The sequence below is a fragment of the Lysobacter terrae genome, assembly GCF_054782215.1.
This window is the reverse complement of record NZ_BAAGSX010000001.1, coordinates 1,461,846-1,686,424: the sequence shown is the minus strand read 5'-3', so window position 1 is coordinate 1,686,424 and position 224,579 is coordinate 1,461,846. Positions and strand designations below refer to the sequence as shown.

The window sequence follows — 224,579 nt, the reverse complement described above, 5'->3', positions numbered from 1 at the left end:
CATGGACGGATTCACGGCGTGTCACGCAGCCCCACCGGCGCCGCCCTCCCGCTGGGGCAGTCAACGCATCCACGAAAGAACGGAGCTATTCGCCCGGCTTGGCCGCTTCCACCGGCGCAGTAGTCGCATGCTGCCGCGCCAGCTGCGCTTCGCGATGCGCGATATAGGCATTGGCGATGAAGATGATCGCCGCGCCCACGACGGTCCAACGGTCGAGCCTCTCGCCGAACAGCAGATAGCCGGCAACGGCGACCATCGGCAACTGCACGAAGCTGATCGGCGTCAGAGCCGACACATCGCCCATGCGCAGCGCGCGTGTCCACAACAACTGCGCGATCGTGCCGAACAAGCCCGTCGCGATCAGCCACAACCACGTGGCGCCCTGCGGCCATTGCCAGACAAACAGCGCCGGCACCAACGACAGCGGTACCCAGAACAGATAGGTGTAGAAAACGATCGTGTCGGCCGGATCCACGCGCGACAGCTGCTTGATCTGGATCGCGACCACCGCGCTGAACACCGCCGCCATCACCGCGATGAGCGAACCACCGCTAAAACCCGTAGTGCCCGGACGCACGATTACCAGTACCCCGAGGAAACCGATCACCACCGCCGCCCAGCGTCGCATCCGCACGTGCTCGCCTAGCCAGAACACCGCCAGCACCGTGACGAACAACGGCGTCGAATACGACAACGAAATCGCCTGCGACAGCGGCAGATGCCCGATCGCCCAGAACCCGCACAGCATCGAACAGATGCCGATCCCGCTGCGCAGCAGATAGCGCGGCAGCTGCTGCGTGCGGAATACCGAGCGATCGTTGCGCATCAGCATCGGCAACAGCGCCAGCAGCCCGAAGGCATTGCGGAAGAACGCGATCTCGAAGGTCGGCAGCGACTTCGACGCATAGCGGATGGTCACCGCCATCATGCCGAAGAACATCGTGCTGACGACCATCAACATGGCCGCGTGCAGGAACTTGTGCGGCTGCGCGGTCACCAGGTCGCGCCGATCACGCGTGGTTCGGGTTCGATGGCGATCCCGAAACGCTCCTGCACCGAGGCGGCGATGCGGCGCGCCAGCGCAAGCAACTGCGCGCCCGTGGCGTTGCCGTGATTGACCAGTACCAGCGCGTGGGAAGCGGCCACGCCCGCATCGCCTTCGCGATGCCCCTTCCACCCGCACTGATCGATCAGCCACGCGGCGGAGAGCTTGCGGCTGCCCTCGTCGTTGCCGCGGAAGACCGGCAGCGCCTCGTGTTCGGCTTTGAGCGCATCGGCCTGCGCCGCAGGCACGATCGGATTCTTGAAGAAGCTGCCCGCGTTGCCGAGCACCGCCGGATCCGGCAGCTTGCGGCGGCGGATCGCGATCACCGCATCGGCCACATGCTGCGGCGTCGGTGATTCGATGTGCATGGCGGCCAGTTCCTCGCGGATACCGGCGTAGTCGAGCTTCAGCGACGGTGTCCGCGATAGCGCGAATTCCACCGCGGTGACGATGTAACGGTCGGGCTGCTGCTTGAACAGACTGTCGCGATACGCGAACGCGCAACCGGCGGCATCGAAACGATGCAGCTGCCCGGTGGCCGGTTCGAACGCTTCCACCGCGTGGACGAACTCGCGCACTTCCGCGCCGTAGGCGCCGATGTTCTGGATCGGCGCGGCGCCGACGGTGCCGGGGATCAGCGCGAGATTCTCCAGGCCGGCAAAACCATGACGCAGCGTGCGCATGACGAAGTCGTGCCATTCCACGCCCGCATCGGCGCGGACGATGGCTGCACCTTGCGAGGCCGCGTCGTCCAGATGCGCGACGCGCTTGCCGGTCAGCGCCAGCACCACGCCTTCGGGGTTGCCCGCGAACAACAGGTTGCTGCCGCCGCCCAACACCAGAGACAGCCGCGCGCCGAAGTCGGGATCGGCGAACAGCGCGGGCAGGGCGCTCGCATCCGACACTTCCACCAGCACCGGTGCGGTCGCGGCGACGCCGAAGGTGTTGCGGGATTGCAGCGAGGCGTCGCGCGCGATCCGGATCGAGTCACTCATGTGGAAGCGGTGCCATGGATGCGCTGCGTGGCTCTCTCAGACTTCGGGCGGCAGATGGCCGCGGCTGGGCGATTCCTTGCGTCGGCGCAAGGCTTCGACGCATTCGCGCACCAGCTCGGGGCCGCGATAGACCAGGCCGGTGTAGAGCTGTACCAGGCTGGCGCCGGCCGCCTGCTTCGTCGCCGCATCGGCGCCGGAGAGGATGCCGCCCACGCCGATCAGCGGAATCGATTCGGGCAGGCGCGTGCGCAGCATGCGCAGGATCGTGGTCGATGCACCCATCAGCGGCTGGCCGGACAGGCCGCCTTGTTCGTTCGCGTGTTCCGCGCCCTCGATCACGAAGCGCGACACAGTGGTGTTGGTGGCGATCACGCCGTCCACTTCCAGGTCGGCGAGCACGCGCGCGGCGGCGTCGACGTCGCTTTCGCTGAGATCGGGTGCGATCTTCACCAACATCGGCACGCGCTTGCCGTGCTTGGCGCCCAGGCGCTCCTGCTCTTCGCGCAACGTGCCAATGAGACGGCGCAGGGCCTGCTCTTCCTGCAACTCGCGCAGACCGGCGGTGTTGGGCGAGGAGATGTTGACGGTGACGTAGTCGGCCAGCGTGTACACGCGCGACAGGCAGTACATGTAGTCGCCTTCGGCCGCTTCGTTGGGCGTGTCCTTGTTCTTGCCGATATTGATGCCAAGCAGGCCGCCGCGGCGCTGCGCGCGCTCGACGTTGCGCACCAGCGCCTCGATGCCTTCGTTGTTGAAGCCCAGGCGGTTGATCACCGCGCGATGTTCCGGCAGGCGGAACATGCGCGGCTTCGGATTGCCGGCTTGCGGCTTCGGCGTAACCGTGCCGACCTCGACGAAACCGAACCCCAGCGACAGCAGCGCATCGATGTGCGCGCCGTTCTTGTCCAGGCCGGCCGCAAGGCCGACCGGGTTGGGGAAGGTCAGGCCGAACGCTTTGGTCGGCAACGGAGCGGGCTTGCGCGCGACCAGCGGATTGAGGCCGGTGCGGTACGCGGCCTCAAGCGCGTCGAGCGTGAGCGAGTGCGCACGCTCGGCGTCCAGGCCGAACAGGAAGGGGCGCGCGAAGCCGTACATCGTCGCCGAGTCCGTCGCTTACAGATCGAACTTGATGCCCTGCGCCAGCGGCAGCGAATCGGAGTAGTTGATCGTGTTGGTCTGGCGGCGCATGTAAGCCTTCCATGCGTCCGAGCCGGACTCGCGACCGCCGCCGGTTTCCTTCTCGCCGCCGAAGGCGCCGCCGATTTCCGCGCCGGAGGTGCCGATGTTGACGTTGGCGATGCCGCAGTCGGAACCCGAGGCGGCGAGGAAGGCTTCGGCCGCCTTGAGGTTCTGGGTGAAGATCGCCGACGACAGGCCTTGCGGCACGGCGTTCTGCATGTCGATGGCCTCGTCGATCGTCTTGAATTTCATGACGTAGAGGATCGGCGCGAAGGTTTCGTGCTGCACGATCTGCGCGTCGTTGGTGAGGCCGGTGACGATCGTCGGCAGGACGAAGTTGCCCTTGCCCTCGATCGCGGCGCCGCCGGTTTCCACCTTGCCACCTGCGGCCTTGGCCTTGTTGACGGAGTCGAGGTAGGCGTCGACGGCATCCTTGCTGTTGAGCGGGCCCATCAGGTTCTTCGGGTCGGTCGGATCGCCGATCTTGCCTTCGACCTGCTTGTAGGCGGTGATCAGCTTGCCCAGCACTTCGTCGTACATGGACTCGTGCACGATCAGGCGGCGGGTGGTGGTGCAGCGCTGGCCGGCGGTGCCGACGGCGCCGAAGACGATCGCCGGGATCGCCAGCTTCAGGTCGGCGGTCTGGTCGACGATGATCGCGTTGTTGCCGCCCAGTTCGAGCAGCGAGCGGCCCATGCGCTGGGCGACGCGCTCGCCGACCATGCGGCCGACCTTGGTCGAGCCGGTGAAGCTGATCAGCGGGACGCGCTTGTCGTCGACGAACTGCTGGGCGAGTTCGCTGCCGGCGTCGTTGAAGAGATAGAAGATGTCGGGGAAGCCGCCCTTCTTCAGCGCTTCGTTGCAGATCTTCATCGCGGCGATGGCGGACAGAGGGGTCTTCGGCGACGGCTTCCACACGGTGATGTCGCCGCAGATGGCGGCGACGAACGAGTTCCATGCCCACACCGCGACCGGGAAGTTGAAGGCGGAGATAACGCCGACGATGCCGATCGGGTGCCACTGTTCGTACATGCGGTGGCCCGGGCGCTCGGAGTGCATCGTCAGGCCGTAGAGCTGGCGCGACAGGCCGACGGCGAATTCGCCGATGTCGATCATTTCCTGCACTTCGCCGTCGCCTTCGGGCTTGGACTTGCCCATTTCCAGGGCGACCAGGGAGCCGAGTGCGTCCTTGTGGGTGCGCAGTGCGTCGGCGCACAGGCGAATGGCTTCGCCGCGGCGCGGGGCGGGGGTGGTGCGCCAGACTTTGTAGACGGCCTGGGCGCGTTCGATGATGGTGTCGTAGTCGGCCTGGGAGGAGGCGTAGACGCGGCCCAGCACGTCACCGGTGGTCGGGTTGACCGGTTCCAGCACGCCGGCGTCGCGGACGGCGGACCACTGGCCGTTGCCGAGGAAGGTGCCGGATTCGTTGTCGGTCAGGCCGAGGGCGGTGAGGACGGGGTGGGTCATTGGGGGACTCCGAAGGCGGTAAACAGGTATTGGCGGCCCCGACACGATTCGAACGTGCGACCTTCCCCTTAGGAGGGGGACGCTCTATCCAGCTGAGCTACGGGGCCTTAAGGCGCGGAATTATCGCAGAGAACGGTGGGACGCCGTACTCCGGCGCGGGTTGCGCGGGAGTTGCCGTGCACTCTCGTCGGAATGCTCTCCTGTGTTTGCCCTTCGCTCGTCATCCCGGCGAAAGCTGGGATCCATTTTGACGTTGCTTTTGCTTGGCGTTCGGTGGTGCCGCTCTACGGGCGGGCAGTCGGTGCCGGTGGGCAGTCGCGACACGCCGTGAATCCGTCCATGGAGGCTTGGTCGGCGGCATCCATGCCGCCGACAGTCGCGCCTACCCACCAGCACCGACTGCCCCTCAGCATCTCGGACTCTTTGGCAAGAAGCGAAGCAAAGCGACGCATCCCTGCGCGCGCTAGGTCGGCGTGCTCTTCTTCTCCCCGCCTGCGGGGAGAAGATGCCCGAAGGGCAGATGAGGGGAGGCGAGCGCAGCGAGTTGCCGTTGATTTTTGCTCAGTGCATCCGCGATGCCGGAGGGGCAGGCGGCGCCGGTGGGGTAGGCGTGACTGTCAGCGGCATGGATGCCGCTGACCAAGCCTCCATGGACGGATTCACGGCGTGTCACGACTGCCCCACCGGCGTCGCCTGCCCGCCCGTAGACCAAAAACGAAAACGCCCGGATTGCTCCGGGCGTTTCGTTCGATTACGCAGCGCTTACTTCTTCTTGCTCTGCGCACCCTTGCCGGTATCCGCCGGCGAGGTGGTGTCGTCGGCCTTGGGCGGTTCGACCAGGCCGCGGCGCACCAGCAGCGGTTCGATGTACGGATCGCGGCCGGTGAAGTCGTGGAACAGCACCAGCGCGTCCTTGCTGCCGCCGCGCGAGAGCAGGGTGTCGCGGAAGTGATCGCCGTTGGCGCGGGTCAGACCGCCGTTCTGCTTCATCCATTCCACACTGTCGGCGTCGAGCACTTCCGACCAGATGTAGGCGTAGTAGCCCGCGGCGTAACCGCCCATGATGTGGCTGAAGTACGGGGTGCGATAACGCGGCGGCACCGGCGCGAAGTCGAGGCCGTCCTTCTTCAGCGCTTCGGCTTCGAACGCCATCACGCCGTCGGCGGCGGGCACTTCGTCGGCCGACTTCACCTGATGCCAGCGCTGGTCGAGCATCGCCGCGCCCAGGTACTCGGTCGTGGTGAAGCCCTGGTTGAACTTCGAGCTCGCCAGCACCTTGTCCAGCAGTTCCTTCGGCATCGGCGCGCCGGTCTGGTAGTGCTTGGCGTAGTTGGCCAGCACTTCCGGCCAGTCGGCCCACATCTCGTTGACCTGCGACGGGTATTCGACGAAGTCGCGCGGCACGCTGGTGCCGGAGAAGTACGGGTACTTCACGTTCGAGAACATGCCGTGCAGCGCATGGCCGAACTCATGGAACATCGTGGTCACCTCGTCCCAGGTCAGCAGCGTCGGCTGGCCGGCCGGCGGCTTGGGAATGTTGAGGTGGTTGGCGACCACCGGCAGGAAACCGGTCAGCGCCGACTGGTCGACGTACGAATTCATCCACGCGCCGCCCTGCTTGGACGGACGGGCGTACATGTCGGAGATGAAGATCGCCAGCTGCTTGCCGTCCTTGTCGAAGACGTCGAACACGCGCACGTCGTCGTGATAGACCGGCAGGTCCTTGCGCTCCTTGAAGGTCAGGCCGTACAGCTTGCCGGCGGCGTAGAAGACGCCGTCCTGCTGCACGCGATCGAGTTCGAGGTAGGGCTTGAGCTGCGATTCGTCGAAGTTGTACTTGGCCTGGCGCACCTTCTCGGCGTAGTAGGCCCAGTCCCACGACTGCAGCTGGAACTTGCCGCCTTCCTTGTCGATGATGGCCTGCATGTCGGCCGCTTCCTTGCGCGCGTTGGCGACGGCGGCGGGAGCGAGCTTGCCGAGCATGGCGTTGACGGCTTCCGGATTCTTCGCCGTTTCATTGGCCAGCGCGTAGGCGGCGTAGTTCGGGTAGCCGAGCATCTGCGCGCGTTCGGTGCGCAGCTTCACGACCTTGGAGACGATCTCGCGGTTGTCGTACTTGTTGCCGCGTTCGTTGCGGATCAGCGAGGCTTCCTGCAGCTTCTGGCGCAGGGCGCGGTTCTGCAGGTAGGTTTCCTGCGGCTGCTGGCTGAAGTTCATCAGCGGCAGCACGTACTTGCCGTCGAGCTTGCGCGCCTTGGCGGCTTCGGCGGCGGCGGCGATCTGGTCGTCGGGCAGGCCGGCCAGTTCTTCCTTGGTGTCGACGACGACGGCGAGGTCGTTCTTTTCACCCAGCACGTTCTGGCTGAACTGCGTGCCCAGCGAGGCCAGTTCGGCGTTGATCGCCTTCAGGCGCGCCTGCTGTTCGGCGTTGAGGTTGGCGCCGGCGCGGACGAAGTCGGTGTAGTAGCGCTCGACCAGGCGCACGCCCTCGGCGTCGAGGCCGAGCTTCTCGCGGGTGTCGTACAGCGCCTTGACGCGCGCGAACAGCTTGGGATTGAGGTAGATCGCGTCGCGGTGCGCGGCGAACTTCGGCGAGTACTCGGCGTCGAGCTTGTCGCGGGTGTCGTTGGTGTCGGCGCCGACGAGGTTGCCGAACACGGTCGCGGCGCGGGTCAGGATGCGGCCGGACTTTTCCATCGCGATGATGGTGTTCTGGAAGGTCGGCTTCGCCTTGTTGTTGGCGATCGCGTCGATTTCCTTGCGGTTGTCGGCCATGCCGCGGTCGAAGGCCGGCGCGAAGTCGCTGTCCTTGATCTTGTCGAACTGCGGGTAGTGCAGCGGCAGGGTGCTTTCGCTGAAGAAGGGATTGGCCTGGGCGTTCACGGCGCTGGGTGCGGTCTTGGTGGTCTGGGCGGCGAGGGCCGGGGCGGTAGCCGCGGCCAGGGCGATGGCGACGGCCAGCGCGAGACGGTGCTTCATCGGGCGATCTCAGTGGAGCGGGAGCCGGAGGGTAACCGATGGGGCGTGAGGCGGACCCATGACAAAAGGCACGGGACGGCCGCTTTCGGGGGCTATGCGGCGCTGTACGCGGCGAAAACCGGGGTTTTTCCATGCTGTGGGCCTGTGTTTGCCGAACCTGCTTTCACAGTCCGCTCGATCCAGCCCCGGCCCAGGCCACCCAAGGAGATCCGCCATGAACGTCGAATCCGTGATGACGCCCAATCCCGCCAGCTGCATGGCCAATACGCCGCTGCGCGACGTGGCGCGGATGATGCTCGACCACGATTGTGGCCAGATCCCGGTGGTCGACGAGTCGCAGCGGCCCATCGGTGTCGTGACCGACCGCGATATCGCGGTCCGCATCGTGGCTGAGGGTCGCGATGGCAATACGGCTACCGCGGGCGATGCGATGAGCTCCCCGGTGCGGACGGTCACGATGGACACCAGCCTGGCCGACTGCGTCTGTGCGATGGAGGCTGATCAGATTCGTCGCGTGCCGGTGGTCGATGCGAGCGGCAAGCTGGCGGGCATCGTGGCCATCGCAGATCTGGCGCTGGCTGGGAAACAAGAAGCGACGGCTGAGGTGGTGAAGGAAGTTTCGGCGCCTCTGCGGCACTGAGTCCGGTACTTAATTAAGAGCGCATGGCGGTCTGGCTCCCGGCGAGGAGGGCGGTGCCGGCGGGCAGTCGTGACACGCCGTGAATCCGTCCATGGAGGCTTGTCAGCGGCATCCATGCCGCTGACAGTCACGCCTGCCCGCCGGCACCGCCCTCCTCCTACACATCTCGGGCTCGCTGGCAAAAAGAAAAAGCAGAAGCCGAAGCGGCAGCAATTTTCTTCAATCACGGCATGCAGCGACACTCTTCTTCTCCCCGCGCGCGGGGAGAAGGTGGCGCGAAGCGCCGGATGAGGGGAGGCGAGCGCAGCGAGTTGCCTTGCTCTTACGTAGATACCCCCGCGATGTGTGAGGGGCAGGCGGTGCCAGTGGGCAGGCGTGACTGTCGGCGGCATGGATGCCGCCGACCAAGCCTCCATGGACGGATTCACGGCGTGTCACGACTGCCCACTGGCACCGCCTGCCCGCCCGTACAGCGCAGGCAGCGACAAAAACCCAAAGTCCCTGGATCCCCGCCTTCGCGGGGATGGCGATCAAAGGGGAAACGTACTTCTGGCCTAGGCAATCGCGCGCCTTTGGCCCCATGCTCCGGCTTCCATTCAGCCCTGACAAGGAAACCGGGAATGAAACGCGCATTGGCTCTGTCCCTGGCGATGATCCTCGCCGGCACCGCATCCGCCGCCGAAACCCTGCGTTACGTCGCCCTCGTCGATAACGGCAAGCAGGCAGGCCACCAGATCGTGACCACCGGCGACGACGGCGTGACCCGCGTCGACTACGTCTTCAAGGACAACGGCCGCGGCCCCGAGCTCAAGGAGGAATTCAAGCTCGCACCCGACGGCACCTTCACCAGTTACCACGTCACCGGCAGCACCACCTTCGGTGCGCCCGTGGACGAATCCTTCGGCCGCGACGGCAGCAACGTCTGGTGGAAGTCGACCTCGGACGAAGGCAAGGCGACCATCGACGGCACCGCGCTGTATTCGCCACTGGGCGGAACCCCCGCCGGCTTCTCCGTTGCCTTCGCCGCGCTCGCCAAACGCCCCGACGGCAAGCTGCCTCTGATTCCCAGCGGCTCGCTGAGCACGCGCAAGGTGGCCGAGGCACAAGTCAGCAATGGCAAGTCCACGCAGAACGTGCAGCTGCTCGCCATCACCGGTGTCGGGCTCGTGCCGACGTTCGCATGGGCCACCGAGGGCGACAGTCCGCGTCTGTTTGCCTTCATCTTCCCCGGCTACCTGCAGCTGATCGAAGAAGGTTGGGAAAGCAACGGCACCGCGCTGGAAACCCGGCAGAAGCAGGCGGAAAGCGAAACCCTCGTCGCCTTCCAGCAGCGCCTGGCGCATCCGCTCAAGGGAAGCACGCTGATCCGTAACGCGCGCGTGTTCGATAGCGAGCACGCCAAGCTCGGCCCCGCGTCGGACGTGCTGGTGCGCGACGGCCGCATCGTGTCGATCGCCAAGGCGGGCAGCAAGGCCAAGGCCGATCAGGTCATCGAAGCCGGCGGGCGCGTGTTGCTGCCGGGCCTGTTCGACATGCATGGGCACCTGGGCCGCTGGGACGGCGGGCTCAACATCGCCAGCGGCGTCACCACCGTGCGCGACATGGGCAACGACAACGCCACGCTGCAGCAGATCATCGCCGAGGAGAAGGCCGGCACCCTGCTGTCGACCCGCATCGTGCCGGCCGGCTTCATCGAAGGCGAAAGCCCGATGTCGGCGCGCAACGGCTTCGTCATCAAGAACCTCGATGAAGCCAAGAAGGCCGTCGACTGGTACGCCGAGCACGGCTACCCGCAGATCAAGATCTACAACTCCTTCCCGAAGGATCTGCTGCGCGAGACCGCCGCGTATGCGCATAGCAAGGGCATGCGCGTGAGCGGCCACGTGCCGGCGTTCATGCGCGCGCAGGACGTGGTGGAGCAGGGCTACGACGAGATCCAGCACATCAACCAGGTGATGCTGAACTTCCTCGTCGACGACAAGACCGACACGCGCACGCTGACGCGCTTCTACCTGCCGGCCGAGAAGGTCGCCGACCTGGATTTCGACAGCAAGCCGGTGCAGGACTTCATCGCCCTGCTGGCGAAAAAGCAGATCGCGATCGACCCGACCCTGTCGACGTTCGAATTCGTGCGCCAGCGTGCGGGCCAGATCGCCCAGAGCTATGCGCCGGTCGCCGACCACATGCCGCCGGACATCCAGCGCGGTCTCAAGGTCGCCGAGATGAAGATCCCGGACGACGCGACTTACGCCCGCTACGACACCTCGTACAAGAAGATGGTCGAGTTCGTCGGCCGCATGTACAAGGCCGGCGTGCCGATCGTGGCCGGTACCGACTCGGTCCCGGGCTTTACCCTGCAGAGCGAGCTGGAGTGGTACGTCCGCGCCGGCATGACCCCGTCCCAGGTGTTGCAGATCGCGACCTGGAATGGCGCCAAGTACACGCGCACGCTCGCCGACCGGGGCTCGGTGACGCCGGGCAAGCTGTCCGATCTGGTGCTGATCGACGGCGATCCGACGGCGAACATCTCCGATATCCGCAATGTCGCGCTGGTGGTGAAGGGCGACACGGCCTACTACCCCAGCGAGATCTTCGACGCGATGGGGATCAAGCCGTTCGCCGCGCCGGTGAAGGTCGGCGCGCCCTAAGCCGCCTTTTCTTCTCCCCGCATTGCGGGGAGAAGATGCCCGAAGGGCAGATGAGGGGGAGCGAGCGCAGCGAGTTGCTGTTGCTTTTGTTCTGCCGTCGCTGGCAGGCCGGCAAAAGCAGCTCGCTACGCTCGCCCCCTCATCCGCCCTGCGGGCACCTTCTCCCCGCAGAGCGGGGAGAAGGGGGATTTGGATACCAGGTCGTACGGGGCCTTTAACCATGCGGTAACATTTGCCGGTCTGAACGAAGCGAGATGCGGGCATGGGTCCGCACGGCCATCACGGGATGGTCCTGTCCGCCGCCGGACTGCGCGTAGACGCACCGGCATCCTCGAATCCGGCGGTTCGTTGCCGCCTCTGCGTGAGACCGACCATGCCTTCCAAGCCGCTGCACGCCCGTCAGCTGTCCCGTCACGCGCTGGCTGCCGCCATCGCCCTGCTGCTCCCCGCGCACGCCGCGCTGGCCCAGGAGGCGGCCAAGACCGCCGAAAAGGCCGCCACGCTCGACGCGGTCCAGGTCACCGCACAGCGCAAGGTCGAGAACATCCAGGACGTGCCGGTCTCCGTCAGCACCGTGAGCGGCGAGAAGCTCGACGCGCTCGCGTCCGGCGGTACCGACGTGCGCTTCCTGTCGGGCCGCGTGCCCAGCCTGAATATCGAGTCCTCGTTCGGCCGCGCCTTCCCGCGCTTCTATATCCGCGGTTACGGCAACACCGACTTCCGCCTCAACACCTCGCAGCCGGTGTCGCTGGTCTATGACGACGTCGTGCAGGAGAACCCGATCCTCAAGGGCTTCCCGGTGTTCGACGTCGACCAGGTCGAAGTGCTGCGCGGTCCGCAGGGCTCGCTGTTCGGCCGCAACAGCCCGGCCGGCGTGGTCAAGTTCGACTCGGTGCGCCCGAGCCAGGACCTGGGCGGCTACGGCAAGGTCGGCTACGGCAGCGACGACATGTGGAATTTCGAAGGCGCCATCGGCGGCGGCCTGAGCGAGAACTGGTCCGGTCGCGCGTCGGTGCTGTTCCAGCGCCGCGACGACTGGGTCAAGAACACCTACCCGGGCCCGAACGACGGCTTCGAGGGCTACGACGAGTCCGCCATGCGCGTGCAGGCGCTGTACGAGGGCGACGGCTTCGAAGCGCTGCTCAACGCGCACGCGCGCCGCCTCAACGGCACCGCGCGCCTGTTCCGCGCCAACATCATCAAGCCGGGCACCAACGATCTGGTCGACGGCTTCAACGAAGACGAAGTCTCCATCGACGGCCTCAACCATTCCGAACTGGACAGCAAGGGCGCCAATGCCCGTCTGAGCTGGGACCTGGGCAGCTACAAGCTGTACTCGATTACCGGCTTCGAGACGGTGAAAACCTACAGCCGCGGCGACATCGACGGCGGCTTCGGTGCCGTGTTCCTGCCGGTCTCCGGCCCGGGCGTGATTCCGTTCGCTTCGGAAACCGCCGACGGCATTCCGGACCACTCGCAGTGGACGCAGGAATTCCGCATCGAGTCGAACAGCGGCACCGCGTTCGACTGGCAGGCGGGCATGTTCTACTTCAGCGAAGACTACGACGTCGAAAGCTTCAGCTACGACTCGTTGAACGGCGGCGCGCAGGACGGCTACGAGCGCATCAACCAGACCAACGATTCGTGGGCGGTGTTCGGCGCGGCGACCTGGAAGGTGACGCCGAAGCTGGAACTGCGCGCCGGTGCGCGCTACACCGTCGACAAGAAGGAACTGAAGGTCGAGGAATACTGGAACAACGGCTTCGTGCCGTGCTCCGTGCTCGGCAAGTGCACGCTCGCGCAGCTGACCGCGCAGGATCCCGAGGGCGATCTCTCGGCTTCTCCGGAAGACAAGAAGTTCAGCTGGGATCTGTCCGCGACTTACGCGTTCACCGATGACGTGAATTTCTACGTGCGCGCCGCCACCGGTTACCGCGGCAGCAGCATCCAGGCCGCGGGTGCGTTCAACGGCAAGTCGGTCGCCGAACCGGAAACCTCGACTTCGGTCGAGGCGGGCGTCAAGGCCGACTTCTGGGACAAGCGCGCACGCATCAACGCGGGCGTTTTCTACTACCGCGTCAAGGATCAGCAGCTCACCGCGGTGGGCGGCACGGGTAACGCCAACATCCTGCTCAACGCCGAAAAGACCATCGGCAAGGGCTTCGAGCTGGACTTCCAGGCCTACCTGACCGACCACCTGCTGGTTACGCTGGGCAGCAGCTACAACGATACGGAGATCCAGGACGCCGATCTCGAAGTCGCCCAGTGCGGCAGCAACTGCACACCGACCGACGAGCCCGGTCCCAAGGGCGGCCGCATCATCGACGGCAACCCGCTGCCGCAATCGCCCAAGTGGACCCACAACGTGACCGCACGCTGGGGCATGCCGGTCGGCGACGGCGGCGAGTTCTACGTCTTCACCGACTGGGCGTACCGCAGCGAAGTGAACTTCTTCCTGTACGAGTCGAAGGAGTTCACCGGCCAGTCGCTGGTCGAAGGCGGCCTGCGCCTGGGCTACAACTGGAACTACGGCAAGTACGACGTCGCGCTGTTCGGCCGCAACATCACCGACGAGGTGAAGGTGGTCGGCGGCATCGACTTCAACAACCTGACCGGCTTCATCAACGAGCCGCGTACGTGGGGTGTGGAGTTCAAGGCTTCGTTCTAAGCGACGCAGCTTGAGTCAAAAGAAGCGCCGGGCCTTGCCCGGCGTTTCTTTTTTGCTCTTGCTCAACGCACCCGCGTTGTGTGAGGGGCAGGCGGTACCGGTAGGCAGGCGTGACTGTCGGCGGCATGGATGCCGCCGAGAAGCCTCCATGGACGGATTCACGGCGTGTCACGACTGCCTACCGGCACCGCCTGCCCGCCGGTGCACCACAGGCCGCCGCTTCTTCTTGCCACGCGCCGGAGTATGCTGCGCGACAACGTGAGGGAGAACGCCATGACCACCGCCTACGATTTCACCGCCACCGACATCGACGGCCAAGCACGTCCGCTCGCGGATTACCGCGGCAAGGCACTGCTGATCGTCAACGTCGCTTCGCAGTGCGGCTTCACCCCGCAGTACACCGGCCTGGAAAAGCTGTGGCGCGACTACGGACCGCGCGGCCTGGCCGTGCTGGGCTTCCCGTGCGACCAGTTCGGCCACCAGGAACCGGGCGACGAAGCCGAGATCAAGAACTTCTGCTCGCTCAACTACGACGTCACCTTCCCCATGTTCGCCAAGATCGACGTCAACGGCGACAAAGCCCATCCCCTATGGAAGTGGCTGAAAGAAGAGAAAGGCGGCTTCCTCGGCATCGACGCGATCAAATGGAACTTCAGCAAGTTCCTGGTCGGCCGCGACGGCGAAGTGATCAAGCGCTACGCACCGACCGACAAACCCGAGTCGATCGCCCGCGAGATCGAGAAGGCACTAGGGTGATGGCATGACCGCGCAAGGATCGAGCGCACCGCTGCAAGTGAAATTCAACCGCCGGCCTTCGCAGCTGCGCGTACACGTCACCGGCGACAGCACGCTGGAAAACACCGTGGCGTACTGGCAGGCGATCGTGGCGGAAGTCGAACGCGAACGCGTGGCTTCGCTCCTGCTGATCGACGAACTGAGCGGCCGCCCCCTGCTGCAGGCCGAGTGGCTGAGCCTGGTGCAGCACATGGCCGGCCACGGCCTGGAAGACATGCGGATCGCCCACGTGAAACCGCAGGGACTGCAGCAGATCGAATATTGCGAGATCTTCGCCCGCGACGCCGGCTTCAATGCCCGCGTGTTCGACGATGAACACGCCGCGGACCTGTGGCTGCGCTACGGCGAAACCTGAGCGGCGCGGCCGCCGCAGCCCCTAACCGCGCATCGGAAACACAGGCGACGTCCCGGGACGGCGGGCGTACACTGCCCCGCTATGGCCATCCCAGCCTCGAATTTCGGGCAGGGCGGCGAAACCGGCACCAGGGTTGTAGGGGCAGGGACGGCGCCAACCGCCGATTTCGTGTCCGCGCTGTTCGCCGTATCCAGCCTCGATGCGATCGCGGCCGTCGCCGGGCGGAGGGTCGAGAGCGCCTTCGGCGCGCGCAATCCCCGAATCTATTGGGCGCCCGTGTCCGGCGCCGATGGGAGGGCGCGGGCCTCGACCCCCAACGATGCGTCCATCGAGGAAATCGATTTCGACGCCGAGCGGGAAGAACCCCCGGCCGGCTGGCGCCGCATCCTTGTCGAGTTGGGACATCGCGATTCCGACAAGCACGATTCCGACAGGCACCTGATCCTGTCCTCGGACTGGCCGGCCTCCGACTGCCTGCCCGAACTGGCCGCCCCCGAGTGGACCGAATTCCTCGGCGTCCTCAAAGTCCGGCTGAAGACCGCGTTCGAACTGGACGACCAGCGCCAGGCCGCACAACGCCTGGAGAAGAACGCCAAGCTGCAGACCGCGCTGTACGCGATCGCCGACCTCGCCAGCAGCGGGCTGGAGATGCCGGAGATGCTCGCGCGCATCCACGGCGTGGTCGGCGAGCTCATGTATGCGCGCAACTTCCTCATCGCGCTGTACGACCCGATGCGCGACAGCGTGCGTTTCATCTACTTCGCCGACGAACACGACTTGCTGGTGGTCGATCCGAGCGAGGAAATCCCCGCCGCGGACCTGGGCAGCAGCCTGACGTTGGCGATCATCCGCCACGGCCGGCCGGCGATGGGGCCGTCGCGCAGGCTGCTGCACGAATTCGAGCTGGCCTATCCGGATTCCGACAAGTACGGTCCCGACAGCGCCGACTGGCTGGGCGTTCCCATGGTGGCCGACGGCGTGGTGCGCGGCGCTGTCGTCGTGCAGAGCTATGACGACGGCGCGCTTTTCAGCGAAGAGGATCGCGTGCTGCTGGCGTTCGTCGCCCAGCACATCCTGACCGCGCTGATGCGCAAGCAGGCGCACGAGGAGCTGGAACGCCGCGTCGAAGAACGCACGCGCGAACTGACCGAGGAAGTGCGCGAGCGCCAACGCGGCGAACGCCTGCAGGCGGCGCTGTACAGCATCGCCGACCTCGCCAGCAGCGAACTGGACATGAGCGAGATGCTCCACCGCATCCACGCCATCGTCGGCGAGCTCATGTATGCGAAGAATTTCTACATCGCCCTGTACGACGCCGAAAACGAAACGCTGCGCTTTCCCTACCGCGCCGACGAGATGGATCCGGGGCTGGTGCAGGCCGACGAGGAGATCCCGATCGAGCGGCTGCGCAGCAGCCTGACGCTCGGGCTGATCCGCCACGGCCGCACCGCAATGGGCCCGGCGCACGAAGTGGCGAAACTGCTCGACGTCCCCGGCGGCATCGGCCTGGGTACGCCGGCCGCCGACTTCCTCGGCGTGCCGATGGTCGGACAGGGCGAAGTGCGCGGCGTGGTCGTGGTGCAGAGCTACGATCAGTCGGTGCACTACAGCGAAGAGGATCGCGCGCTGCTAGCCTACGTCGCCCAGCACATCCTCACCGCGCTGGCGCGCAAGAAAGTGCAGGGCGAGCTGGAACGCCGCGTCGAGGACCGCACCCGCGAGCTGGCGGCTGCGGTCAGCGAACTGCGCGAACAGATCGTGGTGCGCGAACGCGCCGAGCAGCAACTCGTGCACGAAACCTTGCACGATTCGCTGACGGGTTTGCCCAACCGCACCTTCCTCTACGGTGCGATCGAGCGCGCGCTGGCGCGGCTGCAGCGCGACCCCGAGCATCGCTTCGCCGTGCTGTTCCTGGATCTGGACCGCTTCAAGGTCATCAACGACAGCGTCGGCCACCTGTCCGGCGACCAGATGCTGCGCGAAGCCAGCGAACGCCTGGCCGCGTGCGTGCGCGAATCGGACGTGGTCGCGCGGCTCGGCGGCGACGAGTTCGCCCTGCTGATGGAAGACGTGCAGCTACCCGAAGATGCTTGCCACACCGCCCAACGCGTGATCGAGGCCCTGAGCGAGCCGATGCACATCGGCGGCAAGGAGTTGTTCACCTCGGCGAGCATCGGCATCACCCTGGGCAGCCCGCGCTACCGCAAGGCGGAAGAACTGCTGCGCGACGCGGACGTGGCGATGTACCGCGCAAAAGCGCATGGCCGACAGCGCTTCGAGATCTTCGATGAGCGCCTGCACCAGGAAGCGCTGCAGTTGCTCGATCTGGAAGTAGATCTGCGCCGCGCGATCCTGCGCGACGAATTCGAACCGCACTACCAGCCCATCGTCGACCTGCGCAGCGGCAAGGTCGCCGGCTACGAGGCGCTGCTGCGCTGGCGCCGGCCGGGCAGCGAACTGATGCTGCCGGGCGCGTTCCTCAAGGTTGCCGAAGACAGCGGCGCCGTCGAACAGATCGACTGGCGCCTGTTCGAACACGCCTGTCGCGAGATCGACTCGCTGGTCGATGGCGGCGGCTACGTCACCATCAACGTGTCGCCGCGGCACTTCCGTTCGCCGGCACTCGCGCGGCAGCTGCTCGATCTGCTCGCCGCGTACCAGGTTCCGCCGCATCGCTTGCGGATCGAACTTACCGAGGGCGCGCTGCTGGAGAATCCCGATCAGGTATTCACCACACTCGACACGCTGCGGCGCGGCGGTGTGCTCGCAGCGCTCGACGACTTCGGCACGGGTTATTCATCGCTGAGCTACCTGCACCGGTTCCCGCTGCACGCCTTGAAGATCGACCGCTCCTTCGTCAGCGCGCTGGTGCCCGGCGACCACGGCAGCAGCGTGGCCGTGGTCCGCGCCGTGCTCGCGCTGGCGAACACCCTCGGCATGGAAGTGATCGCCGAGGGCATCGAGAGCGAAGCGCAACGCGACAGCCTGCTCGCGATCGGTTGCGAACAGGGACAGGGCTTCCTGTTCTCGCACGCGCGGCCTGCGAGCGATTGGGCTGTGCGCAACGAGGCGCCCCTAGAGACACGTCGCTAGCGGCTTTGCGGGACGGAAAGCCGAATGTTACGGGCTGGGGCAGGTGATGCCGGTGGGTAGTCACGCAGCCCTACGCAGCGTCGCCCTCCCGCCGAGACAGTGGAAGCGTCGACGTTTACTCGCTCGGCTTGCCCAGACCAGCCAGGTGCCCGAGTCGCTCAGGTGATACGGCGATCCCCTCTGCGCAAGGGCTAGCGGTGGGTTGCGCTGCGAGCGCTCGAGCAGCGGGTTTCAAACCAAAGCACGGCCGCAACCACTGCACGCGACGGATCACAAACTCATGCAGCAGCCAGCAGCCGGCGATGGTGCCGCCGAACACGAGCAACGGTTCGCTCACCGGCCCCAGATGCAGCGGCAGGATCCAGTACGCGATCAGCAGGATCAGGCTCTGGTGCAGCACGTACCAGGGATACACGGCTTCGGTTGCCCAGGGCAGCCAGCGGAACGGGCGATTGAGATAGGCCTTCGCCCAGCCCAGGATCGTGCACAGCGCCATCCAGATATACAGGTTGCGCAGCGTGCGGCCCACCAGCAACACCCACTCCGGCAGATCGTCCGGCAGGCCGAAGACCATCGCCAGGTAGGCCGTGACCAGCAGCAACGCCGCGGCCAGCGAACGGTGGCGCAAGCGCACCAGTTCGTCCCACACGCCGCGGTCGGCGCCGAGCCATGCGCCATAGAGGAAGACGGTGAAGTAGATCGCGTGGCGGTACCAGTCGTGGATCAGGTCGCCGGTGTCCTCGAACAGCGGCTGCAGGGTCAGCGTCCACACCAGCAGCGGCAGGCTCGGCAGCACCAGCAGCCAGCCGCCGCGCAGCCGCGCGAACGGATTGGGCAGGCGGCGCAGCAGCGGCAGCAGCGCGGCGAACACCAGCGTGTAGCACCACAGGTAGATCAGGTACCACAGGTGGTTCCAGGTGAAGCTGTGCTCCCAGCCGTCGAAGGCATCGGCGGGCCACGCGCGATGGCCGAAGTAATCGGCGAGGAAGTTCAGGTAGCCGGGCTCGACCGCACCGTTGGCGATCCCCTGTACGTACGGCTGTACCGGCACCACCACCAGGCAGCCGAACACCAGCGGCAGCAACAAGCGCCAGCTGCGCTGGGCGACGAAACGCGCCGCCGAGCTGTTGCGGAGCAGGAACTGCACCGACAGGCCCGAGATCAGGAAGATCAGGTCCATCCGCCAGCGGTTCACGAACAGCATCGGACCCTGCAGCCATTCGGCCAGGTGGGTGCTCTTCAGATGCCAGCCCCAATCCTCGCCGGCCACGTAGAGCATGCAGCCGTGGTAGAGGATGAGCAGGGCGAAGGCGAGGGCGCGCAGGGCGTCGATGTCGTGACGGCGCTGGGGGACATCCGGTTGCATGCTGAGACTCCGTGGCGGGAATGCCGGCCACGATCGACGGCGCGATCCTCTTCTGCGACCGACAAGTGATTGATTGCGCAGGTTCGGGGACGAAACGTGGGCCGGCGGGACGAGTCGGGACGGCATTCCGGGCCGGTTCGGCGAGAATGCGCGGATGAATCCGTCTCTCGACTCGACGCCTCCTTCGACCGACCAACTCTGGCAGCGCTACCAGCCCTGGCGGCGGACGGTGGAGTGGGGGTTCTGGATCGTCAGTTACCTGGTCGGCGCGCTGTCCAACAGCGCGACGGTGCTGATGGACGTGCGGCGTTTGCATCTGGACTTCGCCGGCTGGGAGCCGGCGGTCTGGGAATGGAGCAGCCACCTGGTGTCGCTGGCGCTGGTGCCGGCGGTGCTCTGGTTCACGCGGCGCTTCCCGCTGCACTTGGATACCTGGCGGCGCAATCTGCCCTGGCTGGTGCTGGGCAGCGTGGCCTGGTCGGCGCTGCACGTCGCCGGCATGGTGGCGCTGCGCAAGCTGGCCTACGCCACGCAGGGCGCGACTTACGACTTCGGGCCGTGGCTGCAGGAGTTCTTCTACGAATACCTGAAGGACGTCCGCCACTTCGCCGGCCTGGTCGTCTTCATCGAGCTCTATCGCCTGCTGGTCCTACGCCTGCAGGGCGAAGCCAGCGTCTTGGCCACGCCCGACTACGCGCCGGTGCTGGAATCGCCGGAACGACCGGAGCGCTTTCTCGTGCGCAAGCTGGGCAAGGAGTTCCTGGTGGCCGCCACCGACGTGGAATGGCTGCAGGCCTCCGGCAACTATGTGAACCTGCACCTGCGCGGCCGAGACTACCCGCTGCGGACCACCATGGCGGCGATCGAGGCGCAGCTGGATCCGGCGCGCTTCGTCCGCGTGCACCGCAGCTACATCGTCAACCTCGACTGCGTGGGCGAGATCGAGCCGCTGGACACCGGCGATGCCCGCATCGCGATGCGCGACGGGGCGACGATTCCCTGTAGCCGCACCTATCGCGATGCGCTGCGGCCGGAGCGGCGCGCGGCCTGAGGCCGCGGCGACCTATTTCTCGACGAAGGCGCGCTCGAAGACGTACTGCCCCAGCGTGCCGATGCGTGGCGCGGCGGTGAACCCGCGGTTGTCGAGCAGGCTGCGGAAATCCGCCAGCATCTGCGGGCTGCCGCAGATCATCGCGCGGTCGTGTTGCGCATCCAGCGGCTCGATGCCGAGCTGGTCCATCATCCTTCCGCTCGCCATCAGGTCGGTGAGGCGGCCGCGCTGGTCGTGGCCGTCGAACACGAAGTCTTCGCGCGACACCGCCGGGTAGTACTTGAGCTTGGCGTTGATCTGTTCGCCGAGGAATTCGTGCCGCGGCAACTCGTTGACGATGTAGTCGCGATACGCCAGGTCCTGCGCGTTGCGCACGCCGTGGCAGAGCACGACCTTGTCGAAGCGCTCGTAGGTCTCCGGATCCTTGATCACCGCCAGCCACGGCGCGAAGCCGGTGCCGGTGCCCAGCAGATAGAGATTGCGGCCCGGATGCAGGTCGGAGATCAGCAGCGTGCCCGTCGGCTTGCGGCCGATCAGCACCGAATCGCCCGGCTGGATGTCCTTCAGCCGCGAGGTCAGCGGGCCGTCGGGCACCTTGATGCTGAAGAACTCCAACTGTTCTTCCCAGTTCGCACTGGCGATCGAATAGGCACGCAGCAACGGCTTGCTGCTGCCGTCTGGCTGCGGCACCTGCAGGCCGATCATCACGAACTGGCCGTTGTCGAAACGGAAGCCGTCGTCGCGGGTGGTGGTGAAGCTGAAGTAGGCATCCGTCCAGTGACGGACATCCAGCACGGTTTCGGTGCCGAAGGCGGAAGACATGAGGCGGGGGTTTGACGCGGGGAGGGCGGTATTTTAGCGCAGCCGCTTTTCCTTCTCCCCGCGCCAGCGGGGAGAAGGTGCCCGCAGGGCGGATGAGGGGCGAGCGGAGCAGCCATGCGTGGGCTGCGGCAAGCGTCACGCCCCCTCACCCTGCGTCGCTACGCGACGCGGTCCCTCTCCCCGCAAAGCGGGGCGAGGGAGTGGGTTCACCGCGGCCCCGACTCCTCCCGCGGCTTGGCCCTGCGATCCCGCAGCAACGCGCTCAATACGATCCCCACCCCCAGCGCCGCCGCCAGCAGGAACATCACCAGCGCCAGCGCCGGATAACCGAACAGCCGCGCGCTGGTCTCGATCCGCATGATCATCGCGGCCGCCACGATCAAGGCGGCGACGATGAGGCCCGTGGTGATGCGGTTGGCGATCTTCTGCAGGTTCTCCATCAGCCGCGATTCCTCCAGCCCGGTCACGCGGATCTGCAAGCGGTTGTCGGCGAGCAGCGACAGCATGTCGGACAGCTTGCGCGGGGTTTCGCGCGCGAGGGTCTGCAGTTCCATCAGCTCGCTCGCCACCCGGTGCGGGGCCAGCGAGCGGCGCAGGCGTTCGCCCATCACGGTGTCGAGATGGCGGTCGACCACGCGCTTCATGTCGACGCGCGGATCGAGCGCGCGGCAGGTGGTCTCCAGATGGGCGAGCGTCTTGCCGAGCAGGCTCAACTCCGACGGCGAACGCAAGCCACAGGCGGTGCTGATCCGCACGATGTCGAACAGCAGCCGGCTCTCGCTCGCCGACGCGCTCTGGTGGGCGGCGTAACGCGCCACCAGCTGCCCGACCTCGCGCAGGTAACGCTCTTCTTCGAAAACCTCCAGGCGCGTGCCCATCGCGATCGATTCGCGTGCGGCTTCCTCGCCGCGCCCTTCCACCGCCGCGAACAACAGGCGGAACAGACGGTCGCGCTGACGCGGCGGCACGTGCACCACCATGCCCAGGTCGAACAGCGCGAGACGGCCGTCCGGCGTCACCAGCAGATTGCCCGGATGCGGATCGGCGTGGATGTCGCCGTACACCAGCACCTGATCGAGATAGCCGCGCAGCAGCCCCTCGGCGAGATGGCGCACGTCGTGCTCGGTGCGGAACAGGCCACTCAGCTCGGTGACCTTCTGACCGGTCACCAGTTCCATGGTCAGTACGCGCCGCGAGCTGAAGTCCCACAGCGGCGCAGGCACGAAGATTTCCGGATATTCGCGGAAATGATTGTGGAAGCGGCACAGGTTCTCCGCCTCGCCGCCGTAGTCCAGCTCCTGCAGCAGCGTCTTGCGGAATTCGTGCACCCAGTCGGCGAAGTGCACGCGCCGTCCGACCTTGGTCGCCGTGTCGGCGCGGCTGGCGATCGCAGCAAGCGCTTCCAGGTCGGTGTGGATGACGTTGGCGATATCCGGCCGCTGTACCTTGACCGCAACCTCGCGGCCGTCGCGCAGCGTGGCGCGGTGCACCTGCGCCAGCGACGCACTGCCCAAGGGGACTTCGTCGAAGCGTTCGAACAAATGACTGGGCCGCACGCCCAGCTCCGCTTCGATCACCGCGCGGATCTGTTCGGCCGGTACCGGCGCGATATTGTCCTGCGTGCGTTCTAGCGCGGCCAGGTAAGCGGGAGGGACCAGGTCGGGGCGCGTCGACAGGGCCTGGCCGAACTTGATGAAGGTCGGCCCCAGTGCTTCCAGGTCGGCGACGAATTCCTCCGGCTTGCCGGTGATCTCCGGCGCCGTGCCATCGTTCACATGATCGAGGTCGAGGCCGGTGAAGACACCGGCACCGCGATACTTAAGCAGGAAGCGCAGGATCCGCGCAGTGCGCGCGAGCCCGGCGGTAGCGTCGCCCATGGGCGTCGGCTCCGTTGGTTTGGCGGCAGCCTAGCGGGTCGTCTGTAAAGGCAGGTTCATCGCGGCGGACGCAAGCGCAGCAGCTTGCCGTCCGCTTCGTCGGTCAGCACGTAGACGCTGCCGTCGCCGGCCACGCGCACGTCGCGGATGCGTGCGCCCAGTTCCTTGAGCAGGCGTTCCTCGCCGACGATGCGGTCGCCTTCGAGCGACAAGCGGATCAGGCTGCCGTCGGACAGGGCGCCCAGGAACAGGCTGTCGTTCCACTTCGATTGTGGTTTGCCGACCAGGAACGCCATGCCCGAAACCGCCGGCGACTTGGCCCAGACGTAATGCGGCTGCTCCATGCCCGGCGCCGCCGTACCCACGGCTTCGGGAATGGGAAAGCCCGAGTAGTTGATGCCGTGCGTGATGATCGGCCAGCCGTAGTTCTTGCCGGCCTGGGGCAGGTTGATTTCGTCGCCGCCGCGCGGCCCGTGTTCGCTCTCCCACAGCGTGCCGGTGCGCGGATCGATCGCCAGTCCCTGCATATTGCGGTGGCCGTAGCTCCAGATCTCCGGGCGCGCATCGCTGCGGCCGACGAAGGGATTGTCCTTGGGCACGCTGCCATCGAGGTTCAGCCGCACCAGCTTGCCCTGCAGTTTGTCGAGCTGCTGTGCGAGCGGGCGATCGTTGCGTTCGCCCTGGCTGATGAAGACATGGCCGGCGTCATCGAAGGCGAGGCGCGAGCCGAAATGGTTGGGACCTTCCAGCTTCGGTTGCTGCCGGTAGATCACCTTCAGGCCGTCGAGCGATGTCTCGCCCAAGATCGCCGTCGCGGCGGTGGTGCCGGCAGTGTCGTCGTCGCCGGGTTCGGCATAGGTGAGATAGATGCGTTTGCTGCGGGCGAAGTCGGGCGCTAGAGCGATGTCGAGCAGCCCGCCCTGACCGACGGCGTATACGGCGGGCACGCCTTGCAGCGGTGCGGAGACGGATCCCGAGGCGCTGATGCGGCGGACACGGCCGGGGCGTTCGGTGACCAGGAAGCCGCCATCGGGCAGGAGCGCGACCGCCCAGGGGTGTTCGAGGCCACTGGCTACCGTCGTGACTTCGACGTCGCCGAGTTTGCTGGCGACGGTGCGCGAGTTCGCTTCCGCGTTTGCCAGAGCTCTGGTCGCGGCATTCGTTGCGGAAACGCGGCCGGCCTCGCAGCCGGTCATCGGGATGCTCAGCAGCAGGGCGGTGCACAGCAACGTCGAGCGCATGCGGCCTCCGAGGATATGTACTGCTCGTCATGATGCATCACATGCGTGAAGGGCCGCTTTGATGCATCGCGAAAAGCTGCCCCTCATCCGCCCTTCGGGCACCTTCTCCCCGCACGCGGGGAGAAGGAGAAGCACGCCTCCCTCGCCCCGCCTGCGGGGAGAGGGACAGCATTGCGAAGCAATGCAGGGTGAGGGGCCGTGCCGCTACCGATACCCCGCCGCCTGCAACTCAAACAACTCCGCATACCGCCCACCCTGTGCCATCAGCTCCGCATGCGTCCCGCTAGCCTCCAACCGCCCTTCGTTGAGCACCAGGATGCGATCCGCCATCCGCACACTGCTGAAACGATGCGAGATCAACACCGCGGTGCGCTCGTCCGACAACTCCTTGAAACGCTGGAACACCTCGAACTCGCTGCGCGCATCCAGCGCCGCGGTGGGCTCGTCGAGGATCATCACCTGCGCATCGCGCATGTAGGCGCGCGCGATCGCGAGCTTCTGCCACTGACCGCCGGATAGATCCACGCCGCTCTTGAAGCGCCGCCCGATCAGCTGGTCGTAGCCGAGCGGCAGGGATTCGATCAGCCGATCGGCCATCGCGCGCCGGGCCGCTTCGTGGATGCGGTCGCGGTCGTACATCGCCTCGATGCGGCCCACGCCGATGTTCTCGCCCGCGGTGAGGTGGTAGCGGACGAAGTCCTGGAAGATGACACCGATGTTCGCGCGCAACTCTTCCAAGTCGTAGTCGCGCAGATCGCGTCCATCGAGCAGGATGCGGCCTTCGTCCGGGTCGTAGAGCCGCGCCAGCAGTTTGACCAGCGTGGTCTTGCCGGCGCCGTTCTCGCCGACCAGGGCCAGCACTTCGCCTGCGCGCAGTTCGAAGTTCAGCGACCGCAATGCCCAATGCTCGGCATCCGGATAGCGGAAGCCGACGTTCTCGAATACGAAGCCTCGCGCGATCGGTTGCGGCACCGGGACGGGGTGCGCGGGCGACTGGATTTCCGCCCTGATCGCGAAGAACGAGAACAGATCGTCCAGGTACAGCGCCTGCCCGGCGACCTGCGAGAAGCCCACCAGCAAGCCTTCCAGCAACTGCCGCAGACGCAGGAAACTGCCGGCGAGGAAGGTGAGATCACCGATGCTGAAATCGCCCTTCACCGTGCGCCAGGCGATGTAGGCGTAGGCGACGTAGTAGCCCAGCGTGCCCAGCGCCGCGAGCAGGGTGCCCCAGAACGCGCGCCGCCGCGCCAGCCTGCGGTTGGCGTGGAAGAACTTGTCCGACAGCTCGCGGAAGCGGGTGATGAAGAAACGGTTGAGGTTGAAGATCTTCACCTCCTTGGCCGTCTCCACGCTCGCGCCCATCTGGCGGATGTATTCGAGCTGGCGCCGCTCTGGCGTCCACTGGAAGTTCAGCGAATAGCCAAGCGCATTGAAGTGCGCCTCGCCGACGAAGGCAGGCACCAGCGCGATGGCCAGCAGCACGATCAACCACGGTGCGTAGACCAGAAGACCGGCGGCGAAGCTCACCACGGTGATCGCATCCTGCACCTGGCCGAACAACTGGCTCATCAGGTTCATGCGCCCCATCGTCTGCCGGCGCGCGCGATCCAGCTTGTCCTGCAGGTCGGGATCTTCGAAGTCTTCCAGATCGAGCGTCGCCGCATGCTCCATCAGCCGCACGCTGGTCGCGTTGGTGAACAGCTCCGACAGCAACGCATCGCCGTAGCTGATCAGGCGCCCGAGCAGATCCGATCCGATCGCCAGTCCGAATTCCGCAGCCAATAGCCACAGCAGGCGATCGAGCTGGCCGCTCTGCCACGCGGAGGAAAGGGATTCGAACGACGTTCCCGCGCCGACCAGGCGGACCGCTTCGTCGATGATCAGCTTGCCCACATATAGCGTCGCGATCGGCAGGAAGGCGCGGACCAGGCGCATGCCCAGCGTGACGATCGTCAGGCCCGGACTCGTCGCCCAGATCTGGCGCAGGAACGGCGGCAGATTGCGCAGCGCATCGAAGCGCTCGCGCAGGCTGGGTTGCCCGGAGGGACGGGCAGGGCGTTTGGACGAGGGGGCGGTGGAGGCGACCATGCGGCAAGTGTGCCTTGTCGGGCAGTGCAGAACAGAGCAAGGGATGCAACGCACGATCGTGTCGACGGCGTGCACCGGCCCCGCAATGGCACGCAAACGGCGCGGCTTTCCGGCCATGCGCGCGTTTTGCCGGCGGTCAGCGTGAGCTGTCCTGCCCTGTGCCTGCACGGCGTTCTCTACCTGCGTCACGCGCCGCAACGGCCGTGGCATCACCACACAGGAGAAATGGATCCATGAGGACGACACTGATCGCGGCTGCGATCTGCGCGCTCGGCGCCACCGCAGCCCTATCCATCAACACCACTCAGGCCCAAGGGGCCACCGGCCAGGCCGGTATCCGGGCGACGTCGCTGCAACGCGCCGAAGACGTGCCCATGCTCATGCCCAAGGTCCGCACCGGTGCGGCCATGCGGGCAAAAAAAGTCGGCGCCGCCGCGCGCTACGACTTGCCGTTTTTCGCCAACGACCTGGATGCGTCGGAGCGCTTCTACGTCGGCAAGAAGATCCACAGCGACTCGGGCTCGCAGATGTGGGGCTACGACATCGGCCTGATGAAGTACGACAGCAGCAAGAACACCTGGTCCGAGGTCAAGCCGGGTACCGACTGGAAGACCGTCAAGAACGCCAATTACCTGGTCTACGGCAAGCCGGTGTACGCGATGGGCGACGGCAAGATCATCCGTTGCTGGCGCAATGCGCCGGAGAATCCGCGTCCCTATAGCGACGCATTGGGCGACGACTGGGACGAGGCCTTCAAGGATCGCGACTGGCTGAGCCAAGAATGGCGCAACAAGATGATGTCGGGCGCGGGCAACCATCTGCTGGTGGAAGAGGACGACGGCGATCTGGTGCTGTACGCGCACGGGCAACCGGGCACCATCCCGTCCTCGCTGTGCCCGCACGACGCCAAGCTGTACAGCAAGGCCGAAGCCGATAGCGAAGGCGACGTGCCGGCCGCGCAGCAGGTCCGCATCCACGCCGGCCAGAAGCTGTACCTGATCGGCAATTCCGGCAACTCCAGCGCGCCGCATCTGCACGTGCACAAGCAGACGCCGGACGGCGCGCCGGTGCAGATGCAGTTCAATCGCGGTCTGTCGAACGCGATCCCGGACTACGTCCACGCCGACATCAACACCTGGACACGTTTCGCCGGTCAGCGCATTCCCGACGGCCCGGTGTTGATCTGGCCGCCGCATCGCCTGGTCGGCGAATACTCGCGCCATGGCTATCCGGCGAAGGACTACCAGCGTTTGTTCGACCATCTGGCCGATTCCGGCTTCCGTCCGGAATGGATCGACGGTTACAGCGTCGGCGGTGCGCCGTACCTCAACTTCACCTGGCGCCCGGCGACCGCGGCGTGGCGTTCGTACCACCTGCTGACGTCTGCGGATTATCAGGCGCGGTTCGATGAGGCCAAGCAGGACGGCTTTGCGCCGACGCTGGTCGAAAGCTCGCTGGTCAACGGGCAGCCGCGCTACACGGCGATCTTCGTGAAGGGACTGCCGGGCAACTACATCGCGCGTCACGGCCTGACCACGGCGCAGCACGATGCGCTGATACAGGAAGCCAAGGGCAAGGGACTGTCGCCGGTGGACGTGTCGGTCGTGTCCGTGGGCGGCGAGCGCCGCTACACCGACCTGTATCGTTCCAACAGCATCGGGCAGTGGGAGATGAAGTCGCAGGTACCCGAGGCGTCCTACCAGGCGTTGTACGACGCGAATGCCGTGGCCGGGCGTCGCCCGGTGTACGTGAACGCGTACATGCATGGCGGACAGCCCTTCTACTCGGTGATCTTCTCGCAGCAGCCGACCGGTGCACGCAAGGACCGCCACGGCCTGAGCGCGGCGCAGTATCAGGCCGAGTTCGACAGCGCGATGAGCGCTGGCCTGCCGACGCGCGCGGTGTCGGGCATCGACGGCGCCGGTTCCAACCATCGCTATCTCGCCTATTGGCGCAAGTGATTCCGCGCAAGAAGATCGACCAGCTATCCGTTCCCCTTGCCCGGCGATTCGTCGCCGGGCTTTTTTTGCCGATCGCGTCGCATTTGTAGTGCGGTCTTCGCCATTGCCCCCTCCAAATGCAATGGCTGGTACTGTCGGGCTTAGAGCGATCTAAACCATCCGGTACGGAGCAGGCGATGAGGGTAACGCGGCGGAGCGGAGCAGTGCGGGCATTGCTGGGGCTGGGCGCATGCGTCTGGCTGATGGCAGCACCTATGGCCGCCGATGCGGCGACGAAGCGAGGTAGCGCGGACGGCTACGCCGCCGTCGATCCCTTCATCGGTACCGGCGGCGAGGGCCATACGTTCCCGGGCGCCGTGGTGCCGTTCGGCATGATCCAGCTCAGCCCCGACACGCAGATCAAGCCGCGCAAGGAAGCCTATGGCTGGGCCGCCGGCTACCGCTACGACGACAGCACCATCGTCGGTTTCTCGCATACGCACTTCTCCGGCACCGGCCACTCCGATCTCGGCGACGTGCTGCTGATGCCGATCGCCGGCGAGGTGAAGTTGGAACGCGGCGACGCCGGCAAACCCGGTAGCGGCTACACCTCGCGCTTCCGCCACGAGGGCGAAGTCGCGCAGCCGGGTTATTACGCGGTCACCCTCGACGACTACGGCATTCGCGCGGAACTCACCGCGACTGCGCGCGTCGGCGTGCATCGCTACACCTTCCCGAAGGGCAAGCCCGCGCACGTGCTCGTCGATCTGCGCACGAGCATGTACGACTACCCCGGCAAAGTGCTGTGGTCGCGTCTGCGCGTGCGTGCGGATGGCACGGTGACCGGTTTCCGCGAAACCCGCGGCTGGGCGCCGGGCCGGCAGCTGTATTTCGCGATGCGCTTCTCGCGGCCGCTCAGCGGACGCCAGTTGCACGACACCGAGCAGGACGTCGTCTACAAGGGCTTCCCGCCGCCGGGCGAAAAGGACCCTGCGCAGCGCGCGCAGATCGAAGGCCGGCAGTTGGTGGCGTCCTTCGACTTCGCCGATGCGCCCGGCGCGCAGCTGGTAGTGAAGGTCGCCATCTCGCCCGTGAGCGAAGACAGTGCGATCGCCAATCTCGACGCCGAAGTACCCGGCTGGAACTTCGATGACGTGCGCACGCAGGCCAAGGCGCAATGGACGCAGGCGCTGGGCGCAGTCGACGTCGATGCGCCAAAGCAGATGCAGCGCAGCTTCTACACCGCGCTGTATCACGCCTTCATGGGCCCGAGCCTGTTCATGGACAGCGACGGCCGCTATCGCGGTCCCGACAACGCCGTGCACCAGGCGAAGGGGTTCACCAATTACTCCACGTTCTCACTATGGGACACCTATCGCGCGTTGCATCCGCTGCTGACGCTGGTGCAGCCGGAGCAGCGCAACAACGACTTCGTCCAATCGCTGATCGCCGCGCAGCGCGTCAGCCCTTACGGCACGTTGCCGGTGTGGGCGTTCCACGGCCAGGAGACGTGGTGCATGATCGGTTATCACGCCGTACCGGTGATCGCCGACGCCTACATGAAGGGCATCCGCGGCTACGACGCGAATCAAGCCTTGGACGCGATGGTCGCCAGCGCCAGCTACGGTCCGTATGACGGCCTCGCTCAATACATGCAGCTGGGCTACGTGCCCATCGACGAGGAAGGCGAGGCCGCGTCGAAGACGCTGGAATACGCCTTCGACGACTGGACCATCGCACGCATGGCCGAGTCGATGGGCCGCCAGGACATCGCCGAGCGCTTCAAGCACCGCGCGGCGAACTGGCGCAACGCCTTCGATCCGGCCACGGGTTTCATGCGCGCACGCACGCGCGACGGCAAATTCCGCGAGCCCTTCGATCCGACCGCGAGCGGCTACGGCACCGATTACACCGAAGGCAATGCCTGGCAGTACTCGTGGTACGTGCCGCAGGACATCGCCGGGCTGGCGCAAGCGCATGGCGGCGACGAGCAGTTGCTGGCCAAGCTCGACCAGGTGTTCGACGCCAAGGTCGATCCGAAGACCTTCGCGCACATGGAAGACATCACCGGCCTGATCGGCTGGTACGCGCACGGCAACGAGCCCAGCCATCACGTCGCCTACCTGTATGCCGCGGCGGGACAGCCATGGCGCACGCAGGCGCGCTTGGGGCAGATCATGGCCAGCCAGTACGCGCCGCGCCCGGACGGCCTGTCCGGCAACGACGACCTCGGCCAGATGTCGGCCTGGTACGTGTTCACCGCATTGGGCTTCTATCCGGTGGCGCCGGCGAGCAACGAGTACGTCATCGGCCGGCCGTTCCTGCCGCGCGCCACGTTGAACCTGCCCAATGGCAAGCGCTTCACCGTGATCGCCGAAGGTCTGGACGACGCGCACCCGTACATCGGCCGCGCGAGTTTGAACGGCAAGCCGCTCGACCGTGCCTTCCTTCGCCACGAAGAGATCATGAGCGGCGGCGAATTGCGCTTCAGCATGCAGGCGCAGCCCAATCGCGACTGGCCGGGCGCGGGCGCACAGCGGCCGTATTCGATGTCGGCGAAGTAGCGAGCTACCAGAAGAGGCCGCACAAGGGTGACGCACGAATGGGCATACTCGTCGCATCGTAGCCACGCCGGAGCGTGCCGCATGCACCAGTCCACCTTTTCCCGCCTCGCCAAGGCGGCTTCACGTTTCACTGGGCGGCCGTTCTGCTTCGGGCTGGCGCTCCTGGTGATCCTCGCCTGGGGGATTACCGGGCCATTGTTCGGCTTCAGCGATACCTGGCAGCTGGTGATCAACACCGGCACCACGATCATTACCTTCCTGATGGTGTTCCTGATCCAGAACACGCAGAACCGGGATACCGAGGCGATGCAGCTCAAGCTCGACGAGCTGATCCGCGCCACGCGCGGGGCGCATAACCGCCTGATGGACCTGGAGGAACGCGAGGAAGGCGAGCTCGATGAGTTGCGCGCGGAATACGAGCAGATCGCCAAGAACGACCACCGCGACGGCAAGCCGCCGAAACCGCCAAAGCCTCGCTAAGGGCGAGCGCGCTAAGTCGCGTAATCGACCTCGACGATCACGAAGCGCTGCACGCCGCCCGGCAATTGCGCTTCGAATTCGTCGTCCAGCCGCTTCTTCAGCATCGCGCGCGCGAGCGGCGAGTCGATGCTGATATGGCCCAGCTTCGCGTCGGTCTCGTCCGGGCCGACGATGCGGTAGCGGTGCGTGTCGCCGCTGTTCACTTCCTCGACTTCCACCACCGCGCCGAAGAACACCGCTTCGCGATCGCTGGGCGCTTCGCCCACGACGCGCAGCACTTCCAGCCGCTTGGACAGATAACGCACGCGCCGGTCGATCTCGCCCAGCTGCTTCTTGCGATAGGTGTATTCGGCGTTTTCCGAGCGATCGCCTTCGGCGGCGGCGGCCGCGAGGGCCTTCACCACTTCCGGCCGCTTCACGCGCCACAGTTCGTCGAGTTCGGCCTTGAGCCGGGCGTGGCCTTCGCGCGTGATCAACGCGGTGCTTTTTTCGGCAGGCGGACGCCAGCGACTCATCGATGGTTCCAAAAAAGAGAAGGCAGCCCATTGTGGCGGGCTGCCTTCGGTTTGCGCAAAAACTTCGTGAAGCGATCAGGCGCTCACTTCGGCGCCGGTCCCGTGCGCTTGAGCGAGTGCGGCGCCTGCGTGTCGATCGCCTTGCCTTCGGCATCGAGCTGATCGATCTGGTCCTGCGAGGCCACGGCAAACAGGCGGTCCTGCTCGCTCTTGGAGTTCGGATCCAGGCGCAGGCGCTGCCCGTTCTCCTCGGCGGTCCAGGTGCCTTCGCCATCGAAGCCCTTGCCGGGCTTGCCCTGGTAGGTGTCGTGCACGGTGTAGGTGCCGTCGCGATTCAGGGTGACGGTCGTATCGATGCCCGGGCAATCGGCGCAGGGCAGGGTGCCGGTGAATACGCCGGCGAAGCCCTTGATGTCGAAAGGCACGTCGGACGGAGCGGTCGCGGGCGCGGATTCGACCGCAACCGGCGCGGGTGCTGCAGGTTCGGCCGGAGCGGCGGCAGGCACGGCGGGTTCGGCTGGCGCCTGCGGCTTGCAGGCGGCGATGGCGAGCACGGAGGCCGCGGCGAGTAGCAACAACTTCTGGTTCATCGAAAACATCCTGTGTTGTGTGGAGTGGCGGCCCAAAAGTGAAGCGCGGATTCGATGGGAATCTGCGTTATGCGTCAACCTGCGCTGCAGCAAACATCGGCTTCGGAAGGACGCGCTGCCCGACGGGACGGGGGTGCTCCGCCCCTCCGGACGGCATCCCTGCCTTTAGTCGGGGCCGCGGACCATCCTGGTCCGCTCTCCGCACCCCCATCCCATCGGGCAGCGCTTATCGCGAGCGTTGTGATCGCCACTTCGGCGTCAATCTCTTCTTCTCCCCGCGTGCGGGGAGAAGATGCCCGAAGGGCAGATGAGGGGGAGCGAGCGCAGCGAGTTGCTTTCGCTTTTTTGCCAACGCGCCCGAGATGGATGGGAGGGCCGGCGGTGCTGGTGGGCAGGCGTGACTGTCAGCGGCATGGATGCCGCTGACAAGCCTCCATGGACGGATTCACGGCGTGTCACGACTGCCCACCGGCGCCGCCTGCCCGTGCCGAGAAGTGTCAGCGGCGGCCGCCGAAGATGCTGCCGAGAACGCCGCGCAGGATCTGTCGGCCGATCTGGTTGCCGACGGTGCGTGCGGTTTGCTTGGCCATGGCTTCGACCATGCCTTGGCGGCGCTTGGTGCCGAACACGGCGTCCTTCACTGCCTGGCCGAAGCCGCCTTCCTCCGCGTCGTCCTGCTCGCGCGTCTTCGCCGGCGGCGCTTCGGCCCTGGCGGTGGCGACCTCGGCCTTCTTCGCCAGCAATTCCGCGGCGGATTCGCGATCGATCGCCTTGTCGTACTTGCCGCCGACCGGGCTGCCCGCGCGCACCTGCGCGCGCTCGGCATCGGTGATTGCGCCCATGCGGCAGCGCGGCGGCGCGATCAGCGTACGCTCGACCGGCATCGGAATGCCCTTGTCCTGCAGCGCCGACACCAGCGCCTCACCCGTGCCCAGCTTGGAAATGGCTTCGGCGACATCGAGCTTGGGATTGGCGACGAAGGTTTCGGCGGCGACCTTCACCGCCTTTTGGTCGCGCGGCGTGAACGCACGCAGTGCGTGCTGCACGCGGTTGCCGAGCTGGCCGAGAATTTCGTCGGGCACGTCGTCGGGGAATTGCGAGCAGAAGTACACGCCCACGCCCTTGGAGCGAATGATGCGCACGACCTGCTCCACGCGCTGGCGCAGCGCCGCCGGCGCGTCGTCGAACAGCAGATGTGCTTCGTCGAACACGAACACCAGCTTGGGCTTGTCCAGATCGCCGACTTCCGGCAGCTGCTCGAACAATTCCGACAACAGCCAGAGCAGGAACGACGAATACAGGCGCGGCTTGAGGATGAGCTGCTCGGAGGCGAGCACGTTGAGCACACCGCGGCCGTTGGTCGTGGTACGCATCAGGTCGGCGAGTTCCAGCGCGGGCTCGCCGAAGAACATCTCGCCGCCTTCCTGTTCCAGCCGCAGCAGCGAGCGCTGGATCGCGCCGATCGACTGCGTGCTGACCAGGCCGTAGGAGGTGGAGATGTCCTTGCGCTCGTCGGCGACCAGGCCGAGCAGGGCGCGCAGGTCTTCCAGATCGAGCAGCAGCAGGCCGCGGTCGTCGGCCAGCTTGAAAACGATGTCGAGCACGCCGCTCTGGGTGTCGTTGAGCTCGAGGATGCGCGAGAGCAGGGTGGGGCCCATCTCGCTGATGGTGGTGCGGATCGGATGCCCGTTCTTGCCGAACAGATCCCAGAAGACGACCGGGTTGGCCTCGTTGGCGTAGTCGGCGATGCCGATCTCCTGGATGCGCGCCTGCAGCTTGTCGTTCATCGCGCCCGCCACGGCCAGGCCGGCGACGTCGCCCTTCACGTCGGCGAGGAAGACCGGCACGCCCATCCGCGAGAAGCCTTCTGCGATGGTCATCAGCGTGACCGTCTTGCCGGTGCCGGTGGCGCCCGCGACCAAGCCGTGGCGATTGCCCAGGCGCCCCTGCAGGAAGACCTGGCCGTGGGTTTCGGGCAGGGAGTCCGGCGCGGTGACCGCCTTGCCGAGGAGGACGGCGTTGTTCGGGGACGCGTTGTCTGCCATGTGCGGTTCCGGGAGCTATCAAGAGTGCCGCGATTCTATGCCAGCGGTGAATGTCCGCCGTTCGCCGAATGTCAAGGCTCAGGGCTCGCGCGTGAAGACGTGCGACTTCGCTGCCACGGGGAAGTTCCCCGGCGGAACCCGGTCGCAGTTCGGCACCCGCGCCACGTGATTGGGTGAATGGCGCGGCTCATGGGCCGCGTTCTGCCATTGCCGCCGCGCCCGCTGCGGGTCTACCCTCCCCAGACCCCCACGCTTACGTTTCCCATGCAACTGATGTTCCGCTCCATTCTCGCCGCGGCCGTGCTGGCGGCGATTTCCGGCAATGCCGCCGCGGTCTCGCGCCGCGACCAGGCCAATATCGACGCGCTCAACACGCGCATGCAGGCCGCCGAGGCCAAGTACCGCGACGCCATGGTCATGATCGGCAACGCCGATCCCGACGGACAGAAACAGAGCGATGCCGCGCTGGAGGACATGGAGGACGTCATCGCCGAATGCATGAAGCAGCGCGGCTGTTCGGTTCCCACCCAGCTGGCGACCTACAAGCGATTGCTCAAGCTCAATGTCGACGCCGAAGCCGACGCCTCCGAAGAAGAGCCCGAAAGCGACGACGACCATGCCGGCACCCTGGCCGCCGACGTGCCCGAAGCCGCGCGCGCCGCGCATCTGCTCGCGGACGATCATCGCTTCGACAAGATGGTGCAGTTCAATCCCGCCGTGCAGGCCGCCATCCGCCGCTGGCTCACCGACATGCGCGGGCCGTTGATCAGCAGCTACGAGAATTACGAGTACATGCGCTACCTGATGTGGCCGCAGTACGAGCGCGCGGGACTGCCCGAAGCCTTGCTGTTCGGCATCATGGCCAAGGAATCCAACGGCAAGGTGCATTCGACCTCGCGCGCCGGCGCGGCCGGGCCGATGCAGTTCATGTACGCCACCGGTCGCCGCTTCGGCCTGGGCGACGACGGCACCGGTTTCGACACGCGCTACGACCCGCGCCGCGCCGCGGAAGCCAGCGCGGCCTATCTCAACGAACGCATGGGCCAGTTGAATCGCAGCATCGAGCTGGCGCTGGCTGCCTACAACGGCGGCGAAGGACGTGCGCAGCGCGTCTTCCAGGGCAGCAGCGGCAACTTCTGGGAAGCCGGCGTCTATAACCAGTTCCCGTCGGAAACGCAGGACTACGTGCCCATGGTGATCGCCGCGGCCTGGCTGTTCCTGCATCCGCGCGAATACGGCCTGAGCTTCCCGAAGGTGGATGCGAAGCCCGCACCGCTGCGCCTCGCGCAGCCCAGCTCGATCTACCAGCTGACCATCTGCCTGGGCAACCGCGGCGAGCGCGAGGGCTACATGCGCGCGCTGCGCAACCTCAATCCGCGCTATCAGGCGGAAGCCTGGCTGCCGGCGGGGACCACGATCAACGCGACCACGAAGATCGTCGGCCTGTACAACCGCTGGTGCACCTCCGGTCCGCGCGCCGAACTCGCGCGCACGCTGGTGATGAGCGATCCGAACACCGCGATCGTGCGCATGGGGCCGGTGACGACGGTCGGAGTGAATGGGGAATCGGCGCCGTCCGACGAAACCATCGAAACGCCGGTGGTCCCCGGCAAGAAGGCGGAGAAGCCCAAGCCTACCAAGCCCAAGCACCCGCGCAACTATCGCGTGCAGCGCGGCGAGACGCTGACCGCGATCGCGCAGAAGTTCCAGTGCGACACCGGCGATCTGGCCAAGGCCAACAAGATCAAGGGGCCGCGTTTCGCGATCCGGCCAGGGCAGAGACTGAAACTGGAAGGCTGCGGCGAATAAGCCGTCCTACCATGCGGCAAGGATGACGAGGGGGAAGGGATGGTGACGCAAACGTTGTCGGCCTCGCGGGGAAGCGAGGGCCGGTGGATCGCGGCGGTGGTGACCGCCGCGGTGCTCGCGATCGCGGGCGCAATGGTTCCCGAACTGCGCTGGCTGCATTACGCGTGCAAGCCGCTGGCTACCGTGCTGATCGCGGCGATGGTGTGGTGCGCGCCCACCGGCGGCCGTTACCGGACCGCGGTGCTGGTCGGGCTGCTGCTGTCGGCGCTGGGCGATGTCTTCCTGATGCTCGAACCTGCGCCGGGCGGCCCGGACTGGTTTGTATTCGGGCTGGCGAGCTTCCTGTTCGCGCATGTGGCGTATCTCGTCGGCCTGTGCAGCCGCGCGAAGCTGCTGGCGAAAGTGTGGCCCTACGTGCTCTACGCCGTGATCGCGCTGGCGATCTCGAGCGTGCTGTGGCCGCATTTGCCGGCAGCACTGAAGGCGCCGGTCGGCGTTTATGTGCTGCTGCTGTCGGTGATGGCGGCGCAGTCGGCCGTGGTGTGGTCGTGTCTGCGCGACAGATCAGGCGCGGCGGCGGCGTTGGGTGGCGCGTTCTTCGTGGCCTCGGACGCGACGCTGGCGATCGATCGCTTCGTTGCGCCATTTCCCGGTGCGGTTGTCATCGTGCTGGCGACCTATTGGTCGGCGCAGTTGTTGATCGGCCTGTCGGTAAGAAGGCTGTAAGCGGAAAAAAGAAAGGCGGCCGATTGGCCGCCTTTCCTGTATCTGCCTGGTGATCAGGTCTTCTTCGCCTTCTTGCGCTGGCAGGCGGTGGAGACCGCGCGTGGATCGTCTTGCTTCGGCCCGATGGCACGCAGCGAAGTGGCGCCTGTGGCGCTTGCACGCGGATCGTCCTGCTTGGGACCGATGGCTTCCAATCCGCCCTGCACGATGATGCCCTTCTGCGCGGCCGGATCGTTCGTGCCGGTTCCCGGTACGGCGGTGCCGTCGCCTGTGCAGTCGTCCGTGGACACGGCGCGCGGGTCGTCCTGCTTGGGGCCGATGGCCTCGCGTCCGCCCTGCACGACGATGCCTTTCTTCGCGACGGGCGCCGCGGTCTGTGCGTGCGCCGGCAGGCACAACGCTGCCGATGCGAAGCCGAGTACCAGGACCGATGCGGCGGAAATCAACTGCTTCATGCAAGCCTCCTTGATGCAACGCGGTTGTTACGGCGGAAAAAATCTCAGGCGAGCGTGGCTAGGCGACCGCCCAGCTTCACCGGAAGCTGGGCGCGCAGTTCGGAATTCAATTCGGCCACGCCCTTGGGCAGCAGCACGATCACGGTCGAACCATAGTTGAAGCGCGCCATTTCGGCGAAGCGTTCCAGAGCAATGCCGCTGCCGCGGTAGTCCTTGGTCGTAATCGGGCCGCCATAGGGCGGAATCTCGACGCCGCCCCACACGGTCTCCACGCCCGAGACCAGCAGCGCGCCAACCATCACCACCGCCATCGGCCCGAAGTCGCAGTCGAAATGGCAGACCACGCGCTCGTTGCGCGCGAATAGCTTCGACACCGAGCCCACCGCATCCGGGCCGACGCTGAAGAGGCGGCCGGGCACGTGCACGGTTTCGCGCAGCGTGCCGGTCCACGGCATATGCACGCGGTGATAGTCCTTCGGCGACAGATACACGGTGGCATAGACGCCGCCATCGAAGGCGTGCGCGGCATCCTCGTCGCCCAGCAGCTCGGCGGTGGTGAAGCCGTGGCCCTTGGCCTGGAAGATGTGGCCGGAGTCTTCGTGCAGCACGCCTTCGTCGGCGCGGCCGATGTGGCCGCATTCGCTGATCTTGCCGTCCGCGGGCATCAGCAATACGCGCGGATCCGGATCGGCGATGCGCGCACCGATTTTCAGCGCGCGGGTGAAGAACGCATTGAAGGTTGGATAGCTGGTCGGATCGGGATTCGCCGCTTCCGCCAGGTCGACGCCGAATTTGCGCGTGACCGTATCGATCAACCACTGCTTGACCGCGCGATTGCGCGAATAGGCGAGCCGGCGCGCCAGCGAAGACAGCAGGCGATGCGGCAGAACGTAGGTTAGGGCCGTGATGGGGCTCACTTGGTGCTCTCGGTCAGTGCGGTCCGGGTCAAAGCGGTCATGTCGTCGGCGATGTCCTTGGGCTGCAACGGCGGCTGGATGAAGCCGGTGAGGCGTCCCTGTGGATCGAGCACCGCCAGCGACGCGCTGTGGTCCATGGAATATTGATCGGCCGGTGCGCCTGCGCCCGCGGGCACCTTCGCGAAGACCATGCTCAGCGAACGGGCGAAGGTCTCCAGCGCCGGCACGTCCGCCGTGGCGGCCAGCGTGTCGCGGTGGAAGGCGTGGGCGTATTCGCCGATCAGGTCCGGCGTATCGCGTTCCGGATCGACCGACACGAAGAGCACGCGCGGACGCGTGGCCTCGGGCAGCGTCGCCCACTGCTTCTGCGCGCCGGCCAGCTGCGCCAGCGTGGTCGGGCAGACGTCCGGGCAGTGGGTGAAACCGAGGAACACGACGGTCCAATGGCCCTTCAGTTCCCCCGGCACCAGCGGCGTGCCGTCGGATTGGCGCAAGGAGAACGCCGGCAACGCGCGCGGCGGGTCGAACAGGCGCGCGGCCTTCAGCGCCGGGCGAGTCCCGGCGGGCGAATGCGCGAACCAGCTGCGGGCAGCGAACAGGCCGAGCCCGGCCGCCAGGGCCGCGATCAGGACATAGACGGTGGTGCGGTTGAACATCGCCGGTTCCTAGGCTTGGGGCAGCGAAAAGCGGCCGCCATGATACCGGTCGGCCGTGCCGGCGCCGCGCAGGCCGGTGCCGCGACGGCCGGGCGCAGGCGCCGCCCGTATAATCTGCGCCCCCTTTCAGCGCAGAACCGCCGTGGCCGCCCAGTCTTCCCCCGAACAGCCGCTGTTCGAACAGGTCTCCGTCATCGACCTGATCCGTTACGGCGGCAGCCGCTTCAACGCGGCCGGCCTGACCTTCGGCCACAGCTACGACAACGCACTGGACGAAGCCACGCAGCTGGTCCTGCACGCGCTGCATCTGCCGCACGACCTGAGCCCGGTGTATGGCGCGGCGCGCGTCACCGCGGAAGAGAAGGCGAAGGTGCTGGCCTTGTTCGAACGCCGCATCGCCGAACGCATTCCCGCGGCCTACCTGACCGGCGAAGCCTGGTTCGCCGGACTGAGCTTCAAGAGCGACCGCCGCGCGCTGGTGCCGCGTTCGCCGATCGCCGAACTCATCCTTACCGGCTTCGAGCCGTGGCTGGGCGGCCGCGAGGTGGAGCGCGTGCTGGACCTGTGCACGGGTTCGGGTTGCATCGCCATCGCCACCGGGCACTACCACCCGAACTGGCAGGTGGACGGCGCCGACATCAACGACGAGGCGCTGTCGCTGGCGGCGGAAAACAAGGAGCGCCTGCACGCGACCAACGTCACCCTGCGCCAGTCCGATTTGTTCAAGGAGCTGCAGGGCGAGGTCTACGACCTGATCGTGACCAATCCGCCCTACGTCACCCATGCCGAAACCGATGCGTTGCCGCAGGAATATTCGTACGAACCCGAACTGGGCCTGCGTGCCGGCGACGATGGCCTCGATCTCGCGCTGAAGATCCTGCGCGACGCGCCCGAGCACCTGAGCGAGAACGGCCTGCTGATCTGCGAAGTGGGCGAAGCCGAGCACGCGCTGGCCGCGCTGTTGCCGGAGCTGCCGATGGCATGGGTGGAGTTCAAGGTCGGGCAGATGGGTATCTTCGTGGTCGAGCGCCACGACCTGGTCGAGCATCACGCGCGGATCAAGGCGCTTGCGGACGCGCGGGGCTGAAGCAGCTCGCTTCGCTCGCGCCCCTCATCCGGCGCTTCGCGCCACCTTCTCCCCGCAAGCGGGGAGAAGGAAGAGTCACGGTCCTCTTCTTCTCCCCGCTTGCGGGGAGAAGATGCCCGAAGGGCAGATGAGGGGAGGCGAGCGCAGCGAGTTGCTGTTGCACTTAAACGGCATAGCGACATCGCATAAGCCGGCGCCCCCAGCGCCGGCCAGTTTCCCGTATATTTCAAGGCCTTAACCCGCCCATCTCACCCCGCGCCGGAAGACGGCGTCAGGATCCTCTTGGCCAGCAACACCTTCGGCAAGCTGTTCGCAGTGACGACCTTCGGCGAGAGCCACGGTCCGGCGATCGGCTGCGTGATCGACGGGTGCCCGCCGGGGATCGCGATCGCGCCGGAAGAGTTTCGCCACGATCTGGAGCGCCGCGCCACCGGCAAGACCCGGCACACCTCGGCGCGGCGCGAGGCGGACGAGGTCGAGATCCTCAGCGGCGTGTACGAAGGCGTCACCACCGGCACGCCGATCGCGCTGCTGATCCGCAACACCGACCCGCGCAGCAAGGATTACGCGAACATCGCCGCGCAGTTCCGCCCGGGCCACGCCGACTACACCTATTGGCAGAAGTACGGCATCCGCGATCCGCGCGGTGGCGGCCGTTCCAGTGCACGCGAAACCACGATGCGCGTGGCCGCCGCGGTGATCGCCAAGAAGTGGCTCGCGCAGCGCTACGGCGTGCAGGTGCGCGGCTATCTGTCGCAGATCGGCGAGGTCGTACCGCGCCGTTTCGACGCCGACGCGATCGATTGGGCCGTCGTTGAATCCAACCCGTTCTTCTGGCCGGACGCCACGCAGGTCGACGAGCTGGAGAGTTACATGGACGCCCTGCGCAAGTCGGGCGATTCGGTCGGCGCACGCGTGGACGTCGTCGCCGAAGGCCTGCCGCCGGGCTGGGGCGAGCCGATCTACGGCAAGCTCGACGGTGAACTCGCCGCGGCGCTGATGTCGATCAATGCGGTCAAGGGCGTGGAGATCGGCGACGGTTTCGCCGCGGTCGCGCAAAAGGGCAGCGAACACCGCGACGAGATCAGCGCGGACGGCTTCCTGAGCAACCATGCCGGCGGCATCCTCGGCGGCATCAGCACGGGCCAGGCGCTGCGTTGCTCGACCGCGTTCAAGCCGACCTCCAGCCTGCGCCTGCCGGTACAGAGCCTGGACACGGCAGGCAACGCCGTCGAAGTGGTCACCACCGGCCGCCACGATCCCTGCGTCGGCATTCGCGCTACACCTATTTGCGAAGCGATGGTCGCGCTGGTGCTGATGGACCAGGCGTTGCGCCATCGCGCGCAGTGCGGCGACGTCGGCGAGGTCGCGCCGCTGGTTCCGGGCAAAACCGGCGCCAAGAAAGGCGACGCCAAACGATAGCGGCCAGTCTTGATGGGACTGTGTTGCCGGTTCGCAACACCCTGACTGTGCCGCTTGTGTAGTGTTTCAACCACGCATTCCTGCGGCCGCGCCCGGCGCGCCGCGCAAGCCTCCAAAGAGAATCCTATGAGCCAGAAGACCTATACCGTTGCCGTAGTGGGCGCCACCGGCGCTGTCGGCGAAACCATGCTGAAGGTGCTCGCCGAGCGCCAGTTCCCGATCGGCAAGCTGCACGTGCTCGCCAGCGAGCGCTCGGCCGGCAGCAAGATCGAATTCGGCGCGCGCCAGCTGGTGGTCGAAAACCTCGCCACCTTCGATCCGAGCGGCGTCGACATCGCACTGTTCTCCGCCGGCGGCGCCGTGTCGAAGGAATATGCACCGAAGTTCGCTGCGGCCGGTGCGGTGGTGATCGACAACTCCTCCAGCTTCCGCGGCGACGCCGACGTGCCGCTGGTGGTGTCGGAAGTGAATCCGGAGCAGGTGAAGAACCGCCCGCGCGGCATCATCGCCAACCCGAACTGCTCGACCATGCAGCTGATGGTCGCGCTGGCGCCGATCCACCGCGCCGTGGGCATCGAGCGCATCAACATCGCCACCTACCAGTCGGTGTCGGGCACCGGCGTCAAGGCGATGGAGGAGCTGGGCCGGCAGACTGCCGCGCTGCTGAACTTCCAGGACGCGCAGCCGAAGGTCTATCCGGTGCAGATCGCCTTCAACGTGATCCCGCACGGCGGCGACTTCCTCGACAACGGTTACACCACCGAGGAATGGAAGCTGGTCACCGAGACCCGCAAGATCCTCGGCGACGACAACATCCAGGTGAACGCCACCGTCGTGCGCGTGCCGGTTTTCTATGGCCACTCCGAAGCGGTGCACCTCGAGACCCGCGAGAAGCTCAGCGTCGACCGCGCGCGTGAACTGCTCGCCGCGCAGCCGGGCCTGGTGCTGGTCGACGAGCGCAAGCCGGGCGGCTATCCGACCCCGGTCACCCACGCTTCCGGCACCGACCCCGTCTACGTCGGCCGCCTGCGCGAAGACGTGTCGCACCCGCGCGGCCTGGACCTGTGGGTGGTGGCCGACAACATCCGCAAGGGTGCCGCGACCAACGCCGTGCAGCTGGCTGAACTGGTTATTGCCGAGGCTGACGCTTCTTAAAGCGGTCGCTTCGGAAGGACGCGCTTTAAAGCGGTTCGCTTCGGTAGGACGCGCTACCCGACGGGACGGGGGTGCTCCGCCCCTCCGGACGGCATCCCTGCCTTTAGTCGGGGCCGCGGACCATCCTGGTCCGCTCTCCGCACCCCCATCCCATCGGGCAGCGCTCACCGCGAGCGTTGTGATCACCGCTTCGGCGTCGATGCTCTTCTTCTCCCCGCATGCGGGGAGAAGATGCCCGAAGGGCAGATGAGGGGGAGCGAGCGCAGCGAGTTGCTTTCGCTTTTTTGCCAACGCGCCCGAGATGTATGGGAGGGCAGGCGGTGCCGGTGGGCAGACGCGACTGTCAGCGGCATGGATGCCGCTGACAAGCCTCCATGGACGGATTCACGGCGTGTCGCGACTGCCCACCGGCGCCGACTGCCCGTGCCGGGATCGCTATCGCCGGCAAACACGTCCCCTCACCCTGCGTCGCTACGCGACGCTGTCCCTCGCTCTGCCCCCGGCCCTCGCGCATAGCGCGAGGGCGTTCAGGCGTGCACGCGCCAGTGGCGCGTAAGCAGCACGCCTTCACCCCGCAAGCGGGGCGAGGGAGTGAAGCGCCAAAACCCAAACCCGCTCAACCATTTGCAGCAGCTTCATTGCAAACCGCCTGCACTGAGGGCTAGAGTCGCGCCGGGGAAGGGCGTGAGGCCAGTCGTGAAGCGAATCGCGGGAACCGTTGTAGCGCTGCTGGCCGCCATGGCCAGCTTCGGCGCGTCCGCGCTCGGCCTGGGCCAGATCGAGGTCAAGTCGAAGGTCGGCCAGCCGCTGGTGGCCGAAATCCCGATCGTCACCGGCGATCCGTCCGAACTCGAACAACTCCAGGCCGGCCTGGCCTCGCCAGAAACCTTCTCCCGCATCGGCCTGCGTCCGCCGGTCGGCATCATCGCCGAGCTGCAGTTCACCCAGGCGCTGGATGCCCGCGGCAATCCCATCATCCGCGTCACCAGCACGCAGCCGGTCAGCGATCCGCTGCTGACCTTCCTGGTCGAAGTCGACTGGGGGCAGGGGCGACTGGTGCGCGAGTACTCCGCGCTGGTCGATGCGCCGCGCACCGTCTCCGCACCGTTGCAGCCCGACATCGCGGCGCCGACCGTCGAAGCGCCGGCCGTCATCGAGCGTCCGGTCGATCCGACCGCGGTCGCGACCGAGCAATCGCCCGCGCCGGCGCCGGCCGAAACGCCGTCTCCTGAAGCGACGCCTGCCGAGCCCGCGCCGCTGAACAACACCGCGATCGCGCCGACGGCGCCGATCGCACCGCCGCCGCAAGTCGCCACCGCGATGCCCGCACCGGTGACGCGTCCGCCGCTCGGCGACAACGACTACTCCGTGCAGCGCGGCGACAACCTGTCCTCCATTGCCGCACGCGTCGGCGCCGCCGGCACGCTCGATCAGACCATGATCGCGCTGTTGCGCGCGAACCCGGACGCCTTCATCGACGGCAACATCAACCGTCTCAAGGCCGGCGCCGTGCTGCGCATGCCCGGCGGCGATGCGATGACCGAACTGGACGCGCAGCAGGCCAGCGCGATCGTCCATACCCAGATCCAGGAATGGCGCGCCTCGCGCCGCGCCGCGCCGCAACCGGCCGACGTCGAACAGCGCAGTGGCGATATCGCCGCGCAGACCAAGCCCGCCCCGGCTGCGGCTTCCACTTCACCTTCCAAGCGCGTTGCCGATGCACGTCTGGAAATCGTTCCGCCCGGCGCCAGCGATGCGACCAAAGCGGGTACACAGTCCGGCTTCAGCGCCGGAGGCGAGGGCGCGATGCTCGAACAGGAACTGACCCAGACCAAGGAAACCCTCGCCGCGCGCGAGGCGGAAACCCAGGAACTCAAGAGCCGCGTCGCCGAACTCGAAAAGCTGCAGCAGCAACAGCAGCAGCTGCTTTCGATGAAGGACACCGAACTGGCCGCCGCGCAGCAACGCCTCGCGCAAACGCAGAAGCAGCAGACCCAGGCGTCGGTGATGCCGTGGGCGTTCGGCATCGGCGGCGCATTGGTGCTGGGCGGACTGATCGCGTGGTTCCTGCGCCGCCGCGATGCGGCGAAGCCGAGTTTCCGTGCGCCCGTCGCCGCGACGCCGACGCCTTCCATCGCCGATGCGTTCGCGCCGCGGGCAATGGATGACGTAGCCGAAGCGGAAGTCGAAGCCGAGCCGGTCGCGCCCGCACCCGCACCGACGCTTGCCGCGGTTGCACCGGCTGCACGCGCACCGGAACCGCCGACGCGCGCCGCGCCCGCGTGGCATACCGGCGGCGCACAGCGCGAGCTGCTGGACCCCGCGACGCAGGCGGCGCACGAACGCCTCGAACTGGCCCGTGCCTATCTGGATCTGGGCGATCTCGCCGGCGCACGCCAGTTGCTGGGCGAAATCGTGATCAACGGCGACCACGCCGCACGCCAGCAAGCACAACGGATGCTGCGCGAACTCGAATGAAGGATGGCGTCCCGCCCTTGCAGCGCTATGCGATGGGCATCGAATACGACGGCAGCGAGTTCAGCGGCTGGCAGCGCCTGAGCAAGCACGGCGAAAGCGATCCGGAAGGCTACGTCACCCTGCAGTCGGTGATCGAAGAAGCGCTGTCGTTCGTCGCCGGTACGCCGATCGAGACGATCTGCGCCGGCCGTACCGATGCCGGCGTGCACGCGGCCGGGCAGGTCATCCACTTCGACAGTCCCGTGCGGCGCGATCCGCGCGGCTGGGTGCTGGGTACCACCAGCAAGTTGCCGCCGGCGATCGGCGCGCTGTGGTGCGTGCCGGTGACGGACGAATTCCATGCACGCTTTTCCGCACGCGCGCGGCGCTATCGCTATTCGATCCTCAATCGCCAGGTGCGGCCTGCGCTCAATCGCCAGGTGCTGACGTGGGAACGCCGGCCCCTGGACGCGGCGGCGATGCATCGCGCGGCGCAGGCCCTGTTGGGCGAGAACGACTTCTCCGCGTTTCGCACCGTGCACTGCCAGGCGCCGCATGCGCGCCGCGAGTTGCAGGAAATAGCGATAGCGCGTGAAGGCGATGTGGTGACGGTGGAAGTGCAGGCCAACGCCTTTCTTCACCACATGGTGCGCAACATTGTCGGAAGCTTGCTGGTAGTCGGACGCGGCGATGCGCCGGAGGATTGGATTGCGCAGCTGCTTGCCGGTCGCGACCGTACCAAGGCCGGCCCGACGGCGCCGGCGAGCGGCCTGGTTTTCCTGGGGCCGCGCTATCCCGCCGATGTCGTCGAGCGCTGCGGTCTGCCTGCACACATTCGCCTGTGAGGAGCGCGTAAGCCTGTGAGGAAATGGTGAAGCCCAACTACTTCCGCACCCGCATCAAGTTCTGTGGGATGACCCGCGCCGGCGACGTACGCCTGGCCAGCGAGCTTGGCGTGGATGCCGTCGGGTTCGTGTTCGCGCGTTCGAGCAAGCGTCGCGTCGAGCCCGAAGAAGCGCGTGCGATGCGCACCGCGCTCGCGCCCTTCGTCGATTCGGTGGCGTTGTTCATGGACAACCCGCAGGACGAAGTGCGCGAGATCGTCCGCCATGTACGGCCGAGCCTGCTGCAGTTCCACGGCAACGAGGACGACGCCTTCTGCCGCAGCTTCGGAGTGTCTTATTTGAAGGCGATTGCGATGGGCAACGGCGGCATACCGTCGACGATGCCCTTGCGTGCGCGCTATCCGAGCGCGGCCGGTTTCCTGTTCGACAGCAATGCGGCGGGCGGCGAGGGCGGCAGCGGCAAGACCTTCGACTGGTCGCAGATTCCGCAGGACCCGGGCAAGCCCTGGCTGCTGGCCGGCGGCCTGACGCCGGAGAACGTGCACGACGCTATCGTGACCACGCGTCCCTGGGGCGTCGACGTCGCCAGCGGCATCGAGCTATCGCCCGGCATCAAGGACGGCGACCGCATGCGCCAGTTCGTCGAAGAAGCGCGCCGCGCGGATTGCCACAGCTGACAGTTGTCCTCAGCTTCTCCTTCTCCCCGCTTGCGGGGAGAAGGTGGCGCGAAGCGCCGGATGAGGGGAGGCGAGCGCAGCGAGCTGCTTTGGCTGTCATCCATCAAGCAAGAGCAACAGCAGCTCGCTGCGCTCGCCCCCTCATCTGCCCTTACGGGCATCTTCTCCCCGCAAGCGGGGAGAAGAAGAGCAAGCCTCAGCGCGGCTCCGCAAGCGCCTCACGCAACCACTCCGCCAGTTTCGCGACGCGCCGGTCTTCGCTGCGCTTGGGCGCACACAGCACCCAATGCGCGTCCGTGGCGAGAAATCCCCACGGCGCCGCCAATCGTCCTGAAGCGATGTCTTCGTGCACCAACGGCTCGGGCGCGATAGCGACACCGAGGCCGGCTTCCGTCGCTTCCAGCAGGTAGTACAAGTGTTCGAAGCCGGTGCCGAAGCGCAGCGCCGCCGCGTCGAGGCCTTGGCGTCCGGCCCATTCGCGCCAAGCTTGCGGCCGCGATGTCGTATGCAGCAGCGGCAGTTCGAGCAGCACTTCGGCCGGTGCGCTGCGCACACGTTCGAAGCCGGCATAGCGCGGGCCAACGACGGGTCCGATGCGCTCCGGCGCCAGCACATGCACCTGCCATGACGAGGGCCAGGGCGGTTCGGCGATCAGCAGCGCCGCGTCGAGTCCGGACAGCGCGGCGTCCGGTGGCGCATCGCTGGCGGCCAGGTGCAGGGTCAGCTCGGGTTGATCGCGGGCCAGCCGCTCCAGCCTGGGGATCATCCAACGGGCGAGCACGCTGCCGGGGCAACCGAGGACGAAGGGCGCCTGGACCTGCCGGCGCTGCAGATCGGCCCAGGCGGACCGCAGGGGTTCGAGGGAGGATTCGGCCGCTTCGTACAAGCGCCGGCCGGCCGCTGTAAGGGCGAGGCCACGGCCCTGCTTGGCGAACACAGGCGCGCCCAGCGCTTCTTCGAGTACCCGCAGTTGCCGGCTCACGGCGCCGTGGGTCACGTGCAGCTCCTGCGCGGCCCGGCTCACGCTGTCCAGGCGGGCGACGGCTTCGAAGGCGCGCAGGGCGTTCAGTGGCGGCAGGTCGCGGCTCATCTGTGACTTTTCCTGACAGGATGGCCAGATTTTATACCTTTGTGGTCCCGTGGCCGCGCGCTAGAGTGAGATGTCGTCCCCGCTGCGCCCACCATGAGCCTGACCGAAATTCCGGACTTCCACGCCTACCCCGATGCCGCCGGGCATTTCGGCCGCTTCGGCGGGCGTTTCGTCGCCGAAACCTTGATCGGGCCGCTGGAGGCGCTGGCGCGGGCCTATGACGAGGCGCGGGTCGATCCGGCCTTCATCGAAGCCTTCGAGAAGGATCTGGCCCACTACGTGGGTCGACCCAGCCCGATCTATTTCGCCGAACGGTTGAGTCGGGAAGCGGGCGGCGCCCGCATCCTGCTCAAGCGCGAAGACCTGAACCACACCGGCGCGCACAAGATCAACAACACCATCGGCCAGGCCTTGCTCGCCAGCCGCATGGGCAAGACCCGCATCATCGCGGAGACCGGCGCCGGCCAGCACGGCGTCGCCAGCGCGACGGTCGCCGCACGTCTGGGCCTGGAATGCGTGGTCTACATGGGCGCCACCGACATCGAGCGCCAGAAGATCAACGTCTATCGGATGAAGCTGCTCGGCGCGACGGTCGTGCCGGTGACCAGCGGTTCGGCGACCTTGAAGGACGCGCTCAACGAAGCGATGCGCGACTGGGTCACCAACGTGGAGGACACGTTCTACATCATCGGTACCGTCGCCGGTCCCGATCCGTATCCGCGCATGGTGCGCGACTTCAACGCCGTCGTCGGCCGCGAGGCGCGCGCGCAGATGCTGGCCGAATACGGGCGCCTGCCGGATGCGGTCACGGCCTGCGTCGGCGGCGGCAGCAATGCGATCGGTGTATTCCATGCGTTCCTCAACGATCGCCATGTGCGCCTGGTCGGCGCCGAAGCGGCGGGCGAGGGCATCGCCACCGGCCATCACGCGGCGTCGCTGGCGGCGGGTCGGCCGGGCGTGCTGCACGGCAATCGCACCTATGTGCTGTGCGACGACGACGGGCAGATCATCGAAACGCATTCGGTCTCCGCCGGCCTGGACTATCCCGGCGTCGGCCCGGAGCACGCCTTCTTGAAGGAAACCGGCCGCGCGGAGTACGTCGGCGTGACCGATGACGAAGCACTCGCCGCCTTCCATCAACTGGCGCGTACCGAAGGCATCCTGCCCGCGCTCGAGTCCAGTCACGCGATCGCGCAGGCGATGAAGCTCGCGCGCGAACTGCCGAAGGACGCCCTCGTGCTGTGCAATCTGTCCGGCCGCGGTGACAAGGACGTGCACACGATCGCCGGCCGCGAAGGCATCACGTTCTGAAGCGGAATCCCCTCGCATGACCCGTATCGACAACCGCTTCGCCAAGCTCGCGGCCGCAGGCCGGAAGGCGCTGATCCCTTTCATCACCGCGGGCGATCCTTCGCTCGAAGCCACGGTGCCGGTGATGCACGCGCTCGCCGAAGCCGGGGCCGATGTCATCGAGCTGGGCGTTCCGTTTTCCGATCCGATGGCCGATGGGCCGACGATCCAGCGCAGTTCGGAGCGTGCGCTTTCGCGCGGCGCCGGACTTTCCTATGTGCTCGATTGCGTGCGCGGCTTCCGCGAAACCGATGCGGACACGCCGATCGTGCTGATGGGCTACCTCAACCCGGTCGAGATCCGCGGCGCGGATCGCTTCGCCGCGGAAGCCGTGGCGGCCGGCATCGACGGCGTGCTCCTGGTCGATCTTCCGCCGGAGGAAGCCGGCGAATTCCGCGCGGCCTTTTCCGCGCACGGGCTCGCATTGATCCTGCTGGCCGCCCCGACCACCAGCGACGCGCGCCTGGAATCACTATGCCGCCAGGCCAGCGGCTACCTGTACTACGTCAGCTTCGCCGGGGTCACCGGCGCCGACCGGCTCGATACCGCGGCCGCGACCGATCGCCTGCACGCGATCCGCGCGCGCAGCGCGGTGCCGGTGGCGGCGGGATTCGGCATCAAGGACGCGGCCTCGGCCCAGGCCATGGCCCGCGAGGCGGACGGTGTCGTGGTCGGCAGCGCCCTGGTGTCGGTCCTGGCCGCCAGCGACGATCCGGTCGCCGCGGCCGGCCGCTTCCTGCGTCCGTTGCGCCAGGCGCTGGACGCCTAGGTCGCGTCCGGCGGCACTACCACCGCGTTTCCGCGACCTTCAGCACACAAAACCGGCCTCCGGCCCCGGGTGGGGACCGGCAGGACGCGCTCGCGCTAAACTGCTCGTTCGCCATTAGCGCGCTTAGCGCCCATCAGGGGAACACCCAAAGCATGTCCTGGCTGAAGAAACTCATGCCCTCCGGTATCCGGACCGAGTCCGGCACGGCCAAGCGCCGCAGCGTGCCCGAGGGCCTGTGGGAGAAGTGCGACCGCTGCGGCGTCGTGCTCTACCGCCCCGAGCTCGAGGAAAACCTCGAGGTCTGTCCCAAGTGCAATTTCCACATGGCGATCCGCGCCCGCGCGCGGCTGGCTTCGCTGTTCGATGCCGATAGCACGACCGAAATCGGCGCCGAACTCGGCCCGACCGACGTGCTGAAGTTCAAGGACCAGAAGAAGTACTCCGACCGCATCAAGGCGGCGCAGAAGTCCACCGGCGAGCGCGACGCGCTGATCGCCATGCAGGGCAAGCTCAAGGACCGCGACCTGGTCGCCGCCTCGTTCGACTTCGCCTACATGGGCGGCTCGATGGGCTCGGTGGTCGGTGAACGGTTCACCCTGGCGGCCGAGCGCGCCGCCGACATCGGCTGCCCGTTCGTGTGCTTCTCCGCCAGCGGCGGCGCGCGCATGCAGGAGAGCCTGTTCTCGCTGATGCAGATGGCCAAGACCTCCGCGGCGCTGGCGCGCTTGCGCGCCAAGGGCCTGCCGTACATCTCGGTGATGACGCATCCGACCACCGGTGGCGTCTCGGCCTCGTTCGCGATGCTGGGCGACATCAACATGGCCGAGCCGGAAGCGCTGATCGGTTTCGCCGGTCCGCGCGTGATCGAGCAGACCGTGCGCGAGAAGCTGCCGGAAGGCTTCCAGCGTTCCGAATTCCTTCTCGACCACGGCGCCATCGACCAGATCTGCGACCGCCGCGAGATGCGCGACCGCATCGCCCATCTGCTCGCGCTGATGATGAAGCAGCCCGCGCCGCAGGACGACAACGAGGTCGCCGCTTGAGCCGTCGTTATTTCGGCACTGATGGCATCCGCGGCCGTGTAGGCGAAGGCCCGATCTCGGCCGACTTCGTCCTGCGCCTGGGCAATGCCTACGGTCACGCGCTGGTGCAGGCGTTCCAGGGCCGCATGTGGCGCAAGCCGCAGGTCATCATCGGCAAGGACACGCGCATTTCGAACTACATGTTCGAAGCCGCGCTGGAAGCCGGACTGGTCGCGGCCGGTGTGGATGTGCAGCTGATGGGGCCGATGCCGACCCCTGCGGTTGCGCACCTCACCCACTCGATGCGCGCCGACGGCGGCATCGTGATCTCCGCATCGCACAACCCGCATTACGACAACGGCATCAAGTTCTTCTCGGCGCAAGGCGAGAAGCTCGACGACGCCACCGAACTGGCGATCGAAGCCGCGCTGGAACAGCCGTTCCGCACCGTGCCTTCGGAGCAACTCGGCAAGGCTGTGCGCACGCGGGACGCGCTGGGTCGCTACATCGAGCATTGCAAGGACTCGGTGTCGAAGAACTTCGACCTCAAGGGCATGCGCATCGTCGTGGATTGCGCCAACGGCGCGACCTATCAGCTGGGCCCGCTGGTGCTGCGCGAACTGGGCGCATTGGTGGACGCGATTGGGGTTGAGCCCACTGGCCTCAACATCAACGATGGCGTCGGCTCTACGCACCCGGAAACGCTGGCCGCGCGCGTGCGCGAAACCGGTGCCGATCTGGGCATTGCCTTCGACGGCGACGGCGACCGCGTGCTGTTCGTGGACGGCGATGGCGTTGTGCGCGATGGGGACGATCTGTTGTACGTGCTCGCGCGCGACTGGAAGGAAAGCGGCCGCCTCCGGGGCCCGGTCGTGGGTACGCTGATGACCAATTACGGCCTCGAACGCGCGCTGGAAGGCGAGGGCATCGGTTTCATCCGCGCCAAGGTCGGTGACCGCTACGTCCACCAGCAGTTGGTGGCGAATGGCGGCGTACTGGGCGGCGAAGCCTCGGGTCACATGCTGTGCCTGGATCGCAGCGGCACCGGCGACGGTATCGTCAGCGCGCTGCAGGTGCTGGAAGTGCTGGGGCGCCGCGGCCTCTCGCTGAGCGAGGCCCTGCGGGGGCTGCAGCGTGTACCGCAGAAGACCGTCAACGTGCGTTACGCGGGCAAGGCCAAACCAGCGGAAGCGCCGAGCGTGCAGGCCGCATTGGCCAGCGCGCAGGCCGCCGTGGCCGGGCGCGGCCGTGCCTTCCTGCGTCCCTCCGGCACGGAGCCGGTGGTGCGCGTGACCGTGGAAGCCGACGACGCGACGCTGATGCAGCAAACGCTGGATGCGCTCGCGGCCGCCGTGCGCGCCGCAGCCGAATAGATATTCACGACAAAGAACTGACCGAGAGCAACAATGGCGTCGCAAATCCCGACCCTGGACATCCGCCGCTTCGCGACTGACCGCGAAGCCTTCGTCGCCGAACTCGGCGCGGCCTACCGCGAATGGGGCTTCGCCGGCATCCGCAACCACGGCATTCCGCAGTCGCTGATCGACGGTTCGTACGACGTCTTCAAGCGTTTCTTCGCGCTGCCGGAAGAAGTGAAGCGCAAGTACCACGTGCCCGGTGGCGGTGGTGCGCGCGGCTACACGCCGTTCGGGATCGAGACCGCGAAGGATTCGAAGTACTTCGACCTGAAGGAGTTCTGGCACGTCGGCCGCGAGATCGCGCGCGACTCCAAGTACGCCGACGTGATGCCGGCGAACCTGTGGCCGGAGGAACTCCCGGAGTTCCGCGAGCTCGCCTATGGCCTGTACACGGCGCTCGATCAGCTCGGTTCGCGCGTGCTGAGCGCGCTGGCGCTGCATATCGGCCTGCCGGAGAACTACTTCGCCGACAAGACCGACTCGGGCAATTCGATCCTGCGCCCGATCCACTATCCGCCGATCACCACCGACGACATTCCGAATGTGCGCGCGGGCGCGCATGAGGACATCAACCTGATCACGTTGCTGGTCGGTGCCAGTTCGGAAGGCCTGGAAGTGAAGTCGCGCAAGGGCGAGTGGGTGCCGTTCACCGCCGACGCCGACACCATCGTGGTCAACATCGGCGACATGCTGCAGCGGTTGACCAACCACGTGTATCCGTCGACGACGCACCGCGTGGTCAATCCGCCGGGCGAGAAGGCGCGCCAGCCGCGTTATTCGACGCCGTTCTTCCTGCACCCGAATCCGGATTTCCTGATCGACGTGTTGCCTTCGTGCGTCACGGCGGAGAATCCGAGCCGGTATCCGCAGGCGATCACGGCGCATGGGTATCTCGAAGAGCGTCTGGCCGAGATCAAGCTGAAGTAACGCGCGCGGGAATCCATCTAGGCCGTCATTCCCGGTAAGGCAAACCCGAACGCGTTGAGCTCTCTAGCGGGAGGGCGACGCCAGTGGGGCTGCGTGACACGACTACCCACCGGCACCACCTGACCCAGCCCGGAACGCCTTGGCTTCAAAAGCAAAAATGAAAGTTTGAAAGTGCGAACTTTCAACCACGCACTTTCAGTGGGAGGGCCTTCCTACGCCATCCAGAAGAACACCGCCGCCATCCGCTTCTTCTCCAGCGTCTGTCCCCAGTAGCAGGTCGCGCTGTGGATCAGGTTGGCGCGATACACCAGCAGGCGGTTGTAGCGGTGCGGGATCGCGATGTCTTCGGCGAAGGCGTTGATGTCGACGAAACGCGTTCCCAGCGCTTCCACCAGATTGTTGTGCGGCGCCTGCACCATGTTGCCGCCGCGCTGGCCGCCCGGCAGGCGTTGGCGATAGAAGCTCGTACCGCATTCGTCGGGCACGTTGGGATTGAGATAGAGCACCGCCGCATAGCGGCACAGCGCGCGCGAATCCGTGTGCGGCCGCGGCTCGCATTCGTTGTAGCCGACCACCTGCACGCAGTTGTAGTTGAGCGTGCCGCCGCCGGCCGTGCTTTCGACCCACAGCTTCTGCGCGCCGGTGACCTTGCGTACCCAGGCTTCGAGCGGTGCCAGTTCCTCCGCTTCAAGCGCAGGCATGGCGCGCAGGCCCGGCCAGCTTTCGGGTTTGTGCGGGTAGCCCTCGTACCAGTCGGTGCGCGCCAGCAGGCGGGCCCGCACGGCGTCGGGGTCGGGCAGGGCATTGTCCAATACCCAGTAATCGCGGCCTTCGGTCGGTTTCCGATACGGCAGGATCGGAAGGCGCTGGGCGGGGCTGAGGCTCATCGTGCGGCGGCCGGGAGGGACATGTGCCCATTCTGGCAGTCCCGAGACTAATCGGTAGCTGAGGATCGGGGGAGCTGAGGAATCGGGGCGGCCGCTGTAAACTGCGCGCCTTTCGCACCAGAGGTGGTCCATGCGCCGCAAGATCGTCGCCGGAAACTGGAAGCTGCATGGCGACCGCAAGTTCGCCCTGGAGCTCCTCGATGCGGTCGCGTCGGTGCAGGCCCCCGCCGGCGTCGAAGTCGTCATCCTGCCGCCGCTGCCGTACGTGGGCGAGCTGGTCGAGCGCTATGCCGGGCGCGGCCTGCAGTTCGGCGCGCAGGACGTCAGCGCCAACCAGAAGGGCGCGTACACCGGCGAAGTGTCGGCGGCGATGCTCGTCGACGTCGGTGCGCGCTACGGCCTGGTCGGACACTCCGAGCGCCGCCAGCATCACCACGAAAGCAGCGAACTGGTGGCGCGCAAGTTCTTCGCGGCGAAGGCGGCGGGCCTGGTGCCGGTGCTGTGCGTGGGCGAGACCCTGAGCGAGCGCGAAAACGGCCAGATGGAATGGCGGCTGCAGGAACAGCTGGCGCCGATCCTCGAGCACGGCGCCGCGGCGGTGCAGGGCGCGATCATCGCCTATGAACCGGTGTGGGCCATCGGCACCGGCCGGACCGCCACGCCGGAGCAGGCGCAGGAAGTCCACGCATTCATCCGTGGCGAAATCGCGCAATACGATGCTAGAATTGCTGGCTCGCTTCCGATCCTGTACGGCGGAAGCGTGAAGGCCGACAACGCCGCCGCGCTGTTCGCACAGCCGGATGTCGATGGCGGCCTGGTCGGCGGAGCCTCCTTGGTGGCTTCCGACTTCAACGCCATTGTCGCTGCGGCGGCCTGACTTCACTGGCCACCCTTTCGAGTATCACCTTTCGAGTTTTCTCACGATGCTGTTGTTCCTCAACGTCATCTATGTGCTGATCGCGATCGCGATGATCGCGCTGATCCTCATGCAGCGCGGCGCGGGTGCGCAGGCGGGTTCGGGTTTCGGCGCGGGCGCGTCGGGCACGGTGTTCGGTTCGCGTGGCGCTTCGAACTTCCTGACGAAGTCGACCAAGTGGTTGGCGGTCGCCTTCTTCGTCATCAGCCTGTTCATGGCCTGGAACGCCAGCCATGGCAGCAAGAAGACGACTGCGGCGCCCACGGAAGAGAAGGGCCTGATGTCCGAAGTGCCGGCCGCTCCGGCCGCGCCGGCTTCGGGCAACGCCACGATTCCGACGGCACCGTCGCAGGCTCCTGCCGCGCCCGTTCCGGCGACGACGGTTCCGGCCGCGCCCGCCAACAGTGCGGCGCCGGCGAAGCCGGATGCGGAAACGCAGCAGCCGCCGGCTCCGGCACAGCCCGCTTCTGGCGGTTAAGCAGGGCAAACGCGGTACGATATGCATCTTTCCAGCCCGGCATGGACTTGCCGGGTGCCGGTCGGCGCCGAGGTTTTGGCGGTGATCGGAAGCGGCCGGGGACGGCCAACGTTTCAAAGCCCAGGTGGCGGAATTGGTAGACGCACTACCTTGAGGTGGTAGCGACTTCGGTCGTGGGGGTTCGAGTCCCCCCTTGGGCACCATTAACCGTGAGGAGTGAGCGGAGAGGAGTGAGAAAAGAGTAAGAGCGGAACCTATGTTCATGCTTCCTCTCTTTTCTTACTGCTCTTCGTTCGCTCCTTAGTTTTTTAGCCAAAGCGCGGGCGGTGCGGGAGAGCGACGTTCTCTCCACCCACGCCTGTCTTCAAGCGAGAGAACGCGAGTGCTGGCCGAATATCTGCCGACCCTGCTGTTCCTGATCGTCGCCGGTGGCATCGGCGTCGCCCTGCTGGTAGTGGGCCGCCTGCTCGGCCCCCAGCGTCCCACCGCCGAGAAGCTCTCGCCCTATGAGTGCGGCTTCGGCGCGTTCGAGGACGCGCGCATGCAATTCGACGTGCGCTACTACCTCATCGCCATCCTGTTCATCGTCTTCGATCTGGAAATCGCCTTCGTCTTTCCGTGGGCGCTGGTGTTCCGCGAACTCGGCGCATTCGCGCTGATCGAGATGGGCGTGTTCCTGGCCCTGCTGGTGCTGGGTTTCGTTTACGTGTGGAAGAAGGGCGCGCTCGAATGGGAGTGATCCAGACTATCTCGGGCCTGATGCACAACCCGCTGCCGGAAGGGCGGCTGGACGATCTGCTGCTGCCCGAAGACCAGAACCCGGTGATGCAGCAAGGCTTCGTCACCACCAACCTCGACACGCTGTGGAACTGGGCGCGTACCGGTTCGATGTGGCCGATGACCTTCGGTCTGGCCTGCTGCGCGGTCGAGATGATGCATGCCGGTGCGGCGCGCCTGGACCTCGACCGTTACGGCGTCGTGTTCCGCCCCTCGCCGCGCCAGTCCGACGTGATGATCGTGGCCGGCACCCTGGTCAACAAGATGGCCCCGGCGCTGCGCAAGGTCTACGACCAGATGCCCGACCCGAAGTGGGTGATCTCGATGGGCAGCTGCGCCAACGGCGGCGGCTACTACCATTACTCGTACGCCGTCGTGCGCGGCTGCGACCGCATCGTGCCGGTCGACGTGTATGTGCCGGGTTGCCCGCCGACCGCCGAAGCGTTGATCTACGGCATCCTGCAGCTGCAGAAGAAGATCCGCCGCGGCACCAACTTCGGCGAGAACAAGCAGGGCGTGCGCTGACATGGAAACCGCATCCTCTTTTGCCGATCGCCTGCGCGCGCGCTTCCCGGAAGCGCTGGTCACCGTCGCCGAACCGCGCGGCGAAGTGACGATCGACGTCGCCGCCAGCCAGTGGCTGTCCGCCGCCCAGGCCCTGCGCGACGAATTCGCCTTCGAGCAGTGCGTCGACGTCAGCGGCGTCGATTACCTCAGCTACGGCAGCGACGAGTGGGACACGGACGTGTCGTCGGAAGGCTTCTCGCGCGGCGTGGAAGGCAAGAGCGCCGGCCGCTTCGCCTGGGGCGAAGGCCCGAACGTCGCCGCCAATGCGCCCGAACGCCGCTTCGCCGCGGTCGCGCATCTGCTTTCGTACCAGCACAACCGGCGCGTGCGCCTGCGCACCTTCGCCGAGAACGACGACCTGCCGGTCGTGGCCTCGCTGACCTCGGTGTGGGCGGGCACGAACTGGTTCGAGCGCGAAGCGTTCGACCTGTACGGCATCGTCTTCGAAGGCCATCCGGACCTGCGCCGCATCCTGACCGACTACGGTTTCGTCGGTTATCCGTTCCGCAAGGACTTCCCGCTGATCGGCAACGTCGAAGTCCGCTACGACGCCGAGAAGAGGCGCGTGATCTACGAACCCGTCTCGATCGAACCGCGCGTGCTGGTGCCGCGCGTGATCCGCGACGACGCGCGTTACCAGACCGCCGCCGGCGAAGCCGCGCAGAAGGCGGAGGTGAAGAAGTGAGCACCGTGCTTTCCAATTCCGGTGGTTCCGGCGTCCTCAACGCCGAGATCCGCAACTACACGCTGAACTTCGGCCCGCAGCACCCGGCCGCGCACGGCGTACTCCGCCTCATCCTCGAGATGGACGGCGAAGTCGTGCAGCGCGCCGATCCGCATATCGGCCTGCTCCATCGCGGTACCGAGAAGCTGGCCGAGTCCAAGCCGTTCAACCAGTCGATCGGCTACATGGATCGCCTGGACTACGTGTCGATGATGTGCAACGAGCACGCCTATGTGCGTGCGATCGAAACGCTGCTCGGCATCGAGGCGCCGGAGCGCGCGCAGTGGATCCGTACGATGTTCGACGAGATCACGCGCATCCTGAACCACCTGATGTGGGTCGGTTCGAACGCGCTCGACCTCGGCGCGATGGCGGTGTTCCTGTACGCGTTCCGCGAGCGCGAAGAGCTGATGGACTGCTACGAAGCGGTCTCCGGCGCGCGCATGCACGCGACCTACTACCGTCCGGGTGGCGTCTACCGCGACCTGCCGGCGCAGATGCCGCGCTACAAGGAATCGCCGTGGCGCAAGGGCCAGTCGCTCAAGCGCTTCAACGAGTGGCGCGAAGGCTCGCTGCTGGACTACCTCGAGCGCTTCACCGAAGACTTCCCCAAGCGCGTCGACGAATACGAGACGCTGCTGACCGACAACCGCATCTGGAAGCAGCGCACCGTCGGCATCGGCGTGGTCTCGCCCGAACAGGCCTTCGCCTGGGGCATGACCGGTCCGATGGTCCGCGGTTCGGGTATCGCCTGGGACCTGCGCAAGAAGCAGCCCTACGCCAAGTACGCGGAAGTCGATTTCGACATCCCGGTTGGCGTCAGCGGCGACTGCTACGACCGTTACCTGGTCCGCGTCGCCGAGATGCGCCAGTCCAACCGCATCATCCAGCAGTGCGTGAAGTGGTTGAAGGCCAATCCGGGCCCCGTGATCGTCGACAACTTCAAGGTCGCGCCGCCCAAGCGCGAAGAGATGAAGGACGACATGGAAGCCCTCATCCACCACTTCAAGCTGTTCTCCGAAGGCTATTGCGTGCCGGCCGGCGAAACCTACGCCGCGGTCGAAGCACCCAAGGGCGAGTTCGGCTGCTACCTGGTTTCCGACGGCGCCAACAAGCCGTTCCGCTGCAAGCTGCGTGCGCCAGGTTTTGCGCATCTGTCGTCGATGGACGAGATCGTCAGGGGCCACATGCTGGCCGACGTGGTGGCGATGATCGGTACCTACGACGTCGTGTTTGGTGAGATCGACCGATGAAGGCCACTGGCAATTTCGAAAACGCGCGCAATGTCGACCCGATGGTCGTGCTGTCGGACAAGACGCGTGCCCACATCGACCACTGGCTGAGCAAGTTCCCGGCGGACCGCAAGCGTTCGGCCGTGCTGCAGGGTCTGCATGCGGCGCAGGAGCAGAACGGTGGTTGGCTGAGCGATGAACTCATCGCCGCGGTCGCCAAGTATCTCGACCTGCCGCCGATTTGGGCCTACGAGGTCGCCTCGTTCTATTCGATGTTCGAAACCGAGAAGGTCGGCCGCAACAACGTCGCCTTCTGCACCAACATCAGCTGCTGGCTCAACGGCGCCGAGGACCTGGTCCGTCACGCCGAGAAGAAGCTCGGCTGCAAGCTCGGCGAATCCACCGCCGACGGTCGCGTCTACCTCAAGCGCGAGGAAGAGTGCGTGGCCGCGTGCTGCGGTGCGCCCGTGGTCGTGATCAACGGCCATTACCACGAGAAGCTCGACACCGCGAAGGTGGACGAGCTGCTCGACGAGTTGAAGTGAGGCCGGAACCGCATGGCACACAACGAACACCACGGCTCTGAAGCGCACGGTCCCGTCGGGCCCGTTCCGCAGGAGCACAACGTCGTCTACACGACGCTGCACTTCGACAAGCCCTGGTCCTACGAGAACTACCTGAAGACGGGTGGTTACGCGGCGCTGCGCAAGATCCTCACCGAGAAGATCGACCCGACGACGATCGTCGACACCGTCAAGCAGTCCGGCCTGCGCGGCCGCGGCGGCGCGGGCTTCCCGACCGGCCTGAAGTGGAGCTTCATGCCCAAGGGTTCGGGCACGCAGAAGTACATCCTGTGCAACTCGGACGAATCCGAGCCGGGCACCGCCAAGGACCGCGACATCCTGCGCTACAACCCGCATGCGGTGATCGAGGGCATGGCGATTGCGTGCTATGCGACCGGTTCGACCGTCGCCTACAACTACCTGCGCGGCGAGTTCCATCACGAGCCGTTCGAGCACATCGAGGAAGCCCTCGCCGAGGCCTACAAGCACGGCTGGCTGGGCAAGAACGTGCTCGGTTCGGGCATCGACATCGACATCTACAACGCGCTCGGCGCCGGCGCCTACATCTGCGGCGAAGAAACCGCATTGATGGAATCGCTGGAAGGCAAGAAGGGCCAGCCGCGCTACAAGCCGCCGTTCCCGGCCAACTTCGGCCTGTACGGCAAGCCGACGACGATCAACAACACCGAGACCTATGCCTCGGTGCCGGCGATCATCCGCAACGGCGCGGAGTGGTTTCTCAACCTGGGCAAGCCGAACAACGGCGGTCCGAAGATCTTCTCGGTATCGGGCCATGTCGCCCGTCCGGGCAACTACGAGATCCGCCTGGGTACGTCGTTCGCCGATCTGCTGCAGCTCGCCGGTGGTATGCGCGACGGCCGCAAGCTCAAGGCGGTGATCCCGGGCGGTTCCTCGATGCCGGTGCTGCCGGGCGAGACCATGCTGGGCCTGACCATGGATTACGACTCGATCCAGAAGGCCGGTTCCGGCCTGGGTTCGGGCGCGGTGATCGTGATGGACGAAACCGCCTGCATGGTGCGCGCCTGCCAGCGCATCGCGCGCTTCTATTTCAAGGAAAGCTGCGGCCAGTGCACGCCGTGCCGCGAAGGCACCGGCTGGATGTACCGCATGCTCACCCGCATCGTCGAAAAGCAGGCGACGCTGGAGGATCTGCAGATGCTGCGCGCCGCCGCCGGCCAGATCGAAGGCCACACCATCTGCGCCTTCGGCGAAGCCGCGGCGTGGCCGGTGCAGGGCTTCCTGCGTCATTACTGGGATGAGTTCGAATACGCGATCGTGAACAAGCGCTTCCTGGTCGACGACCAGCGCGCCGGCACCGTCGTGGAAAAGGTCGCCGCATAACCATGAGCGCACAGCCCATCAATCCGAACCTTCCGCCGGACCACGTCACCGTCTTCATCGACGGCGTCGAACTGGCCGCGCCCAAGGGCTCGATGATCATCAGCGCCGCCGACAAGGCCGGCATCGCGATCCCGCGTTTCTGCTACCACGACAAGCTGAGCATCGCGGCCAACTGCCGCATGTGCCTGGTCGAAGTGGAGAAGATGCCCAAGCCGGCGCCGGCCTGCGCCACGCCGGTGATGGATGGCATGAAGATCACCACGCGCAGCGAGAAGGCGTTGAAGTCGCAGCGCAACGTGATGGAGTTCCTGCTGATCAACCATCCGCTCGACTGCCCGATCTGCGATCAGGGCGGCGAGTGCGAATTGCAGGATCTGTCGCTGGGCTATGGCCGTTCGGTCAGCCGCTTCGCCGAGCGCAAGCGCGTGGTGCCGGACGAGGACATCGGTCCGCTGGTCGCCACCGAGATGACCCGCTGCATCCAGTGCACGCGCTGCGTGCGCTTCACCGCGGAAGTCGCCGGCACCTACGAGCTGGGCGGCATGTACCGCGGCGAGAACCTGCAGATCGGCACCTTCGACGGCAAGCCGCTGACCACCGAGCTGTCCGGCAACGTCATCGACGTCTGTCCGGTCGGCGCGCTGACCAACAAGGTGTTCCAGTTCAAGGCGCGTCCGTGGGAACTGACCGCGCGCGAATCGCTGGGCTACCACGATGCGCTGGGCAGCAACCTGTTCCTGCACGTGCGCCGCGGCGAAGTGCTGCGCACCGTGCCGCGCGACAACGAAGCGGTCAACGAGTGCTGGCTGTCGGATCGCGACCGCTATTCGCATCAGGGCCTGTACGCGTCCGATCGCGCGACCAAGCCATTGATCAAGGATGGCGCCGACTTCCGTGAAGCCTCGTGGGAAGAAGCGCTCGCCAAGGCCGCGCAGATCCTGCGCGGCAACGGCGCCGACAACCTGGGCGTGCTGGTCCACCCGGCCACGTCGAACGAAGAGGGCGCGCTGCTGGCCCGTCTCGCCGACGCCCTGGGCACCGGCAACATCGACCACCGCATCTCGCAGCGCGATCTGTCCGACGCCGCCGTCGCCGAAACCTTCGGCGTGCCGGTCGCCGAACTCAGCCATGCCGATGCGATCGTGATCGTCGGCAGCAACCTGCGCCATGAAGTCCCGCTGCTGCACGCCCGCGTGCGCAAGGCGTGGACGCGTGGCGCCAAGGTGCATGTCGTCAATCCGGTCGACTTCGATTTCACCTTCAAGACCGCGAGCAACCGCATCGTTGCCCCGTCGCAGATCGCCGCGTCCCTGGCCGACGCCGGCCTGCGCGATGCGCTGAAGGATGCGACGCGCGCCGTCGTCATCGTCGGCGGTGTCGCCGAGAACAGCCCGTACGCGTCGGCCATCCGCAAGGCGGCGACCGAGCTGGCTGCAGCGACCAATGCCCGCGTGTGCCGCATTCCGCAGGGCGCCAATGCCGTCGGCCTGTCGAAGCACGGCGTGCTGCCGCGTTCGCGCGATGCGCAGGCGATGCTGGCGCAGCCGCGCTCGGCCTACATCCTCTATGGCATCGAACCGGGCCTGGACTTCGCCGATGTGGCGAGCGCCAACAAGGCACTGACTTCGGCGCAGGTCGTGGCGTTCAGCCAGTTCGCCTGCCGCTCCACGCACGCCGTGGCGGACGTGATCCTGCCGATCGGTGCGCTGCCGGAAATCGAAGCGACGCTGACCAACCTGGAAGGCTTCGAGCAGAGCACCGTCGCCGGCGGCAAGCTGCCGGGCGATGCGCGCGCCGGTTGGCGCGTGCTGCGTGCGCTCGGTGGCGAACTGGGCGTGGCGGGCTTCGAGTTCACCGATCTGGCGGGTCTTCGCGCCGGCATCCATCGCCTGGACGTGCGTCCGGCGGCGGGCGCCGCGCCGACCGTGGCCGGCGAAGGCCTCGAGTTGGCCGTGGGCACCGCGATCTATCGCAGCGATGCCGTCGTGCGTCGTGCGCCGGGCCTGCAGTCGCATCCGCTCAACGTCGAGCCGCACGCGCTGATGCATCCGGCCGATGCGGAAGCGCTGGGTTTCCGCGACGGCGTGATCGGCAAGTTCACTGCCGCTGCCGGCACGGCGACGCTGCCGGTCGTCGTCAGCGACACGGTCGCACGCGGCACGGTATGGATTGAAAGCGGTCACGGGGCCACTGCACCGCTGGGTGCGGGCCGCGTGCAGGCGGGGAGGGCGTAATGCTGGCTGTCGATTCTTTCCGCGATTGGATGCTGGGCTTCGGCGCCGGCGGCACCGTCGCCTGGATCGTGCTGAAGGTCCTGCTGATCGCCATGCCGGTGATCATCACGGTCGCGTTCTACGTGGTGTGGGAACGCAAGCTGATCGGCTGGATGCACGTGCGCCGCGGCCCGATGTACGTGGGCAAGGGCATCCTTCAGGCCTTCGCCGACGTGTTCAAGCTGCTGTTCAAGGAAGTCATCCAGCCCACGCGCGCGCAGCCGTTCCTGTTCAAGTTCGCGCCGCTGCTGGCGCTGGCGCCGGCCTTCGCGGCCTGGGCGGTAGTGCCGTTCGACGCGAAGCTGGTGCTCTCCAACGCCAACGCCGGCCTGCTGTACCTGCTGGCGATGACCTCGATGGGCGTGTACGGCATCATCCTTGCCGGTTGGGCCTCGAACTCGAAGTACGCCTTCCTCGGCGCGATGCGCGCCGCGGCGCAGATGGTGTCCTACGAAATCGCGATGGGCTTCGCCATGGTCGGCGTGCTGATCGCCGCGGGCAGCCTCAACCTCACCGACATCGTGATGGCGCAGGCCGGCAACGCGGGCGCATTCGAGTGGTTCATGTGGCCGCTGCTGCCGCTGTTCGTGGTGTATTTCATCTCGGGCGTGGCCGAAACCAACCGCGCGCCGTTCGACGTGGTCGAAGGCGAATCGGAAATCGTTGCCGGCCACATGGTCGAGTATTCGGGTTCCGCGTTCGCGCTGTTCTTCCTCGCCGAATACGCGAACATGATCCTGATCAGCTTCCTGGTCTCGATCTTCTTCGTCGGCGGCTGGTTGTCGCCCATTCCGGCTGCCTGGGTTGCCGACGTGCCTGTGCTGTCGGTTGTCCTTGGCAACGGCTGGTGGTGGCTGCTGGCCAAGGTGTTCTTCTTCGCCAGCTGCTTCATCTGGTTCCGCGCGTCGTTCCCGCGCTACCGCTTCGACCAGATCATGCGTCTGGGCTGGAAGGTATTCATTCCGCTGACCATCGCGTGGATCTGCGTCACCGCGCTGCTGGCGTACTTCAACGTGTTCACGCCGGGGCAGTGAGAAAGGCATGACTCGCATCGTTTCCTACTTCAAGAGCCTTCTGCTCGTCGAGCTGCTGCAGGGACTCGGGCTGACGCTCAAGTACCTGTTCAAGCCGAAGTACACGCTGATGTACCCGATGGAGAAGACGCCGCAGTCGCCGCGCTTCCGCGGCATCCATGCGCTGCGCCGTTACCCGAACGGGGAGGAGCGGTGCATCGCCTGCAAGCTGTGCGAGGCTGTGTGCCCCGCGCTGGCGATCACCATCGACTCGGAAAAGCGCGCAGACGGCACCCGCCGCACCACGCGCTACGACATCGATCTGTTCAAGTGCATCTTCTGCGGGTTCTGTGAAGAGTCCTGCCCGGTCGATTCGATCGTGGAGACGCACATCCACGAATATCACTTCGAGAAGCGCGGCCAGAACATCGTCACCAAGCCGCAGCTGCTGGCGATCGGCGACCGGCTCGAAGCCGAAATCGCCGAGCGTCGCGCCACCGACGCCGCGTTCCGCTGAGGCCGCCATGGATTTCGTGAAAATCGCATTCCTCGCCTTTGCCGCCATGGCCACCATGGCGGCGCTGGGCGTGATCACCGTCCGCAACCCCGTGCATTCCGCGCTGTTCCTGGTGCTGACTTTCTTTTCCGTCGCCTGCACCTGGATCATCTCCGGCGCCGAATTCCTCGGCATCGCGCTGGTCCTGGTCTATGTCGGCGCGGTGATGGTCCTGTTCCTGTTCGTGGTGATGATGCTGGACCTCGACGTCGCGCCCTTGCGCGAGGGCTTCGTCCGCTACCTGCCGTTCGGACTGATCGTCGCCGTGCTGATGCTGGCCGAGATGCTGACGCTGATCGGGGTCAAGGCCGCCATCGCCACGCCGTTCGCCGACAACGCGGCCAATGCCGGCGACATTCCCAACACCAAGTGGCTGGCGAACGCGCTGTTCACCGACTTCATGCTGCCGTTCGAGGTCGCCGCGGTGATCCTCACCGTCGCCGTGATCGCCGCGGTGATGCTGACGCTGCGCCGCCGTCCGGGCGCGCGCCATCAGAATCCGTCGGAACAGGCCCGCGTGCGCGCGGCCGACCGCATCCGCATCATCAAGATGGACGCCGTGAAGCCGCCGCAGGCTCCGGCCGCAGGCGAGGAGGTGCAGCCGTGACGTTGCTCGGAGAAGGCGTGGCCCTGGGCCACTATCTCGCGCTCGGCGCGGCGCTGTTCTGCATCAGCATCGCCGGCATCGTGCTGAACCGGAAGAACGTGATCATCCTGCTGATGTCGATCGAGCTGATGCTGCTCTCGGTCAACATCAACTTCGTCGCGTTCTCGCGCCATCTGGGCGACGCGGCGGGGCAGGTGTTCGTGTTCTTCATCCTGACCGTGGCCGCGGCGGAATCCGCGATCGGTCTGGCGATTCTGGTCACGCTGTTCCGTAACCGCCGCACGATCAACGTTGCTCAGATCGACAGCCTTAAGGGGTGAGTCGATGCGCTTGCGAGCCACTGGCTCGCGCATCGGCGAACGCACGGACAGGATGTCCGGGCCGGGTTATCCGAAAGCTCATTCGGTTTCGCCAGGGATGGCAGTGATACAAACAAAAACGCTAATGGTCCGAGCTACACGATTGGTCGACGGATAAAAAATGGCTATCTCCAAAACCCATCTGCTGATCATCGTGCTCGCGCCCTTGCTGGGCGCGATCCTTGCCGGCCTGTTCGGCCGCCGCATCGGCCGCGTCGGCGCGCACAGCGTCACCATCGGCGGCGTCGCGATCAGCTGCGCGCTGTCGATGTACGTGCTGTGGCAGCTGGTGTCGCAGGGCGCCGCGCCGTTCAACGAGAACGTCTACACCTGGTTCCAGGTCGGCGGCATCGATGCGCATGTCGGCTTCATGATCGACAAGCTCACCGCGATGATGATGGTCGTGGTGAGCTTCGTGTCGCTGCTGGTGCACGTCTACACCATCGGCTACATGGAAGAAGATCCGGGCTACCAGCGCTTCTTCAGCTACATCTCGCTGTTCACCTTCTCGATGTTGATGCTCGTGATGAGCAACAACTTCCTGCAGCTTTTCTTCGGCTGGGAAGCGGTGGGCCTGGTCTCGTACCTGCTGATCGGCTTCTGGTTCAAGCGCCCGACCGCGGTATTCGCCAATCTCAAGGCGTTCCTGGTCAACCGCGTCGGCGACTTCGGCTTCCTGCTCGGCATCGCCGCGGTGCTGCTGATGTTCGGCTCGCTGGACTACGCGACCGTGTTCGCCAATGCGCCGACGATCGCTACCACCAACATCTCGATCATCAACGGCCATGAGTGGTCGGTGGCGACGGTGATCTGCATCTGCCTGTTCATCGGTGCGATGGGCAAATCGGCGCAGGTGCCGCTGCACGTGTGGCTGCCGGACTCGATGGAAGGCCCGACCCCGATCTCCGCGCTGATCCACGCCGCGACGATGGTGACCGCGGGCATCTTCATGGTCGCGCGCATGTCGCCGCTGTTCCAGCTGAGCGAGACCGCGCTGAACTTCGTGTTGTTCATCGGTGCCACCACGGCGTTCTGGACCGGCCTGATCGGCATCGTGCAGAACGACATCAAGCGCGTGGTCGCGTACTCGACCCTGTCGCAGCTGGGCTACATGACCGTCGCGCTGGGCGTGTCGGCGTACTCGGCCGCGGTGTACCACCTGATGACCCACGCCTTCTTCAAGGCGCTGCTGTTCCTCGGCGCCGGCTCGGTCATCATCGGCATGCACCACGAGCAGGACATGCGCCGCATGGGCGGCCTGCGCAAGTACATGCCCATCACCTACATCACCATGGTGATCGGCACGCTAGCCCTGGTCGGCACGCCGTTCTTCAGCGGTTTCTACTCGAAGGACACCATCATCGAGGCCGCCGCCGAGCACGCGCACGAAGCCCACAACTGGGTGGCGACCTACGGCTATTGGGCCGTGCTGCTGGGCGCCTTCGTCACTTCGTTCTACAGCTTCCGCCTGCTGTACATGACCTTCCACGGGAAGGAACACTTCCACGATCCGGTGCCGGACCACTACGTGGCGCCGGAAGCGGATTCGACCGAGCACGAAGACGCGCTCGCGCACGAGCATGAAACGCACGGCGACGACGCGCATGGCCACGGCCACGACGACCATGCGCACACGCCGCACGAGTCGCCGTGGGTGGTGACGGTGCCGCTGATCCTGCTGGCGATCCCGTCGATCCTGATCGGCTTCGTCACCGTCGGGCCGTTGCTGTTCGGCACCGACATGCTCGGCCATGCCAAGCAGCTGCCGTTCTTCCTGGGTTCCATCGATCTGCCGGCGGCGCAGGACACGGTCGGCAAGCTGGCGGAGGAATTCCACGGCCCGGTCCAGTTCGCGCTGCACGCATTCGCACCCAAGTTGTCCGCGTTCTGGCTCGCGCTTGCCGGCTTCCTGACCGCCACGTACTTGTACCTGATCAAGCCGGAACTCCCGGCCAAGCTGCGCAAGATCTTCTCCGTGCCCGTGCGCGTGCTCGAAGAGAAGTACGGCATGGACGCGCTGTGGATCGGCGGCTTCGCCGGCGGCGGCGTGCTCCTCGGCAAGCTCTCGCGCTGGATCGACAGCAACATGATCGACGGCCTGGTCAACGCCAGCGCCCGCGTCACCGAATTCACCGCGCGCCTGGTGCGCCGCGGCCAGACCGGCTACCTCTACCACTACGCGTTCGCGATGATCATCGGCCTGATTGTTTCGTTGGCCGTCGTCATCCGCTACTGGCGCTGATTACAACAAGGACCTCGCAACGTGACCTCCTGGCCCTTGCTTAGCCTCCTGATCTGGCTGCCGATCCTCGGCGGCTTCGCCACCCTCGCATTCGGCAACGAACGCGCGAACGGCGCCCGCTGGTTCGGCATCGCCGTCGCCTTCGCGACGCTGCTGCTGAGCATTCCGCTGTTCACCGGCTTCGACTACGCCAATCCGGGCATGCAGTTCGGCGAAGAGCATGCGTGGATTCCGGCCTACGACATCCGCTACAGCCTGGGTGCCGACGGTATCTCGGTCGCGCTGATCGGCCTGACCACGCTGACCTCGCTGCTCGTGCTGATCTCCGCGTGGAGCTCGGTCGAGAAGCGCGTCAGCCAGTACTACGCCGCGTTCCTGATTCTCGAAGGCCTCATGGTCGGCGTGTTCTCCGCGCTGGACTCGATGCTGTTCTACGTGTTCTTCGAGGCCATGCTGATCCCGATGTTCCTGATCATCGGCGTCTGGGGCGGCCCGCGCCGCGTGTATGCCGCGGTGAAGTTCTTCCTGTACACGTTTATCGGCTCGGTGTTCATGCTCGCCGCGCTGATCTACATGTACCTCAAGGGCGGCAGCTGGCAGCTGGCCGACATGTACGCGCTGCAGCTCAGCGCGGAAGAACAGAAGTGGATCTTCCTGGGCTTCCTGGCCGCCTTCGCGGTGAAGGTGCCGATGTTCCCGGTGCACACCTGGTTGCCGGATGCGCACGTGGAAGCGCCGACCGCGGGTTCGGTGATCCTGGCGGCGATCATGCTGAAGATCGGCGGATACGGCTTCCTGCGGTTCACTCTGCCGATCGTGCCGGACGCCGGTACCGATTGGGCCATGTTCGTGATCGTCCTCAGCCTCATCGCCGTGATGTACGTCGGCCTGGTCGCGCTGGTCCAGGACGACATGAAGAAGCTGATCGCCTACTCGTCGGTTTCGCACATGGGCTTCGTCACCCTGGGCACGTTTATCGCCTTCGCGCTGGTGCGCGACTACGGCAACTACGATGCCGCGCGCCTGGGCCTGCAAGGCGCGATGGTGCAGATGATCAGCCACGGCTTCATCTCCGGCGCGATGTTCACCTGCGTGGGCGTGCTCTATGACCGCATGCACAGCCGCATGATCAAGGACTACGGCGGCGTGGTGAACGTGATGCCGTGGTTCGCGACCTTCTTCGTGCTGTTCGCGATGGCCAACTCGGGCCTGCCGGGCACGTCGGGTTTCGTCGGCGAGTTCATGGTGATCCTGTCGAGCTTCCAGAAGCACCCGCTGATCGCGTTCGCCGCGGCGACCACGCTGATCGTCGGCGCGGGCTACACCCTGTGGCTGGTGAAGCGCGTGATTTGGGGCGAAGTCGGCAACGCTCACGTCGCGGAAATGGAAGACATCAATTTCCGCGAAGCGATCGTGCTGGGCGTGTTCGCGGCCGGCGTGCTGGCGCTGGGCATCTGGCCCAAGCCGCTGACCGACCTGATGGAACCCTCGATCGCCAACCTCGCCACCCAGATCGCCACTTCGAAGCTGTAAACACGCGAGCTGCAAGACACGCCGCGCGACCGTACCGCTAGAGAAACGAACATGCAGATGATCACGCCCACCATTGCCGACCTGATGCCGCTGCTGCCCGAGCTGGTGCTCGTCGGCGCGGCGTTCGCCTGGCTGATGCTCGACCTGTTCGTGGACGCGCGCTATCGCGTGGTCACGCACCTGTTGTCCATCGCAACGCTGGTGGTGGTCATCGGCATGATCGCGACCGGCGTGGGCGGGCAGGGCACGGTGCTCAACGGCATGTTCGTGCGCGATACCGCGGCCGACGTGATGAAGGTGGCGATCTGCGGCGTCAGCGCCTTCGCCCTGATCTACGGCTGGCCCTACCTGCGCGAGCGCAACCTGTATCAGGGCGAGATCGCGGTGCTGATGCTGTTCGCGATCGCCGGCATGATGCTGCTGGTGTCGGCCGGCAGCCTGGTGATGGTGTACCTGGGCCTGGAAATGCTGGCGCTGTGCTCATACGCGCTGGTGGCCGTCGACCGCGACAGTCCGATCGCCTCGGAAGCGGCGATCAAGTACTTCGTGCTGGGCTCGCTGGCCTCGGGCCTGATCCTGTACGGCATGTCGCTCATCTACGGCGCGACCGGAACGCTCGACCTGGCAACGATCGGTGCGGCCGCCGCTGCGACCTCGAACACGACCCTGCTGCTCACCGGCGTGGTGTTCACGGTGGCCGGCATCGCCTTCAAGTTCGGCGCGGCGCCGTTCCATATGTGGCTGCCGGACGTGTACACCGGCGCGCCGACGCCGATCACGCTGTTCATCGGCTCCGCGCCCAAGCTGGCGTACTTCGGCATGGCCTTCCGCCTGCTGGAAACCGGCGCGGGTCCGCTGGACGACCGCTGGCGCCTGCTGCTGGCCGCGCTGGCCGTCGCCTCGCTGGTGATCGGCAACCTCAGCGCGCTGGTGCAGACCAACTTCAAGCGTCTGCTGGCTTACTCGACCGTGTCCCATGTCGGCTTCCTGTTCCTCGGCCTGGCCGGCGGCGGCGAGCAGGGCATGGCGGCGGCGCTGTTCTACGCGATCAGCTACGCGGTGATGTCGGCGGCGGCCTTCGGTGCCATCGTCGTGCTCGCCGGCAAGGGTTTCGAAGCCGACAACATCGACGACTACCGCGGCCTCAACGCCCGCAGCCCGTGGCTGGCCGGCCTGATCCTGTGCGTCATGGCCTCGCTGGCCGGCATCCCGCCGTTCCTGGGCTTCTGGGCCAAGCTGGCGGTGCTGCGCGCCGCGTTCGAAGGCGGTATGGGCTGGCTGGCGGTGCTCGGCCTGGTCTTCGCCGTGGTGGGCGCGTTCTACTACCTGCGCGTGGTCAAGGCGATGTATTTCGAGGAGCCGCAGGGCGAGCAGCACGCTCCCAGCAACGACCGCCCGCTGCGCGTGCTGTTCGGTGTCAACGCGCTGGCGCTGCTGGCGCTGGGCTTCGCGTGGAGCCCGATCATGGCCTGGTGCAAGTACGCGTTTCACGCCTGAAACGGCTGCTTTTCCAGGGCTTTTTCCAAGGTTTTCCGCGCGCTACGCATTTTTGTTGAACTGACGGCTTGCAAGGATTTTCACAAACCGTCATAATTCCGCTCCTGCTGCGGGGTGGAGCAGTCTGGCAGCTCGTCGGGCTCATAACCCGAAGGTCGTAGGTTCAAATCCTACCCCCGCTACCAGCTTCGGCTGGAGAAAGGCCTCTCACGAGGCTTTTCTTTTTAGTCGCAAGGCTCGGGCTTTGCAGCGAGACCGGTACATCGGTCGCCGCTGCACCGAAATCCAGTGGTAACGGACAAGGGGCCCGTTGGGCCCCTTGTTGTTTTTGCGTTTCCGATTTTGGCTTTCACGCTGCTCGTGCTGATCGGTTCATCCGGCTGTCAGTTTCACGCAAGGCAAGAACGCTCCAGGCACACCTGCAAGTCCGCGCGTAGCGCGGCTTCCAAGGGAAGTAGAAGTAATGGACAAGGCCAACGAAATCGTCGCATTGCTGGCTCCGACCGTCGCATCGCTCGGGCTGGAACTGCTCGGCGCCGAATACCTGCCCTCGCCGGGCGGCGCGATGCTGCGCCTCTATATCGATGTGCCGGCAGGCGAGGGTGAGGAACCGCGTGCGGTGACCATCGACGACTGCGAGGCGGTGAGCCGCGAAGTGTCGGCCCAGCTCGACGTCGAAGATCCGATCAGCAGCCACTACACGCTGGAAGTGTCCTCGCCCGGCATCGACCGCCCGCTGTTCGGCGCTGCGCAGTTCGCGCGCTTCGCGGGCGAATCGGCCAAGGTCGTGCTGCGTCTGCCGCAGGACGGCCGCCGTCGCCTGCAGGGGCGGATCGTGCGGGTCGAGGGCGACAACATCGCATTCGACGTCGACGGCAATGAATTCGTCGTCCACGGCGACAACATCGAGAAGGCGCGCCTGATCCCCGACTGGGCCGCGCTGGGCCTGGTAGGCGTCGACAAGCCCAAGCCGGGCAAGGCGGCCAAGCCTTCCAGGGGCGAGTCTTCCAAAGGCAAGCCCGCGAACAAGAAATCCACCAACAAGCCGGCGGCGAGCAAGCCGTCCCGTGCGGAGTAAGTAGAGATGAGCAAGGAACTTCTGCTGGTCGTTGATGCGGTCGCCAATGAGAAGGGCGTGCCGCGGGAAGTGATCTTCGAGGCGATCGAAGCCGCGTTGGCGTCGGCCGCCAAGAAGCGTTATCACGACCAGGACGTGCTGGTTCGCGTGTCCATCGATCAGAAGGACGGCAACTACGAAACCTTCCGCCGCTGGGAGGTCGTGGCCGACGACGTGGTCATGGAATCGCCCGACCGCCAGATCCGCATGATGGACGCGATCGACGAAGCCGAAGGCGTCGAGATCGGCGACTACATCGAAGAGCAGATCGAGAATCCGGAGTTCGGCCGCATCGCCGCCCAGGCCGCCAAGCAGGTGATCGTGCAGCGCGTGCGCGAAGCCGAGCGCGCCCAGGTCGTGGACGGGTGGAAGGACCGCGTCGGCGAACTCGTCACCGGTATCGTCAAGCGCGCCGAGCGCGGCAACATCTACGTCGACCTCGGCGGCAATGCCGAAGCGATCATTCCGAAGGACAAGGGCATCCCGCGCGACGTGCTGCGCGCCGGCGACCGCGTCCGCGGCTATCTCTTCGACGTGCGCACCGAGCCGCGCGGCCCGCAGCTGTTCATCAGCCGCGCCGCACCGGAATTCATGATGGAGCTGTTCAAGCTCGAAGTGCCGGAAGTCGGCCAGGGCCTGGTGTCCATCAAGGCCTGCGCCCGCGATCCGGGCGACCGCGCCAAGATCGCCGTGCAGGCGCACGACAACCGCACCGATCCGATCGGCGCCTGCATCGGCATGCGCGGTTCGCGCGTGCAGGCGGTGTCGAACGAACTCAACGGCGAGCGCGTGGACATCGTGCTGTGGTCGGACAACCCGGCGCAGTTCGTCATCAATGCGATGGCGCCGGCCGAAGTGCAGTCGATCATCGTCGATGAAGAGAAGCACTCGATGGACCTGGCGGTGGCGGAAGACCGCCTGGCCCAGGCGATCGGCAAGGGCGGCCAGAACGTGCGCCTGGCCAGCCGCCTGTCGGGCTGGCAGCTCAACGTCATGACCCAGGACCAGGTCACCGCGAAGTCGGAGTCCGAACAGGCTTCGGCGCGCCAGCTGTTCATGGACAAGCTCGAGGTCGACGAGGAAATCGCCGGCATCCTGGTGTCGGAAGGCTTCAACACGGTCGAGGAAATCGCCTACGTGCCGGTCGGCGAGCTGCTCGCCGTCGAAGGCTTCGACGAGGACATCGTCGAGGAGCTGCGCTCGCGCGCCCGCGACTCGCTGCTCAACGAGGCCCTGGCCGCGGAAGAGGAGATCGACGAGCACCAGCCCGCCGCCGACCTGCTCGAACTGGCCGGCATGGACGAGGAACTCGCGTTCACGCTCGCCTCGCGCGGCGTGGTCACCCGCGACGATCTGGCCGACCTCGCCACCGATGAGCTGACCGATATCGAAGGCGTCGACGAGGACCGTGCCAAGACGCTGATCATGGAAGCGCGCAAGCACTGGTTCGAATAAATGCAATCTGGCGTACGGCGGGCCTGGGCCCGCGGTACGCGAAGTGCGGCGGGTCAGGACCCGCCCTACAATCGCCACCCTGGAACGTCGCGGTGGCCAAAGGAAACCGGAACCCGAATGTCGCAGCAAACCACCATCCGTAAGCTCGCTGAACTGGTGAATACGCCGGTCGAGAAGCTGCTGGAACAGCTGGCCGAGGCCGGCATGAAATTCAGCGGCCCCGACCAGGTTGTGACCAGCATCGAGAAGGTCAAGCTGCTTGGCTTCCTCAAGCGCTCGCACGGCAAGGCGGACAGCCCCGAAGCCACCGAGTCGCCGAAGAAGATCACGCTCAACCGCAGCCGCAAGGAAGAACTGACCGTCGGCGGCGGCAAGAACAAGGCGACCGTCGACGTCGTCGTGCGCAAGAAGGTCACGCTGGTGAAGCCGACCGACAAGGGCACGGGCGAGCCGGTGACCGACGAGCGCGCCGAGATCCTGCGCAAGCTGGAGGAATCCAAGCAGCGCAATCTGGCCGAGCAGCAGAAGCTCGCCGAGGTCGACAAGCGCCGTGCCGACGAAATCGAGCGCGTCCGCCTCGCCGCGGAAGAAGCCGCGCGCGCCAAGGCCGCGGAGGAAGCGCAGGCCAAGCTCGCCGAAGCCAGTGCCGTGGTGGGCGATGACGACGCGCCGGTGCGCAAGCCCACCAGCCATGGGCATGGCCATCCCAAGCCGGCGCCGGCACGCGCGCCGGAAGCGCCGCGTGGCGCTCCCGCGCACAAGACCCGCGGCTCGCACGCGATGGTCGCGACGGTCGAGGACGACGACCGCACCAACCGTTTCGCCGGCCAGATGCACCTGAGCGCATCCGACCGTGCGCGCCGATCGACCGGCGCCCGAGGCAAGGCCAAGCCGCAGCGCCGCCATGCCGAACAGGCCCGTTCCGGCAGCGGATTCACCCGCCCGACCGCGCCGATCGTGCGCGAAATCGCCATCGGCGACACCATCACCGTGGCCGACCTCGCGCAGAAGCTCGCGCTGAAGGGCGGCGACGTGGTGAAGGCGCTGTTCAAGATGGGCGTGATGGCCACCATCAACCAGGCCATCGACCACGACACCGCCGCGCTCGTTACCGAAGAACTCGGCCACACCGTGGTCAAGGCCAGCGAGAACACCGCCGAAGACGCGCTGCTGGCGCACGTGGAGGAGACGCAGGGCGACAAGACCACGCGTCCGCCGGTCGTGACCATCATGGGTCACGTCGACCACGGCAAGACCTCGCTGCTGGACTACATCCGTCGCACCAAGGTCGCTTCCGGCGAAGCCGGCGGCATCACCCAGCACATCGGCGCGTACCACGTCGAAACGCCGAAGGGCGTCGTCAGCTTCCTCGACACCCCGGGCCACGCGGCCTTCACCCAGATGCGCGCGCGCGGCGCCAAGCTCACCGACATCGTGGTGCTGGTGGTCGCGGCCGACGACGGCGTGATGCCGCAGACCCGCGAGGCCGTGCAGCACGCCAAGGCGGCGAAGGTTCCGCTGATCGTCGCGATCAACAAGATCGACAAGTCCGACGCCGATCCGCTGCGGGTCAAGAACGAACTGCTGGCCGAGGAAGTCGTGGCCGAAGATTTCGGCGGCGACACGCAGATGGTCGAGTTGTCGGCCAAGACCGGCGTGGGCGTGGACAACCTGCTCGACGCGATCCTGATCCAGGCCGAACTGCTCGAACTGCGGGCCGTGCCGACCGGTCGCGCCACCGGCGTGGTGATCGAATCCTCGCTCGACAAGGGCCGCGGCCCGGTCGCGACGGTGCTGGTGCAGCAGGGCGAGCTCAAGAAGGGCGACTACCTCGTGTGCGGCGTGCAATACGGCCGCGTGCGTGCGCTGTTCGACGAGACCGGCTCGCAGGTCAACGCCGCCGGCCCGTCGATTCCGGTGCAGGTGCTGGGCCTGTCGGGCGTGCCCGATTCCGGCGACGACTTCGTCGTGGTCGAGGACGAGCGCCTGGCCAAGGACGTGGCGCAGCAGCGCGACGCCAAGCGCCGCGAATCGCGCCTGGTCGCCCAGGCGGGCAACCGCATGGAAGACATCATGGCCCAGATGGGCGAGGGTGCCGGCCAGCAGACGCTCAACCTGGTGGTCAAGGCCGACGTGCACGGTTCGGTGCAGGCCCTGCGCGAAGCGCTCACCGGCTTGTCCACCGACGCGATCCGCATCAACGTGATCGGCGGCGGCGTCGGCGGCATCACCGAATCCGACGCGACGCTTGCGGCGACTTCGAAGGCCACGATCATCGGCTTCAACGTCCGTGCCGACGCGTCGGCGCGCAAGGTGATCGAAGGCAACGGCGTCGACCTGCGTTACTTCTCGATCATCTATGACGTGATCGACCAGGTGAAGCAGGTGGCTTCGGGCATCCTGGGCAAGGAGATCCGCGAAGAGATCATCGGTACCGCCGAGGTCCGCGATGTCTTCCGCAGCTCCAAGTTCGGCGCGGTCGCCGGCTGCATGGTGGTCGAGGGCGTGGTCAAGCGCCACAAGCCGATCCGCGTGCTGCGCGACAACACGGTCATTTTCGAGGGCGAGCTGGAATCGCTGCGCCGCTTCAAGGAGAACGTCGACGAAGTGCGCAACGGCACCGAATGCGGTATCGGCGTCAAGGCGTACAACGACGTCAAGCCGGGCGACCAGATCGAATGCTTCGAGCGCATCGAGGTCCAGCGCACGCTGTAAGGTGCCCTAGCCATGCCTAGCAAGTCGTTCCACCGTACCGATCGCGTTTCCGCCCAGCTCCGTCGCGAGCTGGGCGCGATCGTGCACACGACCGTGCGCGAGCACGGCCTGCCGTCCGTCAGTGTTTCCGACGTCGAGGTCACACGTGACCTCGCCCATGCCAAGGTTTTCGTGACCGCGCTGCAGGAAGAGCGCTCCAAGGAAGCCATGAAGGCGCTGAAGGAGCTGGCGCCACAGATGCGTTTTCAGCTGGGCAAGGCGATGAAGCTGCGCCACGTGCCGGAGCTGCATTTCCATTACGACGACTCCGTCGATCGCGGCGAGCGCATCAACAACCTGCTGCGCGACAACCCGCCCGGCGGGGACGCGTAATCCCGCAGCGAGTAGGCGGGCGTCAGCCCGCCATCCCGGCAACTCCCGGCGCGCCGCAGCCCGCCTTACGCCACGATGAAGAAACCCCGCACTGTCTTCCGCAAGCTCGACGGCATCCTGCTGCTCGACAAGCCGCAAGGGCTCAGCTCGAACCAGGCGCTGCAGCGGGTGCGCCATCTGTTCCGTGCCGAGAAGGCCGGCCACACCGGCAGCCTCGATCCGCTGGCCACCGGCTTGCTGCCGGTCTGCTTCGGCGAAGCGACCAAGATCGCCGGCCTCCTGCTGGGCTCGCGCAAGGCCTACGAAACCACCGCCGCGCTCGGCCTCACCACCGACAGCGACGACGCCGATGGGGCGCCGCTGCTGGAGCGCCCGGTGCCCGTCGATCTGGACGACGCACGCATCGAAGCCGCCCTGGCCCCGCTGCGAGGCGAAATCCGCCAGCGGGCGCCGATCTATTCCGCGCTGAAGCAGGGCGGCGAGCCGCTGTACGCAAAGGCGCGACGCGGCGAGGCCATCGAGGCCCCCGAGCGCGACGTCGTCGTCGACCGGCTCGAAGTCCTGGGCCGTGAAGGCGGCCGCATCCGCCTTCTGGTCGAGTGCGGCTCGGGCACCTACGTGCGCAGCCTCGTCCGCGATTTCGGCGAGACCCTGGGGTGCGGGGCCCATGTCGCGACTCTGCGGCGGCTCTGGGTCGACCCGTTCACGGCGCCGCGGATGTTCACCCTGGAGGAGCTGCTGGCCATCGCCGAAGGGCAGGGCGAAGCGGCCCTCGATGCCTGCCTGCTGCCGATCGAGGTCGGGCTGACGGGTTTCCCGCGCGTGCAGATCGACGCCACGCAGGCCCGGCGCCTGGGTCAGGGGCAACGGCTGCCTGTGGACGCGGCGGCCGCTGCCGAGTGCGTCGCGATCTACGACGAGACGGGGCGCGTCCTGGGACTGGGCGAGATCGATTCAGGCGGCGTCCTGCGGCCCAGTCGCTTGTTCACATGGACCACCGAGGCGGCGCTCCGCCAAGCGGACGCGTGATTCGCGTTTAACCGGGCGGAAAAGGGCCAAGCCCGTCGCAATCTGCGCCCTCCGCTGTTACAATCCGCGCGCTTTTCAAGCACTTGGAAAAGCTCCACATAACCAGCAAACGGCGGACCAGGCGGTGCGTCGGCAATGCTATTGCCGATTCGCGTTCTGCGGGCCCCGCATCTACAAGGCAAACAAATGTCCATCGACACCAGCAAGATCATCGAAGAACACAAGCGCGGCGCGGGCGATACCGGCTCCCCGGAAGTCCAGGTCGCCCTGCTCACCGCTCGCATCGAGCAGCTCACGGGCCACTTCAAGGTCCACAAGCAGGATCACCACAGCCGTCGTGGCCTGCTGCAGATGGTCAACCGCCGTCGCAGCCTGCTCGACTACCTCAAGCGCAAGGACAACGAGCGCTACAAGGCCCTGATCGAGAAGCTCGGTCTGCGCCGATAAGAGCTACCGAACCGCGGCGCAGCGATGCGCCGCGGTTTTTTTTCGGTGCAAGAACACCGGCTGCACACCGCAGCCACACCACGCCGGGCAGGGGCCCGCGTGGAACGAATCAGAAAACAGGAAATATCCAACGTGGCAAAAATCACCAAGACCTTCCAGTACGGCGCGCACACCGTGACCCTCGAAACGGGCGAAGTCGCCCGCCAGGCCAGCGGCGCCGTCCTCGTCAAGATGGACGAAACCGTCGTGCTGGTGACCGCGGTCGCCGCCAAGAGCGCGCGTGAAGGGCAGGACTTCTTCCCGCTCACCGTCGACTACCAGGAAAAGTTCTACGCCGGTGGCCGTATCCCGGGCGGCTTCTTCAAGCGCGAAGGCCGCGCCACGGAGAAGGAAACGCTGACCTCGCGCCTGATCGACCGCCCGATCCGTCCGCTGTTCCCCGAGGAATACAAGAACGAAGTCCAGATCATCGCGACCGTCATGTCGCTGAATCCGGAAGTCGACGGTGACATCCCGGCCCTGATCGGTGCCTCGGCCGCCCTCGCGCTGGCCGGCACTCCGTTCCAGGGCCCGATCGGCGCCGCCAAGGTCGGTTACAAGAACGGCCAGTACATCCTCAACCCGACCACCAGCGAGCTGGTCGATTCCGATCTCGAGCTCGTCGTCGCCGGTACCGCCAACGCCGTGCTGATGGTCGAATCCGAAGCGAAGATGCTGTCGGAAGACGTGATGCTCGGCGCCGTGATGTTCGGTCACCGCGAGATGCAGAAGGTCATCAACGCGATCAACGAGCTGACCGTCGAAGCCGGCACCAAGCCGTCGACCTGGGTCGGTCCGGAAAAGAACACCGCGATGATCGGCGCGCTGAAGGAAGCCGTGGGCACCCAGCTCGCGCAGGCCTTCCAGATCCGCGACAAGCTGCAGCGTCGCGACGCGATCTCCGCGATCAAGAAGGACGTGCTGAGTTCGCTCGCCGGCCGCGCCGAAGCCGACGGCTGGAACGCCGCCGACATGGCGAAGGAATTCGGTGAACTCGAATACCGCACCATGCGCGACTCGGTGCTCGACACCAAGATCCGCATCGACGGCCGCGATCTGACCACCGTTCGCCCGATCGCCTCGAAGGTCGGCGTGCTGCCGCGTACCCACGGCTCGGCGCTGTTCACCCGCGGCGAAACGCAGGCGATTGTCGTGGTCACCCTGGGCACCGCCCGTGACGGCCAGATCATCGATGCCGTCGGCGGCGAGTACAAAGAAAACTTCCTGTTCCATTACAACTTCCCGCCCTTCTCGGTCGGCGAAGCTGGCCGCATGATGGGTCCGAAGCGCCGCGAAATCGGCCACGGCCGCCTCGCCAAGCGCGGCGTGCTGGCGACGATGCCGTCGCTGGAGGCGTTCCCGTACACCATCCGCGTCGTCTCGGAAATCACCGAGTCGAACGGTTCTTCGTCGATGGCTTCGGTCTGCGGTTCCTCGCTCGCGCTGATGGACGCCGGCGTGCCGGTGAAGTCGCCGGTCGCGGGCATCGCGATGGGCCTGGTGAAGGAAGACGACCGCTTCGTGGTGCTGTCGGACATCCTGGGTGACGAAGATCACCTGGGCGACATGGACTTCAAGGTCGCCGGTACGAAGGAAGGCATCAGCGCCCTGCAGATGGACATCAAGATCCAGGGCATCACCGAAGAGATCATGAAGACGGCCCTCGCCCAGGCGAAGGAAGGCCGCCTGCATATCCTCGGCGAGATGGCCAATGCCATCACCACCCCGCGTAGCGAGCTGAGCGAGTGGGCGCCGCGTCTGCTGACGATGAAGATCCATCCGGACAAGATCCGCGAAGTGATCGGCAAGGGCGGTTCAACCATCCAGGCGATCACCAAGGAAACCGGCACGCAGATCGACATCCAGGACGACGGCACGATCGTCATCGCCTCGGTGAACGCTGCCGCTGCCGAAGCCGCCAAGGCGCGCATCGAGCAGATCACCTCGGACGTCGAGCCGGGCCGCATCTACGAAGGCAAGGTCGCCAAGATCATGGACTTCGGTGCGTTCGTCACGATCCTGCCGGGCAAGGACGGTCTGGTGCACGTTTCGCAGATCTCCAACGAGCGCGTCGAGAAGGTTTCCGACAAGCTCAAGGAAGGCGACGTGGTCAAGGTCAAGGTGCTGGAAGTCGACAAGCAGGGCCGCATCCGCCTGTCGATGAAGGCCGTGGACGAAGGCGAGGGCGTGCCGGCGGCGTAAGCTGCGGCAGCTGTTGCCAGTGTCAAGGAAAAGCGGGCTTCGGCCCGCTTTTTCGTTTCTGGCTTTTGCCTTTGCTCGTCATCCCTTAGCTTTTGCTCGTCTCCGCCTTAGCTTTTGCTCGTCATCCCCGCGAAGGCGGGGATCCAGGGACTTTGCTTTTGTTTCCGCTGGTTTTGAAGAGCGGCCGGCTTCGGTAGGACGCGCTACCCGACGGGACGGGGGTGCTCCGCCCCTCCGGACGGCATCCCTGCCTTTAGTCGGGGCCGCGGACCATCCTGGTCCGCTCTCCGCACCCCCATCCCGCCGGGCAGCGCTTACCGCGAGCGTGCAGATCGCCGCTTCGGCCACACGCTCTACTTGCTCCTTCTTCTCCCCGTTCGCGGGGAGAAGATGCCCGAAGGGCAGATGAGGGGGAGCGAGCGCAGCGAGTTGCTTTCGCTTTTTTCCCAACGCGCCCGAGATGTATGGGAGGGCAGGCGGTGCCGGTGGGCAGGCGCGACTGTCGGCGGCATGGATGCCGCCGAGAAGCCTCCATGGACGGATTCACGGCGTGTCGCGACTGCCCACCGGCGCCGCCTGCCCGTGCCGGGATAGGGACGTCACATTCCCCTCACCCTGCGTAGCTAGCGCGACGCTGTCCCTCTCCCCGCAGGCGGGGCGAGGGAAGGACCACCTGTGCCGATGCGGTCCAAGCGTCAACAGCCCCGCCAAAATCACTGTCGGGATGGCACCATAGGCAGCATGAGCGAAGCCCCCGTCCTCGATCTGGCGACCCTGCGTCGAGGCTGTGCGCACTGCTCGCTGCAGCAGCTGTGCCTGCCCGCCGGGATCAGCCCGCAGGAACTGCAACAGCTCGACGATATTGTCCGGCGCCGGCGCCCGGTCGATCGCGGTGAGCGCCTGTATCGCCCCGGCGATCCGCTGAACGCCGTGTACGTCGCGCGCGACGGCGCCTTCAAGACCGTCAGCATCAGCGAAGAAGGCGAAGAACAGGTCGTCGGCTTCCATCTGCCGGGCGAATTGATCGGACTCGATGCCCTCGGTGCGGGCGTGCATCGCTGCGAAGCGGTCGCCCTGACCACCGCGAACGTCTGCGAAGTCCCGTTCGAACAACTCTCGTTCGTTGCCTCGCAGCTGCCCAGCCTGCAGCAGCAGCTGCTGCGCATCATCGGCCAGAGCGTAGGACGCGACCAGGACCACCTGGGCATCCTCGTGCGCCGCCAGGCCGGCGAGCGCATCGCCTTGTTCCTGCATGGACTGTCCGAGCGCTACCGCAACATCGGCCAGTCGTCGACCGCGTTCAAGCTGCCGATGAGCCGCGAGGACATCGCCCACTATCTGGGCCTGGCGCTGGAAACCGTCAGCCGCGGCTTCACCAAGTTGCAGGAAGACGGCGTGATCGACGTCGTCGGCCGCCGCGTCGAAATCCGCAATCCGGACGAACTCAACCGCCTCGCGCACAGCGCCGAGCACGAAGAGCCGCGCCGGCGCGGCCGCGCCTGACGTCCTTCAAACCGGAAGCGAGCGGCAACCCAACGCCGCCAGCACACCGTGTATCGCGGGCGCCTGCATCAGCAGCGGCGCCGCAAGCGTGAGCACGCCCGCCAGCATCACCACCGCGCCCATGGCCTTGCGCCAGCCACCGCGTTGCAGGCGCTGTCCCAGACGCGCACCGGCCCAGGTCAACGGCAACATCACCGGCAGCGTGCCCAGGCCGAATACGGCCATCGTCAACGCGCCCTCCGCCGCACTCGCCTGCAACCAGGCCGCGGCGAGCAGGGTGGTGCTGAGCCCGCACGGCATCCAGCCCCACAACAGCCCGAGTGCGACACGCCTGGCCGGTGTATTGGCCGGCAACAGCCGCCGCTGCAGCGGCCGCAGCCATTGCCACACACGACGGCCTGGCGCAGCGAGGAACGCGAGGCGGCCTTGCCCGTCCAGCAGCCGCAAGGCAACGACGATCAGCACCAGGCCCACCGTCGCGCGCAGCGCCAGCGCCAGTTCCGGCATGCGTGCGACATCGAGCACGCCATGGCCGATGCCGCCGACGAGCGCGCCGGCCAGCGTGTAGCCGCCGACGCGGCCGAGGTTGGGCTGCAGCGCGACCCACCAGCCGCCGCGCTGCTGCACCGACAGGCCGGTGGCGATGCCGCCGCACATCGCCGCGCAGTGCGCGCCGCCGAGCAGGCCGCTGAGCAGTGCGCCGGCGATGACGAGCCCGTCAATCGGCATCGCGCTGCTCCTGCGTTTGCGGTGCAGGGATGGGTTCGTCGTTCGCGAGGATGTCGAGCGCCGGCGTATCCAGGTCGTCGAACTGCCCGCGCTTTACCGCCCACACGAACGCGCCGATCGCCAACACCAGCAGCATCAGGCTCAACGGAATCAGCAGCAGGAGGATGTTCATGCGGACACCTCGCGCGAAGCCGTTGCCGCAGGCGCAGCGATCCGGGCTAAGCGCAGCGCGTTGAGCGTGACCACCAGCGAGGACAGAGTCATGCCCAGCGCGGCCAGCCAGGGCGTGACCAGTCCTGCCGCGGCCAGCGGCAGTGCCAGCAGGTTGTAGCCGAGCGCCCAGGCGAAGTTCTGCCGCACGATCCGGCGCGTGCGCTGCGCCAAGGCGATCGCGGCGGGAATGCGTTGCAGCGACGGCGATGTCAGCACCAGATCGGCCGCGCGCTGCGCCAACGCCGCGCCTTCGCCGATCGCGATCGACACGTCTGCACCCGCGAGCACGGGCGCGTCGTTGAGTCCGTCGCCGACCATCGCGACGCGACGCCCCTGACGTTGCAGGTCGCGAACGAACGCCAGCTTGTCTTCGGGCGTCTGCCGCGCGCGGGCGTCGTCGATCGGCAGCTCGGCGGCGAAGCGGCGCACCGCGTCGCCTGCATCGCCGCTGGACAGGTGCAGGCCGATGCCGATCTCGCGCAGCGAATGCAACGCGGCGGGCGCATCGCCGCGCGCGCGTTCGTGGATTTCGAAGAAGGCATGGGCGAAATGGCCATCGCCCAGCCAGATCGCACCGTCGTCCTCGCCGACGCAGGCGAAGCCGGCGGTGCCCAGGCGCCAGCGCCGGTCGCCGATGCGGCCTTCGATGCCCTGGCCCGGATGCGCGATCACTTCGTCGGCGACGACGTCGACGCCTGTTCCCCGGACCGCATCGGCGAATGCGTGCGCCAGCGGGTGGCCGCTGTCGCGCTCCAGCGCCCTGGCGATGCCGAGCGCCTCTTGTGTCGGCATGCCGTCGAAGGTTTCCACGCGCCGCAATTGCGGCCGACCGTCGCTGAGCGTGCCGGTCTTGTCGAAGACGATGTCATCGATGCGCGCCAGCCGATCCAGCGCGTCGGCGCGCAGGGGCAGCACGCCCAGCTTGGCCAGTGCGCCGTTCGCTGCGGCTAATGCGGCCGGCACCGAGAGCGAGAGCGCGCACGGACAGCTGATCACCAGCAGCGCGAGCGCGACTTCGAACGCGCGCGCCGGGTCATGCATACGCCAGGCGAAGAAGGTGAGGGTCGCCGTGGCGAGCAAGGCGAGCACGAACCCTCCCGCGATCCGGTCGGCGGCGACGGCGAGCGGTGGCCGGTGCGCCTGCGCCTGTTCGACCAGGTGCGCGAGTTGCGACAGGCGCGTTCCCGCGCCCGTAGCGGTGATGCGGATGCGCGCCGGGCGTTCGCGACAGACCGTGCCGGCGAATACGTTCGCACCGGTGGTCTTGTGCACCGCGTGCGATTCGCCGGTCAGCAATGCTTCCTCGAAGCTGGCCTGGGTGTCGAGCAGCACGCCGTCGGCCGGCACGCCTTCGCCCACCGCGATGCAGGCGACGTCGTCCACCGCGAGTGCGGCCAGCGGCACGTGTTCGCGCGTGCCGTCGGCGCGTTCGCGCGTGGCGAAGGCAGGGCGTGCGCGCGCCAGCGCATCGACTTGCGCCGTGGCCACGCTACGCGCGCGCTGTTCGAGCATGCGCGCGGCCAGCAGCAGGAACACGAACATCACCGCCGCGTCGTACCAGACCTGCGGCCCGCCACGCACGGTTTCCACCATGCTGGCGAAGTAGGCCAGCAGCGTGGATGTCGCAATCAGCGTATCCATCCCCAAGCGGCGATGGCGCAGCTCGTTCGCGCAGCCGGCGAGGAAGGGCCAGCCGGCGTAGAACACCACCGGTGTGGACACGAGGAACGCGACCCAGCGCAGGAAGTCGCGCATCGCCAACGACATCGTGCCTTGAGTATCCAGGTACAGCGCCTCGGCGAACATCATCGCCTGCATCGCGCCCAGGCCCGCCACGCCGAGCCGCAGCAGCCAGCGATTGCGCTCCGCGCGGCGCGCGCGCTCCGCAGTGTCGCCGGCGGCCAGATAGGGGCGATAGCCGAGCGCGCGCAGGCGCCGTAGCGGCAACGAGAGCGCGGTGCGCGCCGGGTCCCAGGCGATGCGGATGCGGCCGGTCACTGCATTCGCAGTGACTTCGAGCACGCCCGGCTCGCGGGTGAGCGCGCGGTCGATCAGCCAGGCGCAGGCTGCGCAGCGCATGCCGTCGGTGAGCAGAGTGAGTTCGCGTCCACCCGGTATGGCGCGCGCGTGCTCGGCGAGGACTTCCTCGCGATCCCACAAGGCCAGATCGTCGGCGTCGTCCGCCGTCGCGCGCGCGGCGGGCGAACTGCGCAAGCGGTAGTAGTCGTCCAGGCGGGCGTCGCGAATCCATTGCGCCGCGGCGGCGCACCCGTCGCAGCAGAACGCGCGGTCCGCGCCGTCCACGCGCAGGCGCGCGGGCGCGGCGGGCAGCGATTCGCCGCAATGAAAGCATGTGCCGGCGGCCGTCGCGTTGGCAGACGCAGATTCCAGCACGACGGACGACGCGATCACGGGATCAGTCCTCTCCCAGCGCCGGATGCAGCCAGGTGGCCTGCTGCTTGGCGTTCCAGCGGCCTTGCAGGCGCCAGGCGCCATCGCTCGGGCCGAGCTGCACGTTCCAGTCGTGCGACAGGTCGATGTCCGCGTCGGCGCGCCAGCCGGTCTTCGAAGGCGTAAGGCGCACTTCGCGGTCGAGCTGCGCGCGCGCGGGATGATGCAGCGACAGGAGCAAGGGCGCGGCGCGATCGAAGCCGCCGGCCACCGGCAATACTTCGATCGCGCCCTTGCCGGTGCGCACGATGGCGCTCAGGCCCAACTGGCGCGCACGCGCATCCGCACCCACGTCCGCCACCTGTACCTGCGCGGTGCGCTGCACGCGGTCGGCGACGACGTCGTTGTTCCCGGATGAACGCGATGCGACCACCAGCAAGGCGATCGTAGCGACGACCGCGGCCGCGGGAATCGCCGCGACCAGCCACACCAAGGGTTCGCGCCACGCACTGCGTGGTTCCGTGCCGCGTACGCGGTTGTCGAGGGTCATCATGGCGTCGGTCCGAAGAAGCTGCTTTCCACCTGCTTGCGCACGCTGCCGTCGCGCGCGGCGACCTCGAAGTGCACCTCGTGCCGGCCGCGCGCATCGCGTGGACCGATCACCGTGAACGGCACCGAGGCCACATCGCCCGCCGCCACCGTCACCACGGGTTGGCCGCGCAGACGCAGCGCCTCGTCTTCGTCCCCGTCCTCGGCACGCAGGGCGATGCCATATTGCTGCACGCGTTCGGTCTTGTTCACCAGCTTGAGCGTGTAGCCGTTCTCGATGCCGTCGGCGGTCTCGCGGTACAGCGCATTGCGGTCGCGCAGGATTTCGGCGATCAGCGGCGTCCGCGTGGCCACGCCCCAGGCGAAGGCCGCGAGCAGGGCCAGCAGCAGGCCGCCATAGATGAAGACGCGCGGCCGCAGCACTCGCGTCTTGCGTCCGTCCAGCGCGTTCTGCGTGGTATAGCGGATCAGGCCCTGGGCGAAGCCCATCTTCTCCATCACTTCGTCGCAGGCGTCGACGCAGGCGCCGCAGGCGATGCACTCGTACTGCAGGCCGTTGCGGATATCGATGCCGACCGGGCAGACCTGCACGCAGATCGTGCAGTCGATGCAGTCGCCCAATTGCTCGGGAGTGAACTTGGGCAGCGGTTCGGCTTCGACGCCGGCAGCGAAGGTGATCGTGCCCTGCGCCTGCAGACGCGCATCGGCCGCACTGGGATGGCGGCTGGCGCGGAAGACGTAGTCGTAGGCGAGGGCCTTTTCCAGCAGGCCGCGACCGCGTTGCAGGACGTCGCCCAGTCCGCGCTTGCGCGGGCCGCGCGGTTCGCCGCGCATCGGGTCGTAGGCGATCAGCAGCGTATTGCGGTCGAACATCGCGCTCTGGAAGCGCGCATAGGGGCACATGTACTTGCACACCTGCTCACGCAGGAAGCCCGCATTGCCCCAGGTAGCGAGCGAATAGAACAGGATCCAGAACGCTTCCCAGCCGCCCAGAGCAAATGGCAGCCGCGCGCCCAGATCGGTGATTGGTGTGAAGAAGCCGACGAAGGTGAAACCGGTCCACAGCGCGAAGATCACCCACAGCAGATGCTTCGCACCCTTGCGCAACAGCTTCCGCACGCTCCATGGCGCGGCGTCGAGCTTGATGCGCGCATTGCGGTCGCCTTCGGTCCAGCGCTCCATCCACAGGAAGGTCTCGGTCCACACCGTCTGCGGACAGGCATAGCCGCACCACAGCCGCCCGGCGAGTGCGGTGAAGAAGAACAACGACACGCCGGCGATCACCAGCAACAGCGCCAGCAGCGGAAAATCCTGCGGCCAGAAGGTCAGTCCGAACACGTGGAACTTGCGCGCCGGCAGGTCGAACAGCACCGCCTGCCGTCCGTCCCAGCGCAGCCACGGGAACACATAGAACATCCCCAGCAGCCAGGCCACGGCGGCCTTGCGCAAGCGATCGAAGCGGCCGCTCACGTCGCGCGGATAGACCTTGCGCTCGCTGACGTAGAACGACCCCTCGGTGTCGGCCAGGGCGATGTCGATGGACTTGTTCAACTACGCAGTACCTTTGCCGCTTACCGCAATGCCCGGTTGAAACGGCTCGACGGCCGCAGCAACCACCAGGTGAAGAGGCTCGACGAAGCCGTGGCGAGCCAGAACATGAAGAATCCCGCCGTGTAGCCCAGCTCGCGCGTGATCGGCAGCGACGGGAAGGTCATGTCGCGCAAGGCGAGCGGGTCGACGAAGGCGAAGAACACCATCGTCGCCACGCCCGCGGCGAAGAAGCTCGGCCACGCGATCGCGCCGATGCGCTGCGCGAGCGGGCGGGGCGGGTGATCGAAGCCGGGCAGCGGCGTGCTCATGCGTCGCCTACTGCGCGGCCCGGCCCGCCTGCGCGGTGCCCTTGCGCTGCGGGTTCGACAGCGACCACACGTACGCCGCCGCCAATCGGGCGCGGGTTTCGCCCAGCAGCTCGCGATGCGCGGGCATCGAACCGTGGCGGCCCTTGGCGATGGTCTGGTGCAGCACTTCGTTGCTGCTGCCGTAGAGCCAGTAGTCGTCGGTGAGATCGGGCGCGCCCATCGCCTGGTTGCCCTTGCCGTCGACACCATGGCAGGCGACGCAGATGCCTTCGTACAGCTTCTTGCCCTGCGCGGCCATGTAGTCGTTCTGCAACGACTGGCCCGGTCTGCCCAGCGCGCGCACATAGGCGACGACGTAATCGACCGCGTTCTCGCCGCCCATGCCGGTCAGCACCGTGCCCCATTCGGGCATGACGCCTTCGCGGCCGTCGAGGACGGTTTCCAGCACGCGTTCGGGCGAACCGCCCCAATGCCAGATGTCGTCGGTGAGGTTCGGATAGCCGACCGCACCCTGCGCGGACGAACCGTGGCAGGTCGCGCAGGTGTTGTTGAAGATCGAGCGGCCGAGCTTGAGCGCTTCCGGATCCGCCGCCAGCACGTTGATCGGCTGGTTCTTGAACGGAGCGAAGGTGCCTTCCAGCGTCGCGTCGTCCGCGGCCTTGCGATCGGCGTGTTCCTGCTGTGACGACCAGCGGCCGTAGCCGGCGAAATTGCCCAGGCCCGGGAACCAGATCAGATAGCCGATGCTGAAGACGATGGTGATCCAGAACAGGTTGATCCACCACCTCGGCAGCGGCTTGTTGTATTCGGTGAGATCGCCGTCCCACACGTGGCTGGTGTCTTCGGGCTTGGGATCGCCCGGACGGCGCTTGGCCGTCCACCACAGTAGCCACGCACAACCGCCGATGTTGAGCACGATCAGGGCGATGACGTACCACGACCAGCCGCTGCTCATCGTTCGTTCTCCACGTTGCCGTCATCCAGCGGCAGTTGCGCCGCTTCCTCGAAATCGCGGCGGCGGCGCGGGCTCCAGGCCCACGCCCAGCCGCCGAGGAACACCACCAGGAGGGTGGCCGTGACTATTCCGGAAATCATGGTTCAGCCTCCCCGCGGTGCATGCTTGCCGAGGCCCTGCAGATAGGCGACCACGGCATCGAGTTCGGTCTTGCCGGCGACATCGTCCGGCGCCTTGCGGATCTCCGCGTCGGTGTACGGATCGCCCAGCGTCTTCAACGCGCGCATGTGGTCGGCGATCTGCTGGCCGTCGACCTCGTTCTTCTCCAGCCAGGGGAAGCTGGGCATGTTCGATTCGGGCACCACGTCGCGCGGATTGTGCAAATGCACGCGGTGCCAGTCGTCGGAATAGCGTCCGCCTACGCGCGCCAGGTCCGGGCCGGTGCGCTTGGAGCCCCACTGGAACGGACGGTCGTAGACCGATTCGCCCGCCAGCGAGTAGTGGCCGTAGCGCTCGGTCTCGAAGCGCAGCGTGCGCACCATCTGCGAGTGGCAGTTGTAGCAACCTTCGCGCACGTACACGTCGCGTCCGGCGAGCTGCAGGGCGGGGTAGGGCTTTACGCCCGGCAGCGGCTTGATCGTCTCGGCCTGATGCATCAGCGGGACGATCTCGGCGAGGCCGCCGAAGGAAACGACGATCGCGATCAGCACGGCCATCAGGCCGACGTTCTTCTCGATCTTCTCGTGCGGGTTGGGGGTGTGTTTGTCGCTCATGTCCGGTCCTCAGGCACGCGCTTCGTTCATGTCGGGGACGAGCACCGGCTGCGGTGCGCGGTCTTTCGCCATCGCGAAGGTCTTCCAGGTGTTCACCGCCATCAGGACCATGCCCGCCAGCACCAGCAGGCCGCCGCCGAAGCGCGCGAGGTAGTAGGGATAGGTGGCGTTGAGTGCTTCGACGAAGCTGTAGGTCAGCGTCCCGTCGGCGTTGGTCGCGCGCCACATCAGGCCCTGCATCACGCCCGCGATCCACATCGACGCGATGTAGAGCAGCACGCCGAGCGTATGCACCCAGAAGTGCAGGTCGATCCACTTGGTCGAATACATCGACGTCTGGCCCAGCAGACGCGGCATCAGCGCGTAGAGGGAACCGATCGAGATCATCGCCACCCAGCCCAGCGCGCCGGCGTGTACGTGACCTATGGTCCAGTCGGTGTAGTGCGACAGCGAGTTGACCGTCTTGATCGACATCATCGGCCCCTCGAAGGTGGCGATCATGTAGAAGCTGATCGCGACGATGAGGAACTTCATGATCGGATCGGTGCGCAGCTTGTGCCACACGCCCGAGAGCGTGAGGATGCCGTTCAGCGCGCCGCCCCACGACGGCGCCAGCAGGATCAGCGAGAACACCATGCCCACCGACTGCGCCCAGTCGGGCAGGGCGGTGTACTGCAGGTGATGCGGGCCGGCCCACATGTACACCGCGATCAGTGCCCAGAAGTGCACGATCGACAAGCGGTACGAGTAGACGGGGCGCTCGGCCTGCTTGGGCACGAAGTAGTACATCATCCCGAGGAAGCCCGCGGTCAGGAAGAAGCCGACCGCGTTATGGCCGTACCACCACTGCACCATCGCATCGACCGCGCCGGTGTAGGCCGAGTACGACTTGGTCAGGCCCGCCGGCATCGCGATGTTGTTGACGATGTGCAGCAGCGCGACGGCGAGGATGAAGGCGCCGTAGAACCAGTTGGCCACGTAGATGTGCTTGACCCGGCGCTTGGCGATCGTGCCGAAGAACAACACCGCATAGGCGACCCACACGACCGCGATCAGCAGGTCGATCGGCCATTCCAGTTCGGCGTATTCCTTGCCCTGGGTCAGGCCCATGGGCAGGGTAATCGCCGCGGCCACGATCACCGCCTGCCAGCCCCAGAAGACGAATGCGGCCAGCCGATCGGACAACAGCCGCACATGGCAGGTGCGCTGGACGATGTGCAGCGAGGTGGCGAACAGCGCGCTGCCGCCGAAGGCGAAGATCACCGCATTGGTGTGCAGCGGGCGCAGGCGGCCGTAGCTGAGCCACGGGATGCCTTCGCCGATCGTGGGCCAGTACAGCTGCGCCGCGATCAGCACGCCGACGGCCATGCCGACGATGCCCCAGATCACGGTCGCGACCGAGAACTGCAGCACCACCTTGTCGTTGTAATAACCTTCGCGCGGTAGCGGCGGCGCGCCCCGGTTCAGGAGGACCGTCGCATCGCCGACCAGCGGTTGCGCGGCTTCGTTCGCAGTCATGGAAAGTTCCCGTCGGAGTAACAGGAGACATTTTCTTGACCCGACCTCCGGGCGACTTGATCCGGATCAAGTCGCCCCGAATTCGGCAGAGCGAGCATTGGAACCCCGGAGGGCCCGCCTCAGAGGAGTGCCGCGATGGACCTGCTGGTACGAGCATCCCGATACCCCGACTGGGATCCCGGCGTCGTCTTCGCCACGCGCCTGGCCGGTCAATTGCGGACGGGGCTCACCGCCCTGCACATCGTCGAGGGCGGCATTCCGCCCGTGTGGGAATACGACGCCGGCCTGCTGTTCGCCGAGTACGTCGCCGCCATCGACGAGCAGACCCGCGCGGCGCGGGCGGTAGCGCCCGCGTTCGAGGCCTGGGCCGGCTCGGTGGGCGCGGTGTCGCCGCAGTGGCTGGTGACGCAGGGCCATGTCGCCGACGCGCTGCGCTACACCTGCAACTGGCACGACTTGCTGGTGCTCGCGCGGGATCGCGAAGACCCCTGGGCCAGCCCGGCAGCTCTGGCATCGATCGTCCTCAGCGTGGGCCAGCCCTGCCTGGTGGTGCCGGCGGGGCAGGAAGAGTTGCGGCTGGATTGCATTGCCGTGGCCTGGAACGACTCGATCGAGGCGATCCGCGCGCTGCACGGCGCCCTGCCGCTGCTGCGCCGCGCGCAACGGATCGTGCTCCTGGTCGGCAAGCGCAGGGACGTGCTGCCGCCGGTGCCCGCGCCCGAGTTCGCGCTGGAAGCCTGGTGCCGGCGCCACGATCTCGCGGTCGAATTCGAGCTGCTGGACGAGAATGCCGACACCGGCGCGCCGATCCACGAAGCCGCGCGCGCCGCCTATGCCGATCTGCTGGTGATGGGCGCTTACGGCCGTTCGCGTTTTTCCGAACGCGTGCTCGGCGGCGTCACCCGTTACATGCTGCAGCAGGACGATCTGCCGCTGTTGTTGCGGCATTAGGCGTTAGCCGTCCATCGATTGCGCGAGGCCGCCCGCTGGACGAAGCTGGCGGCATGGTGGATGTCGACTTGCTCAAGGGTCTGGCGGTCGCGCTCGGCGTGGGCCTGCTGGTCGGAATCGAACGCGAGCGCCGCAAGGGCGAAGGCCCTTCCGCCGGCCCGGCCGGCGTGCGCACCTTCGCGCTGATCGGGCTGTCCGGCGCGGTTGCGGCCTTGCTGGGCGGCGTCGGTATCGCGGTCGCGGGAGCCTTTACCGCATTGGCCGCGCTGCTTAGCTATCGCCTCAGCCGCGCGCGCGATCCGGGCCTGACCACCGAAGTCGCGATGCTGGTGGTGTTCCTGCTCGGCGTGCTGGCGATGCGGCAGACCGGGCTCGCTGCGGGGCTCGGCGTCGCCGTGACCTTGCTGTTGTCGGCCAAGTCGCGCGTGCACCGCTTCGTCCGCACCGTGCTGACCGAAGAGGAATTGCACGACGCGCTGTTGCTGGCGGCTGCGGCCGCGATCGTGCTGCCCTTGCTGCCGGATCGCGCGCTCGATCCGTGGGGCGTGCTCAATCTGCACAAGCTGTGGCTGCTGGCGGTGCTCATCATGGCGATCAATGCCGCCGGCCATGTCGCGTTGCGCGCGTTCGGCGCCCGCGTCGGCCTGCTGCTGGCGGGACTCGCCGGCGGTTTCGCTTCCAGCACCGCGACCATCGCCAGCATGGGCGTGCGTGCGCGAGAGAATCCGAAGCTGGCGATGGCGTGCGCCGGCGCGGGCGTGGTGTCGAACGTGAGCACGGTGGTGCAGCTTGCGGTGATCTCCGGCGCGCTGTCGCCGAAGTTGCTGCAAGCCTTGTGGCCGCCGATCGTGGCGGCCGGCGCGGTGATTGTGGTGTTCGCACTGGGGGCCGCCTGGGCTTCGCGCGGGGTGAAGGCGCACGGCAGCGAATTGGCGGGCCGGGCCTTCGAGCCGAAGCAGGCGCTGTTGTTCGTCGCGATCGTCGCGGCGGTGATGTTGCTGTCGGCGGCGATGCTCGCCTGGCTGGGCGATGCGGCGCTGGAATGGACGCTGGCGGCGTCGGGCATCGCCGATGTGCATGCGGCCACGGCCTCGGCCGCGCAATTGGTGGCGGTGGGGCGTATCGGAACGGAGATCGCCGTGCCTGCGATCGCGCTGGCGTTCGCGGCCAATTCGGCGATGAAAGTGGTGATGGCGGCGCTGACCGGCGGTCGTGCTTACGCGCTGCGGTTGCTGCCGGGGATTTTGGGGATGGTGGTGGCGTTTGGGGTGGTGGCTTGGGTGGTGTAGGCGAAGGCAACAGCAAGAGCGCCCCTCATCCGGCGCTGCGCGCCACCTTCTCCCCGCTAGCGCGGGGAGAAGGAAGAGTCGCCCCTCGCCCCGCTTGCGGGGAGAGGGACAGCTTCGCATAGCGAAGCAGGGTGAGGGGACGTGCCGAAGGAAGCAGGGTGAGGGGACGTGCCGAAGCCTACTTCGTCACCACCAACTTCCCCTTCATCAACGCCGCATGCCCCGGGAACGAGCAGAAGAACGTGTAATCCCCACCCGCCTTGAGCTTGCTACCCGCAAACGACGTCTTGGTACTCGCGCCGCCGCCGACCACCGATGTCGCTGCGATCACCTTCGCATCGCCTTTGGCGACATAACCGGAAGCCGCACCTGCCTTCATCCCGGCGGCCGTGATTGCGTTCATGTCGGCGGTCTGGCTGATGACGACGTTATGGCCCATCACCTGCGCGGCCATCTTGCCGATGTGGGTGAGCTCGATGGTGATCTTCGGGCACGACGCGGACACCGTCGCGGTCTTCAGATCGAATTGCATCGCATCGTTGCCCTTGAGCTTGATCGTGCAGTTGGGCGCGGCCTGTGCGAACGCCGAAGCGCCCAGCAGGGCCAGACCGAGAAAGAGAGTGGAAGCGTGTTTCATGGCATCGATCTCTGATTGGTGTCGTGGTTGGAGGAAGTCCCGCCACCGCCGTCGCGATTGTCGGAGGCCCGGCTTGTTCGACGACGGTAGCGGGCGATGGGTTACGGCGACGTGGCCTTGCGCACGGCCGCCAGGAAGTCGGGGTCCGGGCGGCTGCCAACCTGCTCGGTGCGGGCGAGAATGCGGCCATCCGCATCGAGCAGGATCAGCGCGCTGGTGTGGTTGAAGTTGCCGTCGGCGAGTTGCCGGTAGCGGATGCCGAGCACACCGGCGACGGCGCGCACGTCGCCGGCCGGCGGCGATGCGAGCGTCCAGCGCTGCGTGTCGAGCTGGCGCTTGTCGACGATGTACTGCAAGGCCTTCGGCGTGTCGTGCGTGGGATCCATGCTGATCAGCAGGATGCCCAGACGCGCGCGCTGCGCGGGCGTGAGACTGCGGTCGACGGCCTTGCCCGAATCCACGATCAGCGGGCAGATGTACTGGCACGAGGTGTAGAACATCGAGACCACCTGCGGCTGTCCGCGGCGCAGGCGCCAGTCGCGCGCCTGGCCGGACTGGTCGGTGAGCACCAGCGGCAGTTGATAGACCGAGTCGCGCGGAAGCGGCGCGGCTTTCGCTGCGGTGTCTGCGGCCAGCACGGCCGCGCTCAGCAGCGTCAGCGCGGTGCCGGCCAGGACGGCGAACAACAGAGCGCGGAATTTTTTCATCGTGCGCTCCTCGCGCAACGGAAGCCAAGGTTGGCGGTGGCGTCGCTGCCTTCCAGGGAAGACAGCATCGCCACGCGCATGAGTACGGCGTAGTTCTCACGGTCGTCCATCGACAGCGCGCCGGCGCCGCAGAACTTCGCCTTGTCGGTGTCGCCCTGGTTGCGGTTGTCGGCGGACACCAGCAGCGACGAGTAGTCGTCGGTCCATTCCCACACCAGGCCGTGCAGGTCCTGCACGCCGTAGGCATTGGGCGCCTGCAGTCCGGCGCGCGGCAGCGCGCTCTGCGACGGGCGCGAATACCAAGAAAGGATGCGTTCGCGCCACGCCGGATCCTGGCGCGCGTCGCGGCGGGTTTCGTCCGCGGCGGCGGCGTATTCCCATTCGCTCCACGTCGGCAGCCGCGCGCCCTGCGCCTGGCAATACGCATCCGCGGCGAACCAGCTGACCCACGTCACCGGCTGCTCCGGCAGCGCCTTCGGCCCGAGCGTCGTCGCGTCCCGCCAGTGCGAGAGATAGCGCGGCTCGGCGAATACGCCGGCGACGCGGTCGCGTCGCCATTGCGGATTGCGTTTGACGAACGCCAGGAACTGCGCGTTCGTCACCGGTGTGGTCATCAGCGCGAAGGGCGCGACACGCACGTTCGCGCCCTTGCGGTCTTCGTACTTGAGCACCGTGCGGAAGCTGCCGCCCGGCAGCGTGACGTAACCACCCGCCATGCCGGCCGCGAGGCCGGCCAGGGGCAGCACGCACAGCAGCAGGGCGGCGAGCCGGCGCATCGCTCAGTGCTCCGCCGCGGCGTTGGCGCCGCCGCCGGCCTTGCGCGCGGCGGCCACTTCGGCCTTGTCGATGCGTCCGCCCGGGTTGCCCCAGCTGTTGAGCACGTAGGTGCCGAGGTTGGCGACCTCGTCGTCGGTCAGCTGGTTCATCGGCGGCATCACCGAGTTGTACTGCTCGCCGTTGACGGTGACCGGGCCACTCAGGCCGTGCAGCATGATCTCGACGATGCGCTTGGGGTTGTCCTTGATCACGCTCGACTTCGCCAGCGGCGGGAACACACCCTTGAGTCCTTCGCCGTTGGCCTGGTGACAGGTCGAGCAGGTGCCGGCGAACAGCGCCTGGCCGGCCTTGACCTGATCTTCCTGGGTCAGCGCGCCGGTCTTGGCCGCCTGCGCCGCTTCGGTCACCGCGGTCAGGTTGGGCGCCGCGCGTCCGCCGGTGTACATCGCGTCGACTTCCTTGCCCGAGTAGATGTCCTTACGGTCGGGCCCCTCGGCCTTGAGCATCGCCAGCGCGCCCTTGTTGAAGGCGCGGAAGATCGAGTGGTCGACCAGGATGTAGGTGCCCGGTACTTCGATGTGGAAGTCCATGATCGCCGCGCCGCCCGACGGGATCAGCGTGGTCTGCACGTTCTCCTGGAAGCGCGTGCCGCCTTCGAACCAGACCTTGTCGAAGATCTCGCCGATCACGTGGAAGCTCGACACCAGGTTCGGGCCGCCGTTGCCGACGAACAGGCGCACGGTCTCGCCGGTCTTGGCCTTGAGGGCGTTGTCGCCGGTGAGCGCGCCTTCCTTGCCGTTGAACAGCACGTAGGTCGGATGCTCTTCGATGGCCTTCTCCATATCGAACGGCTGGTGGCCCTTCTCGTGGTACTTGCCGGTCGTGTAGAAGTCGCCCTGCATCACGTAGTACTCGCGGTCGACCTTGGGCAGGCCTCCCGGCGGCTCGACCAGGATCAGGCCGTACATGCCGTTGGCCACGTGCATGCCCACCGGCGCGGTGGCGCAGTGGTAGACGTACAGGCCGGCGTTGAGCGCCTTGAAGGTGAAGCGGCTGACATGGCCGGGCGCGGTGAAGCTCGACGCCGCGCCGCCACCCGGGCCGGTGACGCCATGCAGGTCGATGTTGTGGGGCATCTTGCTGTCGGGCATGTTGCGCAGGTGGAACTGCACGGTGTCGCCCTGGCGCACGCGGATGAAGCTGCCCGGCACTGTGCCGCCGAAGGTCCAGAAGGTGTAGCTCACGCCTTCGGAGATCGGCAGCTCCTTCTCGACCACATCCAGTTCGACGACGACCTTCGCGGGATGATCGCGATTGACCGGCGGCGGCACGTTCGGCGGGCTGGTCAGTACCGCGGTGATGGGCTCGCCCTGTGGCGGTCCGAAGTCGCCGCCTCGTGAGCCTCCGCTGTCGACGGCGGCCTCCTGTTGCTTCTGCTCGGGGGCGCCGTCTTTCGAACGGTCGCAACCGCCCAGCACGAGCGCGGAAACCGCGGCGGCCAGGATCACTGCAGATATCCGTGTCTTCATTTGCCGGCTCCTGTCGGTCAGAACGGAACGTTCATGGTGGCGGAAGCGTGCGCGGTGTTGGCCTGGACGGCCACCACCTGTTTGGATGCTCCGGCCAGTTTGGGATCGGCGGCGCTGGCGAGCAGCGCGACGACAGCGATCGCCGCGGTGAGAACCGCGACGTAGTGGAAGGCATACCGGGTCAGGTGTTTCACTGCCTTGCTCCTGGTTTTCGAGGCTGGGAAAGGCTTGCGGGTTCTGCGATGGCGGCAGTCTGCGCCGCCGCTTCTTCCGTGCGCCTGATCTGGGTCAAATGGCGGCACCCCCTATTCACGATCCGACCGGCAGCTTGACCTGCGTCAACCTGCGCGGCCCGAAGCGGAGCCAGCGCACTGAAGTACTACCGAGCCGTGCAATGCCGAGACATCTTCCCAATGGGAATTCGCACGATCACTCGGATAGCGCGGCACCATGCGCAACCGCATGGCGGACGCAACTTGATCCCTGTCACCCGCAGGACGTGTTGAATGGTGCAAGCTGCGCGTTCTTCTAGCGGCGCTCCTATGTCAAGACCTTCCTCTTTCGATAAGCAACAACTCCTCGAATGCGCGCACGGCGCGCTCTTCGGCCCGGATAACGCCCGCCTGCCGGCGCCGCCGATGCTGATGTTCGACCGCATCACTCGTGTGGACGAAAGCAGCGGCGGCTACGGCAAGGGTCAGCTGGTGGCTGAACTCGACATCCGTCCGGACCTGTGGTTCTTCGCGTGCCACTTCGAGGGCGATCCGGTGATGCCCGGTTGCCTGGGCCTCGACGCGATGTGGCAGCTCGCCGGTTTCTATCTGCCGTGGCTCGGCGAAAGCGGCCGCGGCCGCGCGCTGGGCGTGGGCGAAGTGAAGTTCACCGGGCAGGTGCTGCCCAGCGCCAAGGCCGTGCGCTACGAAATCGACGTGAAGCGCGTCCTGCGCGGCAAGCTGCGTCTGGTGATCGCCGATGGCCGCACCTTCGTCGACGACCGGCTGATCTACGAGGCGAAAGATCTGCGCGTGGGGCTGTTCCAGTCGACGGAGGGCTTCTGATGACTGCGGCTGCAAGACGCGTCGTAGTCACCGGCATGGGGATCGTGTCGCCGCTGGGCAACGATGCCGCGAGTGTCGCGAGTGCTTTGCGTGAAGGCCGCAGCGGCCTGCGCGCGATGCCCGAGTACGCCACGCTCGGCCTACGCAGCCAGGTGGCCGGGGTGTGCGACATCGACCTGGAAGCGCAGATCGATCGCAAGCTGATGCGCTTCATGGGCGGCGCGGCCGCGTACGCCTATGTCGCCATGCGCGACGCGATCGCCGATGCGGGCCTTGCGGAAGAGACGGTGCGCGATGCACGCACCGGCGTGATCGCCGGGTCCGGCGGCGCCTCGCCGCATTGGCAGATCGAAACCGGCGACCTGCTGCGTACCAAGGGCGTACGCCGCGTGGGCCCGTACATGGTGCCGCGCACGATGGGATCGACGGTGTCGGCCAATCTCGCTACTGCCTTCGGCATCCGCGGCGTGAGTTATTCGCTCTCGGCAGCCTGCGCGACGTCCGCACACTGCATCGGCGCGGCCGCCGATCTGATCCGCCACGGTGCGCAGGACATCGTCTTCGCCGGTGGCGGCGAAGAACTGCACTGGGGCATGACCTGCCAGTTCGATGCGATGGGCGCGTTGTCCACGCATTTCAACGAGACGCCGGAACGCGCCTCGCGGCCTTACGACGCGGCGCGCGACGGCTTCGTCATCGGTTCCGGCGGCGGCATGCTGGTGCTGGAGGATTACGCGCACGCGAAGGCGCGCGGCGCACGCATCCATGCCGAACTGGTGGGCTACGGCGTGACCTCCGACGGCGCCGACATGGTCGCGCCGAGCGGCGAAGGCGCGGTGCGCTGCATGCGCGCGGCGATGGCGGGACTGGACGGGCAGGGGATCGGTCGCATCGACTACCTCAACACCCACGGCACCTCCACGCCGGTGGGCGACATCGTCGAGCTCGAAGCCGTGCGCGCCGCATTCGGCGACGACATGCCGCCGTTGTCCTCGACCAAGGCACTGACCGGCCATTCGCTCGGCGCCGCCAGCGTGCACGAAGCGATCTACAGCCTGCTCATGCTCCAGGGCGGATTCGTGGCGGCGTCGGCGAACATCGAGTCGCTCGATCCGCGCGCGGAGGCATACCCGGTGCTGCGCGAAACGCGCGAGACAACGCTGCGGACGGTGATGTCGAACAGCTTCGGTTTTGGCGGTACGAACGGGGCGCTGGCGTTTCGCAGTCTCTGATCGGCCCTCGCGCGTCTCCGCGCGCGCCGGCTCAAGCGCGCGCGAACGGGGAGTTGCCGGTCTGGATGCAGGTTTCCAGGCGCACGCGTGCGGCGGTCGGATCGATGCCGCGCGCCTGCAGCCAGTCGCGGTCGAAGAGCGTGCGGTCGTAACGCTCACCGCGATCGCACAGTAGGCTGACGATGCTGCCGCGTTCGCCACGCGCGCGCATCGTTGCGGCCAGGTGCAGGCAGGCGACCAGGTTCGTACCGGACGATCCGCCGTAGCGCCGTCCGAACAGGGACTCCAACAGCCACGCGCCCGCGATGGAGTCCACATCGGGGACTTCGGCTACAGCGTCGACGACTTCGAACAGAAACCCGGGCTCGACGCGCGGCCGGCCGATGCCTTCGATCAGTGTCGGCCGGCTTGCCACCGCGTTGCGGTCGCGCGATTGCCAGCCACGCGCGAATCCGCTGCCCGTAGGTTCGGCGACGCAGAGCCGCGTCCGCAATCCGCGATAGCGCAGGTAACGGCCGATCGTTGCAGAGGTACCGCCGGTGCCGGCGCCGCAGACGACCCAGGCCGGCTCCGGTTCGGGTTCCAGCGCCATCTGCTGCAGGATCGATTCGGCGATGTTGTTGTTGCCGCGCCAGTCGGTGGCGCGTTCGGCCAGGCCGAACTGGTCGAGGTGGCATGCGCCGCGCGAGGCGTGCCAGGCCGCGCGCACATGTACGTCGGCGGGGTCGTCGACGAGATCGCAGGTACCGCCGAGCGCCTCGACATCGGCGATCTTGCCCGGCGCGGTGCAGGCGGGCATCACCGCGGTGAACTTCAGGCCCAGCAGGCGCGCGAACCAGGCTTCGGAAATAGCCGTGCTGCCCGAGGAGGCGTCGACGACCGGCTGGTTTTCGTGCAGGCGTCCGTTGCACAGCGCGTACAGGAAGAGCGACCGCGCGAGCCGATGCTTGAGGCTGCCGGTGGGATGCGCGGCTTCGTCCTTGAAGTAGAAGCCGATGCCGGCGAAGCCGGGGAAATCCAGCCGCAGCAGATGCGTGTCGGCCGAGCGCACGGCTTCCTGGCGCAGCGTGGCCAGTGCGGCGAGCGTCCATTCGCGGCTGACGTGGCCGGCGTCCGGCGCGGTGTGCAGGAGCAGGGACATCTCAAGCCGCCAGTGCGCGCACGAGACCAGCCAAGTAGTCGAAGTAGCGGTCGACGTAACTGATGCCGTTCTCGCGATCGAACAGGTAAGGATTCATCAAGGTATGGCGCAGGATCACCAGCCGGTCCTCGTCCGCATCGAAGCTGGCCGGGTCGAGCTGCAGTTGCGCGAGGATGCGATCGCGTTCGTCCGCGGCCAGCGCATCGGGCCGCAGCGTCGTCATCGAACCGAAGAACTCCTTCACCTGCAGCGGCCGTTGCGGATCGCAGCGCAGCGCCTCGTGCAGGCGTCGCACGAACGCGTTGGCGTCGCGCGCCTGCGTGTTGCCTGCAGGGTTGAGCGCCAGGCATACCAGGTTGCTGTCCGGGGCGAAGGGCACGCAGGCATGCACGCTGCCGGCGTGCGCCTGGGCGAACTCGCGCGCGCGCATGGCGAAGGCTTCGGCGGCGAGCACCGTCTGCCGCGGCAGCTGGCCGAAGTGCGCGTGATCCAGCGGCAGCACGCGATGGGTGACATACACCGCCGCGGCGGCCGCGCCGGATTTGGAACCTTCCGGAATGAACTGCCCGAGCCGGCGATAGCGCCGCAGATAGTCTTCCTCGCCACCCGCGCCGTCGAACACGTAGTCGGCTTCCTCCGACAGCAGCGCCATCGCGCGGTGATCGCGACACACGAACGCACCTGCGCCGTAGGGCAGGTAACCGAGCTTGTGCGGATCGACCGTGACCGAATCGGTATCGCCCAATGCGGCGAAGGCCGCGTGCACTTCGGGCGTGGGAAAGCGCGCGTAGTGCATGCGCATTTCCTCGAGCGGGCGCAGCGTACCGTCGGCATTGCGGAACAGCGTGGCCAGGTAGCCGCCCCAGGCCGCGTCGACGTGCACGCCGAAGCCCAGGCCGCGTGCCTGCATCGCTTCGCGCGCGGCCACCGCGCGGTGCACCGGATCGACGGTGCCGTATTCGGTCGTGCCCAGCACCGCCACCACCATCAGCACCGGCGTGCGCTCGCGCGCGCACCGTGCCAGCGCGGCGTCGAGCGCATCCGCATCCATGCGCATGCCGTGCTCGGGCAACAGCTGCAGCTGATCGCGGCCCAGGCCGAGCAGCTTCAGGCCTTTGCTCCACGAGTAGTGCGCGGTCAGCGGCGCGAGCACGCGCGGCGGCTGCAGTGCCGGATGGCGTGCGAAGAATCCCGCAAGCCCGAGGCTTTCCACACGCTGCGCCTGCACGCGCGCCCGCCATTCGCGGCGGGCGCCCGCTGCCTGCGCCGCCAGCCAGCGCTGCCACTGTTCGAACAGGACGATGCCGCGCTTGGGGCCCAGATTGAAGGCTTCCCAGTCGTCCACCGGCAACGCCAAGTCCGGCACGTTCGCGGCGCGCAGCGCGACCGGGAACGCCTTCAATGCCAGCGCCAGGCGCAACGCCTGGTAGTTGGCGAGCGTACCGCCGGAGGTGAGATGACCGAAGGCGCAATCCGCGCGCGCGGTGTCGTCGGGATAGCCGAGCATGCGCGCCAGCTGCAGGCCCGCGCGCACTTCCATCTCGACGGTGACGGGTGCGGCGTCTTCGCTGACGTTGTTGGGGTTATAGGGCAGGGTGAGCAACTGCGCGGCGAGTCCCGGCAGCAGCAGGTCCGAGGCCATGTGCCCGATGTAGCGCGGGCTGTGGAACGGCACCGATTTCTTCAGCGCGGCCGACAGCGCGTGCAACTCGCGCCGCATGCGCGCCTCGAAGGCCTGATAGCCCGGCCGCTGCGCCGCATGCGTGGGAATGGCCGGCGGATCTTCGGGATGGAAGTTGCGCCGCCAGTAGACGTGGTCGCGCAGGAATTCGACCGCGAGCTTTTCCAGCAGCGCGTCGTTCTCGCCATAGGGGCCGAGGAAGCACGCGTCGAGCGCATCTCGGTCCAGCGTGTCGGCCGGTGGCATGGCCGCAAGCGGGGGTGTGGAGTGGGGCAGGTTCATGGCGGGCTCGTCGCGCGTGCTCGGAAAAAAGCGGGCCCGCGAGCGGGCCCGTAATGCCTTCCAACCATGGGATACGTCAGGCGGCCTGGCGCAGGACGGGTGTCTTGGGTTGCAGCTGATTGGCGAAGTCGTGGTTGACGTCGCGGTGTCCGGCTTCGTCGGCGCGCACCGCCAGCACCACTTCACGCAGACGCGCATCGGCCGGCAGCTGCCAGTAGTCGCGCGCGATCTTCGGCGCCGGTACGTTCTCGACGCGGCCGCTGTCGATTTCCTGCAGGTACTGGCTGTAACTCACCACGGCCTGCTCCTCGAAGTAGCCGACCAGGCGGTGCGCGGTGCGCGGGGACAGCAAGTACAACATCAGGAAGAAGGTGAAGAAGCCGGCCTGCGCGCCCAGCACCAGCGCACGTTCCAGCCAGTTCGGGCGCGCGATCTCGATGAAGGTCATCAGGTGCATGCGCTCGTTTTCGGCTTCCTGCATCAAAGCGTGGATCCAGCCGTGGTCGTGCTTCATCCAGCGCAGGCAGCGCAGGTGGATCAGCGCGGCGCCGACCAGGCCGGGCACGGCGGCGACGGTTTCCAGCACGATCGCGCGGTTGCCGTAGCGCTTGGCGAAGAAGGTATCGGCGAGGAAGCGCAGCCCGCGGGTGATGCCGTAGGCGACGCGGTCGGACCAGTCGCGGGTGGTGTGATGCGTGTTCAGCTCGACATAGGCCGGCGTCTGCACGACAGGGGTGATCAGGGCGGTGTTCATGATGGACCTCGTTCTCAAGCGTTTCGTTTTCTGCTGGAGAAAAGGCTACGCCGCTGGGGAATTCGCCCCTTGATCCGGATCAATAGGGGCACGAAATCCGCGCCCCCGAACGCCTTGATTCAGCCCTGCATCAGTCAGCTGAACCAGTAAGTCAGCGCGCCCAGAGGATTGTGCGTGCGCGCGGTGGCGTAGATCGACAGGTATACGGCCAGGGCCGCGACGTAGCACAGGATGCGCGCGCGCCGGGTCTTGGCCCGCTTCAGCGCGAACATGCCCAGCCCGATATAGGCCACTACGAGCAACAGCTTCACCGTGAGCCAGCCGTTGGCGAACATCGCGCCGGGCAGGATCGTGAGCAGCATCAGTGCCGCGGTCAGCAGCGCGGTATCGACGGCATAGCTGAACCACTTCACCGGCAACGCCATCGGCCAGCGCGCGCCGCCCAGCAGGAAGGCGCCGCGCAGTGCGAACAGCGACCCGCTCAGCAGCGCGACGAAGATGTGGAACTGGCGGATCTGCGGGTAGAACTCGATCATCCGGGCTTCCCATCCTTGCGCGGCGTCAGGTAGATGCGGCCGATCCGCGCCAGCCATGGGATTAGCGCCACCAGCCAGCCCAGGGCGGCGACGGTCTGCCACGTCATCGGATCGTGCGCGAATTCTGCCCCGATCCGCGTCAGGGCCACCAGCTGGATCGCGCCGAACGCGAACCATGCGGCCTTCGGCATCACCAACGCACGTCCCGAGTGCCCTTGCGTCACCCGCGTCACCATCGCCACCAACACGCTGCCGAAGAAGCCCACGAACAGCGCGTGCGCCGGCGCGCGTCCCAACGCGTACACGCCGGTCAACAGGTAGCTCACGCTCTGTGCGGTGTACAGCATGAACGCGATGGGCAGCCAGGCCATGCCGATGAAGAGCACGGTCAACAGCGCGGGCTTCGGCCCGACCGGCCACCAGCGCACGCATAGCGTGATCGTCAGTGCGAGCAGCGGCACGTCGGCGAGCCACAGCCAGCCGTAGCCGTGCACCAGTTCGAGTGCGAGGTGCAGCAGCAACAGCGCCCAGAACGCGCCCAGTACCCACAGCGGCCGCCACGGCGTGTAACCCGGCACCACGTTGCCGGCGAAGAACGGGAACATCCGATGCGCGACCGTCATGTACACCGGCAACAACAGCCCGAAGCTGCCGAGCTTGATGCTGGCAAAGGCCCAGATCGGATTCGCGCCCAGAACGAACGCGGTCCACGCCAACAAACCCACCAGCCCCAGCAGCAACGCGGCGAAACAGGAGCGCGCGTGCCAGGTCGCACCGCGTTCCCGCCACAGCAGCGGGGCGAGGGTGGTGATGGCCGCGATCCAGCCGGCGAGCGTCATCAGTACGCCGACGACGATGCCGGCCTGCCAACCCATCGCGCCCAGCAGCGTCGCGATCTGTCCGCCGAACAAGCCCGCCCCGACGGGCGCATAACGCCAGCGTTCGAACTCAGGCAGGCCCATCCAACGCGGAAACACCGTCAACAGGAAACCGAAGATGAAGCTCGCCAGCATCTGGTACTGCATGACGAAGGCATGCAGCCAGCCGGCGTAGGGCTGCGGCTGCGGCATCGCGAACCGGCCCGATGCGGACGACGCCAGCCATGCCGCCCACCACAGCATCGCCAGCAATACATTGCTGGCGCCGACGAAGAACATCAGCCGGTGCGGCGTGTGCAGCAGCCGGCTGGGCGAGAGCGAATCCGCCATGGCTTCAGCCACCGCAGCCGCCACAGCACACTGAGGGCTGCTGTTCTATGTCCTGCAGCGTTGCCGGGACGCCGGCCAGGCGCAGGCAGGCGAGGAGGCTGTGCCCGGTCAGGCTGGTGGAAATGCGAATCGCGTTTCCGGAAACATCAGTGTCGAGCACGACGGCCGGGTCGAGATTGGCGATCGCGCGTTCGAGGGCGTTGAGGTCGGGCGCTTGATCGGTGATGCGGTAGAGAAATTCCATGGGGTGGGCTTGCTTGGAAGGACGATCAAAGTGTCGTCGCGACGCCTTGCAATCGCCTTGATCCAGGTCAGATGAGAGTGGCGTCGTAATGGGTGCATGCTTCGCGTCCCCTCACCCTGCATTGCTTCGCAATGCTGTCCCTCTCCCCGCAAGCGGGGCGAGGGGGGCAGTTCCTTCTCCCCGCTTTAGCGGGGAGAAGGTGCCCGAAGGGCGGATGAGGGGCAGGGCAGCGGGACCGCTTCAGCAAAGCTCCCGCACTCAGGAATCAGAGCGCTCCACTTGCCCCGCCTCCACACCCACCCGCCGCGGCGCCACCCACAGCCGCAGCACGAACCAGCACAGCGCCAGCGCGCCGACGCTGAATACCGTATCGCCCGGCACGCGCATCCATATCAGCAAATCGACGATGGGCTTCTGCATGAACTCGGCCGAGCGCGCGTACGCATAACCGTGCTCGATCGCCGCCAGCAGCTGCATCGTGCCCAAGGGCAGCAGCGTGAACACCGCCATCATTCCCAGGCCGATGTTGAAGCACCAGAACGCGACCTTCAGCGCCTTGGTATCCCACTGCATCTGTCCACGCAGGCCGCGCAGGCAGAACAGCACCAGCGCGATGCCCAGCATGCCGTACACGCCGAACAGCGCGGTGTGGCCATGCAGCGGCGTCAGGTTCAGGCCCTGCATGTAGTACAGCGACAGCGGCGGATTGATCAGGAAGCCGAACAGCCCCGCGCCCACCAGGTTCCAGAACGACACGGCGATGAAGAACAGGATCGGCCAGCGATAGCGCGCCATCCACGGCGTCGCCTTGCCGAGCTTGTAGGTGTGGTACCCCTCGAAGCCGATGTAGGCCAGCGGGACCACTTCCAGCGCACTGAAGCTCGCGCCCAGCGCCACCACCGCGGTCGGCGTGCCGACGAAGTACAGGTGGTGCAAGGTGCCCAGCACGCCACCGGCCATGAACACGATCGTCGCGAACAGCACCGCGGTCGTCGCCGATTTCGGATTCACCAGGCCCAGCTTGACGAAGATCAGCGCCATCACCGCGGCGGCGAAGACTTCGAAGAAGCCCTCCACCCACAGGTGCACCAGCCACCAGCGCCAGTACTCCACTTCGGAGATGTGCGTGTGCTCGCCCCACATCAGCGCCGCGCCGAAGAACAGGCCGATGCACACGGTGGACAGGAACAGCAGGCCGACGATCGCCTTCGTATCGCTCTGCGGCCCGCGCAGCACCGGCCACAACGCGCGGCCGACCAGCGTCAGCCACAGGATCAGGCCAACGAACAGGAACCACTGCCAGAAGCGGCCCATGTCCGCGTACTCCCAGCCCTGGTGGCCCCACCAGAAGTTCAGATCCAGCCCGAGCTTCTGCATCACCGCCAGCCATTGGCCCGCGAACGCGCCGACCACGATCACCAGCAGGCACACCCAGAGGAAATTCACCCCAAGACGCTGGAACTTCGGTTCATGCCCAGAAAGCGCGGGCGCGATGTAGAGGCCGGTACCGAGCCACGCCACCGCGATCCACAACACCGCCAGCTGCGTGTGCCAAGTCCGCGTGATCGAGTAGGGCAGGATGTTGGAGAGATTGAAGCCGTAGGCGACCTGGCCTTCGACCTGATAGTGCGCGGTCATCGCGCCTAGCAGGATCTGCACCAGGAACAGCGCCAGCACCACCCAGAAGTATTTGGCGGTGGCGCGCATCGACGGCGTCACTCGCAGTGCGGCCAGGGGATCACTTGCCGGCAGCTTCACCGGCGCATCCTCGTGCGTGCGCGCGTGATGCCAACCGAGCAAGGCGATGCCGGCGATCAGGAACAGCACGCTGAAGGCCGACCACAGCCACAACGGCGCGGCCGGGCGGTTACCGACCAGCGGTTCGCTCGGCCAGTTGTTGGTGTAGGTGACCTGCTGCCGGGCTTCGTCCATTTTGGACGGCACCATCGCATCGCCGGGTTCGCGCGGCCGCTCGGTACCGGCGGCCCAGGCGGTCCACCAGAAGAAGGCGGTGAGGGCGCGACGGTGGTCGGCGTCGGGCACGGTGTCGTTCTTCATCGCATACGCTTCGCGCAGCGATTGCGTGGCCGGATCGTTGCCGAACAGGCTTTCGTAGTGCGCGGCGACGTTCGACAGCGCGGCGACACGGTCGTCGACCAGCGTGATCGTGCCCGTCTTCGCGTCGTAAGTGTTGGTGCGCATCACCTGTTGCAGGCGCGCGCGCAACGCGCCCTGGCGTTCCGGCGAAAGTTCGGCGTAGGTCGCCGCGCCCTCGCTGCGCGCCCACAGATCGAGCACGCCGACGGATTCGCGATGCAGCCAGTCGGCGCTCCAGTCCGGCGCGACGTAGGCACCGTGGCCCCAGATCGAGCCCAGTTGCATGCCGCCCATCGACTGCCAGACCTGGCGGCCGCGTTCGATGTCGGCCTTCGTGTAGACCACCTGGCCGCTCTGGCTCACCACCCGTTCCGGTATCGGCGGTGCAGCGCGGAAGATCTCCGTTCCTGCCCACAGCAGTACCCCGAACGAGACGACGAGCAGGGTGGCAAGGCCCAGCCACAGCTTTCTCGTGTTGCTCATGTCAGTTCTCCCAATACGTCCTGGTCATGGTCGATCTGGTGGCGCTGGGGCGCCTTGATGCAAATCAATCGGCTTGGGGATGGGGCGAATACGGCCCCTCACCCTGCGTTGCTGCGCAACGCTGTCCCTCTCCCCGCAAGCGGGGCGAGGGATGCTCTTCCTTCTCCCCGCTTGCGGGGAGAAGGTGCCCGAAGGGCGGATGAGGGGCCGCTTTTAAGCGGCAACCTCAATCCCGCAACACCGGCCCCGCCAGCGCATCCAACTGTTCGCGCCCGATGATCTCCAACTCACGCCGATCCACGCGCAGCAGGCCGTCTTCCTGGAAGCGCTTGAGCACGCGGCTCACCGTCTCCGGCGCCAGGCGCAGATAGTTGGCGATATCGGTGCGTGCCATCGTCAGCTGGAAGCGATTGGGAGAAAACCCGCGCGCGGCCAGACGCCGCGACAGTCCGATGAGGAACGCCGCCATGCGCTGGTCCGCGCTCCAGTCGCCCGCGAGCAGCGCAGCGCGGCCGATGTCGCGGCTGAGCAGGCGGAACAGCTGCCGTTGCAGTCCGGGCAACCGCGCCGCCAGCACCGCGATCTTCGGGAACGAGAACCGGCACAGCATCACCGTGTCCAGCGCGACCGCATTGCACGGGTAGTGGTCGCCGTCGATCGCGTTGAGGCCGATGACTTCGCCGGGCAGATGGAAGCCGAGCACATGCTCGCGCCCATCGCGGTCGATCACGTAGGTCTTGACCGTGCCCGCGCGCACCGCGGCGATGGCTTCGAACGGATCGCCTTCGCGAAAGAGGTGATCGCCAGCATGGAAGGGCCCGATGTGTTCCACCAGCACGTGCAGGTCCATGAGCGCGCGCTTGTCCATGCCTTCGGCAAGGCAAGCCTGCGAGAACGCGCAGGTCGAACAGAAATGCAGCGCGTCGCCGTCGTCGGCGAGCGTGCGCGCGTCCTGGCGCGGGAACGCCGTCTGGCTCACGCTGGGCTCCATTGGCATTTCGGATCGGGACGCTTCGGGTCCGCGCATTTCAGATAGCGCGCGAGAACCGTGGCGTGGCCACGGAGGCGGGCTGGTCGAGGTAATGGTCGAAGCACATGGCGATGTTACGCAACAGCAGGCGGCCGCGCGACGTGACCCGGATCCGCTCGCGTTCGACCTTGACCAGCCCGTCCTCGGCCAGCGGCTGCAGCCGCGACAGCGCCTCGGCGAAGTATTCGGCGAAGTCGATCGCATAGCGCCGTTCCAAGGCCCGGATCGGTACTTCGCCCTGGCACATCAGCGCCTGGATCAGGTCGGCGCGCAGCTGGTCGTCCTCGTTCAGGCGCATGCCGCGGAACACCGGCAGGCGGCCTTCGTCCAGGGCGATCTGCCAGCTCATCAGGTCGCGCGGGTTCTGGCTGAAGCTGTCGCCGATGTGGCTGATCGCACTCACGCCCAGGCCGATCAGGTCGCTGTCGGCATGCGTGGTGTAGCCCATGAAGTTGCGATGCAGGCCGCCGCGCGCCTGCGCCGTGGCCAGGTCGTCATCGGGCAGGGCGAAGTGGTCCATGCCGATGTAGACGTAACCGGCGTCGGTCAGTTTCGCGATCGCCAGCTGCAATAGCGCGAGCTTGGTTTCGGCGTCCGGCAGATCCGCCGCATCGATCTGCCGCTGCGGCTTGAACAGCTGCGGCAGGTGCGCGTAGCTGTAGACCGCGATGCGGTCGGGACGCATCGCCGTGACCAGATCGAGCGTGCGCGCGAAGCCGTCGAGGTTCTGCTTGGGCAAGCCGTAGATCAGGTCGACGTTGACCGAGCGGAAGCCGTTGGCGCGGCAGGCGTCCACTACGGCCTGCGTTTCTTCAACGCTCTGAATGCGGTTTACCGCCGTCTGCACCGCGGGATCGAAATCCTGCACGCCGAAACTGGCGCGGTTGAAGCCGATGCGCGCGAGCCGTGCGATCTCGTCGGGGCTGACGAAGCGGGGGTCCAGTTCGATGGAAATGTCGCGTTCTTGCGAGTCGGAGAAATGGAACTGGCTGCGCAGCGTGTCCACGACTTCGCCCAGTTGCTCCGGCGAAAGGAAGTTGGGCGTGCCGCCGCCGAAATGCAGCTGAATCACTTCGCGATCGCGGTCGAACAGCTGAGCCATCAGCGCGATCTCGCGATACAGCCGCGCCAGGTAGGCCTCGCCGCGCGCCTTGTCGCGGGTGATGATGCGGTTGCAGCCGCAGTAGAAGCAGGGGCTGGCGCAGAAGGGCACGTGCACGTACAGCGACAGGCGCCGCGGAATCGGGTCGCCGTTGCTGGCCGCGGCGGCATCGCGTAGTTCCGCCTCGCCGAAGCCGGCGTGGAACTGCGGTGCGGTCGGGTAGGAGGTGTAACGCGGCCCGGGCCGGTCGTAGCGGCGCAGCAGGTCGGAGTCGAAGGCCATGGTGTCCATGGCCTGCACGTTAGGGGCGGGGGAGGGGGAATGCCTTGATTGGGGTCAAATCGGGTAAAGCCTCCCCTCATCCGCCCTGCGGGCACCTTCTCCCCGCAAACGGGGCGAAGGAGAAGGTAGCCCTCGCCCCGCTTGCGGGGAGAGGGACAGCGTCGCAACGCGACGCAGGGTGAGGGGCGGTGAAGCTACCGCCCAACCCCATGCGGCTCGATATACCCCGTCGCAATCCCCGCGGCCACCAGCAGGATCAGCACCACCGACAGCGCAATGCGCTTGGTCAGCGCATTCACCGTGCGCTTGGTGGTGCCCATGTCCACGAGCATGTAGTACAGCCCGGCGCCGAGGTTGTAGAGGATCAGCCCGAGGAAGGCGACGATCACCAGCGTTTTCATGATTGCGACACCTGAGTAGCGGAAAAGGGAGCGACGGACGAAGCGGCCGCATTGCGCACCCGGCGCAGCCAGCGCCAGCGCACGATCAGCGCCACGGTGATCACCAGCAGGAACAACCCGTACGCCACCGAGGTCGCCAGCACCTGCTGCCACATATGCCCGAAGGAGCGGTCGGCATTGGCCATGCTCCCGTACATGCCGCCCGCGGCTGCGGCCACGGCCAGAAGCAGGCTGACTGTGTCGAAGAGCTTGCGCAGGAAGTGGCGCGGGGAGCGGGGATAGACCCAGAACAGCACGGCCAGGATCGTGAACCAGGGCAGGAACAGGATCAGGGCCAGGTTGAGTTCGACTTGCGGATTCATGACTCGGATCAGGCAGACGCAGGTGGGGATGGCGCCATGCTAGGTCGACCGTATCAGTTGTCCTAGAATCAGAACCCGAGAAAAAAACCATATCAGTTCCCCCGCCACCCACCCCCTCGCCCCGCTTGCGGGGAGAGGGACCGCTTCGCGCAGCGAAGCAGGGTGAGGGGACGTGGTGCGCCCTCCGGAGCCACCCATGAAGCGCTACGAAGCCCTAGCTGACGACATCGCCCGCACCATCCGCACCGGCCTGCTCAAGCCCGGCGCGCGCCTGCCCTCCGTGCGCCAGGCCAGCGCCGCCCGCAAGCTGAGTCCGGCGACGATCTTCCAGGCCTACTACCTGCTCGAAGCCCAGGGCCTGGTCGAATCGCGCGCCCGCTCCGGCTACTACGTGGCGCGCGCCGCCGCTGCGCTGCCGCCGGAACCGGAAACGCCCTCGCGCCCCGACGGCGAATCGCGCCAGGTCGACGTCAGCGAACTGGTCTTCGAGATCCTGCAGTCGACGATGCACCGCGACGTGGTGCCATTGGGTTCCGCCTTCATGAGCCCGACGCTGTTTCCGCTGGACCGCATCGGTCGCGCCGTCGCGACGGCGGCACTGCACCTGAATCCCTGGAGCACCGTCGACGATCTCACCGCGGGCAACGCGGCGCTGCGCCGACAGATCGCACTGCGCTACGTGATCGATGGCATGGACGTGAGCGCGGACGAAATCGTCATCACCAACGGCGCGCTGGAAGCCTTGAACCTGTGCATCGGCGCGGTGACCCAGCCCGGCGACGCCGTGGTGGTCGAGTCGCCGTGTTTCTACGCCTGCCTGCAGTCGCTCGAACGCAAGGGCCTGCGCGCGATAGAAGTACCCACGCACCCGCGCGATGGCATCGACCTGGAAGCGCTCGAGGCCGCGATCGCGCGGCATGCGCCGCGCGCGTGCTGGCTGATGCCCACACTGCACAATCCCTTGGGCAGCACGATGCCCGAGGAGCGCAAGCGCGCGCTGGTGGAGCTGCTCGCGCGCCACGATATTCCGCTGGTCGAGGACGACGTCTACGCCGAACTGTATTTCGGCCCGCGGCGCTCACTGCCGGCGAAGGCCTTCGATCGCGATGGCGTCGTCATGCATTGCTCGTCGTTCTCCAAGAGCCTCGCGCCGGGGTATCGCATCGGTTGGGTCGCGGCAGGCCGCCGTGCGCAGGAGATCGCCCGGCGCAAGCTCACCTCCACGCTCAACACCAATGTGCCGGTGCAGATCGCGTTGGCGCGGTATCTGGAGCGAGGCGGTTTCGATCGTCATCTGCGCCGCCTGCGCAGAACGCTCGCCGAGCAGCAGACGCGCTATGCCGAAGTGTTGGCGCAAGCCTTCCCACCCGGCACGCGGGTGACGCGGCCCGCGGGCGGTTACTTCCTCTGGCTGGAGTTGCCCGAAGGCACCGATGCGCTGCGTGTGCAACAGCTAGCGACGCAGAACGGCATCAGCATCGCTCCAGGGCCGATGTTTTCGGCGAGCCGCGGCTTCGGCCACTGCCTGCGGCTCAACTGCGGACATCCCATGGATACGCGCGTCGCCGAGGCGTTGCGGAAACTGGGCGAGCTGGCGGCGATTGCTTGATAGAAGCCGCCTGACGCAGCGCTAGGCAAGCCAGCGCACGGCGGCGAAGGCCAATGCACCCAGCACGATCACGATTCCGATCGTGAGGCCGACATGTCCTCGCGGCTTGCGCTGCCCGGCAGCGGGGCGGGCTTCCGTGACCGGCCGGCCGCGGCGCGGTTCGACCAGGAAGCGCAGTTCGTCGAACGCGATTTCATCGCCCGGCCGCGCGATACCCAGCGTCACGCGTTGGCCGTTGAGGAAGCAGCCGTTGGTGGACTTCAGATCTTCGATCTCGACGCCGTAGTCCAGCGGGCGCAGGCGCGCATGCATGCGCGATACGCCCTCGCTGGCCAGGCAGATGTCGCACTCGGGCGAACGGCCGACGGTCGTCGGCGCGAGGAGGTTGTAGCTGCGTCCGAATACGACGCCCGCGACACCGCGCAGCACGTATTCCGGGTCCGAAAGGGTTGGGCTCATGCGTTGTCGGCGCGGGTGGGTAGGACCGGGTACGAAGCCCGGGCAATGGAAACTGGCGCGGAAAGCTACCACGCCGCAGGGGCGCGCGGCTCACACCCGTCTGGCCGCGCGCCTGTGCCGCTAGCGAGAGTTCAGTAGGGCGATCCGCCCGCCTGCGTCGACGTCAGTACGCCCGCCTGGGCCGACACCGTATAGGCGCTGCCGCCGGTGCGTAGCCAGGTCGTCAGATTGAAGGCATCGCCGGCCTGGATGCGGTCGACGGCGATGTTGCGATAGGTCAGCGGCTGCCTGCCTTCGCACACCTCCGGCTGGCCGGGGGCCTTCAGGAAGTAGACGTGGCCGCTGCCGACGACGGTCGCACTGCCGTTGGTTTCCACCAGCAGCGCGGTTTGCTCGTCCACCGCGATGCCGCGTGGCGCACTGCTCCAGCCGTTGCGGGCGATGCGGCAGAGGAAGGCGAGGTCGCGCCCCATGCGATCGCGCGCGCCGAAGTGCGGATCGCCGATGATGCCGGCAAGCACCGGCAGGTTGGCGAAATCGCGCCCGAGCGACATGTAGCGATTGAACGGATCGGCCAAGGCCTGCGCCGAAGTCACGCCCTGGCTGGCCTGCGCGGTGTAGATGAACTGCGTGAGCACGTTGAGCCCGGCACTCGTCCCACCCACTGGCACGCCGCTGGCGATGAGCGCATTGAGCGTCGCCTGCACCGGCGTGCCGGTCCACACATTGATGTAGTTCGACTGATCGCCGCCGGCGATCCAAACCGCTTCGGCCTTCGACAGGATGTCGGCGACCGTTGCGTTGGTCGCGGCCGCGGCGTCGGGAATGATCAGCGTGGCGACCGAGTTCACCCCGGGGCACAGATCGCGAATGTAGGGGTTGTACGCATCCGTGCCGGTAGCGCGGATGACCAGAAAGTCGCCGCCGCCGGAGCGCGCGCACATCCATTGGAAGGCGGCATCGACATCGGTACTGCCGCCCATCAACACCACCCCGGGCGAAGGCGCCGGCGCCACGTCGGCGGCATTGCCGAGGCGGAAGTAGCTGTAACTGGGCGGCTTGGCCGCGACGGCGGAAGAAGTGGTGGCGACCAGTAGCAACAACAGCAATACGAACGAGCGCGTCATAAGCATCCTCGACAGTAGGAGAGGGCGGGGAACGACAGGCTTCATTGCGGCAACTGCCGGGCTCTTATACAGCACGGCGCGTGGGTGCGCCGGGTGGGCCGTCCGGTGGGGTGGCGCCTCCGCTTGTTCGGTGGGTCGAGGTTGCATAGAGTCGGTCGCCGCAGAGTCGGAAGCCTCGCATGTCTCAAACGCTTATCTTTCCGATGGCAGCGCATGTCGCGCTTGCCGCCTTCCTGTATGTGCTGCTCACGGTGGTGCGGGCGCCGGCGGTGTGGGGGATCGGCCGCAGTCCCGATGGAAGCAATCCCTGGGCCGCGTTCGAGCCACGCATAAGCGCCAACTTGTCCAATCAGTTCGAGTGGCCGCTGTTCTTCCATGCAGCCTGCCTGATACTTCTGCAGTCGCGGCCGAGCCCGATGGTTCTGGCGCTGGCCTGGCTCTTTGTTGCCGGCCGCGTGTCGCACAGTGCCGTTCAGATCCTCACGCGCAACGTTCGGCTTCGAGGCGTTGTGTTTACGGTCAATTTCCTTGCCGTGCTGGGGATGTGGGTGTGCGTGGTGTTGGCCCTTTGCTGGCCTCAGCGCGCATGATCCAGCCAAGCCAATGCGGCATGGCGTCCTGAAAAACACCGGAACTCGAATCCCAAGGCGGGCACGGTCTCGCCCTTCGGAGGCGCGTAGTGATGAGGCCGGCTGACGAACGCGATGCGGCTGCCGGCGTACCCACCGACCCGCCGCAAGGTTTCTTCGAACGGAACGCCGCCATTCTCCAATGGCGGCTCATGCCAAGCTGCGCTGAAGTTGACGAGAAACCGATCGAGCTTCTGGCTCGGAATCATCGGCGCGATCAGCGCCAGGGTTTCAAGGCGGTCCGGGATGCTGACGCCCCCGACGAAGGTCACTTCCAGCCGGCGTGCTTCAGGAAAGATCTTGATGTTTCGAACCATGCCGGCCTCCAAGCCAGGAGAGACGCTATCGTCGCCCGCGATGGTGCGGCGACGATGCCCGCCTATGGTGCACCGGCGAAGCCGAGAGCCGCCACGATTTTCTGGAGTGCCTGACGTCAGACCGGTGTGTCCGGCTCGCCGGGCGTACGTCAGCGGATCATGCCGTAGGTTCGAAAGATGTCCTTGATGCGGGTCAGCACGTATTTGCGGTCCGAAGGCGCGGATACGGACAGGAGGCTTTCCGCGTACGCGCGGTAATGCTCCTCGAGATAGTTGAGCCGGTGCTTGACGTCGTTCTCGAGAGCCACAACCAACTCATCGAGCGTTTGACGCGGCATCGTCTGAACCTGCGCGATAGTCATTGGCGTGGACCCGTTCGTGTGTCGGCGCGGACAGTAGTCGCTTGGCTCGAACTTGGATTGTGATGTTGTTCGCGCGAAACGCGAGGGCCGCCACCGAGTGCTCGGATTTGCGACCTGTTTCCGCATGGCTGTGCTGGAAATTGTGTGATGCGTGTCGCCGATGCCGGGGCTCGACCAAGTTAGGAAACGCCTCCTTGACCTGGCGACTCCGGCTACCTGAACATCGAGCGCATATCCCCGGTTTTGGGGTCTACTAGGCGTTAGAGGGCATTAGATGGATCGCAGCACCTGGTTTGAACCAAAATGGCGCTGGCTCAGGCGCTTTTCGTTCGCCGCCCTCGCGGGCATCGCACTTATCATCCTTGGTGCGGTGGCAGATCTGCCTCTGCTAATCGGGCTTGGCGCAGCTTCTCTGGTGCCGCTGCTGTTCTGGCTGGTGTTTATCCCCGTGATCCACTGGAAGGATCGGTACATTGGTCACAAGAGTGCCACTTGGGGTGCATTTCTCGCCTTTGAGACTTCGGGCTGGTCCAAGCTGTTCTACTGGTTACGTCACATTCTTCCAGACTGGCAGCGCACCGGGCGTTACCGAGATGCCCTCTAACAATTCATTCAAGCCGAAGCCGCTTCGCGGCTCGGCTTAATTCAGGCGTTAGGGCGCTATGAAACTTCTTCTGATGGCCGCAACTGCCTTTGTCTTGCTGCAAGCGCCAAGTCAACTGGTAAAGGTGAACGATTACGCTGCACAAGCTGCTAGCCACTCGGAAAGTGCCGGCCTTCATCCGATCGCTGCTGCACCTGCCACCTCAGAGATCCGCGTGTGGCGTCCTGAAACGCTCATAGGTCCGACTGTAGGCTGGGTTGTTACGTCAGACAAAATCATTGTCTATTCTGGTGATAGCGCACTGCGGCCATCTGCTACTTTTCGCACACCAAAGGCTCGAAGGATTTTGAGGGCCTTTAATAAGCTGAGCCATTACAACGGCCAGTGGCTGGCGTGTACCCGCATGAAAGATGGCTGGGGTTTGGTCGTAGAGGGGTCAGACTCTTCCAGTCCCTTTGCTTTTGCTACTAACACTCCCAACCTTTGTGCCGAGGGCGGCGCTCATGAGGTCTGGCTGGCGTACAGCCTGCTACTGGACGCAACTGGCGGCGCGCCCTAACAATTCATTCAAGCCGAAGCCGCTTCGCGGCTCGGCTTAATTCAGGCGTTAGGCGCGCATGGCAACTGACCCCGCAGACCAAACTAAGTGGCGGCAATACCGGCAGATGCGCCTGTTCTTTTGGGCCGCATTTTTTGCTGCCATAGCCTTCCTCGTATTTGGCGACGGCACGGCAGTGCTCTTCGCATTCCTGATATGGGCGGCCGTATCTGCGGCTGTGGCCTTCTGGCCATGTCCGCTCTGCGGAGGGCGAGTTGGCTATATTCCCTTGGGGCCTTTCATGTTCCTTTGGCCCTTCGGAGGCTGGTGCACAACCTGTAGTCGTCGGCTGTTCCGGCTCAGGTAGCGCGCCTAACAATTCATTCAAGCCGAAGCCGCTTCGCGGCTCGGCTTAATTCAGGCGTTAGGCCCGCTATGGCACGAGACCTCTACTGTTGGCGCTGCGAGGCTGTAGTTCCGATGCTCACCGAGCAAGAGTGGGAGGTCATGGAGCCTGCTCTCAACCAAGCCATCCGAGACTTGCAGGACTATCGCTCGCTTCATGGCGTTGGTCTGTGCGAGGCCCTGCAGCAAGGGTGCGGACAGTCCGCGCTCCGCCTCTACCATGACCTGACCGGACACGCCGAGATCCAACCGGACGCAATCTGGCACCATCGCATCTCAATCTATGGTCCGCCCTGCGCGGCTTGCGGCAAGCCACTTCGCACACCGCAAGCGTCGTTCTGTGCTGCTTGCGGGGCGCGGGCCTAACAATTCATTCAAGCCGAAGCCGCTTCGCGGCTCGGCTTAATTCAGGCGTTAGGCGCAACCCAGCTTTTTTGCCGATGTGACGGAATTGGTAGACGTACTGCCACAGCAGTCCTTGCGGGTTTTCCCGTGCAGGTGCAGGTTCAATCCCTGCCGTCGGCGCCCCAAGCACCCACGCCTGTCCTTCCGGCCTTCCCTGCAAATCGGAGGGTCCTCGCCCCCTTCCTTGCCCGCGCCATGCTTCGGTCAGTACATTGCGCCTAACAATTCATTCAAGCCGAAGCCGCTTCGCGGCTCGGCTTAATTCAGGCGTTAGGCCCCGCATATGCGCATCATTCTTCTCACGGCCGTTCTTCTAGGTTCCAGCACGCCGGCAGCTGCAACCTGCCCGTGGGACAGTTCATTTGTCTCACCTTCGGCCAAGCCCTTGCCACCTGCCGCGTTCAGGGGAATCTTCAGCGACATCCCTGTCCAAGAGATCATCAGGCGGCTTGGCCCGGAGGCACGAGATGCGGGCTCTGGCCTGTATGTGCTTCAGTGGGACGTGACGGACGGGCGCACCTTCTTTGTTTCAACAGGCAGTGCTTGTGGCAAGCCTGTTAGCACGGGCTTCCATCGGGCGGGCCCTAACAATTCATTCAAGCCGAAGCCGCTTCGCGGCTCGGCTTAATTCAGGCGTTAGGCATCACGTCATGACCACTGAGATCCGAGAGTTTCGTTTCATGCTTGAGGCTGGTCAGCGCTACCTGTCAGGGGCGTGCTCTATCCAAGAGCTCAACGGTCGCGTCAGTGAGCTCGCCACGGCCGCAAAGTTTTGGGGTGGCCATCCTGCATTTTCTCAGATCGCTGCTGATTGGTCCGCAATGGTCGACCGCGGCTGGAACGAATGGGGCCAGTCTCCCAATCCTCTATCAGAGCAAGAGTTCCGGGCATGGCTAGGGGAGCAACTCAGTTTGCTCTGGCAGATGCCTAACAATTCATTCAAGCCGAAGCCGCTTCGCGGCTCGGCTTAATTCAGGCGTTAGGCGCACATGGATTCTGTCAGACAAGAAACCCGCAAGATCATTGAGTCCGCGTTTGATGATGTGCCACGGCCAGACATTTCACTTCGTCAGTTCGTACTCACGGACGAAAAGGGCATGTCCGGCACCATCACAGACGAGGAGTGGCGATTTGCTGGCATCACAAGAACCGATGCAAAGTGGCAAGACATTTCTGAGTTGGAGATTGAGCACTGCGACTGTCAGTTGGCACACATGCAAGCCGAGGAGTTTCGCTACTATCTCCCTGCCTACATGATTTACTCGCTAGGTCACGCGCAAGACTCTGTAATGGAGAGCATGATTCCCGGCTCAGTTGTCTTCGGCCTCACGCCAAGCAAAGATCACCTGTCATATTCAACCAGCCAATACAGCCTGCTCGATTTGCCTCAGAGGAGGGCAGTGGCGGCATTTCTTACGTACATGGCCAACTACGCCGATGACTATGACCGCGAAGATGCAAAAAGAGCTCTCGCCTTCTGGGAGCGCAGCGCCTAACAATTCATTCAAGCCGAAACCGCTTCGCGGCTCGGCTTAATTCAGGCGTTAGGCGCCATATCGAGATCGTCGCATGCGAACTGGAAACCTTTTCGTTGATGCCGACACCCCCACCAAAGGGGAGCGCTTTGAAGAACTCCTCAATCACAAGAACCTCGTCATTGAGCGCATTGTTAGCTCCGCGGCCATAACTCCGTCCGAGTATGTGCAGGCCCAGGATGAGTGGGTGGCAATGGTCCAAGGGGAGGCAACTATTGAGGTAGCCGGCGCGCTCTTTGAGCTGCATTCCGGCGACTACCTGTTCCTGCCTGCTGGCACGCCCCACACCGTCCGGCGTGTTTCGGATGGCGCGATTTGGCTGGCCGTTCACCTACACTAATCTCGGGCGCCGCTCCGTCGGATGGCGCCTAACAATTCATTCAAGCCGAAGCCGCTTCGCGGCTCGGCTTAATTCAGGCGTTAGGCCCTATGAAGAAAGCACTGAGATACCTAGCAGCTTGGGTTGCACTCGCGCTCTGCTTCGGCGCACTGGTTGGCTCTCTAAACATACCTCGACTTCGCACACTTGCTTCCGAGGGCGTTAAGGCGCGTGGCACCGTCATTGCCCTAGAACCAACTAATCATCGAGCCGTTCGCTACTCGTACCAAGTGGGCAACGCCACCTACTCGGGGGTTGGCTCTGATGGCTATGGAAACCCGGACTTCGATTCGCTCGATACAGGCGACTCAATATTGCTTTACTACGGCGCCACTGCACCGGCAACGTCGGTTCTCGGAGAACCTCGAGCGCGCTTACGCAATGAGGTTTCTAGCGTTGTTTCGGTCATGCTATTTTTTCCTTCAATCATCGTCCTTGCGTTCATTGCAAAGCGCGGCTCGGCTTAATTCAGGCGTTAGACGCAACCAGAGGACACACGATGCGGCCCTTCGAATCTTTCACGATTCTTCTTGTTCTCATGCTTTCTGCTTGTGCAAGCCAAGGTCCAACTGACGCTTCGGTTTCGTGCGCGGCAGCCGTCGCCGGTTGCAAAAAAATATATGGAACCTGCGTCATGTTGAGATTTCCGCGGGACGCCACATGCGACGCAGCTTGTCAGCTGGATGTGAAGAAAAAGATAAAGGATGCAGGGGTATCAGTTTGGCACGAGGCTAAACGCCCAACGCCAGAACGAAAGGGGTGCGTTGGCTATCGGGAGGACATCGGGGGAACGGTCCTGGGGGCCCAATGCCTAGCCCTGCTAACTGGTTATGAGCTTCGCTCGGAAGAATGCAACCATAACGGCTGGGCCTATTCGGTGGTCGTGCCGTAATTGCGTCTAATAATTCATTCAAGCCGAAGCCGCTTCGCGGCTCGGCTTAATTCAGGCGTTAGGCCGCAATCGAATGTTGGAGGTGTTTATGTGCAGAAATATCAAGACGCTTTACAACTTCGACCCACCAGCCACGGATGATGAGATCCGAGCTTCAGCGTTGCAGTTCGTTCGTAAGTTGAGTGGGTTTAACTCACCATCCAAAGTGAATGAGGCAGCGTTCAACCAGGCCGTGGAGCAAGTAAGTGCAGCTGCGACCACTCTAATCAACTCGCTGTTCACCTTGAGCCCTCCTCGAGACCGCGAGATTGAGCGCGCCAAGCTTGTAATCTCTTCAGCAAAACGCTTTGGCCGGCAATGAGGGAGCGGCCTAACAATTCATTCAAGCCGAAGCCGCTTCGCGGCTCGGCTTAATTCAGGCGTTAGGCCCAACGGGGAGATTTCATTTGGTCAGGCAGGAAATTGCATGGTGGCTTTGGGCTGCTGGCACCGTAGTCATAGTGCTGAGCTGGCTTGATGTAGTGAGTCCAGCAGTCGGATGGTGCGGTTTCGCCATCGGCCTTGTAGGCAGCATTCTCAGTTGGGGCATTCGTCCGCCGCGATCCCAGTCGCCCGACACGGATTCAAGCAAAAAGGAACTATGACAGTGCGCTTGGCCCTTGCTCGCTCGGGGCCTAGCAGTTCATTCAAGCCGAAGCCGCTTCGCGGCTCGGCTTAATTCAGGCGTTAGGCGCGCATGGGAGTCTCATGAAGCGGCGAGCATTCATATTGGGGCTTATTGCTCTCCCCACGCTTTCATTGGCTCTTCCACATCACAGTTCCTGTCCAATATGCCGCGGGCACTTGGTCACTGTGGGAAGCATTCGAGACAACTTGTCCAAACCAAGTCGCAATCTGGATGTCTGGAGCCGCAGTTCTGACGGTGACCCTTGGCCCTTCTACGCATCCGACTCGCCGATCTGTTCCAGGTGTTTCGCTGCATTTCGAGAGAGTGATTCGGTGTGGGCGAGATCCAGTGAGATCCCAAAATCATTCTTTGTTCCCCTAATTGAGTCCATTGCAAGCTTCCCCGTCCCGGACAAAGCGGCGATCACTTCTCGCGTCGTCTACTCCCAACGATTTATTGGCGTCACAGCCGACCAGGGTCGCGAGGAGTCTGTGTCATTCTGGTGCCGGGACTCCGCGCTAGCGTTAGAAACCATGCGCCAATACTCGGCTCAGAGCGGCCTCTTGCTTAAGGTAGAGACTGCACCGAGTGCCCCCGGGGAGACATATATCGTGGCTAGCGCGCCTAACAATTCATTCAAGCCGAAGCCGCTTCGCGGCTCGGCTTAATTCAGGCATTAGATGGCATGAGAAAGAATGTCGCAACCCTATTGATCGTTCTCTTTTCCTTCTTTGCCGTGGCAAGCCTCGGCCTGGTCGGTGGCATCGTTAGACAGTGGCAGGCTCTAGGAGTGGGCGCAGAACTTGCGCAAGCCACTATGGTTCATAACGACAAGGTTCGCACCATCCTCAACCGCACCGACGATTTCGACAGTTACAGAAAGATCTCCGATCAGGTAATTACCGGGCGGACCAGCACCCTCAAGGGCATAGCCGGGCTTTCCGAGATCTTGCACACCAATATCGGTTACTTCTGTCTTGGCCTATTGCTCAGTCTGTCTGGCCTTCTCGCCACGGGCTTTGCCATGTACCTTCGTCTGCGTTCTTGCATGCAACAGCTCGCTCGTGCAGACGGCCAGGCTGCCATCTAACAATTCATTCAAGCCGAAGCCGCTTCGCGGCTCGGCTTAATTCAGGCGTTAGGCACCGCAAGACTTCCCATGACTAATCAGTCAAAAAACTGCCGTCGCTGTGGCCGACCCGTCGAGGTTTACGCAGATCACTACGATACGTTCGAGGGGATGCACTGGCTCTGCTTCCACCTCGAGTTTGAGCATGCCGGAGACCCGGATGCGGCATGTGCCGACCCTGGCTGCCCTTGGTCGGAGATTAGGATTTATCGTGAGAAGCTTGTGGAGCTCGGCGTCAACCCAAGGACTGTCATGGAAGCCGCAATTGACGCGCAGTGGCATCGCTCACGGGGCGGTGCCTAACAATTCATTCAAGCCGAAGCCGCTTCGCGGCTCGGCTTAATTCAGGCGTTAGGGCCCATGTCCGAACAATCCCGCAGCCGACTCTCATATGCCGCAATCCCATTGTGGCTAATGCTATCAATCGCCTTGCCGTTCATTGCAATGGCCGCACACGGCATCCTTCCCAGAGTGATAGGCAACTTCGCGTTCTTTGCTCCGCAGTTCCTGTTCTCTTTCTCACAGGTTGTTAACCCTACCGGCTACGCTTACACCCCACTTTTCTCGCAGGTCGGAGCCGCTGCCTTTGGCATTTCGCTGTGGCTGGTGACTACTGTTATGTATGGGCTAATTGCCAGGCACTGGCCTCGCCGCCGCTCCTTCTGGGTTGCGCCGGTCCTGATCATCGCGCTGGCCGTGCTCGTGCACACGGGCTTCTCGGCGTTCGGTTACACGCTGCAACTTGACGGACCGTAGGCATGGGCCCTAACAATTCATTCAAGCCGAAGCCGCTTCGCGGCTCGGCTTAATTCAGGCGTTAGGCGTCATATGAAGCAACGCGTCATATTTGTAGATGTGGATGACACGCTGGTCCGGTCCGTTGGGACAAAGCGCATTCCCATGCCTCCCGTTGTGGCGCGTGTTCGAGCGCTCCACCAGCAGGGCGATGCTCTGTATTTGTGGAGTTCCGGCGGCGCGGAGTACGCTCGCGCGTCGGCGGTCGAGCTGGGTATAGAGGACTGCTTCCTTGCCTTTCTGCCCAAGCCAGATGTCTACCTGGATGATCAGCCAGTCCATGAGTGGCGCTACTGTCAGCACGTGCTTCCGGGCAATGCGGGTGATGCCTAACAATTCATTCAAGCCGAAGCCGCTTCGCGGCTCGGCTTAATTCAGGCGTGAGGCCGTCTAGAACCTATGACAGACGCTTCTACCAAAAGGCCAAGCAAAGTCCTACGGATCGCCTCTGGCGCCGTGTTGATTGCACTTGGCACTTCCCTGATTCTTGCTGGTCTGTCTGGGCCAGAGCCTATTTTTCTGGCCTGGATTTCCAACCACACCTACATTCGTTTGGTTCCTACTGCGCCACCGATTTATCCCATCGCGTTCGGGTGTGCGTTTCTTGGGCTTGGGGCGGTACTGTTGGCCAAATCAGTTTATGGCGGGCGCGCGTCTTGAGCACTCTCAGCCGGCCTAACAATTCATTCAAGCCGAAGCCGCTTCGCGGCTCGGCTTAATTCAGGCGTTGGCGCCAATGGAGGCGACAGTGACTGCCAAGGAAATTCTTAGCACTTACCTGCACGTCCAAGACGGCGGAAAGATCGACGCCATTCCTGTGTCGGAATCATTCTGGGAGGAGTTGGCCGGCGGCAGATATCCCCAGCTAGACCAGGGCAGGCTTATGTGTGCTTTCACCTTCTCCGAGTCATGGCCCACGTGGGAGCGCCACCTGCCGGCGAGGAGTTGGTCATGCTGCTGTCGGGTGCTGCGACGGTCGTGCTCGAGGAGTCTGGCCAAGAGCGCGCCGTGCCGCTGAGTGAGCCGGGCGCGTATGTTTTGGTGCCCCAGAACATTTGGCACACTGCCAAGACCACCGTTCCAACCACCATGCTATTTCTCACGCCAGGCGCCGGCACTGAGCATCGGCCGGTTGGCGCCTAACAATTCATTCAAGCCGAAGCCGCTTCGGGGCTTGGCTTAGTTCAGGCGTTAGGTTGCTAGTGAAGACTTCATGATTGAATTGAGAAAACCTAAGGCGGCAGACGAGGAGGCCTTCCTTAAAGCGCGCTCTGCAGTTCCCGCTGACAATCCCACATTCCTGCGGGACTACCGCCAGGAGATGACATACCTCGACTTTCTTCGGGTCTTAGAAGATCACTGCACCGGGCACGGACTACCGCCCGATGTAGCGCCATCTTCCTTTCTGTTCGCGTTTGACCACGGGGACATTGTCGGGCGCTCTTCTATTCGCCACACACTTATTCCACCAATCGGTGATGTGGCGGGCCACATTGGCTATGCAGTCCTTCCAAATTTTCGCAGCCGCGGGCACGCAACGCAGATCCTTCGAGCGTCAGTCCGCTTCGCACATAAGGAACTTGGCCTTGATCGCGTCTTGGTGACATGCGATGACGACAATGCCGCTTCTATTCGGGTGATTGAAAAGAATGGCGGTGTCTTTGATGACATCTATCATGACGCTACGTTACGCCGCCCAAAACGACGTTACTGGGTTGCCGCACCTTGCGGCGCAACCTAACAATTCATTCAAGCCGAAGCCGCTTCGTGGCTCGGCTTGATTCAGGCGCTCCCGCCGAGGCCTCCGCCTGACTCGGATATGCGTCACTCGCCGGGCCACCAAGCGCCACGGACAATGTCGTCCAACTCTCCAGCCAATCGGTCGAAGCAATGGGCAAGCGCGTAGCGCGATAGAGGTAACTCCGCGCATTCGGTGAAGGTGTATGGCTCGCTCAGTTGGGCGAGCAAACGCAGCTGATCGTGGGCTTGGATCAAAGCCCGGTATTCCTCTTCGGGCAACTGGTACGCCATGCGCATGGTGTTGCGCGGTGCCTTTTCCATCGGAGCTACTCCCGGCATCCCTGCAGGCTTGCGCCTCGGGCGTGACCACCGGTTAACGGAGGTGGGTGCCGCTTGTAGTGGAGTTCTTACGCTCCGAGGCCGAGTCTGCTAGCGCGAATACGGCGCGTCAATGCGGAAAGCCCTGATTTTTCTCAGCGATAGCTTCTATACCGCAGTTGTATGCGCACGCTAGTCAGCGGATCGTTTTCGCGCGATGCCTCCGGCTCCCGCCGTACATCCAGCGGGACGTGCAGCAGCTCCAGGGTCATCGCCCAACGGTGGCCGATATCGCGGCCGCCGCCCACGACGAAGAAGGGCAGTACATCCTTCGCGACCAGCCGTGACCGGTCGTGGGCGTCGAACGTCAACGCGTCCACTTGTACCTGGGTCTCGGTGCGAAGCACGCCCAGCGTGGCGTGCCAATGCCAGGGGCCGGCGGTCCAGCTCGAGGTCGCATCGCCACCGTAATAGTTGAGCGCGATGCGATCGTTCGATGCTGCCTGGCAGCCATATGGGTTGCGTTCGATGTCGTCGATTCCAGCCAGATCGCGGGGGCAGGTGATATCGCCGCCTGCGCCTCCGTGCTGGCCGAACACGCGCGCCGACAGCGTGTAGTTGCCGCGCTCGATGAAGCGCCGGCCAAGGGCGATGGCGAACAGATTGCGCGGGCGTGCGCCATCGATCGAAACCTCCGGGGAGTAGCCGATTTCGCCGACCCAGCCGGCCGGCAGTCCCATGTGTACGCGCAGGCGTCCAAACACCGGCGATTTGTTCAGGTCTTCCTGCTTGATGCCGTTGAAGCCGGCGCGCCGCTGCTCTTCGCTCAAGTGTGGAATTTCGCCCAAGTCCAGCGAGATCGCCCACTCGCCCGTTTTCAGCTCAGGGGTTTCCCCCGCAGAGGTCATGAGCGTGGATGCGGCGAAATAATTCATCGCCCATGCTTCGGGGCGGTCGGACTTCAGGTTCTCGTCGTTCCGGACGATGGTCTGCGCCGAGGCGTTCGCGCCCATCAGCAACGCGGGGATCAGCAGAGGAGCAACCTTGCGCATGGTGTCGTCCGGCGCTGCGGAGCCTTGGATGCTACGCCTTCAAATCCGGCAAAAGATCAGCGCCGCGTCGAAGCTGGGTAGGCCATTCGGACCGTCGATCGGCCGGCGAGCGGTTTTCATTGAACCTAAACGCTCCGGCGAGGAATAAACGTTCACGGAGAGGAGTCAGGGCCCCGTGGTCCGTCCCTTTTGGGTGGGCAATGGGTCGAAAGACCATCGAGGACCATATGAGGTGGACCATGGGCGTGGAATCGAAAGTGAGTGCCCCCCGGCGCGGCGGCCATCGCTTCAGGGGGATCAGGCTGTCGGCTATTGCACTAGGCCTTTTGTCTTCGGCTACCGCGTCCGCGGCGAACCATACGGTGAACGCGCAATCCAATCTCACCTTTTCGCCGAAGACCCTCACCATCACTGCCGGTGACACGGTCACCTTCCATAACAACGGCGGACTACACAACGTTGTCTCCAATCCCGGTGCGGTGACGTCTTTCCGCTGCGCCAACGGTTGCGATGGCGCCGGCGGAAACGGCAACGCAAGCAGCGCGTTGTGGTCGGCGACCGTAAGCTTTCCGACGGCAGGGACCGTTGGCTTTTACTGCGAGATACATGGCGCGCCCGGAAGCGGCATGTCGGGCACGATCACCGTTCAAGCCGCCACTGTCTCCACGCCAGCCAGAAACGATTTCAACGGCGATGGCAAATCCGATCTGCTATGGGAGAACCCAACGCAGGGCGCCATGGCCTATTGGTGGATGAATGGCGCAACGCCGATCGGGTCAGGGGTGTATTCGGTCGGCACAGCGTTCCGGATCGCGGCCACCGGCGATTTCAACGGCGACGGCCGCGGTGACATCATCTGGGCGAATGCCGGCAACCATACGCTGTATCAATGGCGTAGCCTGGGCAACGGATCGTTCGATTCCTCGTACGTCGCGAGCTATTCCGCCGATTGGAACGTCGCGGCGACGGCCGATCTCAATGGCGATCACAAGTCCGACCTCATTTGGGAGAACCCGTCGCAAGGTCTGATGGCGTACTGGTGGATGAACGGTGCGACGCCGATCGCAACCGGGGTCTACTCGGTTGGAACGGCCTATCGTATTGCCGCGACCGGGGATCTGGATGGCGATGGCCGTGGCGATATTCTCTGGACCAGCACAAGCAACAACCTCTACCTGTGGCGCAGCCGTGGCGATGGCACGTTCGATTTGCAATACGTCACCAGCTACGCGTCGGCCTGGAACCTGGTCAGCACGACCGATCTGAATGGTGATGGCAAGTCCGATCTCATTTGGGAAAACACGTCGCAGGGTCTGATGGCGTATTGGTGGATGAACGGTGCGACACCGATCAAGACCGGCGTCTATTCGGTCGGCACCATGTTCCGTATCAGCGGGAATGGCGACTTCGACGGTGATGGTCCCGGCGACATCCTGTGGAGAGCACCGGCGACGTCCGCGCTATATCTGTGGCGCAGCCGCGGCGATGGCGCGTTCGATTCGCAGTACATCGCGAGCTACGGGTCGGGCTGGGAGCCTGTGCCATGACGTAACCACGGACGAAAAAGAAGGCCCGCGCAAGCGGGCCTTCTGACTCGTGGGGATTGTCGTGCCCAACCCGTGAACTGACTTCCGGCTCAAGCCCGCTGTGCTAGCTTGAATTTCGTCGCCGCCTTCCCCTGGGAGTGAGTGGCTCATGCTGGTGAACGATCAGTTGGCGGTGCGCTGCCGCGGCCTGACCAAGCACTATGGCGAAGGCGAGGCGGAGGTGGCCGCGCTGCGCGGAGTCGATCTCGACGTCCGCCTGGGCGAGCTGTTGATGCTGGTAGGGCCGTCCGGCTGCGGCAAGACCACCCTGGTGTCCATCATCACCACGATTCTCGGCGCGGACGGCGGGGAGTGCGAAGTGCTCGGCCACGATGTTCGCGGCATGCAGGAAGGCGAGCGCGCGCGGTTGCGCAATCAGGCGATCGGCATCGTCTTCCAGGCCTTCAATCTGCTGCCGGCCCTGTCTGCGCTGGACAACGTGGCCGTGCCGCTGCTGCTGGCGAACATCGCCCGCTCGGAGGCCGAGGCACAGGCGCGCGGCATCCTCGATGCGGTCGGATTGGGGGCGCGACACGAGGCATTGCCGGCGCGTCTGAGCGGCGGCGAAAACCAGCGCGTCGCGATCGCGCGGGCGCTCGTGCGCAATCCCAAACTGGTCGTCTGTGACGAGCCGACCAGCAACCTCGACGCCAGCACGGGGCATGCGGTGATGGAAATGCTCCGCGCCATTGCCACGGCGCCGGACCGCGCCTTGCTGGTGGTGACGCACGACAACCGGATCTTCGACTTCGCCGATCGGATCGCGCGCATGGAGGACGGGCGTGTGGTCGAGATGATCGACAACACCGGGCGGGGGAGGGCGACGTGAATCGCATGCGCCTGCTGGTGGGACTGGCGATTACAGGCGCGGTGATCGCGGCGCTCGCCGTGATCGACACCAATCGCGCGCCGGCGACGGTGACCACCCCGTTGTCCGCCGTGCCGCCTCCGTTCGCTTCCTATGTCGTCGGCACCGGCATCACCGAAAACCGGCGCGGTAACGTGGCCGTCGGCACCGCCACGGCGGGCGTGGTCCAGGCCATCGAAGTGCAGGTAGGCGACACGGTCGCCGCGGGGCAGCCATTGTTCCGCATCGACGATCGCGACCTGCGCGCACGCCGTGTGGTCGCACAGGCCAGTCTGCGCGAGGCCGAGGCCGCCGTCGCCAAACCTCGGCACCGGCTCGGCTATCTCACCCGCGCGCATGCGCTGGACCCGGCCGACATCAGTGCGGAAACGCTGAGCAGTGCGCGCGACGATCTGGCCGCAGCCGAATCGGCCGTGGCGGCGGCGCGTGCGAGCGAGGCGCAGATCGGCGCCGATCTCGAACGCCTCGTCGTTCGCGCGCCCGGCGCGGGCCGGGTGCTGCAGGTCAACACGCGGGTCGGTGAGTTCGCCGAAAGTGGTCCGGCCCAGCCGTTGATCCTGCTCGGCGACGACAGCCGCATGTTCCTGCGCGTCGACATCGACGAGAACGATGCCTGGCGCTTTCGCCCGCAGGCGAGGGCGCGCGCGGTCGTGCGTGGCAACCCGCGGCTTTCCGTGCCGCTGCGGTACGAATACACCGAGCCCTATGTCACCCCGAAAACTTCGTTGACCGGACAGAGCACCGAACGTCCGGACCAGCGCGTGCTGCAGGTCATCTATAGCTTCGAACGCGGCGCACTGCCGCTCTACCTCGGTCAACAGATGGACGCGTACATCGAAGCGCCGCCGCTTCCGCAGGATCGCGCCGACCGCGGGCCACGCTGATGTTCCGCATCGCCCTGAACATGCTCGCAGCGGACCGCGCCAAGTTCGCGGGGCTGTTGTTCGGCATCGCATTTACTTCGTTCCTGGTCACGTTCGCCGCGTCGTACTTCTGCGGCTTCATGACCCGTGGCTTTTCCCTGATCGCCGAGAATCCCAGCGTCGATGTCTGGGTGATGGACCCGGCGGTGGAGTCGGCCGAGCAGACGATCAATCTGCCGACCTCGGCGTGGTATCGGGTGCGCAGCGTCGACGGCGTCCAATCTGCGGCGCCGCTTGCACTGGGCAGCGTGGATGCGCGGTTTCCGAACGGCCGCTTCCAGAACTTCCAGGTGATCGGTGTGGAGGATGCGACGCTGGCCGGCGCGCCGAAGCTGGGTGCGCCGGGCGAACTGCGCTCGCGCGATGCCGTGATCGTCGATGCCGGCGGTACGGTCGGCAAGTTGCAGACGTCGATATTGGCCCGTGATCGCTGGCCGCACGACGGCGCGCATCTGGACATTCCTACGCGCGAGCTCGCCGGCGGCGACGAACTGCTCGTCAACGATCAGCTGGTGCGCGTACTCGGCCGCGCCGACGGGTTGCCACGCTTCCCGCCGCGGCCGTTGCTGTACACCACCTTCTCCAACGCAGCGCGGATATTGCCTGCCGAGCCGCATCGGCTCACCTTCGTGATGGCGAAGGCGGCTGCAGGTGTCGCTCCCGACGAGCTCGCGGAACGTATCGCCCGTCGCACCGGGCTGCGCGCGCGTTCCAGTGCGCAATTCAAGGCCGACACCGTGCGCTGGTTCCTGATCAACTCCGAGGACGTGGGCGACATCGCCGCAATGTTGACGCTGGCAATGACGATGGGCTTCGGCGTCACCGGCGTCATGCTCTTCATGTTCACCTACGAACGCCAGGCGCAGTACGCTGTGCTGAAGGCGCTGGGCGCGACGTCTTCGACGCTGGTTCGCATGGTGTTGGCGCAGGCCGCGGTGTGCGCGCTGATCGGCACCGGGTTGGGTCTGGGTTTATGCGGTATTGCCGGCGAAGTCGTGCTGCGGCTGGGGTTCCCGTTCCGGATGATGTGGTTCACCCCGCTGCTGGGCATCCTTGGCGTGCTGTTGGTCTGCGCGGCGGCGGCGTTGATCAGCTTGCGACCGGTGATGAAGCTGCAGCCAGCTGTCGTGTTCGCTGGCCGTTGAGGTATTCCTCTTCGACAGCGGGCCGCGGCCGCGGAAAAAGAAAAGGGCCGCTTGCGCGGCCCTTGAATCGTGGTGGAGCGGAGGAGGATCGAACTCCCGACCTTCGCATTGCGAACGCGACGCTCTCCCAGCTGAGCTACCGCCCCACGAAGGCTGCAAAGTCTACCGGCCGGAGTAGGGCGGCGCTAGTCCTGCGTGGCCAGCAGCGGGGCGAGGGCGGGTTCCAGCGCCTGGCGGCGCCAGCCGGCGAGGGCGTTGGGCCAGCGGCCGTCGTCGTCGAGCAGGGCCTGCAGCCAGCGGCGCGAGGCCAGTACGCCGTCGGGCAGGCCCAGTTCGGCGCTGCGTTTGCTGACGGCGTCCTGCAGTTTTTTCAGGCGTTGCTTGTCGCGGGTTTCGCCGACGCTGGCATCGGGCGCTTCGTCTTCGTCCGCCAGCGGCGTGGTCAGCGCTTGCCAGATCGCATCGCCGAGTTTGCGCGGCGCCTTGGGGTGCGCGTCGAGTTGCGCCTGCAGTGCGCGGCGATCGACGGGTGGGGTGCGCGCGATCGCGACCGCCAGTTCATTGTCGAGAATCCAGCCGCGCGGCCGGTCGTTGTCGCGCGCATAGGTCTCGCGCCAGCGCAGCAGGCGGACCAGCCGGCGCTGCGACTGGGCATCGAGAAACTGCGCGCTGCGCATCGACAAGTGCGGCCAGCGTTCGGGGCCTTCGTTCTCGGCATTGACGACGGTGCGCGTTGCGTCCTCGGCCAGCCATTCGCGACGGCCGAGTTGGTCCAGCATGCCGTCGAGCACGTCGTGCATGGCGGCGAGGTAGCGCACGTCGTCGGCGGCGTATTCGAGTTGTGAAGCGGACAAGGGGCGGCGCAGCCAGTCCGAACGGGTTTCGCCCTTGGCCAGGGTGATGCCGGTGAGTTGCTCGACCAGCCGCTGGTAACCCACGCCGGCACCGATGCCGGCGAGCGCCGCGGCCTGCTGCGTGTCGAACAAGGGCTTGGGCACCACGCCGCAGGCGTGGCGGAAGGCGACGAGGTCCTCGCTGGGGCTGTGCATCACCTTGAGGATCGCTTCATTGGCCAGGATCGGCGCCAGCGCGGCGTTCATGCCGGGCACCAGCGGATCGATCAGCAGGACCTGCGGCTCGCCGTCGCGGGTTTCCAGCGCGATCTGCACCAGCGCCAGTTGCGGCCAGTAGGTGCGTTCGCGAATGAATTCGGTGTCGAGACCGATGCGGACGGGGACGTGGGCGAAGTGCGCCTGCAGCGCGGCGGGGTCGGATATCCATACATGCATGGCACGCAGGATAGGACAGGTTGCCGCGGCGGGCGACAATGGCCTACTTTCGTCGCGGCAGAAGGGAGTTGCACGGCTTGAAGAAGTGGCCAGCTTCGAACTCGACAGGGCGCGCGCTGCGCACCACGGCCTGCGCCATGGGCGTCGGCGCCGCGCTGCTCCTGGGCCTGTCCGGTTGCGGCCGCAAGCAGGCCGGCCAGGACAAGGCCGAGGCGCGCGTGCCGCTGGTGACCATCGGCGCGGAGCAATCGGTTTCACCGGTGCCGCCCTGGCGCGCGCCGGTCATCGAGGTCACCGACGCCAACACCGCCGCCTTGCGCAAGCATGCCGGCGAAGCGCTGAAAGCCGGGCGCCTCTTCGGCGGCGACAACGAAGCCCAGGCCGCCATTCCGCTGTATCTCGCCCTGCAGAAGCACGCGCCGACGGACGCGCGCATCGCGGCCGGCCTCGATGTCGCGGTGGATGCGCTGCTGGACCAAGGACGCGCGGCGCTCGTCGCCATCGACGACGAGCCGCAGGAATTGCGCCATGCGCACGAAGTCGCCGCGGTCGCGCGCGTGGTCGCGCCGGCCGATGCGCGTGTGGAGGCGTTCCTCGATCGTCTCGACCGGGCCGATGAGGCGGCGCAGGCGAATCGCCTCGGCGAGGAGACGCTGCGCGCGGGCCGGCTCGGCGAAAACGGGGAGGTCAACGGCGCCATCGCCTACTTCCGCGAGGCCCTGAAGACGCGCCCCGGCGACAGCCGCGCGCGGCAGGGATTGGCGGCCATCGAAAGCGCGCTCATCCGCCGCGCGGAAGCCGCCGCCGATGGCGACGACTACGACAGCGCCACGTACTGGCTGGAGCAGGCGGGGAGCGTGCGTCCGGGCTTCGCGACCGTCACCGATGCGCGCGAACGCATCGCCATGCAGCGTGTGGTGCGGGTCAACGGCCTGCGCGACCAGGGCATTGCCGAACTGGGTACGCCTAGTGCCGCCGCGCTGCGCCGGGCGCGGGAGCGGCTAGGGCAACTGCTGCGCATCGCCGCCCCCGCCGATCCGGCCGTGGCGGAGCTGCGCACGCGGATCGAAACGGCGGCGCACTACGGCTTGTTCCGTCCGGGCGAGGCCTTCACCGATGCGCTCGCCAATGGCGGGCGCGGGCCGCGCATGGTGGTCATTCCGCACGGCGCCTTCCGCATGGGCGCGCCGGAAGAGGAAGCCGACTCCGCCGACGCAGAGCGTCCGCTGCGCAACATCCGCTTCGAGCGCGGCATCGCGGTGTCGCGTACGGAGATCACGGTGGGCGAGTTCCGCCGCTTCGTCGACGCGACGCGCTATCGAGCGCGCTCGACGCGGCGCGGCTACTCGACCATCTACGACGAGCGCAGCGGCAACTTCACGCGCGCCGGCAACGTCGATTGGCGCGACGACTACGTCGGGCGCCCGGCGGCGGACACCATGCCGGTGCTGCACGTGAGCGCGCGCGATGCGGCCCACTACGCGGAATGGCTGTCGCAGCAGACCGGACAGCGTTACCGCCTGCCGAGCGAAGCCGAGTTCGAATACATGCTGCGCGCCGGCAGCGCATCGCGCTACCCGTGGGGCGAGGGCGCGCCGGCGCAGGGTGCCGGCAACTTCACCGGCGCCCGTGATGTCTCGCCGAATGGACGCCGCTGGAGCAATGCCTTCCCCGGTTACGGCGACGGCGCCTGGGGGCCTGCTGCGGTCGGCAGTTACCAGCCCAATCGCTGGGGCGTGCACGACCTGACGGGAAATGTCAGCGAGTGGGTCGACGATTGCTGGCACAGTAACTTCCGCCGCGCACCGCGGGACGGCCGGCCCTGGGTCAATCCGGGCTGCCGCAACCAGGTGGTCCGCGGCGGGTCCTGGGCGAGCTCGCCGGCGCAAACGCGTTCGGCCTGGCGTCAGGGCACCGACGTCAACAACACGAGCGCCCGGGTAGGGTTCCGCGTGGTGCGGGACATCTGAAGGTCGCGCGACGTAATTTTCACGCCACACGGAGATGACGATGCGAGTTGATCCCTTGGGCAATCAGCAGGGCGCGCCGCAGCGCCGCGGATTCGGGCTCGGCGGCATCCGCTGGTGGATCCTGATTCTTTTCGCCGGCTATGCCGCGTGGTCGTGGTTCGGCAGTGCGCAGACCGATCCCTATACCGGCGAAACCGCGCACTACGGCGCCTCGCCCGAGGAAGAGGTCGAACTTGGCGCGCAGGCCTACCAGCAGGTGCAGAGCGACGCGGCCGCGCAAGGCGCGCTGCTGCCGCCGGATTCGCAGGTGAGCCGGCAGATCCGCGAGATCGCCAGCCGCCTGGTGAACCGCGTCCCGCAGGTCACCAGCGACCTGGCCGCGATGAACCAGCAGCAGGCGCCCACGGGCTACCAGAACTTCCAGTGGGACGTGAGCGTCATCCAGTCGGACGAAGCCAATGCGTTCTGCCTGCCGGGCGGGAAGATGGCGGTCTACACCGGGCTGCTGCCGATCGCCAAGAACGAGAACGCGATGGCCGTGGTCATGGGCCACGAGATCGCGCACGCGCTGCTGCGCCACGGCTCGCAGCGCATGGCGCAGCAGAAGCTGGTGCAGATGGGGCAGATGGCGGCCGGGGTGGCCCTGGGCGGCATGGACCCGCAGCAGCAGCGGGCGGTGATGGGCGCACTCGGCGCGGGCGCGCAGTACGGGTTCATCCTGCCGTATGGCCGCAATCATGAGACCCAGGCCGACAAGGTCGGGCTGATGCTGGCCGCCGCGGCCTGCTACGACCCGCGCGAAGCGATTCCGTTGTGGGAGCGCATGGAGGAGCTGGGCGGTGGACAGCGGCCGCCCGAGTTCGCCTCGACCCACCCGGATCCGGCCAACCGCATTCAGACGCTGCAATCGCTGATGCCGACGGCGATCGCGTTCTATTCGAAGTACTGCCCGGGGCAGCCGCCGTTGAAGTGATCGGCTCGCGCGGCGCGCAGGCAACAAAAAAGCCGGGGCGATCCCCGGCTTTTTTCGTGGGCGCTGCGATCAGCGCTTGGTTTCGGCTTTGGGCTTGGTCGGGTTGGTGGTGGTCCCGATGCTGCCGGCCATGTTCTGCTGGAATTCCTTCCACATCTGCAGGTTGCGCTCGGTGAGCTGGTTCATCATCGCCCACGGGGTCTGCCCGAGCATGCCGCCGATCTGGGTGCGGAACTGCTGCTGCTGGTCGAGGAACAGCTGCATCGAGCGCTCCAGGTAGTTGCCCATGAAGCCCTGCAGCGAGTCGCCGTAGAAACGGATGATCTGGCTGAGCAGCTGGGTGGACAGCACCGGCTCGCCATCGGATTCGTGCTCGGCGATGATCTGCAGCAGCACCTGGCGGGTCAGGTCGTCGCCGGACTTGGCGTCGCGGACTTCGAAATCCTCGCCGTCGACGATGAGCTGGCGCACATCCTCGATCGTGATGTAGCTGGAGATCTCGGTGTCGTAGAGACGACGGTTGGGATACTTCTTGATGATGCGGATCGAACTCATCGAGCACTGACTCTAAAGCGTGATGCTGCGCAGCATGGCGCAGGGGCGGTTGGCTTGCAACTCGCCCGGGGCAGTGCCGTCAGTCATGGCCTGACTGGTTGATTTTGGCGGGACTGCGGAGCTTTTGTGCGCAGCAATTCCGTAGCTGGCGGCGCTAGAAGCCACAGTCTTGACGCTCGCGGTAGCGCTGCCCGCCGGGATGGGGGTGGCGGAGAGCGGACCATGGATGGTCCGCGGCCCGACTAAAGGCAGGACTGCCGTCCGGAGGGTCGCAGCCACCCCCATCCTGGCGGGCAGCGCGTCCCTCCGAAGCCGACAAGCCTCGCGTGTGCGCTTGCTTACGGGCGGCAGGCGGCGCCGGCGGGCATGCGTGACACGCCGTGAATCCGTCCATGGAGGCTTGTCAGCGGCATCCATGCCGCTGACAGTCACGCCTGCCCACCGGCACCACCTGCCGCACACACATCTTGGTGCGTCGGAAAAAGGCAAAGCAAAGCGGGAGGAAGCGCGTGCGGTTTACCAGCCCATGTACTGGCCGCCGTTGGCCGAGAGGTTGGCGCCGGTGATCCAGCCGGCCTCGTCGGGGACGAAGAACGCGACCGCGTAGGCGATTTCGTCGGGCATGCCGAGCCGGCCCGTCGGGATCTGGGTGATGATCTTGTTGCGCACGTCTTCCGGCACGGCCATGACCATGTCGGTGGCGATGTAGCCCGGGCAGACCGTATTCACGGTGATGCCGAACCTCGCGTTCTCCTGCGCCAGCGAAATGGTGAAGCCGTGCATGCCGGCCTTGGCGGCGGCGTAGTTGGCCTGGCCGTACTGGCCCTTCTGGCCGTTGATCGAACTGATCTGCACGACGCGGCCCCACTTGCGGTCGCGCATGCCTTCGATCACCGGGCGGGTGACGTTGAAGCAGGAATTGAGGTTGGTGCCGATCACCTCGTTCCACTGCTGCGCGCTCATGCGGTGGAAAGTGGTGTCGCGGGTGATGCCGGCGTTGTTGACCAGGATCTCGACCGGGCCGAGCAGGCGTTCGACCTCACGCACCATCGCTTCGGCTTCCTCCGCCGAGGACACGTCGCCGGCGGCGAGCGCTACGTCGAAGCCTTCGGCACGCATCTGTTCCTGCCAGGCGCGGGCTTTTTCCTCGTTGCGGTAGTTGGTGGCGACCCGATGGCCCATGCCGGCCAGACGTTTGACGATCGCGGTACCGATGCCGCCGGTGCCACCGGTCACGAGTGCGATGCGTGATTGCATTTGTTTCTCCATGAATGCGTGTCGGGGAAGCCCGTCAGCATTCTATGAAGCAAATATGAAACCTGTGTTGTGCGCTGCGGCGAGCGTGATGCGCTGGCTGTGGGGAACGCGAGCGGGGTCGAAACACGCCTGCGCCGCCTGCAGCCAGTGGGCGGCATCGGCCGCATCTTCCACCGCTGCGGCGTCCTGCCCGAGCGCGAGCCAGGCCGCGTGCAGAGCGGGCAACGGGGCGTGCGGATCGATCGGCAGCGACGCCTCGGATTTGGACAGCTTGCGGCCCGCCGCATCCACGACCAGCGGCAGGTGCGCATAGCGCGGCGTCGGCAAGCCGAGCGCGCGCTGCAGGACGATCTGCCGCGGCGTCGAGTCGAGCAGATCCGCGCCGCGCACCACGTCGGTCATGGCTTGCGCGCCATCGTCGACGACCACGGCGAGCTGGTACGCCCAATAGCCTTCGGTTCGCCGCAGCACGAAGTCGCCGACTTCGCTCGACACGTCCTGCTGCTGTGGGCCCTGCAGCGCGTCCTCGAACTCGACGACGGTCCCGTCCGGCACGCGCAGGCGGATGGCGGGATCCGGACGCCGGGCCTTGGCGATGCACTTGCGATGCACGCCGCCGCTGGCGGCCAGATCGGTGCGACTGCAGTGGCATTCGAAGGCCAGCCCGTCGTCGAGCAGCCGCCGCAGCGCGGCTTCGTAGAGCTCGCTGCGCTGGCTCTGGTAGACGACCGGTTCGTCGGAGTGCAGTCCGAATGCAGCCAGGGCCTGCAGTTGCCGTTGCGAGGCGCCTGCCACTTCCCGCGGCGGGTCGACATCCTCGACCCGCACCAGCCAGCGACCGCCCGCGTGCCGCGCCAACAGCCAGCTGCCGACGGCCGCGAGCAGCGAGCCGAAATGCAGGTCGCCGGTGGGCGAGGGGGCGAAGCGTCCGCGGTAGGTAGGTGTTTCGGTGCGGCTCATGGAAAAAGAATAGGAGAGGTCTACTCCCCGTAACGACAGCTTGGGTAAAGCATTCAGCTTGAATTCCCGCCGAGCCTGCCACATCTTCGTTCCGAAACCACCATCCGCGCTTCGGTGCGCAAAAGGTTCTTTCCATGTTCAAGCGCGTTGCGTTGTTCCTCGCCACCAATCTGGCCGTGCTGGTATTGCTCGGCATCGTCATGTCGGTGGTGCAGGTCTTCTTCCCCCGCATCCATATCGGCAACCAGGGCGGGCTGCTGGTGATAGCGGCCATCTTCGGCTTCGGTGGCTCGATCATCTCTCTGCTGATGTCGAAGTGGATCGCCAAGCGCAGCACCGGCGCCTACGTGATCGAACAGCCACGCAACGAAGCGGAGCAGTGGCTGCTGACCACCGTCCACCGCCAGGCCGAGCGCGCCGGCATCGGCAAGCCCGAAGTCGCCATCTACGACGCCCCCGAGATCAACGCCTTCGCCACCGGCGCCAACCGCAACAACGCCCTGGTCGCCGTGTCGACCGGCTTGCTGCGTGCGATGAGCCGCGATGAAGCCGAAGCCGTGCTCGGCCACGAAGTCAGCCACGTCGCCAACGGCGACATGGTGACCATGGCGCTGATCCAGGGCGTGCTCAACACCTTCGTGATCGTGCTCTCGCGCGTGGTCGGCCGGATCATCGACGGCTTCCTCAGCGGCAACCGCGAAGGCAGCGGCGGCGGCATCGGTTACTTCGTGACCGTGATGGTGCTCGATGTGATCTTCGGCCTGTTCGCGAGCATGATTGCGATGGGCTTCTCGCGCTATCGCGAGTTCCGCGCGGATGCCGGCGGCGCCAACCTCGCCGGCCGCGACAAGATGATCGCGGCGCTGCGTCGACTGTCGCAGACCTACGGCCACAGCACGCTGCCGAACCAGATCCAGGCGTTCGGCATCAGCGGCGCGGTGGGGCATGGTCTGCGCCGCCTGATGATGAGCCATCCGCCGCTGGAAGAGCGCATCGCCGCCCTGCAGCGCGCGGCGTAACGCAGCCAGGCGCAGACACGAAAAAGCCCGCCATCGGCGGGCTTTTTTTTCCAACACGCCGAGATGTGTGAGGGGAGCGTCGGCTTCGGTAGGACGCGCTACCCGACGGGACGGGGGTGCTCCGCCCCTCCGGACGGCATCCCTGCCTTTAGTCGGGGCCGCGGACCATCCTGGTCCGCTCTCCGCACCCCCATCCCATCGGGCAGCGCTTATCGCGAGCGTGCAGAGCGCCGCTTCGGCGCCAGAGCCCTTCTTCTCCCCGCGCGCAGGGAGAAGATGCCCGAAGGGCAGATGAGGGGAGGCGAGCGCAGCGAGTTGCTTTGCTCTTTCGTAGACGCGTCCGAGATGTGTGGAGGGCAGGCGGTGCCGGTGGGCAGGCGTGACTGTCAGCGGCATGGATGCCGCTGACAAGCCTCCATGGACGGATTCACGGCGTGTCGCGACTGCCCACCGGCGCCGACTGCCCGTGCCGGGATCGCGCCGCCACGACCCCTCACCCTGCTTCGCTGCGCGAAGCTGTCCCTCGCTCTGCCCCCGGCCCTCGCGCATAGCGCGAGGGCGTTCAGGCGTGCACGCGCCAGTGGCGCGTGAGCGCACGCCTTCACCCCGCTCGCGGGGCGAGGGATCCGCTGGTGCGGCTACACGCTTTGATCGAGCTCAGCCGAACTCGTAGTCCATCTCCGGTCCGGCCGGAGCGAGGAAGTGGCCTTGCGCGTAATCGATGCCGGCACCGAACAACGTCGTCATGCTGCCCGCATCCTGCACGTGCTCGGCAATGGTCTGCTTGCCCAGCTCCTGCGCCTTCGCCGCGAACTCGCGCACCCGCGCTTGATGCTCCGCACTCGTGCCCAATTCCTTGATGAAGGAACGGTCGATCTTGATGAAGCTGGCGTCGAAGTGGGTCAGCAACTGGAAGGGGTTGAGGCCGATGCCGAACTGCTCCAGGCCTACGCGCACGCCGTACTGCGCGACGCCGGCCTGGAACTGCTGCGCCGCGCGCAGGTGGGTGAAGACCTTGGATTCGGGGATCTGCAGGACCAGCAGGCGGCCGTCGACGCCGTGGAGCTTCAGCTGCTCGCCGATGTACTGGACCAGACTTTCGTCCTGCAGCGAGGCCTGGGTGATCTTCACCATCAGGCGCGTGCGGCGGTTGAGGCGCTGGCGGTCGGCGATCAGGCGAATCGAACGGCCCACGACCCAACGGTCGATCTCGCCGAGCAGTCCGTGTTCCTCAGCGATCGGCAGGAAGGTGAGCGGCTGCACCAGGCCGCCGTCTTCGCCGCGCAGGCGCAGCAGCGTCTCGTATATCTCGTCCGGCGTGCCATGCAGGGGCACCAGCGGCTGGAAGTGGATGACGAACTGGTCGTTGGCGATGGCTTCGCGGATGCGCGTGACCCACGCGGCGACTCGCTCGAGCTCGGCGCGATCGGTGGCGCTGGGATCGTAGAGTTCGCTGCGATTGCCGCCCACGCCGATCGTCGACTGCAGGCCCTGCGCCGCCTTGCCCAGGATGGCCGGAACGTTGGCGATCCTTTCGCCGATCTGCACGCCGCCGATGCTGAGGGTGACGTTGAGCGAATGATTGCGCACCGGGATCACCGAATCGGCGAAGGCCATGCGCAACGATTCGGCCAGCTTCTGCGTCTGCGTGTAGTCGGTATTGCGGGTGAGCACGGCGAACTGGTGCTCGCCGAAGCGGGCCACCACGTCGTCCGCTGATACCGTCGAGCGCAGGCGCTCGGCCACGGCGGCGACCAGGTAGTCGGCCGCGTCCAGGCCGATTTCCTGCAGCAAACGGCTGTAGTGGTCCGGCTCGATCAGCAGCAGGCCCGCCGGCGTGGCCTTGGCGGCGGTTTCGGCGACGGCGTCTTCCAGCGCGCGCAGGAAGGTCTGGCGATTGAGCAGGCCGGTGACCTGATCCATCTGGCGCAGCCGCTCCAGTTCCTCCGCTGCCTTCGGATCGAATACTTCTTCCTGCTTGCGCAGCACGACCTGCAGGCAGTTCTCGCCTTCGTAGGTCGCCGGGGTGAATTCCATCACGGCAGGGAAATGATCGCCCTCCATGGTGACCGCCTCGGTCTCGTAGCGCGGCGGCGGCGTTTCGCCCTTGGATAGCTGCTTGAGCAGCTTCTTGAATTCCTCGACCTTCTTCGGCGACACCAGGTCGAGCAGCGACATGCCTTCGATGTCCTCGAAGGACTCGAAGCCGAACATCTCCAGGTAGGCGACGTTCGCGCGGATATGCATGCCTTCGTGGATGTAGGCGATCGGGTCGCGCGAGGAATCGATCAGCGCGTCGCAGCGGCGCTCGATCTCGCGCATCTGCGCTTCCAGGCGGCGATAGGAGCGGCGGGCTTCCAGGTCGACCCATTCGGAGCGCACGGCGCTCAGGATGTGGTCCATGTGTTCGCGTAAGGCGACGCCGCGCGCGCCCTTGGCGGTCAGCGTGAGCAGTGTGGTTTCGTCGATCGCGTTGACCAGGACCAGCACGGGCAGGTCCTTGCCGCTGGCATCGACCTTCTCCATCACCCGGGCCAGGGGCACGCTGTTGGCGTTCTGCGCGGCGAGGACGACGTCCTGCGGCTGGGATTCGATCAGGGACTGGAACTCGTCCTCGTTTTCCGGGCGCGACGGACGCACCGCGATGCCTGCATTACGCAGGCCGCTGACAATGGCTTCGGCGGCCTCGACGCTGTCGTCGACGACCAGCAGCCGCAGAGCCGTGTCTTTGCCGAATTGCATTCCCCATCCCTCCGAGCGCGTCGGCTCTCTAGTTTCCTCCCGAGAGCCACCGTGATCCGGGTTTATGACATGAAGGCGCGGCTGACGTCCATGTCCGGATCCGTCCGATGTGGCGTGTTCGACAGTTCGCTTGGGTCCTGACGGCATGCGATGCGAGGCAACAGCGGGCGCTCTGTGCGGGCGTCCATAAGCTCTAACGGCCTAAGGCGGGTCACAGCGGACGTTTGCCGGGATCGCCTTTCACCTCGCGTACCAGGCGCGGCACCAGGTAGCCTGACAGCCGCGCCGCGAGTGCCGCGTGGAGGGCGCGGGCCTCGTCGTCGCCGACCTCGAAATGGGCCGAGCCCTGGACCCGATCCAACTGATGCAGGTAGTAGGGCAGCACGCCGGCGGCGAAGACCCGTTCGCTCAGCGCCGCCAGGGCGTCGACCGAGTCGTTGACCCCGCGCAGCAGCACCGCCTGGTTGAGCAGGGTCGCGCCGGCATCGCGCAGCGCCGCACAGGCGGCGGCCATGTGTGCATCGATCTCGTTGGCGTGGTTGGCGTGCAGGACGACGGTCACCGGCCAGGGCAGGGCACGCAGCCAGGCGAGCAGGGGGGCGTCGACGCGCTCCGGGAGCACGACCGGCAGGCGGGTATGGACGCGCAGGCGCTTGAGGTGCGGCACGTCGGCGAGCGCATCGGTCAGTTCCGCGAGCTTGGCCGTCGACAGCGACCAAGGGTCGCCACCCGACAGGATCACCTCATCGATGGAGGTATCCGCGCGGATCAGCGCCACCGCCTCGCGCCACTGGCCGGCCGCGGCGGTTTCGCCGGCGTAGTCGAAATGGCGGCGGAAGCAGTAGCGGCAATGGACCGCGCAGCTCCCGGTCGCGACCAGCAGCGCGCGTCCCTGGTATTTGCGGATTACCCCGTCGGCCGCCTTGGCCGCGCCGTCGCCGACCGCGTCCAGGCTGAAGCCCGGCCTGGGCTGCATTTCCTCATCGAGCGGCAGCACCTGCCGCAGCAGCGGGTCATGGGGATCGCCGTGGCGCATCCGGGCGACGAAGCCGCGCGGAACCCGCAGCGCGAACTGCGCCGCCGCGGCGTCCGAGACCTGCAGCGCTGCGTCGCCCAGCCCGAGGAGGGCCAGCAATTCGCGCGGATCGCGGATCGCCTCGCGCCATAGCTGCTGCCAGCGGGCCGGGGATGCGGAGTCCGAAGAGGGGGCTTGGTGCCTGAGGGCGGGGGCAGCAGGTATCATGTCGGATCGCGTTTTTCCGGCGCCGCCGACCATTCGTGCAGCGCAGCCCGCCATTTTAGCCGTCCGCCGCCTCGTGGCGGCATGGCAGCGAATACGCTCCGGACGCGTCCACCCGCATTCAGTCACCTACAAGTCACTTCAGGAGTTTCATCCATGGCCAGCCTGGGCATGAACGACGTCAAGACCGGACAGAAGATCCTGGTCAACAACGACCCGTGCATCATCACCGAGACCGAGTACGTCAAGCCGGGCAAGGGCCAAGCCTTCACCCGCATCAAGTACCGCAGCATCAAGTCGGGCCGCGTGGTCGAAATGACCATGAAGGCGACCGACAGCGTGGAGCAGGCGGACGTGGTCGACACCGACATGCAGTTCCTCTACGCCGACGGCGAGTACTGGCACTTCATGAACCAGGAGTCTTTCGAGCAGGTCCAGGCCGACAAGGCCGGCATGGGCGGCGCCGAGAAGTGGCTGAAGGGCGAGGAAGAGTGCGTGGTGACGCTGTGGAACGGCACCCCGATCGCCGTGCAGCCGCCGAACTTCGTCGAACTCAAGATCGTCGAGACCGATCCGGGCGTGCGCGGCGACACCTCGGGCGGCGGCGGCAAGCCGGCGACGCTGGAAACCGGCGCCGTGGTCCGCGTGCCGCTGTTCGTCGGCCAGGAAGAGATCATCAAGGTCGACACGCGTTCGGGCGAGTACGTTTCGCGCGTGAAGTGACGCAATGGCGCGTTCGCGCGTAGCGCGGACGCCTTTGCCATTGCGTCATCCCCGCGAAGGCGGGGATCCAGTGACTAGCAATCGAGAAAAGGAATGACCGATCGAATCCCCGAAGCCTGCGACCTCCTCATCGAAGCCGGCTTCGTGGTTCCGGTCGAACCGCACGGCGTGGTTCTGGAGAATCACGCCGTCGCCATTCGCGATGGCGTGATCGTCGACCTGTTGCCCCTCCATGAGGCGCGGCTGCGCTACGAGGCGCGGGAAATCGTTTCGCGGCCCGACAGCGCCCTGATTCCCGGCCTGGTCAACGCGCATACGCACAACCCGATGACGCTGCTGCGCGGCGTCGCCGACGATCTGCCGCTGATGGAATGGCTGCAGGGCCACATCTGGCCGATCGAAGGCGCGGTGATCGGTCCCGAATTCGTCGCCGACGGCATTTCCCTGGCGATCGCCGAGATGCTGCGCGGCGGCACCACCTGCGCTAACGAGAACTACTTCTTCCCCGACGTGCAGGCGGCGGTCTACAAGCAGCACGGTTTCCGTGCGCGCGTGGGCCTGCCGATCATCGATTTCCCCACGGCCTGGGCGAAGTCTTCCGATGAGTACTTCGATCGCGCCACCGAAGTGCACGATGAGTGGCGCCACGATCCGCTCGTGGCCACCACCTTCGCGCCGCATGCGCCGTACACCGTGAGCGACGAGAACTTCGAGCGCATCCGCATGCTCGCCGACCAGCTCGACGTGCCGGTGCATCTGCACACGCACGAGACCGCGCATGAAGTCGTCGAGTCGCGCGAAAAGCACGGCCAGCGCCCGCTCGCCCGCCTGGACCGACTAGGCCTGGTCAACGACCGCCTCATCGCCGTGCACATGACCCAGCTCACCGACGCCGAGATCGCGCTGTGCGCGCAGCGCGGCGTGAGCGTGGTGCATTGCCCGGAGTCGAACCTGAAGCTGGCGTCGGGCTTCTGCCCGATTGGCAAGCTGCAGAAAGCCGGCGTGAACATCGCCATCGGCACCGACGGCTGCGCGAGCAACAACGATCTGGACATGTTCGGCGAAACCCGCACCGCGGCGCTGCTGGCCAAGGCGGTCGCCGAGGATGCTTCCGCATTCGACGCCGCCAGCGCCTTGCGCGCGGCGACGCTGGGCGGCGCGAAGGCGCTCGGTTTCGACGCACAGATCGGCTCGATCGCCGCCGGCAAGCAGGCCGACCTGGCCTGCATCGATCTGGGGCAGTTGGAAACGCAGCCCTTGCACCACGTCATTTCGCAGCTCGTCTACGCCGTCGGCCGCCATCAGGTCAGCGACGTGTGGATCGCCGGCAAGGCGAAGCTGCGCGAGCGCGTGCTGGTCGACATCGACCCCGATGCGCTGGTCGCCAACGCGCGGCAGTGGCGCAATCGCATCGCGACGATCCGCCTTTCGTAAACCGGTGAGTTCATGAGCGCAGCAGCTTCGAGCAACGACAACTTCAGCCAGGCCGAACTCGACAAGTTCGGCGCGCTGGCGCAACGCTGGTGGGACCCGGAAGGTCCGCAGAAGGCGCTGCATGCCTTGAACCCGGCACGCCTGGGTTACGTGGCCGACCGCGTGAAGCTGCAGGGCGCGCGCGTGCTTGACGTGGGTTGCGGCGCCGGCTTGTTGAGCGAAGCGCTGGCACGCAATGGCGCGCAGGTCGCGGCCTTGGATCTCGCGCCCGAGCTGATCAAGGTCGCCAAGCTGCACCGCCTGGAAAGCGGCATCGACGTCGATTACCGTCTGCAGTCCGCCGAGTCGCTGGCGCAGGAGATGCCCGGCCAGTTCGATGCGGTCACGTGCATGGAAATGCTGGAGCACGTACCCGATCCGGCGGCTATCGTGCAGGCCTGCGCGACACTGCTGAAGCCCGGCGGACGCCTGTTCCTGTCCACGCTCAACCGCACGCCGGCGGCATTCGCGCTGGCGATCGTCGGCGCCGAATACGTCGCCCGCCTCCTGCCCAAGGGCACGCATCAGTACCGCGATTTCATCAAGCCGTCCGAACTCGCCGCCTGGCTGCGCGCCGCCGGCCTGCAACTGGAAGACGTCAGCGGCCTGATGTACGAGCCGTGGCGCAACGCCGCCCGGGTGATTTCGCGTACGGACGTGAATTACCTGGCGTGCGCCCGCCGCTGATCCGAAGCTCCGACATGGCTCGCGCCGCGCGCGCGGCTGATAGCAATCACTTCCCAGCGCTCTCCACATGCACCCATCCCGCTTCCCCAAAGCCGCCCTGTTCGATCTCGACGGCACACTCGTCGACAGCGCGCCCGACTTCATCGCCGTGATCAATCGCATGCGCGCCGACCGCGGTCGCGGTGCGATGGCGTTGGCCGATCTGCGTCCGGTGGTGTCCAAGGGCGCGCGGGCGATGCTCGGCGCCGGGTTTCCCGATGTCGCCGCCGGCGAACGCGAATCCTGGGTGCAGGAATTCCTCGATCTGTACGAAGCCGAGCTGGGCCTGCACGGCAAGCCCTTCGACGGCGTCGAAAGCATGCTCGCCGCGCTGGAAGCGAACGGCACGCCCTGGGGCATCGTCACCAACAAGCCCGAATACCTGGCGCGCAAGCTGATGCCGCTGCTGGGCTGGGAGTCGCGCTGCGCGGTGCTGATCGGCGGCGACACGCTGCCGGTGCGCAAGCCCGATCCATTGCCGCTGCTGCACGCGGCACAGGCGATCGGCATCGCCGCGGACGACTGCGTCTACGTGGGCGACGACGAGCGCGACATCATCGCCGCGCGCGCTGCCGGCATGCCGTCGGTGGTCGCGTTGTGGGGTTATCGACTGCACGAAGACGACCCGTTCGCCTGGCAGGGCGATGTGCTGATCCACACGCCCGCCGAGCTGTGCGAAAGCAGGACCTGGCCCGGCGTCCGCGCCTAGGCTCGCCGGCATGAGCGATCGGGAGGCCATCGAGAGTTTCATCGGCAAATGGCGCGCGCGCTGGCCGGAATGGTCGGTCGCGGAAGTTTTCGTGCCGCACTCGCAACGCGAGCTGGCGTTGGCGTGGATGGCGTTGCAACAGGAACTCACCGACGCGGCGTGGGGCGGCAGCGACCCGCGTCCTGGCGAGGCGAAACTGGGCTGGTGGATGGAGGAGCTGCAGGGCTGGGCACGTGGCGCGCGCCGCCATCCGCTCGGTGCGGTGCTGCAAAAGCATTCCTCCGCGTGGCCCTTGCTCGTGGCCTCTCTGCCGTCGTTGCGGGAAAGTCGCGAGCGTCCTATCGACGCCGCCGACGCGCGCGCACAATTGCGCGACTTCAGCGCAGCGGTTGCCGCCATCGAACAGACGCTGTTCGGCGGCGGCGCGGCCGAGCCCCTCGTCGTCGCGAGCTTGCTGCACCTCCGCCTGGCGCATCATCCCGCCGCCGCCGCGCCGTTGCAGGTGCTGGCGCAGGTCGGTGAAGAGGGCGCCCTCGCGGAATGGACCCGCCTGTTGGTGGACCCGGTGAAGACGCCCGCGGACGCCGCGCGACCGCGCCGACTGCTCGCCGGCCTGGCCCAGGCACGCCTGCGGCGGGGCCAGCCCGTCCAGCCCGTACCGGCCATTCAGGCGCTTTGGGCCGCATGGCGGGCGGCGCGCGGTTGAAGATTCAATGCCGCAATCCCGAATCGATCCGTTCTGCCCGCAGCAAGGGGCCATGACGGCGAGCCCGGTAGAATGCCGCGACCGCGAAAGCCGTGAGACCTGTTTCGTGTCCGTGAACGCCCGCCCCGAATCTTCCCGCCAGCTGCCCGACGTCGCCTTCGATGCGGCGGCATTGGCGCGTCCGCTGGACTGGGTCGGCATGTCCAACATCGCGCTGCCGCTGCGCGTGGCCTCCGGAACGGAGACGCTCACGGTACCGGCGTCGGTCGACATATCCGTCGATCTGCGCGATGCGGATGCGCGCGGCATCCATATGTCGCGGCTCTATCTGCAGTTGCAGCACGCCTTCGCCAGCGAAACGGTGACGCCGGCCGGACTGCGCCGCGTGCTGCAGACCCTGGTCGACACGCAGGGCGGGCTGTCCACGCGCGCACGCCTGGTGCTGCGCTACGAGCACTTGATGCTGCGGCCTGCGCTGGCCAGCGACAACGCCGGTTGGAAACGCTATCCGGTCGAGATCGATGCCGCGCTGATCGATGGTCATCTGCGCCTGGCGCTGCGCTTCGCGGTGGAATATTCGAGCACCTGTCCGGCCTCGGCGGCGCTGTCGCGTCAGCTCAACGCTGAGCGATTCGCGCAGGACTTCGCAGACACGCGTCCGTTGTCATCCGCGGTGCATGAATGGCTCGCGTCCGAACGCGGCCTCGCTGCGACGCCGCACGCGCAGCGCAGCCGCGCCGATATCCGGGTCGAACTGCAGCCGGCATTCGACGAGCTGCCGCTCACCGCTTTCGTCGACGCGGTGGAGCAGGCATTGGGCACCCCGGTGCAGACCGCGGTGAAGCGCGAAGACGAACAGGCCTTCGCCCGCCTCAACGCCGAGAACCTGATGTTCTGCGAAGACGCCGCGCGCCGCGTGGCCGCCGCGCTTGGCAACGACGACCGCGTGCAGCGCTTCGAAGCGCGCGTCGCGCATTACGAAAGCCTGCACGCGCACGATGCGGTGGCTGAGGTTTCCGGTCGCGGGCGTGGCGCGGCGTAAGGCCGCATTTGTGAACCTGTCCCCGTTCTCCTAAGCTGCCTGCGTCGCGGCGGACTCGCCGTGGCTATGTCAGCAGGGAGTGCTGTGCGAGGACTTGGGGCGCGTCGGCCTCCCTGTTTCCTGATCCGATCGACAGAGGAGGTCCATCGTGAAACTTCGTTTGCTCGCGCTGGTGTCCAGCGCGCTGGTCCTGTGTGCGTGTACCGGCAACAAAACGTCATCCGAATCTTCGGCTACGGCAGCACCGGCGCCCGCGGCGGACGCATCCGCGTCCGCTGGCATCAAGCCCGTCGATGTCCCCGCCGGATACGGCTATCCGGGGGATCGTGTGCAATTCCAGGCCTGGGCCGATGCCTGGAAGATCGACGCCATCACCGCCACTGCATGGAATCTGTGGGCGGGCATGACCAGCGACTCGGGCCAGACCTGGAACGGCGCGACATTGCCGGTTTGGGAAACCTGGTGCGGCAATGAGGAAGTCTTCAGCGCGGCCGGCTGTACGTCGCTGCGTCGCCCGGCGCGCAAGTTCCAGCGGCCCAGCCAGATCGGTCACTCCGCACGCCTACTGGGCGCCGCAACGCCTAGCGACACGCAGGTGGTGTCCTTCAACAAGTTCAATCCGCCGATGGCGAAGTACCTGGCGGCCCAGCATCCGGGTCCGGGTGGCGCGCAGTACAACTACACCACCATGCAGAGCCTCGCCGCGCTCAATGCGGCATGGCCGACGGGGACGCCGATCAGTGCGCGCAAGGTGGTCGATGCGCCTTATCGGGCCGATCAGGGGACGGCGCGTGGATTCGCCGCCATGGAAACCAAGCCGGTGATCTTCCTGGTGAAGGCGAAGGGCCTGACGCCGATGCCGCTGTGGATGGGCCCGGACCAGTCGACGACGCCGGCGAACGCCACACCGGAGACGTGGTTCAACTGCGTGTTGCTCGATCCCAACGGGGCCGCCGATCCGGCGACCGCGCCGGTGCCCGCGACGCCTGCGCAGATCGCGCAGATGGTTCCGGGCTCGTCGATGTCGTGCAAGAACTATCTGTACGCACCCTTGGCGACCATCTACAGCTTCAAGATGGATGCGGACGAGGCGACTGCGTGGAATGCGCTGGTCAACAACTCTGGCGACGGGGGCCAGAATCTCACTGCCGATGCGGGCGACTATGGCGTGCTGGGCGGCATGCACGTGAACAGCAAGACCACGGTCAACTGGACGTGGGAGACGTTCTGGTGGCAGCCGGGTGCCGATACGCCGAACCACTTCCCCGGCAGCAAGCAGGGCATGACCGACAAGGTCATGGGGGCGTGGCGCAATTACGCGATGTGCTCGGCCTGGAATCAGACCGCGGGGAATGCGTCCAAGGACATGGTGGTCTGCTTCAATCCGTTCCTGGAGACGTCGAGCGGCATTCCGGCGGGTCAATCCAGCAACTGCATGAGCTGCCATGGCGTGGCTACGGCGGGATCGCCGCTCAGCGGTTCGCCGCTGCAATTGCCGACGTTGAACTATCCGCCGGACTACGACGCGCCGATCGATTTCAACAACGATCCGCGCTTTGCACCGTATACGCGCGCGGATTTCTCGTGGGCGATTCCGGTCAATGCGGTGAACACGGCATCGGCGAAACCCAGCGCCGGCGCAGCTAAGTAATCCGCGTCACTCCCATGCGGCCCGGCAGCGATGCCGGGCCGCTTTCTTTTGTCTTTGCCCGTCATCCTTACGCTTTGCTCATCATCCCTTCGCTTTTGCTCGTCATCTCCGCGAAGGCGGGGATCCAGGGACGTTGCTTTTGTCGGCTTCGGCGCGGCGTCTTCGTTGGGACGCGCTACCCGACGGGACGGGGGTGCTCCGCCCCTCCGGACGGCATCCCTGCCTTTAGTCGGGGCCGCGGACCATCCTGGTCCGCTCTCCGCACCCCCATCCCATCGGGCAGCGCTTATCGCGAGCGTACAGATCGCCGCTTCGGCGCCGGAGCCCTTCTTCTCCCCGCGTGCGGGGAGAAGATGCCCGAAGGGCAGATGAGGGGGAGCGAGCGCAGCGAGTTGCTTTTGCTCTTTCGTAGACGCGCCCGAGATGTGTGGAGGGCAGGCGGTGCCGGTGGGTAGGCGTGACTGTCAGCGGCATGGATGCCGCTGACAAGCCTCCATGGACGGATTCACGGCGTGTCACGACTGCCCACCGGCGCCGCCTGCCCACCCGTACACGCCCCGCTTCGCAAAGAAAAACCAACGTCGACGGGGCTACTGGCCGCGCTCAAGCACCAGCAGCGGATCGATCCGCACATCGAACCAATTCATTCCCCAATGCAGATGCGGTCCCGTCGCACGCCCCGTGGCACCGACCGCCCCGATCACCTGACCCTGTTCGACCCGGTCACCGACATGCACGTCGATCCGCGACAGATGCAGAAAGTTGGAACTGACCCCGTGCCCATGATCCAGCAGCAAGGTGCCACCGGTCAGATACAGATCCGCATTGGCGAACGTGACGACGCCCGCAGCCGGCGCCAGCACCGGCGTGCCCGCTTCGGCGGCGATATCCATCCCCGAATGCGGCGCCTTCGGCGTACCGTTGTACACACGCTGATTGCCGAAGCGGCCGCTGACGCGCCCCTGCACCGGCCAGATGAAGCGCTGCACGAAGTCGGTGCGGTCGTCGTCGCGCAGACGGGCCGCAGCCACCAGCGCCTGCTCGCGCTCGATGCGCGCGGCAATGTCGGGCGGCGGATTGACGGTGTCGGGCGGCACACCTTCGACACGCTCGATCGGCCAATCGCGTGGCGTGACGGCGATGCTCACGGCCTCGCGACTGCCGTCAGCGCGTTGCACCTCGACGCGCACCGGACCGGCTTCATCGCGCCCGATCCCGAAGACCGCCGTGCCATAGGGCGTCGCGTGCAATTCACGCTCGCCGTAGCGCACGACGCTGCCTGCGGGTACCTTGCCGAAGACCAGTGCCCCTTGCGAGGCGGCCGCCGGGAAGACTACGCGACGGTCCTCCGCCTGCGCGGTTTCGATTGGCGGAGCAGGGCGGGGCGCGGTGCTGGCGCACGCCGCCAGAAGCAGCGCGGCGGTGAGCGTGACGCCATGCCTCAACGATCGAACTCCAACCGCTGCCCCATGGCATCGCCCACCAGCTGCCGGCCGTCCCACGCGAGCACACCGTTCACCCAGGTCGAAGCCACGCGCGAGTGGAAAGACATGCCCTCGAACGGCGACCAGCCGCACTTGGACAGCACATCGTCGGCGTGCACCGTCGTCGGCGTATCGTCGATGAGCACCAGGTCCGCCGCATAACCTTCGCGCAGGAAGCCGCGGTTATGCACGTCGAACAACTTCGCCGGCGCATGCGCGAACTTCTGCACCACCTGCGCCGTGGTCAGCTTGCCTTCGTGCACCAGTTCCAGCGCGGCGAGCAGCGCGTACTGCACCAGCGGCAGGCCCGACGGCGCTGACAGGTACGGCCGCGCCTTCTCCTCGATCGTATGCGGCGCGTGATCGGTGGCGAGCACGTCGATCACATCGTTCGCCAGCGCGGCGATCAGCGCCTCGCGGTCGGAGGCTTCCTTGATCGCGGGATTGCACTTGATCTTGTTGCCCAGGCGCTCGTAGTCGGAACGATCGAAACGCAGGAAATGGATGCAGGTCTCGGCGGTGATGCGCTTGCCTTCGACCGGGCCGGGTTCGAACAGCGCCAATTCGTCCGCCGTGCTGATGTGCAGCACGTGCAAGCGCGAACCGTGCCGGCGCGCGAGCGACACCGCCAGCTCGCTCGACTTCAGGCAGGCCTCGCGCGAACGGATGTCCGGGTGCGCCGACGGCGGAATATCGTCGCCGTACTTCGCCTTGAAGCGCGCCAGCTCGGCATCGATCATCGGCGTGTCTTCGCAGTGCGTGATGATCGGCACCGGCGCGTCGCGGAAGATGCCGTCGAGGATCTGCGGATTGTCGACCAGCATGTTGCCGGTGGATGCGCCCATGAACACCTTCACACCTGGCGCGTTGCGCGGATCGATGCGGCGGATCGCCTCCAGGTTGTCGTTGCTGGCGCCCATGTAGAAGCCGTAATTGCCCCACGCGCGCCCGTGCGCGCGGCGGTACTTGTCCTCCAGCGCCGCCGCATCGAGCGTGGGCGGCGAGGTGTTGGGCATGTCCATGAAACTGGTCAGCCCGCCAGCCACGGCGGCGGCCGACTCGGTGGCGATGTCGGCCTTGTATTCCATCCCGGGCTCACGGAAGTGCACCTGGTCGTCGATCATGCCCGGCAACAGGCGCCGGCCGTTGGCGTCGACCACCGTCTCGTGCGTACGCGCGTGCAGGCCTGTGCCGATCTGGGCGATCCGGCCGCCTTCGATGCGCAGGTCGCCGTCGAATTCGCGGCCTTCGTTGACCAGACGGGCGTTGACGATCAGTGTCGATGACATTGGGCCTTTCCATTGAGCGGCGGCACCGGATCGAAGCCGCCGGGGTGCAGGGGATGGCAGCGCAACAGCCGGCGCACGGCCAGCCAGCTGCCCTTGAGAGCGCCGAAACGCGAAATGGCTTCCATCGCGTAGACCGAGCACGTGGGATGGAAGCGGCAAGCCGGCCCCAGCAGGGGGCTGATCCAGCGTTTGTAGCCACGCAGCATCAGAATGAGCAGGCGGTCTATCACGATTCCTTCATGTCTACAGGCGGTTACTGGCGACGGTGCGATCTGGGCTCGAGCGGCGCCGGCCCGTTGCGACTTCGCTGACTTCAATAGCGTAAAACCGCGAGCGAACGTGCGATGAAAGCGCGGTTGCCGCGGTAGCCGGGGCAGGGTATAACAGCGCGCTTTCCAGATATAGGGTCGTGCGGCAGGGCTGACGAAAGGCGCATTGCTTTTTCCAGCCAGGACCCCAACTCTGGGCGATCGAACCGATTGCAAGGCTGCTTCGGCACTGCGCAGGGACGTTCGAGCCGTTCATTCGAAGGAAGAGGACACGCCGCTCGTGGCAGCAAAGAAACCCGCGAAGAAGGCCGCCAAGGCCACCAAGAAGCCGACCCCCAAGTCCGCGGCAAAGAAGCCGGTTGCCAAGAAGGCGGCTCCTGCCAAGAAGCCGGTCGCCAAGAAGCCTGTTGCCAAGAAGGCGGCTCCCGCCAAAAAAGCCGTAGCGAAGAAGCCCGTCGCCGCCAAGGCGCCTGCCAAGAAGGCAGCGGCCCCGGCGAAGAAGCCGGCGGTCGCCAAGCCCGCCCCGGCCAAGACCGCTCCGGTCAAGCCCGCAGCCAAGACCGCTCCGGTCAAAGCCGCTCCCGTCAAAACCGCACCTATCAAAGCCGCTCCTATCAAAACCGCCCCTATCAAGAACGACTCCGTCAAGGCGGCGCCGGCTCCGGCCGCCAAGCCTTCGACGGTGGTCAAGAAGCCGGCCCCGCGTCCGGCCACCAAAACGGCCCCGGTTCCCGCGACGCCTGCTCCGGCGGCTTCGGCCACGCCGGCCAAGGCCTCCACCCCGGCCAAGACCGCAGTGAGCAAGTCCGTGGAAACCGCAAAGACCGCCCCCACCGGCACGCCGGACGTGGGTAACCACCCGTCGCGCCCCGCATCGCCGCAGCGCCCGGCCGGCAAGGTCGCCGTCGCCGTCGCCGCCAACAAGGACAAGGCCCCGGCTCCGCGCGGCAAGGTCAAAGTCGTGGACTACCAGAACGATGAGGCCACCGGCCGCCCGATCGTCCCGAAGGGTTATGTGCCTTCGCCGGACGAGGAATACATGAACCCCTTGCAGCTCGAGTACTTCCGCCAGCGCCTGCTGAAGTGGCGCGCGGATCTGGTCGAGGAATCCAAGCAGACCATCGAGAACCTCAAGGACGAAGTGCGCGACGTCGGCGACGAAGCCGAGCGCGCCACCCGCGAAACCGAGAACTCGCTCGAACTGCGCACCCGCGACCGTTACCGCAAGCTGATCAGCAAGATCGACAGCACGCTCAAGCGCGTGGATTCGGGCGACTACGGCTTCTGCGTCGACACCGGCGAGGAAATCGGCCTGGAACGCCTGGAAGCCCGCCTCACCGCCGAGCGCACGATCGATGCGCAGGAGCGGTGGGAGCATATGCAGAAGCAGATGGGCGATTGATCGCTCAGGCGGCATCGCAGTAAAGCAAAAAGCCCGGCTCTGGCCGGGCTTTTTGCTTGCTGGAGCCGTGCCACGCAATCCGGTGTTGGCATGGCGCGCCGGGTTTCCGAGGTCGGCGCAGTGGCTGTTCGACTTGGCCGACCAGGCGAGCGGGGCGCAATGAACTCCCTCGCCCCGCTTGCGGGGAGAGGGACAGCTTCGCGCAGCGAAGCAGGGTGAGGGGACGTGCTGTCGGCGGTAGCGATCTCGGCGCGGGCAGGCGGCGCCGGTGGGCAGGCGTGACACGCCGTGAATCCGTCCATGGAGGCTTGTCAGCGGCATCCATGCCGCTGACAGTCACGCCTACCCACCGGCACCGCCTGCCCGTCACACATCGTGGGCGCATCTACTAAGGAGCAGAGGCGGCTCGCTGCGCTCTGGAGCCAGGCCCCGCATCGGCATCGCCGATGCCGACCGTTGCGCACTAGGCAATCTGGCGTTGCTTTAGCGCGTGCGTAGAGATCGCAACAGCTCCCTCAGGATGACCACCCGGTCAAGTTTTCTGTGGCTGCAAAAGAATTTATGAGCAAGCAAGACAAAAGAAAGCTGATGCAAGCGAAGACGCTCGACAAAGGGCTGGCATCTTATCTTGTGAAGGCGGCCGCTATCGGTGGCGTTGGTGGGCTCATTGTTGGAATTGTTGTCGCCTCTTTAGGCGGGGAAGGATTTGACTTTCTCCAGGGCCTAAAAAGTATCGTGGCCAGACAAATTCTGACGACTCTACTTTGCGCCTTCCCTTTTGCGCTTGTTGCTGTCCGGGTCGCTTGGACGCATTGGAAAATTATTACTTGGGAGACGTTTACGCTCAACTTCAACATCGGAGACGGCATTGACAGCATCTTGAAAAAATTCGGCGCGCCTACCAACAGAAGCGCCAAAAAGGACACGGTGGAGTTGTTCTATAAGACTTTGATTGACAAGAATCGAAGAATAGAAGTCAAAAACATGACCTTTATCTTTGCAAACAACAAACTCGTCAAATTCAATAGATTTTGACTCGCCCAGTTTTTTGCTAGCCCAGCCCCGCGTCGGTATCGCCCATGCCGACCGTTGCGTGCCAAGCAATCCGGTGTTGCCTTAGCGCGGGCATAAAGATCGCGACACCCCCTCAGGATGAGCCCCGGTCCGCGGAGTCCGGCAAAAGGGAAGGGCGATGAGTCGAATCACCAGAGCACGCGCTGGCCTCATGATGGTCTGCGTACTGTTGTTAGCGGCCTGCATTCGCGAAACAGCTCCGCGTGCATCACAAGCAGCGCAGCCATCGCCCGTAGAGGCGCCTGCAAGCGCACCGCAGCCCGTCGCAGCAGAGGCCAGTGAAGTGCCGGCACGACTCGTACTCCCTGGTCTGTTCACACCCATGAGCACGCCCGATGTCCTGCGCCAGGTCTTCGGCGCGGACAACGTAGAGGTCGGAGAAGTCCCTGACGGTAGAAGCGGCGTCGGTGTGGTCCTCTTTCCCAACGATCCGACGCGCCGCGCCTATCTGTACTACTCGAACTGTTGGGAACCGCTGGTTTACCTGCGTACGATACGCGTCATCGACCCCGGGTCGCGATGGCGCATGGACAATGGCACCGCGATCGGTGCCGCGCTCGCCAATGAGGTTCGGCGGAATGGCCGCCCGATCGATCCCCGATTCGGTTTCATACGCGGAGCCGTGGCACGCGGCTGGAAAGAAGACGATGCGGGGAAGGTCAGCGAACTATGGGTGATCTTCTCCGACCCGGACGACTGCGCGGGCACTCTTCCTCGTGGCTCGGAAGGTGTTTTCGGAATGGGCCTCGCGCGCGTATTCACGCCCGAACCCAATAGCGATTCCTTTCGTCAGGACTTCGAAGCGCAGGTCTACTTGCGTCCCAGACAATTGCGAAACGAGGAGGGGGAGTGGCGCTTGGATTGTCAGAACCAGAACCACTGCGAAATTCATCGCCACGATGACTAGCCGGTTCCGTTGCGGCCTTGGAACATCGCAAGAGCTGGAAATATTGAACAGGCAACGCAGAGTAACGATATGTCCGTGCCAGACCGCGAACTTGAAGAAAGAGGCTTTGCCATAGTTCCCGGCGTCCTCACGGACGAAGAATGCCTACAAGTTTCCGAGGCACTGCAAACCAAGGGCACGCCCGGCACGCGCTGCTCATTGGACTTTGACTGGTGCGCCGCGCTTGCCATCAGCATCCGCCGGCATCCCGCACTTTCTTCACTGATCCCACCTGACCATGTGGCGGCGCAGTGCACCTATTTCGAAAAATCCATCGCCACCAACTGGCTGGTGCCCGTGCACCAGGACCTCAGCATTCCCGTGGCGGAGAGGATCGCGGATGCCCCGCTCAGCGGCTGGTCGGAAAAGGAAGGCTCGCTCTACGTCCAAGCCCCTGTGGAGGTCTTGCAGCAATTGATCGCGGTTCGCCTCCACCTCGATCCCTGCGGCGACGACGATGGCCCGCTCCGCGTTGTGCCGGGGTCCCACAGGATGGGGCGCGTCGATGCCGGTACCGCCTTCGAAATTCGTGCGCGATCCGAGGAGATTCGGTGTACGGCTGCGCGCGGATCGGTAATGGCGATGCGTCCTTTGCTGCTGCATGCCTCGTCCAAGGCAACGGGCAGCAGCCTGCGCAGAGTCCTCCACATTCTGTTCGGTCCGCCGTCGCTGCCGCATGGGCTGCGGTGGCGGTATGCGGTCTGACCATTGGAAGAGCTCGGGTCAGAGGGTCTGCCTCATGATTTATGTGCATGTTTTTGTATCGAAGAGCCGGTTTTCGAGCCGCCAGAAGCTTCGGGAGTTCTATGAGCCTAGCTACTCCGAAGAGGGTGACATGGTTCCGTCATCCTTCATGCGAGAAGTCACTCTCAAGGGATATGAGCCTGCGGCCATAGAGGCCGTTCACTTCGATACTGCACGTAACGTCGCAGAGCTGCTGCGGGGCGTCTCATATGCAGGGCAGTGGGTGCCTCGGGTCCGTTCGGACCTCAGCGCAAATTGCGCCATTTGCCTCTTCTGTCCAAATGTCCCAATGACACCAGAAAGGTCCTCGTTGAAGTATCTCGGACGGTTCGAGTGCGACGCGCAGCGCTAGAGGGAACAAATCGCCGCGCGGGCAGACAAACAGCTCTCGCTCTGCACGTAGCTACGAATGTCCTACTACCTGCGGAGCTTCTGTTTCATGAGCGACAGATCAGGCCCCATCCGCCTCAAACCCAACCTTGCGATGCGACCCATCGCAATAAGGCTTGTTCTTCGAATGCCCGCAGCGGCACAGCCAGGTCTCGGTGACGCGGTCGAGGGTGTGTCCGGTGCCGCTGACGATTTCCAGATTGCCGGTGACTTTGAGCGGTCCGTTCTTCTGCGGTTCTACGGCGAGGGGACCATCGCGCACCGCTAGCGGCTGCGATTCCTTCGGCGCGCGTTCGCCGCTGGCGACGAAGCCGCCCTCGGCATGACTGTTGTCGCAGAACGGCTTGCGCTTCGACAGGCCGCAACGGCATAGCGTCGCGCGTAGCCCTTCGTCCTGCCCCGCGATCCGCAGCGGTGCGTTGAAGGCGAGCGGCCCGTTCTCGCGCAGGCGCACCAGATTCACGACCGGCGCGGGCTCTTGTTCGCCGCCGTCGATGCGCTCGTACTGGATCGCACCGGAGGGACACGAGCGCGCGATCATCGCGACTTCCTCCGGACTCACCGCGTCGGGATGGATCCACTCGCCCTCGACGTTGGGCACGAATACGTCCGGGTGCTGCAGCACGCAGTTGCGCGAGTGGATGCAGCGCTCGCCATCGAAATGGATGACGACCTTCTGGCCGCGCACGGTTTCCTTGCTCATGGCCGTCTCCCCGGTTGAGCTGTCCCCTGCAGTCTACGCCGCGGCAGCGACACCGGCGCAGCGACGCTCAGTGCAGTTCGCGCAGGTCCAGCCGTCGCAAACGCGGCGCCAGCCGGGCCGTCGTCGCCACCACCAGCAGAGTCATGCAGCCGCCGAATATCACCGAAGGCACCAGCCCCAGCAGGCGCGCGGCGACACCCGATTCGAAGGCGCCCAGCTCGTTGGATGAACCGATGAAGATGCCGTTGATCGAGGACACGCGCCCGCGCATGTGATCGGGCGTCGCCAGTTGCAGGATGGTCGAGCGCAGCACCACCGACACGCCGTCGCACATGCCCGAAAGCATCAACATCAGCGCCGACAGCCACAGATAGCGCGACAGCGCGAAGCCGATGATGCACAGGCCGAAGCCGGCCACCGCGACCAGCAGCACGCGGCCGGCATGACGCTGCAGCGGGCGTCGCGCCAGGTACACGCCGATCAGCACCGCGCCGACGGCGGGCGACGCGCGCAGCAGGCCCAATGCTTCCGGGCCGTAGTGCAGGATTTCCTTGATGAAGGCCGGCAGCAGCGCGACCGCGCCGCCGAACAGCACCGAGAACATGTCCAGCGCCTGCGCGCCCAGCACGACTTGCGTGCGGAAGACGAAGCGCAGGCCTTCGCCGATGCTTTGGAATATCGGGGCGCGTTCGGTCGGGAGCGGGGGCTCGGTGACGCGCAAGCTGATCACGGCGATGGCCGCGGCGGCCGCGAAACCGGCGGCGACGAGATACGCGGCGCTCTTGCCGCCCCAGGCAACCAGCAAGCCGCCCATCGCGGGACCGAGCACCAGCCCGGTTTGCATGACCACGCTGCTGACGCCCGCGCCGCGCGCGAACTGCTCGCGCTTGAGCACGCGCGCGAACAGCGACATGTACACCGGCGCGAGGAACGCACGCACGATGCCGTTCACCGCAATCGCCGCGTAGATGATCAGCGTGGCGTAGCCGAACGCCCCTGCGGGAATCACGCCGCTGGCGACGCCTGCCAGCGTGAGCGTGGTCAGGAACAAGCCGAAGCAGGCCAGCATGCCGAGCACGCGCCGCCGCAGATGATCGACGGCGTAACCGGCGAAAAGCGCGAAGCAGAAATACGGGATGACCTCGGCCAGGCCGATCAGGCCCAGCGCGAATGCATCGTGGGTGATTTCGTAGACATGCCAGCCGACCGTCACCGCGACGATCTGGTACGACAGCATGCCCAGCAGGCGATAGGTCAAAAGGCCAGTGAAACCGCGGTTGCGCAGTAGAACCCGGATGCCAGCGCCTTCGCCAGGAGCGTCGGTCCCTGCCGCCTGGCTCACGAAGCCGCGCTCACAGCGCCTTCTGCGCGCGGTCGCGGATGAAGGCGAGCAGGGCGGCCAGCCCGTTGCTGCGGGTCGGCGAGAGATGCTTGGCCAGGCCGATCTCGGCGATGTAGTCCGGCTCGGCCGCCAGGATCTCCTGCGCGCTGCGGCCCGAATACACCCGCAACGCCAGATAGATCAGGCCAGAGACGATCGCCGAGTCGCTGATGGCCCGGAAATCCAGGCGCTCCGCGCCGCCCGAAGCGACGATCCAGACCATCGACTGGCAGCCGTGCAGGCGATGCTCCTCGGTCTTGTCCGCCTCCGGGAAGACGGGCAGCTTGCGGCCGAGGTCGATCAGGTACTGGTAGCGCTCGGCCCAGTCGCCGAAGAAGGCGAATTCTTCGCGGATGGCGCTCTGGGCGTCGCCGGTGCTGGCTTCGAGCGGGAAAGTGGAAGCGTCCATGGGGCAATTTTACTGCGGCTGGCCGGCGCGATCGTCGCGCGGTCTTTACTCGTCGGGAACGCTGGCCGGAACGACGGTTTCCAGCGGCGGCGCGGCTGACGGCGCGCCGCCGTGTTAATCAGCCTCGCTTCCAGCGCACGCCCTGCGGCGTGTCTTCGAGCAGGACGCCTTCACCGGAGAGCTGCTCGCGGATCGCATCGGCACGGGCGAAATCGCGCGCCTTCTTGGCCGCGGCGCGCTCGTCGATCAGCGCCTGAATCCGCGCATCGTCGTCGCTGGACGCGCCGCGTGCGAACCAGGCCGCCGGACCCTGCTGCAGCAGGCCCAGCGCCAGGCCGGCGCCCAGCAGCTCCGACTTCAGGCGCTGCTTGTCGGCGGGACTCTCCGCCTTGCGCGCTTCGGCGGCGATGCGGGCGATCTCGGCGAGCACGGCGGGCGTGTTGAGGTCGTCGTCCAGCGCGGCCTCGATGCTGGCCGGAATCTGCGCCGTGGCTTCCACACCGGCCAGATCGCGCAAAGTTCCGTACAGGCGGTCGAGCGTGCGGATGCTTTGCTCGATCAGCGCGTCCGACCACTCCAGCGGCTGCCGGTAGTGCGCCGACAGCAGCGAATAACGCAGCGCTTCCGGCGGCTGCTCGCGCACCAGGTCGTGCACGCGCTGGATGTTGCCGACCGACTTGGCCATCTTGGCGCCGCCGAAGTTCAGCATGCCGTTGTGCAGCCACCAGCGCGCGAACGGCTTGCCGCCGTGCGCGCATTCGCTCTGCGCGATCTCGTTCTCGTGGTGCGGGAACTGCAGGTCGACGCCGCCGGCATGGATGTCGATGGTTTCGCCCAGATGCGCCTCGGCCATCGCTGAGCATTCGATGTGCCAGCCCGGGCGGCCGTAGCTCCAGGGCGAGTCCCAGCCCGGCAGGCCGCCGGTGGAGGGCTTCCACAGCACGAAGTCGCCCGGGTCGCGCTTGTACGGGGCGACTTCGACGCGCGCGCCGGCCAGCATTTCCTCGGTGTCGCGGCGCGAGAGCTTGCCGTAGCCGTCGAAGCTGGCGACCGAGAACAGCACGTGGCCTTCCGCCGCGTAGGCGTGGCCGGTATCGATCAGGCGCTGGATCATGTCGATGATCTGCGCGACGTGGCCGGTGGCGGTCGGTTCCAGGTCCGGCGGGCGCACGCCCAGCGCGCCCATGTCCTCGCGGTAGGCGGCGGCGAACTTGTCGGTGATGACCGAGATCGGCACGCCCTGTTCGCCGGCGGCGTTGTTGATCTTGTCGTCGATGTCGGTGATGTTGCGGGCGTAGGCCAGTCCGCCGTAGCGGCGGCGCAGCACGTCGGCGAGCACGCCGAAGACCACCGGGCCGCGCGCATTGCCGATGTGCACGTAGTTGTAGACCGTCGGTCCGCACACGTACATGGTCACGCGGGCGGGATCGAGGGGCGCGAAGGGTTCGACGCGGCGCGTCAGGCTGTTGAAGAGTTGCAGGCTCATGGGGGTACCGCTGGAAGTGCGGCAATTCTAGCGGGCCTGGACTCTAGCGGGCCTGCTGCCTAAGCCGGGATTCAGGGCCTCGCCGCGGCGGTCGCCTACAATTCCCCCATTCGACCAATTTCGAGCGCGATGACCCGTCTCCGTCTGTGGCTGTCCATTCTGCTGACTTGCCTGGCATTCCTGGCCGGCCCGGCCGTGGCTCAGCAGCACACGGTCATCCAGCAGGAGAACGTCCGCTACGACTACGCCCAGGTGCTGCGGGTGACGCCGGTCTACCAGACCCTTACTGCGACGCGCACCGAACAGCGCTGCGAACCCACCCCTGAGGAGAAATCGCGGCTCTCGCGCGCCGTCGGGGCGATCAAGGACGTCCTGCGCCGGGACGACAACAAGGGCAGCAACTGCCAGAACGTGCCGGTCGAGCGCGAATTCCGCCGCCCGATCGCCTACGACGTCGACTACGTCTACAAGGGCGCCAAGTTCCGCTCGCGCCTGCCCGAGGACCCGGGCAACCGCCTGCGCATCCGCATCGCCATTACCCCGGCCGTGCCGGGCGCGACCACGCCCTGACCGCACGGCCCCGACTTCAGGCCCTCATAACGGCTCATTCCGCATCGTGATGGGCGACAGGTTGCGTCGGGGGGCGGGCCGTGCAAACATTCGCGCCCTCATGAAGACCCTGCGCGCCGACGCTGACGTAATGACCTCCGCCTGGATGGCGGCGGGCATGACCTCGCGCGCGCGCCGACCGTTCCCGCCACTGCTGGCTGGGTAGCGCGTCCGCGCCATTGGATTGAACGATGGCATGACACACGAAGAGCCCAGCCTGTGCGCTGGGCTCTTTTGTTTTTACGGCCCAGCGACGAGTTACTGATTTGTCCTTGGAGACCGCGATGAAGTCCATCCACAAGCCTGCCGTCCAGCAGCATTTCCTAAACACCCAGGACTGGTCCCGCCCGGACCTGGACGCCCTGCTCACGCAGGCCGCCAACTTCAAGCGATACAAGCTCGGCGAGGAACTCAAGGGCCGCTCGATCGCGCTGGTGTTCTTCAATCCGTCCATGCGCACCCGCACCAGCTTCGAGCTGGGCGCGTTCCAGCTCGGCGGCCACGCCATCGTGCTGCAGCCGGGCAAGGATGCGTGGCCGATCGAGTTCGACCTGGGCACGGTGATGGAAGGCGACACCGAGGAGCACATCAAGGAAGTCGCGCAGGTGCTCGGCCGCTACGTCGACCTGATCGGCGTACGCGCGTTTCCCAAGTTCGTCGACTGGGGCTACGACCGCGAGGACATCGTCCTGAAGTCGTTCGCGAAGTACTCGCCGGTGCCGGTGATCAACATGGAAACGATCACCCATCCCTGTCAGGAGCTGGCGCACATCCTCGCGCTGCAGGAGCACTTCGGCACCACCGACCTGCGCGGCAAGAAGTACGTGCTGACCTGGACCTACCATCCCAAGCCGCTGAACACGGCGGTGGCTAACTCCGCCCTGACCATCGCCACACGCATGGGCATGGACGTGACCCTGCTGTGCCCGACGCCGGACTATCTGCTGGACGAGCGCTATATGGGCTGGGCCGAACAGAACGTTGCCGAAAGCGGCGGCTCGTTCGCGGTCAGCCACGACATCGAAAGCGCCTACCGCGGCGCCGACGTGGTCTATGCCAAGAGCTGGGGCGCCTTGCCGTTCTTCGGCAACTGGGCGCCGGAGAAGCCCATCCGCGACCAGTTCAAGCACTTCATCGTCGACGAACAGAAGATGGCGCTGACCAACAACGGCGTCTTCAGCCACTGCCTGCCGCTGCGCCGCAACGTCAAGGCCACCGACGCGGTGATGGATTCGCCGCAGTGCATCGCCATCGACGAGGCCGAGAACCGCCTGCATGTGCAGAAGGCGATCATGGCCGCGCTGGTCCGCTGACATTTCTTTGCAACGCTCCTTTCATACAACACATCGCCCCCACGGAATTCCCATGAGCAATCGCGACATCGTCCTAGCCTTCTCCGGCGGCCTCGACACCAGCTTCTGCGTGCCTTATCTGCAGGAACGCGGCTGGAACGTGCATACCGTCTTCGCCGACACCGGCGGCGTCGACGCGGAGGAACGCGCCTTCATCGAGCAGCGCGCCGCCGAACTGGGCGTGGCTTCGCATGTCACCGTCGACGGCGGCCCGGCGATCTGGGAAGGCTTCGTCAAGCCGTTCGTGTGGGCGGGCGAGGGCTACCAGGGCCAATACCCGCTGCTCGTCTCCGACCGTTACCTGATCGTCGACGCCGCGCTCAGGCGCTGCGCCGAGCTGGGCACCAAGGCCATCGCGCACGGCTGCACCGGCATGGGCAACGACCAGGTGCGTTTCGACCTGGCGGTGAAGGCGCTGGGCGACTACGAGATCGTCGCGCCGATCCGCGAAATCCAGAAGGAACACACCGAAGTCCGCGCCTACGAGCAGAAGTACCTGGAAGAACGCGGCTTCGGCGTGCGCGCCAAGCAGAAGGCCTACACCATCAACGAGAACCTGCTCGGCCTGACCATGTCCGGCGGCGAGATCGACCGCTGGCAGGCGCCGGGCGAGGGCGCGCGCGGCTGGTGCAAGCCGCGCGCCGAATGGCCGGCGGAGCCGCTGCGGGTAAAGGTCGGCTTCGTCAACGGCGAAGCGGTCGCGCTGAATGGCGAGAAGATGGAAGGCCATACGCTGCTGGCCCGGCTCAACTCGCTGTTCGCGGCCTATGGTGTTGGCCGTGGCATCTACACCGGCGACACGACCATCGGTCTCAAGGGCCGCATTATTTTCGAGGCGCCGGGCCTGATCTCGCTGCTCACCGCGCACCGCGCGCTGGAAGAGGCGGTGCTGAGCAAGCAGCAGAACCGCTTCAAGCCGGACGTTGCGCGCAAGTGGGTGGAGCTGGTGTACGAGGGCTTCTATCACGATCCGCTCAAGACCGACCTGGAAGCCTTCCTCGCTTCCAGCCAGTCCACCGTCACCGGCGACGTCGTGCTGGAAACGCAGGGCGGCGTGGTCAATGCCGTGGCCATCGAATCCAGGCACATCCTCAACGCCAAGGGCGCGACCTATGCGCAGGCGGCGGATTGGGGCGTGGCCGAGGCCGAAGGCTTCATCAAGCTGTTCGGCATGAGCAGCACCCTGTGGGCCGAAGTGAATCGCTGAGCGTGAATCGCAAATACGTGCCCAATCTCGACCTGGTGAACGCATGACCGACCTGCTGGCCCAGACCCTGCAGCACCTCGAAGCGCTGGTGTCGTACGACACCCGCAATCCGCCGCGCGACATCGGTACCGGCGGCATCTTCGACTACCTGCGGTCGCAGCTCGACGGTTTCCGTGTGGAAGTCACCGATCACGGCGCGGGCGCGGTGTCGCTGCTCGCCGTGCGCGGCAATCCGTCGCGCCTGTTCAACGTGCACCTGGACACGGTGCCGTCGTCGCAGGCGTGGTCGGCGGATCCGCTGAAGCTGCGGCTCACCAGCGACCGCGCGATCGGTCTGGGCGCGTGCGACATCAAGGGCGCGGCGGCCGGTCTACTGGCCGCGGCCGCGCGCACGAGTGGCGATGCCGCCTTCCTCTTCAGCACCGACGAGGAAGCCAATGACGCGCGCTGCATCGCCGCGTTCCTCGCCAGCGACCACGGATTCAGTGAAGCCATCGTCGCCGAGCCGACCCGCTGCGAAGCCGTACTCGCGCATCGCGGCATCGCCTCGGTGCTGATGAAGTTCCGCGGGCACGCCGGACATGCCTCCGGCGCCGATGCGCTGCACACCAGTGCGCTGCACGACGCGATGCGCTGGGGCCACAACGCGCTCGAGTTCGTCGAGTCGCAGGCGCACCAGCGTTTCGGCGGCCTGACCGGCCTACGCTTCAACATCGGCCGCGTCGAGGGCGGGATCAAGGCGAACATGATCGCGCCCAGCGCGGAAGTGCGGTTCGGTTTCCGGCCGCTGCCGTCGATGCCGATCGACGCGCTGCACGAGCACTTCCGTTCGCTGCGTGGCGCGGCGGCGATCGAGTCGTACCAGGAGACCTTCCACGGCCCGTCGCTGCCCAGCGGCAACATCGCCGGCGCCGAACAGCGCCGCCTGCAAGCGCGCGATCTGGCCGATGCAATGGACCTGCCGATCGGCAACGCCGTGGATTTCTGGACCGAAGCCTCGCTGTTCTCCGCCGCGGGCCTCACCGCACTGGTGTATGGACCCGGCGACATCGCCCAGGCACACACTGCCGACGAGTGGGTGGCGTTCGACCAGCTCGCCACCGCCGCCTCCACCTACCAGCGCCTGCTGGATTCATCCGCATGAACGCACAGATCGATTCCGTCCCCGCAGCGCGCAAGTTCCAGAACGCCGAGCCCAAAGCCACCATGACCGACATGCGCAACACGATCGTCCGCCTGCTGTCCAACATGGCCAGCGCGAAGGAGATCCAGCAGTACCTGAAGCGCTTCTCAGGGGTCGACGCTTCGCGCTTCGCCGTGGTCAAGGTCGGCGGCGCGGTGCTGCGCGACGACATGGACGCGCTGGTGTCCTCGCTCGCCTTCCTGCAGCAGGTCGGACTGACGCCGATCGTCGTGCACGGCGCCGGCCCGCAGCTCGACGAGGAAATGAAGAAGGCGGGCATCGAGAAGCGCACGGTGAACAACCTGCGCGTCACCGACGGCCCGGTGCTGGCGGTCGTGCGCCGGGTGATGCGCGAGGAGAACCTGCGCCTGGTCGAAGCCCTGCAGGAGCAGGGCGTGCGCGCGACCTCGATCCAGTCCGGCGTGTTCGAGGCCGAATTCCTCGATCGCAACGTGTACGAACTGGTCGGCAAGGTGACCCGCGTAGACATCGAAGGCATCCAGGCGGCGATCAAGGTCGGCTCGATTCCGGTGATCGCCTCGCTGGCGGAAACCGCCGACGGCCAGATCGTCAATGTCAATGCCGATTGGGCGGCGAACGAGCTGATCAAGACCCTGCAGCCGTACAAGATCGTGTTCCTGACCGGCACCGGTGGTCTGCTCGACGAACACGGCAAGGTGATCGATTCGATCAACCTGTCCACCGAGTACGAGCACCTGATCGAGCAGCCGTGGATCAACGGCGGCATGAAGGTGAAGATCGAACAGATCAAGGACCTGCTGTACGCACTGCCGCTGTCCTCGTCGGTGTCGATCACCAAGCCTTCGCATCTGGCGAAGGAACTGTTCACCCACAAGGGCTCGGGCACGCTGGTGCGTCGGGGTGAGCGCGTGCTGCAAGCCGCGCGCTGGGAAGAACTCGATCTGGAGCGTCTGCGCGGCCTGATCGAATCCGCCTTCGGTCGCCGGCTGCTGCCGGATTACTTCGAGCGCACGCGCCTGCATCACGCCTACGTCAGCGAGAACTATCGCGCGGCGGTGATCCTGACCGCCGAAGACGCGGGCACGTATCTCGACAAATTCGCCGTACTCGACGAGGCGCAAGGCGAGGGCCTGGGGCGCGCCGTCTGGCAGGTGATGCGCGAGCAGAACCCGAGCCTGTTCTGGCGCTCGCGCCATGGCAATCCGGTGAATCCGTTCTACTACGCCGAATCCGACGGTTGCCTCAAGCAGCCGCAGTGGAAGGTGTTCTGGTACGGGTTCGACGGCTTCGACGCGATCGAGCGTTGCGTGGAACACTGCCGTACGCGGCCGGCCACCCTGAAGGATTGAGATGAGCGTCGTGCAACTTCCGACCGATTGGCAGCGCGTGCCCTTGCTGCGCGGCGAACACGTCGCGCTGGAACCGCTGCGGCCGGCGCACGCCGAGGGCCTGCGTGTGGCGCTGGGCGACGGTGAGCTGTCCAAATGCTGGTACACGAACGTGCCGGCGCCGGAAGGCGTCGAGGCCTATGTCCAGGCCGCGTTCGACATGCAGGCGGAAGGCCGCGCACTGCCGTTCACCGTGCGCGCCGCCAATGGTGAGATCGTGGGTTCGACGCGCTTCTACGAGCCCGACCCGGTCGTTCCCAGGGTCAGCATCGGTTACACCTGGTACGCGAAACAGGTGCAGCGCACCGGGTTGAACACCGAAGCCAAGCTGCTGTTGCTCACCCACGCCTTCGAGACGCTGGGCTGCATCGCTGTGGTCTTCGAGACCAGCTGGTTCAACCACGCCTCGCGCACCGCGATCGCGCGTCTGGGCGCGAAGCAGGACGGCGTGCTGCGCAACAACCGCCGCCACAGCGACGGCAGCCCGCGCGACACGGTCGTGTTTTCGATCATCGACGTGGAATGGCCGGCGGTGAAGCGCCATCTGCAGTTCAAGCTGGAGCAGTACCGTCATGGCTGAACGGATCGGTATCGTCGGCGCGCGCGGGTATGTCGGCTCGGAACTGATCCGGCTGATCGCGGCGCATCCGCGCTTCGAACTGGCCTTCGTGTCCTCGCGCGAACGCGAGGGTCAGCGGCTGCGCGATCACGAGGCCGGTTACTCGGGCGATCTCACTTACGTCGCCTATGGCCCGGAGGAAGCCGCGGGGCAGGGCGTCGATGCGCTGATACTCGCACTGCCCAACGGCAAGGCGGCGCCGTTCGTGGCCGCGGCCGACGCGATTGCGCCGCAGACGCTGATCATCGATCTGTCGGCCGACTATCGCTTCGACGACGGCTGGTACTACGGGTTGCCGGAACTGACCCGCGCGAAGTACGCGGGACAGCGGCGCATCAGCAATCCCGGCTGCTATGCCACCGCCATGCAATTGGCGATAGCGCCGATGCTGGACGCCGTCGAGGGACCGCTGCAGTGCTTCGGCGTATCCGGCTATTCCGGCGCCGGCACGACGCCGTCCGACAAGAACGATCCGGAGAAGCTGCGCGACAACCTCATGCCGTATGCCCTGACCGGGCACGTGCACGAGCGCGAAGTCACCCGCCAACTCGGTCACCCGGTGGAGTTCATGCCGCACGTCGCGCCGTATTTCCGCGGCCTGACGATCACCGCGAACCTGCATCTGCAGCGCCCGTTCACCCGCGACGAAGTGGCCGCGCGCTATCGCGAGCGCTACGCGGACGAGCCGCTGGTGCGCGTCGCGGATGCGGCACCGTGGGTCAGCGACATCGCCAACGCCCACCATGTCGACGTCGGCGGCTTCACGCTGGCGGACGACGGACGCCGGCTCGTGGTGGTGTCCACCGAAGACAACCTGCTCAAGGGCGCGGCGACGCAGGCCTTGCAGAACCTCAATCTCGCCTTCGGTTTCGACGAAACCGCGGGCATCCCCGTGTAAGGCAACGACCATGTCCGATCTGCTCTGGCAAAAACCCGGCGTCAAGGTCGACGCACGCATCCAGAAATTCCTGGCCGGCGAAGACGTGATCCTCGATCGCGAGTTCTTCCTGTTCGACATCCAGGCCAGCCGCGCGCACGCCGAAGGCCTGCAGCAGATCGGCATCCTTAGCGGAGAGGAGCTCGACGCACTGAAAGGCGAACTAGCGGCGCTGGCCGAAGATTTCCGTCGCGGCCTGTTCGTGCTTGACGAGCGCTTTGAGGACGGCCATTCCGCGATCGAAGCACGCCTGGTCGAACGCCTCGGCGATGCCGGCCGCAAGATCCACACCGGCCGCAGCCGCAACGACCAGATCCTGGTCGCCACGCGCCTATGGCTCAAAGACCGGCTCGCGCGCGTGGCCGCGCTGTGCCGCGAATCGGCCGAAGTCGCATTGGCGCGCGCTGAAGCGGAAAGCCTGCTGCCGTTGCCCGGCTACACCCATCTGCAGCGCGCGGTCGTGTCTTCGGCCGGCATGTGGTGGGCCGCCTGGGCCGAAGGCTTCATCGACGATGCACAACGCGCGCAGCAGACGCTGGCGTGGGTCGACGCGAATCCGCTCGGCAGTGCCGCCGGCTATGGCGTCAACCTGCCGCTGGCGCGCGAACACACCACGCAGGCGCTCGGTTTCGGCCGCATGCAGGTGTCGGCCGCGTATGCGCAGCTGTCGCGCGGCAAGTTCGAGATGGCGGCGATCGAAGCCTTGTCTTCGGCCCTGCTCGACCTGCGTCGCCTGGCCTGGGATCTGAGCCTGTTCACCAGCGCCGAATTCGATTTCGTCGCCTTGCCGTCCGAATACACGACCGGCAGCTCGATCATGCCGAACAAGCGCAATCCCGACGTGATCGAGCTGATGCGCGCCACGTATTCCGCGGCTGCGGCGGCGCGCACCGAAATCGAACAGTTACTGTCGCTGCCGTCCGGCTATCACCGCGATCTGCAGTTCTCCAAGGGCGCGATCTTCCACGCCTTCGGCCGCGGCCTTGGCGCACTGGAACTGCTGCCGGATCTGCTGCGCAACCTCGAATGGAAGCCGGAGCGCCTGCGCGCCGCGCTCGATCCGTCGATGTACGCGACCGATCTCGCCGTCGATCTGGCGCGGCAAGGCATGCCGTTCCGCGATGCCTACAAGCAGGCGGCCGATCCCGCGCGCTGGGAGCAAGGCGATCCGCAAGCGAGCCTGGCGGCGCGCACCTCTCCCGGCGCGGCGGCGGATCTGCGTCTGGATGTCTTGCGCGCGCGATGGGCGGCGCTGACCTGATGGGCGCGCACGCTTTCGGCACGCAGTCGTTGCCCACATGGCGGCGCGCCGTGCTGAAAGTGGGCAGCAGCCTGCTGGCCGCGGACGGCGCCGGCGTTTCGGAGAGATTCGCTGCGGCGCTCGCCGCGTTCGTAAAGCACAGCCGCGCGCAGGGGCGCGAAGTCGTGATCGTGTCCTCGGGCGCGGTCGCCGCCGGCCGCAGCGTGCTGCAGGCGGAAGCGGCCGGGCTTACGCAACGCCAGGCCCTTGCCGCGCTCGGGCAGACGCATGTCGTCGCCCTGTGGCAGCGGCTGCTGGATGCGCCGGTGGCGCAGGTGCTGCTCAGCCATGACGACCTGCGCAATCGGCGCCGCTATCTCAATGCGCGTTCGACCTTGCGCGAGCTGCTGCGCCTGCAGGCCATTCCCGTCATCAACGAGAACGACACGGTGGCGGTGGACGAACTCAAGCTCGGTGACAACGACAACCTGGCCGCCGTCGTCGCCGCGCTGGTGGACGCGGATCTGCTGTTGATCGCGACCGACATTCCCGGCTTGTATAGCGGCCATCCCGTGCACGACCCGCAGGCGCGACCCGTTCCGCACGTCGCGCGGATCACGCCCGACATCGTGCGGATGGCGGCAGGCGACGCCGGCGCCCTAGGGACGGGCGGCATGCGGACCAAACTCGAAGCAGCCGGCAAGGCTGCAGCGGCCGGCATCGATACCGTGCTGTTCTGCGGTCGCGACGCGGAAGTGGTCGCCGCACTGGCGCAGGGAACGTTGCACGGCACGTATCTGCAAGCGCATGGCGATCGCCTGATCGCGAAAAAGTTGTGGCTGCGCCATGCGCCCACGGGCCTGCACGGCGTGCGCGTGGATGCCGGCGCCGCGCAGGCGCTGGACGCGCGCGGTGCTTCCCTGCTGCCGGGCGGCGTTACCGCCGTGGAAGGCGAATTCGGCCGCGGCGATCTCATCGAAGTGCGGCTGGCGGGCGACGCTTCCGGCACCGTGCTTGCGCGCGGGCTGGCCCAATACAACTCCGCCGACTTGCGCCGCATCGCCGGCCGTCACAGCCGCGACATCGAATCGATCCTCGGCTATCGCTATGGTGAAGCCGTGATCCATCGCGACGATCTGGTCATGCTGTCGCCGGGCGAACAGCCCCGAGAGGAACACGCATGACCGGTTCCGGTTACGTCCGCGCCTTGGCCGAAGCCGCCCGCGAGGCGCAGATCGCGATCGCCGCACTGGATACGGCGTCGCGCCGCCACCTGATCGAAGCGATGGCCACGGCTTTGGGAGCCGATCGCGCCACGATTCTCGCTGCCAACGATGAAGACATGCGCCGCGCACGCGCCGCGGGTACGGCGGGCGCCATGCTCGATCGCCTGCGATTAGACGAAGCGCGCCTCACCGGCGTCGCCGAAGCACTGCGCCGCATCGCGACCTTGCCCGATCCCGTGGGGCAGGTGACACGCAAGGACGTGCGTGCCGACGGCCTGAGCATCGAGCGCGTGCGCGTACCGCTGGGCCTGATCGCGATGATCTACGAAGCGCGACCGAACGTGACGGCGGACGCCGCGGCGCTCTGCCTGATGGCCGGCAATTCCGTGATCCTGCGCGGTGGTTCCGAGGCGCGGTCCAGCAATCGCGCCATCGCGGAAAGCCTGCGTCGCGCCTTGCGCGAATTCGGCGTGCCGGAAGCGGCCATCTCGCTCATCGAAGATCCGGCGCGCGAACACATGCTCGAACTGCTGCAACTCACCGATCTGATCGATCTGGCCATCCCGCGCGGCGGAGAAGGGCTGATCCGCTTCGTCGCCGAGCACGCGCGCGTCCCGGTGATCAAGCACTACAAGGGCGTATGCCATCTGTACGTGGACCGGGCCGCCGATCCCGCGCTTGCCACGCGCTTGCTGCTCGACGGCAAGGCCTCGCGCCCCGCGGTCTGCAATGCATTGGAAACCCTGCTGGTGCATGCGGAGTTCGCTGGCGTCTTCCTGCCGGACGCCATGGCCGCACTGACGGTGCGCGGTGTCGAAATACGCGGCGACGAGCGTGTACGCGCCTATTGGCCCGACGCGCATCCAGCCACCGACGCCGATTACGCCGCCGAATTCCTCGACCTGGTCATCGCCGTGCGCGTGGTCGATTCGCTGGACGACGCGCTCGCGCATATCCGGCGCTACGGCTCCGACCACACCGAAGTGATCGCCAGCGACGATCCCGCCGCCGCCGAAGCCTTCGTGCGCGGCCTGCGCAGCTCCGCGGTGATGGTCAACGCCTCGTCCCGCTTCAACGACGGCGGCGAACTTGGTTTGGGCGCCGAAATCGGCATCTCCACGACCCGCCTGCACGCCTACGGCCCGATGGGCCTGGAATCGCTGACGATCGAGCGCTACGTAGTGCGCGGAGCGGGGCAGGTGCGGCACCCGGATCTGCTGAATCCAGCCGGCTGAGCCGGCGTGGCTTGGCGCGCCGCCTAAAGACGGCAAAAGAACAAAAACGCCGGCGCAAGGCCGGCGTTTTCGCGAATCGATTGGTCGGGGAGACAGGATTTGAACCTGCGACTTCTACGTCCCGAACGTAGCGCTCTACCAGGCTGAGCTACACCCCGACGGCAGAGCCCGGCATTCTAAAGGCGAGCTTCACTTCGGGCAAGTGGTCAGTTGCCATCAGTCGCCATTATTGGCGGGCCGGGCATGGCCGGTCCGGCGCCAGTTAAACTGTGTGGCCGCGCGAAAGCGCCGGATTCCCGGCCTCCCGGGACATCCCGACATCCGCAATTTGGAGCACCCGCTTGATCAAGCCGCGTACCCCGCCCGGGGTCATGGAGCTGTTGCCTCCTGACCAGGTCGCCTTCCAGCGCATGCTGGACGTGATCCGCCGCAATTACGAACGTTTCGGCTTCCTGCCGGTGGAAACCCCGGTCATGGAGCTGTCGGAGGTGCTGCTGACCAAGTCCGGCGGCGAGACCGAGCGGCAGGTGTATTTCGTCCAGTCGACCGGTGCGCTGAGCAAGTCGGAAAGCGGGCAGTCCGATGGCCTGCCAGAGCTGGCGCTGCGCTTCGACCTCACCGTGCCGCTGGCGCGCTACGTGGCCGAGCACGAGCACGACCTGGCGTTCCCGTTCCGTCGCTACCAGATGCAGCGCGTGTATCGTGGCGAGCGCGCGCAGCGCGGCCGTTTCCGCGAGTTCTACCAGTGCGACATCGATGTGATCGGCAAGGACGCGTTGAGCGTCCGCTTCGATGCGGAAATCCCCGCGGTCATCTATTCGGTGTTCTCGGACTTGGACATCGGCGCGTTCACCATCCAGATGAACAACCGCAAGTTGATGCGCGGATTCTTCGAGGCGCAGGGTGTCGCCGACGGCGAGCTGCAGGCACTGGTGCTGCGCGAGGTCGACAAGCTCGACAAGCGTGGCGAGGACTACGTGCGCGAGACGCTGACGGGCGAGGGCTTCAATCTGCCGGCCGCAGCGGTGGACCGGATCATGGCGTTCGTGAAGGTGCGTTCGACCTCGCACGCCGATGCGCTGGCGCAGCTGGACGCGCTGGGCGAGGGCAGCGAAGTGTTGCGCGAAGGCATCGCCGAGCTGCGCGAAGTGCTGGAACTCGTGCGCGCCATGGGCGTGCCGGAGACGCATTACGCGCTCAACTTCTCCATCGCGCGCGGCCTGGATTACTACACCGGCACGGTGTACGAGACCACGCTCAACGACTACCCGCAGATCGGTTCGATCTGCTCTGGCGGCCGCTACGAAAACCTGGCCAGCCACTACACCAAGTCGAAGCTGCCGGGCGTCGGCATTTCCATTGGTCTGACGCGCCTGTTCTGGCAGCTGCGCGAAGCCGGCCTGCTCGGTGCCGCCTCCGGCAGCACGGTGCAGGTGCTGGTCACGCAGATGGACGCGGCGCACCTGCCGCACTGCCTATCCGTGGCGAGCGACCTGCGTCGCGCCGGTTTCAACACCGAAGTGGTGATGGAAGCCGGCAAGCTCGCCAAGCAGTTCAAGTACGCCGACCGGGCCGGCATTCGTTTCGTGATCGTGCTCGGCGAGGACGAAATCGCCAAGGGCTCGGTCACGGTGAAGGACCTGCGCCGGGAAGACCAATTCACCATCGATCGCCACGAACTCGTCGGCGCCCTGCGCGTGGAACTCGCGCAGGCCGAAGTACTGCAGGGCTCACACGCATGAAATCGATTCGCCTCGACGGACGCTCGCTGACGCGGGCGCAGCTGGTAGCGGTCGCGCACGGCGCGACGGTTGAACTGGATGCCGCGCAATTGCCGGCGGTGCAGCGCGCGGCGGACTTCCTCGCCGAGCAGGCGCGCCGCGAAGAGCCGATCTATGGCGTCAACACCGGCTTCGGCAGCAACGCGGACAAGCTCCTCGGTGCGCACCGGCTACGCGAGAAATTGGCAGGCGCGGAGGCCAGCAGCGAGACCCTGCACGAAGAGCTGCAACGCAACCTGATCGTGACCCATGCGGTCTGCGTGGGCGAGCCGTTCGCGCCCGATGTCGTCCGCGCGATGCTCTGCATCCGCATCAACACGCTGCTGCGCGGCCACTCCGGCATTCGCGTCGAGATCCTGCAGGCGCTGACCGCGTTGCTCAACGCGGGCGTGGTGCCGGTCGTGCCGCAACTGGGTTCGGTCGGTGCGAGCGGCGATCTGGCGCCGCTGTCGCATCTGGCCATCGTGCTGCTCGGCGGCGGCGAAGCGTTCTACCAAGGCGAACGCCTGCCCGGCGGCGAAGCGCTCGAGCGCGCCGGCCTGCAGCCGGTCAAGCTGTCGTACAAGGAAGGTCTGGCGCTCAACAACGGCACGGCGCAGATGTTAGCGACGGGCGTATTGGCGCTGGCCAAGCTCGAAGCCTTGGTCGAAACCGCGGACCTCGCCGCGGCCATGACCATTGATGCTTTCGCCGGTCGCCTCGGTGCTTTCGCGGAGGAAGTACACGCCCTGCGTCCGCATCCGGGTCAGGTCGAAACCGCCGCCAATCTGCGTCGCTTGCTGGAAGGCTCGACGCTCAGCGACATCGCCTATCACCTGGTGCCGCGCTTCCGCGCGTGGCAGCCGGAGAGCTGGGACACGCCGGAGTCGCAGCAACTGCGCTTCGACATCGGTTGGGATTGGGTGCCATTCACCCAACGCCACGGACGCGAGAAGTTCTACAAGCGTTTCCGTCCGTTCCGCGGCGGCAAGAAGCATCAGCCGCAGGACAGCTACTCGCTGCGCTGCATCCCGCAGGTGCATGGCGCGGTGCGCGATGCGCTGGCGCAGGCGGCGCGGGTGCTCGAGATCGAACTCAATGCGCTCACCGACAATCCCATCGTGTTCCCGGACGCAAAGGCCGAGCACGTCGAGCAGCAGGTAATTTCTGCCGGCCATTTCCACGGCATGCCGCTGGCCCTGGCGATGAGCTACGTGAAGGCCGCGATTCCGGTGCTGGCTAGCATTTCCGAGCGCCGTCTCAACAAGCTCGTCGACAGCGCCACGAATGATGGTTTGCCTGGCTTCCTGATCGGCAATGAAGACGGCACCGAGTCCGGCTTCATGATCGTGCAGTACACGGCGGCGGCTATCGTCAACGATCTGTCCAGCCGCGCGATGCCGGCGTCGGTGTATTCGATTCCCACCAGTGCGAATGCCGAGGACCATGTGTCGATGGGCGCCAACGAGGCCCGCCATGTACTGGCGATGGCCGATGACCTCGGCAAGGTGTTGGCGCTGGAGTTGTATACCGGCGCGCAGGCGCTGGATCTGCGCCGCGACATGATCAATGCCGCACGCGCGTTGGCCGCACGCACGGATGCCGAAGGATTAGCCGCGAAGGTGGTGGGTGGTCCCGCGACGGGCAGCAATGATCGCGCGGGCTTCCTCGCCGAAGTCGAAGCACTGCGCGCCGAACTCGCAAGCGCCGAGGCCTTCCATCCGGGTAATGCGGTTGCCCGCGCGCATGCAGCGATTCGCGAACATGTGCCGTTCCTGGCCCGCGATCGCGCCCTCGACGGCGAAGTCGCCACGGCGGTGCGGCTGGTTCGCGACGGCATCGTGCTCGCCGCAGCGCGCGGCTGATTTTTGCTCGTCATCCCCGCGTAGGCGGGGATCCAGGGACTTTGTTTCGCTCTTGCTCGTCGTCCCCGCGAAGGCGGGGATCCAGGGACTTTGCTTTTGTTGGTGCTGGTGGGTAAAGCGTCGGCTTCGGCAGGACGCGCTGCCCGACGGGACGGGGGTGCTCCGCCCCTCCGGACGGCATCCCTGCCTTTAGTCGGGGCCGCGGACCATCCTGGTCCGCTCTCCGCACCCCCATCCCATCGGGCAGCGCTAACCGCGAGCGTTGTGATCGCCGCTTCGGCGTCAATGCTCTTCTTCTCCCCGCGCGCGGGGAGAAGATGCCCGAAGGGCAGATGAGGGGAGCGAGCGCAGCGAGTTGCCTTCGCTTTTTTGCCAACGTGCCCGAGATATATGGGAGGGCAGGCGGTGCCGGTGGGCAGGCGCGACTGTCGGCGGCATGGATGCCGCCGATCAAGCCTCCATGGACGGATTCACGGCGTGTCGCGACTGCCCACCGGCGCCGACTGCCCGTGCCCGGATCGCATTACTGGCACACGCCACGTCCCCTCACCCTGCGTCGCTGATGCGACGCTTTCCCTCTCCCCGCAAGCGGGGAGAGGGAGGGGGCGCAGCAATCGATCAGTAGGCGTCAGGCCGCCATCACCGACGAAGTCCGAACGCAATCGCGCCCATCAGCCTTGGCCCGATAAAGCGCCTCGTCAGCGACCTGCAGCGCCGCTTCGGCGCCGCCCTTCATGCCAGTGTCCACGGCATGCACGCCGAAACTGGCAGTCACCGGAATCGTGACGCCGTGCGAACGGAACGGCTCCGCGCGCAGACGTACGCGCAATTCCTCGGCGATGTGCGAGGCGGATTCCAGATCCATCCCGGGCAGCGCGACGACGAATTCCTCACCGCCAAAACGGGCCAGCAACGCATTGTGCTGACGCAGCGTCTGCCCGATCACCCCCGCCGCCCAACGCAGGCACGCATCGCCGACCAGATGACCGTAGCGATCGTTGATTTGTTTGAAGTGATCCAGGTCGATCATCAATAGCGACAGCCGTCGACCGTTGCGCGCCTGCGAAAGCAGACTCTCGAACCCTTCATGGAAATAGGTCCGGTTATGCAACCCAGTCAGGCCATCGCGCTGGCTCGATTCGCGCAAGCGCCCGTGCGCGTCGGCGAGCTGATTCAGCGCGTTGCTGAGCTCAGACGTGCGCTGCGCGACCTTCTGCTCCAACTGATCGCGCGACTCGCGGATGATGCGCTCGTTCTCGCTGCGCAAAGCCGAATACCGGTAACCCAGGCCGATCGACAGCAGCAACATCTCCATCGCCGAACCGATCTCCTTGCCGTACTCGGTGAAAAATACCTTCGGCATCAACCCGAACGCCACCGCCGCGAACATACCCGTGCCGAGCAGGAACATCGCCCACGCCAACAGGAAGATCACCGCCGGCTTGTAACCGCGCCGCGTGATCATCAGGCCCAGCGTGGCCACCCAGGTGATGCTGAGGAAGACCGACGCCGACGCGATCGGCGTGGACACGTGATACGGCAGCCGGGCCGAAGCGAAGCCCAGCAGCACATAAAAGGCGATGATGCCCAGGGTGATGCGATCGCCCAGGCGCCAGCGCTGGCTCAGCCCCAGGAACGTCCGCGTGAACTGCTGCATGCCGACCTGCGAAAGGCAGATCGACAACGGCACGGATTTGTCCGCCAGCCACGGCGAGCGTGGCCACAGATATTCGAAGCCGAGCCCGTTGAGCGTGAACAGCACCAGCCCGAACGCACTGATATGCAGCAGGTACCAGAAGTAGCTGGAATCGCGCAGCGTCAGCCACAGCACCATGTTGTAGAAGAACAACGCCAACAGGATGCCGTAATAGACACCCATGCCCAACTGCGCATCGCGCGACATTTCGGTGAACGCCGATTGCGTGTACAGCGTCAGCGGAACCTGCATCGAACTCTGGCTCTGCACCCGCACGAACACGTCGACCGGCTGGTCGTACGGCAGGTCGATCAGGAAATTCGGATGCCGGTAGCGGATGCTGCGGCCCTCGGCGAAGGGCAGGGCATCGCCCCCTTGCCAGTGCTGCGTGCGGCCGTCAGCGAAACGCGCATAGACATCCAGGTGATCGCTCAACGCGTACTGCTGCACGAGCACCCAGCGCTGCTGCGTGCGCGCGCGGTTGAGCAGGCGTGCATGGAACCAGTACGCGCCGTTCTGGAAGCCGAACGCCGCGCTTTCGTCGGGGAGATGGGCGAAGCGCCTGTTCGCCAGCTTGTGCGCGGCATCCTGCAGCGAATCGCGTGCCGCGGCGTCGTGGTAGTACACGACGTGGGGCGAGAGCGGGACCCGCGCCGTCGCATCGGTGAGGACGACCCCGTCATGGTTCGCGCGCGCAGGGGCGGACAGCGCCATCAGTGCGGTCAGGCACAACACACCCAGTAGTAACCGAACGATCCCCATTCGAGCCCCTGGCAGCCGCGCGGCGGCGTGAAGGGAGTGTACTTCAGCGGGAAGAGCGCTTCGTGTCGCCGTCGACCGGGCCGGTGGGTGACGCCCGGCTTGACGCGAGTGCCCCGCCTTGGCTAATGTATTAGCGCGTTAATACATTAAATGAGCCATTTCCCCATGAAGCGCCGCCCCAACGACACTGAACAGACCGAGGACGCCCTCGACGACCTCGCCGGTGCGCTCTCGCGCCTGGGCACCGCCGCGCAGGTGCGCGCCTTCCTCGAAGACCTGTGCACGCCGGCGGAGCTGGAGGCGATGAGCGACCGCTGGAAGGTCGTGCCCCTGGTCGCGGAAGGGGTTCCGTATCGCGAGATCCATGATCGGACGCTGGTCAGCGTCACCACGATCGGACGCGTCGCCCGGACCCTGGAACGGGGTGCCGGTGGCTATGCGGCGGCGCTCAAGCGCCGCGCCGCGCGTTGAGGGCCGCCCAATGAGTCCTGTGACTGCCGCGGTCGGCCGCGACCGCCTGCGTATCGCCATTCAGAAGTCCGGCCGCCTCGCCGAGCCCGCCCGTGCGCTGCTCTCGTCCTGCGGACTGAGCTGGCGCGAAAGCCGCGACCGCCTGTTCTGCTACGGCGAGAGCCTGCCCATCGACCTGCTGCTGGTGCGCGATGACGACATTCCCGGCCTGATCGCCGAGGGCGTGTGCGATCTGGGTATCGTCGGCCGCAACGTATTGAACGAACTGGATCTTGCCAACCGTCCTGAGGGGGGCGGTGCGCGCTTCCGCGAACTGCGCGCGCTCGGCTTCGGCGGCTGCCGCCTTTCAATCGCCGTGCCCGATGGCTGGGAGTGGCGCGACGCGTCGCAGCTTGCGGGCAAGCGCATCGCGACCAGCTATCCGCAATTGCTGTCGAACTGGCTGCAAGCGCAAGGCGTCGACGCACAGGTGGTGCTGCTGTCCGGCTCGGTCGAAATCGCACCGCGCCTGGGCCAGGCGGATGCGATCTGCGATCTGGTGTCCAGCGGCGCGACCCTGGCGGCGAATCAGCTCAAGCCGGTGCAGACGTTGCTGGAGAGCGAAGCGGTGCTCGCCGGTCCCGCCGCCGACTTCGACGACGTGCGTGCCGAATTGATGGAGCTGCTGCAGCGCCGCCTCGATGGTGCGCTGCGTATCCGCCGCAGCAAGCTGCTGATGTTCCAGGCGACGCGCGAGCTGCTGCCCGCGCTGCTGCCGCTGCTGCCTGACGCGGAAGAACCGACGGTGATGCAGATCGACGGCGCCGAGCGCCTGGCGCTGCAGGCGCTCTGCCACGGTGCGTTGACCTGGCAGCGGCTGGAAGACCTCAAGCGCGCCGGCGCGCGCGGCCTGATGGTGCTGCCGGTGGAGGGCCTGCTGGCATGAAGCGCGTCGATTGGAACAGCCTCGAAGCCGGCGAACGTGCCACGTTGCTGCGTCGGCCCGCGCAAGTCACGGCGCAGGGAACGACGGTCGCCGTGACCACGATCCTGGAAGCGGTCCGCAGCGGCGGCGATGCGGCTCTGCGCGAATACAGTTCGCGCTTCGACAAAGTCGATCTGGTCGACTTCGCCGTGGCCGGAGAAGAATTCGACGCCGCCGAATCGGCACTGACGCCCGCCTTGCGCGCCGCGATCGCGGAAGCCGCCGGACGCATCCGCCGCTTCCACGAAGCCGGCATGGGCCAGGAATTCAGCATCGAAACCGCCGATGGCGTCGCCTGCGGCCGCATCCTGCGACCGATACCGCGCGTAGGACTGTACGTGCCCGCAGGCTCGGCGCCGCTGCCGTCGACGGCCCTGATGCTCGGCATTCCCGCGGCGCTGGCGGGTTGCGACGACATCGTGCTGTGCACGCCGCCGCGCGCGGATGGAACGGCCCATCCGGCGGTGCTGTTCGCGGCGCGCTGCTGCGGTATCGCGCGCGTGTTCAAGATCGGTGGCGCACAGGCGATCGCCGCGATGGCGTTCGGCACGGCCTCGATTCCGCGATGCGACAAGCTGTTCGGTCCCGGCAACGCGTACGTGACCGAGGCCAAGCGTCAGGTCTCGATGACCGAAGGCGGCGCCGGCATCGACATGCCCGCCGGGCCGTCGGAAGTGCTGGTGATCGCCGACGCCGGCGCGAACCCGGTATTCGTCGCGGCCGATCTGCTGTCGCAGGCCGAGCACGGTCCGGATTCGCAAGTGGTGTTGCTCAGCGATGACGAGGCCATGCTCGATGCCGTCATCTTTGAGGTGGCGCGACAGGTGAAGACCTTGCCGCGGGTGGAGATCGCCGTGCAGGCCTTGGCGGCGTCGCTGGCGATTCGTACGGCTTCGCTGGAGCAGGCCTTCGCCATCAGCAACGACTACGCGCCTGAACACCTCATCCTCGCCCTGCGCGACGCACGCCGCTGGCTGCCGCGCGTGCGCAGCGCCGGCTCGGTGTTTCTCGGCGATTGGGCGCCGGAAGCCTTGGGCGATTACTGCAGCGGCACCAATCACGTGCTGCCCACCAGTGGCGCCGCGCGCTGGTGCAGCGGCCTGAGCGTGGCCAGCTTCCAGACCGCGATCACGGTGCAGGAAGTGGCGCGCGACGGTCTCGCCAACATCGGCCCGTGCGCGGTCGAACTGGCGTCCGCCGAAGGGCTCGACGCCCACGGCCTCGCCGTGAAGGTGCGGCTGGAGGCGCTCGCGGCATGAGCGTGCTGAATCTGGTTCGCGACGATCTGCGCGACTTCGCCGGCTATCGATCGGCGCGCAGCGACCGGCTCGAGGGCAGCGTGTGGCTCAATGCCAACGAATCGCCATGGCCGAATCCTGCCGACACGCAGGCAGCGCTGCGCCGCTATCCCGACCCGCAACCGCAGCGCTTGCGCGAGGCATTGGCGGCGCTCTACGGCTGTCAGCCGCAACAACTGCTGGCCGGGCGGGGCAGCGATGAGGGCATCGATCTGCTGTTGCGCGCCTTGTGCCGTCCCGGCGCTGGCACGGTGGTGGTGACGACGCCGACGTTTGGCATGTATGCGGTTTGCGCACGATTGCATGGCGCGCGCGTCGTCGATGTTCCGTTGGGGGAGGAGACCGACGGCTACGCTTGCGATTTCGCGGCGGTGGCGGAGGCTGCGGAGCGGGAGGCGGCGAGCATCGTCTTCCTCTGCTCACCGGGCAATCCGGGCGGCAACGTGCTGTCGCTGGAGGCGGTCGCAACACTGGCGCAGCGTCTGCGCGAGCGCGCGGTCGTCGTAGTCGATGAGGCCTATATCGAATTCGCGCAGGCGCCTTCGGCGACCACGCTGCTGGCGGCCGAGCCGAATATCGTCGTCCTGCGCACGTTGTCGAAGGCGCATGCGCTTGCCGCTGCCCGCATCGGTACCGTGATGGCGGATGCCGAGCTGATTGCCGTGCTACAGCGCTGCCAGGCCCCTTATCCCTTGCCGGTGCCGTGCGTGGACGCCGCTCTGGCGGCTTTGACACCGGAGGCGATCGCAACGACGCAGGCGCGCGTGGCGCAGTGCGTGCTCGAACGCGAACGCCTGCAGTCTCGCCTTGAAACCTTGCCGGCCGTCCGTCGTGTCGTACCGTCCCGCGCGAATTTCGTGCTGGTGCGTTGCTTCGACGCCCAGGCGATGTTCGACGCGTTGCTGGCGCAAGGCATCGTCGTCCGCGACTTGCGCGCGATGCCGGGTCTGCAGGACGCGTTGCGCATCAGCATCGGCACGCCCGAACAGAACGACCGTGTGATCGCGACCGTCGCCTCGCTGGCACAGGCCGGAGTGGCGGCATGAGCGCGATCCTCTTCGTCGACCGCGATGGCACCCTGATCGAGGAGCCCGCGGATTTCCAGATCGACCGCTTCGACAAGTTGCGCTTCGTGCCGGGCGTGATCCCGGCGATGCTGCGGCTGCGCGATTCGGGCTATGAATTCGTCATGGTCACCAACCAGGACGGTCTGGGCACGGACGCATTCCCGCGCGCGGATTTCGACGGTCCGCACGACCTGATGATGAACGTCTTCGCCAGCCAGGGCATCGAGTTCCGCGACGTGCTGATCGACACCAGCTTTCCGGCCGACAACGCGCCCACGCGCAAGCCCGGGCTGGGTCTCATGCAGGGCTACCTGCGCGACAGGAGCATCGACTGGACGCGCTCGGCGATGATCGGCGACCGCGAAACCGACGTGGCGTTCGCGCGCAATCTCGGCGTGCGCGCCTTCCAGTTGAAGACCGCGCAGTTCGGGGGCGAGTGGGACTGGGCCGGCATCGCCCAGGCCTTGCTGGCGTCGCCGCGCATCGCGGAAATCGAACGTACGACGCGCGAAACGCAGATCGCGGTACGCATCGACCTGGATACGCCGAACGAGCCGCAGGTAGCGACCGGGCTGGGCTTCTTCGACCACATGCTCGATCAGCTGGGCAAGCATGGCGGGATCGGCCTCACTCTGCGCTGCGAAGGTGATCTGCATATCGACGAGCATCACACGGTCGAGGACTGCGGGCTTGCACTGGGCCAGGCCTTGAAGCAGGCGCTCGGCGACAAGCGCGGCATCGGCCGCTACGGCTTCACCTTGCCGATGGACGAGGCGCTAGCCAGTGCGGCCTTGGATTTTTCCGGGCGTCCTTACTTCGTGTTCGACGGCAGCTTCCGGCGCGAGCGCGTCGGCGAGCTGCCGACCGAGCTGGTGCCGCACTTCTTTCGCTCGCTGTGCGAAACCGCGGGGCTCAACCTGCATTTGAAGGTCGAAGGCGACAACGATCACCACAAGGTCGAAGCCTGCTTCAAGGCGGTCGCGCGCGCGTTGCGGCAAGCGGTTCGTCGTGAAGGCAGCGCCTTGCCGAGTACCAAAGGTGTGCTGTGATGGAGGTGGTGCTGATAGATTCCGGCGGCGCCAATATCGGATCGGTGCAGTACGCGTTGCAGAGATTGGGCGTGGACGCGCGGCTCAGCGCGGATGCCGGGACGATCGCGAGGGCCGATCGCGTGATCCTGCCCGGCGTCGGCGCGGCCGGCGCGGGCATGGCGCGCCTGCGCGAACTGGGACTGGTCGATCTCGTGCGCGGGCTCTCGCAACCCTTGCTGGGGATCTGCCTGGGCATGCAGTTGCTGTTCGAATCCTCCGAGGAGAACGAGACCGCCTGCCTGGGGCTGATTCCAGGCCGCGTCCGCAAGCTCGCGGGCGGCGAGGGCGTACGCGTGCCGCACATGGGGTGGAACGTATTGCAGGTACACCGCGAAGATGCGTTGCTCGCCGGGATGGCGGCCGATGCGCAGGCCTATTTCGTCCACAGCTATGCCGCGCCGGTGAGCGATGCCACGCTCGCCACGACGACGCATGGCGAGGAATTCAGCGCGGTCGTGCGCCGCGGGCGCTGTTGGGGTGCGCAGTTCCATCCCGAGCGGTCGGCCGCGGTCGGCGCGCGCCTGCTGGAGAATTTTCTTTCGGAGCGACTGGCGTGAGCGGCTTCACTCTGTATCCCGCCATCGACGTGCGCGCTGGCCGAGTGGTCAGGTTGCGCCAAGGCGACTACGCGCAGGAGACGCGCTACACGGGCGATCCACTCGACGTGGCGCGCCGCTATGCGCAAAGCGGCGCGACCTGGCTGCACCTGGTCGATCTGGACGCCGCACGCGAAGGCGGCTACACGCTGGCACCGTTGTTGGAGCGGATCAAGCAAGACACCGCGCTGTCCGTGCAGACGGGCGGGGGCGTGCGATCGGTAGAGGACGTTCGCCGATTGCTCGACGCGGGCGCGGATCGCGTCGTCGTCGGTTCTCTGGCCGTACGCGAGCCCGACACGGTCCTGGCGTGGCTCGATCTGTTTGGCAGCGAACGGGTCACAGTCGCGCTTGACGCGCGCTGCGCGGATGGACGCTGGCAGTTGCCCACCGAAGGCTGGACTCAGGAAAGCGGGATTTCGCTCGATGCACTGCTGGCCCGTTACGCACAGGCTGGTTTGCGTCATGCCCTGTGCACGGACATCGATCGCGATGGCATGCTCGCCGGCCCGAACATCGCCTTGTATCGCCAGATCGCCACGCAGGCGCCGGGCGTGCGCCTGCAGGCCTCCGGCGGTGTGCGCGGCATCGAGGACATCGCCGCGGCGCGGGAAGCGGGTTGCGCGGGCGCCGTGCTGGGCAAGGCACTGCTGGAAGGCCACTTCGAACTCGCGCAGGCGCTACGCGAGGAATACGCATGCTGAGCCGCCGCATCATTCCCTGCCTGGACGTGCGCGACGGCCGTGTGGTCAAGGGCGTGCGCTTCCGCGACCACGTCGACATGGGCGACATCCTGGATCTGGCCTTGCGTTACCGCGACGAGGGCGCGGACGAACTGGTGTTCTACGACATCACCGCCAGTCCTGAGGGACGCCGCGCCGATCGCGGCTGGATCGAGCGGGTGGCGCGCGTCATCGATATTCCGTTCTGCGTTGCCGGCGGCATCCGCGATACCGACGATGCACGCACGCTGCTACATGCCGGCGCGGACAAGATCTCCATCAATACGCCGGCGCTGGAACGTCCGGAGCTGATCGACGAGCTGGCCGAGGCCTTCGGCGTGCAATGCGTCGTCGTCGGCATCGATAGCCTGCGCGATGCGGATGGCGAATGGCGTGTGCGCCAGTACACCGGCGATCCCTCGCGGACCCGCGCGTTGTCCAAGCGCACGCTCGACTGGGTGGTGGAAGCGCAGCAGCGCGGCGCCGGCGAGATCGTACTCAACTGCATGGGCAGCGACGGCGTCCGCGCCGGCTACGACATCGCGCAACTGCGCGCGGTACGCGCCATCTGCCATGTGCCGTTGGTGGCCTCCGGCGGCGCCGGCGCCATTGCGGATTTCGCCCAGGTCTTCGACGAGGCCGACGTAGATGGGGCATTGGCCGCCTCGGTCTTCCATTCCGGTGCTGTCCGCATCGGCGAACTCAAGCGAGTCCTGCGTGGACAGGGCATCGAGGTGCGCCATGCCGCATAGCGCCAGCACGGAATTACAGATCGATGCATTGGCCTGGGACAAGCAGAACGGCTTGTTGCCCGCCGTCGTGCAGGACGCCGAAACCCTGCGCGTGCTGATGCTGGGCTACATGGACCGCGCGGCGATCGCTGCGACGCTGGAGACCGGCAAGGTCACCTTCTACAGCCGCAGCAAGCAGCGGCTGTGGACCAAGGGCGAGCAGTCGGGTCACGTGCTGGAACTGGTTTCGATCCAGGCCGATTGCGACAGCGATACCCTGCTGGTGCAGGCACGTCCGCACGGCCCGACCTGCCATCTGCAGCGGACCAGCTGCTTCCCCGAGGCCCCGGGCGACTTCCTCGCCGAACTGGAAGCCTTGGTGGCACGGCGCGAGCGTGAACGTCCGGCGGGCAGCTACACCACGCGTCTGTTCGAAGCGGGCGTGCGCGGTATCGCGCAGAAGGTGGGCGAGGAGGGCGTGGAGACCGCGCTCGCCGCGGTCGCGCAGGGCGATACCGAACTGGCCGGCGAAGCGGCCGACCTGCTGTACCACCTGCTGGTGCTGCTGCGTTCGCGCGGACTCTCGCTGGCCGACGCGGTGGCCGTGCTGCGCTCGCGGCATCGCGATGCCGGCACGGCCACAACCTAGCCAGCGGCGCTTGCAAGGTCACCGCCGCCTCGGATAATCGCTGCGACCACGGAGGCCGCATGCGATTCCTGCTTTTTCTTGTCCTAGCTGCGCTTACGACGCCGGCCTTCGCGCAATCGGCCGTGTGCAACGCCGGCGTCGTGTATCGCGACGACAACGGCAACGGCCGGCGCGACCGCGGCGAGCCCGGCCTGGCCGGGATCAAAGTGTCGGACGGCGAACGCATCGTCGTGACCGCGCGCGACGGGCGCTACTCCTTGCCCATCGAAGATGGCACGGTATTCGTCATCAAGCCGGCCGGCTACGGCTTCCCCGCACGCGCGGACGGCACGCCGGATTTCTGGCGTCATCTGCAAGCACAGGCGGGACCGTCGCTCAAGTACGGCGGGATTCCGCGGCAGCCCGCCGGCTGCCGCGACTTCGCCCTGGTGCCGCAGAAGCCGCGGCGCGATGGGGCGCTCGACGTGCTGGTCTTCACCGATCCGCAGCCGAAATCGCTGACCGATGTCGGCTACTACGACCGCGACGTGGTCGCTTCGGTCCTGGCCTCGCGTCCGTCGCCCGCCGCCGATCTGGGCATCAGCCTGGGCGACATCGTCAACGACGATCTGTCGCTGTATCCCGCGCTCAATCGCGTGACGGCGAAGATGCACGTGCCCTGGCTGCACGTGGCCGGCAATCACGACCTGGACGCCGATGCGCCGCGCGACGAGGATTCGCTGCGCACGTTCCGCAACACCTACGGCCCGGATACCTTCGTCTGGGAGGAAGCCAACGCCGTCTTCGTCGCGCTCGACGACGTGATCTACCATCCGCGTCCGGCCGGCGATTACATCGGCGGGCTGCGCGAAACGCAGTTCGCCTTTCTCTCGTCGTATCTGGCGACCGTGCCGCGCGATCGTTTGATAGTGATCGGTGTGCATATCCCGTTCTTCGACGCGGCGCCGGGCAAGGAGACGTTCCGCCACGCCGATCGCGAGCGCCTGTTCGCGCTGCTGTGGGATTTTCCGCACGTGCTCCTGCTCAGCGGGCACAGCCATGCGCAGCGTCATGTATTCCATGACGCCTCCAGCGGCTGGCATGGTGCGAAGCCTTTGCATGAATACAACGTCGGTGCGGCGTGCGGCTCGTTCTGGTCCGGCGTGAAGGATGCACAAGGTATGCCGGACACCATGATGGCCGACGGCACGCCGAACGGTTTCGCCACGTTGCGGATCGCGACCGACCGCAGCTATCAATTGGCCTGGCATCCCGCGCGCGACGTGGAGGCGGCGATCGCATTGCACGCACCCAAGGTGCTGCGTCGCGGCGCCTGGCCGGGGACCTTCGTCTACGCGAACGTGTTCATGGGGCGCGACGACACCCGTGTCGAGTTCCGCATCGACGAGGGCGAATGGAAGGCGATGCAGCGAATCGAACAGCCGGACCCGCGCGTAGTCGCGGAGAACATGCGCGACGACCAGGCCGAAGCCCTGCGTGGCTACGACCGCCTGCCCGAAGCCTCGGCGTCTGCGCATCTATGGCGCGCTGCGCTGCCGACGAACCTGCGAGCGGGCGAACATCGCGTGGCCGTGCGCGCGTTAGGCACGACGCCGGGACGGCAGTTCGATACGGCGGAAACCACGTACCGGCTCATGGATGCTTCGCCGTGAACGCTCAAGGCAGCTCGCTGCGCTCGCTCCCCCTCATCTGTCCTCCGGGCATCTTCTCCCCGCAAGCGGGGAGAAGAGAGGGAATATTGTCGTTTCAGTCGCGCTGTACGCCTCCCTCTCCCCGCTTGCGGGGAGAGGGTGCCCAACGGGCGGGTGAGGGGCGCGAGCGCAGCGAGCGTTGCCGTTGCCGTTTCTAAGGGCGCAGCGCGATGTCCGCGAAAGATTCGACGCGCGCATGCCCGCGCGCGGCATCGCCGGTGCGCGGCGACGGATAGTCGTCGCGGCGATCGATCAACACCGTCGATAGTCCGGCCTCCCGTGCCGCATCCAGTTCCTCGACCACGTCGGAAAGGAACAGGATCTCAGCAGGCGGCAGGCCGATGTCCGTGGCGATCCGGCGATAGCTGTCCGCGTCGCGCTTGCCGCCAATTTCCGTGTCGAACCAGCCCGAGAACAGCGGCGTCAGGTCGCCCGCCGCGCTGTGTCCGAAGAACAGGCGTTGCGCCGGCACGCTGCCGGAGGAATACACGTACAGCGGCAATCCGGATTCCTTCCAGGCCTGCAGCGCGGGTGCCGCATCGGGATAGATGTGCGCGGTGAAATCGGCGGAACGGTAGCCGTCGGCCCAGACCATGCCCTGCAACGCCTTGAGCGCGGTGTGCTTGCGGTCTTCGTCGATCCAGCCCTGCAGCACTTCCACGATCATGCTGTCGTCGCACATGCCGCCGTTCTCCGCGGCGACCGAGTCCAGCCACTGGCGCACGCCTGGCTCCTTGCCGCGCGCGGCGACGAAGGCGGGCAGGGCACGACGCGCGTAAGGAAACAGCACGTCCTTGACGAAGGAGATGCTGCTGGTGGTGCCTTCGATGTCGGTGAGGATGGCGCGGATGGGCATGGGGGTGCTCTTACTCATAGCGCGGAAACCGCTGCGCGATGTCCGTCCCGGTGAAATGCCCGACCCACCCATCCGGCACGGTGAAGAAGCGGATCGCCACGAAGCTCGGCTCCGGTCCCATGTCGAACCAATGCAGCGCGCTATCGGGCACGGAGATCAGGTCGCCCTGTTCGCAGCGGATCTCGTAGACCTTGTCGGCCACGTGCAGCGTGAACAGGCCCGAGCCGGCCACGAAGAAACGCACTTCGTCTTCCTTGTGGAAATGCTCGTTGAGGAACTTGGCCCGCATCGTTTCCTTCTGCGGGTTGTCCGGCGCGATGCTCACCACGTCGACGGTCTTGAAGCCGCGCTCGGCGATCAGGCGGTCGATGTCGGCGCGATAGGCGTCGAGGATGATGTCGGGTGCGTCGCCCGGCACCACCGGCTTGCCGGCGCTCCACTGCTCGAAGCCCACCTGGATCTTCGCCAGTTGGCGCGCCATTTCGGCCTGATCCTCGGTGGCGAACTGCGGCTCGCGCGGATTGTCTTCGTTGAAAATGCGTAGGCGGCTCATCGTCTATTTCCGTATCACGAGCGCAGGCGGCGCAGATCGAGTTCGCAGCCGAGCAGGAACTCGAAGGCTTCCAGATGACGGCGTGCCTCGGCCATGTCGCGGCCCCAGGCGTACAGGCCGTGGCCGTCGATCAGGTAGCCCCACAGCGGCTGCTTGTCGAGCAGGGCGTCGACCTGGGCGGCGAGGGTATGCATGTCCTGGGTGTTGGCGAACACCGGCACGTCGATCTCGACGTCGTGCGTGGTCGTGCCGGCGAAGGCCTTGAGCAGTTCGTAGCCTTCCAGGTGCACGTGGCCCATGCCCGCGTACAGGCGCGAGGCCACGGTCTGGTTGTGCGAATGGGTGTGCAGGACGCAGCCGATGTCCGGGAAGCGTTTGTACAGCTGGGTGTGCAGCAGGGTTTCCGCGGACGACTTCAGGTCGGTGGCGACGGGGCGGCCATCGAGATCGACGACCATGATGTCGGCTTCGTTCAATTTGCCCTTGTCGCGGCCGGACACGGTGATCGCGACGTTGTGCGCGTCGATCCGGCGGGAGAAATTGCTGCTGGTCGCCGGCGTCCACCCGCGCGCGGACAGTTCGCGCACGTTGACGATGATCTCCATGGCGCACTGGGCCAGGCGGGCGGGGTCATAGGGAAGCGTGGAATTCATGCGCAAATTGTAGCAACCCGGGTGAAAGGCCAAGGCGACGGCTCATAACGAAAAAGCCCGGCCGAAGCCGGGCTTTTCCTGAGCGACCGCGGGGCCGGTTACGGACCGGTGGCGGGGCCTTCGTGGACCAGCGGGTCGGGCGGGAGCTTGTCGCCCGCCAGGCCGTGCAGCAGGTGTTCGTTGCCGGGTGCCAGATGGCTGCCGCGGCGCGCGTACAGGAAGTACACCACGAGGCCGAGGATCGCCCAGAAGACGAAGAACTTGATCGTCGGATTCCAGCCGAGGCTGAAGAACAACAGGGCGCAGCCGGCCAAGGCCAGCGGGCCGACGATCCACACCAGCGGAGTCCGGAAGGGACGCGCGCGGTTCGGCTCCGTCTTGCGCAGCACCATCACGCCGATGGCGACCGCCGCGAAGGCGAACAGCGTACCGGCATTGGAGATGTCGGCCAGGATGTCGACCGGAAACAGCGCGGCGAAAAACGCCACGAAGACGCCGGTAATCCAGGTGATCACGTGCGGGGTGTGGAAGCGCGGATGGACGTGCGACAGCTTCTCCGGCAGCAGGCCGTCGCGCGACATGGTGAACAGGATGCGGGTCTGACCGAACATCATCATCAGAACCACCGACGGCAGCGCCAGGATGGCGGCGAATCCGACCATGTCACCGACCATCGGGTGGCCGATCTGGCGCAGCACGAAGGCGAGCGGTTCCTTGCTTTCCGACAGCGGGCCACCCGGCTGCGCACCCATCGAGCCGACCGCGGTGTAGGCGACCAGCAGATAGATGATGGTGCAGATGGCGAGCGAGCCGATCAGGCCGATGGGGATGTTGCGGTTCGGATTCTTGGTCTCCTCTGCCGCGGTCGATACCGCATCGAAGCCGACATAGGCAAAGAAGATCGAAGCCGCCGCGCCCAGCACGCCGACGCCGGAGAGCGGCGTACCCCAGCCGTTGGGCAGCATGGGTTCGAAATTGGTGCCCTGGACCTTCGGGAAGGCCAGTGCGATGAAGGCCATCAGGGCCACGATCTTGATCAGCACCAGCACCGCGGTGACCTTGGCCGACTTCGACGTGCCGGCGACGAGCAGTCCGGTCACGGCGAGCGCAAGCAGGAAGGCGATCAGGTTGAAGCCGCCCTTGTGCGTGACGCCATCGACCATGTGCACGACGTCGCCCTGATCCTTCACGTGTTCGATCCAGAACGGACCGGCGGTAAGGAAGTCGGGCAAACCGACGCCATGTTGGGCCAGGAAGCCATTGGCATAGCCGGACCAGCCGACCGAGACCGCGCCTGCGGCGACCGCGTATTCAAGGATCAGCGCCCAGCCGACCATCCAGGCGATCAGTTCGCCCAGCACGGCATAGGAATAGGTGTAGGCGGAGCCGGAGACCGGCACCATCGCCGCGATTTCGGAGTAGATCAACGCAGTGAGCGCGCAGACGATGCCGGCGATCACGAACGAATACATCATGCCGGGACCGGCCTTGTTGGCCGCGACGGCGGTCAGCACGAAGATACCCGTGCCGATGACCGCACCGATGCCGAGCATCGTTAGGTCGAAGGCGCCGAGCTGGCGCGTCAGCGCGCGCTTGCTGGCGGTCTCCAGAATAAGGTCCAGCGGTTTCCTGCGTTGAAACAGCATTACGTTCTCCCCGAGAAGCGGATTGTCCAGACGCACGGGATCCGCAGTGGGGCGGTACGTGAGCCGGCCGCACCATACCTTGTGGCGACGCGGGGGCACAAGGCGCAGCGGTCAGAGGGCGGTACAAGCGATAATCGCGGGCCGTACGAGCACCGCGCCCATGAACGACCCCGCTGCCTCCGCCCCGACTGCCATTTCCCGCGAATCCGAAATTGACGCACTGCATCATGAGTTGCGGGACTATGCGCAGCGATGGCCCGCGGAGGCGGCTGTCGTGGATTTGTTTGGCGGCTTGCTCGCTGAAAACGGTCCCGACGACCCCTTCACCCGGCAACGGCTGGCAGGACATTTCACCGCCTCGTCGTGGCTGGTGGATCGCTCGGGCGAACGCGCGCTACTGACGCACCATCGCAAGCTCGACCGCTGGCTGCAGCTCGGCGGCCATGCCGATGGCGATCGCGATCTCGCCCGGGTCGCGCTGAAGGAAGCTGAAGAAGAATCCGGCTTACCCGGACTGACGGTCGAGAACCGCATCTTCGATCTCGACCGCCATTGGATTCCCGAGCGCGGCGACGTGCCCGGCCACTGGCATTACGACGTGCGCTACGTGGTGCACGCGGGCGACGACGAGCAGTTCGTCGTCAGCGACGAATCGCACGCGCTGGCATGGCGCGACGTGGCGGAGATCGCCAACGACGCGCACGCGGACGAATCCATGCAGCGGATGGCGGCGAAGTGGATCAAGCGCCGATAGCCGGATCACTGACGCTCGGCGCGCCGGTCTCCAGGTGCCCCGCGATGCGGCGCAGGTAGGTGGTGTCGGAATTGGACGTGATGCTCAGGTCGTACCAGCGCCCTCCCGCCGTCAGCGGCCAGGTGTCGGTGATGCTGGCGCCTGCGGCCAATGCATACAGGCGCGCAGCGGCGGAGCTGTAGAGGTTGGGATGCAAAGTGAGCGTGCAGGCGCCGCTGCCGGTGTTGGTGAAGCGCAGCAGCAGCTGTTGGTTCACTACGTCGTAGCTGGCCTGCACTTCGGGATTCGCGCCGCCCTGCGCCGTCGCCTTGAACAGATCGCCCTGGAACACGCGCAGGAATCCGTTGGGCCCATACACCGACAGGTCGTAGCGTCCGGCCGTGTACTGCGCGGCGCTCCAGTAGTCCGACAACTGCGTATTCGCGCCCAGGGTGTAGAACCACGGGCCGTCGCTGCGATTGCGCGCGTACACGGTGAGACCGGCCCCGGCGACGCCGTCGTTGCCGAAATCGAGCCAGTAACGTCCGCTGGCGGCTTCCAACCGGCCGTTGACGTGCAGCGAATACGGCAGGGCGCGCGCGGGCCGGCTACCGAGCTCCTGGCGCGGCATCGAGGCCTTGTTCGGCGCGGTCGGCGTGCGCAACGCGCAGCTCTGGTCCGCGTTGGTCATGCTGGTGCCGGTGTCTGGCAACGACGGCCACGCCGCATTGGGATTGGCGAAGTCGAACGCGGTACTCAAGTCGCCCGTCACCGCGCGGCGCCACGCACCGATGTTGGGTTCGGCCACGCCGAAGCGCGCCTCCAGGAAGCGCAGTACCGAGGTGTGGTCGAACACCTGCGAATTGACCCAGCCGCCCTTGCTCCAGGGCGAAATCACCAGCATCGGCACGCGCACGCCCAGTCCGACCGGGACGCCGCCGTAGCTTTCGGCGCTGGTGTCGACGGTGCTCTTGCCCAGGCTGCCGGTGATGGCCGGCAGCGGCGCGGGGACATGGTCGAAGAAGCCGCCGTTCTCGTCGTAGTTGATGATGAAAACGGTCTTGGCCCACACCTCCGGATTGGCGACCAGCGCCTCGAGCAGCCGCGCCGTCAGCGATTCGCCGTAGGCCGGCGTGGCGGCCGGATGCTCGGACATGATGTAGGGCGGCACGATCCATGACACTTGCGGCAGCGTGCCGTTACGTACGTCCTTGGCGAACTCCGCGATCAGATGTTCGCCGCGCGACGCCGATGCATTCGCCGACGTCGAACCGGGCACCCAGGCGCGTCCGCGCTGATACAGCGCCGATGCCGTATCGAGCTTGCGCAAGGCAGCGAAGCTCTGCAGCAGATTGTCGCCGTAGTTGTCGTATTCCTGATACACGCGCCAGTCCACGCCGGCGGTCTGCAGGCGTTCGGCGTAGGTCTTCCAACCCAGTCCGGCGAAGGCGGCGTTGTCCTTGGCCATGTCGGCCGTCCAGTTGCCGTCGTCGGCGTTGTTGACGGCCTGCGTGCCGTTGTTGCCGACGGTGAGCCCGCTGGTACCGCTGAACAGATGCAGACGATTCGGATTGGTCGGTCCGAAGATCGAGCAGTAGTAGGCGTCGCACACGGTGAAGGCATCGGCGAGCGCGTAATAGAAGGGCAGATCGTCGCGGGTGAAATGCCCCATGGACATCTCGCCTTTCACCTTGACCCACGCGTTGTAGTCCTTCCACAGCGTGTGCGAACCCTTCCAACTGTGGTCGATGTCGGCCAGGCACTGCGCCGCCGTCGTTTCGGTGCTCAAGTGGAACGGCAGGATGTTCCGGGTCGCAGTCTTCGGCTGATTCCACACGGTCTTGCCGTTGGGCAGCGAGATCGGGCGGGGATCGTCGAAGCCGCGCACGCCGCGCAGCGCGCCGAAATAGTGGTCGAACGAGCGGTTCTCCTGCATCAGGATCACCACGTGCTGCACGTCGGAGATCGTGCCCGTGACGGTGGCCGCGGGCGTCGCGAGCGCGGCGCGGATGCTCGGCGGCAACAGGCTCAGCGCACCGGCGGCGCCGGCGAGCTTGAGGAAATCACGGCGGGTTCCGTCGACCATGGCGCATCTCCTTATGCGGCCGTCGGGGCCGCGACAGGCAAGTGTTGCGCGGCGAGCGTGTCAACGATGTTGCGGCAGATGGACAGGTCGGTCCATCCGGCGCGGGATGGGGACCGAGGTCGACCGGTCCCCATCGTCGCGGCGCGGAATCAGTCCGCGCGTCCGGCGAATTCGCCGGTGGCCGTATTAACCAGCACCTTCTCGCCATTGCCGATGTACTCGGGGACCATGATCTCGATGCCGGTCGACAGCTTCGCCGGCTTCGGGCGCTTGGTGGCGGTGCCGCCCTTGAGCTCCGGCGGCGTTTCCACGACTTCGATCGCCACGTTCTGCGGCAGCTGCACCGCGACCGGCTGGTCGTCGATGATCTGCACATAGCAACCGGACAGCTCGTCGACGATGTAGCCGGCGGCGTCGCCGACCACGTCCGCGTCGAGCGTGTAGGGCGTGTAGTCCTCGTCGTCGAGGAACACGAACGCTTCGCCGTCCTTGTACGAGAAGGTGGCCTGGCGGCGGCTCAGTTCGACTTCCTTGAGTTCGTCTTCAGCGCCCATGCTGACGTCGAGCTTCGCGCCGCCCGGAACGCTGTACATGGTGAAGCGATACTTCACGTTGCCACCGCGGCCCTGCGGCGAGCTGCGCTCGATGTCGCGGATCTGGTAGACGGCGTTGTTGTGTTCGACAACGTTGCCTTTCTTTACGTCGTAAGCCTTCATGGATTTCGGTCGGAAGTAAGGGAGAGGTAGATGCGTTCGCTGGCCCACCAGGTCCAGGCGGCCCAGGCCGCACCGCTGATGCCGCTGAGCAGGGCATCGATGGCGAGCAGCAGGGGCAGGCGCGGATGGTCGATGCCCAGCTTGAAAGTCACCAGAGCGGCCATGGCGATCGCCACGATGCCGCCCCAGGTCAGCACGCCGCGCACCAGCAGGAAACGAACGAGACCACGCGCGCGGATCGCCGGCCAGCGCTCGAGAATCCACTGCGTGGTGCGCGGGTGCACGTTGTTCACTTCGGCGCCAGGCGCGTCGCGCCGTCCAGGCGGATGGTCTCGCCGTTGAGGTAGCGGTTGCCGAGGATGTACGCGACCAGATCGGCGAACTCTTCCGGACGGCCCAGGCGCGACGGGTAGGGGATGGTGGCGGCGAGCGACTGCTGCACGGATTCGGGCATGCCGTCGACCATCGGGGTCCAGAACACGCCCGGCGCGACGGTCATCACGCGGATGCCGAAGCGCGACAGTTCACGCGCCATCGGCAGGGTCATGCCGACCACGCCGCCCTTGCTGGCCGAATACGCGGCCTGGCCGATCTGGCCTTCGTAGGCTGCGACCGAGGCGGTGTTGACGATGATGCCGCGTTCGCCGTCTTCGCCCGCTTCGTTGTTCTGCATCACCGCGGCCGCGGCCTTGGCGACGTTGAAGCTGCCGACCAGGTTCACCATCACCGTGGTCTGGAACTGCGACAGCGGCATCGGGCCATCCTTGCCGAGCATGCGCCCTGCGCCGAGGATGCCGGCGCAATTGATCGCGGCGTTGAGGCCGCCGAGGAAGGCCTTGGCCGCGTCGACATTGGCGGTGACACCGGCTTCGCTGGTCACGTCCGTCTTGAAGTAGCGCGCGTTGGCGTCGCCGAGTTCGGCGACCGCGGCGGCGCCCTTCTCGTCGTTCACGTCGAACAGCGCGACCTTGCCGCCGTGGGCGACCAGATGCTTGGCCACGGCCAGGCCGAGGCCGGAAACGCCGCCGGTGACGATGGCGCGGACGGTATTGAGCTGCATGGGGCGGTCCTGATGAGGCGGAAAAAGGCGATTTTACCCCGTGAGCTGCCTCCTGCCGCCAAGTGCGACCAACGTCTCGCTTTTCAACGGCAGGAGGGGGTTTTCACCTATTTGTCGCGTAAAGCTGACTTACGATGGATTCGCACGGGGGCGGATCGGAAGTAATGGCAAAACTCAGTCTGGAAGAACAAGGTTTAAGGCGGGTCCTCGAACGCGTTGAGCGGGCTGAGGTACACATGGCGCCGTCAGTTAGATTCGGTCTGGCGAATCGCGGACTGATCGAAGGCGACCCCATTAGGTTGACCCTCACTGGCGAACGGGTGCTTGAAGAACTTCGCCTTCGTGCCATACGTCGCACTGGGGAGTTTCCGGCCTTCCAACTACAGGCTGGCATCGACCTCGACGCAAGCTAGGAACGCGACGCTGTTCAATCGCTCTAGCTGATGGCCCATAAGGCAGCGTAGGTAACGGCGCCGACGATAGCGACGACCGCTACGCCGATAGCCGTCCAAAGCGCACTGCGGCGCGTTTGCTCGCGCGCGTCGCGCAACTCGCCACGCGCAACAGCCTCAGGACCATGCCGGACCTCGACCCGGAACCGCAGGCGATCAAATCTCACCTCATCGCCGTCGAGCGCTGATGCGCAATTCACTTGCAGATCGTTGATGTAGCTTCCGTTGGTCGAATTCATGTCCTCGATACGCAGGCCCTTATCCAACGGGATCAGGCGAGCGTGCTCCCGCGATATCCCCGGGTCGTCGATGTGGATGTCGCATTCCGGCGACCTTCCGATCGTCGATGGGCGCTCGATGTGGAAGATCCGCCCGAATAAGTCGCCGGTGACCCCGCGAAGCACATAACCCGGTGCGACCGCACCAATGGCTGTGGGCGTGGCATCCCCGCGCGCGACTCTGGTTTGCGTCGTCTTTACGTCAGTGGCGACCATGCCCATGGCTTCCCCCTCCCCCCGGAAGTGCGCCAAACGCTGGCACTCTATACGTCAACTGCGACCGACTTGCCATAGCCGCCCGACAGACGCCGTCGTATGAGGCAGGGGGCGGCGCGGCGAGGGAACCCCGGTTTCCACTCCACGAGTACAGCCCCCTGCGTTAACCTTGCGGCATTCGGAAAGCAGGGTTGAATGGATGAAAGCCACCGTCGTTGGTCTCGTGACGCCGCATCTGCTGCGCGTCGTCGACCTCGCCATTGAAGCAGAGAAGGGCAAGAACGTGGACTGGCATCTGCGCGACGCGGTGGCCAAGACAATGCGCGAGCTAGGTGACCAGCACAACGCGTCTGCGTTGATGGCGGCGTATGTCGAGGGGCTGGAGGCCGCTGCAGGCCAAGCGGCGCAGACCCGCGTGAGGTACGTCAAGGTCCTGCAGGCTGCGGTCGCCGCTGCGCGCGGTCTCGCGCGCGATTGAAGGGCTGCCTGCCCACAGCGATAGGGATATTGGCCTTGACCGACTGAATTGCCGACAAGAGACTGTTCTCGGAGCGTAGAAACTCCGGTCACACAGCGGCGCCCACCTCCGTCAATCTGGTGGGCTTTTTGTGCCCCAAGGTTTTTCTTGGGGCGCAAACTGACGCAGGTGCTCTGCGTCGGGAGGGCGGCAGCTATACAACACCCGCAAGGGGAAAACTGCCCGCCGGCTGTGTGCGGTTTCTACCCTCCCGACACTCTTGCGCCACGCCGTGGCGCAAGCAGCCTCCCTCCGGCTGTCTGGAGCAACCGCAATGCAAGAGGAACACCGTTCTCGCCCTGTTGCAGGCAGGGCCTATCAGCTGCCCGAAGATGGCTACGAAGCATTGCTGCGAAGCCGCGACAACCTGCGGTTGCTCGCCAACCTGGCCACGCCCCGCGGCGAGGACTTCGACGAATCGGCGCTGACCTATCACGCCTTGACCCAATGCTTCCATCGGCTCGCGGATGAGCTGGATGCCGTGGTGCGTGCAGCGTGGTGGCCGGAGCAGCGCATGCCTGCTGATCAATAGCTCGGGCGCTTCCGGCAACACCTTCTCAGGTCTTGGCTGAGACCCTAAAAGTCTTTGCTTCAGACCTTCCGAGGTCTTCGCGAATATCCCAAGAGCCTAGCCCTAAGACCTCTCGAGTCTTCCGCCAGCACCTCCAAAGCCTCGGCTTCGGACCTTCCGAGGCCTCAAGTCGTACCCCGGGAGCCTTGGCTCAAGACCTTCTTAGCTCCTAACTCATGGCGCTGGAGCCGTGCCTTCGGACCTTGCGAGGCTTGACCTAGTACTCCAGACGCCTTGGCCGAAGACCTTCCGTGGCGTGACCCAGTACCCCAGAAGCCTTGATCTAAGACCTTCCCTGGTCTGAGCTAGCACCTAAAGAGCCTTGCCGCTGGACCTATAGGTCTGAGCGAACAGAGATCAACGCCTCGCCGTATTAGAAGTCTGCTTCGGACCCAGGGCGGTCACTGGCAGCGGCACGCAAAAGCCACAAAATGAGGTGATATCTGTTATCACCCCAGTTAGCCCAATATGCGCGCCTGAACGATCGTACGTGGGCGGGGACGTATCGCCATAAGGCAATGATTTCCCGGGCCGAGACCCGCCTTGACGGGTTTTTGAGGCTGCCTGAACATCCGGTCCATATCCCAGCTTTTGGGATCTACTAAGCGTTAGGCCCCAGAGAACATCATCGTGCGCCGATATTCGCTCATCTTTTTATTCTTGCTCACGGCATGCGCCGAGCAGTATCCAGCCCCTGATTGCTCGGCCGTCGATCGGTTGCTTGATGCTCAAAAAGCTGCAATCGCAACCGCTCAGCGACAGCTAGATGGCGGGCAATCGATTCGTGAAATCCAGCAGGGGCTTGGTGCCTTGGTTGCACAACAGGCGGCCGCAGTCGATCTTTGCCGGGAGCCCTATCAGGCGCTTGGCAATGACTGCCAAGAGGCAGCAGCGTTCGGTCGGCTTCAAGATGTGGGCGGGCTGCTTCGCGCCCTTCACGAGGCTCAGCTTTCGGAGGCCGCACTCGATCGGGGCTTCGTGCAGAGAATGCTCAAAGGTGGCCGAGACGAGGCGTCAAAACCACTGCACGGTCAGGTCTGCGGGCTTGGGGCCTAACAATTCATTCAAGCCGAAGCCGCTTCGCGGCTCGGTTTAATTCTGGCGTTAGGGCGCACTCGGATGGCAACGCGATCACCCGATGAAGTAAGAGCAGAGTACATCTCCTCCATGGGACAGGAGCTTGGCGACAGCTTCTACGAATTGTATCGGGAGCTCGTTGAACTTCACATTGTCTGGCAACAGTACCGTCAGCTTTTTGGATCTGATTTCGACACTGTGCAGCTACTCAATCGGAGTGCTGGGTTATTTTTTAAGGTCGTGCAAGACGAGCTATGGGATAGCGTCCTTCTTGGCATATCCAGAATGACCGACCCGCCTGCCACAGGCCGCAACAAAAACTTGACAATACAATCTCTTCCGCTACTTCTAGCCGACCCGGTGCTTGCCGCAGAAGTCCAAGATCTTTGTTCCAAAGCCGTGACCGAAGCTGAGTTTGCGCGAGAGCACCGCAACAAGCGCATCGCGCACCAAGACCACAACTACCTGAGTAATCGCAGCTCCAACCCACTGAGCGGCATCAGTAGGGCTCGGGTTGAGGACATGCTTGCCGCGCTTAGAGCAGCTTTGAATCGCCTCGACAATCACTTTCGCGACAGCACCATGATGTACGAGGATTTCATAGACACGGACGGGGCTCGACTACTTGTGCATAAGTTAAAAAAGCTAGAGCGGCTTCAGGCGGAGTCGGCTAGTGCGCCCTAACAATTCATTCAAGCCGAAGCCGCTTCGCGGCTCGGCTTAATTCAGGCGTTAGACCTTGATCCAACCCCTCGGAGCGTCGATTGAAAAAGCCAATGCGATTCAGCACTGAGCAGAAGATCGCCGGTGACCTTCTTCTGCAAGGCGCAGCGATTTCAACACCGCTTCTATCCAAATTTTCAGCATGGCTGATGGCAGGCCTTGGCGCTGCCTTCACTTTGTTCCTTACAAATATAGATTCAGTTGCAAAGTTTTTCTCGTCATACAGCATCCGCTGGGCACTGTACTGGTTCACCGCTTCGCTTCTACTAGGAATGCTCGCTCGTCTTCTTTCTGTGAGCGTAATGTCTGGCCTCGCCTCAAATGAGCGTATCGCCAAACAGCTAGGTGATGCCATTGGCTCTGCGGAAAGATTCGTATTTCCGGCTTTTATCAACCGACTCCTCAGCGGTCTGCTGCTTCCGTACCGATGCATTGCATGGCGCACCTTTAAAATAGCCATGCGGGGAGATCTCATGGCAAGCGCAAAATTTACCGCCAAAACCTCTCAGACCCAGGCCTTGCTTGTATTCGGCCAAATCGTTTGTGCCACTGCATCTATCATTGCACTGGCATCAGGCGTCAAGGTCTAACAATTCATTCAAGCCGAAGCCGCTTCGCGGCTCGGCTTAATTCAGGCGTTAGATTGCTTATGAACGATCATCGCAGCGAGATTTCCTTTGAAAAGTTCGCGGAGATCCTCTCCACGGCATTCTTGCCGTATCAGTGCAGTTTCTCTAGCGAAGATCACGGAAACGGCTTCTCCTTCAGAATCCTGGAGGATGCCACTCCGATTCTCGAAGTCTCCCACCACAATCGCAGGCGCGTTACGGAAAGGAGCGCTCGTTCAATAATTTCTCAAACAAGGACGCATTTGCGAGAGGTTGTTGGTGTAAAGCTAAAGCCCTGGCGGTTTCCAGCGCTTGGCGACGCAATCTAACAATTGCAATTCATTCAAGCCGAAGCCGCTTCGCGGCTCGGCTTAATTCAGGCGTTAGCGCGCTCTATGCAACGTTATCGAATCTTAAGCTTTGACTTTGACAGCCGAGCATTGTTCTTGGACCCCATCCCCGACCACTGGGAGGATGCGGTAAGAGATTTGCATCTAGCAACTCAAGCCGGAATTCTCGCCGAGCTGAAGAAGCATTACGGTGAGTTGCATTTCGACGCCAAGCTGGAGAATTTCAAAGCGCTCGGGCCAAAGCCTTTCTCAGTCGTCGCTTTTCACAACGAGTTTCTGTCCCAAGCCCGACACGCCTTTGTTCATGGCCAGTACTATCCCGCACTTACGGCCGTGTGCGCACTTGGGGAGCGCGTCCTAAATCATCTTGTTATCGGACTTCGTGGCCACTACAAAGCGCACGATCTCTACAAGAAGGTCTATCGCAAGGATTCGTTTGACCACTGGCCATTGGCTATCGATGCCCTGTCTCAATGGGGCATTCTCACGCCAGAGGCAGAAGCGCAATTTCTAGAGCTAACTGAGCGACGCAACCGCGCCATCCACTTCAATCTGGAAACTGAGTTAAACGTTAAGCAGCTAGCCTTAGAAGCCATTAGAAACTTTGAAGGCATTGTCAACAACCAGTTTTCGTCATTCGGAAACTTGCCTTGGTTACTTCCCGCACCTGGGGAGTGTTACATCAGGAAGGCCTGGGAGCAGTCGCCATTTGTTCAAATGGTCTATGCACCCAATGGGTTTCGCGTTGGATACAAGCACGTCGTCACATCTGTCATTCCTTGGCAAATAGAGGATCCTGATGACTACCCTAGCGATGAGATTTCTGATGAAGAGTTCGTTCAACTGCGTCTGGCATTCCAGGGAGCGCGCTAACAATTCGTTCAAGCCGAAGCCGCTTCGCGCCTCGGCTTAACTCAGGCGTTGGGGCGCACATGGAGATATAGGCCAGATGAACGAGCGCTTCGATGAAGTCATCCGCGACTACCTTGATTTCCTGGCACAGCAGGTGGGTATGTACATGGATGCCCTATCAGGCTTTGAGGGCAACGTCGCTCGGGTCGAGACTCAAGTCCACCGCGTCACTCGCCCCATCAGTCGCAAGATTGAGAACGGGATGCCCGTCGTTGTTTGGTCGAGCTACGAAGATCCAAGCCGGCCGGATGTCATCCACAATCGCATCAGCCGTGCTGAAGACTACTTGGCAGAAAACGGCAAGACTGGACTGAACGAGCAGCAGCATGCGCGGGCCATCCTTATTTTTCTCTTCACGTATTGGGAAGACGAGATAAGGCCTCGATTAGCCGCAGCTGCAGGTGTCGAGCCTAACCGCATAAAGTCGGATATCCACGGTGACTTGCGGATAGTCCGTCATGCTGTTCTCCACGCGAAAGGAAAAGTTCGGCACGAGGAGTATCGACGCCTCAAAGTGCTCGGGTCACTCATCACAGAAGAGCACCAGATTAGCTTGCCGATCGATGTTATGCAGAAGATTTTTATTTACGTAAAGCAGGACTGTGCGCGCCTACTATTTGAGTGGCTTGGCATCAAAGATGCGCCAGTTCAACCGGGCGAGCTCAGGGACCTAGCAATTCAATTCGCGCCGGGGCGTACACGCGGTACGCCCTAAAATTCATTAAGGCCCAAGCCGCTCCGCGGCTCGGCTTAATTCAAGCGTTAGGCCCCAATGACGAGATCACCACAAGAAAAGTTTGTCCTGCTGTTTGAGACAGCTCGACGGTCCCTTCTCGCCTCGGATCTTATTCTCGCCCGCTTGACGCAAGAGCTCGCGGCGTTAGAGCCCGACATTCAGTCCAAAGTTGACATCCAGGGCAGAGCGGCGTCCCCACTGTTGGCCGCTGTTGCATTAATTGACTTTTCTCACCGCTTTGGGTCAGTTGTCGATGCGCTCCCGCTGATCAATAAGAAGACCATTGAGCTACGCCTGCTGCGAGAGACGCTTGAGTCCGTCGAGACTGCGAGGAATCACCTCCAACACATGCGTGGTGACTTATCCGCAAGTTCCACAGTTGACTACCCCATTCTTGGGGCAATCTCTTGGGCTAATGGAAGTTCCAGTTACACCATATGCATGAGTCAACCGCAAACTGCTGACATGCACTCCCTTGTTTATGACACTCATAACAAGTGCTGGGTCACAACACTTCAATACACTGTAAAACATACGGCTATTGACATACCTCGCGTCAATTCGGCCATGCATCGCGCCTATCAAAGTGTTTCCTCAAGCGTCGACTTCCTTGATCCATCGCAGTCGTCGCTATCATGGGGCGAAACGTTGGCTTTTGGCTTCCACGTCCGGCTATGACGCTGGGGCCTAACAATTCATTCAAGCCGAAGCCGCTTCGCGGCTCGGCTTAATTCAGGCGTTAGGCACGTAAGAGTCATCCGGAGAAATCTCATGGCAGAGAACGACTCGCGTAATCATCGTGTACTCATAGCAACCGCAATCATTGGCATTCTCGGAACAATCGGCGCGGCAGCACTGAACAACTGGGACAAGATCTTCCCTAAAGAGCCCGCTGTGGCCGTCGCCACACCTCCTCCTCCAGTCGGTGTGGAAGTCGAAACGACTGGCCAGGAAGCGCATGAACCCTACGCATCAGTCAAAGGCGTAGATCTAGGAAATCGCATCGATGCTGATAACGCGATTGTTGATCCGTCCACCACATTCACACCTAGCGATACCTTTTACGCTTCGGTGAATACCAGTTCAAATCAAGAGAGCAAATTGACGGCCAGATGGAGTTTTCAAGACGGGCAAGAAGTTAGTAGGAACTCGCAAGAAGTGCCCGCCGGTGACTATGTGACTGCCTTCAATGTGAGCAAACCTGATGGTTGGCCAATCGGCCTGTATAGAGTTGAAATTCTCCTAAACAGCATGGTCGTTACGACCGTCGAATTTGAGGTGAAAGATGAGGCGATTGATGCGGAGTGACAGAGGGTGCTCGGCCTAACAATTTATTCCAGCCGAAGCCGCCTCGCGGCTCTGCTAATTCAGGCGTTAGGCCAAACAGACACATATGGACCTATGAACGCTCAAAAGCTCGCGGACGGCACGGTTCATAAGCTGCCCGCAGATTTCCGAAATGCCATCGAACTCGATGCCGCGGCCGCGGGCCTATGGGCCGATATCACCCCGCTGGCGCGAAACGAGTGGATCTGCTGGGTCACTTCGGCCAAGCAAGAAGCTACAAGGAAGCGTCGCATCGACGTCGGTATCGATAAGATGCGAGGAGGCATGCGCAGGCCGTGCTGTTGGCCCGGATGCCCACACCGCTAATGCCTGTCCGTCACGCTCAAAAGAGAAGGGCGGCTCAGTTTTCATCAGCCCCGGCGGACGGAAGCGGTACTGGAGCGTCAGGTTCATTTACCGCATCGAGTAAATGAACCTGACCCCTTTATGGTTCGATCTTGCCATCGAGATACAGCTGCAGCGTGTGCGGTGCCTCATGCCGGATGAGCTTTTCAAACTGCTCGGGTGTCCAAGCAGGGGTTTTGGTGGCGATAGCCATGACTTTCATTTGGTTCTCTATTTGCGCGAGGCCTTGGACAGGGCATCGGCCTGTGAGGCGCTGAGGTACAGATCGCTGAACTGATCGCCGAACTTCTCCCCCATTAGCCGGGAGAACTCCAACGTGGCGTTGAGCGGATAGTGGTGGATCAGCAGTGAATCCGCTTCACCGTCTTCGTTCATGTGCACGAGAATGGAGCATTCCACAGGCACTCCGTTGACGCTCGACCGATACGATTCCATGAAGAATCCGCTGTCCAAGTCGCCGTAATGTGTGTAGTCCTGGAATTCGTACAGGGTGCGTGCATGCGAAAGGAGGGTAAGGATGTTGTCCTTGCCGTGAACGGGACGCTTGAGGACGGCGCCTTCGAGAGTTGCATTCTGTGCGATCTTGCCGAGCCACGGCGGCGGGCCGGAGGGGCGGGGTAGGGTGGGGGCGGTGTCGGTGAACTTCATGGCGTGAACTCCGCCGCATGCAGCTTGACGAACTCGCCCGTGCTCATCGCCGGCTTGCCGGTGAGTTTGAAGACATCGTCGGTCGCGCGGTCGTAGCGGCCTTGCGTGTGCAGTTCGGCCATCACCACGAGATGGCTGATCAGATGCTGTGGAACGCCAAGCTCGCGTAGCTTTTCGCTCCACGGCGCCACCGGTACGTCGCGATAACGGATCGTACGGCCGAGGGCTTCGGAGAAGGCGCGTGCATGTTGGTCAACGCCGACCGATTCCGGTCCCGTGAGGTTGTAGATCTGTCCAATGTGCGGCGCTGGATTGTCGAGAATCGTCGCGACGACGCGTGCCACGTCATAGGCCGCGATGGGGGAGGTCTTGGCATCGCCCAGTGGCAGCGCGAGTTCGTCGTTCTCACGAACGCCCATTGCCGCCAGGCGCAGGAAGAATCCGTCGAGGAAGACGGTAGGGCGCACGTTGACCACCGGCAACCCGGACCAGGCCAGCACTTGTTCCGCCAGCCAATGCAGCTTGTGCTGCGGGCTGCCGGTGGTGTCGTTGATGCTCATCTGCGACACCGTCATCTGCGACATGTTGACGATGGCTTCCACGCCATAGTGACGGGCGACTGCTGCCACGTTGGCCGTGGCCTCCAGATAGGCGGCCGAAATCGACATGCCGAAATAGATGCGCTTGGTGCCCTTGATGGCACGGTGCAGCGACTGGAGATCGGTCAGGTCGCCGACGACGACCTCGGCACCGAGCTTGCGCAGGTTCTCGGCGCGCTCGTCTTCACGTCGTACCAGAGCACGTACTTTGTGGCCCTTGGCGAGCAGCATGGCCACGACGTTGCGGCCGATAGCGCCGACGTCACCGGCAGCGCCGGTGACCAGGATGGGGGTTTCGTTGGGAGTGTTCATGGGTGGGTTCGCAATTGTTCAGAGGATTTCGAAGCCGGCGGCGGCGTTCGCCGGGCCCGCGGTACGCTCATGGAGATTCGCGGCAGGCGTGCGATCGATCAGGAGACTTAGCAGCTCCGGACGGTTGTAGTGACCGACCGAGTCCATCAGCAGCTTGCGACGGTCGATCATGGAGAAATCGAGGTCGGCGATGACTTCGCCTTCGCCCTCGCGGAGGGGCTCGCCGATCAGCATGCCTTCGGGCGTGACGATGGTCGTGAAGCAGCCCCCGGAGATCGGGCCGATCGAGCAACCGGTGTCCTTCATGATCTGCGCCTGCTGGTCGGCATCGAGCCAGGCGGTTGCGTTCACCACGAAGCAACCCGATTCCAGGGCGTGCTGGCGGATGTTGATCTCCATGCGCTGCGCAAACCCTTCGCCGAAGGCCGAGCCCGGGTACATGGCGGAGTGGATTTGTTCGCCGTCGGCGATCATGGCGTAGCGCGCAAGTGGGTTGTTGTGCTCGAAGCAGGCCAGTTGGCCGATTCGGCCGACCTTGGTATCCGCCGCGCGCAGGCCCGAGCCATCGCCCTGGCCCCAGACCATGCGTTCGAAATGGGTCGGCGTGATCTTGCGACGACGCTGCACGAGCGTGCCATCGGCATCGAAGAGCAGCTGCGTGTTGTAGAGGGTGCCGCCGTCGCGCTCGTTGACGCCGATGGACACCACCATGTTGGCTTCGCGAGCTGCCTGGGCAATCGCATCCGTGGCGGGGGAGGGGACAGTCACGGCCTGCTCCAACAGGCGCAGGTGCTCCTTGCCGGACAGCAGCTCGATGCCCGTTTGGACAGCGGCGAAGTAGGGGTAGTACGGCACCACGGTTTCCGGGAAGGTGGCGAACTGCACCCCCTTCTGGCCGAGTTCGCGGATCTTGCGAACTACCTTTTCAATGGTGGCTTCCCGGCTGTAGAGCACCGGGCTGATTTGTACTGCGGCGGCTTTTACGATGGTCACGAGAGTGGTCCTGCTTTAAAGGTGTAGATACACCATTGATGATAAAAAAGGGGGTTATCCGGCTAGCTCTTCGATGGGCAGGCCAGCAGACAGCTGGACGATGGCAGACGCCCCGTCAACACCGAGTAGCTGCTTCGCCTTGACCTGAGCCGCTCGCCACGCCGGCATGGCCTGGGCGAGCAGATCTCGGCCGGCCTTAGAGATCAGGATGGGGCGGCTACGCCCTTTCTCCGGAATGATCTCCTCCGCCCAGCCCTGGTCCAGCACCAACTGCAGATTGCGCGTAGACGTCGATCGCTCCTGATGGTTGGCACGGCCAATCTCGGCGCGACTCGCACCGTCCATGCGTGCAATGAGCACCAACAAGGAGAACTGTGAGGAACTCAATCCGTGCGGACGCAGTTCCTGGTCGAACAGGTTGGTGATTACGCGGGAAATGCGTCGCGTACGCGTCATCAGGCAGTGCTTCGTCACCTCAGCGACGAGGCTGTCGGTTTCGGATTTATTGGGAAGCTTGGTGTTCATGGGAGGCATGATGGTGCATATACATCATGATGTCAACCCCCTCTCCATGAGCCCAATGCTTTTTGGGCGAGAGCTATTCAGGTTGGGGCCCAGGGCAAACGCTCCCCGGCCGGGCGGCACACGGGGGAGCCGTTCCTGCAAACGTTGCGTGCGCCGCCTCTATAGCGACGCGGCGCTGACCTATCACGCCTTGACCCAATGCTTCCATCGGCTCGCGGACGAGCGGATGCGGTGTTGCGTGCAGCGTGGTGGCCGGAGCAGGGCGTGTCTGCTGATCGGTAAGCCGCAGCTTCCGGCGAGCAGTCGAGTGGGCAGCTCACTGCAAATCCGAATAAACAATTCGGACAATTCTTATAGATATTCGCTTACGTCCGTGTTCCCATCGAGTAACTCGACGAATAGCGAGCAACAGCTGTGGAAGATGCACAGACGTCCGGCGCAGAGCCAATTGCAGAACGTCACATCTTCGAGGACGAAACGCGGGTCGTGGTCGATGATCCGGCGCCCAATGCTTGGCGCTATCCGCTTCTCCTGCTAGTTGCTTTCGCCGCGCCAAACATGGCCCACGCTGACAAGGCAAGGGGCGCCTACGCCTCATCGGTCGAGCCTTGCAAAAAGCAAGAGATTTCAAAATTCCGTTCTGCGGTGTTTTCACGAACCGCAGACCCGAAGCGATTGTGGCCATTGGTCTCGACAATTCTATGTGGCACACCAACTTCGCAGCGCGGGATGGCGCTTCTGCGCTCGCACCTAGCCAAGACAGTCCGATACACAGAAGAGCACTTCGGCCAAGAAGGGGAGATTGAGTCCGATGTGAGAAATGTTGGAGCCAACGAGGCTATTGGAATAATCGCTGCAAGCGCAAAATTGGATCGCGCTGAAATATCCATTCCGACCAAAACAAGCGTCGTTATTGATTACATAAACGAGGTCTGCGCAAAGCGGATAAGCGCAAGATACGCCCATAAGAGATGGACGGTTCTGGAATTATCTTCACAGTGCGAATAGGGTCCACCAGCCGCATTGGAGTTCTATGAATTGCTTGCTGCTGGGCGTCTGCCTAGTGGGCCTTGTCTCGTGCAAATCCGCCTTGCCGCACGTTCCGAGCCAAGCTCGCTGGGATTGCGAGGGTGACAGTTTGTCCAAGGCGTGGGAGTCCATTCGCCCCAGCATTGCAGATGCCGACGAAGCGCAGGCGCTTGCCAACGCTGTGCTTTGCATGCCAGAGAGCGCACACCCCAAATCCTACATAGATGCTCATTTGGGTGAGTCCGTAGAGCTTTCTTTCTATGGCACCGGCGAGCTCGAACCCGAGCGTGAAGTTCTAAGCAAGGCAACGGCAAAAGGGCAAATTCCTAACTATGGTGAAGCCAGGGATCGCACCTACAGTGTCAAGCTCAAGAACCAAGATGACATAGAGCTAGAAGCAGCAAGTGATGCATGCATTGACACAGTCGTTCTAGGGACAAGGCGGGTTGGGCTATCGTGGAATACAACAGCGCATGCGACTGAGGGCGTCTTGTCGCAGCAAGGCAGTTGATTTCCTGTCCAGGTGCCAGGTGACGAACGCAATGAAGCTACTACCGCCTCTCCTAGTTGCTTTCGCAGCGCCAAGCATGGCGCATGCTGACGAAACGCGAGGCGCTTATGCTGGCGAAAGAGCGGCACTCCCCCCTGCTAAGTGCGGCGACTTCCTGAAGCAACTTAAACTGGGGAGGCCCGAAATTGTTTTTGATAAATGCAAGCCTGTGTCTATGGGTAATCCCAGTGGCAACACCCTTGAGGCAACGTACAAGGTCAAAGGCCAAGACATAGCGAAAACCGAGAAATGGTTAAATTCCTGGGCTCACACTGGAAGGCTTAGATTCTTATGTTGCGGCTGGGAGACAAAAAATGTCGAATTTAGAGGCCGCGATGGCGCGCTCTATGAAATAGGAATGGGTGGGGAGGCCATAGAAAGCTCGCGCGAGCATTTCAAGGATGTCCCGTTCCTTTATTTGTATGTTCGACATGACATTTACGAACCGTGAAGGCCGCACGGTGTTCGCGGTTGGGTCAGGCCTACCTGACCCAACCGGGTTGTCTATTGCATCCCCTGGGCCGTGGTACTGCTCGCAAAGTCCGGATCGGCGAACAGCATGCCGATGAGTTTCTGGACCGCGCCGGCGTAGTTGTCCATGGCCGCCGGTATGGCCAGCGCGCCGATGAAGGACGACTCCCACTCGTGCTTGGCCTCGAAGGACTTGTCGTACACCACTACGTCGCCGCGCTTCACCACGAAACGGGCGGCGACCTGGGCCGTCCCGGTCTTGATCGCGCCGTCCAGCTCGTTACGGAGCAGGGTGCCGGAGACATGCAAGGGCGAATCGCCGTCGTAGCGGCCGGCGGCTTTCAGTTCGGTGACCAGCGCTTCCTGCAGATAGGTCCCGAAGGTGCCGTCGCTGCCGCCGGTCAGTTGCGATCCGCGGACGCTGAGGCTCTTGTTGGCGACACCCTTTGCGGCATCGAACCTGTCGACGGTGAGTTTGCCGGTGCGCCGCTGCAGCAGCTGTTCGGTATTGGAGATGCCCGGCTGGTAGCTGGGGGGCGGCATGCTTACGCATGCCGCCAGCGACAGCGACAGAACCGGAATCAGTAGGAATCCGCGCATGTCGGTCAGCTCCTCAGTCGAACGCCTTCTTCTCGGCGAGCTGCTTGAGCGCGTTCCAGGTGATCTGGTCCATCACTTCATGCACGGCCGCCTGCGGCTCCATCGCGGTCAGGCCTTCGGGACCCTTGTGGTTGCCGATGGTGGTGTGGATGGCGTGCTTGACTTCGGCTTGCGTGACCTTGCCGTCGTGCGAGTAGGTAGCCGTCGCGACGTAGCCGTCGGTCACCATCGATCCCACCAGGCCGAGCGTCAGCCCGGTGCCGAAGCCCTTGGCGGCCGCGTTGTCGGTGATCGCGACGTTGTCGATCACGACCTTGAGCACGCCGGCATCGCCGGAACCATCGGCATTGCTGGACACGGCGCTGAAGAGGCCGGATTCGGCGGCGACGGCGACGACGCGCGGACGAATTTCCGCGGTGGCACGGGCATTGGCCTTGCCCTTGGTGCGGAACTCGAAGAGCACCTGCACGGGGCGCGTTTGCGCGGCGGGCGCGACGTCGGCCTTGACCACCTTGGGCAGCGCCGGATCGACGTACATCTTGGCGGAGATACAGCCCGACAGCATGAAACACGCGAACAGCATGATCGCGATCGCCCGCAGGGAGCGAATCCTTTCCATCTTCATGATTTCCCCTAGTACACGGTTGGTAGATAGCGGGACATCCCCCGATGTCCCGCCAACCGATTCTGTCACAGTGCCGATGACACTACGAGCCGTGCGCGGGGCGTGCGCTCGGCGCTCACAACTCCAGCAGGTAGTAGGTATCGCAGCCACCGTGTCCGGTGCGCCCGTGCGGCGCGCCAATGCGCTTGAAGCCGTGGCGCTCGTACAGGCGGATCGCATCATTCATGCCGGCGAGCGTTTCCAGATAGCAGTAGCGGAAGCCGAATGACTTGGCCGCGTCCAGGCAGCGACGCAGCATTTCGCTGCCGATGCCCTGGCCGCGGATGGACTTGAGGAAGTACATCTTGCGCAGTTCGCAAGTGTCCTCGTCGCCGCCCACGAGCGGCGCTACGCCGCCGCCGCCGACGACCTTGCCGTCGAGCTCGACGACGAAGTAGGCGCTGCGGGGCAGGGAGTACGCACGCTGCATCCAGTCGACTTCCGGATCGTTGATGGCGAAACCGTCCCCGATCGCGCCGTATTCCGGCATTACGGTCCGGATGATCGCGGCCACCGCTGCATCGTCGCGGGGCTGGATCGGCCGGATCTTCCACACAGGCGTCATCAATTGGGCTCCTTGAGAGGTGGATACATCGCTTGCAGCTCTTCGGGAGCGAGGCCTGCGGAGAACAGGAATCCCTGCCCGATGGTCACGCCGATGTCGAGCAGGAAGCGGCGCTGGCGTTCGGTCTCGATGCCTTCGGCCACCAGGCTGAGGCCGAGGCTGCGCGCGATGCCGGTGACCGCGTGGCAGACGGCGACGTCGGACTTGCGGTCCGGCACGCCCTGCACGAAGAGCTGGCTGAGCTTGAGTCCGTGTATCGGCAGGCGGCGCAGGTAGTTGAGCGCGCTGTAGCCCTCGCCGAAGTCATCGATGGTCAGCACCACGCCCATGTCGCGCAGCGCGGCGAAGGTGCGCACGGTATCGGGCGCGTCTTCGATCAGCACGCGCTCGGTGAATTCCAGCTCGAGCGCGGAGCCCGGCAGGCCGGATTCGGCCAGCGCCGCGCGCACGTGCTCGGCGAGGTCTTCGCCGAGGAACTGGCGGTAGGACACGTTTACCGCCACGCGTTCCAGGGGCAGGCCGCGGTCGCGCCAGCGGCGCATCTGCCGGCACGCCTCGCGCAGCACCCAACCGCCGATACCGACGATGTCGCCGGTAGTCTCGGCGTGGCTGATGAAGTGATCCGGCCGCATCTCGCCGAGCAGACGGTTGTTCCAGCGGATCAGCGCTTCGGCGCCGACCACGGTGCCGGTGTCGATCTCCACAAGCGGCTGGTAGACGAGATGGAATTCGTCGTTGATGACCGCGCGGCGCAGATGGGTTTCCAATTGCAGGCGCTGCAGCTGCTGTTCGGCAAGTTCGGCGGTGAAGGATTGCCAGTCGTTGCGGCCGCGGCGCTTGCTGTCGTACATCGCGACGTCGGCGTTCTGGATCAGCTGCTGCGCGCGGCGGCCGTCGATGGGCGCGCGGGCGATACCAATACTCGCGGTGATGCTGAATTCTTCGCCATCCATGCGGAAGCTTTCCGAGAAGGCTTCGAGGATGGCGTCGGCGAGGCGCTCAGGGCGCGTGGGTTCGTCGCCGGTCGAACACACGACCAGGAATTCGTCGCCGCCGAATCGTGCGATCAGGCCTTCGCTGCCGATCGCGCGCTGGATGCGCCGCGACGCGGCCGACAGCAGGCGGTCGCCCGCGGCGTGGCCGAGTACGTCGTTGACGATCTTGAAGCGGTCCAGGTCGATATACAGCACCGCCGCGCGCTGCAGCGCCGGATCGGACAGGCGCGTCTCCAGTTCTTCGAGCACGGCATCGCGGTTGAGCAGCCCCGTGAGCGGGTCGGTCCGTGCCTGCACGCGCAGGGTTTCCTCGGCCTGCTTGCGCTCGGTGATGTCCTGCATCGTGCCGGTGATGTGCGCGCTGATCGGGCTGCCGGTCTCGGCCTCGCCGATCACGCGGATCCAGAACAGATGGCCGTTGGCATGCCAGCCCTGCAAGTCCAGGTTGAGGCTGCGGCCGTGCGCGGTGGCATGCTCCAGCGCTGCGCGCAGACGCCGTCGGTCCGGCTCGCGCAGGCACGCGAGCAGATCGTCCATCGTGGCCGGCGAAGGATGTTGGCCGAGGATGCGCTTGGCTTCTTCGGTGAGATAGAGCGCGTTGCGGCCGGTGTCCCATTCCCAGCCGCCGATATGCGCCAGCGACTGCGCGCGATCGAACAGCGTGCTGTCGCGCTTGAGCGCGGTGACGTCGGAGAACAGCGACAGCACGCGCGAGGGCTTGCTGCCGCCGGCTTCGAATTGCGGAACGCAGGTGACCGAGAGCCACTTCAATTGGCGCGTGCGCCGGCTGTAGAAACCCAGCACCGTGCTTTCGACGATCTTGCCGGTGCGTAGGGCATACGTCGCCGGCTGATCGGCCTGCGGCACTTCGCGGCCGTGTTCGTCGAAGGTCTGCCACACGTCCTGTTGCAGGTCGGCCTGCAGCGTGCTTTCGTCCTCGATGCCGAGGATGCGCATCGCCGCCGGATTGGCATGGATGATCTGGCCGGCGGAGTCGCGGACGATGATGCCCTTGTCGATCGCCTCCATGAGTTCGCGGTAGCGAAGCTCTGCCTGATGACGACCGCTCAGATCGCGGGCGACGGCCACGATCCGGGTCTTGCCATCGTCGCTGAAGCCGGCCGAGTGCACTTCCACCGGAAAGCGCGTGCCGTCGGCGCGCATGTTGGTGACTTCGATGACGTAGGTCTCGCCGCGGCTCAGTGATTCCCACACTGGCAGCAGGTGATCGCGCGGCAGGTCCGGATTGAGGAACTCGATCGGCTTGCCGACGATTTCCTCGCGCGTGCGCTGGTAGGCGGTCATGCCCGCCTTGTTGACGTCGAGGACGGTGCCGTCCCAGTCGATGATGCTGACCGGATCGGGGACGGCATCGAAGACGGCGCGATAGCGGCTGCGTTCGGCGTCCGCCGCCTGGTCGGCGTCGCGCAGGGCGTCGCGGGCTTGCTGCAGCAGGGGGCGCAGGTGCGCGGGCAGGGCGGGGTCGCTGCAGGCCTGTTCCAGCGCCGCGAGCGTCGTGGCGGCATCGGCTTCCGATGTCGTCTTGACGGCTCGCAGCGGCAGCGGCCCCTTGTTGTTCATTTCGAACCCGTCATCTCAAATCTGTCATTTCGAAAGCAGCGCCTTTCCCGCCTTGCTGCCGGTTTCGCGCCCCAGCAGGGCGGCGAGCCAGCGCCCGGTTTCCGCGAGCCTGCCCAGATCGACGCCGGTCTCGATGCCCAGTCCCTGCAGCATATACACAACGTCCTCGCTGGCGACATTACCGCTCGCGCCTTTCGCGTAGGGACAGCCGCCGGCGCCGGAAACCGCGGCGTCGACCACGGCGACGCCTTCCTCCAGGCAGGCCAGGATGTTGGCCAGGGCCTGGCCGTAGGTGTCATGGAAATGAATCGCCAGCGCCGGCATCGGCACTGCGCCGGCGACGGCCTGGAGCATGGCGCGCGCCTTGGCCGGAGTGCCTACGCCGATCGTGTCGCCGAGCGAGATTTCATAGCAGCCCATGTCGTGCAGGGCCTTGGCCACGCGGACGACGTCCGACAGCGGCACCTCGCCCTGGTACGGGCAGCCGAGCACGGTGGAGACATAGCCGCGCACTTTGACGCCATCGGCTTTCGCGCGTTCCATGACCGGTGCGAAGCGGGCCAGGGATTCGTCGATGCCGGCGTTGATGTTCTTGCGGTTGAAGGCTTCCGACGCAGCGGTGAACACTGCGATCTCGGCGACACCGACGGCGCGCGCGCGTTCGTAGCCTTGTTCGTTCGGCACCAGGACGGGATAGCTGATGCCCGGCTGGCGATGGATGCCGCCGTACACCTCGGCGGCATCGGCGAGCTGCGGTACCCACTTGGGACTGACGAAGCTGGTGGCTTCGATGCTGCGCAAGCCGGTGGCGGACAGGCGATCGATCAGTGCGATCTTGTCCGCGGTGGCGATGACGGCCTTCTCGTTCTGCAGGCCGTCGCGCGGCCCGACTTCGACGATGCGTACCTGCGATGGCATGCCCATGTCATGCCTCCAGTGTGACGAGTACGGCATCGGCTTCGACGAAATCGCCGCCGGCGGCACGCACTTCCGCGATGGTGCCGGCGCGCGGCGCCTTCAGGCTCAGCTCCATTTTCATCGCTTCGATCACCATCACCTCCTGGCCGGCCTCGACCTTGTCGCCCGGGGCCGCCCGCACCACCACCACACGACCCGGCATCGGTGCAGTGACGCGATCCGCGCCGCCGCCCGCCGCTGCCTGTTCGTGACGATACATCGCCACCGGTTCCAGCCCCAGCCGCTGCGTACCGTCGTGCACGACCAGCTGCCGGCCCAGCTCGAGCACGGCGAAGCGGCGGGAACGGCTGGTTGCCGGTGCGTCGCCGATGCGCAGGCTCAGCTGTTCGCCTTCGAACCTTGCGCCCGAGATATGGACGGGGGCGCCGAGGTCAATGCCTTCGATGCGATACGCACCGTTGTTGCCATGCGTCCGCAGCTCGATGCGCTGGCCGCGATGCAGGAAGGCGAGGCTGCGATGGCCGCCATGGCCCAGGCGCCAGCCATCGGCGATCGCCCAGGGCGAGGTCGGATCGTTGGAAGCCTGCGCGTGCTCGTAGGTTGCGCGTTCCTGGGCGAGCAGATGCGCGACGGTCGCGGCGACCAGCAGATCGGCGTCGGCCGTGCCCGCGTCCTGAGGCACGAATTCGTCCAGGTGCCGGTCGAGATAACCGGTGTCGATCGTGCCTTCGACGACGGCGGGATGGCGCGCGAGGCGCTCCAGGAATTCGACGTTCGACTTCGGTCCGGCGATGTCGCACTGCGCCAGCGCATCGCGCAGGCGGGCGAGGGCGCGCGGGCGATCGCGATCCCAGACGATCAGCTTGGCGATCATCGGGTCGTAGAAGATCGTCACCGTATCGCCTTCGACTACACCTGAATCGATGCGGACATGGTCGGTGGTAGCGGGAAGACGCAGGCGCTCGAGCTTGCCGGAACCGGGCAGGAAACCCGCTTCCGGATCTTCCGCGTACAGGCGCACTTCGATCGCATGGCCTTGCTGGCGGATGTCCTGTTGCGCGAGCGGCAGGGCTTCACCGGAGGCGACGCGCAGCTGCCATTCGACCAGATCGAGCCCGGTCACCAGCTCGGTGACGGGGTGTTCGACCTGCAGGCGCGTATTGATCTCCATGAAATAGAAGCCGCCGTCCTGGCCGACGATGAATTCCACCGTGCCGGCGTTGACGTAGTCGATCGCACGCGCGGCCATCACCGCGGCCTGTCCCATCGCATCGCGCAGTTGCGGGGTGAGGAAAGGCGAGGGCGATTCTTCCAGCACCTTCTGGTAGCGGCGCTGCGCGGAGCACTCGCGTTCGTTGAGGTGCAGCGTGTGGCCGTGCGTGTCGGCGAACACTTGGATCTCGATGTGGCGCGGCTTCTCGACGTAGCGTTCGAGCAGGACGCGGTCGCGGCCGAAGGCGTTGCGCGCTTCGCGCTGGCAGCTTTCGAGATTGGTGGCGAACTCGGCGCTGGAGCGCACGATGCGCATGCCCTTGCCGCCGCCGCCGTGCGCGGCCTTGATCATCAGCGGGTAGCCGATCGCGTCGGCTTCGCGTTGCAGCACGGTGGGCGACTGGTCTTCGCCGGTGTAACCCGGTACGACGGGAACGCCTGCTGCCTGCATGAGTTCCTTCGCGCCGGCCTTGCTGCCCATCTTGCGCATCGACGCGCCGGACGGGCCGATGAAGACCAGCCCGGCGGCGACGACGGCGTCGGCGAAGTCGGCGTTTTCGCTGAGGAAACCGTAGCCGGGATGGATGGCCTGCGCGCCGCTGCGCTTGGCGACGTCGATGATCGCGTCGCCGCGGAGATAGGACTCCTGCGGGCGCGGACCGCCGATGCAGTACGCCTCGTCGGCCTGGCGCACGTGCTGCGCGTCGGCATCGGCTTGCGAATACACCGCGACAGTGCGGATACCGAGCCTGCGCGCGGTGCGGATGACGCGGCAGGCGATTTCGCCGCGGTTGGCGATCAGGATCTTGGAGAACATCAGGCGTTTCTTCCTTTCCTCGTCAGTTGCACCAGGAGGGCTTGCGCTTCTCGAGGAAGGCGCCGAGGCCTTCCTGACCTTCGGCGGACACGCGCAAGCGTGCGATCAGGGCCGCGTTGTCGGCGTCGAGGCGGTCGCGGTGCGACTCATCGGCTACGCGGCGTACCAGCTGCTTGGCCGATGCGGCGGCGATGGGGCCGGCTTTCAGCAGAAAGTCCGTCTGCCGCTGTACCGCGGCGTCGAGCGCGCCGGCGTCGACCACGTCGTGAAGCAGGCCGATGCGCCGGGCTTCGGCGGCGTCGAAGATTTCCGCGGTCGCGAACCAACGCCGCGCCTGGCGCGCGCCGATCGCTTCGATCACGTAGGGGGAGATGACGGCGGGAAGCAGGCCGAGCTTGCTTTCGGTCAGTCCGAACTTGGCTTCGGGCGTGCCGATGGCGATGTCGCAGCAGGCGACCAGGCCCACGCCGCCGCCGAACGCTGCGCCGTGCACGCGGGCGATGGTCGGCTTGGGGAGTTCGTCCAGGGTGCGCATCAGGCGGGCGAGGGCGAGGGCATCCTCGCGGTTGGCCGCCTCGCTCGCGGCGGCCATGCCGCGCATCCAGTTGAGGTCAGCTCCCGCGGAGAACGACGGACCTTCGCCTTCCAGAACCACCACGCGAATGCTGCCATCGGCGCCCGCGGCCTCGAGCGCGGCGGTGAGGGCGGCGATCAGGTCGGCGTCGAAGGCGTTGTGCAGATCCGGGCGATTCAGGCGCAGGCGGGCGACGGGCCCCTCGCGCAGGCTCAGGAGCGGTTGGCTCATGGCGATATCCGTGTCGGGAAACATGAATGATAGCGAGCGAGGGGTGTTCCCCGACCAGCCCGCCGGCGCGACGCGCCGGCGCAGGTCCCTGCTAGAATGAGAACAATTCCCATTTGTGGGCCGCCGGCCCCGGGCGAACCCCTTGAAGCTGTCCGAACTGCCACGCCGCATCGCCGCCACGGTCGAGCGCGTCGAAGACCAGATGCCCAACGATGCCATCGCACGGCGACTGCGTGAATTGGGCTTCGTCCACGGCGAGCGCGTGGAAGTGATGGCCGCCGGGCCGATTGCCGCCGAGCCGCTGCTGGTCCAGGTCGGCTTCACCCGCTTCGCGTTGCGGCGGAGCGAGGCCGCGAGGGTGCGGGTCGTCACGGCGCAGTCCGCGGAGAGCGTCGCGTGAGCCACACCGCTGCCATCCGTCTCGCCCTCGTCGGCAATCCGAACTGCGGCAAGACCGCGCTGTTCAACCTGCTGACCGGCAGCCGCCAGAAGGTCGCCAACTACGCCGGCGTCACCGTGGAGCGCAAGGAAGGCCGCTTCCATGCGCCATCCGGGCGCCACTACGCGCTGCTCGATCTGCCCGGCGCCTACAGCCTGCACGCGGCGAGCCTGGATGAAGCGATTACCCGCGATCTGTGCCGCGGCTTCTATCCGGGCGAGCCAGCGCCGGACGTGATCGTGTGCGTGGTCGATGCGACCAATCTGCGCCTGCACCTGCGCTTCGCGCTGGAAGTGCGCGAGCTCGGCAAGCCGATGGTGCTGGCGGTCAACATGATGGATGCGGCGCGGCGGCGCGGCATCGAAGTCGACCTCGCTGCGCTCGAGCGCGAACTGGGCGTTCCCGTCGTTCCCACGGTGGCCGTGCATCGCGACGGCGCGGGTCAGCTCGTCGCCAAGCTGGATGCCGTCGCCGACACGCTGCACGAACCGCGCACGCACCTGGCCAACGGCCCGGTGGATCCCGAAACACTGCATGCGGAAACGCGTCGCTTGCTCGCCCTCGCGGTGACCATGCCGCGCCGTACCGCCGAGATCGACGATGCGCTCGATCGCTGGCTGCTGCATCCGGTGGTGGGCTTGCTGTCGCTGGCGGTGGTGATGTTCCTGATCTTCCAGGCCGTTTACGCCTGGGCCACGCCGCTGATGGACCTGATCGATGCAGGTACTGCGGCTCTGGGCGGTTGGGCCGGCTCGGTATTGCCGGCCGGTCCGCTCAGGAGCCTGATCGTCGACGGCATCATCGCCGGCGTCGGCGGCGTGATCGTGTTCCTGCCGCAGATCCTGATCCTGTTCGCCTTCATCCTGGCGCTGGAGGAATCCGGCTATCTGCCGCGCGCTGCGTTCCTCCTGGATCGCCTGATGGCGTCGGCCGGATTGTCGGGCCGCTCGTTCATTCCGTTGCTGTCGAGCTTCGCCTGCGCGATTCCCGGCATCATGGCCACGCGCTCGATCCAGGATCCGCGCGACCGCCTCGCCACGATTATCGTGGCGCCGCTGATGACCTGCTCGGCGCGGCTGCCGGTGTATGCGCTGCTGATCGGCGCCTTCATTCCGCAGCAGAAGGTGGGGCCGCTCAACCTGCAGGGCCTGGTGCTGTTCGCGCTGTACGCCGCCGGCATCCTCAGCGCACTGCTGGTGGCCTGGGTGATGAAGAAGTGGCGCCGCGACAAGAGCGAGCACGCGCTGCTGCTGGAGCTGCCGTCCTATCGGCTGCCGCATCCGCGCGATCTCGCGCTGGGCCTGTCGGAGCGCGCCGCGATCTTCCTCAAGCGCGTGGGCGGCATCATCCTGGCACTCACGATCCTGTTGTGGGTGTTGCTGACCTTTCCGACGCCGCCCGAACACTACGCAGGCGCCGCGATCGACTACAGCTTCGCCGGCCGCATCGGCCATGCGATGACGACCTTGTTCGCTCCGATCGGCTTCAACTGGCAGATCTGCATCGCCTTGATTCCGGGACTGGCGGCGCGCGAAGTCGCCGTGTCTTCGCTGGCGACCGTGTACGCACTCTCTGCTACCGACGATGCGGCCGCCGCGCAGGCGCTGTCGCCGCTGATCGCGCACGACTGGTCGCTGGCGACCGCTTTGTCGCTGTTGGTCTGGTACATCTACGCGCCGCAGTGCATCTCGACGTTGGCGACGATCAAGCGCGAGACGCATTCCTGGAAGCAGGTCGGAATCAGCGCGGGCTATCTGTTCGCAATGGCCTACCTGGCGTCTCTCGTCACCTACCAGGTCGCTGTTGCGCTGGGAGCGGGATGATGCACGCCGGACTACTGGCCCAGTACATAGTGATCGCGATCGCCGTAGCGATCAGCGCCGGGTTTGTCGCGCAGAAACAATTCCCGGCGGGCGTGCGCCGTCTGCGTGTCGCGGCCGCCGTGCCGCTCGTGCGCGAAGGGCGGGCCGGATGGCTGCGGCGCCTGGGGCGCTGGATCGCACCAGCGCCGCAGACAGGAGCGGGCAGCTGCGGCAGTTGCAACGGCTGCGATACCGGCAAGGCCGGGTAAGACGCCGGCGTAGCAACGAGCCACGCCGGACCAAATCAGCTCAGTGACGACGCCGCGCCTTCGCGCCGGTGGCTTCGGTCATTTCCACCGCCAGCGTGAAGGTGCGCTGTTCGTCCGAATACAGCGCACCGACGCCGATGACCTGGCGGGCGATTTCCTCGCCGCGTTCGTTCTTGATCGACAGCACCATCGAGTATTCCCACGCGGTATCGCCTGGAGGCGGAGAGATCGTGCCCTCCACGTGCAGGGGCGAAATCTTCGTCTTCGTCCCTGCGATCGCGGCTTCATCGAAGCGCAAGTGGTGCCGGCACGCCGGACAGACACTGGCGCTTTCGAGGATGACCGTCTTGCAGTGCGGGCAGGTGCGGGTGGCTCCCGGCGTGCCCGGGCGCGGGGTGCTCATGACGCCGCGCCGGACTCCGCGTTGCCGTTCTTGCCAGCGGATTCTTCGCCGCCGAACTCGACCTGGCCCTTCATGCGCGAGCCTGCGGCCACGGTGACGGTTTCGGCCTTGACGTCGCCGATCATCACGCCGCTGGCGACCAGTTCGACGCGCTGCGCGGACTCGATATTGCCTTCGAGCTCGCCCGCGATCACGACCTTGCGCGCACGCACGCCGCCGTTGAGCTTGGCGCCGACTTCGATGGTCAGATCGCCTTGCACATGCACGTCGCCCTTGAAGCGGCCGGCGATGCGGATGTGGCCGGCACCTTCAATCTTGCCTTCGATGGTGAGGTCGGAAGCGATCAGCGATTCCTTGCCTTCGCTACGTTCGACCGCCACGGGACGGGGCGATGCTGCAGCGACGGGATTGTATTCGTTGGGATCGGGTTCGCGCTTGAGCGCGGTTTCTACGGGCTTAGGCGGTTCCGGGGTAATCGGAACATCACGTTTCGGGGCGGATGGCTGGTTGAAGATCGCCATGGCGCGGACTCCTCTGTTGGGGGGACGGGAAGGACCGTATGCGATCTTCGAGCCTAGCACGCACCTGCGCCATGGGCGCTGTGACACGGTGCAGCAAACACACGTTGTGTGCGCTGTGCACTGCACGCGATTTAGCGGCGTTCAGGTATTCAACATTTCTGAAACAAACATCGTTGCGAGTGTGACTGCGTGGGTCCGGGTCACATGCGGAACACGCCGAAGCGCGTGCGATCCGCGATCGGCGCATTGAGGCTCGCCGAAATCGCCAGGCCGAGCACACGGCGCGTGTCGGCCGGATCGATGATGCCGTCGTCCCACAGGCGCGCGGTGGCGTAGTAAGGATTGCCCTGCGATTCGTACTGGTCGCGGATCGGCGTCTTGAAGGCTTCTTCTTCTTCCGGCGTCCACACCTTGCCGGCGGCTTCGATGCCGTCGCGCTTGACGGTCGCCAGCACCGACGCGGCCTGTTCGCCACCCATGACGCTGATGCGTGCGTTCGGCCACATCCACAGGAAGCGCGCGCCATACGCACGGCCGCACATCGCGTAATTGCCGGCGCCGAAGCTGCCGCCGATCACGACGGTGAACTTGGGCACGTGCGAGCAGGCCACGGCCGTGACCATCTTCGCGCCGTCCTTCGCGATGCCGGCGTTCTCGTATTTACGGCCGACCATGAAGCCGGTGATGTTCTGCAGGAAGACCAGCGGGATGCCGCGCTGGTTGCACAGCTCGATGAAGTGCGCGCCCTTCAGCGCCGACTCGGCGAACAGGATGCCGTTGTTGGCGACGATGCCGACCGGATAACCATGCAGATGCGCGAAGCCGGTCACCAGGGTCTTGCCGTAGCGGGCCTTGAACTCCTGGAACTCGCTGCCGTCGACGATGCGGGCGATCACTTCGCGGATGTCGAAGGGCCGGCGCGTGTCTTTCGGGACGATGCCATACAGCTCTTCGGCGGCGAACAAAGGATCGCGCACCCCTTCTACGGCCACCGGCGGGACTTTCGTACGGTTGAGCGTGCCGACGATATCGCGCGCGATCTGCAGCGCATGGCGATCGTCTTCGGCGAAGTGGTCGGCCACGCCCGATACGGACGTGTGCACGTCGGCGCCGCCGAGCGCTTCGGCGTCGACGACTTCACCGGTGGCGGCCTTCACCAGCGGCGGGCCGCCGAGGAAGATGGTGCCTTGTTCCTTGACGATGATGGATTCGTCGCACATCGCCGGCACGTAGGCGCCGCCGGCGGTGCAGGAGCCCATGACCACGGCGATCTGCGGAATGTTCTCCGCGCTCATCCGCGCCTGGTTGTAGAAGATGCGGCCGAAGTGCTCCTTGTCCGGAAACACCTCGTCCTGCAGCGGGAGGAAGGCACCGCCGGAGTCGACGAGATAGACGCAGGGCAGGTTGTTCTCGCGCGCGATCTCCTGCGCACGCAGATGCTTTTTCACCGTGATCGGGAAGTAGGTGCCGCCCTTGACCGTAGCGTCGTTGGCGACGATCACCACTTCCTGGCCCATGACGCGGCCGATGCCGCAGACCATGCCGGCGGCGGGCGCCGCGTCGTCGTACATGCCTTCGGCGGCGAGCGGGGCGACTTCCAGGAAGGGCGAGCCCGGATCGAGCAGGGCCGTGATGCGGTCGCGCGCCAGCAGCTTGCCGCGCTCGGTGTGCTTGGTGCGGGCCTTCTCGCCGCCGCCGTTGGCGGCGCGTGCGAGGCGGGCATCGAGTTCTTCGACCAGGGCGCGGTGGTAGCTGGCGTTGTCCTGGAATTCCTGCGAACGGGGATCGAGTTGGGAGTTGAGCGCGGGCATGGAGTCGACGACTGCCGATGAGCTGGGCATCAGACCACAAAGCGGTTGCGGCGGCCATGGTTGCCTGCGCACAAAAAAAGAGGCCCGCTTGCGCGGGCCCCTTCGGGTATTGCAGAAGCGAAAGAAGATTACTTCTTGGGAGCTTCGGCGGCCGGAGCGGCAGCGGCGTCAGCAGCGGGAGCAGCAGCAGCGTCGGCAGCCGGAGCGGGAGCTTCGGCGGCCGGAGCGGCAGCGGCGTCAGCAGCCGGAGCGGCGGCAGCGTCGGTGGCAGCAGCGGCGTCGGCGCTGGTGGCAGCGGCGTCAGCCGGAGCAGCAGCAGCGTCGGCAGCCGGAGCTTCGGCGGCCGGAGCGGCAGCGGCGTCAGCAGCGGCGGTGTCGGTGGTTTCAGCCTTGTTGCAAGCCGACAGGGCGAGGACCGCAGCGGCGAGGAGGACGTAGAGCTTGGTGTTCATTGATGTCTCCGAGGAGTTGTCTGAAAAACTAGTTTTACCGTCAGGCAACGCCAGTGCGCGCAGCGATCCGGCAGGGTGCCGGCTACCTATCGTTCACTGACCCACATGGAAAGAGCCGCCGGCAAGCCGACGGCCCTTCCTTGTTCACTGTAACAGATTTCCCTGTTAAGGAAGTAACTGTTACTTCTTTTCTTCCGTCGCTTCCTTGGCCGCGTCCTTCGCCTGCTCGGCCGAGTTGGCGGCCTGCTTGGCGGTGTCGGCAGCAGCGTCGGCGGCCGCAGCGGTCGGAGCGGTTGCAGCCGCGTCGGCCGAGGTGGCAGCAGCGTCGGCAGCCTGGGCGGCGGCGTCGGCGGCCTGCTGGGCAGCGTCGCCAGCAGCCTGGTCGGTCGAAGCAGCGGCGGTATCGGCAGCAGCCTGAGCCTGAGCCGCGTCAGCCGAAGCGTCGGCAGCGGCGTCTTCGGCCTGCTTCTGGTTCGAGCAAGCGGCCAGAGCGAAGCCCAGAGCCAGGGCGATCAGCGCCTTGTTGAAAGTCATGTTGGTTTCCTCGTCGTGGAATGGGTCAACGCGCACACAAGCGCGTCGCCAACAATGATGACAAGGCCATTACCCGTGTCAAGCGGGTGGCCGTCTTTATTTCGTTATGCCGTTGTTAGGTTCTTCGCAAGCCGAGGACAAGGGTTACCCGCACATTAAGCGCGGGCCGCCACTTCACCTTGTCTGCACACTCGCCCTGGGTGCGAAGTGCCTGCCGGGTCAGACCAGCTCGATCGCCAGCGCCGTAGCCTCGCCGCCGCCGATGCACAGCGAGGCGACGCCACGCTTGCCGCCACGCTGGCGCAGGGCATTGATCAGCGTGACCACCAGACGGGCGCCGCTGGCACCGATCGGATGGCCGAGGGCGCAGGCGCCGCCATGGATGTTGAGCTTGTCGTGCGCGATACCGAGCTCCTTCATCGGCGTCATCGCGACGCAGGCGAAGGCTTCGTTGATTTCCCACAGATCCACATCGCCGACCGACCAGCCCGCCTTCTTCAGCACGTTGCTGATCGCGGTGACCGGGGCGGTGGTGAACCACTCCGGCTCCTGCGAGTGGGTTGCGTGGGCGACGATGCGCGCCAGCGGCTTGAGGCCGCGCTTGCCCGCTTCCTCGGCCGACATCAGCACGGTCGCCGCGGCGCCGTCGTTGATCGGCGACGAAGTGGCGGCGGTGATGGTGCCGTCCTTCTTGAAGGAGGGGCGCAGGCTCGGGATCTTGTTGATGTCGGCGCGGCCGGGCTGTTCGTCGCTATCGACTACTACATCGCCCTTGCGGCCGGCGACGGTCACCGGAACGATTTCGTCCTTGAAAGCACCCGATTGCTGCGCGGCCAGCGCACGACGGACACTTTCAGCGGCATATGCGTCCTGCTCTTCGCGCGAGAAGCCGTACTTCTCAACGCACTTCTCGCCGAACACGCCCATCGCCTGCTTGTCGTAGGGATTGGTCAGGCCGTCCCACGCCATGTGGTCGAGCATTTCGACCGTGCCGTACTTGGTGCCGGTGCGCGAGTTGTTGAGCAGGTGCGGCGCGTTGGTCATCGACTCCATGCCGCCGGCGACGACGACGCCGGACGAGCCGGCCTTGATCGCGTCGTGCGCCTGCATGATCGCCTTCATGCCCGAACCGCAGACCTTGTTGATGGTGGTGCAGCCGGCCGAAGTGGGGATGCCGGCGCCGATCGACGCCTGGCGGGCCGGGGCCTGGCCGAGGCCGGCCGGCAACACGCAACCCATGATCACTTCATCGACCTGATCCGCGGCGACGCCGGCCTGCTCGAGTGCAGCCGCGATGACGGTGGATCCGAGCTTGGGCGTCGGCACGCCGGTGAACTGACCGAGTAGGGAACCGATGGCGGTGCGCTTGGCACCGACGATGACGACGTCGCTCATGGGTACTCCAAAAGAAATAGGGCGAAGCCGGCGCGCGGCCGGAACAGCCCGATTATGGGCTTCCATGTTGCGGTGCCGCAAATGGTTACCGGCGCAACGGAAGCAGATACAAGGTGCGGCCGCGCTCGGGTTTCACAACCGGGCGAAAGCCCAGCGGCTCGAAGAGGGCGGGAACTCCGGTCCACACGAAAGCGCCTGCCTGGCGCTCGCCGGCCCGTACCGCCTGGGGGTAGGCCTCGATTTCCGCGGCTCCCCGGGCTTTGGCGAGGTCCACGGCCGCCGTGACCAGCAGCCTGGCCACGCCGCGGTCGCGGTGGCGCGCCGGCACGTACAGGCA

General features: G+C 65.6%; 212 protein-coding genes, 6 tRNA genes and 1 pseudogene (1 of these 219 only partly in view). 124 read left to right on the top strand and 95 right to left on the bottom strand.

Annotation, left to right across the window (positions count from 1 at the left end; genetic code table 11):
• Positions 1–85 precede the first annotated feature (85 nt).
• From ACYVJ8_RS07830 to ACYVJ8_RS07805, 6 genes are all read right to left on the bottom strand, one after another.
• A complete protein-coding gene (locus ACYVJ8_RS07830; protein WP_460711105.1) occupies positions 86–1,000 on the bottom strand; it encodes a DMT family transporter in 915 nt (304 codons plus the stop codon).
• Positions 994–2,040: a UDP-N-acetylmuramate dehydrogenase gene (murB, locus tag ACYVJ8_RS07825; RefSeq protein ID WP_460710911.1), complete on the bottom strand. Its 1,047-nt coding sequence runs from the start codon at positions 2,038–2,040 to the stop codon at positions 994–996. The genes ACYVJ8_RS07830 and murB overlap by 7 nt, the downstream gene beginning before the upstream one ends.
• 36 nt (positions 2,041–2,076) lie before the next feature.
• Positions 2,077–3,135, bottom strand: a complete 1,059-nt coding sequence (locus ACYVJ8_RS07820) for a quinone-dependent dihydroorotate dehydrogenase (protein WP_460710909.1) — start codon at positions 3,133–3,135, stop codon at positions 2,077–2,079.
• 18 nt (positions 3,136–3,153) lie between these two features.
• Complete coding sequence (gene amaB / locus ACYVJ8_RS07815; protein WP_460710907.1) at positions 3,154–4,686, bottom strand: L-piperidine-6-carboxylate dehydrogenase; 1,533 nt, start codon at positions 4,684–4,686, stop codon at positions 3,154–3,156.
• Between the two features lie 30 nt (positions 4,687–4,716).
• Positions 4,717–4,793 (bottom strand) — tRNA-Arg (locus tag ACYVJ8_RS07810).
• Positions 4,794–5,448: 655 nt separating this feature from the next.
• Positions 5,449–7,665, bottom strand: a complete 2,217-nt coding sequence (locus ACYVJ8_RS07805) for a M3 family metallopeptidase (protein WP_460710905.1) — start codon at positions 7,663–7,665, stop codon at positions 5,449–5,451.
• Between the two features lie 214 nt (positions 7,666–7,879).
• Here ACYVJ8_RS07805 and ACYVJ8_RS07800 point away from each other — a divergent pair, with 214 nt between their 5' ends.
• The 6 genes from ACYVJ8_RS07800 (at position 7,880) to ACYVJ8_RS07775 (ending at position 17,864) form a co-directional block, all read left to right on the top strand.
• Positions 7,880–8,305 (top strand): CBS domain-containing protein, encoded by a 426-nt coding sequence (locus tag ACYVJ8_RS07800; protein WP_460710903.1) that lies wholly within the window; start codon positions 7,880–7,882, stop codon positions 8,303–8,305.
• 620 nt (positions 8,306–8,925) lie between these two features.
• Positions 8,926–10,953 carry an amidohydrolase family protein gene (locus tag ACYVJ8_RS07795; RefSeq protein ID WP_460710901.1) on the top strand — a complete coding sequence of 676 codons (2,028 nt, stop codon included), beginning with the start codon at positions 8,926–8,928 and terminating at the stop codon, positions 10,951–10,953.
• A 373-nt stretch (positions 10,954–11,326) separates the two neighbouring features.
• The gene (locus tag ACYVJ8_RS07790; RefSeq protein WP_460710899.1) at positions 11,327–13,621 is read left to right on the top strand and encodes a TonB-dependent receptor; all 2,295 of its coding nucleotides are present in this window, start codon (positions 11,327–11,329) and stop codon (positions 13,619–13,621) included.
• Positions 13,622–13,894: 273 nt separating this feature from the next.
• A complete protein-coding gene (locus ACYVJ8_RS07785; protein WP_460710897.1) occupies positions 13,895–14,377 on the top strand; it encodes a glutathione peroxidase in 483 nt (160 codons plus the stop codon).
• Between the two features lie 4 nt (positions 14,378–14,381).
• Complete coding sequence (locus ACYVJ8_RS07780; protein ID WP_460710895.1) at positions 14,382–14,771, top strand: hypothetical protein; 390 nt, start codon at positions 14,382–14,384, stop codon at positions 14,769–14,771.
• Between the two features lie 81 nt (positions 14,772–14,852).
• On the top strand, positions 14,853–17,864 hold the full coding sequence (locus tag ACYVJ8_RS07775; protein ID WP_460710893.1) for a bifunctional diguanylate cyclase/phosphodiesterase: 3,012 nt from the start codon (positions 14,853–14,855) through the stop codon (positions 17,862–17,864).
• A 115-nt stretch (positions 17,865–17,979) separates the two neighbouring features.
• Here ACYVJ8_RS07775 and ACYVJ8_RS07770 read toward each other — a convergent pair whose 3' ends face one another.
• Positions 17,980–19,230 carry an acyltransferase family protein gene (locus ACYVJ8_RS07770; RefSeq protein ID WP_460710891.1) on the bottom strand — a complete coding sequence of 417 codons (1,251 nt, stop codon included), beginning with the start codon at positions 19,228–19,230 and terminating at the stop codon, positions 17,980–17,982.
• Positions 19,231–19,384: 154 nt separating this feature from the next.
• Between ACYVJ8_RS07770 and ACYVJ8_RS07765 the strand changes: the two genes are divergently transcribed.
• Positions 19,385–20,281, top strand: a complete 897-nt coding sequence (locus ACYVJ8_RS07765; protein WP_460710889.1) for a LytTR family DNA-binding domain-containing protein — start codon at positions 19,385–19,387, stop codon at positions 20,279–20,281.
• A gap of 12 nt (positions 20,282–20,293) precedes the next feature.
• On the opposite strand, the gene ACYVJ8_RS07760 is transcribed toward ACYVJ8_RS07765, so the two are convergent.
• The 4 genes from ACYVJ8_RS07760 to ACYVJ8_RS07745 form a co-directional block, all read right to left on the bottom strand.
• The gene (locus tag ACYVJ8_RS07760) at positions 20,294–21,103 is read right to left on the bottom strand and encodes a ferredoxin--NADP reductase (protein ID WP_460710887.1); all 810 of its coding nucleotides are present in this window, start codon (positions 21,101–21,103) and stop codon (positions 20,294–20,296) included.
• Positions 21,104–21,309: 206 nt separating this feature from the next.
• Positions 21,310–22,980 (bottom strand): ABC1 kinase family protein, encoded by a 1,671-nt coding sequence (locus ACYVJ8_RS07755; protein WP_460710885.1) that lies wholly within the window; start codon positions 22,978–22,980, stop codon positions 21,310–21,312.
• A gap of 56 nt (positions 22,981–23,036) precedes the next feature.
• The gene (locus ACYVJ8_RS07750) at positions 23,037–24,221 is read right to left on the bottom strand and encodes a PQQ-dependent sugar dehydrogenase (RefSeq protein WP_460710883.1); all 1,185 of its coding nucleotides are present in this window, start codon (positions 24,219–24,221) and stop codon (positions 23,037–23,039) included.
• Between the two features lie 204 nt (positions 24,222–24,425).
• On the bottom strand, positions 24,426–26,309 hold the full coding sequence (locus ACYVJ8_RS07745; protein WP_460710881.1) for an ABC transporter ATP-binding protein: 1,884 nt from the start codon (positions 26,307–26,309) through the stop codon (positions 24,426–24,428).
• A 233-nt stretch (positions 26,310–26,542) separates the two neighbouring features.
• Here ACYVJ8_RS07745 and ACYVJ8_RS07740 point away from each other — a divergent pair, with 233 nt between their 5' ends.
• The 3 genes from ACYVJ8_RS07740 to ACYVJ8_RS07730 all read left to right on the top strand — a co-directional run bounded on the left by ACYVJ8_RS07740 (position 26,543) and on the right by ACYVJ8_RS07730 (position 31,293).
• Positions 26,543–28,270, top strand: a complete 1,728-nt coding sequence (locus tag ACYVJ8_RS07740) for a hypothetical protein (protein WP_460710879.1) — start codon at positions 26,543–26,545, stop codon at positions 28,268–28,270.
• Between the two features lie 242 nt (positions 28,271–28,512).
• Positions 28,513–30,813: a GH92 family glycosyl hydrolase gene (locus ACYVJ8_RS07735; protein WP_460710877.1), complete on the top strand. Its 2,301-nt coding sequence runs from the start codon at positions 28,513–28,515 to the stop codon at positions 30,811–30,813.
• An 81-nt stretch (positions 30,814–30,894) separates the two neighbouring features.
• On the top strand, positions 30,895–31,293 hold the full coding sequence (locus ACYVJ8_RS07730) for a low affinity iron permease family protein (RefSeq protein WP_460710875.1): 399 nt from the start codon (positions 30,895–30,897) through the stop codon (positions 31,291–31,293).
• Between the two features lie 11 nt (positions 31,294–31,304).
• Here ACYVJ8_RS07730 and greB read toward each other — a convergent pair whose 3' ends face one another.
• From greB to ACYVJ8_RS07715, 3 genes are all read right to left on the bottom strand, one after another.
• Positions 31,305–31,808: a transcription elongation factor GreB gene (gene greB / locus ACYVJ8_RS07725; RefSeq protein WP_460710873.1), complete on the bottom strand. Its 504-nt coding sequence runs from the start codon at positions 31,806–31,808 to the stop codon at positions 31,305–31,307.
• A gap of 83 nt (positions 31,809–31,891) precedes the next feature.
• Positions 31,892–32,398, bottom strand: a complete 507-nt coding sequence (locus ACYVJ8_RS07720; protein ID WP_460710871.1) for a copper resistance protein NlpE — start codon at positions 32,396–32,398, stop codon at positions 31,892–31,894.
• 497 nt (positions 32,399–32,895) lie between these two features.
• A complete protein-coding gene (locus tag ACYVJ8_RS07715; protein WP_460710869.1) occupies positions 32,896–34,443 on the bottom strand; it encodes a helicase HerA-like domain-containing protein in 1,548 nt (515 codons plus the stop codon).
• A gap of 264 nt (positions 34,444–34,707) precedes the next feature.
• Between ACYVJ8_RS07715 and ACYVJ8_RS07710 the strand changes: the two genes are divergently transcribed.
• Both ACYVJ8_RS07710 and ACYVJ8_RS07705 read left to right on the top strand, forming a co-directional pair.
• On the top strand, positions 34,708–36,252 hold the full coding sequence (locus tag ACYVJ8_RS07710; protein ID WP_460710867.1) for a transglycosylase SLT domain-containing protein: 1,545 nt from the start codon (positions 34,708–34,710) through the stop codon (positions 36,250–36,252).
• Positions 36,253–36,291: 39 nt separating this feature from the next.
• A complete protein-coding gene (locus ACYVJ8_RS07705) occupies positions 36,292–36,978 on the top strand; it encodes a lysoplasmalogenase (protein ID WP_460710865.1) in 687 nt (228 codons plus the stop codon).
• A 53-nt stretch (positions 36,979–37,031) separates the two neighbouring features.
• On the opposite strand, the gene ACYVJ8_RS07700 is transcribed toward ACYVJ8_RS07705, so the two are convergent.
• Genes ACYVJ8_RS07700 through ACYVJ8_RS07690 form a run of 3 tightly spaced genes read right to left on the bottom strand, consistent with a single transcriptional unit; the run spans position 37,032 to position 39,006 of the window.
• Positions 37,032–37,433: a hypothetical protein gene (locus ACYVJ8_RS07700; protein WP_460710863.1), complete on the bottom strand. Its 402-nt coding sequence runs from the start codon at positions 37,431–37,433 to the stop codon at positions 37,032–37,034.
• Positions 37,434–37,477: 44 nt separating this feature from the next.
• Entirely contained in the window at positions 37,478–38,350 is an 873-nt protein-coding gene (gene asd / locus ACYVJ8_RS07695) for an archaetidylserine decarboxylase (RefSeq protein WP_460710861.1), read from the bottom strand.
• A complete protein-coding gene (locus ACYVJ8_RS07690) occupies positions 38,347–39,006 on the bottom strand; it encodes an SCO family protein (RefSeq protein WP_460710859.1) in 660 nt (219 codons plus the stop codon). Before ACYVJ8_RS07690 ends, asd begins: the two co-directional genes overlap by 4 nt.
• 172 nt (positions 39,007–39,178) lie before the next feature.
• Between ACYVJ8_RS07690 and prmB the strand changes: the two genes are divergently transcribed.
• From prmB to ACYVJ8_RS07660, 6 genes are all read left to right on the top strand, one after another.
• The gene (gene prmB, locus ACYVJ8_RS07685) at positions 39,179–40,093 is read left to right on the top strand and encodes a 50S ribosomal protein L3 N(5)-glutamine methyltransferase (RefSeq protein WP_460711103.1); all 915 of its coding nucleotides are present in this window, start codon (positions 39,179–39,181) and stop codon (positions 40,091–40,093) included.
• 282 nt (positions 40,094–40,375) lie between these two features.
• Positions 40,376–41,515, top strand: coding sequence for a chorismate synthase (aroC, locus tag ACYVJ8_RS07680; protein WP_460710857.1), 1,140 nt, complete (start codon positions 40,376–40,378; stop codon positions 41,513–41,515).
• Positions 41,516–41,641: 126 nt separating this feature from the next.
• A complete protein-coding gene (locus ACYVJ8_RS07675) occupies positions 41,642–42,670 on the top strand; it encodes an aspartate-semialdehyde dehydrogenase (protein ID WP_460710855.1) in 1,029 nt (342 codons plus the stop codon).
• Between the two features lie 696 nt (positions 42,671–43,366).
• Entirely contained in the window at positions 43,367–45,148 is a 1,782-nt protein-coding gene (locus ACYVJ8_RS07670; protein WP_460710853.1) for a FimV/HubP family polar landmark protein, read from the top strand.
• Entirely contained in the window at positions 45,145–45,972 is an 828-nt protein-coding gene (truA, locus tag ACYVJ8_RS07665) for a tRNA pseudouridine(38-40) synthase TruA (RefSeq protein ID WP_460710851.1), read from the top strand. Before ACYVJ8_RS07670 ends, truA begins: the two co-directional genes overlap by 4 nt.
• Before the next feature lie 23 nt (positions 45,973–45,995).
• Positions 45,996–46,649: a phosphoribosylanthranilate isomerase gene (locus tag ACYVJ8_RS07660; protein ID WP_460710849.1), complete on the top strand. Its 654-nt coding sequence runs from the start codon at positions 45,996–45,998 to the stop codon at positions 46,647–46,649.
• 196 nt (positions 46,650–46,845) lie between these two features.
• On the opposite strand, the gene ACYVJ8_RS07655 is transcribed toward ACYVJ8_RS07660, so the two are convergent.
• The gene (locus ACYVJ8_RS07655; protein WP_460710847.1) at positions 46,846–47,739 is read right to left on the bottom strand and encodes a LysR family transcriptional regulator; all 894 of its coding nucleotides are present in this window, start codon (positions 47,737–47,739) and stop codon (positions 46,846–46,848) included.
• Between the two features lie 93 nt (positions 47,740–47,832).
• On the opposite strand from ACYVJ8_RS07655, the gene trpB reads away from it, so the two are divergent.
• The 5 genes from trpB (at position 47,833) to ACYVJ8_RS07630 (ending at position 53,225) form a co-directional block, all read left to right on the top strand.
• Entirely contained in the window at positions 47,833–49,050 is a 1,218-nt protein-coding gene (gene trpB, locus ACYVJ8_RS07650; RefSeq protein WP_460710845.1) for a tryptophan synthase subunit beta, read from the top strand.
• A gap of 16 nt (positions 49,051–49,066) precedes the next feature.
• The gene (gene trpA / locus ACYVJ8_RS07645; protein WP_460710843.1) at positions 49,067–49,858 is read left to right on the top strand and encodes a tryptophan synthase subunit alpha; all 792 of its coding nucleotides are present in this window, start codon (positions 49,067–49,069) and stop codon (positions 49,856–49,858) included.
• 152 nt (positions 49,859–50,010) lie between these two features.
• Positions 50,011–50,901: an acetyl-CoA carboxylase, carboxyltransferase subunit beta gene (gene accD / locus ACYVJ8_RS07640; RefSeq protein WP_460710841.1), complete on the top strand. Its 891-nt coding sequence runs from the start codon at positions 50,011–50,013 to the stop codon at positions 50,899–50,901.
• A complete protein-coding gene (glmM, locus tag ACYVJ8_RS07635; RefSeq protein WP_460710839.1) occupies positions 50,898–52,253 on the top strand; it encodes a phosphoglucosamine mutase in 1,356 nt (451 codons plus the stop codon). Before accD ends, glmM begins: the two co-directional genes overlap by 4 nt.
• Positions 52,254–52,286: 33 nt before the next feature.
• Positions 52,287–53,225: an isopenicillin N synthase family dioxygenase gene (locus ACYVJ8_RS07630; RefSeq protein ID WP_460710837.1), complete on the top strand. Its 939-nt coding sequence runs from the start codon at positions 52,287–52,289 to the stop codon at positions 53,223–53,225.
• Between the two features lie 212 nt (positions 53,226–53,437).
• Here ACYVJ8_RS07630 and ACYVJ8_RS07625 read toward each other — a convergent pair whose 3' ends face one another.
• Positions 53,438–54,112 carry a DUF6445 family protein gene (locus ACYVJ8_RS07625; protein ID WP_460710836.1) on the bottom strand — a complete coding sequence of 225 codons (675 nt, stop codon included), beginning with the start codon at positions 54,110–54,112 and terminating at the stop codon, positions 53,438–53,440.
• Between the two features lie 130 nt (positions 54,113–54,242).
• On the opposite strand from ACYVJ8_RS07625, the gene tpiA reads away from it, so the two are divergent.
• The 26 genes from tpiA (at position 54,243) to fnr (ending at position 81,690) form a co-directional block, all read left to right on the top strand.
• Entirely contained in the window at positions 54,243–54,989 is a 747-nt protein-coding gene (gene tpiA, locus ACYVJ8_RS07620) for a triose-phosphate isomerase (RefSeq protein WP_460710834.1), read from the top strand.
• 46 nt (positions 54,990–55,035) lie between these two features.
• Positions 55,036–55,506 (top strand): preprotein translocase subunit SecG, encoded by a 471-nt coding sequence (gene secG, locus ACYVJ8_RS07615; RefSeq protein ID WP_460710832.1) that lies wholly within the window; start codon positions 55,036–55,038, stop codon positions 55,504–55,506.
• A 118-nt stretch (positions 55,507–55,624) separates the two neighbouring features.
• Positions 55,625–55,709, top strand: a tRNA-Leu gene (locus tag ACYVJ8_RS07610).
• A 179-nt stretch (positions 55,710–55,888) separates the two neighbouring features.
• Complete coding sequence (locus tag ACYVJ8_RS07605; RefSeq protein ID WP_460710830.1) at positions 55,889–56,245, top strand: NADH-quinone oxidoreductase subunit A; 357 nt, start codon at positions 55,889–55,891, stop codon at positions 56,243–56,245.
• The gene (locus tag ACYVJ8_RS07600) at positions 56,236–56,808 is read left to right on the top strand and encodes a NuoB/complex I 20 kDa subunit family protein (protein ID WP_460710828.1); all 573 of its coding nucleotides are present in this window, start codon (positions 56,236–56,238) and stop codon (positions 56,806–56,808) included. The genes ACYVJ8_RS07605 and ACYVJ8_RS07600 overlap by 10 nt, the downstream gene beginning before the upstream one ends.
• A gap of 1 nt (position 56,809) precedes the next feature.
• A complete protein-coding gene (locus ACYVJ8_RS07595) occupies positions 56,810–57,535 on the top strand; it encodes an NADH-quinone oxidoreductase subunit C (RefSeq protein WP_460710826.1) in 726 nt (241 codons plus the stop codon).
• A complete protein-coding gene (locus tag ACYVJ8_RS07590; RefSeq protein WP_460710824.1) occupies positions 57,532–58,827 on the top strand; it encodes an NADH-quinone oxidoreductase subunit D in 1,296 nt (431 codons plus the stop codon). The genes ACYVJ8_RS07595 and ACYVJ8_RS07590 overlap by 4 nt, the downstream gene beginning before the upstream one ends.
• Positions 58,824–59,351, top strand: a complete 528-nt coding sequence (gene nuoE / locus ACYVJ8_RS07585) for an NADH-quinone oxidoreductase subunit NuoE (RefSeq protein WP_460710822.1) — start codon at positions 58,824–58,826, stop codon at positions 59,349–59,351. The genes ACYVJ8_RS07590 and nuoE overlap by 4 nt, the downstream gene beginning before the upstream one ends.
• Positions 59,352–59,363: 12 nt before the next feature.
• Complete coding sequence (nuoF, locus tag ACYVJ8_RS07580) at positions 59,364–60,731, top strand: NADH-quinone oxidoreductase subunit NuoF (protein WP_460710820.1); 1,368 nt, start codon at positions 59,364–59,366, stop codon at positions 60,729–60,731.
• A gap of 2 nt (positions 60,732–60,733) precedes the next feature.
• Positions 60,734–62,965 (top strand): NADH-quinone oxidoreductase subunit NuoG, encoded by a 2,232-nt coding sequence (gene nuoG, locus ACYVJ8_RS07575; protein ID WP_460710818.1) that lies wholly within the window; start codon positions 60,734–60,736, stop codon positions 62,963–62,965.
• Complete coding sequence (gene nuoH, locus ACYVJ8_RS07570; RefSeq protein ID WP_460710816.1) at positions 62,965–64,038, top strand: NADH-quinone oxidoreductase subunit NuoH; 1,074 nt, start codon at positions 62,965–62,967, stop codon at positions 64,036–64,038. The genes nuoG and nuoH overlap by 1 nt, the downstream gene beginning before the upstream one ends.
• A gap of 7 nt (positions 64,039–64,045) precedes the next feature.
• Complete coding sequence (gene nuoI / locus ACYVJ8_RS07565; protein ID WP_457097390.1) at positions 64,046–64,534, top strand: NADH-quinone oxidoreductase subunit NuoI; 489 nt, start codon at positions 64,046–64,048, stop codon at positions 64,532–64,534.
• Positions 64,535–64,541: 7 nt separating this feature from the next.
• Positions 64,542–65,180, top strand: a complete 639-nt coding sequence (locus ACYVJ8_RS07560) for an NADH-quinone oxidoreductase subunit J (protein ID WP_460710813.1) — start codon at positions 64,542–64,544, stop codon at positions 65,178–65,180.
• Between the two features lie 17 nt (positions 65,181–65,197).
• On the top strand, positions 65,198–65,500 hold the full coding sequence (gene nuoK / locus ACYVJ8_RS07555) for an NADH-quinone oxidoreductase subunit NuoK (protein ID WP_460711101.1): 303 nt from the start codon (positions 65,198–65,200) through the stop codon (positions 65,498–65,500).
• A 160-nt stretch (positions 65,501–65,660) separates the two neighbouring features.
• Positions 65,661–67,781: an NADH-quinone oxidoreductase subunit L gene (nuoL, locus tag ACYVJ8_RS07550; protein WP_460710812.1), complete on the top strand. Its 2,121-nt coding sequence runs from the start codon at positions 65,661–65,663 to the stop codon at positions 67,779–67,781.
• A gap of 21 nt (positions 67,782–67,802) precedes the next feature.
• Complete coding sequence (locus tag ACYVJ8_RS07545; protein ID WP_460710810.1) at positions 67,803–69,314, top strand: NADH-quinone oxidoreductase subunit M; 1,512 nt, start codon at positions 67,803–67,805, stop codon at positions 69,312–69,314.
• Positions 69,315–69,371: 57 nt separating this feature from the next.
• Entirely contained in the window at positions 69,372–70,811 is a 1,440-nt protein-coding gene (gene nuoN / locus ACYVJ8_RS07540; protein WP_460710808.1) for an NADH-quinone oxidoreductase subunit NuoN, read from the top strand.
• Between the two features lie 108 nt (positions 70,812–70,919).
• Positions 70,920–70,996: transfer RNA gene (locus ACYVJ8_RS07535), tRNA-Met, on the top strand.
• Between the two features lie 278 nt (positions 70,997–71,274).
• Positions 71,275–71,889 (top strand): ribosome maturation factor RimP, encoded by a 615-nt coding sequence (rimP, locus tag ACYVJ8_RS07530; RefSeq protein WP_460710800.1) that lies wholly within the window; start codon positions 71,275–71,277, stop codon positions 71,887–71,889.
• A gap of 6 nt (positions 71,890–71,895) precedes the next feature.
• Positions 71,896–73,383, top strand: a complete 1,488-nt coding sequence (gene nusA, locus ACYVJ8_RS07525; RefSeq protein ID WP_460710798.1) for a transcription termination factor NusA — start codon at positions 71,896–71,898, stop codon at positions 73,381–73,383.
• 117 nt (positions 73,384–73,500) lie between these two features.
• Positions 73,501–76,098 (top strand): translation initiation factor IF-2, encoded by a 2,598-nt coding sequence (infB, locus tag ACYVJ8_RS07520; RefSeq protein ID WP_460710796.1) that lies wholly within the window; start codon positions 73,501–73,503, stop codon positions 76,096–76,098.
• A gap of 12 nt (positions 76,099–76,110) precedes the next feature.
• Positions 76,111–76,470, top strand: coding sequence for a 30S ribosome-binding factor RbfA (rbfA, locus tag ACYVJ8_RS07515; protein WP_460710794.1), 360 nt, complete (start codon positions 76,111–76,113; stop codon positions 76,468–76,470).
• A 75-nt stretch (positions 76,471–76,545) separates the two neighbouring features.
• Positions 76,546–77,499 carry a tRNA pseudouridine(55) synthase TruB gene (gene truB / locus ACYVJ8_RS07510; protein WP_460710792.1) on the top strand — a complete coding sequence of 318 codons (954 nt, stop codon included), beginning with the start codon at positions 76,546–76,548 and terminating at the stop codon, positions 77,497–77,499.
• A gap of 186 nt (positions 77,500–77,685) precedes the next feature.
• Complete coding sequence (gene rpsO / locus ACYVJ8_RS07505; protein ID WP_386752217.1) at positions 77,686–77,946, top strand: 30S ribosomal protein S15; 261 nt, start codon at positions 77,686–77,688, stop codon at positions 77,944–77,946.
• A 132-nt stretch (positions 77,947–78,078) separates the two neighbouring features.
• Positions 78,079–80,187 (top strand): polyribonucleotide nucleotidyltransferase, encoded by a 2,109-nt coding sequence (gene pnp, locus ACYVJ8_RS07500; RefSeq protein WP_460710790.1) that lies wholly within the window; start codon positions 78,079–78,081, stop codon positions 80,185–80,187.
• Positions 80,188–80,928: 741 nt separating this feature from the next.
• Positions 80,929–81,690, top strand: a complete 762-nt coding sequence (gene fnr / locus ACYVJ8_RS07495; protein ID WP_460710788.1) for a fumarate/nitrate reduction transcriptional regulator Fnr — start codon at positions 80,929–80,931, stop codon at positions 81,688–81,690.
• Positions 81,691–81,696: 6 nt separating this feature from the next.
• Here the strand turns inward: fnr and ACYVJ8_RS07490 are convergent, their stop codons facing one another.
• From ACYVJ8_RS07490 to ccoN, 10 genes are read right to left on the bottom strand one after another with little or no spacing between them, the layout of a single operon-like run.
• A complete protein-coding gene (locus tag ACYVJ8_RS07490) occupies positions 81,697–82,419 on the bottom strand; it encodes a sulfite exporter TauE/SafE family protein (protein ID WP_460710786.1) in 723 nt (240 codons plus the stop codon).
• Positions 82,409–82,591: a cbb3-type cytochrome oxidase assembly protein CcoS gene (gene ccoS / locus ACYVJ8_RS07485; protein ID WP_460710784.1), complete on the bottom strand. Its 183-nt coding sequence runs from the start codon at positions 82,589–82,591 to the stop codon at positions 82,409–82,411. The genes ACYVJ8_RS07490 and ccoS overlap by 11 nt, the downstream gene beginning before the upstream one ends.
• Positions 82,588–85,044, bottom strand: coding sequence for a heavy metal translocating P-type ATPase (locus ACYVJ8_RS07480; protein WP_460710782.1), 2,457 nt, complete (start codon positions 85,042–85,044; stop codon positions 82,588–82,590). Before ACYVJ8_RS07480 ends, ccoS begins: the two co-directional genes overlap by 4 nt.
• Before the next feature lie 4 nt (positions 85,045–85,048).
• Positions 85,049–85,576, bottom strand: a complete 528-nt coding sequence (locus ACYVJ8_RS07475) for a FixH family protein (RefSeq protein WP_460710780.1) — start codon at positions 85,574–85,576, stop codon at positions 85,049–85,051.
• Positions 85,573–87,123 carry a 4Fe-4S dicluster domain-containing protein gene (locus ACYVJ8_RS07470; protein WP_460710778.1) on the bottom strand — a complete coding sequence of 517 codons (1,551 nt, stop codon included), beginning with the start codon at positions 87,121–87,123 and terminating at the stop codon, positions 85,573–85,575. Before ACYVJ8_RS07470 ends, ACYVJ8_RS07475 begins: the two co-directional genes overlap by 4 nt.
• A gap of 20 nt (positions 87,124–87,143) precedes the next feature.
• Positions 87,144–87,431, bottom strand: a complete 288-nt coding sequence (locus tag ACYVJ8_RS07465; RefSeq protein WP_460710776.1) for a hypothetical protein — start codon at positions 87,429–87,431, stop codon at positions 87,144–87,146.
• A gap of 7 nt (positions 87,432–87,438) precedes the next feature.
• Positions 87,439–88,386, bottom strand: coding sequence for a cytochrome-c oxidase, cbb3-type subunit III (gene ccoP, locus ACYVJ8_RS07460; protein WP_460710774.1), 948 nt, complete (start codon positions 88,384–88,386; stop codon positions 87,439–87,441).
• A complete protein-coding gene (locus tag ACYVJ8_RS07455; protein ID WP_460710772.1) occupies positions 88,383–88,526 on the bottom strand; it encodes a cbb3-type cytochrome oxidase subunit 3 in 144 nt (47 codons plus the stop codon). The genes ccoP and ACYVJ8_RS07455 overlap by 4 nt, the downstream gene beginning before the upstream one ends.
• Positions 88,527–88,529: 3 nt before the next feature.
• A complete protein-coding gene (gene ccoO / locus ACYVJ8_RS07450; RefSeq protein WP_460710770.1) occupies positions 88,530–89,159 on the bottom strand; it encodes a cytochrome-c oxidase, cbb3-type subunit II in 630 nt (209 codons plus the stop codon).
• Between the two features lie 9 nt (positions 89,160–89,168).
• The gene (gene ccoN / locus ACYVJ8_RS07445; protein ID WP_460710768.1) at positions 89,169–90,677 is read right to left on the bottom strand and encodes a cytochrome-c oxidase, cbb3-type subunit I; all 1,509 of its coding nucleotides are present in this window, start codon (positions 90,675–90,677) and stop codon (positions 89,169–89,171) included.
• A gap of 135 nt (positions 90,678–90,812) precedes the next feature.
• Between ccoN and ACYVJ8_RS07440 the strand changes: the two genes are divergently transcribed.
• Both ACYVJ8_RS07440 and ACYVJ8_RS07435 read left to right on the top strand, forming a co-directional pair.
• The gene (locus ACYVJ8_RS07440) at positions 90,813–91,628 is read left to right on the top strand and encodes a universal stress protein (RefSeq protein WP_460710766.1); all 816 of its coding nucleotides are present in this window, start codon (positions 90,813–90,815) and stop codon (positions 91,626–91,628) included.
• A 53-nt stretch (positions 91,629–91,681) separates the two neighbouring features.
• A complete protein-coding gene (locus ACYVJ8_RS07435) occupies positions 91,682–92,917 on the top strand; it encodes an MgtC/SapB family protein (protein ID WP_460710765.1) in 1,236 nt (411 codons plus the stop codon).
• 178 nt (positions 92,918–93,095) lie between these two features.
• Here ACYVJ8_RS07435 and azu read toward each other — a convergent pair whose 3' ends face one another.
• From azu to ACYVJ8_RS07410, 5 genes are all read right to left on the bottom strand, one after another.
• Entirely contained in the window at positions 93,096–93,554 is a 459-nt protein-coding gene (gene azu, locus ACYVJ8_RS07430) for an azurin (RefSeq protein ID WP_460710763.1), read from the bottom strand.
• A gap of 101 nt (positions 93,555–93,655) precedes the next feature.
• Positions 93,656–94,261 (bottom strand): SCO family protein, encoded by a 606-nt coding sequence (locus tag ACYVJ8_RS07425; protein ID WP_460710761.1) that lies wholly within the window; start codon positions 94,259–94,261, stop codon positions 93,656–93,658.
• Positions 94,258–95,037 carry a formylglycine-generating enzyme family protein gene (locus tag ACYVJ8_RS07420; protein ID WP_460710759.1) on the bottom strand — a complete coding sequence of 260 codons (780 nt, stop codon included), beginning with the start codon at positions 95,035–95,037 and terminating at the stop codon, positions 94,258–94,260. The genes ACYVJ8_RS07425 and ACYVJ8_RS07420 overlap by 4 nt, the downstream gene beginning before the upstream one ends.
• Positions 95,038–95,040: 3 nt before the next feature.
• Positions 95,041–96,567: a copper-containing nitrite reductase gene (gene nirK, locus ACYVJ8_RS07415; protein WP_460710757.1), complete on the bottom strand. Its 1,527-nt coding sequence runs from the start codon at positions 96,565–96,567 to the stop codon at positions 95,041–95,043.
• Positions 96,568–96,584: 17 nt separating this feature from the next.
• The gene (locus tag ACYVJ8_RS07410) at positions 96,585–96,761 is read right to left on the bottom strand and encodes a hypothetical protein (RefSeq protein ID WP_460710756.1); all 177 of its coding nucleotides are present in this window, start codon (positions 96,759–96,761) and stop codon (positions 96,585–96,587) included.
• 348 nt (positions 96,762–97,109) lie between these two features.
• Here ACYVJ8_RS07410 and fabA point away from each other — a divergent pair, with 348 nt between their 5' ends.
• Together fabA and fabB are read left to right on the top strand one after the other, a co-directional pair.
• Positions 97,110–97,625, top strand: a complete 516-nt coding sequence (gene fabA, locus ACYVJ8_RS07405) for a bifunctional 3-hydroxydecanoyl-ACP dehydratase/trans-2-decenoyl-ACP isomerase (protein ID WP_460710754.1) — start codon at positions 97,110–97,112, stop codon at positions 97,623–97,625.
• Entirely contained in the window at positions 97,625–98,857 is a 1,233-nt protein-coding gene (gene fabB, locus ACYVJ8_RS07400) for a beta-ketoacyl-ACP synthase I (protein ID WP_460710752.1), read from the top strand. The genes fabA and fabB overlap by 1 nt, the downstream gene beginning before the upstream one ends.
• 31 nt (positions 98,858–98,888) lie before the next feature.
• Here fabB and ACYVJ8_RS07395 read toward each other — a convergent pair whose 3' ends face one another.
• The 11 genes from ACYVJ8_RS07395 to ACYVJ8_RS07345 all read right to left on the bottom strand — a co-directional run bounded on the left by ACYVJ8_RS07395 (position 98,889) and on the right by ACYVJ8_RS07345 (position 110,460).
• On the bottom strand, positions 98,889–99,998 hold the full coding sequence (locus tag ACYVJ8_RS07395; RefSeq protein WP_460710750.1) for a PLP-dependent cysteine synthase family protein: 1,110 nt from the start codon (positions 99,996–99,998) through the stop codon (positions 98,889–98,891).
• A 1-nt stretch (position 99,999) separates the two neighbouring features.
• Positions 100,000–101,961, bottom strand: a complete 1,962-nt coding sequence (locus ACYVJ8_RS07390; protein WP_460710748.1) for a pyridoxal phosphate-dependent decarboxylase family protein — start codon at positions 101,959–101,961, stop codon at positions 100,000–100,002.
• Between the two features lie 76 nt (positions 101,962–102,037).
• Positions 102,038–102,715, bottom strand: coding sequence for an alternative oxidase (locus tag ACYVJ8_RS07385; protein ID WP_460710746.1), 678 nt, complete (start codon positions 102,713–102,715; stop codon positions 102,038–102,040).
• Between the two features lie 134 nt (positions 102,716–102,849).
• Entirely contained in the window at positions 102,850–103,251 is a 402-nt protein-coding gene (locus ACYVJ8_RS07380) for a SirB2 family protein (RefSeq protein ID WP_460710744.1), read from the bottom strand.
• Positions 103,248–104,459, bottom strand: coding sequence for an NnrS family protein (locus ACYVJ8_RS07375; protein ID WP_460710742.1), 1,212 nt, complete (start codon positions 104,457–104,459; stop codon positions 103,248–103,250). Before ACYVJ8_RS07375 ends, ACYVJ8_RS07380 begins: the two co-directional genes overlap by 4 nt.
• A gap of 4 nt (positions 104,460–104,463) precedes the next feature.
• Entirely contained in the window at positions 104,464–104,703 is a 240-nt protein-coding gene (locus ACYVJ8_RS07370) for a hypothetical protein (protein WP_460710740.1), read from the bottom strand.
• A 258-nt stretch (positions 104,704–104,961) separates the two neighbouring features.
• Positions 104,962–107,283 (bottom strand): nitric-oxide reductase large subunit, encoded by a 2,322-nt coding sequence (locus tag ACYVJ8_RS07365; protein ID WP_460710738.1) that lies wholly within the window; start codon positions 107,281–107,283, stop codon positions 104,962–104,964.
• A gap of 226 nt (positions 107,284–107,509) precedes the next feature.
• Entirely contained in the window at positions 107,510–108,280 is a 771-nt protein-coding gene (locus ACYVJ8_RS07360) for a cyclic nucleotide-binding domain-containing protein (RefSeq protein ID WP_460710736.1), read from the bottom strand.
• A 31-nt stretch (positions 108,281–108,311) separates the two neighbouring features.
• Complete coding sequence (gene hemN / locus ACYVJ8_RS07355) at positions 108,312–109,706, bottom strand: oxygen-independent coproporphyrinogen III oxidase (protein WP_460710734.1); 1,395 nt, start codon at positions 109,704–109,706, stop codon at positions 108,312–108,314.
• 185 nt (positions 109,707–109,891) lie between these two features.
• Positions 109,892–110,098, bottom strand: coding sequence for a twin transmembrane helix small protein (locus ACYVJ8_RS07350; RefSeq protein ID WP_460710732.1), 207 nt, complete (start codon positions 110,096–110,098; stop codon positions 109,892–109,894).
• Positions 110,095–110,460, bottom strand: a complete 366-nt coding sequence (locus ACYVJ8_RS07345; RefSeq protein ID WP_460710730.1) for a hypothetical protein — start codon at positions 110,458–110,460, stop codon at positions 110,095–110,097. The genes ACYVJ8_RS07350 and ACYVJ8_RS07345 overlap by 4 nt, the downstream gene beginning before the upstream one ends.
• Before the next feature lie 196 nt (positions 110,461–110,656).
• Between ACYVJ8_RS07345 and ACYVJ8_RS07340 the strand changes: the two genes are divergently transcribed.
• A complete protein-coding gene (locus ACYVJ8_RS07340; RefSeq protein ID WP_460710728.1) occupies positions 110,657–112,069 on the top strand; it encodes an aminotransferase-like domain-containing protein in 1,413 nt (470 codons plus the stop codon).
• 21 nt (positions 112,070–112,090) lie between these two features.
• Here the strand turns inward: ACYVJ8_RS07340 and ACYVJ8_RS07335 are convergent, their stop codons facing one another.
• Both ACYVJ8_RS07335 and ACYVJ8_RS07330 read right to left on the bottom strand, forming a co-directional pair.
• Positions 112,091–112,528 carry an FHA domain-containing protein gene (locus tag ACYVJ8_RS07335; RefSeq protein WP_460710726.1) on the bottom strand — a complete coding sequence of 146 codons (438 nt, stop codon included), beginning with the start codon at positions 112,526–112,528 and terminating at the stop codon, positions 112,091–112,093.
• Positions 112,529–112,659: 131 nt separating this feature from the next.
• Positions 112,660–113,655: a cyanophycinase gene (locus ACYVJ8_RS07330; protein ID WP_460710724.1), complete on the bottom strand. Its 996-nt coding sequence runs from the start codon at positions 113,653–113,655 to the stop codon at positions 112,660–112,662.
• 179 nt (positions 113,656–113,834) lie between these two features.
• Here ACYVJ8_RS07330 and ACYVJ8_RS07325 point away from each other — a divergent pair, with 179 nt between their 5' ends.
• Entirely contained in the window at positions 113,835–114,245 is a 411-nt protein-coding gene (locus tag ACYVJ8_RS07325; RefSeq protein ID WP_460710722.1) for an MAPEG family protein, read from the top strand.
• On the opposite strand, the gene ACYVJ8_RS07320 is transcribed toward ACYVJ8_RS07325, so the two are convergent.
• Together ACYVJ8_RS07320 and ACYVJ8_RS07315 are read right to left on the bottom strand one after the other, a co-directional pair.
• A complete protein-coding gene (locus ACYVJ8_RS07320) occupies positions 114,233–114,613 on the bottom strand; it encodes a hypothetical protein (protein ID WP_460710720.1) in 381 nt (126 codons plus the stop codon). The two genes, ACYVJ8_RS07325 and ACYVJ8_RS07320, sit on opposite strands and share 13 nt — an antisense overlap.
• Positions 114,614–114,750: 137 nt before the next feature.
• Positions 114,751–114,939 (bottom strand): hypothetical protein, encoded by a 189-nt coding sequence (locus ACYVJ8_RS07315; RefSeq protein WP_460710718.1) that lies wholly within the window; start codon positions 114,937–114,939, stop codon positions 114,751–114,753.
• 298 nt (positions 114,940–115,237) lie between these two features.
• On the opposite strand from ACYVJ8_RS07315, the gene ACYVJ8_RS07310 reads away from it, so the two are divergent.
• The 12 genes from ACYVJ8_RS07310 to ACYVJ8_RS07255 all read left to right on the top strand — a co-directional run bounded on the left by ACYVJ8_RS07310 (position 115,238) and on the right by ACYVJ8_RS07255 (position 124,053).
• Complete coding sequence (locus tag ACYVJ8_RS07310; RefSeq protein WP_460710716.1) at positions 115,238–115,567, top strand: hypothetical protein; 330 nt, start codon at positions 115,238–115,240, stop codon at positions 115,565–115,567.
• A gap of 58 nt (positions 115,568–115,625) precedes the next feature.
• Positions 115,626–116,126, top strand: a complete 501-nt coding sequence (locus tag ACYVJ8_RS07305) for a hypothetical protein (protein ID WP_460710714.1) — start codon at positions 115,626–115,628, stop codon at positions 116,124–116,126.
• An 820-nt stretch (positions 116,127–116,946) separates the two neighbouring features.
• A tRNA-OTHER gene (locus tag ACYVJ8_RS07300) sits at positions 116,947–117,035 on the top strand.
• A gap of 530 nt (positions 117,036–117,565) precedes the next feature.
• Entirely contained in the window at positions 117,566–117,886 is a 321-nt protein-coding gene (locus ACYVJ8_RS07295) for a hypothetical protein (protein WP_460710712.1), read from the top strand.
• 18 nt (positions 117,887–117,904) lie between these two features.
• Complete coding sequence (locus tag ACYVJ8_RS07290; protein ID WP_460710710.1) at positions 117,905–118,411, top strand: DUF6714 family protein; 507 nt, start codon at positions 117,905–117,907, stop codon at positions 118,409–118,411.
• Positions 118,412–118,484: 73 nt separating this feature from the next.
• A complete protein-coding gene (locus tag ACYVJ8_RS07285) occupies positions 118,485–118,790 on the top strand; it encodes a cupin domain-containing protein (protein WP_460710708.1) in 306 nt (101 codons plus the stop codon).
• A 1,004-nt stretch (positions 118,791–119,794) separates the two neighbouring features.
• Positions 119,795–120,082: a DUF2277 domain-containing protein gene (locus ACYVJ8_RS07280; RefSeq protein WP_460710706.1), complete on the top strand. Its 288-nt coding sequence runs from the start codon at positions 119,795–119,797 to the stop codon at positions 120,080–120,082.
• A 991-nt stretch (positions 120,083–121,073) separates the two neighbouring features.
• Positions 121,074–121,478, top strand: coding sequence for a hypothetical protein (locus ACYVJ8_RS07275; RefSeq protein WP_460710702.1), 405 nt, complete (start codon positions 121,074–121,076; stop codon positions 121,476–121,478).
• A 399-nt stretch (positions 121,479–121,877) separates the two neighbouring features.
• Positions 121,878–122,273 (top strand): hypothetical protein, encoded by a 396-nt coding sequence (locus tag ACYVJ8_RS07270; RefSeq protein WP_460710700.1) that lies wholly within the window; start codon positions 121,878–121,880, stop codon positions 122,271–122,273.
• Positions 122,274–122,345: 72 nt separating this feature from the next.
• Complete coding sequence (locus ACYVJ8_RS07265; protein ID WP_460710699.1) at positions 122,346–122,645, top strand: DUF705 domain-containing protein; 300 nt, start codon at positions 122,346–122,348, stop codon at positions 122,643–122,645.
• Between the two features lie 618 nt (positions 122,646–123,263).
• On the top strand, positions 123,264–123,455 hold the full coding sequence (locus ACYVJ8_RS07260) for a hypothetical protein (protein ID WP_460710697.1): 192 nt from the start codon (positions 123,264–123,266) through the stop codon (positions 123,453–123,455).
• A 70-nt stretch (positions 123,456–123,525) separates the two neighbouring features.
• Positions 123,526–124,053: a GNAT family N-acetyltransferase gene (locus ACYVJ8_RS07255; protein ID WP_460710695.1), complete on the top strand. Its 528-nt coding sequence runs from the start codon at positions 123,526–123,528 to the stop codon at positions 124,051–124,053.
• An 83-nt stretch (positions 124,054–124,136) separates the two neighbouring features.
• On the opposite strand, the gene ACYVJ8_RS07250 is transcribed toward ACYVJ8_RS07255, so the two are convergent.
• Positions 124,137–124,373, bottom strand: coding sequence for an XAC0095 family protein (locus ACYVJ8_RS07250; protein WP_460710693.1), 237 nt, complete (start codon positions 124,371–124,373; stop codon positions 124,137–124,139).
• A gap of 152 nt (positions 124,374–124,525) precedes the next feature.
• Positions 124,526–125,422 (bottom strand): hypothetical protein, encoded by an 897-nt coding sequence (locus ACYVJ8_RS07245; RefSeq protein WP_460710691.1) that lies wholly within the window; start codon positions 125,420–125,422, stop codon positions 124,526–124,528.
• 362 nt (positions 125,423–125,784) lie between these two features.
• On the opposite strand from ACYVJ8_RS07245, the gene ACYVJ8_RS07240 reads away from it, so the two are divergent.
• From ACYVJ8_RS07240 to ACYVJ8_RS07225, 4 genes are all read left to right on the top strand, one after another.
• Positions 125,785–126,969: an FG-GAP-like repeat-containing protein gene (locus tag ACYVJ8_RS07240; RefSeq protein WP_460710689.1), complete on the top strand. Its 1,185-nt coding sequence runs from the start codon at positions 125,785–125,787 to the stop codon at positions 126,967–126,969.
• Between the two features lie 148 nt (positions 126,970–127,117).
• Positions 127,118–127,837: an ABC transporter ATP-binding protein gene (locus ACYVJ8_RS07235; protein ID WP_460710687.1), complete on the top strand. Its 720-nt coding sequence runs from the start codon at positions 127,118–127,120 to the stop codon at positions 127,835–127,837.
• Positions 127,838–127,842: 5 nt separating this feature from the next.
• Positions 127,843–128,760 (top strand): efflux RND transporter periplasmic adaptor subunit, encoded by a 918-nt coding sequence (locus ACYVJ8_RS07230; protein WP_460711099.1) that lies wholly within the window; start codon positions 127,843–127,845, stop codon positions 128,758–128,760.
• Positions 128,760–129,944, top strand: coding sequence for an ABC transporter permease (locus tag ACYVJ8_RS07225; protein WP_460710685.1), 1,185 nt, complete (start codon positions 128,760–128,762; stop codon positions 129,942–129,944). The genes ACYVJ8_RS07230 and ACYVJ8_RS07225 overlap by 1 nt, the downstream gene beginning before the upstream one ends.
• 70 nt (positions 129,945–130,014) lie before the next feature.
• On the opposite strand, the gene ACYVJ8_RS07220 is transcribed toward ACYVJ8_RS07225, so the two are convergent.
• Positions 130,015–130,090 (bottom strand) — tRNA-Ala (locus tag ACYVJ8_RS07220).
• Positions 130,091–130,129: 39 nt separating this feature from the next.
• Positions 130,130–131,233: a ribonuclease D gene (rnd, locus tag ACYVJ8_RS07215; protein ID WP_460710683.1), complete on the bottom strand. Its 1,104-nt coding sequence runs from the start codon at positions 131,231–131,233 to the stop codon at positions 130,130–130,132.
• Positions 131,234–131,310: 77 nt separating this feature from the next.
• On the opposite strand from rnd, the gene ACYVJ8_RS07210 reads away from it, so the two are divergent.
• Both ACYVJ8_RS07210 and ACYVJ8_RS07205 read left to right on the top strand, forming a co-directional pair.
• Positions 131,311–133,203, top strand: a complete 1,893-nt coding sequence (locus ACYVJ8_RS07210) for a formylglycine-generating enzyme family protein (RefSeq protein ID WP_460710681.1) — start codon at positions 131,311–131,313, stop codon at positions 133,201–133,203.
• A 40-nt stretch (positions 133,204–133,243) separates the two neighbouring features.
• Positions 133,244–134,176 carry a M48 family metallopeptidase gene (locus ACYVJ8_RS07205; protein ID WP_460710679.1) on the top strand — a complete coding sequence of 311 codons (933 nt, stop codon included), beginning with the start codon at positions 133,244–133,246 and terminating at the stop codon, positions 134,174–134,176.
• Positions 134,177–134,266: 90 nt separating this feature from the next.
• Here the strand turns inward: ACYVJ8_RS07205 and phaR are convergent.
• The 3 genes and pseudogenes from phaR to gluQRS all read right to left on the bottom strand — a co-directional run.
• Positions 134,267–134,774: pseudogene (phaR, locus tag ACYVJ8_RS07200) on the bottom strand (polyhydroxyalkanoate synthesis repressor PhaR); the annotation flags it as partial.
• A gap of 473 nt (positions 134,775–135,247) precedes the next feature.
• Positions 135,248–135,988 carry an acetoacetyl-CoA reductase gene (phbB, locus tag ACYVJ8_RS07195; protein WP_460710677.1) on the bottom strand — a complete coding sequence of 247 codons (741 nt, stop codon included), beginning with the start codon at positions 135,986–135,988 and terminating at the stop codon, positions 135,248–135,250.
• Positions 135,989–136,030: 42 nt separating this feature from the next.
• Entirely contained in the window at positions 136,031–136,948 is a 918-nt protein-coding gene (gluQRS, locus tag ACYVJ8_RS07190) for a tRNA glutamyl-Q(34) synthetase GluQRS (protein ID WP_460710675.1), read from the bottom strand.
• Between the two features lie 134 nt (positions 136,949–137,082).
• Here gluQRS and htpX point away from each other — a divergent pair, with 134 nt between their 5' ends.
• Entirely contained in the window at positions 137,083–137,967 is an 885-nt protein-coding gene (htpX, locus tag ACYVJ8_RS07185) for a protease HtpX (protein WP_460710673.1), read from the top strand.
• 657 nt (positions 137,968–138,624) lie between these two features.
• Here htpX and ACYVJ8_RS07180 read toward each other — a convergent pair.
• Both ACYVJ8_RS07180 and epmB read right to left on the bottom strand, forming a co-directional pair.
• A complete protein-coding gene (locus tag ACYVJ8_RS07180; RefSeq protein ID WP_460710671.1) occupies positions 138,625–140,709 on the bottom strand; it encodes an EAL domain-containing protein in 2,085 nt (694 codons plus the stop codon).
• 211 nt (positions 140,710–140,920) lie between these two features.
• Positions 140,921–141,952 (bottom strand): EF-P beta-lysylation protein EpmB, encoded by a 1,032-nt coding sequence (gene epmB / locus ACYVJ8_RS07175; protein WP_460711097.1) that lies wholly within the window; start codon positions 141,950–141,952, stop codon positions 140,921–140,923.
• A gap of 153 nt (positions 141,953–142,105) precedes the next feature.
• Between epmB and efp the strand changes: the two genes are divergently transcribed.
• From efp to ACYVJ8_RS07140, 7 genes are all read left to right on the top strand, one after another.
• Entirely contained in the window at positions 142,106–142,672 is a 567-nt protein-coding gene (efp, locus tag ACYVJ8_RS07170) for an elongation factor P (RefSeq protein ID WP_460710669.1), read from the top strand.
• A 93-nt stretch (positions 142,673–142,765) separates the two neighbouring features.
• Positions 142,766–144,106, top strand: coding sequence for a TRZ/ATZ family hydrolase (locus tag ACYVJ8_RS07165; RefSeq protein ID WP_460710667.1), 1,341 nt, complete (start codon positions 142,766–142,768; stop codon positions 144,104–144,106).
• 12 nt (positions 144,107–144,118) lie between these two features.
• Positions 144,119–144,832 carry a bifunctional 2-polyprenyl-6-hydroxyphenol methylase/3-demethylubiquinol 3-O-methyltransferase UbiG gene (ubiG, locus tag ACYVJ8_RS07160; protein ID WP_460710665.1) on the top strand — a complete coding sequence of 238 codons (714 nt, stop codon included), beginning with the start codon at positions 144,119–144,121 and terminating at the stop codon, positions 144,830–144,832.
• Between the two features lie 67 nt (positions 144,833–144,899).
• A complete protein-coding gene (locus ACYVJ8_RS07155) occupies positions 144,900–145,580 on the top strand; it encodes a phosphoglycolate phosphatase (RefSeq protein WP_460710663.1) in 681 nt (226 codons plus the stop codon).
• A gap of 10 nt (positions 145,581–145,590) precedes the next feature.
• Positions 145,591–146,286 (top strand): phytoene/squalene synthase family protein, encoded by a 696-nt coding sequence (locus ACYVJ8_RS07150; RefSeq protein ID WP_460710661.1) that lies wholly within the window; start codon positions 145,591–145,593, stop codon positions 146,284–146,286.
• A gap of 106 nt (positions 146,287–146,392) precedes the next feature.
• Entirely contained in the window at positions 146,393–147,328 is a 936-nt protein-coding gene (gene folE2, locus ACYVJ8_RS07145) for a GTP cyclohydrolase FolE2 (RefSeq protein ID WP_460710660.1), read from the top strand.
• A 148-nt stretch (positions 147,329–147,476) separates the two neighbouring features.
• Positions 147,477–148,979 carry a hypothetical protein gene (locus tag ACYVJ8_RS07140; RefSeq protein WP_460710658.1) on the top strand — a complete coding sequence of 501 codons (1,503 nt, stop codon included), beginning with the start codon at positions 147,477–147,479 and terminating at the stop codon, positions 148,977–148,979.
• Between the two features lie 590 nt (positions 148,980–149,569).
• Here ACYVJ8_RS07140 and ACYVJ8_RS07135 read toward each other — a convergent pair.
• The 4 genes from ACYVJ8_RS07135 to ACYVJ8_RS07120 all read right to left on the bottom strand — a co-directional run bounded on the left by ACYVJ8_RS07135 (position 149,570) and on the right by ACYVJ8_RS07120 (position 152,735).
• Complete coding sequence (locus ACYVJ8_RS07135) at positions 149,570–150,424, bottom strand: M23 family metallopeptidase (RefSeq protein ID WP_460710656.1); 855 nt, start codon at positions 150,422–150,424, stop codon at positions 149,570–149,572.
• Positions 150,421–151,752, bottom strand: coding sequence for a dihydroorotase (locus ACYVJ8_RS07130; RefSeq protein ID WP_460710654.1), 1,332 nt, complete (start codon positions 151,750–151,752; stop codon positions 150,421–150,423). The genes ACYVJ8_RS07135 and ACYVJ8_RS07130 overlap by 4 nt, the downstream gene beginning before the upstream one ends.
• Positions 151,737–151,958 (bottom strand): membrane protein insertion efficiency factor YidD, encoded by a 222-nt coding sequence (gene yidD, locus ACYVJ8_RS07125; protein WP_460711095.1) that lies wholly within the window; start codon positions 151,956–151,958, stop codon positions 151,737–151,739. The genes ACYVJ8_RS07130 and yidD overlap by 16 nt, the downstream gene beginning before the upstream one ends.
• Positions 151,959–152,273: 315 nt before the next feature.
• The gene (locus ACYVJ8_RS07120) at positions 152,274–152,735 is read right to left on the bottom strand and encodes a pentapeptide repeat-containing protein (protein WP_460711093.1); all 462 of its coding nucleotides are present in this window, start codon (positions 152,733–152,735) and stop codon (positions 152,274–152,276) included.
• Between the two features lie 325 nt (positions 152,736–153,060).
• On the opposite strand from ACYVJ8_RS07120, the gene dksA reads away from it, so the two are divergent.
• From dksA to ACYVJ8_RS07095, 5 genes are all read left to right on the top strand, one after another.
• Positions 153,061–153,423: an RNA polymerase-binding protein DksA gene (gene dksA / locus ACYVJ8_RS07115; RefSeq protein WP_460711091.1), complete on the top strand. Its 363-nt coding sequence runs from the start codon at positions 153,061–153,063 to the stop codon at positions 153,421–153,423.
• 561 nt (positions 153,424–153,984) lie between these two features.
• The gene (locus ACYVJ8_RS07110; RefSeq protein WP_460710652.1) at positions 153,985–154,458 is read left to right on the top strand and encodes a hypothetical protein; all 474 of its coding nucleotides are present in this window, start codon (positions 153,985–153,987) and stop codon (positions 154,456–154,458) included.
• A 361-nt stretch (positions 154,459–154,819) separates the two neighbouring features.
• Entirely contained in the window at positions 154,820–155,404 is a 585-nt protein-coding gene (locus tag ACYVJ8_RS07105) for a hypothetical protein (protein WP_460710650.1), read from the top strand.
• 69 nt (positions 155,405–155,473) lie between these two features.
• On the top strand, positions 155,474–156,148 hold the full coding sequence (locus ACYVJ8_RS07100) for a phytanoyl-CoA dioxygenase family protein (RefSeq protein ID WP_460710648.1): 675 nt from the start codon (positions 155,474–155,476) through the stop codon (positions 156,146–156,148).
• Positions 156,045–156,539, top strand: a complete 495-nt coding sequence (locus ACYVJ8_RS07095) for an immunity 22 family protein (RefSeq protein WP_460710646.1) — start codon at positions 156,045–156,047, stop codon at positions 156,537–156,539. Before ACYVJ8_RS07100 ends, ACYVJ8_RS07095 begins: the two co-directional genes overlap by 104 nt.
• A gap of 99 nt (positions 156,540–156,638) precedes the next feature.
• Here the strand turns inward: ACYVJ8_RS07095 and ACYVJ8_RS07090 are convergent, their stop codons facing one another.
• From ACYVJ8_RS07090 to cysS, 4 genes are all read right to left on the bottom strand, one after another.
• A complete protein-coding gene (locus tag ACYVJ8_RS07090) occupies positions 156,639–157,280 on the bottom strand; it encodes a CDGSH iron-sulfur domain-containing protein (RefSeq protein ID WP_460710644.1) in 642 nt (213 codons plus the stop codon).
• Between the two features lie 67 nt (positions 157,281–157,347).
• Entirely contained in the window at positions 157,348–158,622 is a 1,275-nt protein-coding gene (locus ACYVJ8_RS07085) for an MFS transporter (protein WP_460710642.1), read from the bottom strand.
• Between the two features lie 10 nt (positions 158,623–158,632).
• The gene (locus tag ACYVJ8_RS07080) at positions 158,633–159,070 is read right to left on the bottom strand and encodes a SufE family protein (RefSeq protein ID WP_460710640.1); all 438 of its coding nucleotides are present in this window, start codon (positions 159,068–159,070) and stop codon (positions 158,633–158,635) included.
• Positions 159,071–159,188: 118 nt separating this feature from the next.
• Positions 159,189–160,556 (bottom strand): cysteine--tRNA ligase, encoded by a 1,368-nt coding sequence (cysS, locus tag ACYVJ8_RS07075; protein ID WP_460710638.1) that lies wholly within the window; start codon positions 160,554–160,556, stop codon positions 159,189–159,191.
• Between the two features lie 129 nt (positions 160,557–160,685).
• Here cysS and ACYVJ8_RS07070 point away from each other — a divergent pair, with 129 nt between their 5' ends.
• From ACYVJ8_RS07070 to ACYVJ8_RS07025, 10 genes are all read left to right on the top strand, one after another.
• Complete coding sequence (locus tag ACYVJ8_RS07070; protein ID WP_460710636.1) at positions 160,686–161,126, top strand: hypothetical protein; 441 nt, start codon at positions 160,686–160,688, stop codon at positions 161,124–161,126.
• Between the two features lie 323 nt (positions 161,127–161,449).
• Positions 161,450–162,478 (top strand): N-acetylornithine carbamoyltransferase, encoded by a 1,029-nt coding sequence (locus tag ACYVJ8_RS07065; RefSeq protein WP_460710634.1) that lies wholly within the window; start codon positions 161,450–161,452, stop codon positions 162,476–162,478.
• Positions 162,479–162,530: 52 nt separating this feature from the next.
• Complete coding sequence (locus ACYVJ8_RS07060; RefSeq protein WP_460710632.1) at positions 162,531–163,724, top strand: argininosuccinate synthase; 1,194 nt, start codon at positions 162,531–162,533, stop codon at positions 163,722–163,724.
• A 43-nt stretch (positions 163,725–163,767) separates the two neighbouring features.
• On the top strand, positions 163,768–164,868 hold the full coding sequence (locus ACYVJ8_RS07055) for an acetylornithine deacetylase (RefSeq protein WP_460710630.1): 1,101 nt from the start codon (positions 163,768–163,770) through the stop codon (positions 164,866–164,868).
• 62 nt (positions 164,869–164,930) lie between these two features.
• Positions 164,931–166,238: an acetylglutamate kinase gene (locus ACYVJ8_RS07050; RefSeq protein WP_460711089.1), complete on the top strand. Its 1,308-nt coding sequence runs from the start codon at positions 164,931–164,933 to the stop codon at positions 166,236–166,238.
• Position 166,239: 1 nt separating this feature from the next.
• The gene (locus ACYVJ8_RS07045) at positions 166,240–166,857 is read left to right on the top strand and encodes a GNAT family N-acetyltransferase (RefSeq protein WP_460710628.1); all 618 of its coding nucleotides are present in this window, start codon (positions 166,240–166,242) and stop codon (positions 166,855–166,857) included.
• Complete coding sequence (gene argC, locus ACYVJ8_RS07040) at positions 166,850–167,794, top strand: N-acetyl-gamma-glutamyl-phosphate reductase (protein ID WP_460710626.1); 945 nt, start codon at positions 166,850–166,852, stop codon at positions 167,792–167,794. Before ACYVJ8_RS07045 ends, argC begins: the two co-directional genes overlap by 8 nt.
• A gap of 10 nt (positions 167,795–167,804) precedes the next feature.
• Entirely contained in the window at positions 167,805–169,094 is a 1,290-nt protein-coding gene (gene argH, locus ACYVJ8_RS07035) for an argininosuccinate lyase (protein WP_460710624.1), read from the top strand.
• Entirely contained in the window at positions 169,094–170,257 is a 1,164-nt protein-coding gene (gene proB, locus ACYVJ8_RS07030; RefSeq protein ID WP_460710622.1) for a glutamate 5-kinase, read from the top strand. The genes argH and proB overlap by 1 nt, the downstream gene beginning before the upstream one ends.
• The gene (locus ACYVJ8_RS07025) at positions 170,254–171,534 is read left to right on the top strand and encodes a glutamate-5-semialdehyde dehydrogenase (RefSeq protein WP_460710620.1); all 1,281 of its coding nucleotides are present in this window, start codon (positions 170,254–170,256) and stop codon (positions 171,532–171,534) included. Before proB ends, ACYVJ8_RS07025 begins: the two co-directional genes overlap by 4 nt.
• Before the next feature lie 81 nt (positions 171,535–171,615).
• On the opposite strand, the gene ACYVJ8_RS07020 is transcribed toward ACYVJ8_RS07025, so the two are convergent.
• Positions 171,616–171,692 (bottom strand) — tRNA-Pro (locus ACYVJ8_RS07020).
• Between the two features lie 183 nt (positions 171,693–171,875).
• On the opposite strand from ACYVJ8_RS07020, the gene hisS reads away from it, so the two are divergent.
• Entirely contained in the window at positions 171,876–173,276 is a 1,401-nt protein-coding gene (hisS, locus tag ACYVJ8_RS07015) for a histidine--tRNA ligase (protein ID WP_460710618.1), read from the top strand.
• Positions 173,273–175,159 carry an HAL/PAL/TAL family ammonia-lyase gene (locus ACYVJ8_RS07010; RefSeq protein ID WP_460710616.1) on the top strand — a complete coding sequence of 629 codons (1,887 nt, stop codon included), beginning with the start codon at positions 173,273–173,275 and terminating at the stop codon, positions 175,157–175,159. Before hisS ends, ACYVJ8_RS07010 begins: the two co-directional genes overlap by 4 nt.
• Before the next feature lie 628 nt (positions 175,160–175,787).
• Here the strand turns inward: ACYVJ8_RS07010 and ACYVJ8_RS07005 are convergent.
• Positions 175,788–177,617, bottom strand: a complete 1,830-nt coding sequence (locus ACYVJ8_RS07005) for a sensor domain-containing diguanylate cyclase (protein WP_460710614.1) — start codon at positions 177,615–177,617, stop codon at positions 175,788–175,790.
• A 165-nt stretch (positions 177,618–177,782) separates the two neighbouring features.
• Between ACYVJ8_RS07005 and ACYVJ8_RS07000 the strand changes: the two genes are divergently transcribed.
• Genes ACYVJ8_RS07000 through ACYVJ8_RS06955 form a run of 10 tightly spaced genes read left to right on the top strand, consistent with a single transcriptional unit; the run spans position 177,783 to position 186,858 of the window.
• Complete coding sequence (locus ACYVJ8_RS07000) at positions 177,783–178,088, top strand: YerC/YecD family TrpR-related protein (RefSeq protein WP_460710612.1); 306 nt, start codon at positions 177,783–177,785, stop codon at positions 178,086–178,088.
• Positions 178,089–178,098: 10 nt separating this feature from the next.
• The gene (gene hisG / locus ACYVJ8_RS06995; protein ID WP_460710610.1) at positions 178,099–179,013 is read left to right on the top strand and encodes an ATP phosphoribosyltransferase; all 915 of its coding nucleotides are present in this window, start codon (positions 178,099–178,101) and stop codon (positions 179,011–179,013) included.
• Positions 179,010–180,311: a histidinol dehydrogenase gene (hisD, locus tag ACYVJ8_RS06990; protein WP_460710608.1), complete on the top strand. Its 1,302-nt coding sequence runs from the start codon at positions 179,010–179,012 to the stop codon at positions 180,309–180,311. Before hisG ends, hisD begins: the two co-directional genes overlap by 4 nt.
• Positions 180,308–181,396 carry a histidinol-phosphate transaminase gene (hisC, locus tag ACYVJ8_RS06985; protein WP_460710606.1) on the top strand — a complete coding sequence of 363 codons (1,089 nt, stop codon included), beginning with the start codon at positions 180,308–180,310 and terminating at the stop codon, positions 181,394–181,396. The genes hisD and hisC overlap by 4 nt, the downstream gene beginning before the upstream one ends.
• The gene (gene hisB / locus ACYVJ8_RS06980; protein WP_460710604.1) at positions 181,393–182,466 is read left to right on the top strand and encodes a bifunctional histidinol-phosphatase/imidazoleglycerol-phosphate dehydratase HisB; all 1,074 of its coding nucleotides are present in this window, start codon (positions 181,393–181,395) and stop codon (positions 182,464–182,466) included. The genes hisC and hisB overlap by 4 nt, the downstream gene beginning before the upstream one ends.
• Positions 182,466–183,065 carry an imidazole glycerol phosphate synthase subunit HisH gene (gene hisH / locus ACYVJ8_RS06975; RefSeq protein WP_460710602.1) on the top strand — a complete coding sequence of 200 codons (600 nt, stop codon included), beginning with the start codon at positions 182,466–182,468 and terminating at the stop codon, positions 183,063–183,065. The genes hisB and hisH overlap by 1 nt, the downstream gene beginning before the upstream one ends.
• Positions 183,062–183,808 (top strand): 1-(5-phosphoribosyl)-5-[(5-phosphoribosylamino)methylideneamino]imidazole-4-carboxamide isomerase, encoded by a 747-nt coding sequence (gene hisA / locus ACYVJ8_RS06970; RefSeq protein ID WP_460710600.1) that lies wholly within the window; start codon positions 183,062–183,064, stop codon positions 183,806–183,808. Before hisH ends, hisA begins: the two co-directional genes overlap by 4 nt.
• Positions 183,802–184,578 carry an imidazole glycerol phosphate synthase subunit HisF gene (gene hisF, locus ACYVJ8_RS06965; protein WP_460710598.1) on the top strand — a complete coding sequence of 259 codons (777 nt, stop codon included), beginning with the start codon at positions 183,802–183,804 and terminating at the stop codon, positions 184,576–184,578. The genes hisA and hisF overlap by 7 nt, the downstream gene beginning before the upstream one ends.
• Positions 184,568–185,206 carry a bifunctional phosphoribosyl-AMP cyclohydrolase/phosphoribosyl-ATP diphosphatase HisIE gene (hisIE, locus tag ACYVJ8_RS06960; protein WP_460710596.1) on the top strand — a complete coding sequence of 213 codons (639 nt, stop codon included), beginning with the start codon at positions 184,568–184,570 and terminating at the stop codon, positions 185,204–185,206. The genes hisF and hisIE overlap by 11 nt, the downstream gene beginning before the upstream one ends.
• A 59-nt stretch (positions 185,207–185,265) precedes the next feature.
• Entirely contained in the window at positions 185,266–186,858 is a 1,593-nt protein-coding gene (locus tag ACYVJ8_RS06955; RefSeq protein ID WP_460710594.1) for a calcineurin-like phosphoesterase C-terminal domain-containing protein, read from the top strand.
• Positions 186,859–187,051: 193 nt separating this feature from the next.
• Here ACYVJ8_RS06955 and mtnC read toward each other — a convergent pair whose 3' ends face one another.
• The 4 genes from mtnC to ACYVJ8_RS06935 all read right to left on the bottom strand — a co-directional run bounded on the left by mtnC (position 187,052) and on the right by ACYVJ8_RS06935 (position 190,605).
• Positions 187,052–187,753, bottom strand: a complete 702-nt coding sequence (gene mtnC, locus ACYVJ8_RS06950) for an acireductone synthase (protein WP_460710593.1) — start codon at positions 187,751–187,753, stop codon at positions 187,052–187,054.
• 10 nt (positions 187,754–187,763) lie between these two features.
• Positions 187,764–188,306 (bottom strand): 1,2-dihydroxy-3-keto-5-methylthiopentene dioxygenase, encoded by a 543-nt coding sequence (locus tag ACYVJ8_RS06945; RefSeq protein ID WP_460710591.1) that lies wholly within the window; start codon positions 188,304–188,306, stop codon positions 187,764–187,766.
• A 14-nt stretch (positions 188,307–188,320) separates the two neighbouring features.
• Positions 188,321–188,959: a methylthioribulose 1-phosphate dehydratase gene (locus ACYVJ8_RS06940; RefSeq protein WP_460710589.1), complete on the bottom strand. Its 639-nt coding sequence runs from the start codon at positions 188,957–188,959 to the stop codon at positions 188,321–188,323.
• Positions 188,960–189,057: 98 nt separating this feature from the next.
• Positions 189,058–190,605 (bottom strand): amino acid permease, encoded by a 1,548-nt coding sequence (locus ACYVJ8_RS06935; RefSeq protein WP_460710587.1) that lies wholly within the window; start codon positions 190,603–190,605, stop codon positions 189,058–189,060.
• 160 nt (positions 190,606–190,765) lie between these two features.
• Here ACYVJ8_RS06935 and ACYVJ8_RS06930 point away from each other — a divergent pair, with 160 nt between their 5' ends.
• Complete coding sequence (locus ACYVJ8_RS06930; protein WP_460710585.1) at positions 190,766–191,359, top strand: NUDIX hydrolase; 594 nt, start codon at positions 190,766–190,768, stop codon at positions 191,357–191,359.
• On the opposite strand, the gene ACYVJ8_RS06925 is transcribed toward ACYVJ8_RS06930, so the two are convergent.
• The 5 genes from ACYVJ8_RS06925 to ACYVJ8_RS06905 all read right to left on the bottom strand — a co-directional run bounded on the left by ACYVJ8_RS06925 (position 191,346) and on the right by ACYVJ8_RS06905 (position 196,152).
• On the bottom strand, positions 191,346–193,424 hold the full coding sequence (locus ACYVJ8_RS06925) for a phosphocholine-specific phospholipase C (RefSeq protein ID WP_460710583.1): 2,079 nt from the start codon (positions 193,422–193,424) through the stop codon (positions 191,346–191,348). The genes ACYVJ8_RS06930 and ACYVJ8_RS06925 overlap by 14 nt on opposite strands.
• Before the next feature lie 149 nt (positions 193,425–193,573).
• Positions 193,574–194,140 carry an elongation factor P-like protein YeiP gene (gene yeiP, locus ACYVJ8_RS06920; protein WP_460710581.1) on the bottom strand — a complete coding sequence of 189 codons (567 nt, stop codon included), beginning with the start codon at positions 194,138–194,140 and terminating at the stop codon, positions 193,574–193,576.
• On the bottom strand, positions 194,137–194,433 hold the full coding sequence (locus ACYVJ8_RS06915; protein WP_460710579.1) for a hypothetical protein: 297 nt from the start codon (positions 194,431–194,433) through the stop codon (positions 194,137–194,139). The genes yeiP and ACYVJ8_RS06915 overlap by 4 nt, the downstream gene beginning before the upstream one ends.
• Complete coding sequence (locus ACYVJ8_RS06910; RefSeq protein ID WP_460710577.1) at positions 194,430–195,200, bottom strand: SDR family NAD(P)-dependent oxidoreductase; 771 nt, start codon at positions 195,198–195,200, stop codon at positions 194,430–194,432. The genes ACYVJ8_RS06915 and ACYVJ8_RS06910 overlap by 4 nt, the downstream gene beginning before the upstream one ends.
• A gap of 436 nt (positions 195,201–195,636) precedes the next feature.
• Complete coding sequence (locus ACYVJ8_RS06905; protein WP_460710575.1) at positions 195,637–196,152, bottom strand: FHA domain-containing protein; 516 nt, start codon at positions 196,150–196,152, stop codon at positions 195,637–195,639.
• Between the two features lie 193 nt (positions 196,153–196,345).
• Between ACYVJ8_RS06905 and ACYVJ8_RS06900 the strand changes: the two genes are divergently transcribed.
• The 9 genes from ACYVJ8_RS06900 to ACYVJ8_RS06860 all read left to right on the top strand — a co-directional run bounded on the left by ACYVJ8_RS06900 (position 196,346) and on the right by ACYVJ8_RS06860 (position 203,293).
• A complete protein-coding gene (locus ACYVJ8_RS06900) occupies positions 196,346–196,624 on the top strand; it encodes a hypothetical protein (protein WP_460710573.1) in 279 nt (92 codons plus the stop codon).
• Between the two features lie 313 nt (positions 196,625–196,937).
• On the top strand, positions 196,938–197,195 hold the full coding sequence (locus ACYVJ8_RS06895; RefSeq protein WP_460710571.1) for an XAC0095 family protein: 258 nt from the start codon (positions 196,938–196,940) through the stop codon (positions 197,193–197,195).
• A gap of 669 nt (positions 197,196–197,864) precedes the next feature.
• A complete protein-coding gene (locus ACYVJ8_RS06890) occupies positions 197,865–198,290 on the top strand; it encodes a hypothetical protein (RefSeq protein ID WP_460710569.1) in 426 nt (141 codons plus the stop codon).
• A gap of 63 nt (positions 198,291–198,353) precedes the next feature.
• On the top strand, positions 198,354–198,995 hold the full coding sequence (locus tag ACYVJ8_RS06885) for an AbiU2 domain-containing protein (protein ID WP_460710567.1): 642 nt from the start codon (positions 198,354–198,356) through the stop codon (positions 198,993–198,995).
• A gap of 92 nt (positions 198,996–199,087) precedes the next feature.
• A complete protein-coding gene (locus tag ACYVJ8_RS06880) occupies positions 199,088–199,624 on the top strand; it encodes a hypothetical protein (protein ID WP_460710565.1) in 537 nt (178 codons plus the stop codon).
• 350 nt (positions 199,625–199,974) lie between these two features.
• Entirely contained in the window at positions 199,975–200,865 is an 891-nt protein-coding gene (locus tag ACYVJ8_RS06875; protein WP_460710563.1) for a hypothetical protein, read from the top strand.
• A gap of 76 nt (positions 200,866–200,941) precedes the next feature.
• Positions 200,942–201,619, top strand: coding sequence for a hypothetical protein (locus tag ACYVJ8_RS06870; RefSeq protein WP_460710561.1), 678 nt, complete (start codon positions 200,942–200,944; stop codon positions 201,617–201,619).
• Positions 201,620–202,411: 792 nt separating this feature from the next.
• Entirely contained in the window at positions 202,412–202,948 is a 537-nt protein-coding gene (locus ACYVJ8_RS06865) for a hypothetical protein (RefSeq protein ID WP_460710559.1), read from the top strand.
• A gap of 93 nt (positions 202,949–203,041) precedes the next feature.
• Positions 203,042–203,293 carry a YdeI/OmpD-associated family protein gene (locus tag ACYVJ8_RS06860; RefSeq protein ID WP_430537948.1) on the top strand — a complete coding sequence of 84 codons (252 nt, stop codon included), beginning with the start codon at positions 203,042–203,044 and terminating at the stop codon, positions 203,291–203,293.
• 249 nt (positions 203,294–203,542) lie between these two features.
• Here the strand turns inward: ACYVJ8_RS06860 and ACYVJ8_RS06855 are convergent, their stop codons facing one another.
• The 4 genes from ACYVJ8_RS06855 to ACYVJ8_RS06840 are packed head-to-tail and all read right to left on the bottom strand — an operon-like array spanning position 203,543 to position 206,409.
• Complete coding sequence (locus ACYVJ8_RS06855) at positions 203,543–203,980, bottom strand: hypothetical protein (RefSeq protein ID WP_460710557.1); 438 nt, start codon at positions 203,978–203,980, stop codon at positions 203,543–203,545.
• Positions 203,977–204,891, bottom strand: coding sequence for an NmrA family NAD(P)-binding protein (locus tag ACYVJ8_RS06850; protein ID WP_460710555.1), 915 nt, complete (start codon positions 204,889–204,891; stop codon positions 203,977–203,979). Before ACYVJ8_RS06850 ends, ACYVJ8_RS06855 begins: the two co-directional genes overlap by 4 nt.
• An 18-nt stretch (positions 204,892–204,909) precedes the next feature.
• Entirely contained in the window at positions 204,910–205,884 is a 975-nt protein-coding gene (locus tag ACYVJ8_RS06845) for a carbon-nitrogen hydrolase family protein (protein WP_460710553.1), read from the bottom strand.
• Between the two features lie 54 nt (positions 205,885–205,938).
• Positions 205,939–206,409 carry a MarR family winged helix-turn-helix transcriptional regulator gene (locus ACYVJ8_RS06840; RefSeq protein WP_460710551.1) on the bottom strand — a complete coding sequence of 157 codons (471 nt, stop codon included), beginning with the start codon at positions 206,407–206,409 and terminating at the stop codon, positions 205,939–205,941.
• 414 nt (positions 206,410–206,823) lie between these two features.
• On the opposite strand from ACYVJ8_RS06840, the gene ACYVJ8_RS06835 reads away from it, so the two are divergent.
• The 3 genes from ACYVJ8_RS06835 (at position 206,824) to ACYVJ8_RS06825 (ending at position 208,439) form a co-directional block, all read left to right on the top strand.
• A complete protein-coding gene (locus ACYVJ8_RS06835; protein ID WP_460710550.1) occupies positions 206,824–207,417 on the top strand; it encodes a hypothetical protein in 594 nt (197 codons plus the stop codon).
• A 34-nt stretch (positions 207,418–207,451) separates the two neighbouring features.
• On the top strand, positions 207,452–207,949 hold the full coding sequence (locus tag ACYVJ8_RS06830; RefSeq protein WP_460710548.1) for a hypothetical protein: 498 nt from the start codon (positions 207,452–207,454) through the stop codon (positions 207,947–207,949).
• 76 nt (positions 207,950–208,025) lie between these two features.
• Complete coding sequence (locus ACYVJ8_RS06825; RefSeq protein WP_460710546.1) at positions 208,026–208,439, top strand: DUF4952 domain-containing protein; 414 nt, start codon at positions 208,026–208,028, stop codon at positions 208,437–208,439.
• A 53-nt stretch (positions 208,440–208,492) separates the two neighbouring features.
• On the opposite strand, the gene ACYVJ8_RS06820 is transcribed toward ACYVJ8_RS06825, so the two are convergent.
• The 7 genes from ACYVJ8_RS06820 to ACYVJ8_RS06790 form a co-directional block, all read right to left on the bottom strand.
• On the bottom strand, positions 208,493–209,059 hold the full coding sequence (locus ACYVJ8_RS06820; RefSeq protein WP_460710545.1) for a hypothetical protein: 567 nt from the start codon (positions 209,057–209,059) through the stop codon (positions 208,493–208,495).
• 13 nt (positions 209,060–209,072) lie between these two features.
• Positions 209,073–209,684: a hypothetical protein gene (locus ACYVJ8_RS06815; protein WP_460710543.1), complete on the bottom strand. Its 612-nt coding sequence runs from the start codon at positions 209,682–209,684 to the stop codon at positions 209,073–209,075.
• A gap of 115 nt (positions 209,685–209,799) precedes the next feature.
• Positions 209,800–210,288, bottom strand: coding sequence for a GNAT family N-acetyltransferase (locus tag ACYVJ8_RS06810; protein WP_460710541.1), 489 nt, complete (start codon positions 210,286–210,288; stop codon positions 209,800–209,802).
• Positions 210,288–212,864, bottom strand: coding sequence for a sensor domain-containing protein (locus ACYVJ8_RS06805; protein ID WP_460710539.1), 2,577 nt, complete (start codon positions 212,862–212,864; stop codon positions 210,288–210,290). Before ACYVJ8_RS06805 ends, ACYVJ8_RS06810 begins: the two co-directional genes overlap by 1 nt.
• Positions 212,865–212,888: 24 nt before the next feature.
• Positions 212,889–213,782 (bottom strand): hydroxymethylglutaryl-CoA lyase, encoded by an 894-nt coding sequence (locus ACYVJ8_RS06800; RefSeq protein ID WP_460711087.1) that lies wholly within the window; start codon positions 213,780–213,782, stop codon positions 212,889–212,891.
• Between the two features lie 7 nt (positions 213,783–213,789).
• Entirely contained in the window at positions 213,790–215,811 is a 2,022-nt protein-coding gene (locus ACYVJ8_RS06795; RefSeq protein WP_460710537.1) for an acetyl/propionyl/methylcrotonyl-CoA carboxylase subunit alpha, read from the bottom strand.
• 22 nt (positions 215,812–215,833) lie between these two features.
• Positions 215,834–216,616, bottom strand: coding sequence for an enoyl-CoA hydratase-related protein (locus tag ACYVJ8_RS06790; RefSeq protein ID WP_460710535.1), 783 nt, complete (start codon positions 216,614–216,616; stop codon positions 215,834–215,836).
• A gap of 142 nt (positions 216,617–216,758) precedes the next feature.
• On the opposite strand from ACYVJ8_RS06790, the gene ACYVJ8_RS06785 reads away from it, so the two are divergent.
• From ACYVJ8_RS06785 to ACYVJ8_RS06775, 3 genes are read left to right on the top strand one after another with little or no spacing between them, the layout of a single operon-like run.
• Positions 216,759–217,016, top strand: coding sequence for a FeoA family protein (locus ACYVJ8_RS06785; protein WP_460710533.1), 258 nt, complete (start codon positions 216,759–216,761; stop codon positions 217,014–217,016).
• A complete protein-coding gene (gene feoB, locus ACYVJ8_RS06780; RefSeq protein WP_460710531.1) occupies positions 217,013–218,878 on the top strand; it encodes a ferrous iron transporter B in 1,866 nt (621 codons plus the stop codon). The genes ACYVJ8_RS06785 and feoB overlap by 4 nt, the downstream gene beginning before the upstream one ends.
• Positions 218,878–219,126: a DUF6587 family protein gene (locus tag ACYVJ8_RS06775; RefSeq protein ID WP_460710529.1), complete on the top strand. Its 249-nt coding sequence runs from the start codon at positions 218,878–218,880 to the stop codon at positions 219,124–219,126. The genes feoB and ACYVJ8_RS06775 overlap by 1 nt, the downstream gene beginning before the upstream one ends.
• Before the next feature lie 40 nt (positions 219,127–219,166).
• Here the strand turns inward: ACYVJ8_RS06775 and ACYVJ8_RS06770 are convergent, their stop codons facing one another.
• From ACYVJ8_RS06770 to ACYVJ8_RS06740, 7 genes are all read right to left on the bottom strand, one after another.
• Entirely contained in the window at positions 219,167–219,529 is a 363-nt protein-coding gene (locus ACYVJ8_RS06770) for a hypothetical protein (protein ID WP_460710527.1), read from the bottom strand.
• Positions 219,526–220,050, bottom strand: a complete 525-nt coding sequence (locus ACYVJ8_RS06765) for a bactofilin family protein (protein ID WP_460710525.1) — start codon at positions 220,048–220,050, stop codon at positions 219,526–219,528. Before ACYVJ8_RS06765 ends, ACYVJ8_RS06770 begins: the two co-directional genes overlap by 4 nt.
• Before the next feature lie 200 nt (positions 220,051–220,250).
• A complete protein-coding gene (locus ACYVJ8_RS06760; RefSeq protein WP_460710523.1) occupies positions 220,251–221,861 on the bottom strand; it encodes a carboxyl transferase domain-containing protein in 1,611 nt (536 codons plus the stop codon).
• A gap of 128 nt (positions 221,862–221,989) precedes the next feature.
• Positions 221,990–222,313: a hypothetical protein gene (locus ACYVJ8_RS06755; protein WP_460710521.1), complete on the bottom strand. Its 324-nt coding sequence runs from the start codon at positions 222,311–222,313 to the stop codon at positions 221,990–221,992.
• A 180-nt stretch (positions 222,314–222,493) separates the two neighbouring features.
• On the bottom strand, positions 222,494–222,847 hold the full coding sequence (locus ACYVJ8_RS06750; protein ID WP_460710519.1) for a hypothetical protein: 354 nt from the start codon (positions 222,845–222,847) through the stop codon (positions 222,494–222,496).
• A gap of 219 nt (positions 222,848–223,066) precedes the next feature.
• Positions 223,067–224,242 (bottom strand): thiolase family protein, encoded by a 1,176-nt coding sequence (locus tag ACYVJ8_RS06745; RefSeq protein WP_460710517.1) that lies wholly within the window; start codon positions 224,240–224,242, stop codon positions 223,067–223,069.
• Between the two features lie 85 nt (positions 224,243–224,327).
• Positions 224,328–224,579, bottom strand: partial view of a GNAT family N-acetyltransferase gene (locus tag ACYVJ8_RS06740; RefSeq protein ID WP_460710515.1) — the end only. It continues 327 nt past the right edge of the window; 252 of the gene's 579 nt are visible here — the last part of the coding sequence; its start codon lies beyond the right edge, outside the window; the stop codon is at positions 224,328–224,330.

What these genes read in the sequence shown, in the direction of transcription:
- murB (WP_460710911.1), bottom strand. Translation starts at nt 2,040, where the DNA reads ATGAGTGACTCGATCCGGATCGCGCGCGACGCCTCGCTGCAATCCCGC.
- ACYVJ8_RS07820 (WP_460710909.1), bottom strand. Translation starts at nt 3,135, where the DNA reads ATGTACGGCTTCGCGCGCCCCTTCCTGTTCGGCCTGGACGCCGAGCGT.
- amaB (WP_460710907.1), bottom strand. Translation starts at nt 4,686, where the DNA reads ATGACCCACCCCGTCCTCACCGCCCTCGGCCTGACCGACAACGAATCC.
- ACYVJ8_RS07805 (WP_460710905.1), bottom strand. Translation starts at nt 7,665, where the DNA reads ATGAAGCACCGTCTCGCGCTGGCCGTCGCCATCGCCCTGGCCGCGGCT.
- ACYVJ8_RS07800 (WP_460710903.1), top strand. Translation starts at nt 7,880, where the DNA reads ATGAACGTCGAATCCGTGATGACGCCCAATCCCGCCAGCTGCATGGCC.
- ACYVJ8_RS07795 (WP_460710901.1), top strand. Translation starts at nt 8,926, where the DNA reads ATGAAACGCGCATTGGCTCTGTCCCTGGCGATGATCCTCGCCGGCACC.
- ACYVJ8_RS07790 (WP_460710899.1), top strand. Translation starts at nt 11,327, where the DNA reads ATGCCTTCCAAGCCGCTGCACGCCCGTCAGCTGTCCCGTCACGCGCTG.
- ACYVJ8_RS07785 (WP_460710897.1), top strand. Translation starts at nt 13,895, where the DNA reads ATGACCACCGCCTACGATTTCACCGCCACCGACATCGACGGCCAAGCA.
- ACYVJ8_RS07780 (WP_460710895.1), top strand. Translation starts at nt 14,382, where the DNA reads ATGACCGCGCAAGGATCGAGCGCACCGCTGCAAGTGAAATTCAACCGC.
- ACYVJ8_RS07775 (WP_460710893.1), top strand. Translation starts at nt 14,853, where the DNA reads ATGGCCATCCCAGCCTCGAATTTCGGGCAGGGCGGCGAAACCGGCACC.
- ACYVJ8_RS07770 (WP_460710891.1), bottom strand. Translation starts at nt 19,230, where the DNA reads ATGCAACCGGATGTCCCCCAGCGCCGTCACGACATCGACGCCCTGCGC.
- ACYVJ8_RS07765 (WP_460710889.1), top strand. Translation starts at nt 19,385, where the DNA reads ATGAATCCGTCTCTCGACTCGACGCCTCCTTCGACCGACCAACTCTGG.
- ACYVJ8_RS07760 (WP_460710887.1), bottom strand. Translation starts at nt 21,103, where the DNA reads ATGTCTTCCGCCTTCGGCACCGAAACCGTGCTGGATGTCCGTCACTGG.
- ACYVJ8_RS07755 (WP_460710885.1), bottom strand. Translation starts at nt 22,980, where the DNA reads ATGGGCGACGCTACCGCCGGGCTCGCGCGCACTGCGCGGATCCTGCGC.
- ACYVJ8_RS07750 (WP_460710883.1), bottom strand. Translation starts at nt 24,221, where the DNA reads ATGCGCTCGACGTTGCTGTGCACCGCCCTGCTGCTGAGCATCCCGATG.
- ACYVJ8_RS07745 (WP_460710881.1), bottom strand. Translation starts at nt 26,309, where the DNA reads ATGGTCGCCTCCACCGCCCCCTCGTCCAAACGCCCTGCCCGTCCCTCC.
- ACYVJ8_RS07740 (WP_460710879.1), top strand. Translation starts at nt 26,543, where the DNA reads ATGAGGACGACACTGATCGCGGCTGCGATCTGCGCGCTCGGCGCCACC.
- ACYVJ8_RS07735 (WP_460710877.1), top strand. Translation starts at nt 28,513, where the DNA reads ATGGCAGCACCTATGGCCGCCGATGCGGCGACGAAGCGAGGTAGCGCG.
- ACYVJ8_RS07730 (WP_460710875.1), top strand. Translation starts at nt 30,895, where the DNA reads ATGCACCAGTCCACCTTTTCCCGCCTCGCCAAGGCGGCTTCACGTTTC.
- greB (WP_460710873.1), bottom strand. Translation starts at nt 31,808, where the DNA reads ATGAGTCGCTGGCGTCCGCCTGCCGAAAAAAGCACCGCGTTGATCACG.
- ACYVJ8_RS07720 (WP_460710871.1), bottom strand. Translation starts at nt 32,398, where the DNA reads ATGAACCAGAAGTTGTTGCTACTCGCCGCGGCCTCCGTGCTCGCCATC.
- ACYVJ8_RS07715 (WP_460710869.1), bottom strand. Translation starts at nt 34,443, where the DNA reads ATGGCAGACAACGCGTCCCCGAACAACGCCGTCCTCCTCGGCAAGGCG.
- ACYVJ8_RS07710 (WP_460710867.1), top strand. Translation starts at nt 34,708, where the DNA reads ATGCAACTGATGTTCCGCTCCATTCTCGCCGCGGCCGTGCTGGCGGCG.
- ACYVJ8_RS07705 (WP_460710865.1), top strand. Translation starts at nt 36,292, where the DNA reads ATGGTGACGCAAACGTTGTCGGCCTCGCGGGGAAGCGAGGGCCGGTGG.
- ACYVJ8_RS07700 (WP_460710863.1), bottom strand. Translation starts at nt 37,433, where the DNA reads ATGAAGCAGTTGATTTCCGCCGCATCGGTCCTGGTACTCGGCTTCGCA.
- ACYVJ8_RS07690 (WP_460710859.1), bottom strand. Translation starts at nt 39,006, where the DNA reads ATGTTCAACCGCACCACCGTCTATGTCCTGATCGCGGCCCTGGCGGCC.
- ACYVJ8_RS07675 (WP_460710855.1), top strand. Translation starts at nt 41,642, where the DNA reads ATGAGCCAGAAGACCTATACCGTTGCCGTAGTGGGCGCCACCGGCGCT.
- truA (WP_460710851.1), top strand. Translation starts at nt 45,145, where the DNA reads ATGAAGGATGGCGTCCCGCCCTTGCAGCGCTATGCGATGGGCATCGAA.
- ACYVJ8_RS07660 (WP_460710849.1), top strand. Translation starts at nt 45,996, where the DNA reads ATGGTGAAGCCCAACTACTTCCGCACCCGCATCAAGTTCTGTGGGATG.
- ACYVJ8_RS07655 (WP_460710847.1), bottom strand. Translation starts at nt 47,739, where the DNA reads ATGAGCCGCGACCTGCCGCCACTGAACGCCCTGCGCGCCTTCGAAGCC.
- trpB (WP_460710845.1), top strand. Translation starts at nt 47,833, where the DNA reads ATGAGCCTGACCGAAATTCCGGACTTCCACGCCTACCCCGATGCCGCC.
- trpA (WP_460710843.1), top strand. Translation starts at nt 49,067, where the DNA reads ATGACCCGTATCGACAACCGCTTCGCCAAGCTCGCGGCCGCAGGCCGG.
- accD (WP_460710841.1), top strand. Translation starts at nt 50,011, where the DNA reads ATGTCCTGGCTGAAGAAACTCATGCCCTCCGGTATCCGGACCGAGTCC.
- ACYVJ8_RS07630 (WP_460710837.1), top strand. Translation starts at nt 52,287, where the DNA reads ATGGCGTCGCAAATCCCGACCCTGGACATCCGCCGCTTCGCGACTGAC.
- ACYVJ8_RS07625 (WP_460710836.1), bottom strand. Translation starts at nt 54,112, where the DNA reads ATGAGCCTCAGCCCCGCCCAGCGCCTTCCGATCCTGCCGTATCGGAAA.
- tpiA (WP_460710834.1), top strand. Translation starts at nt 54,243, where the DNA reads ATGCGCCGCAAGATCGTCGCCGGAAACTGGAAGCTGCATGGCGACCGC.
- secG (WP_460710832.1), top strand. Translation starts at nt 55,036, where the DNA reads ATGCTGTTGTTCCTCAACGTCATCTATGTGCTGATCGCGATCGCGATG.
- ACYVJ8_RS07600 (WP_460710828.1), top strand. Translation starts at nt 56,236, where the DNA reads ATGGGAGTGATCCAGACTATCTCGGGCCTGATGCACAACCCGCTGCCG.
- ACYVJ8_RS07595 (WP_460710826.1), top strand. Translation starts at nt 56,810, where the DNA reads ATGGAAACCGCATCCTCTTTTGCCGATCGCCTGCGCGCGCGCTTCCCG.
- nuoE (WP_460710822.1), top strand. Translation starts at nt 58,824, where the DNA reads ATGAAGGCCACTGGCAATTTCGAAAACGCGCGCAATGTCGACCCGATG.
- nuoF (WP_460710820.1), top strand. Translation starts at nt 59,364, where the DNA reads ATGGCACACAACGAACACCACGGCTCTGAAGCGCACGGTCCCGTCGGG.
- nuoG (WP_460710818.1), top strand. Translation starts at nt 60,734, where the DNA reads ATGAGCGCACAGCCCATCAATCCGAACCTTCCGCCGGACCACGTCACC.
- nuoH (WP_460710816.1), top strand. Translation starts at nt 62,965, where the DNA reads ATGCTGGCTGTCGATTCTTTCCGCGATTGGATGCTGGGCTTCGGCGCC.
- nuoI (WP_457097390.1), top strand. Translation starts at nt 64,046, where the DNA reads ATGACTCGCATCGTTTCCTACTTCAAGAGCCTTCTGCTCGTCGAGCTG.
- ACYVJ8_RS07560 (WP_460710813.1), top strand. Translation starts at nt 64,542, where the DNA reads ATGGATTTCGTGAAAATCGCATTCCTCGCCTTTGCCGCCATGGCCACC.
- nuoL (WP_460710812.1), top strand. Translation starts at nt 65,661, where the DNA reads ATGGCTATCTCCAAAACCCATCTGCTGATCATCGTGCTCGCGCCCTTG.
- nuoN (WP_460710808.1), top strand. Translation starts at nt 69,372, where the DNA reads ATGATCACGCCCACCATTGCCGACCTGATGCCGCTGCTGCCCGAGCTG.
- rimP (WP_460710800.1), top strand. Translation starts at nt 71,275, where the DNA reads ATGGACAAGGCCAACGAAATCGTCGCATTGCTGGCTCCGACCGTCGCA.
- nusA (WP_460710798.1), top strand. Translation starts at nt 71,896, where the DNA reads ATGAGCAAGGAACTTCTGCTGGTCGTTGATGCGGTCGCCAATGAGAAG.
- infB (WP_460710796.1), top strand. Translation starts at nt 73,501, where the DNA reads ATGTCGCAGCAAACCACCATCCGTAAGCTCGCTGAACTGGTGAATACG.
- rbfA (WP_460710794.1), top strand. Translation starts at nt 76,111, where the DNA reads ATGCCTAGCAAGTCGTTCCACCGTACCGATCGCGTTTCCGCCCAGCTC.
- truB (WP_460710792.1), top strand. Translation starts at nt 76,546, where the DNA reads ATGAAGAAACCCCGCACTGTCTTCCGCAAGCTCGACGGCATCCTGCTG.
- rpsO (WP_386752217.1), top strand. Translation starts at nt 77,686, where the DNA reads ATGTCCATCGACACCAGCAAGATCATCGAAGAACACAAGCGCGGCGCG.
- fnr (WP_460710788.1), top strand. Translation starts at nt 80,929, where the DNA reads ATGAGCGAAGCCCCCGTCCTCGATCTGGCGACCCTGCGTCGAGGCTGT.
- ACYVJ8_RS07490 (WP_460710786.1), bottom strand. Translation starts at nt 82,419, where the DNA reads ATGCCGATTGACGGGCTCGTCATCGCCGGCGCACTGCTCAGCGGCCTG.
- ccoS (WP_460710784.1), bottom strand. Translation starts at nt 82,591, where the DNA reads ATGAACATCCTCCTGCTGCTGATTCCGTTGAGCCTGATGCTGCTGGTG.
- ACYVJ8_RS07475 (WP_460710780.1), bottom strand. Translation starts at nt 85,576, where the DNA reads ATGATGACCCTCGACAACCGCGTACGCGGCACGGAACCACGCAGTGCG.
- ACYVJ8_RS07465 (WP_460710776.1), bottom strand. Translation starts at nt 87,431, where the DNA reads ATGAGCACGCCGCTGCCCGGCTTCGATCACCCGCCCCGCCCGCTCGCG.
- ccoP (WP_460710774.1), bottom strand. Translation starts at nt 88,386, where the DNA reads ATGAGCAGCGGCTGGTCGTGGTACGTCATCGCCCTGATCGTGCTCAAC.
- ACYVJ8_RS07455 (WP_460710772.1), bottom strand. Translation starts at nt 88,526, where the DNA reads ATGATTTCCGGAATAGTCACGGCCACCCTCCTGGTGGTGTTCCTCGGC.
- ccoO (WP_460710770.1), bottom strand. Translation starts at nt 89,159, where the DNA reads ATGAGCGACAAACACACCCCCAACCCGCACGAGAAGATCGAGAAGAAC.
- ccoN (WP_460710768.1), bottom strand. Translation starts at nt 90,677, where the DNA reads ATGACTGCGAACGAAGCCGCGCAACCGCTGGTCGGCGATGCGACGGTC.
- ACYVJ8_RS07440 (WP_460710766.1), top strand. Translation starts at nt 90,813, where the DNA reads ATGGACCTGCTGGTACGAGCATCCCGATACCCCGACTGGGATCCCGGC.
- ACYVJ8_RS07435 (WP_460710765.1), top strand. Translation starts at nt 91,682, where the DNA reads ATGGTGGATGTCGACTTGCTCAAGGGTCTGGCGGTCGCGCTCGGCGTG.
- azu (WP_460710763.1), bottom strand. Translation starts at nt 93,554, where the DNA reads ATGAAACACGCTTCCACTCTCTTTCTCGGTCTGGCCCTGCTGGGCGCT.
- ACYVJ8_RS07425 (WP_460710761.1), bottom strand. Translation starts at nt 94,261, where the DNA reads ATGAAAAAATTCCGCGCTCTGTTGTTCGCCGTCCTGGCCGGCACCGCG.
- ACYVJ8_RS07420 (WP_460710759.1), bottom strand. Translation starts at nt 95,037, where the DNA reads ATGCGCCGGCTCGCCGCCCTGCTGCTGTGCGTGCTGCCCCTGGCCGGC.
- nirK (WP_460710757.1), bottom strand. Translation starts at nt 96,567, where the DNA reads ATGAAGACACGGATATCTGCAGTGATCCTGGCCGCCGCGGTTTCCGCG.
- fabA (WP_460710754.1), top strand. Translation starts at nt 97,110, where the DNA reads ATGTCAAGACCTTCCTCTTTCGATAAGCAACAACTCCTCGAATGCGCG.
- fabB (WP_460710752.1), top strand. Translation starts at nt 97,625, where the DNA reads ATGACTGCGGCTGCAAGACGCGTCGTAGTCACCGGCATGGGGATCGTG.
- ACYVJ8_RS07395 (WP_460710750.1), bottom strand. Translation starts at nt 99,998, where the DNA reads ATGTCCCTGCTCCTGCACACCGCGCCGGACGCCGGCCACGTCAGCCGC.
- ACYVJ8_RS07390 (WP_460710748.1), bottom strand. Translation starts at nt 101,961, where the DNA reads ATGAACCTGCCCCACTCCACACCCCCGCTTGCGGCCATGCCACCGGCC.
- ACYVJ8_RS07385 (WP_460710746.1), bottom strand. Translation starts at nt 102,715, where the DNA reads ATGAACACCGCCCTGATCACCCCTGTCGTGCAGACGCCGGCCTATGTC.
- ACYVJ8_RS07380 (WP_460710744.1), bottom strand. Translation starts at nt 103,251, where the DNA reads ATGATCGAGTTCTACCCGCAGATCCGCCAGTTCCACATCTTCGTCGCG.
- ACYVJ8_RS07375 (WP_460710742.1), bottom strand. Translation starts at nt 104,459, where the DNA reads ATGGCGGATTCGCTCTCGCCCAGCCGGCTGCTGCACACGCCGCACCGG.
- ACYVJ8_RS07370 (WP_460710740.1), bottom strand. Translation starts at nt 104,703, where the DNA reads ATGGAATTTCTCTACCGCATCACCGATCAAGCGCCCGACCTCAACGCC.
- ACYVJ8_RS07365 (WP_460710738.1), bottom strand. Translation starts at nt 107,283, where the DNA reads ATGAGCAACACGAGAAAGCTGTGGCTGGGCCTTGCCACCCTGCTCGTC.
- ACYVJ8_RS07360 (WP_460710736.1), bottom strand. Translation starts at nt 108,280, where the DNA reads ATGCCAATGGAGCCCAGCGTGAGCCAGACGGCGTTCCCGCGCCAGGAC.
- hemN (WP_460710734.1), bottom strand. Translation starts at nt 109,706, where the DNA reads ATGGACACCATGGCCTTCGACTCCGACCTGCTGCGCCGCTACGACCGG.
- ACYVJ8_RS07350 (WP_460710732.1), bottom strand. Translation starts at nt 110,098, where the DNA reads ATGAAAACGCTGGTGATCGTCGCCTTCCTCGGGCTGATCCTCTACAAC.
- ACYVJ8_RS07345 (WP_460710730.1), bottom strand. Translation starts at nt 110,460, where the DNA reads ATGAATCCGCAAGTCGAACTCAACCTGGCCCTGATCCTGTTCCTGCCC.
- ACYVJ8_RS07340 (WP_460710728.1), top strand. Translation starts at nt 110,657, where the DNA reads ATGAAGCGCTACGAAGCCCTAGCTGACGACATCGCCCGCACCATCCGC.
- ACYVJ8_RS07335 (WP_460710726.1), bottom strand. Translation starts at nt 112,528, where the DNA reads ATGAGCCCAACCCTTTCGGACCCGGAATACGTGCTGCGCGGTGTCGCG.
- ACYVJ8_RS07330 (WP_460710724.1), bottom strand. Translation starts at nt 113,655, where the DNA reads ATGACGCGCTCGTTCGTATTGCTGTTGTTGCTACTGGTCGCCACCACT.
- ACYVJ8_RS07325 (WP_460710722.1), top strand. Translation starts at nt 113,835, where the DNA reads ATGTCTCAAACGCTTATCTTTCCGATGGCAGCGCATGTCGCGCTTGCC.
- ACYVJ8_RS07315 (WP_460710718.1), bottom strand. Translation starts at nt 114,939, where the DNA reads ATGCCGCGTCAAACGCTCGATGAGTTGGTTGTGGCTCTCGAGAACGAC.
- ACYVJ8_RS07310 (WP_460710716.1), top strand. Translation starts at nt 115,238, where the DNA reads ATGGATCGCAGCACCTGGTTTGAACCAAAATGGCGCTGGCTCAGGCGC.
- ACYVJ8_RS07305 (WP_460710714.1), top strand. Translation starts at nt 115,626, where the DNA reads ATGAAACTTCTTCTGATGGCCGCAACTGCCTTTGTCTTGCTGCAAGCG.
- ACYVJ8_RS07295 (WP_460710712.1), top strand. Translation starts at nt 117,566, where the DNA reads ATGACCACTGAGATCCGAGAGTTTCGTTTCATGCTTGAGGCTGGTCAG.
- ACYVJ8_RS07290 (WP_460710710.1), top strand. Translation starts at nt 117,905, where the DNA reads ATGGATTCTGTCAGACAAGAAACCCGCAAGATCATTGAGTCCGCGTTT.
- ACYVJ8_RS07285 (WP_460710708.1), top strand. Translation starts at nt 118,485, where the DNA reads ATGCGAACTGGAAACCTTTTCGTTGATGCCGACACCCCCACCAAAGGG.
- ACYVJ8_RS07280 (WP_460710706.1), top strand. Translation starts at nt 119,795, where the DNA reads ATGTTGGAGGTGTTTATGTGCAGAAATATCAAGACGCTTTACAACTTC.
- ACYVJ8_RS07275 (WP_460710702.1), top strand. Translation starts at nt 121,074, where the DNA reads ATGAGAAAGAATGTCGCAACCCTATTGATCGTTCTCTTTTCCTTCTTT.
- ACYVJ8_RS07270 (WP_460710700.1), top strand. Translation starts at nt 121,878, where the DNA reads ATGTCCGAACAATCCCGCAGCCGACTCTCATATGCCGCAATCCCATTG.
- ACYVJ8_RS07265 (WP_460710699.1), top strand. Translation starts at nt 122,346, where the DNA reads ATGAAGCAACGCGTCATATTTGTAGATGTGGATGACACGCTGGTCCGG.
- ACYVJ8_RS07260 (WP_460710697.1), top strand. Translation starts at nt 123,264, where the DNA reads ATGCTGCTGTCGGGTGCTGCGACGGTCGTGCTCGAGGAGTCTGGCCAA.
- ACYVJ8_RS07255 (WP_460710695.1), top strand. Translation starts at nt 123,526, where the DNA reads ATGATTGAATTGAGAAAACCTAAGGCGGCAGACGAGGAGGCCTTCCTT.
- ACYVJ8_RS07250 (WP_460710693.1), bottom strand. Translation starts at nt 124,373, where the DNA reads ATGGAAAAGGCACCGCGCAACACCATGCGCATGGCGTACCAGTTGCCC.
- ACYVJ8_RS07245 (WP_460710691.1), bottom strand. Translation starts at nt 125,422, where the DNA reads ATGCGCAAGGTTGCTCCTCTGCTGATCCCCGCGTTGCTGATGGGCGCG.
- ACYVJ8_RS07235 (WP_460710687.1), top strand. Translation starts at nt 127,118, where the DNA reads ATGCTGGTGAACGATCAGTTGGCGGTGCGCTGCCGCGGCCTGACCAAG.
- ACYVJ8_RS07230 (WP_460711099.1), top strand. Translation starts at nt 127,843, where the DNA reads ATGCGCCTGCTGGTGGGACTGGCGATTACAGGCGCGGTGATCGCGGCG.
- ACYVJ8_RS07225 (WP_460710685.1), top strand. Translation starts at nt 128,760, where the DNA reads ATGTTCCGCATCGCCCTGAACATGCTCGCAGCGGACCGCGCCAAGTTC.
- rnd (WP_460710683.1), bottom strand. Translation starts at nt 131,233, where the DNA reads ATGCATGTATGGATATCCGACCCCGCCGCGCTGCAGGCGCACTTCGCC.
- ACYVJ8_RS07205 (WP_460710679.1), top strand. Translation starts at nt 133,244, where the DNA reads ATGCGAGTTGATCCCTTGGGCAATCAGCAGGGCGCGCCGCAGCGCCGC.
- phbB (WP_460710677.1), bottom strand. Translation starts at nt 135,988, where the DNA reads ATGCAATCACGCATCGCACTCGTGACCGGTGGCACCGGCGGCATCGGT.
- gluQRS (WP_460710675.1), bottom strand. Translation starts at nt 136,948, where the DNA reads ATGAGCCGCACCGAAACACCTACCTACCGCGGACGCTTCGCCCCCTCG.
- htpX (WP_460710673.1), top strand. Translation starts at nt 137,083, where the DNA reads ATGTTCAAGCGCGTTGCGTTGTTCCTCGCCACCAATCTGGCCGTGCTG.
- ACYVJ8_RS07180 (WP_460710671.1), bottom strand. Translation starts at nt 140,709, where the DNA reads ATGCAATTCGGCAAAGACACGGCTCTGCGGCTGCTGGTCGTCGACGAC.
- epmB (WP_460711097.1), bottom strand. Translation starts at nt 141,952, where the DNA reads ATGATACCTGCTGCCCCCGCCCTCAGGCACCAAGCCCCCTCTTCGGAC.
- efp (WP_460710669.1), top strand. Translation starts at nt 142,106, where the DNA reads ATGGCCAGCCTGGGCATGAACGACGTCAAGACCGGACAGAAGATCCTG.
- ACYVJ8_RS07165 (WP_460710667.1), top strand. Translation starts at nt 142,766, where the DNA reads ATGACCGATCGAATCCCCGAAGCCTGCGACCTCCTCATCGAAGCCGGC.
- ubiG (WP_460710665.1), top strand. Translation starts at nt 144,119, where the DNA reads ATGAGCGCAGCAGCTTCGAGCAACGACAACTTCAGCCAGGCCGAACTC.
- ACYVJ8_RS07155 (WP_460710663.1), top strand. Translation starts at nt 144,900, where the DNA reads ATGCACCCATCCCGCTTCCCCAAAGCCGCCCTGTTCGATCTCGACGGC.
- ACYVJ8_RS07150 (WP_460710661.1), top strand. Translation starts at nt 145,591, where the DNA reads ATGAGCGATCGGGAGGCCATCGAGAGTTTCATCGGCAAATGGCGCGCG.
- ACYVJ8_RS07130 (WP_460710654.1), bottom strand. Translation starts at nt 151,752, where the DNA reads ATGTCATCGACACTGATCGTCAACGCCCGTCTGGTCAACGAAGGCCGC.
- yidD (WP_460711095.1), bottom strand. Translation starts at nt 151,958, where the DNA reads ATGCTGCGTGGCTACAAACGCTGGATCAGCCCCCTGCTGGGGCCGGCT.
- dksA (WP_460711091.1), top strand. Translation starts at nt 153,061, where the DNA reads ATGAACCCCTTGCAGCTCGAGTACTTCCGCCAGCGCCTGCTGAAGTGG.
- ACYVJ8_RS07110 (WP_460710652.1), top strand. Translation starts at nt 153,985, where the DNA reads ATGAGCAAGCAAGACAAAAGAAAGCTGATGCAAGCGAAGACGCTCGAC.
- ACYVJ8_RS07105 (WP_460710650.1), top strand. Translation starts at nt 154,820, where the DNA reads ATGAGCACGCCCGATGTCCTGCGCCAGGTCTTCGGCGCGGACAACGTA.
- ACYVJ8_RS07100 (WP_460710648.1), top strand. Translation starts at nt 155,474, where the DNA reads ATGTCCGTGCCAGACCGCGAACTTGAAGAAAGAGGCTTTGCCATAGTT.
- ACYVJ8_RS07095 (WP_460710646.1), top strand. Translation starts at nt 156,045, where the DNA reads ATGCCTCGTCCAAGGCAACGGGCAGCAGCCTGCGCAGAGTCCTCCACA.
- ACYVJ8_RS07090 (WP_460710644.1), bottom strand. Translation starts at nt 157,280, where the DNA reads ATGAGCAAGGAAACCGTGCGCGGCCAGAAGGTCGTCATCCATTTCGAT.
- ACYVJ8_RS07080 (WP_460710640.1), bottom strand. Translation starts at nt 159,070, where the DNA reads ATGGACGCTTCCACTTTCCCGCTCGAAGCCAGCACCGGCGACGCCCAG.
- cysS (WP_460710638.1), bottom strand. Translation starts at nt 160,556, where the DNA reads ATGAGCCTGCAACTCTTCAACAGCCTGACGCGCCGCGTCGAACCCTTC.
- ACYVJ8_RS07070 (WP_460710636.1), top strand. Translation starts at nt 160,686, where the DNA reads ATGACCCGTCTCCGTCTGTGGCTGTCCATTCTGCTGACTTGCCTGGCA.
- ACYVJ8_RS07065 (WP_460710634.1), top strand. Translation starts at nt 161,450, where the DNA reads ATGAAGTCCATCCACAAGCCTGCCGTCCAGCAGCATTTCCTAAACACC.
- ACYVJ8_RS07060 (WP_460710632.1), top strand. Translation starts at nt 162,531, where the DNA reads ATGAGCAATCGCGACATCGTCCTAGCCTTCTCCGGCGGCCTCGACACC.
- ACYVJ8_RS07055 (WP_460710630.1), top strand. Translation starts at nt 163,768, where the DNA reads ATGACCGACCTGCTGGCCCAGACCCTGCAGCACCTCGAAGCGCTGGTG.
- ACYVJ8_RS07050 (WP_460711089.1), top strand. Translation starts at nt 164,931, where the DNA reads ATGACCGACATGCGCAACACGATCGTCCGCCTGCTGTCCAACATGGCC.
- ACYVJ8_RS07045 (WP_460710628.1), top strand. Translation starts at nt 166,240, where the DNA reads ATGAGCGTCGTGCAACTTCCGACCGATTGGCAGCGCGTGCCCTTGCTG.
- argC (WP_460710626.1), top strand. Translation starts at nt 166,850, where the DNA reads ATGGCTGAACGGATCGGTATCGTCGGCGCGCGCGGGTATGTCGGCTCG.
- argH (WP_460710624.1), top strand. Translation starts at nt 167,805, where the DNA reads ATGTCCGATCTGCTCTGGCAAAAACCCGGCGTCAAGGTCGACGCACGC.
- proB (WP_460710622.1), top strand. Translation starts at nt 169,094, where the DNA reads ATGGGCGCGCACGCTTTCGGCACGCAGTCGTTGCCCACATGGCGGCGC.
- ACYVJ8_RS07025 (WP_460710620.1), top strand. Translation starts at nt 170,254, where the DNA reads ATGACCGGTTCCGGTTACGTCCGCGCCTTGGCCGAAGCCGCCCGCGAG.
- ACYVJ8_RS07010 (WP_460710616.1), top strand. Translation starts at nt 173,273, where the DNA reads ATGAAATCGATTCGCCTCGACGGACGCTCGCTGACGCGGGCGCAGCTG.
- ACYVJ8_RS07005 (WP_460710614.1), bottom strand. Translation starts at nt 177,617, where the DNA reads ATGGGGATCGTTCGGTTACTACTGGGTGTGTTGTGCCTGACCGCACTG.
- ACYVJ8_RS07000 (WP_460710612.1), top strand. Translation starts at nt 177,783, where the DNA reads ATGAAGCGCCGCCCCAACGACACTGAACAGACCGAGGACGCCCTCGAC.
- hisG (WP_460710610.1), top strand. Translation starts at nt 178,099, where the DNA reads ATGAGTCCTGTGACTGCCGCGGTCGGCCGCGACCGCCTGCGTATCGCC.
- hisD (WP_460710608.1), top strand. Translation starts at nt 179,010, where the DNA reads ATGAAGCGCGTCGATTGGAACAGCCTCGAAGCCGGCGAACGTGCCACG.
- hisC (WP_460710606.1), top strand. Translation starts at nt 180,308, where the DNA reads ATGAGCGTGCTGAATCTGGTTCGCGACGATCTGCGCGACTTCGCCGGC.
- hisB (WP_460710604.1), top strand. Translation starts at nt 181,393, where the DNA reads ATGAGCGCGATCCTCTTCGTCGACCGCGATGGCACCCTGATCGAGGAG.
- hisH (WP_460710602.1), top strand. Translation starts at nt 182,466, where the DNA reads ATGGAGGTGGTGCTGATAGATTCCGGCGGCGCCAATATCGGATCGGTG.
- hisF (WP_460710598.1), top strand. Translation starts at nt 183,802, where the DNA reads ATGCTGAGCCGCCGCATCATTCCCTGCCTGGACGTGCGCGACGGCCGT.
- hisIE (WP_460710596.1), top strand. Translation starts at nt 184,568, where the DNA reads ATGCCGCATAGCGCCAGCACGGAATTACAGATCGATGCATTGGCCTGG.
- ACYVJ8_RS06955 (WP_460710594.1), top strand. Translation starts at nt 185,266, where the DNA reads ATGCGATTCCTGCTTTTTCTTGTCCTAGCTGCGCTTACGACGCCGGCC.
- mtnC (WP_460710593.1), bottom strand. Translation starts at nt 187,753, where the DNA reads ATGCCCATCCGCGCCATCCTCACCGACATCGAAGGCACCACCAGCAGC.
- ACYVJ8_RS06945 (WP_460710591.1), bottom strand. Translation starts at nt 188,306, where the DNA reads ATGAGCCGCCTACGCATTTTCAACGAAGACAATCCGCGCGAGCCGCAG.
- ACYVJ8_RS06940 (WP_460710589.1), bottom strand. Translation starts at nt 188,959, where the DNA reads ATGAATTCCACGCTTCCCTATGACCCCGCCCGCCTGGCCCAGTGCGCC.
- ACYVJ8_RS06935 (WP_460710587.1), bottom strand. Translation starts at nt 190,605, where the DNA reads ATGCTGTTTCAACGCAGGAAACCGCTGGACCTTATTCTGGAGACCGCC.
- ACYVJ8_RS06930 (WP_460710585.1), top strand. Translation starts at nt 190,766, where the DNA reads ATGAACGACCCCGCTGCCTCCGCCCCGACTGCCATTTCCCGCGAATCC.
- ACYVJ8_RS06925 (WP_460710583.1), bottom strand. Translation starts at nt 193,424, where the DNA reads ATGGTCGACGGAACCCGCCGTGATTTCCTCAAGCTCGCCGGCGCCGCC.
- yeiP (WP_460710581.1), bottom strand. Translation starts at nt 194,140, where the DNA reads ATGAAGGCTTACGACGTAAAGAAAGGCAACGTTGTCGAACACAACAAC.
- ACYVJ8_RS06910 (WP_460710577.1), bottom strand. Translation starts at nt 195,200, where the DNA reads ATGCAGCTCAATACCGTCCGCGCCATCGTCACCGGCGGCGTTTCCGGC.
- ACYVJ8_RS06905 (WP_460710575.1), bottom strand. Translation starts at nt 196,152, where the DNA reads ATGGGCATGGTCGCCACTGACGTAAAGACGACGCAAACCAGAGTCGCG.
- ACYVJ8_RS06900 (WP_460710573.1), top strand. Translation starts at nt 196,346, where the DNA reads ATGAAAGCCACCGTCGTTGGTCTCGTGACGCCGCATCTGCTGCGCGTC.
- ACYVJ8_RS06895 (WP_460710571.1), top strand. Translation starts at nt 196,938, where the DNA reads ATGCAAGAGGAACACCGTTCTCGCCCTGTTGCAGGCAGGGCCTATCAG.
- ACYVJ8_RS06885 (WP_460710567.1), top strand. Translation starts at nt 198,354, where the DNA reads ATGGCAACGCGATCACCCGATGAAGTAAGAGCAGAGTACATCTCCTCC.
- ACYVJ8_RS06880 (WP_460710565.1), top strand. Translation starts at nt 199,088, where the DNA reads ATGCGATTCAGCACTGAGCAGAAGATCGCCGGTGACCTTCTTCTGCAA.
- ACYVJ8_RS06870 (WP_460710561.1), top strand. Translation starts at nt 200,942, where the DNA reads ATGAACGAGCGCTTCGATGAAGTCATCCGCGACTACCTTGATTTCCTG.
- ACYVJ8_RS06865 (WP_460710559.1), top strand. Translation starts at nt 202,412, where the DNA reads ATGGCAGAGAACGACTCGCGTAATCATCGTGTACTCATAGCAACCGCA.
- ACYVJ8_RS06860 (WP_430537948.1), top strand. Translation starts at nt 203,042, where the DNA reads ATGAACGCTCAAAAGCTCGCGGACGGCACGGTTCATAAGCTGCCCGCA.
- ACYVJ8_RS06855 (WP_460710557.1), bottom strand. Translation starts at nt 203,980, where the DNA reads ATGAAGTTCACCGACACCGCCCCCACCCTACCCCGCCCCTCCGGCCCG.
- ACYVJ8_RS06850 (WP_460710555.1), bottom strand. Translation starts at nt 204,891, where the DNA reads ATGAACACTCCCAACGAAACCCCCATCCTGGTCACCGGCGCTGCCGGT.
- ACYVJ8_RS06840 (WP_460710551.1), bottom strand. Translation starts at nt 206,409, where the DNA reads ATGAACACCAAGCTTCCCAATAAATCCGAAACCGACAGCCTCGTCGCT.
- ACYVJ8_RS06825 (WP_460710546.1), top strand. Translation starts at nt 208,026, where the DNA reads ATGGCGCATGCTGACGAAACGCGAGGCGCTTATGCTGGCGAAAGAGCG.
- ACYVJ8_RS06820 (WP_460710545.1), bottom strand. Translation starts at nt 209,059, where the DNA reads ATGCGCGGATTCCTACTGATTCCGGTTCTGTCGCTGTCGCTGGCGGCA.
- ACYVJ8_RS06815 (WP_460710543.1), bottom strand. Translation starts at nt 209,684, where the DNA reads ATGAAGATGGAAAGGATTCGCTCCCTGCGGGCGATCGCGATCATGCTG.
- ACYVJ8_RS06810 (WP_460710541.1), bottom strand. Translation starts at nt 210,288, where the DNA reads ATGACGCCTGTGTGGAAGATCCGGCCGATCCAGCCCCGCGACGATGCA.
- ACYVJ8_RS06805 (WP_460710539.1), bottom strand. Translation starts at nt 212,864, where the DNA reads ATGAACAACAAGGGGCCGCTGCCGCTGCGAGCCGTCAAGACGACATCG.
- ACYVJ8_RS06800 (WP_460711087.1), bottom strand. Translation starts at nt 213,782, where the DNA reads ATGCCATCGCAGGTACGCATCGTCGAAGTCGGGCCGCGCGACGGCCTG.
- ACYVJ8_RS06795 (WP_460710537.1), bottom strand. Translation starts at nt 215,811, where the DNA reads ATGTTCTCCAAGATCCTGATCGCCAACCGCGGCGAAATCGCCTGCCGC.
- ACYVJ8_RS06790 (WP_460710535.1), bottom strand. Translation starts at nt 216,616, where the DNA reads ATGAGCCAACCGCTCCTGAGCCTGCGCGAGGGGCCCGTCGCCCGCCTG.
- ACYVJ8_RS06775 (WP_460710529.1), top strand. Translation starts at nt 218,878, where the DNA reads ATGCACGCCGGACTACTGGCCCAGTACATAGTGATCGCGATCGCCGTA.
- ACYVJ8_RS06770 (WP_460710527.1), bottom strand. Translation starts at nt 219,529, where the DNA reads ATGAGCACCCCGCGCCCGGGCACGCCGGGAGCCACCCGCACCTGCCCG.
- ACYVJ8_RS06765 (WP_460710525.1), bottom strand. Translation starts at nt 220,050, where the DNA reads ATGGCGATCTTCAACCAGCCATCCGCCCCGAAACGTGATGTTCCGATT.
- ACYVJ8_RS06760 (WP_460710523.1), bottom strand. Translation starts at nt 221,861, where the DNA reads ATGCCCGCGCTCAACTCCCAACTCGATCCCCGTTCGCAGGAATTCCAG.
- ACYVJ8_RS06755 (WP_460710521.1), bottom strand. Translation starts at nt 222,313, where the DNA reads ATGAACACCAAGCTCTACGTCCTCCTCGCCGCTGCGGTCCTCGCCCTG.
- ACYVJ8_RS06750 (WP_460710519.1), bottom strand. Translation starts at nt 222,847, where the DNA reads ATGACTTTCAACAAGGCGCTGATCGCCCTGGCTCTGGGCTTCGCTCTG.
- ACYVJ8_RS06745 (WP_460710517.1), bottom strand. Translation starts at nt 224,242, where the DNA reads ATGAGCGACGTCGTCATCGTCGGTGCCAAGCGCACCGCCATCGGTTCC.